At 67.0% G+C, this 227812-nt stretch carries 217 protein-coding genes, 1 tRNA gene, 1 other RNA gene and 3 pseudogenes (2 of these 222 only partly in view); 108 read left to right on the top strand and 114 right to left on the bottom strand.

All coding sequences use genetic code 11. The annotated features are described in order from the left end of the window. Together MRAB57_RS20705 and MRAB57_RS20700 are read left to right on the top strand one after the other, a co-directional pair. Positions 1-784, top strand: the 3' portion of a protein-coding gene (locus MRAB57_RS20705; protein ID WP_077089011.1) for a protein kinase domain-containing protein. It extends 440 nt beyond the left edge of the window; 784 of the gene's 1224 nt are visible here — the last part of the coding sequence; its start codon lies beyond the left edge, outside the window; the stop codon is at positions 782-784. Positions 785-874: 90 nt separating this feature from the next. Then, complete coding sequence (locus MRAB57_RS20700) at positions 875-2323, top strand: FAD-dependent oxidoreductase (RefSeq protein WP_108637972.1); 1449 nt, start codon at positions 875-877, stop codon at positions 2321-2323. A gap of 1 nt (position 2324) precedes the next feature. Here MRAB57_RS20700 and MRAB57_RS20695 read toward each other — a convergent pair whose 3' ends face one another. The 3 genes from MRAB57_RS20695 to MRAB57_RS20685 form a co-directional block, all read right to left on the bottom strand. Then, positions 2325-3710, bottom strand: a complete 1386-nt coding sequence (locus MRAB57_RS20695; RefSeq protein ID WP_077089009.1) for a class II 3-deoxy-7-phosphoheptulonate synthase — start codon at positions 3708-3710, stop codon at positions 2325-2327. A gap of 71 nt (positions 3711-3781) precedes the next feature. Next, positions 3782-4267, bottom strand: a complete 486-nt coding sequence (locus MRAB57_RS20690) for a polyadenylate-specific 3'-exoribonuclease AS (protein WP_077089008.1) — start codon at positions 4265-4267, stop codon at positions 3782-3784. A gap of 21 nt (positions 4268-4288) precedes the next feature. Next, positions 4289-5149 (bottom strand): hypothetical protein, encoded by an 861-nt coding sequence (locus MRAB57_RS20685; protein WP_077089007.1) that lies wholly within the window; start codon positions 5147-5149, stop codon positions 4289-4291. 99 nt (positions 5150-5248) lie between these two features. Here MRAB57_RS20685 and MRAB57_RS20680 point away from each other — a divergent pair, with 99 nt between their 5' ends. Beyond that, the gene (locus MRAB57_RS20680; protein WP_077089006.1) at positions 5249-6556 is read left to right on the top strand and encodes a glycosyltransferase 87 family protein; all 1308 of its coding nucleotides are present in this window, start codon (positions 5249-5251) and stop codon (positions 6554-6556) included. Here the strand turns inward: MRAB57_RS20680 and MRAB57_RS20675 are convergent. From MRAB57_RS20675 to MRAB57_RS20655, 5 genes are all read right to left on the bottom strand, one after another. Then, entirely contained in the window at positions 6553-7278 is a 726-nt protein-coding gene (locus MRAB57_RS20675; RefSeq protein ID WP_077089005.1) for a lysophospholipid acyltransferase family protein, read from the bottom strand. The genes MRAB57_RS20680 and MRAB57_RS20675 overlap by 4 nt on opposite strands. A gap of 85 nt (positions 7279-7363) precedes the next feature. Continuing rightward, entirely contained in the window at positions 7364-7756 is a 393-nt protein-coding gene (locus MRAB57_RS20670; protein ID WP_077089004.1) for a hypothetical protein, read from the bottom strand. Then, positions 7753-9015 (bottom strand): ArsA family ATPase, encoded by a 1263-nt coding sequence (locus tag MRAB57_RS20665; protein WP_083743483.1) that lies wholly within the window; start codon positions 9013-9015, stop codon positions 7753-7755. The genes MRAB57_RS20670 and MRAB57_RS20665 overlap by 4 nt, the downstream gene beginning before the upstream one ends. Next, positions 9008-9445: an SRPBCC family protein gene (locus tag MRAB57_RS20660; protein WP_077089002.1), complete on the bottom strand. Its 438-nt coding sequence runs from the start codon at positions 9443-9445 to the stop codon at positions 9008-9010. The genes MRAB57_RS20665 and MRAB57_RS20660 overlap by 8 nt, the downstream gene beginning before the upstream one ends. A 100-nt stretch (positions 9446-9545) precedes the next feature. Next, the gene (locus MRAB57_RS20655; protein ID WP_077089001.1) at positions 9546-9935 is read right to left on the bottom strand and encodes a polyketide cyclase / dehydrase and lipid transport; all 390 of its coding nucleotides are present in this window, start codon (positions 9933-9935) and stop codon (positions 9546-9548) included. Positions 9936-10101: 166 nt separating this feature from the next. Between MRAB57_RS20655 and MRAB57_RS20650 the strand changes: the two genes are divergently transcribed. Next, positions 10102-11904: an AMP-dependent synthetase/ligase gene (locus MRAB57_RS20650; protein ID WP_077089000.1), complete on the top strand. Its 1803-nt coding sequence runs from the start codon at positions 10102-10104 to the stop codon at positions 11902-11904. Positions 11905-11908: 4 nt separating this feature from the next. Here MRAB57_RS20650 and pimB read toward each other — a convergent pair whose 3' ends face one another. The 4 genes from pimB to MRAB57_RS29265 all read right to left on the bottom strand — a co-directional run bounded on the left by pimB (position 11909) and on the right by MRAB57_RS29265 (position 15570). Continuing rightward, positions 11909-13075: a GDP-mannose-dependent alpha-(1-6)-phosphatidylinositol monomannoside mannosyltransferase gene (gene pimB / locus MRAB57_RS20645; RefSeq protein WP_077088999.1), complete on the bottom strand. Its 1167-nt coding sequence runs from the start codon at positions 13073-13075 to the stop codon at positions 11909-11911. 10 nt (positions 13076-13085) lie between these two features. Continuing rightward, positions 13086-13931: a hypothetical protein gene (locus tag MRAB57_RS20640; protein ID WP_245836111.1), complete on the bottom strand. Its 846-nt coding sequence runs from the start codon at positions 13929-13931 to the stop codon at positions 13086-13088. Positions 13932-13989: 58 nt separating this feature from the next. After that, the gene (gene ripC, locus MRAB57_RS20635) at positions 13990-15141 is read right to left on the bottom strand and encodes a peptidoglycan hydrolase RipC (protein ID WP_077088998.1); all 1152 of its coding nucleotides are present in this window, start codon (positions 15139-15141) and stop codon (positions 13990-13992) included. A gap of 183 nt (positions 15142-15324) precedes the next feature. Next, positions 15325-15570: a hypothetical protein gene (locus MRAB57_RS29265; protein WP_077088997.1), complete on the bottom strand. Its 246-nt coding sequence runs from the start codon at positions 15568-15570 to the stop codon at positions 15325-15327. Between the two features lie 132 nt (positions 15571-15702). Between MRAB57_RS29265 and MRAB57_RS20625 the strand changes: the two are divergent. Beyond that, a pseudogene (locus MRAB57_RS20625) lies at positions 15703-17562 on the top strand (DEDD exonuclease domain-containing protein); the annotation flags it as partial. Here MRAB57_RS20625 and trpD read toward each other — a convergent pair. Beyond that, on the bottom strand, positions 17500-18615 hold the full coding sequence (trpD, locus tag MRAB57_RS20620) for an anthranilate phosphoribosyltransferase (RefSeq protein WP_425436823.1): 1116 nt from the start codon (positions 18613-18615) through the stop codon (positions 17500-17502). The pseudogene MRAB57_RS20625 and the gene trpD overlap by 63 nt on opposite strands. Before the next feature lie 133 nt (positions 18616-18748). Between trpD and ctaE the strand changes: the two genes are divergently transcribed. From ctaE to qcrB, 4 genes are read left to right on the top strand one after another with little or no spacing between them, the layout of a single operon-like run. Further along, a complete protein-coding gene (ctaE, locus tag MRAB57_RS20615; RefSeq protein WP_077088995.1) occupies positions 18749-19360 on the top strand; it encodes an aa3-type cytochrome oxidase subunit III in 612 nt (203 codons plus the stop codon). A gap of 40 nt (positions 19361-19400) precedes the next feature. Then, positions 19401-20270, top strand: a complete 870-nt coding sequence (qcrC, locus tag MRAB57_RS20610; RefSeq protein WP_077088994.1) for a cytochrome bc1 complex diheme cytochrome c subunit — start codon at positions 19401-19403, stop codon at positions 20268-20270. After that, positions 20267-21478: a cytochrome bc1 complex Rieske iron-sulfur subunit gene (gene qcrA, locus MRAB57_RS20605; RefSeq protein ID WP_083743638.1), complete on the top strand. Its 1212-nt coding sequence runs from the start codon at positions 20267-20269 to the stop codon at positions 21476-21478. The genes qcrC and qcrA overlap by 4 nt, the downstream gene beginning before the upstream one ends. Further along, on the top strand, positions 21475-23142 hold the full coding sequence (gene qcrB, locus MRAB57_RS20600; protein WP_077088992.1) for a cytochrome bc1 complex cytochrome b subunit: 1668 nt from the start codon (positions 21475-21477) through the stop codon (positions 23140-23142). Before qcrA ends, qcrB begins: the two co-directional genes overlap by 4 nt. Positions 23143-23159: 17 nt before the next feature. On the opposite strand, the gene MRAB57_RS20595 is transcribed toward qcrB, so the two are convergent. The 5 genes from MRAB57_RS20595 to ctaC form a co-directional block, all read right to left on the bottom strand. After that, entirely contained in the window at positions 23160-23606 is a 447-nt protein-coding gene (locus tag MRAB57_RS20595; RefSeq protein WP_077088991.1) for a DUF5994 family protein, read from the bottom strand. A 77-nt stretch (positions 23607-23683) separates the two neighbouring features. Beyond that, positions 23684-24325 (bottom strand): DUF2561 family protein, encoded by a 642-nt coding sequence (locus MRAB57_RS20590; RefSeq protein WP_077088990.1) that lies wholly within the window; start codon positions 24323-24325, stop codon positions 23684-23686. After that, positions 24325-25248, bottom strand: a complete 924-nt coding sequence (locus MRAB57_RS20585; protein WP_077088989.1) for an MmpS family transport accessory protein — start codon at positions 25246-25248, stop codon at positions 24325-24327. The genes MRAB57_RS20590 and MRAB57_RS20585 overlap by 1 nt, the downstream gene beginning before the upstream one ends. A gap of 182 nt (positions 25249-25430) precedes the next feature. Continuing rightward, on the bottom strand, positions 25431-25850 hold the full coding sequence (locus MRAB57_RS20580; RefSeq protein WP_077088988.1) for a cytochrome c oxidase subunit 4: 420 nt from the start codon (positions 25848-25850) through the stop codon (positions 25431-25433). A 7-nt stretch (positions 25851-25857) separates the two neighbouring features. Continuing rightward, positions 25858-26970, bottom strand: a complete 1113-nt coding sequence (gene ctaC, locus MRAB57_RS20575; protein WP_077088987.1) for an aa3-type cytochrome oxidase subunit II — start codon at positions 26968-26970, stop codon at positions 25858-25860. 155 nt (positions 26971-27125) lie between these two features. On the opposite strand from ctaC, the gene asnB reads away from it, so the two are divergent. After that, a complete protein-coding gene (asnB, locus tag MRAB57_RS20570; RefSeq protein ID WP_077088986.1) occupies positions 27126-29090 on the top strand; it encodes an asparagine synthase (glutamine-hydrolyzing) in 1965 nt (654 codons plus the stop codon). Here the strand turns inward: asnB and MRAB57_RS20565 are convergent. Next, positions 29087-30064, bottom strand: coding sequence for a carbohydrate kinase family protein (locus MRAB57_RS20565; protein ID WP_077090724.1), 978 nt, complete (start codon positions 30062-30064; stop codon positions 29087-29089). The two genes, asnB and MRAB57_RS20565, sit on opposite strands and share 4 nt — an antisense overlap. A gap of 183 nt (positions 30065-30247) precedes the next feature. Between MRAB57_RS20565 and MRAB57_RS20560 the strand changes: the two genes are divergently transcribed. Next, on the top strand, positions 30248-30871 hold the full coding sequence (locus tag MRAB57_RS20560) for an Rv0361 family membrane protein (RefSeq protein ID WP_077088985.1): 624 nt from the start codon (positions 30248-30250) through the stop codon (positions 30869-30871). Positions 30872-30899: 28 nt separating this feature from the next. On the opposite strand, the gene MRAB57_RS20555 is transcribed toward MRAB57_RS20560, so the two are convergent. Both MRAB57_RS20555 and MRAB57_RS20550 read right to left on the bottom strand, forming a co-directional pair. Beyond that, entirely contained in the window at positions 30900-31259 is a 360-nt protein-coding gene (locus tag MRAB57_RS20555; protein ID WP_077088984.1) for a HesB/IscA family protein, read from the bottom strand. A gap of 70 nt (positions 31260-31329) precedes the next feature. Next, positions 31330-32406 carry a glycerate kinase family protein gene (locus tag MRAB57_RS20550; RefSeq protein ID WP_077088983.1) on the bottom strand — a complete coding sequence of 359 codons (1077 nt, stop codon included), beginning with the start codon at positions 32404-32406 and terminating at the stop codon, positions 31330-31332. A gap of 253 nt (positions 32407-32659) precedes the next feature. Between MRAB57_RS20550 and MRAB57_RS20545 the strand changes: the two genes are divergently transcribed. The 5 genes from MRAB57_RS20545 to MRAB57_RS20525 all read left to right on the top strand — a co-directional run bounded on the left by MRAB57_RS20545 (position 32660) and on the right by MRAB57_RS20525 (position 36763). Further along, positions 32660-33295: a DUF3043 domain-containing protein gene (locus tag MRAB57_RS20545; RefSeq protein ID WP_108638115.1), complete on the top strand. Its 636-nt coding sequence runs from the start codon at positions 32660-32662 to the stop codon at positions 33293-33295. A 27-nt stretch (positions 33296-33322) separates the two neighbouring features. Further along, on the top strand, positions 33323-33859 hold the full coding sequence (locus tag MRAB57_RS20540) for a bifunctional adenosylcobinamide kinase/adenosylcobinamide-phosphate guanylyltransferase (RefSeq protein WP_077088981.1): 537 nt from the start codon (positions 33323-33325) through the stop codon (positions 33857-33859). After that, the gene (gene cobT, locus MRAB57_RS20535; protein ID WP_077088980.1) at positions 33859-34905 is read left to right on the top strand and encodes a nicotinate-nucleotide--dimethylbenzimidazole phosphoribosyltransferase; all 1047 of its coding nucleotides are present in this window, start codon (positions 33859-33861) and stop codon (positions 34903-34905) included. Before MRAB57_RS20540 ends, cobT begins: the two co-directional genes overlap by 1 nt. Beyond that, on the top strand, positions 34902-35654 hold the full coding sequence (locus MRAB57_RS20530; RefSeq protein ID WP_077088979.1) for an adenosylcobinamide-GDP ribazoletransferase: 753 nt from the start codon (positions 34902-34904) through the stop codon (positions 35652-35654). Before cobT ends, MRAB57_RS20530 begins: the two co-directional genes overlap by 4 nt. Before the next feature lie 119 nt (positions 35655-35773). Next, positions 35774-36763, top strand: a complete 990-nt coding sequence (locus MRAB57_RS20525) for an IS481 family transposase (protein ID WP_077086674.1) — start codon at positions 35774-35776, stop codon at positions 36761-36763. Here MRAB57_RS20525 and MRAB57_RS20520 read toward each other — a convergent pair. Then, positions 36760-37866 carry a branched-chain amino acid aminotransferase gene (locus MRAB57_RS20520; protein WP_077088978.1) on the bottom strand — a complete coding sequence of 369 codons (1107 nt, stop codon included), beginning with the start codon at positions 37864-37866 and terminating at the stop codon, positions 36760-36762. The two genes, MRAB57_RS20525 and MRAB57_RS20520, sit on opposite strands and share 4 nt — an antisense overlap. 56 nt (positions 37867-37922) lie before the next feature. Beyond that, positions 37923-39026, bottom strand: a complete 1104-nt coding sequence (gcvT, locus tag MRAB57_RS20515) for a glycine cleavage system aminomethyltransferase GcvT (protein ID WP_077088977.1) — start codon at positions 39024-39026, stop codon at positions 37923-37925. A gap of 45 nt (positions 39027-39071) precedes the next feature. Here gcvT and MRAB57_RS20510 point away from each other — a divergent pair, with 45 nt between their 5' ends. The 3 genes from MRAB57_RS20510 to MRAB57_RS20500 all read left to right on the top strand — a co-directional run bounded on the left by MRAB57_RS20510 (position 39072) and on the right by MRAB57_RS20500 (position 42201). Further along, entirely contained in the window at positions 39072-40175 is a 1104-nt protein-coding gene (locus tag MRAB57_RS20510) for an adenylate/guanylate cyclase domain-containing protein (RefSeq protein WP_077088976.1), read from the top strand. A gap of 28 nt (positions 40176-40203) precedes the next feature. Beyond that, positions 40204-41763 (top strand): leucyl aminopeptidase, encoded by a 1560-nt coding sequence (locus tag MRAB57_RS20505; protein WP_077088975.1) that lies wholly within the window; start codon positions 40204-40206, stop codon positions 41761-41763. Between the two features lie 81 nt (positions 41764-41844). After that, positions 41845-42201 carry an aminopeptidase gene (locus tag MRAB57_RS20500; protein WP_077088974.1) on the top strand — a complete coding sequence of 119 codons (357 nt, stop codon included), beginning with the start codon at positions 41845-41847 and terminating at the stop codon, positions 42199-42201. Positions 42202-42208: 7 nt separating this feature from the next. On the opposite strand, the gene MRAB57_RS20495 is transcribed toward MRAB57_RS20500, so the two are convergent. Further along, positions 42209-43993, bottom strand: coding sequence for an SDR family oxidoreductase (locus MRAB57_RS20495; RefSeq protein ID WP_077088973.1), 1785 nt, complete (start codon positions 43991-43993; stop codon positions 42209-42211). A 237-nt stretch (positions 43994-44230) separates the two neighbouring features. Here MRAB57_RS20495 and sucB point away from each other — a divergent pair, with 237 nt between their 5' ends. Both sucB and MRAB57_RS20485 read left to right on the top strand, forming a co-directional pair. Continuing rightward, the gene (gene sucB / locus MRAB57_RS20490) at positions 44231-46030 is read left to right on the top strand and encodes a 2-oxoglutarate dehydrogenase, E2 component, dihydrolipoamide succinyltransferase (protein WP_077090723.1); all 1800 of its coding nucleotides are present in this window, start codon (positions 44231-44233) and stop codon (positions 46028-46030) included. A gap of 15 nt (positions 46031-46045) precedes the next feature. Further along, the gene (locus tag MRAB57_RS20485; protein WP_077088972.1) at positions 46046-46969 is read left to right on the top strand and encodes a TIGR01777 family oxidoreductase; all 924 of its coding nucleotides are present in this window, start codon (positions 46046-46048) and stop codon (positions 46967-46969) included. A 4-nt stretch (positions 46970-46973) separates the two neighbouring features. On the opposite strand, the gene MRAB57_RS20480 is transcribed toward MRAB57_RS20485, so the two are convergent. After that, positions 46974-48326 carry an HNH endonuclease signature motif containing protein gene (locus MRAB57_RS20480; protein WP_077088971.1) on the bottom strand — a complete coding sequence of 451 codons (1353 nt, stop codon included), beginning with the start codon at positions 48324-48326 and terminating at the stop codon, positions 46974-46976. Between the two features lie 168 nt (positions 48327-48494). On the opposite strand from MRAB57_RS20480, the gene lipB reads away from it, so the two are divergent. From lipB to MRAB57_RS20465, 3 genes are read left to right on the top strand one after another with little or no spacing between them, the layout of a single operon-like run. Then, on the top strand, positions 48495-49184 hold the full coding sequence (gene lipB, locus MRAB57_RS20475) for a lipoyl(octanoyl) transferase LipB (protein ID WP_077088970.1): 690 nt from the start codon (positions 48495-48497) through the stop codon (positions 49182-49184). Beyond that, positions 49181-50110, top strand: coding sequence for a lipoyl synthase (gene lipA / locus MRAB57_RS20470; protein ID WP_077088969.1), 930 nt, complete (start codon positions 49181-49183; stop codon positions 50108-50110). Before lipB ends, lipA begins: the two co-directional genes overlap by 4 nt. A gap of 24 nt (positions 50111-50134) precedes the next feature. Next, positions 50135-50890, top strand: coding sequence for a DUF4191 domain-containing protein (locus tag MRAB57_RS20465; protein WP_077088968.1), 756 nt, complete (start codon positions 50135-50137; stop codon positions 50888-50890). 65 nt (positions 50891-50955) lie between these two features. Here the strand turns inward: MRAB57_RS20465 and MRAB57_RS20460 are convergent, their stop codons facing one another. Then, positions 50956-51378 carry an RDD family protein gene (locus MRAB57_RS20460; protein WP_108637970.1) on the bottom strand — a complete coding sequence of 141 codons (423 nt, stop codon included), beginning with the start codon at positions 51376-51378 and terminating at the stop codon, positions 50956-50958. Between the two features lie 217 nt (positions 51379-51595). On the opposite strand from MRAB57_RS20460, the gene glnA (MRAB57_RS20455) reads away from it, so the two are divergent. Further along, a complete protein-coding gene (glnA, locus tag MRAB57_RS20455) occupies positions 51596-53032 on the top strand; it encodes a type I glutamate--ammonia ligase (RefSeq protein WP_077088966.1) in 1437 nt (478 codons plus the stop codon). 283 nt (positions 53033-53315) lie between these two features. After that, positions 53316-54512: a sensor domain-containing protein gene (locus tag MRAB57_RS20450; protein ID WP_077088965.1), complete on the top strand. Its 1197-nt coding sequence runs from the start codon at positions 53316-53318 to the stop codon at positions 54510-54512. Positions 54513-54601: 89 nt separating this feature from the next. Here MRAB57_RS20450 and MRAB57_RS20445 read toward each other — a convergent pair whose 3' ends face one another. From MRAB57_RS20445 to MRAB57_RS20395, 11 genes are all read right to left on the bottom strand, one after another. Continuing rightward, positions 54602-56080, bottom strand: a complete 1479-nt coding sequence (locus tag MRAB57_RS20445; RefSeq protein ID WP_077088964.1) for a hypothetical protein — start codon at positions 56078-56080, stop codon at positions 54602-54604. A gap of 13 nt (positions 56081-56093) precedes the next feature. Next, the gene (locus MRAB57_RS20440) at positions 56094-56612 is read right to left on the bottom strand and encodes a hypothetical protein (RefSeq protein ID WP_077088963.1); all 519 of its coding nucleotides are present in this window, start codon (positions 56610-56612) and stop codon (positions 56094-56096) included. Between the two features lie 92 nt (positions 56613-56704). Continuing rightward, positions 56705-56935 carry a hypothetical protein gene (locus MRAB57_RS20435; protein WP_077088962.1) on the bottom strand — a complete coding sequence of 77 codons (231 nt, stop codon included), beginning with the start codon at positions 56933-56935 and terminating at the stop codon, positions 56705-56707. A gap of 32 nt (positions 56936-56967) precedes the next feature. Continuing rightward, positions 56968-57828 carry a TIGR03619 family F420-dependent LLM class oxidoreductase gene (locus tag MRAB57_RS20430; RefSeq protein WP_077088961.1) on the bottom strand — a complete coding sequence of 287 codons (861 nt, stop codon included), beginning with the start codon at positions 57826-57828 and terminating at the stop codon, positions 56968-56970. Then, positions 57825-58469, bottom strand: a complete 645-nt coding sequence (locus MRAB57_RS20425; RefSeq protein ID WP_083743478.1) for a PaaI family thioesterase — start codon at positions 58467-58469, stop codon at positions 57825-57827. The genes MRAB57_RS20430 and MRAB57_RS20425 overlap by 4 nt, the downstream gene beginning before the upstream one ends. Next, entirely contained in the window at positions 58466-61450 is a 2985-nt protein-coding gene (locus tag MRAB57_RS20420) for a bifunctional [glutamine synthetase] adenylyltransferase/[glutamine synthetase]-adenylyl-L-tyrosine phosphorylase (RefSeq protein WP_077088959.1), read from the bottom strand. Before MRAB57_RS20420 ends, MRAB57_RS20425 begins: the two co-directional genes overlap by 4 nt. A 51-nt stretch (positions 61451-61501) precedes the next feature. Then, a complete protein-coding gene (gene glnA, locus MRAB57_RS20415; RefSeq protein ID WP_077088958.1) occupies positions 61502-62842 on the bottom strand; it encodes a type I glutamate--ammonia ligase in 1341 nt (446 codons plus the stop codon). Between the two features lie 284 nt (positions 62843-63126). Beyond that, a complete protein-coding gene (locus MRAB57_RS20410; RefSeq protein WP_077088957.1) occupies positions 63127-63411 on the bottom strand; it encodes a hypothetical protein in 285 nt (94 codons plus the stop codon). A gap of 49 nt (positions 63412-63460) precedes the next feature. Next, positions 63461-65020, bottom strand: coding sequence for an alpha/beta hydrolase (locus MRAB57_RS20405; RefSeq protein ID WP_108637969.1), 1560 nt, complete (start codon positions 65018-65020; stop codon positions 63461-63463). Between the two features lie 100 nt (positions 65021-65120). Continuing rightward, positions 65121-66680 carry an alpha/beta hydrolase gene (locus tag MRAB57_RS20400; protein WP_077088955.1) on the bottom strand — a complete coding sequence of 520 codons (1560 nt, stop codon included), beginning with the start codon at positions 66678-66680 and terminating at the stop codon, positions 65121-65123. A gap of 57 nt (positions 66681-66737) precedes the next feature. Beyond that, positions 66738-68141: a WS/DGAT/MGAT family O-acyltransferase gene (locus MRAB57_RS20395; protein WP_077090722.1), complete on the bottom strand. Its 1404-nt coding sequence runs from the start codon at positions 68139-68141 to the stop codon at positions 66738-66740. 132 nt (positions 68142-68273) lie between these two features. On the opposite strand from MRAB57_RS20395, the gene panB reads away from it, so the two are divergent. Next, on the top strand, positions 68274-69125 hold the full coding sequence (gene panB / locus MRAB57_RS20390) for a 3-methyl-2-oxobutanoate hydroxymethyltransferase (RefSeq protein WP_077090721.1): 852 nt from the start codon (positions 68274-68276) through the stop codon (positions 69123-69125). Between the two features lie 3 nt (positions 69126-69128). Here panB and MRAB57_RS20385 read toward each other — a convergent pair whose 3' ends face one another. Next, positions 69129-69494 carry a heme-binding protein gene (locus tag MRAB57_RS20385; protein ID WP_425436768.1) on the bottom strand — a complete coding sequence of 122 codons (366 nt, stop codon included), beginning with the start codon at positions 69492-69494 and terminating at the stop codon, positions 69129-69131. A 165-nt stretch (positions 69495-69659) separates the two neighbouring features. Here MRAB57_RS20385 and MRAB57_RS20380 point away from each other — a divergent pair, with 165 nt between their 5' ends. Both MRAB57_RS20380 and MRAB57_RS20375 read left to right on the top strand, forming a co-directional pair. Next, positions 69660-69899, top strand: coding sequence for a hypothetical protein (locus tag MRAB57_RS20380; RefSeq protein ID WP_077088953.1), 240 nt, complete (start codon positions 69660-69662; stop codon positions 69897-69899). A 158-nt stretch (positions 69900-70057) separates the two neighbouring features. Next, the gene (locus MRAB57_RS20375; protein WP_077088952.1) at positions 70058-71644 is read left to right on the top strand and encodes a CYTH and CHAD domain-containing protein; all 1587 of its coding nucleotides are present in this window, start codon (positions 70058-70060) and stop codon (positions 71642-71644) included. A 21-nt stretch (positions 71645-71665) separates the two neighbouring features. On the opposite strand, the gene rnpB is transcribed toward MRAB57_RS20375, so the two are convergent. Further along, positions 71666-72068, bottom strand: an RNA gene (gene rnpB, locus MRAB57_RS20370) — RNase P RNA component class A. Positions 72069-72167: 99 nt separating this feature from the next. Here rnpB and MRAB57_RS20365 point away from each other — a divergent pair. The 3 genes from MRAB57_RS20365 to MRAB57_RS20355 are packed head-to-tail and all read left to right on the top strand — an operon-like array spanning position 72168 to position 74040. Next, on the top strand, positions 72168-73334 hold the full coding sequence (locus MRAB57_RS20365) for a cytochrome P450 (protein ID WP_077088951.1): 1167 nt from the start codon (positions 72168-72170) through the stop codon (positions 73332-73334). After that, positions 73331-73525 (top strand): ferredoxin, encoded by a 195-nt coding sequence (locus MRAB57_RS20360; RefSeq protein ID WP_077088950.1) that lies wholly within the window; start codon positions 73331-73333, stop codon positions 73523-73525. The genes MRAB57_RS20365 and MRAB57_RS20360 overlap by 4 nt, the downstream gene beginning before the upstream one ends. 17 nt (positions 73526-73542) lie before the next feature. Further along, positions 73543-74040 (top strand): DUF6941 family protein, encoded by a 498-nt coding sequence (locus MRAB57_RS20355; RefSeq protein ID WP_077088949.1) that lies wholly within the window; start codon positions 73543-73545, stop codon positions 74038-74040. Between the two features lie 15 nt (positions 74041-74055). Here MRAB57_RS20355 and MRAB57_RS20350 read toward each other — a convergent pair whose 3' ends face one another. From MRAB57_RS20350 to MRAB57_RS20330, 5 genes are all read right to left on the bottom strand, one after another. Then, positions 74056-75162 carry a bifunctional RNase H/acid phosphatase gene (locus MRAB57_RS20350; protein ID WP_077088948.1) on the bottom strand — a complete coding sequence of 369 codons (1107 nt, stop codon included), beginning with the start codon at positions 75160-75162 and terminating at the stop codon, positions 74056-74058. Next, positions 75159-75896, bottom strand: a complete 738-nt coding sequence (locus MRAB57_RS20345; RefSeq protein WP_077088947.1) for a zinc ribbon domain-containing protein — start codon at positions 75894-75896, stop codon at positions 75159-75161. The genes MRAB57_RS20350 and MRAB57_RS20345 overlap by 4 nt, the downstream gene beginning before the upstream one ends. Further along, positions 75893-77029, bottom strand: coding sequence for a Nif3-like dinuclear metal center hexameric protein (locus MRAB57_RS20340; protein WP_077088946.1), 1137 nt, complete (start codon positions 77027-77029; stop codon positions 75893-75895). Before MRAB57_RS20340 ends, MRAB57_RS20345 begins: the two co-directional genes overlap by 4 nt. Continuing rightward, entirely contained in the window at positions 77026-78084 is a 1059-nt protein-coding gene (gene cobC, locus MRAB57_RS20335) for an Rv2231c family histidinol phosphate aminotransferase CobC (protein WP_077088945.1), read from the bottom strand. The genes MRAB57_RS20340 and cobC overlap by 4 nt, the downstream gene beginning before the upstream one ends. Before the next feature lie 73 nt (positions 78085-78157). Then, positions 78158-79009 (bottom strand): alpha/beta hydrolase, encoded by an 852-nt coding sequence (locus MRAB57_RS20330; RefSeq protein ID WP_077088944.1) that lies wholly within the window; start codon positions 79007-79009, stop codon positions 78158-78160. A gap of 225 nt (positions 79010-79234) precedes the next feature. Between MRAB57_RS20330 and MRAB57_RS20325 the strand changes: the two genes are divergently transcribed. The 3 genes from MRAB57_RS20325 to MRAB57_RS20315 are packed head-to-tail and all read left to right on the top strand — an operon-like array spanning position 79235 to position 81217. Continuing rightward, positions 79235-79912: an HAD-IA family hydrolase gene (locus MRAB57_RS20325; RefSeq protein WP_173813952.1), complete on the top strand. Its 678-nt coding sequence runs from the start codon at positions 79235-79237 to the stop codon at positions 79910-79912. After that, positions 79905-80402, top strand: coding sequence for a low molecular weight protein-tyrosine-phosphatase (locus tag MRAB57_RS20320; RefSeq protein ID WP_077088943.1), 498 nt, complete (start codon positions 79905-79907; stop codon positions 80400-80402). Before MRAB57_RS20325 ends, MRAB57_RS20320 begins: the two co-directional genes overlap by 8 nt. Then, the gene (locus MRAB57_RS20315; RefSeq protein WP_077088942.1) at positions 80402-81217 is read left to right on the top strand and encodes an SURF1 family cytochrome oxidase biogenesis protein; all 816 of its coding nucleotides are present in this window, start codon (positions 80402-80404) and stop codon (positions 81215-81217) included. Before MRAB57_RS20320 ends, MRAB57_RS20315 begins: the two co-directional genes overlap by 1 nt. Positions 81218-81377: 160 nt before the next feature. On the opposite strand, the gene MRAB57_RS20310 is transcribed toward MRAB57_RS20315, so the two are convergent. Then, positions 81378-82319 (bottom strand): cobalamin biosynthesis protein, encoded by a 942-nt coding sequence (locus tag MRAB57_RS20310; RefSeq protein ID WP_077088941.1) that lies wholly within the window; start codon positions 82317-82319, stop codon positions 81378-81380. 119 nt (positions 82320-82438) lie between these two features. Here MRAB57_RS20310 and MRAB57_RS20305 point away from each other — a divergent pair, with 119 nt between their 5' ends. The 3 genes from MRAB57_RS20305 to MRAB57_RS20295 are packed head-to-tail and all read left to right on the top strand — an operon-like array spanning position 82439 to position 84426. Further along, the gene (locus tag MRAB57_RS20305) at positions 82439-83254 is read left to right on the top strand and encodes an oxygenase MpaB family protein (RefSeq protein WP_077088940.1); all 816 of its coding nucleotides are present in this window, start codon (positions 82439-82441) and stop codon (positions 83252-83254) included. Continuing rightward, positions 83255-84031, top strand: a complete 777-nt coding sequence (locus MRAB57_RS20300) for an SDR family NAD(P)-dependent oxidoreductase (RefSeq protein ID WP_077088939.1) — start codon at positions 83255-83257, stop codon at positions 84029-84031. It abuts the gene before it with no gap. After that, the gene (locus MRAB57_RS20295) at positions 84028-84426 is read left to right on the top strand and encodes a VOC family protein (RefSeq protein ID WP_077088938.1); all 399 of its coding nucleotides are present in this window, start codon (positions 84028-84030) and stop codon (positions 84424-84426) included. The genes MRAB57_RS20300 and MRAB57_RS20295 overlap by 4 nt, the downstream gene beginning before the upstream one ends. A gap of 4 nt (positions 84427-84430) precedes the next feature. Here the strand turns inward: MRAB57_RS20295 and MRAB57_RS20290 are convergent, their stop codons facing one another. Both MRAB57_RS20290 and MRAB57_RS20285 read right to left on the bottom strand, forming a co-directional pair. After that, entirely contained in the window at positions 84431-85561 is a 1131-nt protein-coding gene (locus tag MRAB57_RS20290) for an epoxide hydrolase family protein (RefSeq protein ID WP_077088937.1), read from the bottom strand. A gap of 46 nt (positions 85562-85607) precedes the next feature. Next, positions 85608-86210 carry a TetR/AcrR family transcriptional regulator gene (locus MRAB57_RS20285; protein WP_077088936.1) on the bottom strand — a complete coding sequence of 201 codons (603 nt, stop codon included), beginning with the start codon at positions 86208-86210 and terminating at the stop codon, positions 85608-85610. Between the two features lie 125 nt (positions 86211-86335). Between MRAB57_RS20285 and MRAB57_RS20280 the strand changes: the two genes are divergently transcribed. The 6 genes from MRAB57_RS20280 (at position 86336) to MRAB57_RS20255 (ending at position 93643) form a co-directional block, all read left to right on the top strand. Continuing rightward, positions 86336-87481 (top strand): spirocyclase AveC family protein, encoded by a 1146-nt coding sequence (locus MRAB57_RS20280; RefSeq protein WP_077088935.1) that lies wholly within the window; start codon positions 86336-86338, stop codon positions 87479-87481. 4 nt (positions 87482-87485) lie between these two features. Next, positions 87486-88298: a CbbQ/NirQ/NorQ/GpvN family protein gene (locus MRAB57_RS20275; RefSeq protein ID WP_077088934.1), complete on the top strand. Its 813-nt coding sequence runs from the start codon at positions 87486-87488 to the stop codon at positions 88296-88298. After that, positions 88295-89950, top strand: coding sequence for a nitric oxide reductase activation protein NorD (locus MRAB57_RS20270; RefSeq protein ID WP_077088933.1), 1656 nt, complete (start codon positions 88295-88297; stop codon positions 89948-89950). The genes MRAB57_RS20275 and MRAB57_RS20270 overlap by 4 nt, the downstream gene beginning before the upstream one ends. 326 nt (positions 89951-90276) lie before the next feature. After that, positions 90277-91878, top strand: a complete 1602-nt coding sequence (locus MRAB57_RS20265; protein WP_077088932.1) for a GMC family oxidoreductase — start codon at positions 90277-90279, stop codon at positions 91876-91878. A 20-nt stretch (positions 91879-91898) separates the two neighbouring features. Then, the gene (locus tag MRAB57_RS20260; RefSeq protein ID WP_083743477.1) at positions 91899-92612 is read left to right on the top strand and encodes a hemerythrin domain-containing protein; all 714 of its coding nucleotides are present in this window, start codon (positions 91899-91901) and stop codon (positions 92610-92612) included. After that, positions 92612-93643 carry a methyltransferase gene (locus MRAB57_RS20255; protein WP_083743476.1) on the top strand — a complete coding sequence of 344 codons (1032 nt, stop codon included), beginning with the start codon at positions 92612-92614 and terminating at the stop codon, positions 93641-93643. The genes MRAB57_RS20260 and MRAB57_RS20255 overlap by 1 nt, the downstream gene beginning before the upstream one ends. 83 nt (positions 93644-93726) lie before the next feature. Here the strand turns inward: MRAB57_RS20255 and MRAB57_RS20250 are convergent, their stop codons facing one another. Next, positions 93727-94647, bottom strand: coding sequence for a sigma-70 family RNA polymerase sigma factor (locus tag MRAB57_RS20250; RefSeq protein ID WP_077088929.1), 921 nt, complete (start codon positions 94645-94647; stop codon positions 93727-93729). 530 nt (positions 94648-95177) lie between these two features. Next, a complete protein-coding gene (locus tag MRAB57_RS20245) occupies positions 95178-96098 on the bottom strand; it encodes an alpha/beta hydrolase (RefSeq protein ID WP_077088927.1) in 921 nt (306 codons plus the stop codon). Positions 96099-96355: 257 nt separating this feature from the next. Here MRAB57_RS20245 and MRAB57_RS20240 point away from each other — a divergent pair, with 257 nt between their 5' ends. Next, positions 96356-97309: a LysR family transcriptional regulator gene (locus tag MRAB57_RS20240; RefSeq protein ID WP_083743475.1), complete on the top strand. Its 954-nt coding sequence runs from the start codon at positions 96356-96358 to the stop codon at positions 97307-97309. A 6-nt stretch (positions 97310-97315) separates the two neighbouring features. On the opposite strand, the gene MRAB57_RS20235 is transcribed toward MRAB57_RS20240, so the two are convergent. The 6 genes from MRAB57_RS20235 to MRAB57_RS20210 form a co-directional block, all read right to left on the bottom strand. Then, the gene (locus tag MRAB57_RS20235; protein ID WP_077088926.1) at positions 97316-100246 is read right to left on the bottom strand and encodes an MMPL/RND family transporter; all 2931 of its coding nucleotides are present in this window, start codon (positions 100244-100246) and stop codon (positions 97316-97318) included. Then, positions 100243-100788, bottom strand: a complete 546-nt coding sequence (locus MRAB57_RS20230; protein WP_077088925.1) for an MmpS family transport accessory protein — start codon at positions 100786-100788, stop codon at positions 100243-100245. The genes MRAB57_RS20235 and MRAB57_RS20230 overlap by 4 nt, the downstream gene beginning before the upstream one ends. 280 nt (positions 100789-101068) lie before the next feature. Beyond that, positions 101069-101143 (bottom strand) — tRNA-Val (locus MRAB57_RS20225). Between the two features lie 58 nt (positions 101144-101201). Continuing rightward, positions 101202-101663, bottom strand: a complete 462-nt coding sequence (locus MRAB57_RS20220) for a peroxiredoxin (RefSeq protein WP_077088924.1) — start codon at positions 101661-101663, stop codon at positions 101202-101204. Then, the gene (locus tag MRAB57_RS20215; protein WP_077088923.1) at positions 101663-102088 is read right to left on the bottom strand and encodes a DUF3052 domain-containing protein; all 426 of its coding nucleotides are present in this window, start codon (positions 102086-102088) and stop codon (positions 101663-101665) included. The genes MRAB57_RS20220 and MRAB57_RS20215 overlap by 1 nt, the downstream gene beginning before the upstream one ends. A 79-nt stretch (positions 102089-102167) precedes the next feature. Further along, positions 102168-102758 (bottom strand): hypothetical protein, encoded by a 591-nt coding sequence (locus MRAB57_RS20210; RefSeq protein ID WP_077088922.1) that lies wholly within the window; start codon positions 102756-102758, stop codon positions 102168-102170. A gap of 171 nt (positions 102759-102929) precedes the next feature. Here MRAB57_RS20210 and aceE point away from each other — a divergent pair, with 171 nt between their 5' ends. The 7 genes from aceE to MRAB57_RS20175 all read left to right on the top strand — a co-directional run bounded on the left by aceE (position 102930) and on the right by MRAB57_RS20175 (position 112599). After that, positions 102930-105719 carry a pyruvate dehydrogenase (acetyl-transferring), homodimeric type gene (gene aceE, locus MRAB57_RS20205; RefSeq protein WP_077088921.1) on the top strand — a complete coding sequence of 930 codons (2790 nt, stop codon included), beginning with the start codon at positions 102930-102932 and terminating at the stop codon, positions 105717-105719. An 87-nt stretch (positions 105720-105806) separates the two neighbouring features. Then, positions 105807-107129 (top strand): PucR family transcriptional regulator, encoded by a 1323-nt coding sequence (locus MRAB57_RS20200; RefSeq protein ID WP_077088920.1) that lies wholly within the window; start codon positions 105807-105809, stop codon positions 107127-107129. Positions 107130-107269: 140 nt separating this feature from the next. Further along, entirely contained in the window at positions 107270-108178 is a 909-nt protein-coding gene (locus MRAB57_RS20195; RefSeq protein WP_077088919.1) for an ACP S-malonyltransferase, read from the top strand. A 75-nt stretch (positions 108179-108253) separates the two neighbouring features. Beyond that, positions 108254-108601, top strand: a complete 348-nt coding sequence (acpM, locus tag MRAB57_RS20190) for a meromycolate extension acyl carrier protein AcpM (protein WP_077088918.1) — start codon at positions 108254-108256, stop codon at positions 108599-108601. After that, positions 108598-109848, top strand: coding sequence for a 3-oxoacyl-ACP synthase KasA (gene kasA / locus MRAB57_RS20185; RefSeq protein ID WP_077088917.1), 1251 nt, complete (start codon positions 108598-108600; stop codon positions 109846-109848). Before acpM ends, kasA begins: the two co-directional genes overlap by 4 nt. 27 nt (positions 109849-109875) lie before the next feature. Next, positions 109876-111129 carry a 3-oxoacyl-ACP synthase KasB gene (gene kasB, locus MRAB57_RS20180; RefSeq protein ID WP_077088916.1) on the top strand — a complete coding sequence of 418 codons (1254 nt, stop codon included), beginning with the start codon at positions 109876-109878 and terminating at the stop codon, positions 111127-111129. Between the two features lie 48 nt (positions 111130-111177). After that, positions 111178-112599 carry an acyl-CoA carboxylase subunit beta gene (locus tag MRAB57_RS20175; protein ID WP_077088915.1) on the top strand — a complete coding sequence of 474 codons (1422 nt, stop codon included), beginning with the start codon at positions 111178-111180 and terminating at the stop codon, positions 112597-112599. Positions 112600-112609: 10 nt separating this feature from the next. On the opposite strand, the gene MRAB57_RS20170 is transcribed toward MRAB57_RS20175, so the two are convergent. The 4 genes from MRAB57_RS20170 to MRAB57_RS20155 all read right to left on the bottom strand — a co-directional run bounded on the left by MRAB57_RS20170 (position 112610) and on the right by MRAB57_RS20155 (position 117005). Next, positions 112610-114151 (bottom strand): FAD-dependent monooxygenase, encoded by a 1542-nt coding sequence (locus MRAB57_RS20170; RefSeq protein ID WP_077088914.1) that lies wholly within the window; start codon positions 114149-114151, stop codon positions 112610-112612. 80 nt (positions 114152-114231) lie between these two features. After that, positions 114232-114870, bottom strand: coding sequence for a TetR/AcrR family transcriptional regulator (locus MRAB57_RS20165; protein WP_245835967.1), 639 nt, complete (start codon positions 114868-114870; stop codon positions 114232-114234). 39 nt (positions 114871-114909) lie between these two features. Further along, positions 114910-116436 carry a glycerol-3-phosphate dehydrogenase/oxidase gene (locus MRAB57_RS20160; RefSeq protein WP_077088913.1) on the bottom strand — a complete coding sequence of 509 codons (1527 nt, stop codon included), beginning with the start codon at positions 116434-116436 and terminating at the stop codon, positions 114910-114912. Continuing rightward, entirely contained in the window at positions 116436-117005 is a 570-nt protein-coding gene (locus tag MRAB57_RS20155) for a TetR/AcrR family transcriptional regulator (protein ID WP_077088912.1), read from the bottom strand. The genes MRAB57_RS20160 and MRAB57_RS20155 overlap by 1 nt, the downstream gene beginning before the upstream one ends. Positions 117006-117052: 47 nt before the next feature. On the opposite strand from MRAB57_RS20155, the gene MRAB57_RS20150 reads away from it, so the two are divergent. The 3 genes from MRAB57_RS20150 (at position 117053) to MRAB57_RS20140 (ending at position 120163) form a co-directional block, all read left to right on the top strand. Then, positions 117053-118633 (top strand): FAD-binding oxidoreductase, encoded by a 1581-nt coding sequence (locus tag MRAB57_RS20150; RefSeq protein ID WP_108638114.1) that lies wholly within the window; start codon positions 117053-117055, stop codon positions 118631-118633. Positions 118634-118647: 14 nt separating this feature from the next. Further along, on the top strand, positions 118648-119577 hold the full coding sequence (locus tag MRAB57_RS20145) for a diacylglycerol kinase (RefSeq protein WP_077090718.1): 930 nt from the start codon (positions 118648-118650) through the stop codon (positions 119575-119577). 79 nt (positions 119578-119656) lie between these two features. Beyond that, complete coding sequence (locus MRAB57_RS20140; RefSeq protein WP_108638113.1) at positions 119657-120163, top strand: Rv2253 family sensor-like surface protein; 507 nt, start codon at positions 119657-119659, stop codon at positions 120161-120163. A 177-nt stretch (positions 120164-120340) separates the two neighbouring features. Here the strand turns inward: MRAB57_RS20140 and MRAB57_RS20135 are convergent, their stop codons facing one another. Further along, the gene (locus tag MRAB57_RS20135; protein ID WP_083743473.1) at positions 120341-122206 is read right to left on the bottom strand and encodes a molybdopterin-dependent oxidoreductase; all 1866 of its coding nucleotides are present in this window, start codon (positions 122204-122206) and stop codon (positions 120341-120343) included. Positions 122207-122687: 481 nt separating this feature from the next. Here MRAB57_RS20135 and MRAB57_RS20130 point away from each other — a divergent pair, with 481 nt between their 5' ends. The 5 genes from MRAB57_RS20130 to MRAB57_RS20110 all read left to right on the top strand — a co-directional run bounded on the left by MRAB57_RS20130 (position 122688) and on the right by MRAB57_RS20110 (position 127670). Beyond that, a complete protein-coding gene (locus MRAB57_RS20130) occupies positions 122688-124211 on the top strand; it encodes a PucR family transcriptional regulator (RefSeq protein ID WP_077088910.1) in 1524 nt (507 codons plus the stop codon). A gap of 129 nt (positions 124212-124340) precedes the next feature. Next, entirely contained in the window at positions 124341-124988 is a 648-nt protein-coding gene (locus MRAB57_RS20125) for an Rv1733c family protein (RefSeq protein ID WP_077088909.1), read from the top strand. Positions 124989-125255: 267 nt separating this feature from the next. Then, entirely contained in the window at positions 125256-126521 is a 1266-nt protein-coding gene (locus tag MRAB57_RS20120) for an NAD(P)/FAD-dependent oxidoreductase (protein WP_077088908.1), read from the top strand. 130 nt (positions 126522-126651) lie between these two features. Next, entirely contained in the window at positions 126652-127173 is a 522-nt protein-coding gene (locus tag MRAB57_RS20115) for a GreA/GreB family elongation factor (protein WP_077088907.1), read from the top strand. A gap of 11 nt (positions 127174-127184) precedes the next feature. Next, positions 127185-127670, top strand: a complete 486-nt coding sequence (locus MRAB57_RS20110) for a GreA/GreB family elongation factor (RefSeq protein ID WP_077088906.1) — start codon at positions 127185-127187, stop codon at positions 127668-127670. A 141-nt stretch (positions 127671-127811) separates the two neighbouring features. Here MRAB57_RS20110 and MRAB57_RS20105 read toward each other — a convergent pair whose 3' ends face one another. The 4 genes from MRAB57_RS20105 to MRAB57_RS20090 all read right to left on the bottom strand — a co-directional run bounded on the left by MRAB57_RS20105 (position 127812) and on the right by MRAB57_RS20090 (position 130613). Continuing rightward, complete coding sequence (locus MRAB57_RS20105) at positions 127812-128324, bottom strand: DUF3145 domain-containing protein (protein ID WP_077090715.1); 513 nt, start codon at positions 128322-128324, stop codon at positions 127812-127814. Positions 128325-128462: 138 nt separating this feature from the next. Further along, positions 128463-129284, bottom strand: coding sequence for a serine hydrolase domain-containing protein (locus MRAB57_RS20100; protein ID WP_077088905.1), 822 nt, complete (start codon positions 129282-129284; stop codon positions 128463-128465). A gap of 4 nt (positions 129285-129288) precedes the next feature. After that, positions 129289-129597 (bottom strand): hypothetical protein, encoded by a 309-nt coding sequence (locus tag MRAB57_RS20095; RefSeq protein WP_157900644.1) that lies wholly within the window; start codon positions 129595-129597, stop codon positions 129289-129291. After that, the gene (locus MRAB57_RS20090; protein ID WP_108638112.1) at positions 129594-130613 is read right to left on the bottom strand and encodes a class I SAM-dependent methyltransferase; all 1020 of its coding nucleotides are present in this window, start codon (positions 130611-130613) and stop codon (positions 129594-129596) included. The genes MRAB57_RS20095 and MRAB57_RS20090 overlap by 4 nt, the downstream gene beginning before the upstream one ends. Positions 130614-130755: 142 nt before the next feature. Between MRAB57_RS20090 and MRAB57_RS20085 the strand changes: the two genes are divergently transcribed. Continuing rightward, a complete protein-coding gene (locus MRAB57_RS20085) occupies positions 130756-131853 on the top strand; it encodes an S-(hydroxymethyl)mycothiol dehydrogenase (protein WP_077088902.1) in 1098 nt (365 codons plus the stop codon). Then, positions 131854-132477 carry an MBL fold metallo-hydrolase gene (locus MRAB57_RS20080; RefSeq protein ID WP_077088901.1) on the top strand — a complete coding sequence of 208 codons (624 nt, stop codon included), beginning with the start codon at positions 131854-131856 and terminating at the stop codon, positions 132475-132477. It begins immediately after the preceding gene. Positions 132478-132481: 4 nt separating this feature from the next. Here MRAB57_RS20080 and MRAB57_RS20075 read toward each other — a convergent pair whose 3' ends face one another. Next, on the bottom strand, positions 132482-133225 hold the full coding sequence (locus MRAB57_RS20075) for an SHOCT domain-containing protein (RefSeq protein ID WP_077088900.1): 744 nt from the start codon (positions 133223-133225) through the stop codon (positions 132482-132484). A gap of 57 nt (positions 133226-133282) precedes the next feature. Here MRAB57_RS20075 and MRAB57_RS20070 point away from each other — a divergent pair, with 57 nt between their 5' ends. Further along, a complete protein-coding gene (locus tag MRAB57_RS20070; protein WP_077088899.1) occupies positions 133283-134239 on the top strand; it encodes an SDR family oxidoreductase in 957 nt (318 codons plus the stop codon). A gap of 84 nt (positions 134240-134323) precedes the next feature. Next, positions 134324-134704 (top strand): hypothetical protein, encoded by a 381-nt coding sequence (locus tag MRAB57_RS20065; RefSeq protein ID WP_077088898.1) that lies wholly within the window; start codon positions 134324-134326, stop codon positions 134702-134704. On the opposite strand, the gene MRAB57_RS20060 is transcribed toward MRAB57_RS20065, so the two are convergent. After that, positions 134701-136467, bottom strand: a complete 1767-nt coding sequence (locus MRAB57_RS20060) for an Hsp70 family protein (protein WP_077088897.1) — start codon at positions 136465-136467, stop codon at positions 134701-134703. The two genes, MRAB57_RS20065 and MRAB57_RS20060, sit on opposite strands and share 4 nt — an antisense overlap. A 133-nt stretch (positions 136468-136600) precedes the next feature. Beyond that, positions 136601-137686 (bottom strand): NAD(P)H-dependent amine dehydrogenase family protein, encoded by a 1086-nt coding sequence (locus MRAB57_RS20055; RefSeq protein ID WP_077088896.1) that lies wholly within the window; start codon positions 137684-137686, stop codon positions 136601-136603. 95 nt (positions 137687-137781) lie between these two features. Here MRAB57_RS20055 and MRAB57_RS20050 point away from each other — a divergent pair, with 95 nt between their 5' ends. Genes MRAB57_RS20050 through MRAB57_RS20035 form a run of 4 tightly spaced genes read left to right on the top strand, consistent with a single transcriptional unit; the run spans position 137782 to position 140543 of the window. Next, positions 137782-138126 carry an MmpS family transport accessory protein gene (locus MRAB57_RS20050; protein ID WP_173813951.1) on the top strand — a complete coding sequence of 115 codons (345 nt, stop codon included), beginning with the start codon at positions 137782-137784 and terminating at the stop codon, positions 138124-138126. A gap of 51 nt (positions 138127-138177) precedes the next feature. Continuing rightward, positions 138178-139467, top strand: a complete 1290-nt coding sequence (locus tag MRAB57_RS20045; protein WP_077088894.1) for a cytochrome P450 — start codon at positions 138178-138180, stop codon at positions 139465-139467. Between the two features lie 30 nt (positions 139468-139497). After that, a complete protein-coding gene (locus tag MRAB57_RS20040; RefSeq protein ID WP_077088893.1) occupies positions 139498-140061 on the top strand; it encodes an ester cyclase in 564 nt (187 codons plus the stop codon). 35 nt (positions 140062-140096) lie between these two features. Beyond that, a complete protein-coding gene (locus MRAB57_RS20035) occupies positions 140097-140543 on the top strand; it encodes a hypothetical protein (RefSeq protein ID WP_077088892.1) in 447 nt (148 codons plus the stop codon). A gap of 4 nt (positions 140544-140547) precedes the next feature. Here the strand turns inward: MRAB57_RS20035 and MRAB57_RS20030 are convergent, their stop codons facing one another. Together MRAB57_RS20030 and MRAB57_RS20025 are read right to left on the bottom strand one after the other, a co-directional pair. Continuing rightward, positions 140548-141258: a haloacid dehalogenase type II gene (locus MRAB57_RS20030; protein ID WP_077088891.1), complete on the bottom strand. Its 711-nt coding sequence runs from the start codon at positions 141256-141258 to the stop codon at positions 140548-140550. Positions 141259-141440: 182 nt separating this feature from the next. Beyond that, positions 141441-142202: an Rv3717 family N-acetylmuramoyl-L-alanine amidase gene (locus MRAB57_RS20025; RefSeq protein ID WP_077088890.1), complete on the bottom strand. Its 762-nt coding sequence runs from the start codon at positions 142200-142202 to the stop codon at positions 141441-141443. Positions 142203-142257: 55 nt separating this feature from the next. On the opposite strand from MRAB57_RS20025, the gene MRAB57_RS28640 reads away from it, so the two are divergent. The 3 genes from MRAB57_RS28640 (at position 142258) to MRAB57_RS20015 (ending at position 144668) form a co-directional block, all read left to right on the top strand. After that, the gene (locus MRAB57_RS28640) at positions 142258-142434 is read left to right on the top strand and encodes a hypothetical protein (RefSeq protein WP_157900643.1); all 177 of its coding nucleotides are present in this window, start codon (positions 142258-142260) and stop codon (positions 142432-142434) included. 255 nt (positions 142435-142689) lie between these two features. Then, positions 142690-143454, top strand: coding sequence for a cutinase family protein (locus MRAB57_RS20020; protein WP_077088889.1), 765 nt, complete (start codon positions 142690-142692; stop codon positions 143452-143454). 44 nt (positions 143455-143498) lie between these two features. Continuing rightward, a complete protein-coding gene (locus MRAB57_RS20015; protein ID WP_077088888.1) occupies positions 143499-144668 on the top strand; it encodes an acyl-CoA dehydrogenase family protein in 1170 nt (389 codons plus the stop codon). A 4-nt stretch (positions 144669-144672) separates the two neighbouring features. Here MRAB57_RS20015 and MRAB57_RS20010 read toward each other — a convergent pair whose 3' ends face one another. The 5 genes from MRAB57_RS20010 to MRAB57_RS19990 are packed head-to-tail and all read right to left on the bottom strand — an operon-like array spanning position 144673 to position 147634. Then, positions 144673-145242, bottom strand: a complete 570-nt coding sequence (locus MRAB57_RS20010) for a TetR/AcrR family transcriptional regulator (RefSeq protein WP_077088887.1) — start codon at positions 145240-145242, stop codon at positions 144673-144675. 47 nt (positions 145243-145289) lie between these two features. After that, positions 145290-145835, bottom strand: a complete 546-nt coding sequence (locus MRAB57_RS20005; protein WP_077088886.1) for a carboxymuconolactone decarboxylase family protein — start codon at positions 145833-145835, stop codon at positions 145290-145292. Then, positions 145832-146371, bottom strand: coding sequence for a carboxymuconolactone decarboxylase family protein (locus MRAB57_RS20000; RefSeq protein ID WP_077088885.1), 540 nt, complete (start codon positions 146369-146371; stop codon positions 145832-145834). Before MRAB57_RS20000 ends, MRAB57_RS20005 begins: the two co-directional genes overlap by 4 nt. 14 nt (positions 146372-146385) lie before the next feature. Continuing rightward, complete coding sequence (locus tag MRAB57_RS19995) at positions 146386-147264, bottom strand: dioxygenase family protein (protein WP_077088884.1); 879 nt, start codon at positions 147262-147264, stop codon at positions 146386-146388. Positions 147265-147298: 34 nt separating this feature from the next. Then, positions 147299-147634 carry a hypothetical protein gene (locus MRAB57_RS19990; protein ID WP_157900642.1) on the bottom strand — a complete coding sequence of 112 codons (336 nt, stop codon included), beginning with the start codon at positions 147632-147634 and terminating at the stop codon, positions 147299-147301. Between the two features lie 121 nt (positions 147635-147755). Here MRAB57_RS19990 and MRAB57_RS19985 point away from each other — a divergent pair, with 121 nt between their 5' ends. After that, positions 147756-148646 (top strand): LysR family transcriptional regulator, encoded by an 891-nt coding sequence (locus tag MRAB57_RS19985; protein WP_077088882.1) that lies wholly within the window; start codon positions 147756-147758, stop codon positions 148644-148646. Here the strand turns inward: MRAB57_RS19985 and MRAB57_RS19980 are convergent. From MRAB57_RS19980 to MRAB57_RS19965, 4 genes are all read right to left on the bottom strand, one after another. Then, on the bottom strand, positions 148643-148924 hold the full coding sequence (locus MRAB57_RS19980) for a WD40 repeat domain-containing protein (RefSeq protein WP_157900641.1): 282 nt from the start codon (positions 148922-148924) through the stop codon (positions 148643-148645). The genes MRAB57_RS19985 and MRAB57_RS19980 overlap by 4 nt on opposite strands. Beyond that, positions 148861-152868 carry an nSTAND1 domain-containing NTPase gene (locus MRAB57_RS19975; RefSeq protein ID WP_157900640.1) on the bottom strand — a complete coding sequence of 1336 codons (4008 nt, stop codon included), beginning with the start codon at positions 152866-152868 and terminating at the stop codon, positions 148861-148863. Before MRAB57_RS19975 ends, MRAB57_RS19980 begins: the two co-directional genes overlap by 64 nt. A gap of 333 nt (positions 152869-153201) precedes the next feature. Continuing rightward, the gene (locus MRAB57_RS19970) at positions 153202-154446 is read right to left on the bottom strand and encodes an HNH endonuclease signature motif containing protein (RefSeq protein WP_077088881.1); all 1245 of its coding nucleotides are present in this window, start codon (positions 154444-154446) and stop codon (positions 153202-153204) included. Between the two features lie 142 nt (positions 154447-154588). Next, positions 154589-156145 carry an AMP-binding protein gene (locus MRAB57_RS19965; RefSeq protein WP_077088880.1) on the bottom strand — a complete coding sequence of 519 codons (1557 nt, stop codon included), beginning with the start codon at positions 156143-156145 and terminating at the stop codon, positions 154589-154591. 63 nt (positions 156146-156208) lie between these two features. On the opposite strand from MRAB57_RS19965, the pseudogene MRAB57_RS19960 reads away from it, so the two are divergent. Continuing rightward, positions 156209-157747 (top strand): annotated as a pseudogene (locus MRAB57_RS19960) (MCE family protein). A gap of 145 nt (positions 157748-157892) precedes the next feature. Here MRAB57_RS19960 and MRAB57_RS19955 read toward each other — a convergent pair. From MRAB57_RS19955 to MRAB57_RS19930, 6 genes are all read right to left on the bottom strand, one after another. After that, entirely contained in the window at positions 157893-158624 is a 732-nt protein-coding gene (locus MRAB57_RS19955) for a M48 family metallopeptidase (protein WP_077088879.1), read from the bottom strand. Next, the gene (locus tag MRAB57_RS19950) at positions 158611-161706 is read right to left on the bottom strand and encodes a type I restriction endonuclease subunit R (protein WP_077088878.1); all 3096 of its coding nucleotides are present in this window, start codon (positions 161704-161706) and stop codon (positions 158611-158613) included. The genes MRAB57_RS19955 and MRAB57_RS19950 overlap by 14 nt, the downstream gene beginning before the upstream one ends. After that, the gene (locus tag MRAB57_RS19945) at positions 161703-162428 is read right to left on the bottom strand and encodes a TIGR02391 family protein (RefSeq protein ID WP_077088877.1); all 726 of its coding nucleotides are present in this window, start codon (positions 162426-162428) and stop codon (positions 161703-161705) included. Before MRAB57_RS19945 ends, MRAB57_RS19950 begins: the two co-directional genes overlap by 4 nt. After that, positions 162425-163627, bottom strand: coding sequence for a restriction endonuclease subunit S (locus MRAB57_RS19940; RefSeq protein WP_077088876.1), 1203 nt, complete (start codon positions 163625-163627; stop codon positions 162425-162427). Before MRAB57_RS19940 ends, MRAB57_RS19945 begins: the two co-directional genes overlap by 4 nt. Then, positions 163624-166059 (bottom strand): type I restriction-modification system subunit M, encoded by a 2436-nt coding sequence (locus MRAB57_RS19935; RefSeq protein ID WP_077088875.1) that lies wholly within the window; start codon positions 166057-166059, stop codon positions 163624-163626. The genes MRAB57_RS19940 and MRAB57_RS19935 overlap by 4 nt, the downstream gene beginning before the upstream one ends. A 249-nt stretch (positions 166060-166308) precedes the next feature. Then, positions 166309-166761 (bottom strand): VOC family protein, encoded by a 453-nt coding sequence (locus MRAB57_RS19930; protein WP_077088874.1) that lies wholly within the window; start codon positions 166759-166761, stop codon positions 166309-166311. A 53-nt stretch (positions 166762-166814) separates the two neighbouring features. On the opposite strand from MRAB57_RS19930, the gene MRAB57_RS19925 reads away from it, so the two are divergent. Next, the gene (locus MRAB57_RS19925; protein WP_077088873.1) at positions 166815-168077 is read left to right on the top strand and encodes a cytochrome P450; all 1263 of its coding nucleotides are present in this window, start codon (positions 166815-166817) and stop codon (positions 168075-168077) included. Here MRAB57_RS19925 and MRAB57_RS19920 read toward each other — a convergent pair. Further along, the gene (locus MRAB57_RS19920) at positions 168074-168496 is read right to left on the bottom strand and encodes a TIGR03618 family F420-dependent PPOX class oxidoreductase (RefSeq protein WP_083743637.1); all 423 of its coding nucleotides are present in this window, start codon (positions 168494-168496) and stop codon (positions 168074-168076) included. The two genes, MRAB57_RS19925 and MRAB57_RS19920, sit on opposite strands and share 4 nt — an antisense overlap. A gap of 125 nt (positions 168497-168621) precedes the next feature. Here MRAB57_RS19920 and MRAB57_RS19915 point away from each other — a divergent pair, with 125 nt between their 5' ends. Further along, a complete protein-coding gene (locus MRAB57_RS19915; RefSeq protein ID WP_077088872.1) occupies positions 168622-169476 on the top strand; it encodes a phytanoyl-CoA dioxygenase family protein in 855 nt (284 codons plus the stop codon). Between the two features lie 14 nt (positions 169477-169490). On the opposite strand, the gene MRAB57_RS19910 is transcribed toward MRAB57_RS19915, so the two are convergent. Together MRAB57_RS19910 and MRAB57_RS19905 are read right to left on the bottom strand one after the other, a co-directional pair. Beyond that, a complete protein-coding gene (locus tag MRAB57_RS19910; protein WP_077088871.1) occupies positions 169491-170900 on the bottom strand; it encodes a serine/threonine-protein kinase in 1410 nt (469 codons plus the stop codon). A 93-nt stretch (positions 170901-170993) separates the two neighbouring features. Continuing rightward, positions 170994-171263, bottom strand: coding sequence for a hypothetical protein (locus MRAB57_RS19905; protein ID WP_077088870.1), 270 nt, complete (start codon positions 171261-171263; stop codon positions 170994-170996). Positions 171264-171327: 64 nt separating this feature from the next. Here MRAB57_RS19905 and MRAB57_RS19900 point away from each other — a divergent pair, with 64 nt between their 5' ends. Next, positions 171328-172707: an FAD-binding oxidoreductase gene (locus MRAB57_RS19900; RefSeq protein WP_077088869.1), complete on the top strand. Its 1380-nt coding sequence runs from the start codon at positions 171328-171330 to the stop codon at positions 172705-172707. A 52-nt stretch (positions 172708-172759) separates the two neighbouring features. After that, on the top strand, positions 172760-173452 hold the full coding sequence (locus tag MRAB57_RS19895; RefSeq protein WP_077088868.1) for an alpha/beta fold hydrolase: 693 nt from the start codon (positions 172760-172762) through the stop codon (positions 173450-173452). Here the strand turns inward: MRAB57_RS19895 and MRAB57_RS19890 are convergent. The 3 genes from MRAB57_RS19890 to MRAB57_RS19880 all read right to left on the bottom strand — a co-directional run bounded on the left by MRAB57_RS19890 (position 173449) and on the right by MRAB57_RS19880 (position 175182). Continuing rightward, a complete protein-coding gene (locus tag MRAB57_RS19890) occupies positions 173449-174144 on the bottom strand; it encodes a mycothiol-dependent nitroreductase Rv2466c family protein (protein ID WP_077090713.1) in 696 nt (231 codons plus the stop codon). The two genes, MRAB57_RS19895 and MRAB57_RS19890, sit on opposite strands and share 4 nt — an antisense overlap. Before the next feature lie 74 nt (positions 174145-174218). Beyond that, the gene (locus tag MRAB57_RS19885; RefSeq protein WP_157900639.1) at positions 174219-174659 is read right to left on the bottom strand and encodes a hypothetical protein; all 441 of its coding nucleotides are present in this window, start codon (positions 174657-174659) and stop codon (positions 174219-174221) included. 79 nt (positions 174660-174738) lie between these two features. Beyond that, the gene (locus tag MRAB57_RS19880; protein ID WP_425436767.1) at positions 174739-175182 is read right to left on the bottom strand and encodes a protease inhibitor I42 family protein; all 444 of its coding nucleotides are present in this window, start codon (positions 175180-175182) and stop codon (positions 174739-174741) included. A gap of 173 nt (positions 175183-175355) precedes the next feature. On the opposite strand from MRAB57_RS19880, the gene MRAB57_RS19875 reads away from it, so the two are divergent. The 5 genes from MRAB57_RS19875 to MRAB57_RS19855 all read left to right on the top strand — a co-directional run bounded on the left by MRAB57_RS19875 (position 175356) and on the right by MRAB57_RS19855 (position 181571). Beyond that, positions 175356-176405 (top strand): DUF5685 family protein, encoded by a 1050-nt coding sequence (locus MRAB57_RS19875; protein ID WP_077088866.1) that lies wholly within the window; start codon positions 175356-175358, stop codon positions 176403-176405. A 43-nt stretch (positions 176406-176448) separates the two neighbouring features. Continuing rightward, entirely contained in the window at positions 176449-178032 is a 1584-nt protein-coding gene (locus MRAB57_RS19870; RefSeq protein ID WP_077088865.1) for a Na+/H+ antiporter, read from the top strand. A 186-nt stretch (positions 178033-178218) separates the two neighbouring features. Continuing rightward, positions 178219-178851, top strand: a complete 633-nt coding sequence (locus MRAB57_RS19865; protein WP_077090711.1) for a TetR/AcrR family transcriptional regulator — start codon at positions 178219-178221, stop codon at positions 178849-178851. Next, a complete protein-coding gene (locus MRAB57_RS19860; RefSeq protein WP_077088864.1) occupies positions 178844-180367 on the top strand; it encodes an FAD-dependent monooxygenase in 1524 nt (507 codons plus the stop codon). Before MRAB57_RS19865 ends, MRAB57_RS19860 begins: the two co-directional genes overlap by 8 nt. A gap of 94 nt (positions 180368-180461) precedes the next feature. Then, the gene (locus tag MRAB57_RS19855) at positions 180462-181571 is read left to right on the top strand and encodes a glycosyltransferase (protein ID WP_077088863.1); all 1110 of its coding nucleotides are present in this window, start codon (positions 180462-180464) and stop codon (positions 181569-181571) included. Positions 181572-181683: 112 nt separating this feature from the next. Here the strand turns inward: MRAB57_RS19855 and MRAB57_RS19850 are convergent, their stop codons facing one another. Then, on the bottom strand, positions 181684-182160 hold the full coding sequence (locus MRAB57_RS19850; RefSeq protein WP_245835965.1) for a hypothetical protein: 477 nt from the start codon (positions 182158-182160) through the stop codon (positions 181684-181686). Positions 182161-182226: 66 nt separating this feature from the next. Here MRAB57_RS19850 and MRAB57_RS19845 point away from each other — a divergent pair, with 66 nt between their 5' ends. Continuing rightward, positions 182227-183081: a sulfurtransferase gene (locus tag MRAB57_RS19845; protein WP_077088862.1), complete on the top strand. Its 855-nt coding sequence runs from the start codon at positions 182227-182229 to the stop codon at positions 183079-183081. A gap of 3 nt (positions 183082-183084) precedes the next feature. Here MRAB57_RS19845 and MRAB57_RS19840 read toward each other — a convergent pair whose 3' ends face one another. Next, positions 183085-183939 carry a 5'-methylthioadenosine/S-adenosylhomocysteine nucleosidase family protein gene (locus MRAB57_RS19840; RefSeq protein WP_216823751.1) on the bottom strand — a complete coding sequence of 285 codons (855 nt, stop codon included), beginning with the start codon at positions 183937-183939 and terminating at the stop codon, positions 183085-183087. 18 nt (positions 183940-183957) lie between these two features. On the opposite strand from MRAB57_RS19840, the gene MRAB57_RS19835 reads away from it, so the two are divergent. Then, a complete protein-coding gene (locus tag MRAB57_RS19835; protein WP_077090708.1) occupies positions 183958-184770 on the top strand; it encodes an alpha/beta hydrolase in 813 nt (270 codons plus the stop codon). Here MRAB57_RS19835 and MRAB57_RS19830 read toward each other — a convergent pair. Together MRAB57_RS19830 and MRAB57_RS19825 are read right to left on the bottom strand one after the other, a co-directional pair. Continuing rightward, complete coding sequence (locus tag MRAB57_RS19830; protein ID WP_077088861.1) at positions 184757-186022, bottom strand: cytochrome P450; 1266 nt, start codon at positions 186020-186022, stop codon at positions 184757-184759. The two genes, MRAB57_RS19835 and MRAB57_RS19830, sit on opposite strands and share 14 nt — an antisense overlap. Further along, positions 186019-186594 carry a TetR family transcriptional regulator gene (locus MRAB57_RS19825; protein ID WP_077088860.1) on the bottom strand — a complete coding sequence of 192 codons (576 nt, stop codon included), beginning with the start codon at positions 186592-186594 and terminating at the stop codon, positions 186019-186021. Before MRAB57_RS19825 ends, MRAB57_RS19830 begins: the two co-directional genes overlap by 4 nt. A 102-nt stretch (positions 186595-186696) precedes the next feature. On the opposite strand from MRAB57_RS19825, the gene MRAB57_RS19820 reads away from it, so the two are divergent. The 5 genes and pseudogenes from MRAB57_RS19820 (at position 186697) to MRAB57_RS19800 (ending at position 192305) form a co-directional block, all read left to right on the top strand. Further along, positions 186697-187563, top strand: a complete 867-nt coding sequence (locus tag MRAB57_RS19820) for an LLM class F420-dependent oxidoreductase (protein ID WP_077088859.1) — start codon at positions 186697-186699, stop codon at positions 187561-187563. Then, positions 187563-188302: pseudogene (locus tag MRAB57_RS19815) on the top strand (hypothetical protein). Before MRAB57_RS19820 ends, MRAB57_RS19815 begins: the two are co-directional and overlap by 1 nt. 38 nt (positions 188303-188340) lie before the next feature. Further along, positions 188341-189330, top strand: a complete 990-nt coding sequence (locus MRAB57_RS19810; RefSeq protein WP_077088858.1) for an alpha/beta fold hydrolase — start codon at positions 188341-188343, stop codon at positions 189328-189330. A 170-nt stretch (positions 189331-189500) separates the two neighbouring features. Next, entirely contained in the window at positions 189501-191057 is a 1557-nt protein-coding gene (locus MRAB57_RS19805; protein WP_077088857.1) for a PPE family protein, read from the top strand. 33 nt (positions 191058-191090) lie between these two features. Next, positions 191091-192305 (top strand): MFS transporter, encoded by a 1215-nt coding sequence (locus MRAB57_RS19800; protein WP_077088856.1) that lies wholly within the window; start codon positions 191091-191093, stop codon positions 192303-192305. Positions 192306-192381: 76 nt separating this feature from the next. On the opposite strand, the gene MRAB57_RS19795 is transcribed toward MRAB57_RS19800, so the two are convergent. Then, entirely contained in the window at positions 192382-193587 is a 1206-nt protein-coding gene (locus MRAB57_RS19795) for a cytochrome P450 (RefSeq protein ID WP_077088855.1), read from the bottom strand. Positions 193588-193602: 15 nt separating this feature from the next. Beyond that, positions 193603-194253 (bottom strand): TetR/AcrR family transcriptional regulator, encoded by a 651-nt coding sequence (locus MRAB57_RS19790; RefSeq protein WP_077088854.1) that lies wholly within the window; start codon positions 194251-194253, stop codon positions 193603-193605. Between the two features lie 221 nt (positions 194254-194474). On the opposite strand from MRAB57_RS19790, the gene MRAB57_RS19785 reads away from it, so the two are divergent. Both MRAB57_RS19785 and MRAB57_RS19780 read left to right on the top strand, forming a co-directional pair. Next, positions 194475-195260: a spirocyclase AveC family protein gene (locus tag MRAB57_RS19785; protein ID WP_077088853.1), complete on the top strand. Its 786-nt coding sequence runs from the start codon at positions 194475-194477 to the stop codon at positions 195258-195260. Between the two features lie 11 nt (positions 195261-195271). After that, positions 195272-196384 carry an ABC transporter substrate-binding protein gene (locus MRAB57_RS19780; protein ID WP_077088852.1) on the top strand — a complete coding sequence of 371 codons (1113 nt, stop codon included), beginning with the start codon at positions 195272-195274 and terminating at the stop codon, positions 196382-196384. Positions 196385-196461: 77 nt separating this feature from the next. Here the strand turns inward: MRAB57_RS19780 and MRAB57_RS19775 are convergent, their stop codons facing one another. The 3 genes from MRAB57_RS19775 to MRAB57_RS19765 are packed head-to-tail and all read right to left on the bottom strand — an operon-like array spanning position 196462 to position 199528. Next, positions 196462-197436: an LLM class flavin-dependent oxidoreductase gene (locus tag MRAB57_RS19775; RefSeq protein ID WP_077088851.1), complete on the bottom strand. Its 975-nt coding sequence runs from the start codon at positions 197434-197436 to the stop codon at positions 196462-196464. Positions 197437-197480: 44 nt separating this feature from the next. After that, complete coding sequence (locus tag MRAB57_RS19770) at positions 197481-198542, bottom strand: NAD(P)H-dependent amine dehydrogenase family protein (RefSeq protein WP_077088850.1); 1062 nt, start codon at positions 198540-198542, stop codon at positions 197481-197483. An 11-nt stretch (positions 198543-198553) separates the two neighbouring features. Further along, the gene (locus MRAB57_RS19765; protein ID WP_077088849.1) at positions 198554-199528 is read right to left on the bottom strand and encodes an LLM class flavin-dependent oxidoreductase; all 975 of its coding nucleotides are present in this window, start codon (positions 199526-199528) and stop codon (positions 198554-198556) included. A 196-nt stretch (positions 199529-199724) separates the two neighbouring features. Here MRAB57_RS19765 and MRAB57_RS19760 point away from each other — a divergent pair, with 196 nt between their 5' ends. Together MRAB57_RS19760 and MRAB57_RS19755 are read left to right on the top strand one after the other, a co-directional pair. Then, positions 199725-200822 carry an NAD(P)H-dependent amine dehydrogenase family protein gene (locus MRAB57_RS19760; protein ID WP_077088848.1) on the top strand — a complete coding sequence of 366 codons (1098 nt, stop codon included), beginning with the start codon at positions 199725-199727 and terminating at the stop codon, positions 200820-200822. Positions 200823-200856: 34 nt separating this feature from the next. Further along, positions 200857-202050 (top strand): MalY/PatB family protein, encoded by a 1194-nt coding sequence (locus MRAB57_RS19755; protein ID WP_077088847.1) that lies wholly within the window; start codon positions 200857-200859, stop codon positions 202048-202050. Positions 202051-202068: 18 nt separating this feature from the next. Here the strand turns inward: MRAB57_RS19755 and MRAB57_RS19750 are convergent, their stop codons facing one another. After that, positions 202069-202800, bottom strand: a complete 732-nt coding sequence (locus MRAB57_RS19750) for a DUF2652 domain-containing protein (protein ID WP_077088846.1) — start codon at positions 202798-202800, stop codon at positions 202069-202071. 114 nt (positions 202801-202914) lie between these two features. Here MRAB57_RS19750 and MRAB57_RS19745 point away from each other — a divergent pair, with 114 nt between their 5' ends. Together MRAB57_RS19745 and MRAB57_RS19740 are read left to right on the top strand one after the other, a co-directional pair. After that, positions 202915-203820, top strand: coding sequence for a haloalkane dehalogenase (locus tag MRAB57_RS19745; RefSeq protein WP_077088845.1), 906 nt, complete (start codon positions 202915-202917; stop codon positions 203818-203820). 145 nt (positions 203821-203965) lie between these two features. Continuing rightward, positions 203966-204415, top strand: coding sequence for a hypothetical protein (locus MRAB57_RS19740; protein WP_077088844.1), 450 nt, complete (start codon positions 203966-203968; stop codon positions 204413-204415). Positions 204416-204419: 4 nt separating this feature from the next. Here the strand turns inward: MRAB57_RS19740 and MRAB57_RS19735 are convergent, their stop codons facing one another. Next, the gene (locus MRAB57_RS19735) at positions 204420-205148 is read right to left on the bottom strand and encodes a 3'(2'),5'-bisphosphate nucleotidase CysQ (RefSeq protein ID WP_077088843.1); all 729 of its coding nucleotides are present in this window, start codon (positions 205146-205148) and stop codon (positions 204420-204422) included. 162 nt (positions 205149-205310) lie between these two features. Between MRAB57_RS19735 and MRAB57_RS19730 the strand changes: the two genes are divergently transcribed. Then, positions 205311-205865: a hypothetical protein gene (locus MRAB57_RS19730; protein ID WP_077088842.1), complete on the top strand. Its 555-nt coding sequence runs from the start codon at positions 205311-205313 to the stop codon at positions 205863-205865. A gap of 80 nt (positions 205866-205945) precedes the next feature. Here the strand turns inward: MRAB57_RS19730 and MRAB57_RS19725 are convergent, their stop codons facing one another. Then, complete coding sequence (locus MRAB57_RS19725; RefSeq protein ID WP_077088841.1) at positions 205946-207121, bottom strand: thiolase family protein; 1176 nt, start codon at positions 207119-207121, stop codon at positions 205946-205948. Positions 207122-207269: 148 nt separating this feature from the next. Between MRAB57_RS19725 and MRAB57_RS19720 the strand changes: the two genes are divergently transcribed. Next, positions 207270-208400, top strand: coding sequence for an NDMA-dependent alcohol dehydrogenase (locus MRAB57_RS19720; RefSeq protein WP_077088840.1), 1131 nt, complete (start codon positions 207270-207272; stop codon positions 208398-208400). Positions 208401-208431: 31 nt separating this feature from the next. Beyond that, entirely contained in the window at positions 208432-208821 is a 390-nt protein-coding gene (locus MRAB57_RS19715; RefSeq protein ID WP_077088839.1) for a DoxX family protein, read from the top strand. A 25-nt stretch (positions 208822-208846) separates the two neighbouring features. Here MRAB57_RS19715 and MRAB57_RS19710 read toward each other — a convergent pair whose 3' ends face one another. Then, a complete protein-coding gene (locus MRAB57_RS19710) occupies positions 208847-209203 on the bottom strand; it encodes a VOC family protein (protein WP_173814040.1) in 357 nt (118 codons plus the stop codon). A gap of 245 nt (positions 209204-209448) precedes the next feature. Here MRAB57_RS19710 and MRAB57_RS19705 point away from each other — a divergent pair, with 245 nt between their 5' ends. The 4 genes from MRAB57_RS19705 (at position 209449) to MRAB57_RS19690 (ending at position 213983) form a co-directional block, all read left to right on the top strand. After that, positions 209449-210075 (top strand): sensor domain-containing protein, encoded by a 627-nt coding sequence (locus MRAB57_RS19705; protein WP_245835963.1) that lies wholly within the window; start codon positions 209449-209451, stop codon positions 210073-210075. Between the two features lie 268 nt (positions 210076-210343). Then, a complete protein-coding gene (locus MRAB57_RS19700) occupies positions 210344-211678 on the top strand; it encodes a magnesium transporter MgtE N-terminal domain-containing protein (protein WP_077088836.1) in 1335 nt (444 codons plus the stop codon). Continuing rightward, entirely contained in the window at positions 211675-213354 is a 1680-nt protein-coding gene (locus tag MRAB57_RS19695; RefSeq protein WP_077088835.1) for an Nramp family divalent metal transporter, read from the top strand. Before MRAB57_RS19700 ends, MRAB57_RS19695 begins: the two co-directional genes overlap by 4 nt. 113 nt (positions 213355-213467) lie before the next feature. After that, complete coding sequence (locus MRAB57_RS19690; RefSeq protein WP_077088834.1) at positions 213468-213983, top strand: hypothetical protein; 516 nt, start codon at positions 213468-213470, stop codon at positions 213981-213983. Here the strand turns inward: MRAB57_RS19690 and MRAB57_RS19685 are convergent. Continuing rightward, positions 213980-214348 carry a VOC family protein gene (locus MRAB57_RS19685; RefSeq protein ID WP_157900638.1) on the bottom strand — a complete coding sequence of 123 codons (369 nt, stop codon included), beginning with the start codon at positions 214346-214348 and terminating at the stop codon, positions 213980-213982. The genes MRAB57_RS19690 and MRAB57_RS19685 overlap by 4 nt on opposite strands. Positions 214349-214369: 21 nt before the next feature. Next, entirely contained in the window at positions 214370-215437 is a 1068-nt protein-coding gene (locus MRAB57_RS19680) for an NAD(P)H-dependent flavin oxidoreductase (RefSeq protein ID WP_077088832.1), read from the bottom strand. Here MRAB57_RS19680 and MRAB57_RS19675 point away from each other — a divergent pair. Next, a complete protein-coding gene (locus tag MRAB57_RS19675; protein WP_083743467.1) occupies positions 215337-216095 on the top strand; it encodes a PadR family transcriptional regulator in 759 nt (252 codons plus the stop codon). The genes MRAB57_RS19680 and MRAB57_RS19675 overlap by 101 nt on opposite strands. A gap of 38 nt (positions 216096-216133) precedes the next feature. On the opposite strand, the gene MRAB57_RS19670 is transcribed toward MRAB57_RS19675, so the two are convergent. Continuing rightward, positions 216134-216406, bottom strand: a complete 273-nt coding sequence (locus tag MRAB57_RS19670) for a hypothetical protein (protein WP_077088830.1) — start codon at positions 216404-216406, stop codon at positions 216134-216136. Between the two features lie 76 nt (positions 216407-216482). Further along, positions 216483-217955, bottom strand: coding sequence for an MFS transporter (locus MRAB57_RS19665; protein ID WP_216823750.1), 1473 nt, complete (start codon positions 217953-217955; stop codon positions 216483-216485). On the opposite strand from MRAB57_RS19665, the gene MRAB57_RS19660 reads away from it, so the two are divergent. Beyond that, a complete protein-coding gene (locus MRAB57_RS19660) occupies positions 217942-218577 on the top strand; it encodes a GntR family transcriptional regulator (RefSeq protein ID WP_216823749.1) in 636 nt (211 codons plus the stop codon). The genes MRAB57_RS19665 and MRAB57_RS19660 overlap by 14 nt on opposite strands. Here the strand turns inward: MRAB57_RS19660 and MRAB57_RS19655 are convergent. The 3 genes from MRAB57_RS19655 to htpG all read right to left on the bottom strand — a co-directional run bounded on the left by MRAB57_RS19655 (position 218574) and on the right by htpG (position 221398). Further along, positions 218574-219005, bottom strand: a complete 432-nt coding sequence (locus MRAB57_RS19655; RefSeq protein ID WP_077088827.1) for a cupin domain-containing protein — start codon at positions 219003-219005, stop codon at positions 218574-218576. The genes MRAB57_RS19660 and MRAB57_RS19655 overlap by 4 nt on opposite strands. A gap of 180 nt (positions 219006-219185) precedes the next feature. Then, a complete protein-coding gene (locus tag MRAB57_RS19650; RefSeq protein ID WP_077088826.1) occupies positions 219186-219401 on the bottom strand; it encodes a hypothetical protein in 216 nt (71 codons plus the stop codon). A 71-nt stretch (positions 219402-219472) separates the two neighbouring features. After that, the gene (gene htpG / locus MRAB57_RS19645; RefSeq protein WP_077088825.1) at positions 219473-221398 is read right to left on the bottom strand and encodes a molecular chaperone HtpG; all 1926 of its coding nucleotides are present in this window, start codon (positions 221396-221398) and stop codon (positions 219473-219475) included. A gap of 62 nt (positions 221399-221460) precedes the next feature. On the opposite strand from htpG, the gene MRAB57_RS19640 reads away from it, so the two are divergent. Further along, on the top strand, positions 221461-222081 hold the full coding sequence (locus tag MRAB57_RS19640) for a TIGR03085 family metal-binding protein (protein ID WP_077090707.1): 621 nt from the start codon (positions 221461-221463) through the stop codon (positions 222079-222081). A 6-nt stretch (positions 222082-222087) separates the two neighbouring features. Here MRAB57_RS19640 and MRAB57_RS19635 read toward each other — a convergent pair whose 3' ends face one another. Next, a complete protein-coding gene (locus MRAB57_RS19635) occupies positions 222088-223632 on the bottom strand; it encodes a class I adenylate-forming enzyme family protein (RefSeq protein ID WP_077088824.1) in 1545 nt (514 codons plus the stop codon). Continuing rightward, positions 223629-224471: an acyl-CoA thioesterase domain-containing protein gene (locus MRAB57_RS19630; RefSeq protein WP_173813948.1), complete on the bottom strand. Its 843-nt coding sequence runs from the start codon at positions 224469-224471 to the stop codon at positions 223629-223631. The genes MRAB57_RS19635 and MRAB57_RS19630 overlap by 4 nt, the downstream gene beginning before the upstream one ends. A gap of 295 nt (positions 224472-224766) precedes the next feature. On the opposite strand from MRAB57_RS19630, the gene MRAB57_RS29260 reads away from it, so the two are divergent. Beyond that, on the top strand, positions 224767-225381 hold the full coding sequence (locus tag MRAB57_RS29260) for a chitin-binding protein (RefSeq protein ID WP_077088823.1): 615 nt from the start codon (positions 224767-224769) through the stop codon (positions 225379-225381). A gap of 103 nt (positions 225382-225484) precedes the next feature. Next, a complete protein-coding gene (locus MRAB57_RS19620) occupies positions 225485-226174 on the top strand; it encodes a histidine phosphatase family protein (protein ID WP_077090705.1) in 690 nt (229 codons plus the stop codon). On the opposite strand, the gene MRAB57_RS19615 is transcribed toward MRAB57_RS19620, so the two are convergent. Both MRAB57_RS19615 and MRAB57_RS29430 read right to left on the bottom strand, forming a co-directional pair. Continuing rightward, a complete protein-coding gene (locus tag MRAB57_RS19615) occupies positions 226171-226806 on the bottom strand; it encodes a class I SAM-dependent methyltransferase (RefSeq protein WP_077088822.1) in 636 nt (211 codons plus the stop codon). The genes MRAB57_RS19620 and MRAB57_RS19615 overlap by 4 nt on opposite strands. A gap of 35 nt (positions 226807-226841) precedes the next feature. Further along, on the bottom strand, positions 226842-226970 hold the full coding sequence (locus MRAB57_RS29430) for a hypothetical protein (protein WP_281254380.1): 129 nt from the start codon (positions 226968-226970) through the stop codon (positions 226842-226844). Between the two features lie 447 nt (positions 226971-227417). Here MRAB57_RS29430 and MRAB57_RS19610 point away from each other — a divergent pair, with 447 nt between their 5' ends. After that, positions 227418-227812, top strand: the 5' end (the start) of a protein-coding gene (locus tag MRAB57_RS19610; RefSeq protein WP_077088820.1) for a putative bifunctional diguanylate cyclase/phosphodiesterase. The gene runs 1906 nt beyond the window's last position; the window shows 395 of its 2301 coding nt (coding positions 1-395); its start codon is at positions 227418-227420; its stop codon lies beyond the right edge, outside the window.

The following is a 227812-nucleotide window of genomic DNA, read 5'->3' as shown; positions in this document are numbered from 1 at the left end:
CGTGCTGATCTCCGACGACGGCGAGGTCAAGATCGCCGACTTCGGATTGGTGCGCGCCGTAGCGGCGGCCGGAATCACCTCCGCCAGCGTCATTTTGGGGACGGCGGCCTACCTGTCCCCCGAGCAGGTTCGCGACGGCAACGCCGGGCCGCGCAGCGACGTCTACTCCGCGGGGATCCTCACCTACGAGTTACTGACCGGGCGCGCGCCGTTCACCGGCGATTCCTCGCTGTCGATCGCCTACCAACGGCTGGATCACGACGTGCCGCGCCCCGGATCCGTGATCGAGGGAGTGCCAACACAATTCGACGACTTCGTGGCGTGCGCGACCGCCCGGGATCCCGCCGAACGCTATGCCGACGCCATCGAGATGGCCGCCGATCTGGAGGCGATCGCCGAGGAGTTGCAGCTGCCGGATTTCCGGGTGCCCGCCCCGCGCAACTCCGCGCAACACCGGTCCGCGGAGCTGCACCACGGCCGGATGACCGAGAGCCGTCCCGCTGCGCCCCCACCGCCGGCCAAGGTTCACCAGCCGACCCGCCAGTTCACCCGCGGCCCCGAGGACTGGCCGGAGCGACGGCCGCAGGAGTCGCATCCCGAGCCGGACCACGAATACCAGCCGATCTCAGGGGAATTCGCCGGCATCGCGATGAGCGAGTTCGTGTGGGCGCGGCAACGCTCCCGGCGCATGGTGCTGATCTGGGTCGCGATCATCCTGGCGTTCTCCGGGCTGGTGGCAACCGCGGCCTGGACGATCGGCAACAACCTGAATGGCCTGCTGTAGGGCGTTAGCCGAAAGCTGCTCGCGACACGAATCTTAATGTAATCTCAAAGTTCTCTTATTTTTCTTACTTTCCGTGTACTGTGCTGGGGTATGAGTTCAACAATGAACCGCGAGCACGCAGTGGTGCTCGGCGCCGGAATGGCGGGTTTGTTTGCCGCGCGGGTACTTTCGGAGCAATTCGACTCGGTTACCGTGGTGGAGCGGGACAGGTTGCCCGGCTATCCCACCGAGCGAAAGGGCGTTCCGCAGGGGCGTCATCTGCACAATTTCTTGAGCCGTGGCGTCAACGTGATGACGGAGCTGTTCCCGGGGATACTCGACGAGTTGGCCACCGCCGGAGCGGTCGTCGCCACCGACGGAGACCTATCCCGGATGTATGTGCGCTTCGGGGGTTCCGTGCTGAAGCGTTCGGGCACGTTGAGCGACCCCGGCCTGCTAACCCTGTGCCCGGCGACCCGGCCGTTTCTGGAATTCCACGTCCGCCGCCGCGTCACGGGTCTGCCCAACGTGACGTTCCTGGATGAGCACGATGTGGCGGAACCCCTGGTCGACGGCGACGCCGTCACCGGTGTGCGAATCACCAAGCGCAACACGGGGTTTGCGAGCACACTGGCCGCCGATCTGGTGGTTGACACCATGGGCCGGGCGTCGCGCACCCCGGCATTCCTGGAGGGCTTGGGATACGGGCGGCCCGCCGAAGATCGTACCGAAGCCAAGGTGGCCTATTCGAGCCAACGATTGAGCATCCCCAAGGGGCGCATCGCCGAGCACCTGGTGATGTTCAACCCGGGCGGCGGCCAACCCGGCGGCCTGCTGGTCGCGGGTGAACACGACACGTGGACGCTGGCGATCGCCCAATTGGTCGACGTCGGCCACCCGCCAACCGATTTCGCCGCGATGATCACAATTGCCGAGCAGGCCCTGCCCGCGGCGATCGCCAATGGGCTGCGCAGCGCCCAGCCGATTGGCGAGGCCGTGACGTATCGCCACACCAGCTCGGTCTGGCGGCGCTACGACCAAATGCCCACCTTCCCGTCGGGCCTGCTGGTCATGGGAGACGCCGTGTGCAGCCTCGACCCGATCTACGGGCAAGGCATGACCGTGGCGGCGCTGGAAGCCCAGACCCTGCGCGATTGCCTGCGGTCGGGCGATGCCCAACTGGCGCAACACTTTTTCACCGCAGCAGCCCAGTACATAGGGTCGACCTGGGCCAGTAACCGGGCCCGCGACCGGCACGCCTTCCCCGTCCGCACACGGCGTTCGGTGCGACAGCTGGCGGAGGGCTGGTTTGTGAAGGCGGTGCTGAACGCCGCCGCCAACGACGTCGCGGTGACCGAACGCTTCTTGCGAATCAGCAACCTGATCGACTCGCAGGCACAGCTGCAAGATCCCGCCCTGCTGGCCCGCATCGTGGCGGCCAACCTGCGGGCCCTGTTCACGCAAACGCGGACCCACGCAGCCAAAGGCTTGGCGGCCGGGAACGCGAGTGGCCGCCTGCGACCCATGCCGTCGACCGTGGTCGGCCGATGCAGCCGATGAATTAGTCGCGCAGCATCTCCGCGACCAGGAACGCCAACTCCAGCGACTGCTGGGTATTCAAGCGCGGGTCGCACGCGGTCTCGTAGCGGCCGGCCAGGTCGCTGTCCGAAATGTCTTGTGCGCCACCGAGACACTCGGTGACGTTCTCGCCGGTGATCTCGACGTGAATGCCACCCGGATGCGTGCCCAGCGCGCGATGCACCTCGAAGAAGCCCTGCACCTCGTCGACGATGCGGTCGAAGTGGCGGGTCTTGTATCCGGTCGACGACTCGTGGGTGTTGCCGTGCATCGGGTCGCACTGCCAGATCACCTGGTGACCGGTGGCCTGAACCTTCTCGATGATGGGCGGCAGGACATCGCGCACCTTGTGGTTGCCCAGCCGGCTCACCAGCGTCAGACGGCCCGGCTTGTTGTGCGGGTCCAGCCGCTCGACGTATTCGACGGCCAGCTCGGGCGTCATCGTCGGGCCGATCTTGACACCGATCGGGTTGGCGATCACCTCGGCGAACGCGACATGCGCGCCGTCGAGCTGGCGAGTCCGCTCCCCGATCCACACGGTGTGCGCCGACAGGTCGTACAGCTGCGGCTCGCCCTCGATGTCGGACAACCGCAGCATGGACCGTTCGTAATCGAGCACCAAAGCCTCATGGCTGGCGTAGATCTCGGCGGTCTGCAGGTTCCGGTCGGCCACCCCACAGGCGCTCATGAATTTCAGCCCTCGGTCGATCTCGGAGGCCAGGGCCTCGTACCGCGCGCCGGCCGGCGAGGTCCGGACGAACTCCCGGTTCCAGTCGTGCACCAGGTGCAGCGACGCCAGTCCTGACGACGTCAGCGCGCGCACCAGGTTCATCGCGGCGCTGGCATTGGCGTAGGCGCGCACCAGCCGCGACGGGTCGTGCTCGCGGACGGCGGCGTCCGGGGCGAAGCCGTTGATCATGTCGCCGCGGTAGGACTTCAGGCCCAGTGCGTCGATGTCGGCCGAGCGCGGCTTGGCGTACTGCCCGGCGATGCGGGCCACCTTGACCACCGGCATGCTCGAGCCGTAGGTCAGCACGACGGCCATCTGCAGCAGGGTGCGGATGTTGCCGCGGATGTGGGGCTCGGTGTTGTCGGTGAACGTCTCGGCGCAGTCGCCGCCCTGCAGCAGGAAGGCCTCGCCCCTGGCGACCTGGGCCAGCTGCTCCTGCAGCCGCACGACCTCGGACGGCACGGTCACGGGGGGGACGCTTTCGAGGACGGTGCGCATTGCCAGGGCCGGGTCGGTGGGCCAGCTGGGCTGCTGCGCTGCGGGTTTTGCCAAGGCGGCGTCCAGCCGGGCCCGCAAATCGGCCGGCAGCGGCGGCAACGGCGGCAGCTGGTCGATGGGGATATCGACTGTCCAGTTCATCGGTCCATCGTAACCGGCAGCCAGACCTCACCTGGCCACGCCTGATCAGGGCTAACGCCGTCGCAGCGCAGTCAGCCGCCGTCGGACATGATCAGCTGGAAACGGAGCAGCTGGTCGCGGGCGTCGACGAGCGCGTCGTGGACATCGCGGTTGCGCGGCGGCATCCGGGGCGATCCCCGGTCCTCCCACAGCTGGCGCAGTTCCCGGGTGAAACGCGGGATGGCCTTGGGCAGGCCCGGCATCGGGCCCCACAGCTGGCACAGGGCCACGTGGTCGTAGGCCCCCACCCACGCCCACAGCTCGATCGGTTCCGGACCGCCGACACCGAAGAACTCCTCCAGGTCGTGCCGAATCTGCCTGCGCGAGCGCCACAGTTGCGACGCCGGCGGCGGCAGCTTCGGCAACACGTTGGCGCGCACCCAGCTGCCGGCGCGCTCGGGGTCGAACTCCGTGGACACGGCGTAGTACTCGCGGCCATCCTCGGCGACCACGCCGATCGAGATCAGCTCGATGGTGCGGCCATCCTCGATGAACTCGGTGTCGTAGAAATACCGCACCTGGAAAAGCCTAGGGGCTGGCTATTGGGCGATCAGGATGGGCTCGGTGGGCGGCGGCGCGGGGTGGACGTCGTGATCGAGCTGGGCGGCGATCGTCCGCTCGTCGGGCAGCCGCGGCGTGCCCGCGATCGCCGATTGCAGCCACAGCTTGGCCTGCACGACGGGCCGGCGCCACTTGCGTTCCCGCTCTAGGGCACGGCGCATCTTGTCCGGCTGCGCGTTGTAGCGCCACCGCGACCACGGGGCGTGCGGGCGCGACAGCCGGACCGCGCCGATGACCAGCAGGACGACGATGAACATGCCGAGCAGACCGGTCCACACCTTGCCCTTGAGCACCGTCACCACCGCCATCGGCAGCGTCAACGCCATCGCGCTGCCCACGGCCACGTGCCAGGAAAACGAGTCGCGGCCGTGCCAGATCGGGAAGAAGAACATCAGCGGGTGCAGGCCCATGATCAACAGCCCGGCCACCGCCACCGCGGCGAACACCGCGTCGACCGACGTCCGGCCGTCTTCTTCCCAGTAGACGTCGGACAGGTGCAGGATCAGTGCGTACTCGTCGAGCACCAGGGCGGCACCGATTCCGAAACATACTGCAATTACGGTCATTTCGGTTTCTCGCCCGTTGACGGACATGGTCACCAACGTCAGCCCGGACAGCATCACCAGCACCACCCCGAACGTGACGTGGTGGATGTGCAGTCCCCCGATGTGGACGTTGCGCGGCTCCCACCACTTGGGCGGACGCCCGGCCTGTTTTCGATGACGGATCAGGCGCACGAAGGTTCGGGTGACGAAAAAGGTCAGGATGAACGCGATCAGGCAGCACAGCAGCGGCAGGCGGCCATGGTCGACGATGTCATGCGAGAACCAGCGGGACACCTTTGCAACCTACGCCCGCGCTTTCACACCTCCCGGGAGCCGCGCTGCGGCCGTGCTCGCCGGTGCCGCCCGAGCGCACCCACTACGCTGTTTTTCGACATGAGTAATCGGCAGGCGCCCGGCGTGGGCAGTCTCGGGCGGGCGTTGTTGTGGTCTTTGCTCTGGCTGCTGGCGGTTTTCGCGCTGGGCTACGCGGCCTGGCGGCTATTCGGGCACACGCCCTACCGAATCGACATCGACGTCTATCAGATGGGCGGCCAGACCTGGCTGGACGGGCGCCCGCTGTACCGCGGCGATGTGTTGTTCCACACACCCATCGGGCTGAATCTGCCGTTCACCTATCCCCCGCTGGCGGCGGTCATCTTCGCCCCCTTCGCCTGGCTGCACATGCCGGCGGCCAGCGTCGCGATCACCGCGTTGACGCTGGTGCTGCTGATCGTGTCGACGACGATCGTGCTCAGCGGCCTGGATGTCTGGAACACCTCGAAACTGCTGCCCGGCCCGGCCTGGCTGCGCCGGCTGTGGCTGGCGGCGGTCATCGTGGCCCCGGCCGCCATCTGGCTGGAGCCGATCAGCTCGAACTTCGCCTTCGGGCAGATCAACGTCGTGCTGATGACGCTGGTGATCGCCGACTGCGTGCCGCGCCGGACCCCGTGGCCCCGCGGCGTGCTGCTGGGGCTGGGGATGGCGCTGAAGCTGACTCCCGCGGTTTTCCTGCTCTACTTCCTGCTGCGCCGCGACACCCGAGCGACGCTGACGGCGATGGCGTCGTTCGCGGCCACGACGCTGCTCGGGTTCGTGCTGGCGTGGAGCGACTCGTGGGAGTACTGGACGCGCACCGTCCAGCACACCGACCGAATCGGTGAGGCGGGACTGAACACCGACCAGAACATCGCCGGCGCGCTGGCCAGACTGGGCCTCGGCGAGCACGCGCGCTTCGCGCTGTGGGTGCTGGGCTGCTTCGCCGTGCTGGCGCTGACCGTGTGGGCGATGCGGCGCGTGCTGCGGGCGGGCGAGCCGACACTGGCGTTGATCTGCGTCGCCCTGTTCGGCTTGGTGGTCTCGCCGGTCTCGTGGTCACACCACTGGGTGTGGGTGCTGCCCACCATCCTGGTGACGGCGATCCTGGGTTGGCGGCGCCGCAACATCGCGCTGGGCGTGGTGAGCGCCGCCGGCATCGCACTGATGTACCGCACGCCGATCGACCTGCTGCCCAAGCACCACGAGGCGAGCGCGGTCTGGTGGCGTCAGCTCTTCGGGATGTCCTACGTGTGGTGGGCGCTGGCCGTCATTCTCGCAGCCGGGTTCACGGTCGTCGCCCGGGTCTCGTCGCCGGACGACGACACGGAGCCGACGGATGCAGCCGCCGACCGTCAGCTGATCAGCGACGTCAACGTCGCGACTTAGCCGGCGGCGGTTTCGGGGATTCGTGCCGAGCCGTTCGTCGGAGCCGAGCCGTCGCCGTTTTTGACGGTGGCCGCGTAGATGTCGACGTATTCCTGGCCGGACAGGCCCATCAGCTCGTAGATCACTTCGTCGGTGACGGCCCGCTCGATGAAGCGGTTGCCGGCCAGCCCGTCGAATCGGGAGAAGTCCATCGGCTTACCGAACCGGACGGTGACCCGGCCGAAGCGCAGCCACGTGGTGCCCGGCGGGTTGACGGCGTCGGTACCGATCATCGCGACCGGAATCACCGGAACGCCGGTCTCCAGGGCGAGCCGGGCCAGGCCGGTCTTGCCCTTGTACAGCCTGCCGTCGGGCGAGCGGGTGCCCTCGGGGTACATGCCCATCAACTTGCCCGCACCCAGCACCCCCTGGGCGGTGTCCAGTGCGGCCTGCGCGGCGTCGGCGTTGCTGCGGTCGATCGGCACCTGGCCGACGGCGGTGAAGAACCACCGGCTGAACCAGCCCTTGATGCCGGTGCCTGTGAAATATTCGGACTTCGCCAGGAACGTGATCCGGCGCCGCACCACCAGCGGCAGGAAGAAGCTGTCCATCACCGCCAGGTGGTTACTGGCCAGGATCGCCGGACCCGAGCTCGGAACATATTCCAGGCCTTCGACTTTCGGCCGACCCATCAAGTGCAGCAGCGGGCCAAGGAAGATGTACTTCAAAAGCCAGTACGCCATGGCCCCTCCCTTTCACCCGAACCGATCGTGTTCTGCGCCAACTGTACCCATCCGCGCCGGACGGGACCACCTACGACGCGTGTTGTCAGTCGTCGATGGTGACCGGGATCGGCTGGTAGCGGGTGGCCGCGTGGGGGTCGGCCGGGGTCGGTTCGTCCGGCTCGGGATCCGGCCCGGCGCCGGGCGGCCCGTCGGGGGGCGGCTTCGCCGAGTGGTCGATGTCGTCGACGATCGCGCGGATCACCTCGAGCAGCGCGATGCTGTGGTCGGCGATCACCGTGATCAGCGGGTGCTGGTCGCCGGAGGCCAGGGCGGCCAGCGCGCACACCGGGCACCAGATCTGCTGGCACTTGCCCGTCCCGACGCCGCCGCCGGCCGTCAACGCGGCCGCCGTCCGCAGCGCGGGATCGATTCCGTCCAGGATCGCCTGGGCGAGCCTGCGCAGCTCGGGACCGAGTTCGGGATGCGCCGCGTTCACTTGGGCCACACCTCCGGATCTGGTCTAAAACGAACTGTCAGCTCACCGCCCCGCAGGCGCGCGTCGAGCACTGTGCACCGCCGTAGCACCGACGCCAACCGAACCCGGCGCCGCAAGCCGCCGGCGCTGATGATCAAGTCGTCGCCGACCCGGCCCAGCGCCAGCGTTCCGGCGTCGAGCTGGGGCAACGTTAGCCGCATACGGTATATCGACCCAAGTCCCGATCCGGATTCGAGGTCCACAATAGGGCGCACCGGCCCCGGTGGAGCCGCTCCACGCCGCAGCCGGGCGCCGTCGAGCAGCGCGCCGAGCGCCTTGGGGCCGATCGGCTCCCCGGACAGGTGCGGGGTCAGCACCAGCGCCACGTCGCCGAAGGTGGTGTCGAGTTCGTCGAGCACAGCGCGCTGCTCCGAGATGCGTTCGCCGTACCAATAGAAGGCAGGGTGGTCGGGCAGGTTGCGGTATTCGTAGGACGCGTCCTCGACCAGAACCTGGTTGACGATCAGCTCCTCGACGCGGACACCCATCAGCGACAGCGAGCCCAGCGTGCGCACCGCCTCGGCGGCCACCACCCGCTCGGGCGTCAACACCAGGTGCGCGCTGACCTGATCGCCGTCGGTCAGCAGGGCGCTGAGCGCATCGACGCTGCCGCTGATCCGCTCGAGCAGTTCGACGACGGCCGCCGACCGGGGGTCCTCGGCGGCGATCGACAGCCGGCGGTGCCGCGGCCACGCCCGCTCCACGTAAAGCCCAAAAGTGGCGGGCAGCGTCAACATTCGCAGCGCATCGGCGGTCGAGGCGCAGTCGACGACGATGCGATCCCAGCGCCCGGAGTCCGCCAGCTCCCCGACCGCGTGCAGGCCGAGAACTTCCTGAATCCCGGGCAGCGCCGAAAGTTCTTCGGGCGCAATGGTACTGAGCTCAGAATCGGGAAACCGCCGATTCAGGGCGGTGACCACCTCGAGCCAGCGAGCCTCCAGCAGGGCCAGCGTGTCCAGCGCCAGCGCGTCGAGGAAGCCGCCACCGGCGTCGCTGTCGTTGGCGAGCACCGAGACCAGTTCACCCCGGCCGCTCGGCGGGACGGGGATGCCCAGCACGTCGCCCAGCGAGTGCGCCTGGTCGGTGGACACGACGAGCACCCGTCGCCCGTCGGTCGCATCACAGACCGCGCTAGCGGCTGCCAGCGTGGACTTCCCTACCCCACCCTTGCCGACGAAGAGACTGATCCGGGCCGGGGTAAGCGCGGCGGACTCACTCAGCCTCGACTCGTTTCTTCAGGTCCTTTAACGCGGTGTCGGTCAGCCTTCGCTCGGCCTTGCGCTTGAGCAGGCCGATCATCGGCATGGCCAGGTCGACGGCGAGTTCGTAGGTGACATCGGTGCCAGAACCCTTGGCCGCCAAGCGATATGAGCCTTCGAGGGAGCGCAGCAACGAGCTGGAGACCAGACTCCAGCTCAGCGACCGGTGGTCGGCGGGCCATTGGTAGGACATGACCATGGTGTCCTTGATGACGCCGGCGTCCATCACGAATCGCACCGTCTTCGGGTAGCCGTGGGACCCGCGCTCCTGCACTTCGGCTTCCTTGTACTCCGAGATCCACTGCGGGTAGGAGTCGATGTCGGCGATCACCTTCAAGATCGTGTCCGGATCCGCCTCGATGTGGATGGTCTGCGTCGTCTTGTCCGCCACCTGGCTGCTACCTCTCTCCCGCGAGCGCGCGATCCCCCGCGATCGGCGGTAGTAATTGCTTCCGGCCGAAACGGTACTCTCGCGCGGACCTTGACCGGAGTCAAAGTACCGGAGAAACACCGACCGGACGCGACCGCTCCAGCGTCGTCTTGAGCCCGAAGGCCATTTTCTTGCCCGCCACCCGTCGGACGTGTGTCATCTTCGCCAGGTTCAGCTTGGCCAGCTCCGAGGCCGCGACCCCCGTCGGCTCGGCATGCAGGAAGTAGTGCAGCACCACCCCGTCCAGCGACGGTTCCAGCCAGACCTCCATGGTCCCCGTCAGCGCGCCGGTCACCGCCCAGCGGATCCCTTTTTCACCGCGGTCCTCGACGACCTGCAGCCGCAGATCGGGCCACCAGCGGCGCCAGCTCGACTGGTCGGCGACCGCGGCGCCGACTTGTGCGCCGGGCGCGGCGACGTAGGTCTGATCCGCGATCTGGATGCTGTTCATCGCCCCAGCTTCACACACCGGCCCGGCGGGTCGTACGCCATGTCCGTGCAATCGTGACGGTGCCCAACCATTGCTTTTCCATCCTGGGCTAATGCCGGGATTAGGCTGGGCGCAGCAACCCGGGCCTGCCCCTCTAGTCCCACGAAGTTCGAACGAGGTCATCACAGTGCGCCAGTACAGCGTCCCTGCCCGCTTTTCCGTCGGCGAGCACGACAACATCGCAGCGACGGTCTTCGAGCACGAGCGCGATGATCCCGACTTTGTCATCTATCAACGCCAGGTCGACGGCGAGTGGACCGACGTCACCTGCGCCGAGGCGGCCGAGCAGGTGCGGTCGGCCGCGCTGGGCCTGATCGAGCTGGGCGTGCAGGCCGGCGACCGGGTGTCCATCTTCTCGGCCACCCGCTACGAGTGGGCCATCCTCGATCTCGCGATCCTGGCCGTCGGCGCGGTCACGGTGCCGATCTACGAGACGTCGTCGGCCGAGCAGGTGCGCTGGGTGCTGCAGGATTCCGAGGCCGTGCTGGCCTTCGTCGAGACCGACGCGCACGCCAAGATGGTCACCGAGCTCACCGGCGAGCTGCCCGGCCTGCGCCGGGTTCTGCACATCGACGGCTCGGGCCCCAAGGCGCTCGACCAGCTCGACGAGGCCGCCGCGGCGCGCGACGCCGAGGAGCTGACGGCCCGGCAGTCGGCGCTGCGCTCGACCGACCCGGCCACGCTGATCTACACCTCGGGTACCACCGGCCGGCCCAAGGGCTGCCAGCTCACCCACTCCAACCTGCTGCACGAGACCCGGGGCACCCAGGAATGCCTCCCGACGCTGTTGAAAGAGGGGCAGCGGCTGCTGGTGTTCCTGCCGCTGGCTCACGTGCTGGCGCGGGCGCTGACCCTCTCGGCGTTCGCCAGCAAAGTCACCGTCGGGTTCACCAGCGACATCAAGAACCTGCTGCCGATGCTCGCGGTGTTCAAACCGACTGTGGTGGTGTCTGTTCCGCGGGTCTTCGAGAAGGTGTACAACACCGCCGAGCAGAACGCTTCCAACGACGGCAAAGGCAAGATCTTCAAGATGGCCGCCGACACCGCGGTGGCGTGGAGCCAGGCGCACGACGACGGCAAGCCGGGGCTGATGCTGCGCGCCCGGCACGCGCTGTTCGACAAGCTCGTCTACCACAAGCTGCGCGCCGCCCTCGGCGGCGACTGCCACGCGTCCGTCTCCGGCGGCGCGCCGCTGGGCGCGCGGCTGGGCCACTTCTACCGCGGCGTGGGCCTGACCATCTACGAGGGCTACGGCCTGACCGAGACCAGCGCGGCGGTGACCGTCAACCAGGTCGGCGGCCTGAAGATCGGGACCGTCGGCAAGCTGGTGCCGGGTAACAGCCTGCGCATCGCCTCCGACGGCGAGCTGCTGGTGCGCGGCGGGGTGGTGTTCGACGGCTACTGGCACAACGAGCAGGCCAGCGCGGACGCCTTCACCGACGACTGGTTCAAGACCGGCGACCTGGGTGCGGTCGACGACGACGGGTTCCTGACGATCACCGGCCGCAAGAAGGAGATCATCGTCACCGCCGGCGGCAAGAACGTCGCCCCGGCCGTGCTGGAGGACCAGCTGCGGTCCCACCCGCTGATCAGTCAGGCGATGGTCGTCGGGGACGCCAAGCCGTTCGTCGGCGCGCTGATCACCATCGACCCGGAGGCCTTCGGCGGCTGGAAACAGCGCAACAGCAAGGCCGGCGACGCGTCGGTGGCCGACCTGGTGACCGACCCCGATCTGGTCGCCGAGGTCGACGCGGCCGTCAAGCAGGCCAACCTCTCGGTGTCGAACGCCGAGTCGATCCGCAAGTTCCGCATCCTGCCGGTCGACTTCACCGAGGACACCGGCGAGCTGACGCCGACGATGAAGGTCAAGCGCAACGTGGTGGCCGAGAAGTTCGCCTCCGACATCGAGGCGATCTACCAGAAGGACTAGCGCCTCACGGCAGCGTGGCACCGGACGGTTCGGCGCGCAGCAGGTCGGCCAGCCGGCCGGCCAGCGTGTCCCAGCTCCACTGCGACGTCACCCAGTCGCGTCCGGCCGCGCCCAGCGCGGCGGCCCGGTCGAGATCGCCGAGCAGCTCGGTGACGGCCTCGGCGATGTCGTCCACCGAGCGCCCGTCTACGGTGAGCCCAGTCTTGTTGTGCTGCACGGTTTCCGGGGCACCGCCGGACTGCCCGGCGATCACCGGCACCCCGGTGGCGGAGGCCTCCAGAAACACGATGCCCAGGCCCTCGACGTCCATGCCGGCGCCGCGGGTGCGGCATGGCATCGCGAAGACGTCGGCCAGCGCGTAGTGCGCGGGCAGCTCGGCCGCGGGCACGTTGCCGGTGAAGGTCACGTGTTCGGCCACACCGCAGTCGTGGGCCAGCTTCTGCAACGCCTCGCGGTGCGGCCCGCCGCCGACGATGACCAGCGCGGCCCCGTCGACGCGTTGCCGAACCGACGGCAGCGCCCGGATCAACATGTCCTGCCCCTTGCGCGGCACCAGGCGGGACAGGCACACCACCGTGGGCCGCTCGCCCAGCCCGTAGCGGGCCCGCAACTCGGCGCGCCCGGCCGGGTCGGGCCGGAACCGGTCGGTGTCCACGCCGGACGGCAGGTATTCCAGCGACGCCTCCGGCCCGAACGCCGTGGCGAACCGCGACCGCGTGTAGCGGCTCACGAAGGTGACGACGTCGGTGGTGTCGCCGATGCGGCGCAGCACCGACCGCGCCACCGGCAGCATCGACCAGCCGACCTCGTGGCCGTGGGTGCTGGCCACCACCCGGGTCGCGCCGGCCTGCCGGGCCCGTTGCGCCAACAGGGCCAGCGGCGCGGCCGCCCCGAACCACACGGTGTCGATGCCGTGTTCGGCGATCAGGCGGCGCATCCGGGTGTCGACCCCGGGGCCGGGCAGCATCAGCGTGCCCGGGTGACGCACCACGGAAAAGCCGGAGTCCAGCGCCGACGCGTCGAAGTCGTCGGCACCGTTCCACTGCGGTGCGTAAACGGTCACCGAATGCGACCCGGCGGCCACCAGCCACCGGACGAACTCCCCCAGGTAAGACTGGATGCCGCCGGGTCGCGGTGGAAAGTCGTTGGTTACCAGCAGCACCCGGCTCACGTGCGTCAGGCTAGCGGACCATCCACTGAGTCCACCCGGCGAGCAGGCCGGCCGGGTCGACGCCGAGCGCGTCGTTGGCGGCGGTCAGCGCGTCGGGGTGCCCGGGCCGGCAGGTGGCCAGGTAGTAGGCCCGCAGCTTCGGCGTTCCGTAGGTGTCGGCGACGAAGCGGGCGAACCACCACGCGCGGTCGTAGGCCAGCGAACGCGTCGGCCCGGGGGTGTTCAGGTCGATGTCCGACGGCATCGGTTGATAGGCCGAGCGCGCTTCGGCAGGCACCGGCGCGGCGGGCCGGGCGACGAAATCGGCGACGCCTTCCATCATCCAGTGCGGCGCGTCGTCGGCGGTGTCCACGCGCGCCGCATAGTGAAAAAGCTCATGCGTCAACACAATTCGCAGCGCCGATTCGCTCATGTTGGCCGCGCCCGGCGCGAACACGATCCGCTGACCGACCGCGACCCGGTGGGCGTAGTCCACCTGGTCGGCGACGGTGACCGCCGCGATGTCCGCCCACTGCGATCCCGGCCCGCTGCCGGCGGCGCTGCGAAACTGCTCGTCGGTGCCGGTGGCCACCACCGAAATGTCACGTGACCAATCGACGCCCCAGAAAGCCTCGACGCGCTCGACGGCGGAACCCATGTTCGCCGCGATGCGCGACAGCAGCCCGGCGGCGGCCGGACCGCCGAGGTTCAGCAGCCGGACCGCGCGGTCACCGACCAGCAGCGGCTTGGCCGCGGCATTCGAATAGCCCTGGACAGGCGCGATCAGTTGGGCCGGTCGGGCCTGACGCTCGCGCGCCGCGTCGAACGGCACCGCCGCGGCCGCGAGCAGCTCAACGACGAAAACCCAGGCCAACAGGATGGGAAGCCACCGGCGTTGCCGTGACGCGCCCGTCGACCACCCCGAGCGGGGTTGCTCAGTAGCGACGGGCGTCGTGGACCGGGCCTGCGGAGTTCATCGGCACCACCCGCACCGGCACGCCATAGGTGGAGGAATGGATCACCATGCCGTCACCGACGTAGATACCGCTGTGTGATGCGTCGGAATAGAAGGTCACCACGTCACCGGGCTGCAGGTCGGACAGCGCCACCGGCTGACCGCCGCTGGCCTGCGCCTGGCTGGAGTGCGGCAGCGAGATGCCCGCCTGCTGGAAGGCCCACATCACCAGTCCGGAGCAGTCGAACCCGCCGGGTGCGGCACCGCCCCACGAGTACGGCGTCCCGACCTGAGTCAGCGCGGCCTGCACGACGCTGCCGCGGTCGCCCGCACCGCCACCGGGGGGCGGGGGTGCGAACAGTCCGCCGGGAGCCGGAACGTCACCCGGGGGCGCCCCGGGCGGCGGCGGTGCACCCGGGGGCAACGCCTCGGGTGCGGGCGCACCGGGCGCCGGAGCGGCGGCCGGAACCTGGCCGGGGTCGGCGAGCGCGGTGCGCTGTCCCGGCGACAGGGAGAGGTACTGCGACTTCACGACCGCGATCTGAACCTGCAGCTGGCTCTGCTTGGACTGCAGGCTGGCCCGCACGGCGGCGGCCTGCTCGGCAGCGCTCTTGGCATCGGCCGCGGACTTGGCGGATTCGTGCTCGGCCTTGGCGGCCTGCTCACCGGCGACCCTGAAATCGGCCATCTGCGTCCGCATTTGCGTCGCCATCACCCGCTGCACGGCCAGCTTGTCGATCAGGCCCTGCGGCGATCCCGCGGTCAGCATGGCCTCCATGCCGTCGACCCGGCCGCCCATGTAGGTCGCGGCGGCGAGCTTGTTGACCGCCTTCTGGAAGTTCGCCAGACGAGCCTTCGCCGCGTCCACCGAGGCCTGGTCGTCGGAGTGCTTCTTGTCTGCGGCCTGCTGCGCGGCGACCTTGTCGTTCAGGTCGAGCTGCGCGCTGTGCATGGCCTCAGTCGTCTGCTCGGCCTGGCGAGAGAGCTCGTTGAGCTTTGCCATCGCGTCGTCAGCGGGGTCGGCCACCACATTCGCGGCACAAACGCCGGATAGAACCATCAAGCCCGCTACCGTCCCGAGCAGTGAACGTGTGAGCACACGCGGAAACGAGTAGCTGGAGCCGAGACTCAAGATTTTGCTTCCTTAAACTGCCATCGGCGCTGAGGCCGTTCTGGGTTTAGGTCTCAAACAGGTTACGAAACGATATAGGCGTTGTCCAAGCCAGGCCGTTAAGAAAATGGCAAGATTTCTAACATAACTATGTGAACCGAGCGAGGTTAACCCGGCTTCCAGCGGTTTTGGCACTCCGGGCCATTACGCCACCCCGGCCCCGCGATGGCGATGCATAGGCACCAAACGCAATCGTGGCGCCAATCCGGCTTCCGCAAGGACTTCCAAAGCCGCCCGCTCGTCCTGCAACAAGGTATCCGGTACCCCGAGTAGCACGCTGATCACGCAGTCCTGGCATCCAGGCCCACGCACCGCGCAGTCGTCACAGTCGACGACCACCGGCCCCGGCGCTACACCGCCTTTGCTGTCGGGCTTACCGCTTTGTGCCATCACGATCGGTCCTCTCAGTTCGCTCGGTCGTGCTATTGGAGACGCTAACCGCGGGTACCGACATTTATTTGCGACAACGACCCCGGCGTGGGAACCCCGCCCCTGTCGGTGCCGGTGCTTAACGTCACGCACATGGGTGTGACGGGTGTGACTCAGCTGAGTTTCGCCGACCTTGGACCGGACGGGGATCCGGTCGCCTTCCCCACCGACTTTCCGACGGACGACGTCTCGTTGCGCGAAACCACCTTCGTGGTGGTCGATTTGGAGACGACCGGCGGCCGCAGCAAAAGCACCGACGGGGCGACGGCCGACGCCATCACCGAAATCGGGGCGGTCAAGGTCCGCGGCGGCGTCGTGCTCGGCGAGTTCGCCACCCTGGTCGATCCGCAGCGCAGCATCCCGCCCCAGATCGTCCAGCTCACCGGCATCACCAGCGCGATGGTGTGCGATGCCCCGACGATCGACGCGGTGCTGCCGATGTTCCTGGAGTTCGCCGGCGACTCGGTGCTGGTCGCCCACAACGCGGGGTTCGACATCAGCTTCCTGCGCTCCGCCGCGCAGCACTGCGAAATCCCGTGGCCGCGACCGCAAGTGCTGTGCACGGTCCGGCTGGCCCGGCGGGTGCTCAGCCGCGAGGAAGCCCCCAGCGTGAAGCTGGCGGCCCTGGCGCGGCTGTTCGCCGTCGCTACCCAACCCACCCACCGGGCCCTCGACGACGCCCGCGCGACCGTCGACGTGCTGCACGCACTCATCGACCGGGTCGGCAACCAGGGCGTGCACACCTACGCCGACCTGCGCTCATATCTGCCGGACGTGACGCCGACCCAGCGGCGCAAACGGGTGCTCGCCGACGGCCTGCCGCACCGGCCGGGGGTCTACCTGTTTCGCGGCCCGTCCAACGAGGTGCTCTACGTCGGGACCGCGGTCGACCTGCGCCGCCGGGTCGGCCAGTACTTCAACGGCAGCGATCCCCGGGGGCGGATGAAGGAGATGGTGGCGCTGGCCGGCGTCGTCGACCATGTCGAATGCGCCCACGCGCTGGAGGCTGGTGTGCGCGAGCTGCGGCTGCTGGCCGCACACGCCCCGCCCTACAACCGCAAGTCACGGTTTCCGCAGCGCTGGTGGTGGATCACGTTGTCCGACGAGGCATTTCCGCGGCTGGCGGTGGTGCGTGCGCCCCGCCACGACCGTGCCATCGGGCCGTTTCGCTCCCGCGCCGACGCCGCCGACACCGCCGCGCTGCTGGCGCGGTTCAGCGGCATCCGCACCTGCACCGCCCGGCTGGGGCGCTCGGCCGTGCACGGACCGAAGTGCCCCGAGCACGAGGTGTCGCCCTGCCCCGCGGCCCGCGGCGTGACCGCCACCCAGTACGCGGCGGCCGTCGGCCACGCCGCGGCCCTGATCGACGGCGAGGACAACGGCGCCGTGGCCGCCGCGGTTCGGCAGGTCACCGTGCTCGCCGGGCGGCACCACTACGAGAGTGCCGCGCGACTGCGCGATCACACGGCCGCCGCCGTCGAGGTGCTGTGGCGCGGCCAGCGATTGCGCACGCTGGCCGCGCTGCCCGAGCTGATCGCCGCCGCGCCCGACGGCGCCGGTGGCTACCACCTGGCGGTGATCCGCCACGGCCAACTCGCGGCGGCAGGCAACGCCAGGCGCGGCGTGCCGCCGATGCCGGTCGTCGACGCGATACACGCTGGCGCACAGGCGATTCTGCCCGAGGCCGCCCCGCTGGGCGGCGCGCTGGTCGAGGAGACCGCGCTCGTCGCGCGCTGGCTGTCGACGCCGGGGGTGCGCATCGTGCGGGCCTCGGACGGATGGGCCTCGCCGCTGCGATCGGCCGGCGCGTGGGCGGCGTGGGCGGCGGCGGCGCGCTCGGCGCGGCTGGCCTACCAACAGGGCCCGGCGCAGGGGCTACAGGACCAGGACTCAGGCCTGCTGGCTGAACCGCGCCCAACGCGCGAGCAGCTGTTCGGCCGCGCCGGAGTCGATGGCGGCGCCAGCCCGCGCCAACCCGTCCTCCCACGCGGGCAGCCACTCAGCGCGGCTGGATAGACCGGCGTGGGCAACGATCGCGCCGGCGGCGTTGAGCACCACGGCATCGCGCACGGGGCCCTTGGCCCCGCCCAGCACGGCCCGCACCTCCTGCGCGTTGGCCTGCGCGTCGCCGCCCACCAGCTCGTCGAGCTCGGCGCGGGCGAAGCCGAAGCCGGCGGGGTCGAACGTCAGCTTGTCGACCGTGCCCGCCTGCACCCGCCAGATCGTGCTCGTGGTCGTCGTGGTCAATTCGTCCAGGCCGTCGTCGCCGTGCACCACTAGCACGCTGGCCCGGCGCGCGGCGAACACCCCCGCCATCACCTCGGCGAGGTTGGCGAACGCGCAGCCGATCAACCCGGCCCGCGGTCGCGCCGGATTAGTAAGCGGCCCAAGGAGATTGAAGACCGTCGGCACCCCGATCTCGCGGCGCACCGCCGATGCGTGCCGATAGGACGGGTGGAATACCGGCGCGAAGCAGAACCCGATGCCCACCTCGGCGAGGCTGCGCGCGACCTGGTCGGGCCCGAGGTCGATGCGCACCCCGAGGGCCTCGAGCGTGTCGGCGCCGCCGGACAGCGAGGACGCCGCCCGGTTGCCGTGCTTGACCACCGGCACCCCGGCGGCCGCGACCACGATGGCCGCCATCGTGGACAGGTTGACGGTGTTGACGCCGTCGCCGCCGGTGCCCACGATGTCCACGGTGTCGTCCCGGATGCCGGGGATGGCGCAGGCGTGGCTCAACATGACGTCGGCCAGCTCACCGACTTCGGCCGCGGTCGGCACCTTCATCTGCAGCGCCACCGCGAAGGCGGCGATCTGAGCCGGCCGGGCGTGGCCGGTCATGATCTGGTCCATCGCCCACGCGGCCTGGCCTCGGGTCAGGTTTTCGCCGTCGGTCAGCCGCCCCAGCAGCTGCGGCCACGACGACCCCGACGCGGGCTGAGACGCGGCGGAACCCCGGGGGGATTTCCGGGGCGATCCACCCGTAGGAGAAGGCGCAGATGACAGAGCCACGCGCCGATGGTCCCACGAGTACCAACCGCTGCCCAAGCGTCGACGCGCGTGGGCCGAAAACGACGCGCCCACCCGAATTTTGGCCCCGGGTAGAGTTCGACAACTACAAAGCGTCATACTTGCGGATGTGACGAGTGCTGTAGGGACCTCGGGGACTGCCATCACGTCGCGAGTGCATTCGCTGAACCGGCCCAATATGGTCAGTGTTGGCACCATCGTGTGGCTCTCCAGCGAGCTGATGTTCTTTGCTGGCCTGTTCGCGTTCTATTTCACCGCACGCGCCCAGGCCGGCGGCAGCTGGCCCCCGCCGCCCACCGAGCTGAATCTGTATCAGGCCGTGCCGGTGACGCTGGTGCTTATCGCGTCGTCGTTCACCTGCCAGATGGGCGTGTTCGCCGCCGAGCGGGGCGACGTGTTCGGGTTGCGCCGCTGGTACGTGATCACGTTCTTGATGGGCCTGTTCTTCGTCCTCGGGCAGGCCTACGAGTACTACCACCTGGCCACGCACGGCACGACCATTCACGGCAGCGCCTACGGCACAGTGTTCTACCTGGCCACCGGCTTCCACGGGCTGCACGTGACCGGCGGGTTGATCGCCTTCATTTTCCTGCTGGCCCGCACCGGGATGAGCAAGTTCACCCCGGCGCAGGCGACGGCCAGCATCGTCGTCTCCTATTACTGGCATTTCGTCGACATCGTGTGGATCGCGCTGTTCACCGTGATCTATTTCATCCGTTAGAGGCCGGCGCTATCAAAGAGGAATGAACAGGAGTGCTCGGTTGAAGAAACTGGGATTCACCCGGTCCCGCGGCCGCAAGCCGCAAGGTCAGCCCCGAAAGGAGCAGGCCGATCGCTCGCGGCGCCGGCTGCGCCGCCGGTTGTCCGGCGGGCTGCTGCTGCTGATCGCCCTGACCATCGCCGGCGGGATGGCCGCCGTGCTCACCCCCACCCCTCAGGTAGCGGTCGCCGACGAGAACAACTCGGCGATCCTGCGCACCGGTAAGCAGCTGTTCGACACCTCCTGCGTGTCCTGCCACGGCGCGAACCTGCAGGGCGTGCCCGACCACGGGCCGAGCCTGATCGGTGTCGGCGACGCGGCGGTGTACTTCCAGGTGTCCACCGGCCGGATGCCCGCCATGCGCGGGGAGGCCCAGGCTTCGCGCAAGGACCCGATCTTCGACGAAGCGCAGGTCGACGCGCTCGGCGCCTACGTGCAGGCCAACGGCGGCGGGCCCACCACCATCCGCAACCCCGACGGCAGCCTCGCGATGGCATCGCTGCGCGGGACCGACCTGGGCCGCGGTGGCGACCTATTCCGGCTGAACTGCGCCTCCTGCCACAACTTCACCGGCAAGGGTGGGGCGCTGTCGTCCGGCAAGTACGCGCCCGACCTGGGACAGGCCAACGAGCAGCAGATCCTCACCGCGATGCTGACCGGCCCGCAGAACATGCCGAAGTTCGCCAACAGCCAGCTTTCCTTTGACGCCAAGAAGGACATCATCGGCTACGTCCGAAATGTCGCCGAGGAACGCTCGCCGGGTGGCTACGGCCTCGGCGGCTTCGGACCCGCACCCGAGGGCATGGCCGCCTGGATCATCGGGATGGTGGGTGCCATAGCGCTGGCACTGTGGATTGGGGCGCGATCATGAGCTTGGAACCAAGCGGAGTCAACGGCTCGGACACCGACAAGGGCGCCGGGGCACCCGGCGAGCCGGACTCCGCGGCGCTTGCCGAGATGTCCCAGCGGGAACTGCTGGAGCTCGGCGGCAAGATGGACGGCACCGATACCGTCTTCAAGGACCCACGCTGGCCCGTCGAGGGCACCAAGTCCGAGAAGCGCGCGGAGCGCGGCGTGGCCTGGTGGCTTTTGCTGGGCGGCTTCTTCGGGCTGGCGCTGCTGCTGATCTTCCTGTTCTGGCCGTGGGAGTACAAGCCCGCCGAGGACGGCGGCAGCTTCATGTACTCGCTGGCCACTCCGCTGTACGGCTTCACCTTCGGCATGTCGGTCTTGTCGATCGCCATCGGCGCGGTTCTCTTCCAGAAAAAGTTCATCCCCGAAGAGATTTCGATTCAGCAGCGCCACGACGGCGCCTCGCGCGATATCGACCGCAAGACCGTGGTTGCCAACCTGGGCGACGCGTACCAGGGTTCGACGATCGGGCGCCGCAAACTGATCGGTGCATCGTTCGGTTTGGGCATGGGCGCGTTCGGCCTGGGCACCCTGGTGGCGTTTGCTGGCGGCCTGATCAAGAACCCGTGGAAACCGGTGGTCCCGACCGCCGACGGCCTCAAGGCCGTGCTGTGGACGTCCGGCTGGACCCCCCGCTTCCACGGCGAGACGATCTATCTGGCCCGGGCCACCGGCTCGACCGACTCGGCGCCCTTCGTCAAGATGCGGCCCGAGGACCTGGACGCCGGCGGCATGGAGACGGTGTTCCCGTGGCGGGAATCCGACGGCGACGGCACCACGACGGAATCGCACGAAAAGCTGAGCGAGATCAAGATGGGCGTCCGTAACCCGGTGATGCTCATCCGCATCCGGCCCAGCGACCTGCCTCGCGTCGTCAAGCGCCAGGGCCAGGAGAGCTTCAACTGGGGCGAGTTCTTCGCCTTCACCAAGGTCTGCTCGCACCTGGGCTGCCCCTCGTCGCTGTACGAGCAGCAGTCCTACCGAATCCTGTGCCCCTGCCACCAGTCGCAGTTCGACGCAATGCATTTCGCCAGGCCGATATTCGGGCCGGCCGCGCGGGCATTGGCACAGCTGCCGATCACGATCGACTCCAACGGGTATTTGGTTGCCAACGGTGACTTCATCGAACCCGTCGGACCGGCATTCTGGGAGAGGACCACGACATGAGTCCAAAACTGAGTCCCCCGAAGATCGGTGACGTCCTCGCCAGCCAGGGCGAGGACGTCGACAGCCGCTACCACCCGTCGGCCGCGGTGCGCCGGCAGCTCAACAAGGTCTTCCCCACGCACTGGTCGTTCCTGCTCGGCGAGATCGCGATGTACAGCTTCTTCGTGCTGCTGATCACCGGCGTGTGGCTGACACTGTTCTTCGATCCGTCGATGGTCGACGTCACGTATCACGGTGTCTACCAACCACTTCGCGGCGTCGAGATGTCGCGTGCCTACGAGTCCGCGCTGAACATCTCCTTCGAGATCCGCGGTGGCCTGTTCGTCCGCCAGATCCACCACTGGGCGGCGCTGTTGTTCTCGGCGTCGATCATGGTGCACCTGGCGCGCATCTTCTTCACCGGCGCCTTCCGGCGCCCGCGCGAGGCGAACTGGGTCATCGGCTCGCTGCTGTTGATCCTGTCGATGTTCGAGGGCTACTTCGGCTACTCGCTGCCCGACGACCTGCTGTCCGGTATCGGCCTGCGCGCCGCGCTGTCGTCCATCACGCTGGGCATGCCGGTGATCGGAACCTGGTTGCACTGGGCGCTTTTCGGCGGCGACTTCCCCGGCACCATCCTGATCCCCCGGATGTATGCCCTGCACATCCTGCTGATCCCGGGCATCATCCTGGCCCTGATCGGTCTGCACCTGGCCATGGTGTGGTTCCAGAAGCACACCCAGTTCCCCGGCCCGGGCCGCACCGAGGAAAACGTCGTCGGCGTGCGCGTGATGCCGATCTTCGCGGTCAAGTCCGGCGCGTTCTTCGCCGCGATCGTCGGCGTGCTGGGCCTGATGGGCGGCCTGCTGCAGATCAACCCGATCTGGAACCTGGGCCCCTACAAGCCATCTCAGGTGTCGGCCGGATCGCAGCCCGACTTCTACATGATGTGGACGGAAGGCCTGGCGCGTATCTGGCCGCCATGGGAGTTCTACTTCTGGCACCACACCATTCCCGCGGTCGTCTGGGTCGCGATTCTCATGGGTGTGGTTTTCGGCCTGCTGGTCGTCTACCCGTTCCTGGAGAAGCGGTTCAGCGGCGACCGTGCCCACCACAACCTGCTGCAGCGGCCGCGGGACGCCCCGGTGCGCACCGCGATCGGCGCGATGGCGATCTCCTTCTACATGCTGCTGACCCTCGCGGCGATGAACGACATCATCGCGTTCAACTTCCACATCTCGCTGAACGCGACGACGTGGATCGGCCGCATCGGAATGGTGATCCTGCCGCCGGTCGTCTACTTCACCACCTACCGGTGGTGCATCGGGCTGCAGCGCAGCGACCGCTCGATACTCGAGCACGGCATTGAGACCGGCATCATCAAGCGGCTGCCGCAGGGTGCCTACATCGAGCTGCACCAGCCGCTCGGCCCGGTCGACGACCACGGCCACCCGATCCCGCTGGAGTACCAGGGTGCCGCCCTGCCCAACAAGATGAACAAGTTGGGCTCCGGCGGAGCGCCGGGCAGTGGCAGCTTCCTGTTCGCCGACCCGGTGTCCGAAGATGCGGCGCTGCGCGAGGCCGCCCACCACTCCGAGCAGCGCGCGCTCACCGCGCTCCGCGAGCACCAGGACGCGGGGTCCAACGGCTCCAACGGTTCCAACGGCGAGCACGGCGGGCACTAGCCCGCCGTGTTAGGCGCCTAGCGACAAGCTGCGGCGCACTGCTGCAGCGCGGCCCGCATAATCAGGTCCGCGGTCACGTACGCGCGCTTCTCGCGGTCCGGTGCGGTGACGGGCAGGTTAGCGGCACAGCGCAACAGCATCAGGGCCAGCGCGCTGTACGTCGTGTACGGCACGATCAGCAAGTTGACCCGAGCGCCTCCCGCGCTGACGGTCATCACGTGCTGGCGTTTGATTTCCCATCCCGGCCAGTTGAATTCGGGCGGCCGCTGTAGCGGCTGCCAGTTGACGTTGATGGAATCGATCTCGCCCAGCAGCGGCGTCAGGGCCGTGACCAGGCCAGGTAGCTCGTTGGTCATGCGATCGGCGCGCGGCCACCAGGCGCCGTCGATGGCGCGCCCGAGCTCGCGAGCCACCGATAACCGGATGGGATTGGTCTGGCCCCGACGGCCCAGCGGTCGGGTCATCAGGGCAGGTGCACACTCCACGGGCAATGACGCTACGCCCCCACCGGCCGCCGCCGGCCGCCGGATGCCGCGGGGGGCTAGTGCGCCTCGGTCAGGCCGCGCAGCTGCCGGACGTGATACCACTCCACCGCAGGCATGGCCGCGGTGATGAGCCCGGCCACGACGTACCCCGCCCACGACGGCCCGTCGTGCCCGACGGCCATCGCGTAGGTCGCCGCGGCGACGGCGATCAACGCGGCGCCCATCGTGGTGGTCAGAATGACGGTGCCGCGCAACCAGACCCGGTCCACGGCGGTGCCCGACCATTCGGAGGCGGGCGCGGCGGGCTGCGCCCGGTGCTCGCGGGCCCGCTCGGCAACGGTGCGCGGTGTGTCCGTGCCGAGCCGCAGCACGGGCCTGCCGGTCCCCCGCGCCGGCGTCGCCGGCTTGGCGCCCGGCTCGGCCTGGCTCATCCGGCGGGCCCGCAGCAGCACCGGCACGGCGCCGGCGATGATCAGCGCCGAGACGATGATGACGGCGTACAGCACCCACGTGGTGTGCGGGCTGCTGGCCATCTTGTGGAAGCCCCGGCTCAGATCCGCCAGCGCGACGGCGGCGGCCACGCTCACGCCCAGCAGCACCAGCCAGATCGCGGCGCACGCGCCCATCAGTATCCGGTCGACAATGTCCGGCGAAATGGCGTCGGACCCGCGCCGGTACGCGGAATATCGGCTGACCATCAGCAGCTCGTCTGCGGTGCGTCGCTGTTGCTCGACGAAAGCACCGCCCCGTCGCTGGTGGTGATCGAGCAGTTCAGCCGGCTCACCCGGAACAGGCTGGACGCTTCGACGGATCCGACGTCGGACTGCGAGATCGGCGTCACGGTCATCGACCACGGGATGTAGACGTTGTGCTGGGTGCGGCGCCGCCCCGAGGCGTCGACGTAGGTCACCGAGATGATGTCGCCCGGGGCCTTCGTCCCGGTCACCGAATACGTCACCTGCCGCGGGCCGGCCGGCGTCGTGCTCGGCGGCGCCGGTGCGGCCGCCGACGGCGTCGTCGCGGGCGGTGGCGCCGACGACGGCGCCGGGGCGGGTGGTGGTGGCGGAGGCGGTGGTGGCGTCGGCGTCACCGTCACAGTTTGGGTCTGCTTGGTCGTGGTGATCTCGTCCTGCAGGGGCGGCTGGGACGGCGTGGTGGTGCCGGGGTTGGCCAGCTTGTTGGTGTCGGTGCGGGCGACGAGCAGCGACACCGACACCACCAGCGCGATCGCGGCCACGATCGCGGCGACGCCGACGATCCAGGGCCACCGCGGGGCGGCCTCGTGGTCGTCGTCGTCGTCGGACGACTCGTCGTAGCTGTCGTAGTCGTAGAGGCTCAGGTCGGCAGGCACATAGGGGCCGGTGATGAAATGGTCGGCCTCCGGGGCCGAGTACGCCTGCGAGTACGCGTCGGTCAGACCGGTCTGGTCGGCGGGTGCGCCTGCGTCGTCATCGAGCGGTTCGACATGATGCTCGGCGTCGAATCCGGCGTCGTGCTCAGCGGCCGCTTCGCCGTTGCGGGCCTCGCCTGCCGGATCGGCCCCATGGTCGACCTCATGGTTGAGGGCGCGCGCGGAATCGGGTTCCTCGGATTCCCGTCCCGGGGGTTTCGGCCCGCTCATGTCTGCCTGCCCTGTCCAACTGCGTCACCGGCGCGCGAGGCTCCGGGGCTATCGCGTAGCGCACACGCTCGGGAAGTTCTCATTGCCTGGGCAAACCCTACCGAACCGAGTGGGGCAAAGAAGTCCCGGCAAACGTGCCACTGATCAACTGATGCCCGGATTGTTATCTTTGCGCCGCAAAATCAGTGCTTCTCGGGTCCCACGTAGTACTCGAAGACCAATCCGGCCGCCGACGCGAGGATGAACACGACTCCGGCGACGATCAGCCAGGGCAGCCACAGGGCGATCCCGACCGCGGCCACCGAGCCCGACAGCGCCACCAGAATCGGCCACCAGCTGTGCGGGGCGAAGAATCCCAGTTCCCCTGCCCCGTCGCTGATTTCGGCGCCCTCGTAGTCCTCGGGCCGAGTGTCGAGGCGGCGGGCCACAAACCGGAAGAAGGTGGCCGTGATCAGCGCCAGGCCGCCGGTCAACACCAGCGCCGTGGTGCCGGCCCATTCCTCACCGCCGGTGGCGAAAAGCGCGGTCAGCACGCCGTAAAGCACGGCGGCCAAGACGAAGAACGCCGCGATGAATTCGAACAGCCTCGCTTCGATATGCATTGCGTTCCTAACCTACGGACTGGGCTTTTTCGCCGCGGCGCGTCTCAAACGGATGGGTGGTGACCGCGAGCGGAGGCTGCGCGATCGCTTGCAACGCTTCGGCGTTCGTCTTTCCGTCGATCCGTTGCTGCAGGTAAGCCTTGAAATCGTTGGCCGACACCACCCGAACCTCAAAGTTCATCATCGAGTGATACGTGCCGCACATCTCCGCGCAGTGGCCCACGAAGGCCCCGGTCTTCTGGATCTCGTCGACCTGGAAGACGTTGACGGAGTTGTTTTCCTTCGGGTGCGCCATCACGTCGCGCTTGAACAGGAATTCCGGCACCCAGAACGCGTGGATGACGTCGGCGGAATTCAAGACGAATTCAATGCGCTTGCCCGCGGGCAGCACCAGCACCGGGATCTCGGTGCTGGTTCCCAGCGTCTCGACCTTGTCGAAGTTCAGGTACGTCCGGTCCTCGGTGTTGAGGCCGCGGATTGCGCCGACTCGCTCCTCGCCGTGCTCGTCCTTGCCCTCCGGCTTCGACGTCATCGCCTTCTTGCGCGCGTCGTCGGCCCCGTCGTAGGTCAGGGTGCCGTCTTTGAAGTTGACCTTCTGGTAGCCGAACTTCCAGTTCCACTGGAAGGACGTGACGTCGATCACGACCTCGGGGTCCTTGGCCAGGTGCAGCATTTTTTCCTGCACCACCACGGTGAAGTAGAACAGCACCGAGATGATCAGGAACGGCACGACGGTCAGCACCAGCTCCAGCGGCATGTTGTAGCCGAACTGACGCGGCAGTTCGGTGTCGGTGGCCTTCTTGCGGTGGAAGGCCGCCGACCAGAACATCAGGCCCCACACGATGACGCCGACGACCAGGGCGGCGATCACCGAGCCGATCCACAGCTCGCGGTTGTAGTGCGCCTGCGGGGTGATGCCCTCCGGCCAGCCCAGGGCCAGCGCCTCCGACCAGCTGCAGCCGCTCAGGCACACCGCTAGCGCCCCCAGCGTCGCGGCCAGCGCCAGCGGCCGGCGACGGCGGGAAAGGCTACGGGGAACGCCTTCGAAAACGCCTGAGAAAAGGCGCTGAAAGTTGCCTTGCGACAGACGGTGCGAACTGAACTGCTCGCGAGGTGTCACGCTGGCGCCTCCTGGTCGAATGCCGAATACTACGCAGCGTAGACCACGCCGCTCAGCCCGGCGACTAAGGCCCAACCGGCCGCTCGGCGTGGCTGCCGCCGGCCGCCCGGTGCGGCATCCCCAAGCGCCGCCAAAGTGCGGCATACTGGGGCGCCGTGTGTGGACTGCTGGCTTTTGTCGCGGATCCGGCGGGCGTGGATCAGGACCCAGCCAGCCCCGGTTCCGACGCCGTCGACGGTGCCATCGTCCGCGCCTTGCGCCTGATGCGGCATCGCGGGCCCGACGAGCCCGGCGGGCTGTATGACCCGGATGACGACGGCGCCGTCGTCTTCGGCTTCAACCGGCTGTCCTTCATCGACATCGAGCACTCGCACCAGCCGCTGCGCTGGGGGCCGCCCGAGGCGCCCGACCGCTACGTCCTGGTGTTCAACGGCGAGATCTACAACTACTTGGAGCTGCGCGACGAACTGACGGCTCAGCACGGCGCCGTGTTCGCCACCGACGGCGACGGCGAGCCGATCGTCGCCGGCTTCCACCACTGGGGCGCCGACGTGCTCACCCGGCTGCGCGGCATGTTCGCGTTCGCACTGTGGGACACCGTCACTCACGAATTATTCTGTGCGCGAGACCCTTTCGGTATCAAGCCGCTGTTCATGGCGACCGGCCGCGGCGGTACCGCGGTGGCCAGCGAGAAGAAGTGCCTGCTCGATTTGGCCGACCTGATCGGGTTCGACACCTCGATCGACACCCGAGCGGTCCAGCACTACACCGTGCTGCAGTACGTCCCGGAGCCCGAGACGCTGCACCGCGGCGTGCGCCGGCTGGAATCGGGCTGCTACGCCCGGATCCGCGCCGGCGCGGCGCCGCAGGTCACCCGCTATTTCGTGCCGCGGTTCGCGGCCACGCCGTTCACCCGCGACACCGAGCAGGCCCGCTACGACGAGATCACCGCGGTGCTCGAGGATTCGGTGGCCAAGCACATGCGCGCCGACGTCACGGTGGGGGCGTTCCTGTCCGGCGGCATCGACTCCACGGCCATCGCGGCCCTGGCCATCCGGCACAACCCGCGGCTGATCACGTTCACCACTGGCTTCGAGCGCGAGGGATTCTCCGAGATCGACGTCGCGGTGGCCTCGGCCGAGGCCATCGGCGCTCGGCACGTCACCAAGGTTGTCAAGCCGGACGAGTTCGTCGCCGCCCTGCCCGAGATCGTCTGGTACCTCGACGAGCCGGTGGCCGACCCCGCGCTGGTGCCGCTGTTCTTCGTCGCCCGCGAGGCCCGCAAGCACGTCAAGGTGGTGCTGTCCGGCGAGGGCGCCGACGAGCTGTTCGGCGGCTACACGATCTACCGAGAACCGTTGTCGCTAAAGCCTTTTGACTATCTCCCCCGGCCGGTGCGGCGCTCCATGGGCAAGGTGAGCAAGCCGCTGCCCGAGGGCATGCGCGGCAAGAGCCTGCTGCACCGCGGCTCGCTGACGCTCGAGGAACGCTACTACGGCAACGCGCGCAGCTTCTCCGACGCGCAGCTGCGCGACGTGCTGACCGGGTTCCGCGACGACTGGACGCACACCGACGTGACGGCATCGGTGTACGCCGAATCGGCGGGCGCCGATCCCGTCGCGCGCATGCAGCACGTCGACCTGTTCACCTGGCTGCGCGGCGACATCCTGGTCAAGGCCGACAAGATGACGATGGCCAACTCGCTCGAACTGCGGGTGCCGTTCCTGGATCCCGAGGTGTTCGCCGTCGCCTCCCGGCTTCCGGTGGAGGCCAAGATCACCCGGACCACCACCAAGTACGCACTGCGGCGCGCGCTGGAGCCCATCGTTCCCGCGCACGTGCTGAACCGGCCCAAGCTCGGCTTCCCGGTGCCGATCCGGCACTGGCTGCGCGCCGGCGCGCTACAGGAGTGGGCGTATGCGACCGTCGCCGCGTCGCAGACCGACCACCTGATCGACGCCGGCGCGGTGCGCCGGATGCTCGACGAACACCGAAGCGGCGCCAGCGATCACAGCCGCCGGCTGTGGACGGTGCTGATCTTCATGCTGTGGCACGCGATCTTCGTCGAGCACAGCGTGGTGCCCCAGATCAGCGAGCCGCACTACCCGGTGCAGCTCTAGGCCAGCACCGCGGCGATCTCGTTGGCCGCCTCGTCGCCGTAGGCGCCCGCCAACCGGGTCTTGGCGACCTCGTGGTCCCACGTCCACTCCTGGGTGCCGGTCGACTCCAGCACCAGCACCGCGACCAGCGAGCCCAGCTGCGCCGAACGCTCGAGGCTCAGGCCCGCGCTGCGGCCGGTGAGGAACCCGGCGCGGAACGCGTCGCCGACGCCGGTGGGGTCGGTCTGGCTGTTTTCGGGCACCACGTCGACGTGCACCGTGGTCCCGTCGCGGTCGACGATGTCGACGCCCTTGGCGCCCAGCGTGGTCACCCGCAGCTCCACCTTCTGCTGCAGATCCGCGTCCGACCAGCCGGTCTTCTTCTGCAGCAGTTCCCACTCGTAGTCGTTGGTGAACAGGTAGGCGGCGCCGTCGACGAGCTTGTCGATCTCGTCGCCGGACAGGCGGGGCAGCTGCTGGGACGGGTCGGCGGCAAACGCCAGCCCGAGCTTGCGGCACTCCTCGGTGTGCACCACCATCGCTTCCGGGTCGTTGGCACCGATGATGACCAGGTCCGGCTTGCCGGCAGCCGACACCAGGTCGGCGAGCTTGATGTTGCGGGCCTCCGACATCGCCCCCGGGTAGAACGACGCGATCTGGGCCATGTCCTCGTCGGTGGTGCAGACGAAGCGGGCGGTGTGGGCGGTCTGCGAGATCAGCACGTGGTCGGTGTTGACGCCGTGGGACTGCAGCCATTTGCCGTAGTCGCCGACGAAGTCGTCGCCGGCCGCGCCGACCAGTGCGACGTCGCCGCCCAGCACGCCGATGGCGAAGGCGATGTTTCCGGCCACGCCGCCGCGGTGGATCACCAGGTCGTCCACCAAGAAGCTCAGCGACACCTTTTCCAGGTGTTCGGCCAGCAGGTGCTCGGAGAAGCGGCCGGGGAACCGCATCAGGTTGTCGGTCGCAATCGAGCCGGTCACCGCGATCGTCACGAAAATCTCCACCCTTCGTTAGTAAGGCCAGCTATCTTACTCACGCACTTTGACCGTCGCTGCGTCCGCGGGCGGCGGGAGCTGTGCGCTAGCCTGCCTAGGGAACTCACTCAAGCCGTCGGGACCCGAGCCATTCGGGCACTACCCGCTCCGCGATCCCGTCTACCACCGTAGGAGAACACTATGGGCGGTCCGCACTCGCCGAACCATGCTGTCGGCGGTGACGGACCCGTTCCCTATCCCCAGTCGCAGCCGGTGGACTTTCCGCACGACGTCCCGCCCGGCGATCCGGGCTTCGCGCCGCCGCCGTATCCGCAGCCACGGTCCAAGCGGCGGTTGATCATCGGCCTGCTGCTGGCCATCGGGCTGGTGGCCGTGTTGACGGTGGCGATCGTGTTCGGGGTGCGCACCAACGGCGCCAGCGCCGGCTCCAGCGTGTCGGAGGGGACGGCGAAGACCGCGATCCAGGGCTATCTGGACGCCCTGGAGAGCAAAGACACCGACAGCATCGTCCGCAACGCGCTGTGCGGTCTGTACGACGGCGTCAAGGACAAGCGTTCCGACCAGGCGCTGGCCAAACTGAGCAGCGACGCGTTCCGCAAGCAGTTCTCGCAGGTCCAGTTGACCTCGATCGACAAGATCGTCTATTTGTCCCAGTACCAGGCCCAGGCGCTGTTCACCATGCAGGTGTCGCCGGCCACGGGCGGCCCGATGCGCGGGCAGGTTCAGGGCGTCGCGCAGCTACTCTTCCAGCGCGGCGACATCCTGGTGTGCTCATACGTGCTGCGCACCGGGGGCTCTTACTAGCCAGCCCCCGCGCGCTAGCTGCCGGGCGTCAGTTGAACGAGTCCCCGCAGGCGCACGAACCGGTGGCGTTGGGGTTGTCGATGGTGAAGCCCTGCTTCTCGATGGTGTCGACGAAGTCGATCGAGGCGCCTTGAATGTACGGCGCGCTCATCCGGTCGACCGTCAGCTTCACCCCACCGAACTCCGCGATCAGGTCGCCGTCCAGCGACCGGTCGTCGAAGAACAGGTTGTAGCGCAGTCCAGCGCATCCGCCCGGCTGCACCGCGATGCGCAGCGCCAGGTCGTCGCGTCCCTCTTGGTCCAGCAGGGACTTCGCCTTGGTGGCGGCGGCTTCGGTTAGGATCGCGCCGTGAGTGGTCGTGGCGCTCGTCTCGTTTTGCACCGTCATTACTTCTCCTACATGCCTGTTGTTGGGTGGGTGCCCGGGCACCCGAACCTCTCGGGTAAAACCCACTGCCTCAACGGTACCTCCCGGGACCGCTATTCCCGAGTCGCGCCGCTACCTGTGACGCTAATCCCATCAGCTGGTTTGCCGCGTCGGCCTGCGCCAATCCCACCGAACCGGCGTATTCGGACATCGACAGCGCAGACATGATGCCCGCGGAGCGCACCGCGGTTTTCTCCAGGCTGACCTGGCCGGCCAGCACGATCACCGGAATCCCCAGCGGTCCGGCCGCGTCCGCGAGCGAGCCGACCACCTTGCCGTGCAGGGACTGCTCGTCAAAATGGCCTTCACCAGTGACGATCATGTCCGCCGTCTCCAGGTCGTCGGCCAGGTCGGTGTGCTCGGCAATGATCTCCGCGCCGGACTCGCACCGGCCGCCGAGGGCGAACAACCCGGCGCCGATGCCACCCGCGGCGGCCGCACCCGGTTCGGAGCTGACGTCCCGGCCGGCCAATGCCTCGAGCTTGAGTGCCCACGACTCGAGCCGGACCTCCAGGGCGGCCACGGCGGCGGTGTCCGCGCCCTTCTGCGGCCCGAACACCCGCGCCGTGCCCCAAGGGCCGACCAGCGGGTATTCGGTGTCCGAGGCCGCGATCAGCTCGATGTCGGCCAGTCGCTCGCGGGCGGCTTCCAGCCCGCCGAGTTCGTCGATCATGCCCTGGCCGCCGTCGGTGCAGGCGCTGCCGCCCAGCCCGATCACGATCCGCCTCGCCCCGGCCCGCAGCACCTCGGCGATGAGCTGCCCGACGCCCCTGCTGTGGGCCGCCAGCGCGGTCTCCGGGCTGGGTGGGCAGTCCAGCAGCGCCAGGCCGCAGGCCTGCGCACACTCCAGGTAGGCGGTCGACGGGCCCGGGTCGAATACCCATTCGGCTTCCACGGTCTCGTCCAGCGGGCCGGCGACCTCGATCCGCCGCCGCTCCCCCAGCCGCTTGGCCAGCACCTCGACGAAACCGGGACCGCCGTCGGACTGCGGGGCGACGATGAATCGGTCGCCGGGGCGTGACCGGGTCCAGCCCGTCGCGATCGCCGCCGCGGCCTCTACCGCCGAGAGGCTGTCGCCGAAGCAATCGGGGGCGACCAGCACCCGCATCGCCGGCAGCTGGAGACGACCTGGCGAAACGCCAACGACAGCATCGTCTGAGCCCATCGAACCGTCGTCCATCACCAGCAGCCGTTCATCACTGGTAAGGGTAGGTCCATTTGTTGCACACACGCATATAACGGACCAATGCGTGGGATGGTTGCGGGCGCGTTCGGCGTGCGGGCACCCGCGAAGTAACCTGACGACTGTGAAGCTGTTGGGCCGTAAGAAAACCCAGGACGAGAGCGCGGACAACGCCGCCATGGCGTCCGCCGCTGCGGATGCTGGCCCTTCCGCGGGCGAAACGCAGCGGGTCACGCGCACCGGCCCCAAGGGCCGGCCCACCCCCAAGCGCGGCGCGGCCCGGGGCACCGCAAAGAAGGGTCCGATCGCGCCCGCGCCGCTGACCGCCGCCGAGGCGCGGGCCCGCCGCAAGTCGCTGGAGGGCCCGAAACTCAGCCGCGAGGAGCGCAAGGAGCAACGGACCACCAACCGGTCGCGGATGACGGATCGCCGCGAACGCATGATGGCCGGCGACGAGGCGTACCTGCTGCCGCGCGACCAGGGGCCGGTGCGCCGCTATGTGCGCGACATCGTCGATTCCCGGCGCAACCTGCTCGGCCTGTTCATGCCGACGACGCTGACGTTGCTGTTCATGACGTTCGGCGTCCCACAGCTGCAGCTTTACTTGTCGCCCGCGATGCTGCTGGTCGTGGCCATCATGGGTGTCGACGGGCTGATCCTGGGCCGCAAGGTCAACAGGCTGGTCGACGCGAAGTTCCCGAGCAACACCGAAAGTCATTGGAAGATCGGCCTTTACGCCGCTCAACGGGCTTCCCAGATGCGCCGGATGCGCACCCCCCGGGCCCAAATCGAGCGCGGCGGCAGTGTCGAGTAACCGTCGCCGGAAAGCCGCTTGACGCCGGTGCGCACCCTGGTGCTCGGCGGGATCAGGTCGGGTAAATCCCGGTGGGCCGAACAAGCCATCGCCGAGTCGCTACCGCCCGGACAGGCCGTCCGCTACCTGGCCGCCGACCCAGCCGGCCAGGCCGACCCGGACTGGGCGCGCCGCGTCGCGCAACACCGCGGCCGACGGCCCGCGCACTGGTCGACCGTCGAAACCGATGACATCGCAACCGAATTGCGGCAGTCGCCGGCGACGCCGACGCTGGTCGACGATCTTGGCGGCTGGCTGACCTGCACCATGGACCGCCAGCAGGCGTGGGAGGACGGGTCGGTGGCGGCACCGGTGCAGGAGATGGTCGACGCGGTCGGCGGGTTCGGGTCGACGCTGGTGCTCGTCAGTCCCGAGGTCGGGCTGGCCTTGGTGCCGGCCACCGCGTCCGGCCGCCGCTTCGCCGACGAGCTCGGCTCTCTCAACCAGCGGGTCGCGGCGGTGTGCGACCGGGTGGTGTTGGTGGTGGCCGGGCAGCCGCTGTCGATCAAACCGCCGGGCGCGTAATGGAATTCCCCGAGATCTTGCCGCCCGACGCGGACGCCACCGCGGCCGCCCGCGCCCGCCAGGACAACCTGACCAAGCCGCGCGGCGCGCTCGGCCGCCTCGAAGACCTCTCAGTGTGGGTCGCATCATGTCAGAGCCATTGCCCGCCAAGGCAATTCGAGCGCGCCCGGGTGGTGGTGTTCGCCGGTGACCACGGCGTCGCCCGGTCGGGGGTGTCGGCGTACCCGCCGGAGGTCACCGCCCAGATGGTCGCCAACATCGACGCGGGCGGGGCGACGATCAACGCGCTATCCGACATCGCCGGGACGACGGTGCGCATCGCCGACCTGTCGGTGGACTCGGACCCGCTCTCGGAGCGGATCGGCGCGCACAAGGTGCGTCGCGGCAGCGGGGACATCGCCATGCAGGACGCGCTGACCGACGAGGAGACCGCCCGGGCCATCGCGGCGGGTCAGCGGATCGCCGACGAAGAGGTCGACGGCGGCGCCGACCTGCTGATCGCCGGCGACATGGGGATCGGCAACACAACCGCGGCCGCGGTGCTGGTGGCCGCGCTGACCAACGCCGAGCCGGTCGCGGTGGTGGGCTTCGGAACCGGGATCGACGACGCCGGCTGGGCCCGCAAGACCGCGGCCATCCGGGATGCGCTGTTTCGGGCCCGGGCCGTGCTGCCCGACCCGATCGCATTGCTGCGCTGCTGCGCCGGCGCCGACCTGGCGGCGATCGCGGGCTTCTGCGCCCAGGCCGCGGTGCGCCGGACCCCGCTGCTGCTCGACGGGATGCCGGTGACGGCGGCCGCGCTGGTCGCCGAGCGGATGGCCCCGGGGGCGCGGCAATGGTGGCAGGCCGGCCACCGGTCCACCGAGCCCGGGCATGCGCTGGCCCTCGGGGCGTTGCAGCTGGACCCGATTCTGGATCTGGGCATGCGGCTCGGCGAGGGCAGCGGCGCGGCGGTGGCCCTGCCGGTGTTGCGCGCCGCGGTAGCCGCACTGGCGTCGACGGCGACGTTCGACGAGGCCGGTGTGTCCGATCGGCCTACACCGTGATCCGTTCGGTGGCAACGGCTTTCAGCTTCGGTACGGTGCTGCCCATGCCTGGCTCGCAGGCGATGGGTCGCGGCGCCATGACCGCGCTGCCGGTGGTCGGCGCGACGCTCGGCGCGGTCGCCGCCGGCGTCACGTGGGGCGGCGGCCTGGCGTTCGGCGCATCGAGCCCGCTGGCCGGGCTGCTCGCGGTGACCGCGCTGTTGCTCGCCACCCGCGGCCTGCACCTCGACGGCGTCGCCGACACGGCCGACGGTCTGGGCTGCTACGGGCCGTCGGAGCGCGCACTGGCGGTGATGCACGACGGGTCGACGGGACCGTTCGGCGTCGCGGCGGTGGTGCTGGTGATCGCGTTGCAGGGCCTGGGGTTTGCCGCGCTCGGCGCGGCGTGGCCGCACGGACTGGTCGGCATCGTGGTGGCGGTCGCGGCCGGGCGGGTCACCGCGGTGCTGGCGTGCCGCCGATCGGTGCCCGCGGCCGACGGGAGCGCGCTGGGCGCGCAGGTGGCGGGCACGCAGCCCGCGCCGGTTGCGGCGGCCTGGCTCGCGGTCCTGGTGGCCGCCGCCCTGCTCGCCGGCCCACGCCCGTGGCAGGGCCCGGTCGCGGTGCTGGCGGGGCTGGCCTGCGGGGCGGTGCTGGTGCGCCACTGCGTGCGGCGGTTCGGCGGCATCAGCGGCGACGTGCTGGGCGCGGCGATGGAGCTGACCACGACGGTCAGCGTGGTGGTTCTCGCGGCGCTGGTGCGGTTCTAGGCGGCGGGGGCTAGCTGTACTGACCACGGACGTTGGTGACGGCGTGGCGTGGTGACATGACGAAGACCTCCGAGTGAAGTGCGAGCTGTCTAGGAAAGCACTCACTACCGGAGGTCTTCGTGTCCCACCGTAATGCCCCATTGTCAGAAACGGGTCGGCTGCGGCTTGCTCGTTGTGTTGTCGAGGACGGTTGGCCGCTGCGCCGGGCCGCCGAACGTTTCCAGGTCGCGGTAACCACCGCGGCGCGCTGGGCAGGCCGTTATCGCGCACTTGGGGAGGCCGGCATGGCCGACCGCAGCTCTCGGCCCCATCGCAGCCCGAATCGCACACCCACTCGTAGGGAGCGGCGCATTATCAAGGTCCGCGTTACGCGGCGATGGGGGCCTGCGCGAATCGGCTACTTGCTTGGCCTTCATCCCTCGACCGTGCACCGCGTGCTGGCCCGCTACGGGTTGGCCAAACTGCGTTGGCTAGATCGCCCCACCGGCCGTGTCGTTCGCCGCATCGAGGCAACCCAATGCGGCGAAATGGTCCATGTCGATGTCAAAAAGCTCGGCAAGATCCCCGCTGGCGGCGGGTGGCGGATGCTGGGCAAAGCCGTCGGCAAGCGCAACAAACAGGCCGACAAAAGCGGCGGCATCACAACCCAATACCGCAATCCGCGGCGCGGCTATCACTTTCTGCACACCGCCATCGACGGGTACTCCCGGCTGGTCTACAGCGAACTGCTGACCGACGAGCGCAAAGAAACAGCTGCCGCGTTTTGGATCCGCGCGCAATCGTGGTTCAGCGAACGCGGCATAACAGTACGAAAAGTATTGACCGACAACGGCTCCTGCTATCGATCACACGCATTCAGCGATGCGCTGGGCACCGTTGAACATCGCCGGACCCGCCCGTATCGACCCCAGACGAACGGCAAAGTGGAGAGATTTCACCGCACACTGGCCGACGAGTGGGCCTACGCCCGGCTCTACCGCACCGATGCCGAACGCTGTGAGCAATTCACCACCTGGCTACACATCTACAATCATCACCGCGGCCACACGGCACTCAAAGGTCAACCACCCGCTAGCCGCGTACCTAACCTCTCAGGTCAGTACAGCTAGCCCAGCCGGGTCATCCAGCCGTGGGTGTCGGCGAAGGTGCCGCGCTGGATGCCGGTGAGGGTGTCGCGCAGCGCCATCGTCACCTCGCCGGGTTTTCCATCGGCGACGGTGAATTCACCCTCGCCGTGCTTCACCCGCGCCACCGGGGTGATGACGGCGGCGGTGCCGCAGGCGAACACCTCGGTGATCTCCCCGACGGCGGCCTTCTTCTGCCACTCGTCGATGTCGATCTTTCGCTCCTCGACGCTGAACCCCGCGTCAAGTGCCAACTGCAGCAACGAATCTCGCGTGATACCCGGCAACAGCGAGCCGGACAGCTCCGGGGTCACCAGCCGCGCGGTGCCGCCACTGCCGAACACGAAGAACAGGTTCATCCCGCCCATCTCTTCGACGTAGCGGCGCTCCACCGCGTCCAGCCACACCACTTGGTCGCAACCGTTTTCGGCGGCCTGGGCCTGTGCCAGCAGCGACGCGGCGTAGTTGCCGCCGAACTTGGCCGCACCGGTACCGCCGGGGCAGGCGCGCACGTACTCAGACGACACCCACACGTCGACGGGATTGATGCCGCCCTTGAAGTACGCGCCGGCGGGCGAGGCGATCAACAGGTACCGGTACTGGTTGGCCGGCCGTACCCCGAGCCCGGGCTCCGTCGCGAAAACGAAGGGCCGGAAGTACAGCGCCTCTTCGCCGCCGGCCTGCGGCACCCAGGTGTCGTCGACGGCGACGAGCTGGCGCAACGACTCGAGGAAAACCTCGTCGGGTAATTCGGGTATTGCCAGGCGCCGCGCCGAATTTCGCATTCGGGCCGCATTGGCATCAGGGCGAAACGAGACGATCGAGCCGTCGGCCCAGCGGTAGGCCTTCAGCCCCTCGAAAACCTCCTGGGCGTAGTGCAACACGATCGCCGACGGATCCAGCTGAATCGGCCCGTACGGGATCACCTGCGGGTTGTGCCAACCGCGGCCCTCGACATAGTCGATCGACACCATGTGATCGGTGAAGTATCTGCCGAATCCCGGCTCACGCAAGATCGATTCACGTTCGGCATCGGTCGCCGGGGATGACGCGCGCGAAACCGTGAACTCAAGGGAGCCGGTTGTCATGGCGCCGATTGTATCTGGGCACGCCAGCTGATTTTTGCCGTATGCAGAGTGCGCGCCTAGCGGGTTTTCAGATCGACGAAGGGTGGCCGCACGACTTCGACTTCGACGGCGCGCCCGCGGACGTCGACGGTGATTTGCTGGCCGTCGTCGACTCCGGCGTCGGTGTCGATCAACGCGAGCGCGATGCCGGCCTGCAGTGTCGGCGAGAACGTGCCCGACGTGGTGACCCCGACCGGGGTGTCGCCGGCCAGCACGGTCAGCCCGGGCCGCAACACCCCGCGGCCGACCATACGCAGCCCGCGCAGCAGGCGCCGCGGCCCGGCCTCCTTCTCGGCCAGCAGCGCGTCGCGGCCGAAGAAGGCGTCCTTTTTCCAGCCGATCGCCCAGCCGCAGCGGGCCTGCAGCGGAGAGATGTCCAGCGAAAGTTCGTGTCCGTGCAGCGGGTAACCCATTTCGGTGCGCAGGGTGTCACGCGCGCCCAGGCCGGCGGGCTCGCCGCCGGCCTTCGAGACGGCGGCCACCAACGCGTCGAACACCACGCCCGCGGATTCCCAGGGCGGCAGCAGCTCGTAGCCGTGCTCGCCGGTGTAGCCGGTGCGGCAGACCCGTACCGGCACGCCCGAGAACTCGGCATCGGCATAGCCCATGTAGTCCATCGTGGTGGGCAGCCCCAGCTCGCCGAGCACGCCCGCGGACCGCGGGCCCTGCACCGCCAGCACCGCATAGGAGCGGTGCTCGTTGGTGATCGTGAGGCCGGCGGGCGCGGCGGCCCGCAGCGCCTCGACGACCGCCGCGGTGTTGGCGGCGTTGGGTACCAAAAAGATCTCGTCCTCGCCGACGTAGTAGGCGATGAGATCGTCGATCACGCCGCCGGACTCGTTGCAGCACAACGTGTATTGCGCCTTGCCCGGACCGATGCGGCCGAGGTCGTTGGTGAGTGCGGAGTTGACGAATTGCGCGGCACCCGGGCCGCGGATCAACGCCTTGCCGAGATGGCTGACATCGAACAGGCCCACCGCGTCGCGCGTCGCGTTGTGCTCGCTGACCGTGCCGGCGTAGGACACCGGCATCAGCCAGCCGCCGAACTCGGCGAAATTGGCACCCAATTCGCGATGGCGGTCTTCCAGTGGTCCCTTGAGTAGCTCCGACGCATCGCTCACGCCGTCTCACCCTAATCGGCACCGTTGGGTGGCACACTTGGGTGGGTGTCCGGTTCGCTTGATTTCGACGCGCTTGCGGCCGCCGGAATCGCGAATCCGCGTGAACGGGCGGACCTGCTCAAATATCTGGACGATCTTGGCTTCACCGCCGACGAGATGGTGGAAGCCGAACTCCGCGGCCGGCTGTTCGGCCTGGCCGGTGATGTTTTGTCCTGGTCGGGGCGCCCGATCTACACGTTTGCGACCGCGGCCGAGGAACTCGGGATCGCCGCCGAGGACGTCGCCCGCGCCTGGGAATTGCTGGGCCTGACCGTCGCCGGTCCCGATATCCCGGTGCTCAGCCAGGCCGACGTCGACGCGCTGACCACCTGGCTCGCGCTGCGGGCGGTGGTTGGCCAGGACGGCGCGTTTGGTTTGTTGCGCGTGCTGGGCGCCGCGATGGCCCGGTTGGCCGAGGCCGAGTCGACGATGATCCGCGCCGGTACACCGGACATCCAGATGACCCACACCCGCGACGAGCTGGCCACCGCGCAGGCGTACCGCTCGGTTGCCGAGTTCGTCCCCCGACTCGGCGCGCTGATCGACATCGTGCACCGCCATCACCTGATCGGCGCTCGAACGCACTTCGAGGGCGTCCTGCGCGACACGTCGGCCTCCGTGGTGTGTGGCGTGGGTTTTGCGGATCTGTCGGGCTTCACCGCGCTGACTCAGACGCTCACGCCCGCGCAGTTGTCACATTTGCTCAACGAGTTCGCCGGCACCGTGTCCGACGTGGTGCACGCCGACGGCGGCCGGGTGGTGAAGTTCATCGGCGACGAGGTGATGTGGGTGAGTTCGGATCCCGAGCGGCTGCTGCAGGCGGCGCTCGATCTCGTCGAGCACCCCAAGGCGCGCGAGGAGGGGCTGCAGGTCCGCGCCGGCCTCGCGTACGGGACGGTCGTCGCCATCAACGGCGACTACTTCGGCAACCCGGTCAACCTGGCCGCCCGACTCGTGGCCGCGGCGGCCCCAGAACAGATCCTGGCCACCGCGGAGCTGCATGACGAATTGCCGGACCACCCCGCGGTCGCGTGTGGCCCGTTGACGCTCAAGGGTTTTGACGAGCCGGTGACGGCCTATGACCTACACGCGGGGACGCTGCCGAGCTGAACCTGCCGCAGGACTAGGGTAATTGCCCGTGACCAGCGAACCCGGCTATCAAGCTCCCTCTGTCAATGTCGCCACCTCGTTGCCCAAGCGTGGGGCAAGTTCTTCGGTACTGCTCGTGCCGGTCGTGTCGACCGGTGACGAAGACCGGCCGGGCGCCGTCGTCGCCGCGGCCGAGCCGTTCCTGTCCGCCGAGGTCGTCGCCGAAATCGAGGCCGGTCTGCGCGCGCTGGACGCCACCGGCGGCAACGAGCAGGTGCACCGGCTGGTGGTGCCGTCGCTGCCGGTGGCAAGCGTGCTGACGATCGGCCTGGGCAAGTCGCGGGCCGAGTGGCCGGCCGACGTGATCCGTCGCGCCGCCGGGGTCGCGGCCCGCTCGCTGGGCGGCGCCGAGGCGGTGATGACCACGCTGGCCGAGTTGCCCGGTGCGGGCGTCGGCTCGGCCGCGGTCGAGGGGTTGATCCTGGGCGGCTACCGGTTCACCGCGTTCCGCAGCGAGAAGACCGCGCCGAAAGACAAAGGGCTGGACAAGATCACCGTGCTGGCCTCGGAAAAGGGCGGGGCCAAGGAGGCGAAGCAACAGAGCGCGCACGGCGCGGCCGTCGCGACCGCGGTGGCCACCGCCCGCGACTTCGTCAACACTCCCCCGAGCCATCTGTACCCCGCCGAATTCGCCAAGCGCGCAAGGGCTTTAGGTGAATCGGTCGGCCTCGAAGTGGAGGTGCTCGACGAAAAGGCGCTGCAGAAGGCCGGCTTCGGCGGGATCATGGGCGTCGGACAGGGCTCGTCGCGGCTGCCGCGGCTGGTGCGCCTGACCCACCGCGGTTCGAAGCTGGCGAAGAAGCCGAAGCTGGCCAAGAAGGTGGCGCTGGTCGGCAAGGGCGTCACGTTCGACACCGGCGGCATCTCGATCAAGCCCGCGGCCGGGATGCACCACATGACCTCGGACATGGGCGGGGCGGCCGCGGTGATCGCGACCGTCACACTCGCCGCTCAGCTCAAGCTGCCGATCGACGTCACCGCCACGGTGCCGATGGCCGAGAACATGCCCTCGGGCACCGCGCAGCGGCCCGGCGACGTGCTGACGCAGTACGGCGGGATCACCGTCGAGGTGCAGAACACCGACGCGGAGGGCCGGCTGATCCTGGCCGACGCCATCGTGCGCGCCTGTGAGGACAACCCCGATTACCTGATCGAGACGTCGACGCTGACCGGCGCGCAGACGGTGGCGCTGGGCGCCCGCATCCCCGGGGTGATGGGCAGCGACGAGTTTCGCGACCGCGTCGCGTCGATCTCGCAGCGGGTGGGCGAGAACGGCTGGCCAATGCCGCTTCCCGACGAACTCAAGGACGACCTGAAGTCGACGGTCGCAGATCTGTCCAACATCAGCGGGCAGCGCTTCGCCGGGATGCTGGTGGCGGGTGTGTTCCTGCGCGAATTCGTCGCCGACGGCGTGAATTGGGCGCACATCGACGTGGCCGGCCCGGCCTACAACACCGGTGGCCCGTGGGGGTATTCGCCGAAGGGCGCCACGGGCGTGCCGACCCGCACCATGTTCGCGGTGCTCGAGGACATCGCCGAAAACGGCTAGCCGCGAGGCGAACTGCACCGTTTAGCGCGACGATTCGCTGGCTAACCTCCCCAGCGGTTATTACTCGACAGGAGGCGAATCATGACTGTGCGACGGATAGTCCTCGCGCTGGGCGCAGTGCTGCTGATAGCCGGTGTGATTGGGCTGCTGGTGCCAGTGTCCATCAGCGACGGCAACGGCAATTCGATCGGGTGCGGCAACGCGCTGGTGGCGGACACACAGAACGCCCGCAATGCGACGCAGCAGACCAACAATCAGACCGGTGCGAACATCCCGATCGTGGGCTCCTTCGTCCCGCACTCCCCCGACTATGTGGCGCAATGCCAGTCGGCGGTGGGCGGCCGCCGCGCGTGGACCATCCCATTGACCGTGATCGGGATCATCGGGGTCGCCGGTTCACTGCTGGTGCGACGAAACCAAGGTGCGGGCGCACCCTGATTCAGCGCTAGATCACCCGCATTCGCGCGGCGTTGCGCAGCCCCTGCGGCGCCAGGCGCGAAAGGCCGTACAGCGCATAGGCTTCCGGTGCTACGGGGCGGATCGGCTTCTTCTTCTGGACCGACGACAGGATCGCGTTGGCGACCTTGTCCGGCCCGTAGTGCCGGAGCGCGAACATCTTGCCCAGCTGCCCGCGCCGGCCGTCGACGGCGTCGCCCTGCTTTCCCGCGGGCGCGTCGAATCGGGTGGTGTTGATGATGTTGGTGTCGATCACGCCCGGGCAGATCGTCGTCAGCCCCACCCCGGCGGCGTCGAGCTCGGCGCGCAGGCAGTCGGAGAACATGTAGGTCGCCGCCTTCGACGTGCAGTAGGCGTTCAGCGACTGCAGCGGTGCGTAGGCCGCCATCGACGACACGTTGACGATGTAGCCGCCGGTGCCGCGCTCCACCAGCCGCCGGGCGAAGGACCGGCACCCGTTGACCACGCCGCCCAGGTTGACGTCGAGCACCCGCTCGAACTGCTCGGCCGGGGTGTCCAGGAATCCCCCCGCGTGCCCGATGCCGGCGTTGTTGACGACGATGTCGGGCACGCCGTGCTCGCCGCTGACCCGCTCGGCGAAGGCCTCGACGGCGTCACCGTCGGACACGTCGAGCACATAGGCGTGCGCCACCCCGCCGCGGCTGGCGATCTCGGCGGCGGTGGCCTTGACGGCCGCCTCGTCGATATCGCTGATGACCAGCTCGGCGCCCTCGCGCGCGAACGCGAAGGCCGTCTCGCGGCCGATGCCGCTGCCGGCGCCGGTGACCGAGACCAGGGTGTCGCCGAAGGCGCCGCGCGGACGGCCGACCTGCGCGCGCAGCAGCGCGCGGCTGGGCGCCTTGCCCTCGGCCATGTCGGCGAAGTCGCGCACGGACGCCGCCATCACCTGCGGGTGCGACATCGGTGAGAAGTGACCGGCTTGGATGTCGCGGCGCCACAACCGCGGCACCCAGCGTGCGGACTCGTCGTACCCATACGGCCGCACGTACTTGTCGCGGGTGTTGACGATGAGCTGCACCGGCACGTCGATCACCGGGACACCGGCGGCGCGCCGGCTGCGCGAGAACGAGCGGAAGTAGTTGGCCGGGTACACCTTCACCGATCGACCCGCGTCAGCGGGCATGTCGCCGGCGTGATGGATCAGCTCGTCGGCGATGTTGTCCACCGCGTTGCGCCGCAGTGCCGGAACCGACAGCGCCAGCCGAAGCAGCAGCGGCGCGAGCACCGGGACCGAGAAGAACAGCATGTAGGTGAGCCGCAGGGCCTGACTGATCGAGCGGGCAAACCTGCGGGGGCGCCAGGGCTGGCGCAGTCCGCTGAAGATGTATTCGACGAGCTGGTCCTGGCTCGGTCCGGAGACCGAGGTGAACGTGGCGACCCGGTCGCTGGCGCCCGGACGCTTCAGGTACTCCCAGATCCCCACCGAGCCCCAGTCGTGGGCCAGCACGTGCACCGGCTGGCCGGGGCTCAGCTCGCCGGTCACCGCGGCGAAGTCATCGGCGAAGTGCGCCATGGTGTACGCCGATACGGGCTTGGGCGTCGACGACCGGCCGACGCCGCGGTTGTCGTACCGGATGATTCGAAACCGCTCGCGCAGCAGCGGCACGACCCCGTCCCACAGCACGTGGGAGTCGGGAAAGCCGTGCACCAGCACGACCGTCGGCCCGTCGGGGTTGCCCTCTTCGTAAGCCGCGATGCGCGCGCCGTCGGCGCTCTCGATGAAATGCTGCGATATCTGCTGTGTTGCCGGCATGGGACCCCCACCTGCAATTTGTCTGACTATCTAGTGGCCACACGGTAGCAAGCCCGCTCGGACGAGCCGGTCACCCGAGTGCGATCCGCCCTGAATGTGTGCCCCAGCGACGGCAGTGACAGGATGGATTCGGACATCCGCTCGCGTTCCGCAGTTGAGTTCCCTGCGGGTACACCACGGTGTGGTAAGCAGATGTCGACCTGCGCCGACCGACGAGCGTTCGAGGAGTCAACGGACATGGCCTTCTCCGTCCAGATGCCCGCACTTGGTGAGAGCGTCACCGAGGGGACGGTCACCCGCTGGCTCAAGCAGGAAGGCGACACGGTCGAGCTCGACGAGCCACTCGTCGAGGTGTCAACCGACAAGGTGGACACCGAAATCCCGTCGCCCGCCGCGGGTGTGCTGACGAAGATCATCGCCCAGGAGGACGACACCGTCGAGGTGGGCGGCGACCTGGCGCTGATCGGCGACGCCGGCGAGGACGGCGCGGCGCAGGCGCCCAGCCAGCCCGCAGCCGCGCCGGAGCCGCAGCCCGAGCCCCAGCCCGAGGCGGCCGCGCCCGCGCAGCCCGAGCCCGCTCCGCCGGCCCAACCGGAGCCCGAGCCCGCGCCGGCCGCCCAGCAGAGTTCCGACTCGAGCTCGGGCGGCACCGCGACACCGGTGTTGATGCCCGAGCTCGGCGAGTCGGTGACCGAGGGCACCGTGACGCGCTGGCTGAAGAAGGTCGGCGATTCGGTCCAGGTCGACGAGGCGCTGGTGGAGGTGTCGACCGACAAGGTGGACACCGAGATTCCGTCGCCGGTGGCCGGCGTCCTGCTCAGCATCACCGCCGAAGAGGACGCGACGGTTCCGGTCGGCGGTGAGCTGGCCCGCATCGGCAGCGGCGCGTCCGCCGCGGCCGCTCCCGCGCCCACGCCGCAGCCGGCGCCTAAGGCCGAGGCCGCACCGCCGCCTGCTCCGAAACCCGAGCCCAAGGCCGAGGCCGCACCGCCGCCCGCACCGAAGCCGGCCCCCGCACCCGAGCCAGAGCCAGCGGCGGCCCCTGCGCCGAAACCGCAACCCGCACAGGCGGAGACGGGCGGTGACGGGTCACCGTACGTCACACCGCTGGTCCGAAAGTTGGCCAACGAGAACAACATCGACCTCGGCTCGGTGAAGGGCACCGGTGTCGGCGGCCGCATCCGCAAGCAGGACGTGCTGGCCGCCGCGGAGGCGAAGAAGCAACCCGCCCCGGCGGCACCGGCCCCGGCCGCACAGGCCCCGGCGGCGCCCGCGGCGGTGTCGGCCCCCACCCCGGCTCCCGCGCTGGCGCACCTGCGGGGCACCACGCAGAAGGCCAGCCGGATCCGACAGATCACCGCGAAGAAGACCCGCGAATCGCTGCAGGCCACGGCGCAGCTCACCCAGACACACGAGGTCGACATGACCAAGATCGTGGGACTGCGGGCGCGGGCCAAGGCCTCGTTCGCCGAGCGCGAGGGGGTGAATCTGACCTACCTGCCGTTCATCGCCAAGGCCGTGATCGACGCCCTGAAGATTCACCCCAACATCAACGCCAGCTACAACGAGGACACCAAGGAGATCACCTACTACGACGCCGAACACCTCGGTTTCGCCGTCGACACCGATCAGGGCCTGCTCTCCCCCGTGATCCACAACGCGGGCGACCTGTCGCTGGCCGGGCTTTCCCGGGCGATCGCCGACATCGCCGAGCGCGCCCGGTCCGGCAACCTGAAGCCCGACGAGCTGTCCGGCGGCACGTTCACGATCACCAACATCGGCAGCCAGGGCGCGTTGTTCGACACGCCGATCCTCGTTCCGCCGCAGGCCGCCATGCTGGGCACCGGCGCGATCGTCAAGCGTCCCCGGGTGGTCGTCGACGACACCGGCAACGAATCGATTGGGGTGCGGTCGATTTGCTACCTGCCACTGACCTACGACCATCGGTTGATCGACGGCGCCGATGCCGGACGTTTCCTCACCACGATCCGGCATCGTCTCGAAGAGGCAGCGTTCGAGGCCGACCTAGGGCTTTAAGAAGGATTCGCGAACGTGGCTCGAGCTGGTCATAGGGCCGTCATCGCGATAGCGGGTTCGTCCGGCCTGATCGGCTCCGCATTGACCGCGGCCCTGCGCGCTACCGATCACCGGGTGCTGCGCATCGTGCGCCGAACACCGGCGAATTCCGAAGAGCTGCACTGGAATCCGGCCAACGGCGAATTCGACGCCGAGGCGCTCGCCGGGGTCGACGCGGTCGTCAACCTGTGCGGCGTCAACGTCGGTCAGCGGCGCTGGTCGGGCGCGTTCAAGCAGAGCCTGCGCGACAGCCGCATCGAACCCACCGAGGTCCTGGCTACCGCGGTGGCCGATGCCGGCGTCGCGACCCTGATCAATGCCAGCGCGGTGGGCTACTACGGCAACACCAGGGACCGCGTCGTCGACGAAAACCAGCGCGCCGGAAGCGGTTTCCTGGCCCAGCTGTGCGAGGACTGGGAGGCCGCGACGCTGCCGGCGCAGTACGGCGGTGCCCGCGTGGTGCTCGCCCGCACCGGTTTGGTGCTGGCACCGGCCGGCGGCGCGCTGCGCAGGATGCGGCCGCTGTTCGCCGTCGGACTCGGCGCGCGACTGGGCAGCGGCCGGCAGTACATGTCGTGGATCAGCCTCGAAGACGAGGTGCGCGCGCTGCTGTTCGCGATCTCGCATTCGTCGCTGTCCGGGCCGGTCAACCTGACCGGGCCTGCGCCCGTCACCAACGCCGAGTTCACGACGGCGTTCGGCAGCGCGGTCAACCGCCCGACCCCGCTGATGCTGCCCGGCTTCGCGGCACGGACCGCCCTCGGTGAGTTCGCCGACGAGGGCCTGCTGACCGGCCAGCGCGCCATCCCCGCCGCGCTGGAGCGGGCCGGTTTCGAGTTCCACCACAACACCATTGGTGAGGCACTGGGTTACGCCACGGCGCGCCGCGACCACGATTAGTTCGCTAGGCGACGTCGGGCTCGCCGTCCGATCTCCGTAGCAGTTTCTCCGGATGGTGGAAGTCGTTGGTGCGGGGTTGGCCGCGATCGAGGTGCGGCGGCGGTATCCATTCGGTGTCGCCGTTGCTGCGTTTTCGGGTGCTCCAGCCGCGGGGTCGCAGCAGTCGGTGGTGCGGTCCGCAGGCCAGCGTGAGGTTGTCGATGCCGGTCGCGCCGCAGTGGGCGTAGTCGGTGACGTGATGAACCTCGCAGTAGTAGCCGGGCACGGTGCATCCTGGTGCGCTGCAGCCGCGGTCCTTGGCGTACAACACAATCCGCTGACCCGGCGAGGCCAGCCGTTTGGAGTGATACAGCGCGACCGGCTTGCCGTTGTCGAAGACGGCCAGGTACTGGTGGGCGTGGCGGGCCAAGCGGATCACGTCGCAGATCGGCAACCGCGTGCCCCCACCGGTGACGCCCTGACCCGCAGCGGCCTCGAGTTCGGCCAGCGTGGTCGACACGATGATCGAGGCCGGTAAACCGTTGTGCTGACCCAGCTCCCCGGACGCCAGCACCGCGCGCAGCGCGGCGTTCAACCCGTCGTGGTTGCGCTGAGCTGCCGACCGGGCGTCGTGTTCGATGGCGTCTTCGGTGGGAGCGCCGTCTACGCAGGGCGTGTCGTCGTTGGGATTGCACATGCCCGGTGCGGCCAGCTTGGCCAGCACCGCCTCCAGCGACGCGCGGGCCTCGGGGGTCAGCCAGCCGCGCAGCGCCGACATGCCGTCGACTTCTTGCTTGCCCAGCGTCAGACCGCGCCGGCGCGCGCGATCCTCGTCGGTGAATGAGCCGTCGGGATTGAGGCAATCCATGAGATGGTCGGCCAGCCCGGCGAGGTCTTCGGGCCGGTGCTGCGTGCCGAGCTGAGCGAGGTGGGCTTCGGCGGCCTCGCGGGTGTCGGCGTCAATGAAGCCGGGTAGCTGGTGCCAGAAGCGGCGAATCACGGCCACCTGCCCGCTGCCCAACCCGCCAGTCCGCTGGGCGGCCGCGGTCGCGGCCAGCACGGGTGGCAGCGGCTCACCGGTCAGCCCGCACCGATCGCCGAGATCGGCCGCCTCCCGCACCCGTCGTCCGGCCTCGGCGCGGCTGATCAACGTCGCCTCGGCGATCGCATGGGATACCGTGCCGCCCAGTTCTTGCGGCGTGGCCTCGCGGGCCAGCTTGCTGATCAACCGGTGCTCGAGCCAGGGCACCAGACGGCGCACCTTTTCGCAGTCTTGCAGCATCGCGAGGCACTGCTCGGTGTTCAGCGCGTCGATATCCGCGTCCGCCGCTTCTACAAGCGCGGCGGCCGACGTATCGAGGGCGGCGCCGAGAGTCATACCGTCAAACTAAATGCACCCACCGACAGAAACTCGCCCGTTGTGACTGCAGAAATATAAGTGGCGCAAGGGATTTAACGAGTGTGCACGCACGGCGATTGTCGCTCAGAGGCGGGCAACGGACACACTGCCCATCCCGCAGGATTCGACCCGAGTAACCTCGCGACCATGAGCTCTATCAGGTCGCAGGCGACCGCGATCGACGTCCGCCAACTGGGCGTGGTCGACTACCGCACCGCGTGGCAGCTGCAGCGCGACCTGGCCGACGCGAGGGTCGCCGGCGGCAGCGACACCGTCTTGCTGCTCGAGCACCCGGCGGTCTACACCGCGGGCCGGCGCACCGAACCGCAGGAGCGGCCTGCCGATGGCACGCCCGTCGTCGACACCGACCGCGGCGGAAAGATCACCTGGCACGGTCCGGGGCAGCTGGTCGGCTACCCCATCATCGGGCTGGCCGAACCGCTCGATGTGGTGAATTATGTTCGGCGCCTTGAGGAATCACTGATCAAGGTGTGCGGGGATCTGGGGCTGCAAACCGCCCGGATCGACGGCCGGTCCGGCGTATGGGTGCCCGGGCGGCCAGCACGCAAGATCGCCGCGATCGGCGTCCGGGTGTCCCGAGCGACCACGCTGCACGGGTTCGCCCTCAACTGCGACTGCGATCTGGGCGCGTACAACGCCATCGTGCCGTGCGGCATCAGCGACGCCGGCGTGACGTCGCTGTCCGCCGAACTGGGACGCCGGATCACCGTCGACGAGGTGCGCGCGGCGGTCGCCACGGCGGTGTGTGACGCACTCGACGGCCGACTCGCCCTTAGCTGGCAGCCCGCCGCGGCCCGCGTAGCATCGACACCGTGACCGTTGCTCCCGAAGGCCGCAAGTTGCTGCGGCTGGAAGCGCGCAACGCGCAGACCCCGATCGAGCGCAAGCCGCCGTGGATCAAGACGCGGGCGCGGATGGGACCGGAGTACACCGAGCTCAAGAGCCTGGTGAAGCGCGAGGGCCTACACACCGTCTGCGAAGAGGCCGGCTGCCCCAACATCTTCGAATGCTGGGAGGACCGGGAAGCCACCTTCCTGATCGGCGGCGACCAGTGCACCCGCCGCTGCGACTTCTGCCAGATCGATACCGGCAAGCCCGCCCCGCTGGACCGCGACGAGCCGCGGCGGGTCGCCGAGAGCGTGCAGACGATGGGCCTGCGCTACGCCACGGTCACCGGGGTCGCCCGCGACGACCTGCCCGACGGCGGCGCGTGGCTGTACGCCGAGACCGTGCGCGCCATCAAGGAGCTCAACCCGTCAACCGGTGTGGAGCTGCTGGTCCCCGACTTCAACGGCGAGCCGACGCGCCTCAGGGAAGTCTTCGAGTCCCGGCCAGAAGTGTTGGCGCACAACGTCGAAACCGTGCCACGCATCTTCAAGCGGATCCGGCCCGCGTTCACCTACCAGCGCAGCCTGGACGTGATCACCGCGGCGCGGGACTTCGGTCTGGTCACCAAGAGCAACCTCATCCTCGGGATGGGCGAAACCCCCGACGAGGTGCGCACCGCGCTGGCAGACCTGCACGACGCCGGCTGCGACATCGTCACCATCACCCAGTACCTTCGCCCGTCGGCGCGCCACCACCCGGTGGAGCGGTGGGTGCGGCCCGAGGAGTTCGTCGAGTTCGCCGCCCACGCCGAGGGGCTGGGCTTCGCCGGTGTGCTGGCCGGACCGCTGGTGCGCTCGTCGTATCGGGCGGGCCGCCTGTACGAGCAGGCCGCCCGCACTCGGTCATGTAGCTGACCGGCCCGACCGTATCCTTTGACTATGGCTAAACCCCGCACTGCCGCAGAGAACAAGGCCGCCAGGGCCGCGGCGCAGGCCGAGCGCAAGGCCGCGTCGAAGGAACGTCGCACCCAGCTGTGGCAGGCGTTCAATCTCCAGCGCAAGCAGGACAAGCGGCTGCTGCCCTACATGATCGGCGCCTTCGTCCTGATCGTGGCGGCGGCGGTGGTGGCGAGCCTGCTGCTCGGCGGCTTGTTCACGATGGTCACCCTGATTCCGCTCGGCGTGGTGCTGGGCGCCTTGGTGGCGTTCATCATCTTCGGCCGGCGCGCCCAGAAATCGGTCTACCGCCAAGCCGAGGGACAGACCGGCGCCGCCGCCTGGGTGCTGGACAACCTGCGCGGCAAGTGGCGCGTCAGCCCGGGCGTCGCCGCGACGGGCCACTTCGACGCGGTGCACCGGGTGATCGGGCGCCCCGGCGTGATCTTCGTCGGCGAGGGGTCGTCGACCCGGGTCAAACCGCTGTTGGCGCAGGAGAAGAAGCGCACCGCGCGGCTGGTCGGTGACGTGCCGATCTACGACGTCGTCGTCGGCAACGGCGAGGGTGAGGTTCCGCTGAGCAAGCTGGAACGCCACCTCACCCGCCTGCCGGCAAACATCACCGTCAAGCAGATGGACACGCTGGAGTCGCGGCTCGCCGCGCTCGGATCGCGGGCCGGAGCCGGCGTGATGCCGAAGGGGCCGCTACCCAACGCCGGCAAGATGCGCGGCGTGCAGCGCACCGTCCGCCGCAAGTAGCCATCGGACTCAGCGGCGACCGCAAGCGCGGCGAAGCCGGGCGCAGCGGGTCGCCGCCATCGGACTCAGCGCCGTACCACCGCCGTGCCGGTCGCTCTGTCGTGAATGCCGCGGCCGTCCCAGTCGGTGAACAACGCCGGCACCACCAGCGCGAGCAACAACCCGCGGGCCGCCAACCGCCCTAGGCCGACCGTCCCGCCGCCGGCCACCGAGACCACGCCGAGCCCCAGCGCTAGTTGGCCGGGCGTGAAGCCGAACAGCCGCACGGACAGCACGCCGAGCAGAAACCAGATCACCAAGATCGCCGTCGACAACATGTCGATCTTGAACGCACCCACGCCCAGGGCCAGCAACGCGAGTCCGTAGGAGATCAGCCAGTCGATCAGCAACGCCCCCACCCGGCGCCCCATCGGGGCCAGCGATCCGGCCCCGCCCTCGGGCAAACCGAGCGCCTCGCCGGGATACGCGGGCCGTGATTCCGCCATCAACGGGCCTCCGGCGGGAAAACCCAGGGCGGGCCACTGCGCTTTGGGGGGTGACCAGATACGATCTTGCGGTCCATGGCCCAACAATAGAACCCGCCGGGTGCTCCGCTTTCATTTACGCGACGCACGGTCACGTAACCTCCGCGCAACACGGGGTTGACGGGCGGGCAACATCATCTCCATAGCGTCGGCCGCGGAATAACAAGCAAAGGAGCATTCTGTGACGGATAAGACGCCCGATGACGTCTTCAAACTCGCCAAGGACGAGAACGTCGAATTCGTCGACGTCCGGTTCTGTGACTTGCCTGGCACCATGCAGCACTTCACCGTTCCGCTCTCCTTCTTCGACGAGAGTGTTTTCGAGGACGGCCTGGCCTTCGACGGATCGTCGATTCGCGGGTTCCAGTCGATCCACGAGTCCGACATGCTGCTGCTGCCGGACTCGAACACCGCGCAGATCGACTTGTTCCGTGCGGCAAAGACGTTGAACCTGAACTTCTTCGTGCACGACCCGTTCACGCTCGAGCCCTACTCGCGCGACCCGCGCAACATCGCGCGCAAGGCGGAGAACTACCTGATCAGCACCGGCGTTGCCGACACCGCCTACTTCGGTGCCGAGGCCGAGTTCTACATCTTCGACTCGGTGAGCTTCGACTCGCGGACCAACGGCTCCTTCTACGAGGTCGACGCGATCTCGGGTTGGTGGAACACCGGCGAGCCGACCGAGAGCGACGGCAGCCCCAACCGCGGCTACAAGGTCCGCCCCAAGGGTGGCTATTTCCCGGTGGCTCCCACCGACCACTACGTCGACCTGCGCGACGAAATGCTGCAGAACCTGATCACGGCCGGCTTCAGTCTGGAGAAGGGCCACCACGAGGTGGGCACCGGCGGGCAGGCCGAGATCAACTACAAGTTCAACACGCTGCTGCACGCTGCCGACGACATGATGCTGTACAAGTACATCGTCAAGAACACGGCGTGGGCCAACGGCAAGACCGTCACCTTCATGCCCAAGCCGCTGTTCGGCGACAACGGCTCGGGTATGCACACCCACCAGTCGTTGTGGAAAGACGGCAACCCGTTGATGTACGACGAGACGGGCTACGCCGGTCTGTCGGACACCGCGCGGCACTACATCGGCGGCCTGCTGCACCACGCGCCGTCGCTGCTGGCGTTCACCAACCCGACGGTGAACTCCTACAAGCGTCTGGTCCCGGGCTACGAGGCGCCGATCAACCTGGTGTACAGCCAGCGCAACCGCTCGGCGTGTGTGCGTATCCCGATCACCGGCAGCAACCCGAAGGCCAAGCGCCTCGAATTCCGTTGCCCCGACTCGTCGGGTAACCCGTACCTGGCGTTCTCGGCGATGCTGATGGCCGGCCTGGACGGCATCAAGAACAAGATCGAGCCGCAGTCGCCGGTCGACAAGGACCTCTACGAGCTGCCGCCGGAGGAGGCTGCGAACATCCCGCAGGCCCCCACGCAGCTGTCCGCGGTGATCGACCGTCTAGAGGCAGACCACGAATACCTCACCGAGGGAGGCGTTTTCACGCCCGACTTGATCGAGACGTGGATCAGCTGGAAGCGCGAGTTCGAGATCCTGCCGGTTCAGGTGCGCCCGCACCCGTACGAGTTCGCCCTGTACTACGACGTCTAAACACGTCGCGACGCGTTGAGCAAATAGCCCCGGGGTTCGCCCCCCGGGGCTATTTCTTTCGCCGCCACGTTCTTTTGCTGCCGCGGTCGTTCCAAAACACCGCCTGTATCGAATCCCATTGGAACAGCTTCTATCCCACCGACAGCGCTCGAGTGCTGGAGTTTGTGGGCTTTCGCTGGCACAAAACGTCAGCTACGCTCCATTGCACTCCCAGCTTTGACTGGCCGATGCGTCGGGTCGCGCGGAAGGCTTTGAAGGGCCTAACGCTTGGAAAGGTGAACGCATGCGCCAGTTGAGGACCGCTGCCGTCATCGCCGTGATCGCGATGTCGATCGGGGCGTGCGGTGGCAACGAGCAGAAAACCCCGGCATCGTCGACCACATCGAAGGCCACGACCCCGACGGCGGCGCCGGCGCCCGGACCCATGATTGGGCAAGCCGCGCTGGCTAATCTGCTGCTCAGTCTGGCCGAGGTCGACACCACCTTAGGACTCACCGGAACGACGAGCGTGAACAAGATCGACAAGCTGCAGGACGACGCCGAGTTCAAACAGCTGTTTCCCGCGGGATGGAAATTCCCCGACGAATGCATCTATGCGACCAACCCCGCAATGGCATCCGTTTATGCGGGCAGCGGTAACACCGCCGTGAGTGGGGAGCACGATTCTGCGTCGGGATCGAGTGATCCGAAGCCTGAGGTCAGGCAGGCGGTGGTGTTGTTCCCCTCCGCCACCGAGGCGAATGCCTTCTTCGCGACCTCCGCCCAGCGGTGGCCGGCCTGCGCCAACCGCCAGGTCACCCCTCCCGGCACGGACAACCTCATCGCGAACTTCGCAGTGGGACCGGTCGCCAACGCGAACGGGATTTTGACCACCACGGTGAACGTAAAACTCGGCAACCCCGACCCTGGCGGAGCGCCGCTCAACGTGTCGTGCCAGCGCGCGCTCACCGTCCGCGGCAACGTCGCGATCGACGTCAACGGTTGCCGCACCAACCCGGGGGATCTGGCGGTCAACATCGCCAATCAGATTGCCGGCAAAATCGACAACCAGGGCAAGGTCGACGCGGCGAATATCAACACCCTGGCCGCCTCGCTGGCGAAGGGCTACAACCTCACCAATTGCCATCCGGCCGCCCCGGACAAATTGACCTTCCTCTCCCTCGCTGAGATCGATTGCGGTCAAAACCCCGACCCCGGCGGGCCGGCTTCCGCCGTCTATCGCCTCTTGGGACACGGCGACGCGCTGAATGCCGAATTCAAAGCCTTCATCAAAGACATCGCCCAAATCCCTTGCGTGGACGGTGGTTCGACGCCGATGACATGGCGGCAAGGCGAAACGAGCGGACAGGAGGCGTGCGGAACCCAGAACGACGTCGCGACGATCACCTGGACCATCGACGGCAAAAACGTCCTGGGCTCACTGCGCTCGGCTAACCCCGATGCCACCGCGCTCCGCCAATGGTGGCTGGCCAACGCCTAGCCGGCACACCGGCACTGGCGGCAGCGGCGGGGCCTCGTCGAACGTTGTCGCAACTACGCCTAGCGAGACATGCTGACGCTGAGGGCATCTCAGAAGCCGGAGTCTCCCCCGCCGCCCGAGTCGAAGCCGCCACCGGAATCGAACCCGCCGCCGCCGAAGTCGAAGCTGCCCCCGCCGGAATCTGACCCGCCACCGAAACCCCAACTGCCACTGCCGGAGTCGTAGCCACCGCTTTCGCCGCCGGCGAAGCTCACGTCGCCGCCGCCGGAGGACGAATTGTCGTTGCCGTCGAATCCGTAATCGCCTTGCTGGCTGTCGTAGCTGGCGTTTTGGCCACCGTCGTAGCTGCCGGCGCCGCCGGCCCAGGCCGAGTCTTGGCCCGCCTCGAAGCCACGCTCGTAGCTGCCACCCCAGTGATCGTCCAGCAGCGCATCCATCATCAGGACGTCGGCGACGGCCCAGCCCCACCCCGGCCCCCAGAACGCGTACGGGTAATAGCCGGGGTAGAAGAACATGCCGTTGTAGTAGCCGCCCCCGTAGTAGTGCTGGTACCCGGGCTGCGCCGAGGTGGCGTAGTTGTTGTTGTTGATTGTGACGTTCTGACCGGTCTCGGGATCGGTCGCGCGCACGGTCGCCTGCTTGCGGTCCTGCTCCGGAACAGCGGCCACCGCACTCGTGGTGGCCACGTTGAGCTTCTGGTAGCCGCGGGCCACCGTCGACTGCGCGACCCGCAGGTGTGCGCGCGCGGCGCTGTAGTCACGGGCCTGATACGCCTTGCGGGCGTCGTGCAGGCTGGAGTTGGCCTTCAGCGCCTCGGCGCTGACATCGACTTCGCTACCGGTGACCACCGCGTTATCGAGATCGCTGACCCCGGACTCGACGTCGATCAGCTCCTGCTTCACCTGGTCTCGGGCCTCGGCGTCCCTGCGGCGCTTGCGGTTTCGGCTGACGGCGAACACGATCAGGCCGGCCACCGCCACCAGGACGCCGAGGATGATCAGCATCGTCCACACCGCCGAGCCGCCCTTGTGCTGCTGGCTCGCGCCGGGCGACGAGGTGACGTGTTGTCCTGGCGACACGTTCAGGCCGGCCAGCTTCCGGACGAATTCACTGGTCGCCCCGTAGGGATCGTTGCGGTGGTTCTTGGCCGACTGACTCATCAACGAGTCGACGTTCTCGGCGACCGCCTTCGGCACGTTGAAGGCGCGCACGTGATAGCCCTTGGAGTCGATCACCAGGATGACCCCGGAGAAGTCGGAAATGCGGCCCAGGATGACGTCGTGCATGGAATCCGGGGTGGTGATGCCGGTCTGGCTGGGTGCCACCGCGGCAACCCAGACCGGCGGCACGTCGCTCCACGTCCAACGGCTGCTGAGGATCTGCTGGTTCAGCTGGTCGGCATTCTGCAGCGGCGGCCGCGCCGCCGGGTCGGCCACTACCACCGTCTGGTTGTCGAACTTCGCCACCAGCTCCGCGGTGTAGCTGTCGGCCGCCGCGGTCGGCGCGCACACCAATGCCACCGCCAACATGATCGGCAGCAGGACAAGACCCCGAATTCGTACTGTCACATCGCTCCTGTAGCTATCGCTGGTGCCCGCATGAATGGTCCGCCGGCTTGGCCGGCCACGCGCACGCATCGATGTCGACCGTGTCGCCCCAGCCCCCTCCGTTGAAGAACCCGAAGGCGTTGCCGTTGCTGGCCGTGTACGTGGCGCCGCCGCCCGACCCGCCGTTGCTCGAACTGTCGAGGATCAGCGACCAGCTCTTGCCAAGCAGCGCGGTCTTGTAGGCGGCCATCACCTCCACCGGCGCGCCGTTGACCATGAAGTGCAGATGAATCCCGTTTTCCTGGATGGAATCCGGGCCATCGGTGTGCGCGGTGTTCGGCGGCACCGGTATCAGCGCCTGCAGGTCGGTGTTGACGCTTGCGCTGGTGGTCGTGGTCGCTTGCGACACCGATGCCGTCACCGTCTTGGACGCCTTGGACGCCGGAGTGCTGGCCGACGTCGCGGTGTGCGAGTTGGACGAGTTGCCGCAGCCCGCCGCGACCAGACCGACCGCTGCCGCAACGGCCGCCACCACGTAAGCCCTGCGCGCCATATCGCCCACCTGTCCTCGCAGCAAACCGGTCCCCTGCACGCTACCAACTGGCGGTGGCGCCAGGTTGCGCCGAAAGCGAATCGGCTTTGGCCCTAACCGACCGTGTTTTGCCGGGTGGCCAGGATCCCCCGGGACGCCTTGGCGGGCTGTCCATCGGCCAACTCGACGACTTCGAGCCAGACGCCCGGCGCGATGTAGTGACAGTCGATGTCCCCGCGCTGCATCCGGATGATCAGCACGCCCGCGTCGGTCACCTCGAAGCTGTCGAACACCCCGTAGTCGCGTGGGCTGCCGCTGCTGAACACCACCGTGAATGCTGCCATGCGAAGAGTATGGCGGGCGCCGACCGGCAGCACTACCCGTCGAGCGCCATGTCCTTGCGGAACCGCTGCATGCCGTCGATCTTGTCGTCCAGGTTCGCGTCCGGCCCGGAGTAGAACATCCACGGCATGGTGATGATGCCCGTGATGCCGGCGTCTTCCACGCGCTGGTAATCGGCGGGAGTGAAGGCGTCGGTGAGCGGTGTCAGGATGGTGAAATCGTCGAACGACAAACCGTTTTCGCGACGCAGTTCCCGCAACTTGCCGACCGCCTCGATGGCGTGTTCGGTCTTGATCAGGTCGCCGATCCAGCCGTCGTTGCGCGCGGCGCGGCGCAGCGCCGCGTCGCTGAGCCCGCCCGCGTAGACGGGGATCGGCGGCGGTGTGGGCTGCATCTCGAGGCGGGGCGCCTGATAGAACTCACCGTCGAACTCCGTCCAGCCCGGCTGCCACAACGTCCGCATCAGGTCGATCATCTCGTCGGTCCGCTTGCCGCGCGCGCTGAATTGCTCACCCATCAACGCGAACTCTTCGCGGCACCAGCCCACGCCGATACCCAGCTCGATCCGGCCCTCCGACAAAACGGCCGCGGTGCCAATGGCTTTCGCCGCCGAATACGGGTTGCGCATCGCGGGGATGTAGACCGTGGTGACGAAGCGCAGCCGGGTGGTGACCTGTGCCAGCGCGCCGGCGAGAACCCACGGGTCGGGCCAGTCGGTGAACGGCTGCCAGCGTCGTTCCCCGTCCTTGGTGTACGGGTACGGCGTTTCCAGGGTCTCCAGATTGACGACGTGGTCGGGAATGCCGATCCCGTCATAGCCGAGCTCGTCGGCGGCCTTCGCGATCTCGATGATCTCGCGGGTGTTCAGGAAGGCACTGCTGATGTAGAACTTCACTGACTTTCCCTTGCCCACGCCGGTTCGATGAAGACGCCCTCGGCCTCCACGGTGACACCCGCCGCATCCGAAATCGTGCCGCGGGCAAACACTTTCACGCCTTCGGCGCTCTCGATCCATGCGTCGCAACGAAGCGGGCCCAGCGGCGTGCCGCGCAGATACTTCACGGTGATGGTCCCGGTGAAGCGTGCCTTGGACAAACCCTCGCTGGCGGCCTCGCCCAACATGTGGTCGAGCACCAGGGCGCTGACACCGCCGTGCACCAGGCCGGGTGGGCCCTCGTAGGCCGACCCCAGGACGAAGTCGCTGGTGCAGCGCCCGCCGCCGTCGTGTTGCACGACGATCGGTGCGGCGATGGGATTGCACACGCCGATAGCGGCGTTGCCCAGCGGCAGCGGGCGGCCGTCGACCCGGTAGCTCACCTTGGCCGGCCGGGTCCGCTGCCGAAGCGACGCGGTGACGGCCTCGATCGTGGTCCGCGCCTGGTGCACGACGTCGTCGTCGACCTCGGTGCGGATGGTGGCGTCGATGAGTTCGCGGACGGCGTCGGCCAACGGGGCGTACAGGGCCGTGACTCGTTCGGCTTCCGCCGCGCTGAGCACCTCGAACATGGCGTCGAACGCGCTGGACTCCCGGCTCAACTGCCGAACACCTTGCGCACGACGGCTTTTGCGCGCCGCGTCACTCTCAAATAGTTGTCCAAGAACTCACTTCCATCGTCGTTGGGCCAGCCCGCCGCGACAGCGACCGCGTTGAGCTGACGTCCGGGACCGGGTAGCTGGTCGGTGGGCTTGCCACGAACGAGCACGAGCGCGTTGCGGGCCCGGGTGGCAGTCAACCAGGCCTGCCGCAGCAAATCCACATCCTCCGCACCGACAAGCTCGCTGGCGGCGATCACGTCCAGCGAGTCCAGCGTCGAGGTGTTGTGCAACGCCGGGATCTCGTGGGCGTGCTGCAGCTGCACCAGCTGCACGGTCCATTCGACGTCGGCCAGCCCGCCGCGACCCAACTTGGTGTGGGTGTTGGGGTCGGCGCCGCGCGGCAACCGTTCGGACTCGACGCGGGCTTTGATCCGGCGAATCTCGTGCACGGCCTCGGCCGACACCCCGTCCTTCGGATACCGGGTCTTGTCGGCCATCAGCAGGAACCGCTGCCCCAGCTCCTGGTCGCCGGCGACCGCGTGTGCGCGCAGCAGGGCCTGAATCTCCCACGGCTGCGCCCACTGCTCGTAGTAGGCGGCATAGGAGCCCAGCGTGCGCACCAGCGGGCCGCTGCGCCCCTCAGGTCGCAGGTTCGCGTCGACTTCCAGCGGCGGGTCGACGCTTGGCGTGCCCAGCAGCGCCCGAACCTGCTCGGCGACCGTCGTCGACCACTTCACCGCCTGCGCCTCATCTGCCCCGTTAGCCGCCTCGCAGACGAACATCACGTCGGCGTCCGAGCCGTAGCCCAGCTCAGCGCCGCCCAGCCGGCCCATACCGATAACCGCAAGGGCCGCAGGCGCTTTGCCACTCTCGGGAAGGTTGGTCCCGATGATCGCGTCCAGCGACGACTGCAGCACCGCCACCCACACCGACGTCAGCGCGCGGCACACGTCCCTCACCTCGAGCAGGCCGAGTAGGTCCGCCGAGCCGATGCGCGCCAGCTCCCGACGGCGCAGCGAGCGGGCCGCCGCGATCGCCCGTACCGGATCGGGGTGGCGGGCCGCGGAAGTGATCAGCCCCCGTGCCACCGCGGCCGGGTCGCTCTCGAGCAGCTTCGGGCCGCCCGGTCCGTCGCCGTAGCTCTCGATGACGCGCGGCGCGCGCATCAACAGGTCGGGCACATACGCCGACGTCCCCAGCACATGCATTAGCCGCTTGGCCACCGCCGGCTTGTCGCGCAGCGTGGCAAGAAACCAGCTTTCGGACGAGAGCGCCTCGGACAGGCGACGGTAGGCCAGCAGGCCGGCGTCCGGGTCGGGCGCATACGACATCCAGTTCAACAGCCGGGGCAGCAGCACGGACTGCACCCGGCCGCGCCGGCCGCTGAGGTTGACCAACACCGACATGTGTTTCAGCGCGGTCTGCGGCCCCTCGTAACCCAGCGCGGCCAGCTGCCGCTCGGCGGCTTCCGACGTCATGCCGTGGGCGATCTCCAGGCCGGTCGGGCCGATCGACTCCAGCAGCGGCTGGTAGAAGAGCTTCGCGTGTAGCTGCGACACCCGCAGGTTCTGGTGCTTGATCTCCTCGCGCAAGACGCCCGCGGCGTCGTGGCGGCCGTCCGGCCGGATGTGGGCGGCGCGGGCCAGCCAGCGCACCGCCTCTTCGTCGTCGGCCTCGGGCAGCAGATGGGTGCGCTTGAGGCGCTGCAACTGCAGCCGGTGTTCCAGCAGCCGCAGGAACTCGTACGAGGCGGTCAGGTTCGCCGCGTCCTCGCGGCCGATGTAGCCGCCCTCGCTCAGCGCGGCCAACGCGTCGACGGTCGACGCCACGTGTAGCGCTTCGTCGCTGCGCCCGTGCACCAGCTGCAGCAGCTGCACGGCGAATTCGACATCGCGCAATCCGCCGCTGCCGAGCTTGATTTCGCGCTCGCGGACCTCCGACGGCACCAGCTGCTCCACCCTGCGCCGCATGGCCTGCACCTCGACCACGAAATCCTCACGCTCGCAGGCGACCCACACCATGGGCATCAACGCGTCGAGGTAGCGCGTCGCGAGTTCGGCGTCGCCGACCGCGAACCGGGCCTTCAGCAACGCCTGAAACTCCCAGGTTTTCGCCCAGCGCTGGTAGTACGCGATGTGCGATTCGACGGTGCGCACCAGCTCGCCGCTGCGCCCCTCGGGCCGCAGCCCGGCGTCGACGGCGAAGCACGCCGCCGAGGCCACCCGCATCACCTCGCTGGCGACGCGGGCCGAGGCGGCGTCGGCCCGCTCGGCGACGAAGATGACGTCGACGTCGCTGACGTAATTCAGTTCGCGGGCACCGCATTTGCCCATCGCGATGATCGCCAGCCGCGGCGGCGTCTTGTCGCCGCACACCGTTGCCTCGGCCACCCGCTGCGACGCCGCCAGCACCGCGTCGGCGGTGTCCGACAGCTGCGCGCCCACCACGGTGAACGGCACCACCGGCTCGTCCTCGACGGTCGCGGCCAGGTCGAGGCCGGCCAGCACCAGCAGGTGGTCGCGGTAGAAGTTGCACAACCGCGAAATCGCCGTCGCCGGCTCGCTCAGCGTCTCCTCGACGCAGCCGGTGAACGCGTCGAACAGCTCGTCGCGGGTGGGCAGTTTGACCTTGCCCCGCAACAACTTCCAGGACTGCGGCTGGGCGACCAGGTGATCGCCCAGGGCCAGCGACGAACCCAGCACGGCGAACAGCCGCCCCCGCAGCGGCCGTTCCTTGAGCAGCGCCGCGTTGAGCTCGGCCCACTCGGTGTCCGGGCTTTCCGACAGCCGAACCAGGGCGAGCAGGGCGGCGTCGGGATCGGGTGCGCGCGACAGCGCCCACAGCAGGTCGACGTGTTCCTGATCGTCCTGGCCCGCCCAGCCCAGCTGCGCGAGGCGCTCCCCCGCGGCCGGGTCGACCAAGCCGAGCCGGCCGACGCTGGGCAGCCGGGGTCGCTCGGTCGTGGGTTTGGTCACGCCCAAAACGGTAGCGCAACGTGGCGATCTCTCAGACCGGTCTGTGCGGCCTGTGAGTTAGAGCGACAGGTAGGTGCTCAGCTCGAACGGCGTGACGTGGCTGCGGTAGTTCGCCCATTCGGTGCGCTTGTTACGCAGGAAGAAGTCAAACACGTGCTCCCCCAACGCTTCCGCGACGAGTTCGGAAGCCTCCATAGAACGCAGGGCGGCGTCCAGGCTGGTCGGCAGCTCGCGGTAGCCCATCGTGCGGCGCTCGTCGGGCGTCAGATCCCACACGTTGTCCTCGGCCTGCGGCCCTAGCACGTAGCCCTTCTCGACGCCGCGCAGCCCGGCGGCCAGCAGCACGGCGAACGTCAGGTAGGGGTTGCAGGCCGAGTCGGGGCTGCGCACCTCGACGCGCCGCGACGACGTCTTGTGCGGGGTGTACATCGGCACGCGCACCAGCGCGGAGCGGTTGGCCGCCCCCCAGGACGCCGCGGTGGGCGCCTCGCCGCCGTGCACCAGCCGCTTGTAGGAGTTGACCCATTGATTGGTCACCGCGCTGATCTCCGAGGCGTGCTCGAGGATCCCGGCGATGAACGACTTGCCCACGTCCGACAGCTGCAGCGGATCGTCGGGGCTGTGGAAGGCGTTGACGTCGCCCTCGAACAGGCTCATGTGGGTGTGCATGGCCGAGCCGGGGTGCTGCCCGAATGGCTTGGGCATGAACGACGCCCGCGCGCCGTTCTCGATCGCGACTTCCTTGATGACGTAGCGGAACGTCATCACGTTGTCGGCCATCGACAGCGCGTCGGCGAACCGCAGGTCGATCTCCTGCTGGCCTGGCGCGCCCTCGTGATGGCTGAACTCGACCGAGATGCCCATGAACTCCAGCGCCTCGATGGCGTGCCGACGGAAGTTCGACGCGGAGTCGTGCACCGCCTGGTCGAAGTAGCCGGCGTTGTCGACCGGGACGGGCGGCGTCCCGTCGTCCGGGCCCGGCTTGAGCAGAAAGAACTCGATCTCGGGATGCACGTAGCAGGAGAAGCCGAGGTCGTTGGCCTTCTGCAGCTGGCGCCGCAGGACGTGGCGCGGGTCGGCCCACGACGGCGAGCCGTCGGGCATCGTGATGTCGCAGAACATCCGCGCCGAGTGGTGGTGGCCGGCGGGCGTCGCCCACGGCAGCACCTGGAAGGTCGACGGGTCGGGATTGGCGACGGTGTCGGATTCCGACACCCGCGAGAAGCCCTCGATCGACGAACCGTCGAAACCGATGCCCTCCTCGAACGCGCCCTCGAGTTCGGCCGGGGCTATCGCGACCGACTTGAGGAACCCAAGGACGTCGGTGAACCAGAGCCGCACGAAGCGGATGTCCCGCTCCTCGAGTGTGCGGAGGACGAATTCCTTCTGTCGATCCATACCCCGAACACTAGGCAATCGCTGTTAATTCTGTGTTACGGAAACAATTAGTGCTGTGCAGAAAAGGTTTCACGAGCTGGGCATTTGCGTGCTGCGCCCCACGTCGACCGACAGCTGACAAATACTTTTTGCGGCGTGTGTCGCGACAGCCTAAACCGTTGCACAGCACGAGGGTTGCGTTGCCGATCCACCCTCACGATTCGCCGATCCGTTTGATCCCCCACCGCTCCCCGCTCTTCCCGGAGCTGAGTTGTGGCGCGGGTTTTGGTGCTGCCCGGTAGTCGTTACGCGGATGGCCGTGCGCGCCGTTCAGTTGTTGCGAGGGCGACGACGACGTTGAGCGCGGTGAGGAGCACGGTGACTCGTGGCGCCCAGCGTACGAACGCATTGGTGTTGTGGGTCTCGAGGGCGGCCAGAACGAGGAATATCGCCACAACGACTAACTGGAGCAGGTTGCTCCACATGGCTTTTCGGGCGTAGGTCCGTGGTTGAGATTGCAGTAGCCGCCGAACCGTCACCACGGCTGCCACCACGATGAAGATTGCGCCGGCTACCAGTGTGAGCAGCATGATTTCCTCCCGCGCCTAGCTTAAGACCCGCGGCTGGCGAGACCGCCCACTACGACCGGCACTGCAGGGCCGGCGGTGGCGCCGTCCCCGCGATCAAGTAGCGCGTCACCGTAGCGTCCACGCACTGGTTGCCGTTGAACACCGCGGTGTGCTGGGTGCCGTCGTAGGTGATCAGCGGGGCTCCCAGCTGGCGCGCCAGGCTCACCCCGGCCTGGTACGGCGTCGCCGGGTCATGCGTCGTCGAAACCACGACGACCTTCCCGGGCGGGGCCTGCGGCGCGGTGTGCGGCTGCGAGGTCGCCGGGACGGGCCACAGCGCGCACAGGTCGCGCGGCGCGTTCCCGGTGAACTGCCCGTAGCTCAGGAACGGCGCGGCCTGCCGGATCTGCTTGTCGGCGGCCACCCAGCTCGGGGCGTCCGTCGGCGACGGCGAGTCGACGCAGCGGATCGCGTTGAACGCGTCCTGGTCGTTGCTGTAGTGCCCGTTCTTGTCGCGGTCGTCGTAGTCGTCGGCGAGCAACAGCAAGTCGCCCGCATCGCTCTGGCGCTGCAGCCCGAGCAGGCCACTGGTCAGGTACTTCCAGTGCTGCGGGGTGTACAGCGCGTTGATGGTGCCGGTGGTGGCGTCGGCGTAGCTCAGTCCGCGGGGGTCCGACGTCGGGCCCGGCTTGGCGACCAGCGGGTCGACCAGCGCGTGGTAGCGGGCGACGAACTGCGCCGGGTCGGTGCCCAGCGGGCAGGCCGGCGAGCGGGCGCAGTCCATGGCGTAGTCGTTGAACGCGGTCTGGAAACCGGCCATCTGCTCGACGTTCTCCTGGACCGGGTCGACGGTCGGGTCGATGGCGCCGTCAAGCACCATCGTCCGGACGTGGTCGCTGAACCCCGCCAGGTAGGCGGTGCCGATCTCGGTTCCGTAGCTGTAGCCCAGGTAGCTGATCTGGTCCTCGCCGAGCGCCTGGCGCACCCGGTCCATGTCGCGCGCGACCGAGGCGGTGCCGACGTTGGCCAGGAACGGGTTGCCCATCCGGTTCACGCATTGCTGGGCCAGCTGCCGGTAGAGCTGCTCGATGTGGGCCACCCCGGCCGGGCTGTAGTCGACCATCGGTTCCTTGCGGAACGCATCGAATTCCGCGTCGGTGCGGCACCGCAGCGTCGGCGTCGAATGCCCCACGCCGCGCGGATCAAAGCCCACCAGGTCGAAGTTGCGGGTGATGTCGCTGCCCTTGAGGTCGGCGGCCATGGCGGCCACCATGTTGACCGCGGAGCCGCCGGGGCCGCCCGGATTGAGCAACAGCGACCCGATGCGCTGGCCGGTGGCCGGGACGCGAATCATCGCCAGTTTGGCTTGCGCCGCACCGGGATTGTTGTAGTCGACCGGAACCGACACCGTGGTGCACTGGGCGGTGGGGACGTCGCTGCTGTCGTTGAGGAATTGGCTGCAGCTGCCCCACTTCACCGGCACCGCGGCAGCCGGAACCGGCGCCGGGTTCGGGCCCTGCCCGGCACCGGGTTCTGGGGTTGCAAGGGCCTGGACGGGTTGTCCCGCGAGCATCAGACCTAACGACAGCAGCGCCAAACTCAACGGTTTGAGACGCGGCATGCAGGACATCGTCGCAGCCGCGAATACCCGTGACAGCGCGAAAAGGTCACGCCTTGGTCTCGGGCTCGCGTGGCTGCCCGGGCCGGCTATTGCGCGGGGTTACAAGCCGCTAGCACTTCGCGCCGCTGGGCGGGGTGGTCCCCCCGACCAGGTACGCCGTGATGTAGTCGTCGACGCAGCTGTCGCCCTGGAAGACGACCGTGTGCTGGGTGCCGTCGAAGGTGAGCAGCGAGCTGTGCAGCTCGTTGGCCAGGTCCACGCCGGCCTTGTACGGGGTCGCCGGGTCGTGCGTGGTCGAGACCACGACGGTCGGAGTCAGGCCCGGCGCCGAGATGGTGTGCGGCTTGCTGGTCGGCGGCACCGGCCAGAACGCGCAGGTGCCCAGCGGCGCATCGCCGGTGAACTTCCCGTAGCTCATGAACGGGGCGACCTCGCGGGACTGGCGGTCTTCGTCAATCACCTTGGCGCGGTCCGTAACTGGCGGCTGGTCGACGCAGTTGATCGCGACCCGCGCGTCGGTGGCGTTGGTGTAGTGGCCGTGCGGATCGCGGCGCATGTACATGTCGGCCAGCGCCAGCAAGGTGTCGCCGTGGTGGTCGACAAGTTCGGACAGCCCGTCGGTCAGGTGGTGCCACAGCGTCGGCGAGTACAGCGCCATGATGGTGCCCACGATCGCGTCGCTGTAGCTGAGCCCGCGCGGATCGTTGGTGTGCGCGGGGCGCCCGATCATCTGGTTGTTCGGGTCGACCAGCGGGTCGACCAGGCTGTGGTAGACGTCGACGGCCTTGGTCGGATCGGTGCCCAGCGGGCAGTTGGACGACTTGGCGCAGTCGGCGGCGTAGTCGTTGAAGGCGCCCTGGAATCCCTTGGCCTGCCGCAGGTCCGCCTCGATGGGGTCGGCGTTGGGGTCGACGGCGCCGTCGAGGATCATCGCCCGCACCTTCTGCGGATAGGCCTCGGCGTAGGCGGACCCGATCCGGGTGCCATACGAGTAGCCGAGGTAGGTCAGCTTGTCGTCGCCGAGCGCCGCGCGAATGGCGTCCAAATCCCTGGCCACGTTGACGGTTCCGATGTTGGCGAGGAAGTCCTTGCCCATCTTGTCGACGCAGCGGCCGACGAATTGTTTGGTCTCGTCCTCGATGTGCGCCACACCGGCCGGGCTGTAATCGACGTTCGGCTCGGTGCGCAGCCGGTCGTTGTCGGCGTCGGAGTTGCACCAGACCGCCGGGCGCGACGACCCCACGCCGCGCGGGTCGAACCCGACCAGGTCGAAGCGCTCGCGGACCTTCTTGGGCAGGGTCTGCACGACACCCAGCGCGGCGTCGATGCCGGATTCGCCGGGGCCGCCGGGGTTGATCACCAACGAGCCGATCTTGTCGCCGGTGGCCGGGAAGCGAATCATCCCCAGCACCGCCACGTCACCGCCGGGGTGGTCGTAGTCGACGGGGACCGCGAGCTTGCCGCACATCGCGCCGCCGGGCAGCTTCACCTTGCCGCCGCCCACGACCCGGCACGGCGTCCACTCCACGGGCTGCCCCAGCTTGGGTTCGGACATCAGCGCACGTCCGGTGACGATGCGGACACATCCCCCGAGGAGCAACGCCACGGCACCGATCGCCGTCCAGACCAGCAACATGCGCGCGATCGAGTCGCGGCGAGACAAACCCATGACATCACATGCTGCCAGAGACAACCTGAGATTTTTGTGAGCGGTCTCGCCGGCCCGTTACCGGGCGGCTGCCAGGAGTTCTTCCATTCCCACGCCGAACTCGTCGGCCAACTCCCACAAGTCGGGCAGCAATTCGGGGCAGGAGATGAGGCCGATGTTCAAATTGCCGTGCAGCGACATCGCCGTGATGTTGAGCCCCGAGCCGTGAAAGATCGGCCCCAACGGATACATCGCCTTGACCTGAGATCCCAGCATGTAGAGCGGGACCTGCGGACCGGCCACATTGGACACCACCAGGTTGTGCACCGGCATGCTCTCGGTGAGCCGCGAGTTCGCGTACACCCGCATCGCGACGCCGAACACCGTCGGCGCCGCGAACTGCGTCCAGTCCTGCAGCAACGAGGCGCCGATAGACGAACTATGTTGTTTGGCAACCGAATTCGCATCGGCAATCGCCCGCAGGCGTTGCACCGGATCGCCGATGTCGGTGTGCAGGCTGGCGAACATGCCCGAGACCTTGTTGCGCCCAGGGCGGTCGGACCTGCCGTGCACCGACACCGGCACCATGGCCACCAGCGGCGCCTCGGGCAGCTCGTTGCGCTCGGCCAGATATGCCCGCAGCGCCCCGGAAACCAGCGCCATCACCACGTCGTTGACCTTGACCCCGAAGTGGTTCTTCACCCGCTTGACGTCATCGATGTTGAGCTCGGCATAGGCAATGTTGCGGCGCCCGTTGATCTTCGCGTTGAACGCGGTCCGCGGCGCGGCGAACGGACGCGCCATCGCCTGGCCGTCCCGGACCCGGCGCAGCGTCGCAACCACCGACGACACCGTGTCCGGCACCACGTTGGCCAGCTGCAGCGGCCGCGTCGCGAACCGCACCAGCCCACCCGCGGCGATCCGCCAGCCGCTGGCGCCCCCGACGCCTTCGACCGGCTCCGGCGGCGCGGCGTCGGGCTCGGTGGCGCACAACTGGCCCATCAGGCTGGCACCCGTCACGCCGTCCACCCCGGCGTGGTGCACCTTCGTCATCACCGCCACGCGGGCCCCGAGACCGTCCGAGCGGCGGCAGTCGGTGCCCGCCACGCCCTCGATGACCCACATCTCCCACAGCGGCCGGCCGCGGTCCAGCGGCAGGGACGCGATGTGGCCGCAGATTTCCGACAGCTCCGCGCGCCCACCCGGCGGCGGCAGCCCGATGCGATGCAGATGGCGGTCGAGCTCGAAGGCGTCGTCGTCCACCCAGACCGGGTGATCGAGGTTCAGCCGGCTGTTCGCCAGCTTCTCGCGGAACTCCGGCATCGCCCTGATGCGCAGCGATAGGCCGTCGCGCAGCCGGTCGAAGGTGTAGCCGCCGGGCATCGTCGACGTGTCCAACTCGAGGATCGAGCACACATGCAGCGGCTGCGACGAGGTCTCGAGATACAGGAAGCTGGCGTCGAGCCCGGTTAGCCGCTGCACCCAAATCATGGTATGTGTCACACCGCCCAGGCGGTGCATCCGCACAGCGAAGATGGCAGAATGACTGGGGTCAGACGAACCCGGGGACCTTCAAGGCCACGAGGATCGAACCGACCACAACCAGGGACAATGATGTCTGAGCAAAACCTTTATGGTGCAAACTCGCCGTCCGAGGGTGCCGACGCGCCCCGAACCAAAATCCGCACCCACCACCTGCAGAAGATGAAGGCCGAAGGCCGCAAGTGGGCGATGCTCACGGCCTACGACTTCTCCACGGCCCGCGTGTTCGACGACGCCGGCATCCCGGTGTTGCTGGTCGGTGACTCGGCCGCCAACGTCGTGTACGGCTACGACACCACGGTGCCCGTCTCCATCGACGAGCTGATCCCGCTGGTCCGCGGCGTCGTCCGCGGAGCGCCGCACGCGCTCGTCGTCGCCGACCTGCCCTTCGGCAGCTACGAGGCCGGGCCCGCCGCGGCGCTGGCCGCCGCTACCCGGTTCATGAAGGAAGGCGGCGCGCACGCCGTCAAGCTCGAGGGCGGCGAGCGGGTCGCCGAGCAGATCGCCTGCCTGACCGCCGCCGGAATCCCGGTGATGGCGCACATCGGCTTCACCCCGCAGAGCGTCAACAGCCTGGGTGGCTTCCGGGTGCAGGGCCGCGGGGACGCGGCCGAGCAGACCGTGCACGACGCGATCGCCGTCGCCGAGGCCGGTGCCTTCTCCGTCGTCATGGAAATGGTGCCGGCGGAACTGGCCACGCAGATCACCGGAAAGCTGACGATCCCGACGGTCGGCATCGGCGCCGGGCCCAATTGCGACGCCCAGGTCTTGGTGTGGCAGGACATGGCCGGCATGAGCACCGGCAAGGCCGCCCGATTCGTCAAGCGGTTCGCCCACATCGGCGATGAATTACGCAGGGCCGCAACGCAATACGCGGAAGAAGTGGCCAGCGGAGCCTTCCCGGCCGACGAACACTGCTTCTAGCGGTTAGTCTCCCATTCCGCACCGATTGCGAAAATCGGTGAGCGGCTGGCGGATGCCTTCCATGTCGGCGTGCGTCTGTGGGTGGGCGTCCATGTACTGCTTGATCTGATCGGCGATGTCGCTGCGCGGCTGGCCCTTGAGGCCGGTGAAGTAGTCGTTGACGTCGGGGTGGGCGAACAGATACCCCGACGTCGCCGCGGCCACGCCGGCCGAGACCTGGGCCAGGTCGGCCGCCGTGCAGTTCGGCGGCGGAGGCGGCGGATCCGCGGCGGCCGGACCCGCGGCCGCGAAGGCCATTGCCCCGCAGATCGCGCCGACAGCTACTCCCCCGGCAATCGCGCGCGGCGTGGTGAATAGGCAGAACACCATCGATAGCTCCTCTGGTCAGGTATCCGGAATTTACCCGCACCGCAAACCAAAGCGAAGCAAAACCGCACCGGTAAACGGCCCGCGAGTCGATATACTCCAATCCTCTGTCCGCCCGCCGCAACGGCTGCGTCAGCCGGCTCGCCGGCGGCAGGAAGGAGCTCGGAGATGACCAAGCGCCGTTGGGTCGCGGCACTGTTCGCGGTGCTGGCGATTGCCCCGGTTCCCGGAATGGTTCTCGCCATGCAATCCGCCGGGCAGGCGGACGCGAGCGTCTGCGTCGGCGCCGGCCGCCGCATCTCGGTGAGCGGCTGCGCGAACATCGGTGATGCCATCCAGCGCTACGTGCCGCCGCCCGCGGACTACGCGCCGATGCCCGAAGACCCACCGCCGCCCCCGCCGCCGTAGCCTGGCCGCGTCACCGGACCGCCCGGCGCGTGCGGACACGCCGCTGCGGGCGCGCGGCGCTAGGGCGTTAACCGCGATGTGGCACCCTGTGTACGCCTAACCCCGACCGTCGACGCCCCTCGCACGACCGCGACGACGAGCCCCCAACGGAGCCGAAAATGCCTGGAAACGCGCCGAAAACCTCGCGTCATTTGGAGGTAGAGCGCAAGTTCGACGTCGTCGAATCGACCGTGACGCCGTCGTTCGAGGGCATCGCGGCCGTCGCCCACGTGGAGAAGTCGCCGACGCAGTCGCTGGACGCGATGTACTTCGACACACCGGCGCAGGACCTGGCCCGCAACAAGATCACGCTGCGCCGCCGCACCGGTGGCCACGACGCGGGCTGGCACCTGAAGCTGCCGGCCGGGCCCGACGCCCGCACCGAGATCCACGCGCCGCTGGGGTCCTCGGCCGAAGACACGGTGCCGACCGAGTTGCTCGACGTGGTGCTGGCGATCGTGCGCGACCGACCGGTCAAGCCGGTCGCCCGGATCACCACCAGGCGCGAGAGCCAGGTGCTCTACGGCGCCGCGGGCAACGCGCTGGCGGAGTTCAGCAACGATCACGTGACCGCGTGGGCCGCCGGGGCGAGCGAGGACAGCGACTCGGGCCCGGTCGAGCAAGAGTGGCGCGAGTGGGAGCTGGAGCTCGCCGAGGCCGATGGACCCTCCGACACCGAGCTGTTGAGCCGGTTGAGCAACCGGCTGCTCGACGCCGGCGCCCAGCCCGCCGGCCACGGCTCCAAGCTGGCCCGCGTCCTGGGCAGCACGGTGCCGTCCGACGACAAGCAGCTTCCCGAGGACCCGGTCCAGCGCGCGGTGGCCGAGCAGGTCGCCGAGCTGCTGGTGTGGGACCGCGCGGTGCGCGCCGACGCCTTCGACTCCGTGCACCAGATGCGGGTCACCACCCGCAAGATCCGCAGTCTGCTGCGCGACGCCGAAGAGTCGCTCGGGTTGACCGACGGCGCGTTCGCCTGGGTCCTCGACGAATTGCGCGAACTCGCCGGGGTGCTGGGCGTGGCGCGCGACGCCGAGGTGCTCGCGCAGCGCTACGAGGCCGAACTGGACCGGCTGCCGGCCGAGCTGGTGCGCGGGCCGGTGCGCGTGCGTCTGGTCGAGGGCGCCCAGCACCGCTACCAAACCGGGTGGCGACGCTCGTTGATGGCGATGCGCACGCAGCGCTACTTCCGTCTGCTCGACGCGCTGGAAACTCTGGTCGCCGAAAGCCCGGTCACCGCCTCCGGCGAGGAGGCGGCGCCGGTCACCATCGACACCGCCTACAAGAAGGTGCGCAAGGCCGCCAAGGCCGCCGCCCAAGCCGAGCAGGCCGCCGCCGAAGCCGAAGACGCGGAGGCCACGCGGGCCGACGAGACCGATCACGAGGGTTCCGAAGAGCACGACCCCGACGAGGCGCTGCACCGAATTCGTAAGCGCGCCAAGCGGCTTCGCTACACCGCGGCGGCGACCGGCGCCGACGACGTGTCCAAGCAGGCGAAGGCCATCCAGTCGCTGCTGGGTGATCATCAGGACAGCGTGGTCAGCCGTGAGCACCTGCTGCAGCAGGCCGGGGCCGCACACGAGGCCGGCGAGGACACCTTCACCTACGGGCTGCTCTACCAGCAGGAGGCCGACCTGGCCGACAGCTCACGGCAGCAGCTCGACGAGGCGCTACGCAAACTCGACAAGTCGGTGAAAAAGGCGCGCTGACGCCCGGCGAACCGGGCGAGGCGGGCGAGTTGGCCTGTAAGCCGGATTCTGTTCCCCGCCGCCGCGGCGTAAGCAACGGCGGCGCGGCGGCGACCATCCATCTGGACACACCGTTGCCGGGTGCCTCGAGCGGCCTACCCGCAGGCTCGGGCGAGCAGCCCTCGAACACCTGCGCGGCCGCACACCAGGTGCGGCCTTCTTGGCCTTGCTTCGGGTGGGGTTTGCCTAGCCACTCCGGTCACCCGGAATGCTGGTGCGCTCTTACCGCACCGTTTCACCCTTACCACCGCGAGGGTGGCGGTTTGTTTTCTGTGGCACTTTCCCGCGAGTCGCCTCGGATTGCTGTTAGCAATCACCCTGCTCTGTGAAGTCCGGACTTTCCTCGACTCGTGCGAGCACGTGCCGCGGCCGCCCGGCCAACTCGTCCGCACGAACACGGTACCCGGCCCGCAACCGGCTGACCAGCGGCCACCTGCACTATTCGACCATTGCTCAACAAGACCGTTGGTGTCACGCTGTCGTGATGACAGAAGCCAATGCTTACGTCGACCAGGCAGTGACGGGCCTCGCCGAGCCCCAGCCGATGTACAAGGCACTGCGCGAGTCGACCCCGGTCTTCCGGTCGGAGCAGGCGGTGGTCCTCAGCCGCCTGGCCGACATTGAGATGGCACTCAAGAACACCGAAATCTTCTCGTCGAAGGACGCCGTCGACCTCGGCAACATCCGGCCGCTGATCCCGCTGCAGGTCGATCCGCCCGATCACGCAAAGTACCGCCGCATTCTCGATCCGCTGTTCACCCCGCGCGAGATGGCCCGGCGCGAGCCACAAGTCGCCGAATTGGTGAACGAGATGATCGACCGGTTCGCCGACCGGGGTGAATGCGACTTCCACGAGGAGTTCGCGGTGCCGCTGCCCTGCACGGTCTTCCTGCAACTGCTGGGACTGCCGCTGGCCGACCTCGACCAGTTCCTGGAATGGAAGGACGGCGTGATCCGCCCGGAGGGCGACTCCGGCTACGACCGCCGCCACGAGTCTTCAGCCCCGATGGCCCAGCAGATTTACGACTATTTCGACCGCGCCATCGACGACCACATCGCCAGCCCACGCGACGACGTCCTGTCCGCGATGGTCGCGGCCCAGATCGACGGGCAACCGCTGTCGCGCGAGGAACTGCTCGACATCTGCTTCCTGTTCCTGATCGCGGGCCTCGACACCGTCACCGACTCGCTCGACTGCTTCTTCGTCTACCTGGCGCGCCACCCCGACCACCGCCACCAGCTCGTCGCCGAGCCCGACGTCCTGCCGCATGCGATCGAGGAGCTATTGCGTTGGGAGACACCGGTACCCGGTGTGGTGCGGGTCGTCATGCGCGACGTCGAGGTCGGCGGCTGCCCCATCAGCAAGGGCGAACGGGTGAGCCCGCTGCTCGGCGCGGCCAACACCGACCCGGAGGAGTTTCCCGATCCGGACCTTGTCGACTTCCGTCGCAGCCCCAATCGGCATCGCGCGTTCGGCGGCGGTGCCCATCGCTGCCTGGGATCCCATCTGGCCCGCATGGAACTGCGCGTCGCGCTGCGCGAATTCCACCGGCGCATACCCGATTACGAGATCAAACCGGGTACCCACCTGACGTACACCGCCGCGCTTCGGTCGGTGGAATCGTTGCCGCTGACCTTTCCTTCATCATGAGCCGCATCGTCGTCGACGCCGACCGCTGCGTCGGGCATGGACGCTGCTACACCTTGGCCCCGGACGTCTTCGACGCCGACGACGTCGGTCACTGCGTCGTGCTCACCGAGGAAGTTTCTGACGAATCCGAACTACAGGCCAAGATCGGCGAGCAGAATTGCCCCGAGCAGGCGATCAGCCTGACCCACTAGACGTGAGGTGAGAAATCATGGAACTGGCTGCGCTGCTCTGCAACCACGCGGAGGTGCAGAACAATCGGCTTTACATCCTCGGCGGCGGGATCGATCTGACCGTCATCCCCGCCGGCCACCCCGGCCCGTGGTCGGTGTCGCTGTCGCTGGCGCTCAGCATCGAAGTCCCGTGGATCGAGACCAACGAAGAGCACGCGGTGCACATCGCCCTGCTGGACGCCGAGGGCGACCCGGTCGAGGTGCCGACGAGCTCGACCGACCGCAATCCGTTCGGCGTCGACCTCCGGTTCAACGTCGGCCGCCCGTCCCACCTGGAGGACGGCGCGAGCCAGACTGTCGCGTTGGCCGTCAACGTGCCGGCGCTGCCGTTCGAGAAGCTCGGGTCGTACACGTTCGCCTTCAGCATCGACAACAAAGAACTGCGGCGCCTGCCCTACCGGCTGGTGGGTCAGCGAGTCGCGCCGGCCGAGCCCAGCGGCCCCCCGGACGGCAGGCGCGTCGTTCCCGTCGTGTGAGCGACTTCCCGACTGCTACAGATAGTCGGTCTGATTGACCAGACGCACCGATGATGCTTCGTCCGAATAGAATTCGGCGATACTCAGCGACGCCAGGTCGAGGTGTAGCCGGTAGAGGATGCCAGGGCCGGCGTCCAGCGCGAGGCGCAACAGCATCTTGATCGGCGTCACGTGGGAGACCACCAACACCGTGGTGCCTTCGTGGGCGGCGATAATGCGCTCCCGCGCGCGGGTCACCCGTTCGAGCGCCGCGTCAAAGCTCTCCCCGCCCGGTGGCTTCGTCCTGGTGTCGCCCAGCCATCGGCGATGCAGATCGGGATCGCGCTCGGCGGCCTCGGTGAACGTCAGTCCCTCCCAAGCGCCGAAGTCCGTTTCGATGAGGTCGTCATCGACGGTCACGTCGAGGCCCAGTGCCTTGGCGGCCGCCGTGGCGGTGTCGTAGGCGCGCTGCAGCGGCGAGGAGATCACGGCGGCGATCCCGCCGCGCTGCGCCAGGTACCCCGCCGCCGCGGCCGCTTGGTGCCGTCCCAACTCGGTCAGCTCCGGGTTGCCCCGCCCCGAATAGCGCCGGTGCACCGACAGCTCGGTCTGCCCGTGCCGCAAGAGCAAAAATCTGGTGGGCGTGCCGCGGGCGCCGGTCCAGCCGGGAGAGGGTTGCGCCGCAACGGCTTTCGCGGGCTCTGCGTCTTTGTCGACTTTATCGACGAGGTCACCGGTTTCGGCCGCCGCGTCCATCGCCTCGTTGGCCAACCGGTCGGCGTGCGAGTTGCGCGCCCGCGGTATCCAGTTGTACCTGATCCATTCGAACCCCGACGCGAGGGCGCGCGCCTGGCGGTGCAGCTCCGCGAGGTCGGGGTGTTTGACCTTCCACCGCCCGGACATCTGCTCGACCACCAGCTTGGAGTCCATGTACACCTCGACCTCGCTGGCGCCGAGCCGGGCAGCGTCCTCCAAACCGGCTATCAGGCCGCGGTATTCGGCGACGTTGTTGGTCGCCCTGCCGATGGCCTGTTTGGATTCGGCGAGCACGGCCGAGTCGTCCTTGCTGCGCACGACGGCGCCGTAGCCGGCCGGGCCGGGGTTTCCCCGCGATCCGCCGTCGGCCTCGATCACAACCCTCACTGGCCGGATCCTCTGAGCCGCAGCAGGATTGCGCCGCACTCCGGGCAGCGCACCACCTCGTCCTCGGCGGCCGCGGTGATGCGGGCCATTTCGCCGCGGTCGATCTCGATCCGGCAGGCCCCACATCGATGGCCCAGCAGCCGCCCGGCGCCGGGCCCGCCGCCGGCCCGCTGCCGCTCGTAAACGGCGGACAGGTCAGCGTTCAGGGTGGCCGCCAGGGTGTCACGCCGCGACGACTGCGACTGGCGCGCCTCGTCGACCTCGGCGATCGCTGCGTCCAGGGCCTGCTGCGCGCCTGCCAGATCCGCCTGCAGCGCCTCGATGGCCGCCTCCTCGGCGGCCAGCTGGCTCTGCAAATCCTCCCGATGCTCCATGACCTCCAGCAGGGAATCCTCCAGGCTGGCCTGACGCCGCTCCAGGGTCTCCAGTTCGTGCTGCAGATCCGACAGCTGCTTGGCGTCGGTCGCCCCGGACTGCAGCAGTCCGCGGTCGCGCTCCTCGCGCTGGCGCACCGCCTCGATCTCGGATTCGAACCGCGACACCTGGGCATTCAAGTCTTCCAACGCTATTCGGACCGTGGCCACCCGGTCGCCGGCGGCGGCGTGCTCGACCCGGATCTGCTCGACGGCCTCGCGCTGCGGCAGATGCGTAGCCCGATGCGCGATGCGGGACAGCTCGGCGTCCAGCTCCGAAAGCTCCAGGAGCGATTGTTGTTGTGCTAGTTCGGCCTTCATGTCTGCTCTCCCCCGCAATTGCCAAGGTTCCACGGGTCGGTGCGCAGGGTGGACACGCGCACCGACAGCGAGGAACCGAAACGAGACCGCAACAGCTGCGCGGCTTGGTCGCACCAGGGGAATTCGCTGGCCCAGTGCGCGACGTCGATCAGCGCCACCCCCGAGGCCCGGCGATGCTCGTCGGCGGGATGGTGACGCAGGTCGGCGGTGACATAGGCCTGCACGCCGGCGCCGGCCACGGCGCCCAGCAGCGAATCCCCGGCGCCCCCGCAGACCGCGACGCGCGAGACGGCCAGGTCCGGGTCGCCCGCGGCGCGTACCCCCCACGACGTCTGTGGCAGCGCCCCGCTCACGCGGGAGACGAACGCGCCCAACGGTTCCGGCTGCGGCAGCGCGCAGATGCGGCCGAGCCCGACATCGCCGGGCAGCGGCACCATGGCGAAGACGTCGAAGGCGGGTTCCTCGTAGGGATGGGCGGCGCGCATCGCCGACCACACGGCGCCCCGAAGGCGTGCGGGGGCTATGACCTCGAACCGGTCCTCGTCCACCCGCTCGACGTTGCCGACGCTGCCGACGGCCGGCGTGGCCCCTTCGTGCGGCAGGAATTGCCCGATGCCGCTGACGCTCCAGCTGCAGTGCGAATAGTCGCCGATCTGGCCGGCGCCGGCGTCGAACACCGCGGCCCGCACGGCTTCCGCATTCTCGCGGGGCACGTAGATGACCCACTTGTCCAGGTCCGCGGTGGCCGACAGCGGCTCGAGCACCGCTTCTACCGTCAGGCCGAGGGCGTCGGCCAGCGCGTCGGAGACCCCCGGCGAGGCCGAGTCGGCATTGGTGTGCGCGGTGAATAGTGAACGCCCCGTGCGGATCAGGCGATGCACCAGCGCGCCCTTGGGTGTACTGGCCGCGACGGTGTCGACTCCGCGCAGCAGCAGCGGGTGGTGGGCCAGCAGCAGGCCGCCGTCCGGCACCTCGTCGACGACGGCCGGGGTGGCGTCGACCGCGATGGTCACCGAGTCCAGCGCGTCGTCGGGGTCGCCACACACCAGGCCGACCGAATCCCACGACTCAGCCAGCCGCGGCGGGTAGGCCGCGTCCAGCACCTCGATCACCTCGGACAGCCGCACGCTCAACGTCGGCCTCCGCTGCACATCGCTGCCGCAGAACCATCTTGGATTCCCTGGACCAGCAGCGGCCACTCGCGGCGCACCGCGGCCCGCAGATACTGCTCGTCCAGGCCGACGAAGGTATCGCAGCGGCGGATCGCAATCCCCTTGCGCTGCAAGCTCATTCGTATCCGCTCCGCGTCGGGCGTGCGGAACAACACAAACGGTGCCTGGCCCGCGACGACGTCGGCGCCGGCCGCCTGTAGACCGACCACCATCTCCATGCGCAACTGAACCAACCGCACGGCTTCGGCGGCCGCTTCGGCCACGGCTTCGGCGGCACAACAGGCCTCGATGGCCACCAGCTGCAGCGTGCCCACCGGCCAGTGCGCCCGCTGGGCGGTCAACCGCGCCAACACCTCTGGCGAGCCAAGCGCGTAGCCCACTCGCAACCCGGCCAACGACCACGTCTTGGTGAGGCTGCGCAGCACCAGCACGTCGGGCAGCGAATCCCCGGCCAACGACTCCGGTTCGCCGGGAACCGAATCAGCGAATGCCTCGTCGACCACCAGGACCCGCCCCGGGCGGCGCAGTGCCAGCAGCTGCTCGCGGGTGTGCAGCACCGAGGTGGGGTTGGTCGGATTACCCACCACCACCAGGTCGGCATCCTCGGGCACCTCGACGCCGTCGAGCCCGAAGGGCCGCTCCAGAACGATGTGATGGACCGGCACTCCGGCCGACGTCAGCGCGACGGCCGGCTCGGTGAACGACGGCGCGATGATCGCGGCCCGCGCCGGACGCAGGTTGGGCAACAGGGCGAATCCTTCGGCGGCACCGGCCAGCGGCAGCACCTCGTCGCGGGCCCGCCCGTGGCGCGCCGCCACCGCGTCCTGGGCCCGGCGTACGTCCTCGGCGCTGGGGTAGCCGGCCAGGTCCGGCAGCCGCGCGGCGAGCCGCGCAACCAACCACTCCGGCGGCCGCCCGTGGCGCACGTTGACGGCGAAATCCAGCATGCCGGGCGCGACGGCCTGGTCACCGTGATAGCGCGCCGCCACCGGCGCGCTCGGGTCCAGGCCTGCCATCCGTGAAACACTAGTGCGCCGCCACGGCGCCGCTCACGCGACCGCGATATTGCTCGAAGCCGTCGCGACCGAATCAGACGAAGCGCTGAATGAACTTCACGGCGACGTCGGCGACCTCTTTCCATCCGTTGTCGATGACCAGCGAGTGACCCCGACCGGGGATCCGCTCGATCTCGGTGACGCCGGAGTTGTGCTTGGACTGGATTTTGTAGGTGGCCTCGGTGACCGCCAGCGGCACGGTGTGGTCGTTTGCGCCCGCGATGACCAGCAGCGGACCGCGGTCGGGGTTCTTGGAATCGACCCGGGTTTCGCTGAACGGGTTGAAGTTCGCCCCCGCCGATTGAAAGATCGGCGGCCCCGGCGCCGGCACGTGGAACGTCTCGTGCAGTTCCTTGGCTTCGGCGTCGTCGAGGTTATTGGCCCAGCCGTACTTGAACTGTTCGAAGTTCAGGGTGACCGTCTTCCCGTAATTTGCGGGATTCCCCAGGACCGGCAATGCAGATCTCAGCGCCGAGATCGGGAGCGGCAGTACACCTCTGAATGGAGCGTTGTCGATCGCCACTGTCGCCGCTGATACGCCGGTCCCCGCGATCTTCTGCGCTATCAGTCCGCCGAACGAATGTCCGACCACCGCGGGCTTCTTCGTCAGCTGCCCGATGGTATCCAGGTAGTGATCGGTGACGGCTTGAACCTTCTTGTGCGCAAACACTTCTGGCTTTGCGCGTGCCTCGGCAACGGAGGACGGATCGTCGGGCCAACCCGGCGCTATGGTCGTGTAGCCGTTCGCCTCGAACAGATCACGCCAACGTTGCCAGCTGCTGGAGAGCAGCCACAGCCCGTGGACGAATACCACTGGAGTCAGCCCGGAGGCGTTGGCTCTGTCGATCTCGGCCCGTTCCCAGCCCGCGATGGTGCTTTCGGTCATGCGCCTACCTTCCGGAGCCGCCGTACCGGCGTTTGGGGACAACCGGCACCGCGGTAAGCAATGAGTCGTGCCGGAGACATTATTTGTCGGGCACGCGCGGAACGCTATGCGAGAGGCCCCACCGCCGGCCATACAAAGAATCCTCATAGAAATAATTCGCCCCGCGCGCGGTTGCCGTACCGAGCCTGGCAATCCTCGCCTCGCCCCATCTAGGACAATGGTGGCGTGACAGGCACAGTGTCAGCCGATAGCGCGGCCCCGCAGCTGGTGATCTTCGATCTCGACGGCACCCTCACCGACTCCGCCGAGGGGATCGTCACCTGCTTCCTGCACGCGCTCAGCCACGTCGGTGCCGACGTGCCCGAAGGCGACCTGACGGCCATGATCGTGGGCCCGCCCATGGACGAGACCTTCCACTCGATGGGCCTCGGCGAGCACGCCGATGCGGCGTTCACGGCGTTCCGGGCCGAGTACGGCAGCCGGGGCTGGGCGATGAACAGCCTGTTCGACGGGATCGAGCAGCTGCTCGCCGACCTGCGCGCCGCCGGCGTCCGCCTGGCCGTGGCGACCTCGAAGCTGGAATCCACCGCGCGACGCATCCTCGCCCATTTCGACCTCGACCAGCATTTCGAAGTCATCGCCGGCGCGTGCCCGGATGCCTCGCGCAGGAGCAAGGAAGAGGTGCTGGCGCACGCGCTCTCTCAGCTGCAGCCGCTGCCCGAGCGCGTGCTGATGGTCGGCGATCGCAGCCACGACGTCCAGGGAGCGGCCGCGCACGGCATCGACACGGTGGTGGTCGGCTGGGGCTACGGGCGGGCCGACTTCGCCGACGACGCGTCCCCGGTCGTGGGCGTGACACACGCGACGACGGTCGACGAGCTGCGGAGGGCGCTGGGTGTCTGAGTCGACTCCGCTGCACGTGACGTTCGTCTGTACCGGCAACATCTGCCGCTCGCCGATGGCCGCGAAGATGTTCGCCGACCAACTGCAGCGCCGCGGGCTTGCCGCCTCGGTGCGGGTGACCAGCGCGGGCACCGGCAATTGGCATGTTGGCAATTGCGCCGACGAGCGGGCCGCGCGGGTGCTGAGTGCCCACGGCTATTCCACCGAGCACCGCGCCGCGCAGGTCGACGACGACCACCTGGGCGCCGATCTGGTGATTGCGTTGGGCCGCAACCACCTTCGACAGTTGCAGCAGCTCGGCGTCGACGACGACCGAATCCGGATGCTGCGCTCGTTCGACCCGCGCTCGGGCGCCTACGCCCTGGACGTCGAGGACCCCTATTACGGTGACCACGCCGACTTCGAGGAGGTCTTCACCGTCATCGAGGCGGCGCTGCCCGGCCTGCACGACTGGGTCGACGAGCAGCTGGCGCAGAACGGCCACGGTTGATGCGCCGGCTGGCATTTCTGCTGCGGCCGGGCTGGATCGCGCTGATCCTGGTGGTCATCGCCTTCACGTATTTGTGCTTCATGGTGCTCGCGCCGTGGCAGCTGGGAAAGAACTCCCGGACGTCGCGAGAGAACCAGCAGATCTCGGATTCGCTCAACACCGCCCCTGTTTCGCTGAAAACTCTGCTGCCACAGCAGAATTCGACGGCACCGAACGCGCAGTGGCGCCGGGTGACGGCGACCGGGCACTACCTGCCCGATGCCCAGGTGCTGGCACGGTTGCGAGTGGTGGATTCAGACCAGGCTTTTGAGGTGCTGGCGCCGTTCGCCGTCGACGACGGGCCCACCGTTCTGGTCGACCGTGGTTACGTGCGGCCCCTGCCCGGCTCGCACGTCCCGCCGATCCCCAGCCCCCCGCCGGGCGCGGTGACCATCACCGCGCGCCTGCGCGACTCCGAGCCGGACCTGCCGGGCAAGGACCCGTTCTCGCGAGACGGCTTCCAGCAGGTGTATTCGATCAGCACCGAACAGATCTCGGTACTGACAAAGGTGCCGCTGGCCGGGTCGTATCTGCAGCTCGTCGAGGATCAACCCGGCGGGCTGGGGCCGATCGGCGTGCCGCATCTGGACGCCGGGCCGTTTTTGTCCTACGGCATCCAGTGGATCTCGTTCGGCATCCTGGCGCCGATCGGGCTGGGCTACTTCGCCTACTCCGAGATCCGGGTCCGGCGTCAGGAGCGCGCGCAGGCGCCGACGCCGCAAGGCCCGGCGACCGTCGAGGAGAAACTCGCCGACCGCTACGGCCGCCGCCACTGAGCGTGCGCTGACGGCGTTCGACGTGCGCTGACGGTTTTCCGTGTGCGCTGGCGGCGGGGACAGGCCGAGCGAGGCCGCCCTGCCCGCACACTCAACGCCGCGGCAGCACACTCACCAGCACACGTGCACACCCGACGCCCCACCTGCACACTCAAAGCCGTCAGCGCACGGCGGACAACCCGGCCAGCACGGCGGCCGCCAGCTGCACCGCCCGCGACAGCGCCACCGCGCGGCGCAGGTCGTCCACCGCCGGCTCCGGGCCGTCGCCGAGGGTGGGCCGGATCTGCAGCTCGTGGTGGTACTGCGTGGGGCCGCCGAGCCGCACGCCCAGCGCCCCCGCGAAGGCCGCCTCGACGACGCCGGCGTTGGGGCTGGGATGCCGCCCCGCGTCGCGCCGCCAGCTGAGCAGCGCGGCCGACGGCGATCCACCGACTGCCGGGGCACACGCAGCGACCAGCACGGCCGTTACCCGGGCGCCGGCGAAGTTGGCGGCATCGTCTAATCGTGCTGCGGCCCAACCGAATCGGGTGTAGCGCGGCGAGCGATGGCCGATCATCGAATCCAGGGTGTTGATGGCGCGGTAGGTCAGCGCCGCGGGCGCCCCACCGACTGCCGCCCACAACAGGGGCGCCACCTGGGCATCGGAGGTGTTCTCCGCGACCGACTCCAGCGCCGCGCGCGTCAATCCCCCGCCGTCGAGTTGCTCCGGGTCGCGCCCGCACAGTGACGGCAGCAGCCGCCGCGCGGCCTCGACATCACCGCGCTCCAGCAGCTCCGCCATTTCCAGGCCGGTCTGCGCCAGCGAGGCACCGCCCAGCGAGATCCAGGTGGCCGCGGCGGTCGCGGCGATCGACCACAGCCGGCCCCGGCGCGCGGCGGCGCGCTGCGCGACCGTGCCGAGCAGGCTCACCGCGCCGACCGCCAGACCCACGTGCACCGCGCCGTCGAGCTTGGCGTCGCGGTAGGTGACCTGCTCCAGCCCGGCCGCCGCCTGGCCGAACACCGCGACGGGATGACCCCGCTTCGGGTCACGCAGCGCCAGGTCGGCCAGGTAGCCGGCCAGCACGCCGACGATCCGGGCACGCCGCGTCGTCACGAACACCCCGGCAGCGTCTCATACCCAGCTAATCCGCCAGGGAGGCCACGTCCGCCCACTTTCGCGCCGATCTAACTTCTAGACCGTCATCGGGTGGTCATACTCGATCTCATGAGGCGACCGCGATGAAGCGACCCGCGACCCGGGTCGCCGACCTGTTGAACCCGGCGGCGACGTTGCTGCCCGCCGCGAACGTGATCATGCAGCTGTCGCTGCCCGGTGTCGGGTATGGCGTGCTGGAGAGCCCGGTGGACAGCGGCAACGTCTACAAGCATCCGTTCAAGCGGGCCCGCACCACCGGCACCTACCTCGCGGTGGCGACCATCGGCACCGAGTCCGACCGAGCGCTGATTCGCGGCGCCGTCGACGTCGCCCACCGCCAGGTGCGGTCGAGGGTGTCAAGCCCGGTGTCCTACAACGCTTTCGACCCCAAGCTACAGCTGTGGGTTGCGGCGTGCCTGTACCGCTATTTCGTCGACCAGCACGAGTTTCTGTACGGCACACTCGACGACGCCACCGCCGACGCGGTCTACCAGGACGCCAAGAAGCTGGGCACCACGCTGCAGGTCCCCGAGCGGATGTGGCCGCCGGACCGCGTCGCGTTCGACGAGTACTGGAAGCGCTCGCTCGAGGACCTGCGCATTGACGCTCCCGTTCGGGAACACCTGCGCGGCGTGGCCGCGGTGGTCTTCCTGCCATGGCCGCTCAACGCGCTAGCGGGACCGTTCAACCTGTTCGCGACGACCGGCTTCCTGGCCCCGGAGTTCCGGTCGATGATGCAGCTGGACTGGTCGGAGAAGAAGCAACGCCGGTTCGAATGGCTGCTGTCCGGCCTGCGGCTGGCCGATCGCCTGATACCGCACCGCGTATGGATCCTCGGCTATCAGATGTACCTGTGGGACATGCGGTCTCGCGCGCGCCGCGGCCGGCGGATCGTCTGAATGGGCCGGCTCGAGGGCAAGGTCGCCATCATCACCGGCGCCGGCTCGGGCATCGGCTGGGCGGCTGCCAGCCGGTTCGCCGAGGAAGGGGCCCGCGTCGTCTGCGCCGACATCAGCGGGCAGGAAACCGACATCGCCGGCCGGCTCGGTGATCGCGCCGTGCCGGTGCGTGTCGACGTCACCGACGCCGACGACGTGCAGCGCATGGTCGCCACCGCCGTCGAGCGGTTCGGCAAGGTCGACGTGCTGCTGAACAACGCCGGATTCGGCGGACCACATGTGGCACTGGCCGACACCGACGAGGCGCTGTTCGACAAGATCCTCGCGATCAACCTCAAGGGCGTGTTCCTCGGGATGAAGTACGCGATCCCGGCGATGCTCGACGGCGGTGGTGGCGCCATCGTCAACACCGCCTCGGCGTCCGGACTGGTCGGGTGGAAAGGGTTGGCCTGCTACGCCGCGGCCAAGGCCGCGGTGGTGCAGATGACGAAGTCCGCGGCGCTCGATTACGCGAAGACGAACGTGCGCATCAACGCGATCTGCCCGGGCATGACCTACACCGGGCTGGCCGGGGCCAAACCCGACGACGAGGTGCCAGCGGGTAGCTACCTGCCGACACCGATGGCCCGCTGGGGCGAACCGGCCGAACTCGCTTCCGCCGCACTGTTTCTCGCCAGCGACGAGGCCTCGTTCGTCACCGGCGCGGCGCTGGCCGTCGACGGTGGATACTCGGCCAGCGGCCCGATGCTCAGCTCCGGGCGTAAGGTCAAGCCATGACCTTCCCGGCCCTCAATCACGTTGCCGTCACGGTGCGTGATGTCGACGTCAGCGGGCCGTGGTACCGGCGCCTGTTCGGCGCCGATCCCATCGCCGATGAGCACGACGACGCCGCCGGCTACCGGCACCAGGTGTGGTTGATCGCCGGCGGCACGTTGTTCGGCATCCACCAGCACGACAGCCCCGCTCCCGACGAGAAATTCAGCGAGCACCGCGTCGGCCTGGACCACGTCGGCTTCGGCTGCGCCAGCCGCGCCGAGCTGCAGGAGTGGGTCACCCGGCTCGACGAGCTCGGCATCGAGCACGGCGGCGTCGTGGACGCGGACTACGGGTGCGGCCTGAGTTTCCGCGATCCCGACGGCATAGCGCTGGAGTTCTTCGCCCTTCCCGGGTAACCCGTCAGCGCACCGTCGCGAAGAACGCGCGGACGTCGTCGACGAACAGCTCGGGCTGTTCGAACGCGGCGAAGTGGCCGCCGCGCGGCATCGCGGTCCAGCGGGTGATGTTGTAGTTCGGCTCGCACCAGCTCCGCGGCGGCTTCAACAGCTCACCCGGGAAAGCGGCTACGCCCGTGGGCAATTCGACCCGATCCCCGCCGCGCCACACCCGGAAGCTCTCCCAGTACAGCCGGGCCGACGACGTGGCGGTGCCGGTCACCCAATACACCATCACGTTGTCCAGCAGCTCGTCGCGGGTCAGCGCGTTTTCGGGATGCCCGTCGCAATCCGACCACGCCCAGAACTTTTCGACGATCCACGCCAGCTGCCCCGTCGGCGAATCGCTGAGGCCGTACCCCAGCGTCTGCGGGCGGGTGGACTGCTGCGTGGAATACCCGATGCCCCACTTGCGGTGGTTGGCCAGCCCGGCCATGGCCGCCTTCTCCTCCTCGGTGGGGTTCTTCAGGCTCTCGGCCGACGGCGCGCCGATCGGCATGTTCAGGTGGATGGCCGCGCAGTGGTTGCCGCCGGAGCTGCCGTTTCGGCCGAGCTGCGTGGTGACGGCCGCGCCCCAGTCGCCGCCCTGGGCGCCGTAGCGGTTGTAGCCCAGGCGCTGCATCAGGGTCTCCCACGCCTCGGCGATCTTCTCCACGCCCCAGCCGGTGCGGCTGGGCTTGCCCGAGAAGCCGTAGCCGGGCAGCGACGGGCACACCACGTGGAACGCGTCTTCGGCGCGCCCGGACGCCGGATTGGTCAGCGGCTCAATCACTTTATGGAACTCCACGATCGAGCCCGGCCAGCCGTGCGTGATCACCAACGGGAAGGCGTCCTCGTGCGGCGAGCGCTGGTGGATGAAATGAATGTCCAGCCCGTCGATGTCGGTGACGAATTGGTCGAAGCGGTTGAGCGCGGCCTCGCGCGACCGCCAGTCGTATTCGTTGGCCCAGTAGTCGGCGAGCTCGCGGGTGTACGCCAGCGGAATGCCCTGGCTCCAGTCGTCCACGCACTCGGCCTCGGGCCAACGGGTGCGCGCCAGACGCGTGCGCAGATCGTCAAGAACGTCGTCGGCAACATCGATTCGAAACGGGTTCACCCGTTCATAGTGCAGCCGGGCGCACGACCGGCCACACGCGGCCCGGTCAGGGCAGCTTGATCATTGACGTGTACATCTCCACGATCGGGCGGTACAGATCGACGTCATCGAGTTGACTGCCCAGCACGATCGAGTCGCTGGTGGCGACCAGCACTTGGGCAAAGGTCAGCGCGGGCATCAGCAGTGTCCCGCCGAGTTGGTCGACGCCCTTCGAAATGAACTTGGCCAGCGCCCCGACAGCTTCGAGTCGTTTGGCCGCCACTCGTTCGCGGGCGTCGGGATTGCGCAGCAGATAGAGGGTGAACTCGTGGCCCAACGCGGCATGCTCGGCTCCGCGGTCACGGCTCAGTTGACTCCAGCGTTCGACGATCTCGTCGAGCTCGTGCGCGCCCACCTCGGTGGCAGCGGACATCACTTCGGTGAAGTTGTCGAAATAGCGCCGCCAGTAGCGGTCACTGACGGCCAGGAACAAGTCTTCCTTTGTCGAAAAATGTTTGTAAATGGCGCCTTTGGTATAGCCGGCAGTGTGCGCGATGTCGTCTAAGGTGGCGGCGAGAAAGCCCTTTTCGCCAAACACTTCCTCTGCCGCGTCGACGAGCAGTGAGCGCGTGTGTTCCAGGCGACGCTCCCGCGTCCAACGCTCAACCATGCGCGAGATTCTGCCAGATCTGCTCAGAATCTCTTCCGTTTTCCAGATACTCGTGAGTATATTTTGGCGAGACCACCGGACCTCGCGACGACCTTGGAGCGTCGATGCAGAAGGAGTCAGCCCTGATGAGCGATTTATCCAGCAAGTTGGTCGACGCGCCGGGCGCCGGCAATGGACCGAATCAGTCGGCGGTCAAGCCGATCACGGTGTGGGCCGCAGTGGGCGGCGCGCTACTGGCGCTGCAGCTCTACGTATGGGTCCGCTGGATCACCGGACCGTATTTCGAGCACGTGCCCTCGGGCCCCGGCGATCCGCCGATGTACATGAAGGTGCCGCTGGTGGCCAACGCGGTCTGCGCATGCGTCGGCTTCCCACTTGCGCTGTGGTGGTTCATCATCAGACCCTGGCGCCGGGAGCGGCGGATCACTCTTGACGGCATGCTCTTGCTGTCCTGCGGTCTGATGTTCTTCCAGGACCCGCTGCTCAACTACCTCAACACCTGGTGCACCTACAACACCTGGAACTTCAACCGGGGCGCCTGGTCGTCGGACATTCCGGGCTGGGTCTCCCCGGAGGTTCCGGGCCATCAGGCCGCCGAACCGCTGCTGACGAACACGCCGGGCTACGCCTTGAACATCCTGTTCCTCATCGCCGGCTGTTGGGTGATGCGCAAAGCCAAAGCCCGGTGGCCCCACGTGAGCAACATGAAGCTGATCGGCATCGTCTACGCGTTCAACATCGTCGTCGACTTCGTCATGGAGGGCCTGATCATGCTGCCGATCGGGTTCTACGTTTATCCCGGTGCGATTCGCGCGGTTTCGATCAATGCCGGCACCTATTACCAGTGGCCGATCTACGAAGGGCTGATGTGGGGCGGCGTCCTGACTGGCTTGACGTGCCTGCGGTACTTCACCGACGATCGCGGCCGCACCATTGTAGAGCGCGGAATCGACCACGTGCGAGGCGGTTTCGCGAAGATACAGCTGGTCCGATTCCTGGCGATCTTCGCCGCGGTGAGCGGATGCTTCTTTTTCTTCTACAACCTTCCCGCGCAATGGGTCGCGATGCATGCCGACCCATGGCCTGCCGACGTCCAGAAGAGGTCCTACCTCAACGGCGGCATCTGCGGCGACGGTACCGATCAGCCATGCCCCAATCCCGTGCTGCCGATGCCGACCAAACGCTCCGGCTACATCGATACCAACGGACAGTTGGTGCTCCCGAAGGGAGCCCAGCTTCCTCAGACCGTCCCCTACGAGCGCAGGAAATAAGCCATTGACCAACAGCCAAGCCGTCCAATCCGCAACGGAAGCACCGTTTTACAGGGCCGCTGGCGACGAGGTCGACGTCTTCGCTGCGGCCGCCCGGCGGGGCGTGCCGGTGCTACTGAAGGGGCCGACCGGGTGCGGGAAGACGCGCTTCGTCGAGGCGATGGCTCACCAACTCGGCCGCGAGCTGATCACCGTCGCCGGTCACGAAGACATGACCTCGGCCGACCTGGTCGGACGCTTCCAGCTCAAGGGCGGTGAAACCGTTTGGGTAGACGGACCGTTGACGCGCGCGGCGCGCCACGGCGCGATCTGCTACCTCGACGAGGTGGTGGAAGCGCGCCAGGACACCATCGTCGTCATTCACTCACTGGCCGATCATCGCCGTGAACTCAGCATCGATCGGCTTGGCGCCACGTTGCGAGCGGCACCCGGGTTCCAGCTGGTGATCTCGTACAACCCCGGCTATCAATCCGTTTTGAAGAATCTCAAGGAATCCACCCGTCAGCGTTTCGTCGCCATCGAGCTGGGCTTTCCGCCCGCCGAGGTCGAAGCCGAAGTGGTTGCCCACGAATCGGGAATCGACCTGTCGACCGCGCACGCCCTGGTCAAGGTCGGACACGCCATCCGCGGCTTGCAAGGATCGCCGCTGGGCGAGGTGTCGTCAACCCGAATGCTGATCCTGGCAGGTGAACTCGTCGCCGAAGGGCTCAGCCTGCGTAGGGCCGCGCAGTCCGCGATCGTCGAAATCCTGTCCGACGATCAGGACGTCGTGCGGGCTCTCGGTGAGCTGGTCGACGCGGTGCTGCCCGCGACGTGACCGATCCGGATCGGTTCCGCTTGCTGGCCAGCTTCATCGCCGGCCGGGCGGTGGACGTGGTCCCGGCGGCAGTCGGCGAGCCCGCCCACACCGATGGGCGGGTTATCTTTGTCTGCGCGTCCGTCAGCGCCGACGAGCTACGCCGCCAGGTCGTGGCCCAAAGCGCACTCATCGGCGCGGGAAGCCTTGCGCCCCGAATGGTTCGGCAACTACGGATGCGCCCCGCCCTCGCCCGTCGATACCTCGGCCTGGAAGGTCGCCGGGTGCTCGTCGAGTTGGCGCAACGACTTCCGCTGGCCGCCACGCTCAGCCCCGACATCCGGCCACCCACCGCAACCGCCGACGAGTCACTCGACATGGCCGGTAGCCGGTCGGTCGTCGCGGACCCGCCCGCGTGGTTCGGAGTCATCAAACCCACACTGCTGCTCCGCCTTTCAGAGCACGACGCCCGTACCACCGACAGAGATCTGCGATTCGCCGGTAGCGCCGACCGGCCCGACGAGGACGCGGACGAGCCCGCCGAACGCAGCACAATTCTCAAACTGTTCGAGAACCCGCTGATGAACTCGAGGATGGTGTCCGAATTCCTCCGCAAGTTGTTCGGCACCTCGCGCGCACCGGGCGACAATGCCGCCGGCGCGGAACTGAGCCTCGGTGGCCTTCGGCGCGCGCACACGCTCAGCAGGCAGGCACGGCCAGTACCTACTGCGATCCGCGTCGACGACGACAGCAAACCGGCCAGCGCCCTCGGCGTAGGCGCCGCACTGCATCCGGAATGGGACGTCTTCGCCGGCCTGTACCGGCCCGATTGGTGTCGAGTCTTCGAGTACCCGCTGACCGCCGGACTCGGCAACCCCGCCGCCGAGGTCGCGCACGACGAGGTGCTGCGCAAACGCCTGTCCCGGATCGGGCTGAGCCCACGGGTCTTACGGGGCCGCCCCGACGGCGACGAACTCGACACCGACGCGCTGATCGACTTCGTCGTCGACCTGCACTCCGGCCATACACCTGCCCCGCACGTTTACACCGAGCGCCGACACCTCACTCGCGATCTGGGAGTTGTGATCCTGCTGGATGCGTCGGGATCGGTCACCGACGCCGACCCGGACGGCCGGGCTGTGCACGAGCACCAGCGGCGCGCGGCGGCAACCCTGGCCGCAGCGCTAGAGGACCTCGGCGACCGGGTCGCGGTTTACGCCTTTCGATCGGAAGGCCGCGAAGCAGTCCACCTGCTCGCGATCAAGACATTCGCACAGCGCTTCGGCGCGACCAGCCGGGGACAGCTCAGCGAGTTGCAGCCATCGGGCTACACCCGGCTGGGTGCCGGAATCCGCGGCGCGGCAGCCATTCTCAAAACTCAAGCCGGGACACGGCATCGACTGCTGCTCGTCTTGTCAGACGGATTCCCGTATGACCATGGCTACGAAGGGCATTACGCCGAATCCGATACCCGCAAGGCGCTCGAAGAACTTCGCGCCGATGGAATTGCCGGTCTGTGCCTGACGCTGGGCAGTGGAGCCCCGGCACAGGCGCTGAACCGGGTGTTCGGCCCCGCCAATCACCTCAGCGCAGCGACGCTGGCCGAATTGAGTCCACGGATGGACGAACTGTTTCTCTTGGCCTTACGCGAACTGGCCGCACCCGCACCGTAGTTCCGGACCGGCAGCATCAACGCTTCCCGGCCCCGCCGCGACCGCACTTGATCGGTTCCCACGTCACGGCTCGCCGCTACGGCTTCAAACCGCCGCGCTGGCGTGGTAGGCGATGCGCGTCCTCGACGCGTAGCACTGGGATTCCCATCTTGTCTGCGCTCATGCCCCTCTCGTGGTGGTGTCGGTCATGGGTGGGGGTGTCACGTGGTCGGCTGCCTCGGTCGATGTCATTTCGGTATCGCGGGGTGCGGAACAGGTCTTGGACACGCGCAACGGACTCCCAAAGACTCGAAGGCACAGCTAGCGACGAGAGAGGGAGGGCCGAAATGAGCGGGTACCAAGGCAAGAACGTTTCTTCATCGCGGGACACGTTCGATTACGTCATCGTCGGCGCCGGTAGCGCGGGTTGCGTGTTGGCCAATCGGCTCTCCGCCGATCCGTCGGTCCGAGTGTTGTTGCTCGAGGCCGGCCCGCCCGATACCCTGACCTCCATCCGGGTGCCCGTGCTCTGGACCGGGTTGTTCGGTTCGGAAGTCGATTGGGATTATCGCCTTGAACCCCAACCGCATTACGCCGGGTCAGACCTGTACCCCCGGGGAAAGACACTGGGCGGTTCGTCCGCGATCAACGCTATGATCTACATTCGCGGTCACCGCACCGACTTCGACGGCTGGAGCGAGAAGGGCTGTAGCGGTTGGGATTACGAGACGGTACTGCCGTATTTCATCAAGGCCGAGAGCAATAGCCGACTCGAAGCGCCATTTCACGGCAAAGAAGGCCCGCTGCACGTCGAGGACAAGCTGTTTGCCCACGAGCTCTCGCAGAGCTGGATCGGCTCGGCCGTCGAGTGGGGTCTGCCGATCAACGACGACTTCAACGGGACGAACCAATTCGGCGCGGGCGCATACCAAGTGACCTGCCACGAGGGTTGGCGATGGACGACTGCCGACGCGTATCTGAAACCCGTGCACCATCGGCCCAACCTGACCGTGCGGGCCAATTCGCCGGCGACGGAGATCCTGTTCGATGATCAGCGCGCATGCGGGGTGGCCTATCTGCATAGCGGCGTCGAGACCAGCGCGCGCGCCGATGCCGAAGTGATCCTTAGCGCAGGAGCGATCAATTCCCCGCAGCTGCTGATGCTGTCGGGCATCGGGCCTGCCGAGCAGTTGCGCGCACACGACATCGCGGTCAAGGTCAACCTGCCCGGTGTCGGAGCCAACCTCAACGATCACACCATGACGCCCATCGTCTGGTCGACGAAAGACTCGACCGATCTACTGCAACTGGCCACCCCGGAGAACATGGCCCGCTGGCAGCGGCGCGGCGGTGGCCCCTTCTGCTCCATCGGTGGCGATGTCGGCGGATTCCTGTGCACCAACGGCAGCGACGTTCCTGATATTCAACTAACCTGTGGCCCAATATCCTTCGTGTATCATCGCCGCTTCGAGATGCCGCTGGAGAACTTCACCATGTTGGTGTCGGCTACGCATCCGCGCAGCCGAGGTCGACTCACGTTGCGCTGCAACGACCCGCTCAGCGCACCCCGCATCGACGCCGGCTACTTCAGCGAGCCCTCCGACCTCGAAGTCGTCAAACAAGGCCTGCGCGCGGTACTGGAAATAGCCGACCATCAACCGCTCAAGGCCAACCTCGGTGCGCTGCGACTGCCCGACAGCGCACCCGACGACGCCGCGCTCACCGAACACATCCGGCGTTGGTCACAGACCCAATACCACCCGGTCGGGACCTGTGCGATGGGCGTGGACGAAGATTCCGTCGTCGACCCAGAACTGCGGGTGCGCGGAGTCGACAACCTTCGGGTGATGGACGCCTCCGTGATGCCGTCCATCATCGGCGGCAACACCAACGCGACCACCATCATGATCGGTGAAAAGGGCGCAGATCTAGTGCGGGCCAACCGATGACAACTCCACCGCAGGTACCGATGGCTGACGTCGAGGAGATGTGCCTCGTCCACACAATGTTGCGCCGCGAGTTCAGCTTGCTGCCCGTCTTGATCCGCGGCGCGGATCAAGACGATGCGAAGCGTAGGGCTCTCATCGGTGCGCACGCACAGCTCCTGTGCCAGCTTCTGCACACGCATCACGAAGGCGAAGACCTGGTTCTCTGGCCGCTGCTTCTCGAACGAGCCGCGGTCGAGGCGACCGAGATCGTACTCATCATGGGGGAACAACATGACGCTATCGCGGCCGCGCACAACGAAGCAGTCCATCGGCTCGGTGACTGGTGCAGATTCGGCCGCGATGGAGAACGGCTCGCAACGGTGCTCGATGATCTTGTACAGGTCCTGACAGAACACACTGCGCTCGAAGAGCAGGCCGTGCTTCCCCTTGCCGCGCGGCACGTCACCGCCGCGGAGTGGGCACAGATGGGTCAGCACGGGATGGACACTTTCCAGAAGCGACTCTTGCCCTTGGCCTTTGGCATGCTGATGTATGAGGGTGATCCCGCGGTGATGCGGCGAACACTTTCCAACGTGCCCATGCCGGCGCGACTCCTGATGCCGATCGTCGCTCCGCGCACCTTCAAGCGCCACGCTCGGCGGGTCTATGGCACCTCGACGCCGCCCACGGTCACGGCCTATCCAAACCCACAGCCAACTACGGACGCTAACCCGGCGACTCAAGGAGATAGCTAATGACACAAGCGGAATCGCTGCACTCGGATGCAGACGCCCACGCAATGCTGCTCGACATTTTGTTCGGCTATTGGAGCAGTCATATCCTGCGCTCGTTGGCCACGCTCTCCGTGGCCGACCACCTCGCCGATGGACCCCTGACCGCCGCGGAACTGGCGGCTCGCACGGGCGGCGTGACCGATCGCACCTTTCGTCTCTTGCGAGCGGGAGTGGCTATCGGAGTGCTGAAGTCGGATGGCGATGAGCATTTCGAGACCACGCCACTACTCGACACGATGCGCAAGGACTCACAGCGATCACTTTATCCAGTGGTCGTGGGTATGACGGCTCCCTGGATCACGCTGTCGTGGCGTCTACTGCCGGAGGCAATTCAGTCGACCATGCTGCCGGCGAACAGCGCGTTGGGGACAGACCTGTTCAACTACCTCGAAGGAAATCCCGAGGAAGGGCGCCAGTTCTCCGAGATGATGGCCGCCCTGACGACGCTTTGGGCGGGCGACGCGGCCGACCTCATTGACACCACCAATGTTGGTTGCGCAATCGACGTCGGCGGCGCAAGCGGCAGCCTGTTGCGACTACTACAGGAGCGCAACCCCCGGCTGCGCGGAGTGATATTCGACAGGCCCAATGTCATCAGGGAGATCGCGCCTCCAATAGCGGTGAGCGACTTCGGTTCCCGCACCGACTTCGTGGGTGGTGACTTCTTTGCGTCCGTTCCAGCCGGCGACCTCTATCTACTGAAAATGATCTTGCATGATTGGGATGACGAACACTGTGTCACCATTCTCCAGCGCTGCCGCGAGGCGATGGAACCCGGCGGCCGTATCGTCATTATCGAGATGATCATGGGCGACCCGCAGACACCGGGTTTTGTGGCGTTGATGGATCTCAACATGCTGGTCGCATGCCCAGACGGCCGGGAACGCACCTTGGACGAGTTCGATGCCTTACTGCGGGCCGCTGGTCTGCAGCGCACCGAAACCCACCCCAAGCCGCTCGGGCACAGCGTGATTGAAGCATGTGCTACATGACTCGGTAACGCCGTCGGTGGTGCTTCGGGCGGTGCGTGCAACGGCGCTTCGGACTCTCGGCCGATCAGGTCGCCGGATGTCAGCTACCGCGCTTGCCCGAAAATGCTTGGAAGCCGACGGGCCTTGTCCAGGAGCTCGCGATCGGACTTGGCGAGGCGATCCAAACGAGGCGCGAATGTGGCGATGATCCGGTGGAATCTGTCGACCAACTGCTCGACCGTCATGCCGAAGGCGGGATAGACATCCTCGTCCCGCCCACCGCCGTGCGGCCCCCAAAGCAGTACGTAGCGAACGATCTCACGATCGAACCAGTCAAGTTGACCTGCGCAGGTGCCATCCTCGGATAATCGTTGGAGCATCGCGCGTTTCGACTTCCGGCGTCGCACCCGAGCCACGTTGTTCGACGTATCCTCCGCAAACTCGCACGCCTCCTGCTCGCGGCAAGAAGCGAGCAGCACGTGCCGCAAGTGATCGCGGCCGCGGTACAGCAGTGACATCACGGCGCTGACTGAGCGGTTGGTGATGTGGGCGATCTCCGCGTACGAGAAGCCCTCGATGTCGGCGTAGTACACCACCATGCGAGTGTCTTGTCGCAACGCCTGCAGGGCTTCTGTGAACACTGCGGCCGGCAACGCCTTGAGCGCCTCCACCTCCGCCGAGCTCAACCGTGTCGATGCGCGCTCTCGGGCCCTAGCCGGGTGCCAATCGTTCGTCGTGTCGTTGCGTCCTTCGGACAGCCGACGGTGTTGAGCGCGAAGACTGCCGACGTAGGCGTTGGTCATGAGCCGATACAACGAGGCCCTTAGGTTGGTGCCGTCAGGAAGCGAGCCGAATTGCCTGTGGGCGTTCATCATCGCCTCTTCCAGGAGATCCTCTGCAGCTAGTCGATCCCCGGTTAGCGCTAGCGCACCCCGGTAGAGCGGGTCGAGCAGTGGGAGAGCCTCGCGCTCGAAGCTGATCGCAAGCTCAGCGTCATTCTCGTTGCCGCGTTCGACGGTGCGCACGTCCTCATCAACTCCGCCGCGCGTGCTGTGCGATCGGGTAAATCGTCGCCGTGGTGTTACTCGGGAACGTGGTCGGCAGGACGGACACGGCGGGTTCGGAGTCCGTGGACGCCGTACGGGCGCCGTTGGTTGGCGGCCGAGAATTCCGCATCCGCAGGAGAACACGTGAGCCGATACCGACTCCGGCGTGGGCCATGACGTTCACCAGCGAATAAATGCGCCGTATGCCCGCGAGCCCCCGACGTGGGCATACGGATCGCTTGATATCCCAGGCTGTTTCGGCGGAGTCCTTAGTGGGCCGTTTCCGCCACACCGCCGAGATGCGTAACCTATCTCCCTTTTCCGTCAGCTCCACCGCTGCCACGTTTCCGCCAAAGAGGCCTCCGATGACGAGCATGTCGCAGTCCTCGCCGTCGACGTCTTTATGCTTTGTCATGTCAATGCAGTCCCTTCGTGCGACAGGGTGTGTAGTTCGTTCTTTTCTATTGAGCGGCAATGGATTGCGAACGTTCGTTCGTTACATCCCTCGATCAGGGAGCCGCCCTCAGTAGAAGTTTCCGACGCAGCCACTTCCCCATTTCCGCGATGGCGTCACCGACCTCGGGCACGCGGCCGGCGCCCATGATGAACGAGTGTTGACCGTGCTGAACGGACTGCAGATATTGATTGTTGCCAGCCGCTCTTGCTCGCAGCGCGAACTGCACCGCCTCATCCGCGAGTAACTCGTCAGTGCCGTAGAAGACTGCGATCGGGGGAAGGCCGCGTAGGTCGGCCCTAAGCAGGTTCACCCGCGGATCGCTCCAATGCACACCCGTTCCATCGAGCCAGCATGACCGGAAGAGTTCCAGCATCGCGCGCGTCAGCACCATGTCTACATCGGCATGGGTATCGATGGACTTGCATGAGAGCGTCAGGTCGCACCAGGGCGAGATGGACAGAATCGCGCCAGGTAGTGCGGCCCCCCTGTCGCGCAGCGACAGGGCCAGGTTGACAGCGAGCGTGCCGCCGAAGGAGTGCCCGACGACGGCGATGTTCTCCGGTTGGTAGCCCTGGCCAAGCAGCCAATCGTAGGCCCTCTCAACGTCTTCGGTCTGCGCAGGAAACTTGTGCTCCGGCGAACGCCGGTAGTTGATCACCAGCGACCGCATGCCGGCGGCCTTGGCGATGTGCGCGGCGGGCTTCCGGTCGGAGTGCATCGACGCGACGACGCTGCCACCCATGTGGTTATGCAGCAGAACGGCGCGGGGCTCGCAATCGGTGGGAACACACCAGAGGGCTTCGACCCCGCCGGCATCCACTTCCGCGTATGTGACGCCTTCGGGTTCTTTCGCCGCAGTGTGCACCGTCTCGACGATGTCCCGAATGGTGGCGAGGTCGAGATGGGGATCCGATAGGCGCTCGCGCACGGCGGAGCAGAATTTCACGAACTCTGTAGATTCGATGCTTGTCATAGGGCTACCTTTCGGTTCTGCGTCGGTTGTAGTGGTCAGGGTCGAATATGGCTGCGCCAGAGGAAATCTCAGTTGTCAGTTCCGGTGAGTGCTGCAATGCGGTCGAGCAGTCGGAGAGTGTTTCGCTTCCTGCTCATGTCATCGAGTCAATGCCGCATCGCGTCGCATGTCCAAGTCCTGATTCGTATGACGAGATGCAAATTACGCATCATGGCTGCGCACTAGGCACACCCCCGTCTCGGGGTTACAGTGAGCTCATGACTGATTCGGTATCGCGGGTGGTGGATCTCGACCTGCGACTGGTCGGATACTTCGCCGCAGTGGCCGAACACCGGCACTTCGGCCGCGCCGCGGCCGCGCTGCGCGTCGCGCAGCCATCGCTGAGCCGGCAGATTCGCCGTCTAGAGCAGCAAATAGGCGTCCGCCTGTTTGACCGCACGCCGCAAAGTACCCGGCTCACGGAGGCCGGCGAGGTGTTCCTGCCGCGGGCAAAGGCGCTGCTGCGCTTGGCCGCCCAGGCCACGGCACAAGCCAGGGACGCCGCCCAGCCCGGCCGTATCACCATCGGCTACACAACAGGCATGATCATCACCCCGGTCGTGCGCGCGTTGCGTCGCGAGCACCCCGACGCGGACGTACACACCCAGCACCTGGAGTGGAACCAGCCGCGCGATGCACTGCTCGACCACCGGGTGGACGCGGTGGTTTGCGCACTGCCTTTTTCCACCGACCAGCTGCGCGTCACGATCCTCTACGACGAGCCCCGGGTGGTGCTCCTACCGATCGACCACCGGCTCGCCGGCAGGCAATCGGTCACTCTCGACGACATCGCCGACGAACCAATCCCGAAATTTCGAGACTGCGACCCGGCCTGGAATGACTTCTGGCGCATCGATCCCCGGCCCGACGGGAGCAGGGCGCCAGAAGGTCCACTCTTCGAAACCCTCGACGACGGGTTAGAACTCGTCGCAGCCGGGCGGGCGGTTGCCATCACGACCGGTTTTCACAAGCGCTTGCGACCCGACATCACCACCGTCCCCCTGGAAGGCGTCGAGCCCGGCCATATGGTCTTGGCGAGCCGCGCCGGGGACCGCAGCCGTCTGGTGGCGGCATTTAGCAAACTCGCCGCGGCACACCTCACCGCCCGACGCGGGATTGGCGTTTCGGGCGACGGGGCCGAACCCGGCCAACTCGCCGCACCCGGCCGGTGAAGCCGCTTAGCGCTTGGTGACCAGTCCGCCCGGTGGACTTTCGTCAACGTCGTTGAGGATCAACTCGCGCACGGCCTTGCGCGGTCCGTAGGGCCGCAGCATGGTGCTGGCCGGCCGTGGACGCACGTGCTGCGGCCACCAGAACCAGCGCCCAAGCATGGTGGCAAGCGACGGGGTCATGAACGACCGCACGATCAAGGTGTCGAACAACAGACCCAGCGCGATCGTCGTACCCACCTGGGCCATCACCCGCAGCGGGCTGAACATGAACGTGGCCATCGTGGCGGCGAACACCAGGCCGGCAGCGGTCACCACCGAGCCCGAACCAGCCATCGCGCGGATCGTGCCCGTCTTGAGCCCGGCGTGGATTTCCTCCTTGAACCGCGATATCAGCAGCAGGTTGTAGTCCGAGCCGACCGCCAGCAGCAGGATGACCGCCATCGCCAGCACCATCCAGTGCAACTTGATCCCCAGGATGTACTGCCATAGCAGCACGGAGAGTCCGAACGAGGCGCCCAGCGACAGCAACACCGTACCGACGATCACGAAGGCCGCCACGACGCTTCGGGTGATCACCAACATGATGACGAAAATCAGTGTGGCCGCGGCAATTCCGGCGATCAACAGGTCGACGTTGGAGCCGTCGTGCATGTCCTTGTACGTCGCGGCGGTGCCGCCGAGGTAGACGTGGGCGCCCTCCCAGGGCGTGCCCTTGATCGCCTCGTGCACGGCCTGCTTGATCGGCTCGATGTGGCTAATGCCCTCAGGAGTCGCCGGGTCGCCCTCGTGGGAGATGATCAACCTGACAGCGTGCCCGTCCGGCGAGATGAACTGTTTGAGACCCCGCGCGAAATCCGGGCTCTTGAACGCCTCCGGCGGAAGGTAGAACGTGTCGTCGTTCTTCGCTTTATCGAAGGCATCACCCTGCGCGGTGGCGTTGTCGGCCTGCGCCTTCGCCTGGTCGTTGAGCCCCGTTGTGGTCGCATAGTTCGACATGATGGTGTCGAGGTTGTGCTGCTGGCTCTCGATCTGCGGCGGTATCAGGGCCACCAGCTTCGGCTGGATCTGATCCAGCTTGTCCAGATTCGCGCTGAGGTTCACGATGTTCTCAGCAATCTGGTCGATGCCGTCGAGCGCGTTGAAGATCGACCGGATCGCCCAGCAGACCGGGATGTCGAAACAGTGCTTCTCCCAGTAGAAGTAGCTTCGGATCGGCCGGAGGAAGTCGTCAAAGTTGGCGATCTGGTCGCGCAACGACTCGGTGATATGCACCGTTTCCTTGGTGAGCTTGGTGGTTTCGTGCGTGGTGTTGCTCAGATCCTGGGTGGTCTGCATCTGCTCATGCAGAACCCCGATCGTCTTGCGCAGCTCGGCCGCCTGGTTCAGCAGGTTGTTCGCCTGCTCTTCTTGGTAGTGCTGCGTCTGGAGCCGGCCGGCGGCTTGTGCGCCCATCTGAAAACCGAGGGTGCTGTGGTCGAGCGGCGTGCCCAACGGCCGGGTGATCGTCTGGACTCGGCCGATACCGGGGATGCGGAAGATCGCCTTGGCGACCTTGTCCAGGACGATGAAGTCGGCCGGGTTACGCAGGTCATGATCCGTCTCGATCATCAACAGCTCGGGATTCAGCCGAGCCTGGTCGAAGTGCCGATCGGCGGCCGCATAGCCGACATTGGCCGGGGTGTCTTGCGGCAGGAAGTGGCGGGTGTCGTAGTCCGTCTTGTAGCCGGGCAGAGTGAGCAGGCCGACTAAGGCGGCGGCGATGGTCACCGCGAAAACCGGTAGGGGCCAACGGACGATGGCGGTGCCGATGCGTCGCCAGCCCCGGGTCTGCAACGATCGCTTCGGGTCCAGCAGTTTGAAGAACGATGCCACGGTCAGGATCGCCGGTGCCAGAGTCAAGGCGGCGAGGACCGCGACGAGCATACCGACGGCGCAGGGTATGCCGAGTGTCTCAAAATAGGGCAACCGGCAGAAGCTCAGGCAATACATCGCGCCGGCAATGGTCAGCCCCGACCCCAGCACGACGTGGGCCGTGCTGTGGTACATCGTGTAGAAGGCTTGTTCCCGCGTCTCGCCCAGACCGCGGGCCTCGTGGTAACGACCGACCACAAAGATCGCGTAGTCGGTTCCGGCGGCGATCGCCATCAGCACGAGCATGTTATTGGCGAACGTCGAAAGCCCCATGATGCCGTAATTTCCGAGCGTCGCGACGACACCGCGGGCCGCGAGCAACTCGACGAAGACCATGCCCAGCATGATCATCATGGTGATCACCGACCGGTAGACGAACAGCAGCATCACGATGATCACCGCGAACGTGACGAGAGTGACCAGCAGGACGCCTTTCTGACCCGCGTGGGACTGATCGGCAAACAGCGGACCCGCCCCGGTGACGTAGGCCTTGATCCCCGGCGGCGCGGGCACCGATTCGACGATCTTGCGGACGGCATCCGTGGATTCGCTGGACTCGGCGCTGCCCATGTTGCCGGCGAGGTAGACCTGGACGTACGCGGCCTTTTGATCGTGGCTCTGGGAGCCCGCGGCGGTCAGCGGATCACTCCAGAAATCCTGGACGTGCTGGACGTGCTTCTTATCCTGCTCGAGTCGCTTGACGATCTCGTCGTAGTAGCGGTGGGCCTCCGCCCCCAGCGGCTTGTCGCCTTCCAGAAGGATCATCGCCGAGCTGTCGGAATTGAACTCCTTGAACGTCGATCCGACGCGCATCATCGACTGGAAGGACACCGCGTCGGTAGGGCTCTGCGACACCGATTGCTTCTTGGAGACGACCTCGAGCTGCGGAGAAATGGTGTTGGTGACGAAGACGATGCCCAGCCAGATCAAGACGATCGGCAGCGCCAGCCGATGGATCATCCGCGGCAGGAACGGTGGGATCAGTGGCTGATCGACGCGCGGCGGAGCCTCGGTGGTCTCGCTCATGCGGACTTGTCCAGGCAGTAGACGAAGGCATTGACGTTTTCGTTCGCGGGCGACTGGTTAGCACCCTTGATCGTCTCACCGCGCCCGTCGTGGTTGTCCACGACGAAGTGGCAGGCGATCCAACTCCCGTCTCCTTGCGCTACCAGGTTTGCCGGGATTCCGGGTTTCGTTGACTTCAACACTGTGCTCCAGGGCAAGGGGACGTTGAGGGCCTGCTGCGGATGGGAGTTCTCGTCAAGGTAGTTGATGGTTGCCGTGCTGCCCGGTGAGCCCCAGACCTCGAGCGTGATCGTCTTGGCGTTGAACTCGTCGAGAACCTCGCCCGACGTGCCACCACCGAACGAACCTTTGTGGACGCCGAAGACACCGTGCAGCCGGTACACGAGGAACCCGGATAGCGCGACCACGGCGACGATCGTGACCACCAGCCAGTATCTGGCGAACAGCCCCTTCTTCCGGGCGGGCTGTCTGCCGAGTTTTTCCTCGGTGCTTGGGGGAGCCTTGGGATCTAGCGACTCTCTCCGTGGCTCGGTGGTGGTCATGGCGCTTTCCTAATCAGGGGCGAAGGCTGCTCAACAAATTGGGTTAGAGGTAACCTTAGCCCTTCTAACCTAAACCGAGATGGTACGGCCTTCACATCCCCATCTGCGCCATCCGCGAACTCCGACACTCCCCGGAGCAAAGACAGTATCCACTGCGCGTTCATCTTTCGAGCTCGTAGCCAGAGTTCTTGTTTCGGCTACGGTCACGCGCAGCCGAATACTTTCCGCGGTGGCGAAGCGTTGATACTCGGCGCCATACGGCGCTTGCCTGCGTAAACATTGGTGGGCGCGGACGGTATCGAACCGCCGACCGCTGGTGTGTAAAACCAGAGCTCTACCACTGAGCTACGCGCCCCTGAAACCGAACGGACCCGCAGCAGGTTACCTGGCGCAGGCCGTAGCACCCAAAATTTTCAGGCCCGCAAAGCGGCCAGCGCGTCGGTCCACAATCCCTGATCGCGCGCCTCCCCCGGCTCTTTCATCTCCGCGAATTGGATGATCCCGGCCCGGTCGATGACAAACGTGCCGCGATTCGAATAGCCGGCCTTCTCGTTGAACACCCCGTACGCCTGGCTTACCTCGCCGTGCGGCCAGAAATCCGACAGCACGGGAAAGGTGAAGCCGCTTTCGACGGACCAGATCTTGTGGGTCGGCGGCGGGCCCACCGAGATGGCCAGCGCCGCGCTGTCGTCGTTCTCGAACTCCGGCAGGTGATCGCGCAACCGGTCCAGCTCACCCTGACAGATTCCGGTGAACGCCAGCGGGAAGAACACCAACAGCACGTTCTTGGCCCCGTGAAAGCCGCTCAGGGTGACGGGCTGCTGGTTTTGATCACGAAGAGTGAAGTCCGGGGCCGGGGTTCCGACCGGCAGCATCAACGCTTCCCGGCGCCGCGCGACTTCGGCTGTACCAGGCGGCTGGCGCTCCAGTCGGCGAGGTTGACCGACGAGGTCGGCATCAGACCCGCGGTGGGCGCCGCCTCGGCGATCTCGGCGGGCAGCACGTGCCCGGGCTTACCGGTCTTCGGAGTCAGCACCCAGATCACGCCGTCCTCGGCCAGCGGGCTGATCGCGTCCATCAGGGTGTCGACCAGATCGCCGTCGCCCTCGCGCCACCACAGCAGGGCCACATCGACGACCTCGTCGGTGTCTTCGTCGAGCAACTCGCCGCCACAGGCGTCCTCAACGGCGGCGCGGATGTTGTCGTCGACGTCCTCGTCCCAGCCCCACTCCTGGACAACTTGGTCTCGTTGCACGCCCAGCTTGCGAGCGAAGTCCGAGGCGTCATCCGCCGCGACCACCGTGGGGCCTCCTTCTACCGTGCCGGACGTGCGATTGGGGAATATCGTCGCACAACCAGGCGCCGAGCCATACTCCGCCTCAAAAGGATGCCAGGCAGAGCTTCAGCGCCGCGGTCTTGGTCTTGTTGAGGCGATCGACCCGCCGGTTGAATTCCCCCGTCGGCGCGTGAGTGCCGATCGCGTTTGCCACGTCGTGCGCCGCGTCGACGTACGCGTTGAACGCGTCCTTCAGCTGCGACGACAGCGCGTCATTGAAGCTGTTGCTCACCGTCGAGGCGCTGTTGTTCAGCGCGTCGACGGCCGGGCCCTCGGTCGGGCCGGTGTTGCGGCCGGCGTTGAACGCCCCGACGAAGACGTTCACCTTGTCGATCGCCTCCTTGCTGGTAGTCGCCAAGGAGTCGCACGAGCTGTGCACAGCCTTCGTCGTCAGCGATTGCTGGCGCTGGGATTCACGCACGCTGGACGTCGCCACCGAGGCAGACACCGACGCGGACACCGATTGCCGGTAGGCCGGGGCCGCCTTCGTGTCGGGGCCGGCCGTCCCACTCGTGACGGTCGTGCACCCCACGATGCCCAGCAGCGCCGCCGCGACGCAGCCGACCGCCAGCACACCTCGCCTCGGGAAGTTCCCGACGCTCGCACGCGGGCCAGCAGGCCATCCGGTTGGCACAGGTCCTGACGTTACCGGGTCACGCGTCCTAGGGCCCGGAACGCATGGCCGATGCCACCGCGGGTGAACGTTCGTCAGCGAACGGGCCGCGGCTACCCGCTCCAGGCGGCGGTACGGCACGATAGTGACGAACGCGCATGCAGAAAATCCGCCAACAACAGGAGTAGTGCGTTGACGACCGAGTTCGCACGCCACGATCTGGCCAAAAGCCCAAGCAGCGGAAGCGAACCCGACCGGGTCCGGGTCATCCGCGAAGGTGTGGCGTCATACCTGCCCGACATCGACCCCGAAGAGACCTCGGAGTGGCTGGAATCCTTCGACGAACTGCTGGAGCGCTCGGGTCCGTCGCGGGCCCGGTACCTGATGCTGCGGTTGCTGGAACGGGCCGGCGAACAGCGCGTCTCCATCCCGGCGCTGACGTCCACCGACTACGTCAACACCATCCCCACCGAGCTCGAACCGTGGTTCCCCGGCGACGAGGACGTCGAGCGTCGCTACCGCGCCTGGATCCGATGGAACGCCGCGATCATGGTGCACCGCGCCCAACGCCCGGGAGTCGGTGTCGGCGGCCATATTTCGACGTACGCCTCGTCGGCGGCGCTCTACGAGGTCGGCTTCAATCACTTCTTCCGCGGCAAAACGCACCCCGGCGGCGGCGACCAGGTGTTCATCCAGGGTCACGCCTCCCCCGGGATCTACGCGCGCGCCTTCATGGAAGGCCGCCTGACAGAGGACCGGATGGACGGCTTCCGTCAGGAGCACAGCCACCCCGGCGGCGGCCTGCCATCCTATCCGCACCCGCGGCTGATGCCCGACTTCTGGGAGTTCCCCACGGTGTCGATGGGCCTCGGCCCGATGAACGCCATCTACCAGGCCCGCTTCAACCACTACCTGCACGACCGTGGCATCAAGGACACCGCCGATCAGCACGTGTGGGCGTTCCTCGGCGACGGCGAGATGGACGAGCCGGAAAGCCGCGGCCTGATCCAGGTGGCCGCCAACGAGGCGTTGGACAACCTGACCTTCGTCATCAACTGCAACCTGCAGCGCCTGGACGGCCCGGTGCGCGGCAACGGCAAGATCATCCAGGAGCTGGAGTCGTTCTTCCGGGGCGCCGGCTGGAACGTCATCAAGGTGGTGTGGGGTCGCGAGTGGGACGCGCTGCTGCACGCCGACCGTGACGGCGCGTTGGTGAACTTGATGAACACCACGCCCGACGGCGACTACCAGACCTACAAGGCCAACGACGGCGCCTACGTGCGCGATCACTTCTTCGGCCGCGACCCGCGCACCAAGGCGCTCGTCGCGGACATGAGCGATTCGGAGATCTGGAACCTCAAGCGCGGAGGGCACGACTACCGCAAGGTCTACGCCGCCTACCGCGCCGCCGTCGACCACAAGGGCCAGCCCACCGTGATCCTGGCCAAGACCATCAAGGGCTATTCGCTGGGCGCGCACTTCCAGGGCCGCAACGCCACGCACCAGATGAAAAAGCTTGCGCTGCAAGATCTCAAGGACTTTCGCGACGCAATCCGGATTCCGATCAGCGACGCCCAGCTGGAAGAGGATCCCTACCTGCCGCCGTACTACCACCCCGGCGCGGAGGCTCCCGAGATCCGGTACATGCTGGACCGCCGCCGTGCGCTGGGGGGCTTCGTGCCCGAGCGCCGGACCAAGGCCAAGGTCCTCAAGCTGCCCAACCGCGACATTTACGCCCCGGTGAAGAAGGGTTCGGGCACCCAGGAGGTCGCCACCACCATGGCGATCGTGCGCACCTTCAAGGAAGTGTTGCGGGACAAGGAGATTGGCCCGCGCATCGTGCCGATCATTCCCGATGAGGCACGTACCTTCGGCATGGACTCGTGGTTCCCGTCGCTGAAGATCTACAACCGCAATGGCCAGCTTTACACCGCCGTGGACGCCGAATTGATGTTGGCGTACAAGGAAAGTGAGATCGGCCAGATCCTGCACGAGGGCATCAACGAGGCGGGGTCGACGGCGTCGTTCACCGCGGTCGGCACGTCCTACGCGACGCACAACGAGCCGATGATCCCGATCTACATCTTCTATTCGATGTTCGGATTCCAGCGCACCGGCGACGGCCTGTGGGCCGCGGCCGACCAGATGGCGCGCGGCTTCGTGCTGGGGGCCACCGCGGGCCGCACCACCCTGACCGGTGAGGGCCTGCAGCACGCCGACGGGCACTCGCTACTGCTGGCCGCCACCAACCCGGCGGTGGTCGCCTACGACCCGGCGTTCGCCTTCGAGATCGCCCACATCGTCGAGAGCGGGCTGGCCCGGATGTTCGGGCAGGACCCGGAGAACGTGTACTTCTACATCACCGTCTACAACGAGCCCTACGTGCAGCCGCCGGAGCCGGAGAACTTCGATCCCGAAGGCGTGCTGCGGGGCATGTACCGCTACCACACGGCCACCGAGCGCCGCTCCAACAAGGCGCAGATCCTGGCTTCCGGGGTGGCGATGCCGTCGGCGCTCAAGGCCGCCGAGCTGCTGGCCGCCGAGTGGGACGTCGCCACCGACGTGTGGTCGGTGACCAGCTGGGGCGAACTCAACCGCGACGGTGTGGCGGCGCAGCGCGAGCAGCTGCGCCACCCCGACCAGCCCGCGGGCACGCCATACGTGGCCAGGGCGCTGGCCGACGTCAGCGGGCCGGTCGTCGCCGTCTCGGACTGGATGCGCGCGGTGCCCGAGCAGATCCGGCCGTGGGTGCCGGGCACCTACGTCACGCTGGGCACCGACGGCTTCGGCTTCTCCGACACCCGACCCGCCGCGCGCCGCTTCTTCAACACCGACGCCGAATCCCAGGTGGTGGCGGTGCTCGAGGCGCTGGCCCGCGACGGCGAGATCGACCCGTCGGTGCCGGTCGCGGCGGCCCGCCAGTACAAGATCGACGACGTGCTGGCGGCCCCGAAGCAAACGTCGGACCCCGGCGTCGCCTGAGCCCAAGCGGGCGGCCGGCAAAGACCGTGGCCCCAAACGGGCCTTGCCTTGGCGGAATCTGCTAGAAAACGGGCGTAGATTTTAGGGGTGAATGACAACCCCTTCGCCGGGCCGTTTGCCAAGCACCCGAGGTCACCGCTCGAGATGCTGGACGTTGTCCCCGATTCGGTGCTGCGGCGGGTGAAGCAGTACTCGGGCCGGCTGGCCACCGAGGCCGTCTCGGCCATGCAGGAGCGGCTGCCGTTCTTCGCGGACCTGGAGGCGTCGCAGCGCGCCAGCGTCGCGCTGGTGGTGCAGACCGCGGTGGTGAACTTCGTCGAGTGGATGCAGGACCCGCACAGCAACGTCATCTACACCGCGCAGGCGTTCGAGCTGGTGCCCCAGGACCTGCGGCAACACATCTCGTTGCGGCACACCGTGGACATGGTGCGGGTCACGATGGACTTCTTCGAGGAGGTCGTGCCGCTGCTGGCCCGCTCCGAGGAGCAGCTGACCGCCCTCACGGTGGGCATCCTCAAGTACAGCCGCGACCTGGCGTTCGCCAACGCCAGCGCGTACGCGGACGCGGCCGAGGCCCGCGGCACCTGGGACAGCCGGATGGAGGCCAGCGTCGTCGACGCGGTGGTTCGTGGCGATACCGGCCCTGAGCTGCTGTCCCGTGCGGCCGCCTTGAACTGGGACACCACCGCCCCGGCCACGGTCCTGGTGGGGATCCCGGCGCCCGGCGACGGCAGCAACGGCCAGGACGGAAGCGGACGGGCCAGCCAGCACGTCCGCGACATCGCCACTCATCACGGCCGCGCGGCGCTCACCGACGTCCACGGCACCTGGTTGGTGGCGATCGTGTCCGGCCAGGTGTCGCCGACGGAGAAGTTTCTGGGCGACCTGCTGGCCGCGTTCTCCAACGGCCCGGTGGTCATCGGGCCCACCGCCCCGATGCTGACCGCGGCGTATCACAGTGCCAGCGAAGCGATTTCGGGGATGAACGCCGTCGCCGGCTGGCACGGCGCGCCGCGACCGGTGCTGGCCCGAGAGCTGTTGCCCGAGCGGGCGCTGATGGGCGACGCCTCGGCGATCGTCGCCTTACACACCGACGTGATGGGGCCGCTGGCCGAAGCCGGTCCGACCCTTGTTGAAACCCTTGACGCTTTCTTAGATTCCGGCGGCGCGATCGAGGCCTGCGCGCGCAAATTGTTCGTTCATCCAAACACGGTGCGTTATCGGCTCAAGCGCATCACCGACTTCACCGGCAGAGATCCCACCCAACCGCGCGACGCCTACATCCTGCGAGTGGCCGCCACGGTCGGCCAACTCGACTACCCCACGCACGCGTTTGGTGGAGTCAACAACGCCCCGCCGCCTGTTCCGTTGCCGGTCAGAGGGGCTTCTGCCGCCTCATCAGCGCAATAGTGATCCAGGCAACAGATCGCGGGATGGTCTCAAAGACGTAGCTTACGGGGGTGTTTTGTAGGTTCTCCACAAAAACCTAAGACGAGGTTCATAATCTGTTACACCCGCCAAAACCGTTTCCACAGTGTTCTCTTAAACACGTGATTGCATTGCTTGCGCCCGGACAGGGTTCGCAGACCGAGGGGATGCTGTCGCCGTGGCTGGAACTGCCCGGTGCGGCAGATCAGCTGGCTCTGTGGTCGAAGGCTAGCGGCCTGGACCTGGTTCGCTTGGGCACCACCGCGTCGACGGAAGAGATCACCGACACCGCCGTCACCCAGCCGTTGGTCGTCGCGGCCACACTGCTGGCCCACCAGGAGTTGACCAAGCGCCGCCTGTTCGCGGGTGAAGAACTGGTCGTGGCCGGCCACTCCGTCGGCGAGATCGCGGCCTACGCGATCGCCGGTGTGCTGGGGGCCGATGACGCCGTCGCGCTGGCCGCCACCCGCGGCGCCGAGATGGCCAAGGCGTGCGCCACCGAGCCGACCGGCATGTCCGCGGTGCTGGGCGGCGACGAGGCCGAAGTCCTGGGCCGCCTCGAGCAGCTCGACCTGTTCCCCGCGAACCGCAACGCCACCGGTCAGATCGTCGCCGCCGGCGCGCTGACCGCGCTGGAAAAGCTCGCCGAAGACCCCCCGGCCAAGGCCAGGGTGCGCGCCCTCGGCGTGGCCGGAGCGTTCCACACCAAGTACATGGCATCGGCCCTCGACGGCTACGCCGCCGCGGCGGCCGCGATCTCGACCGCCGAGCCCACCGCCACACTGCTGTCCAACCGCGACGGCAAGGCGGTAGCCTCGGCGGCCGCGGCGATGGACGCCCTGGTCGCTCAACTCACCCAGCCGGTGCGCTGGGACCTGTGCACCGCAACGCTGCGTGAGCACGATGTCAAGGCGATCGTGGAGTTCCCGCCCGCGGGCACTCTCGCCGGTATCGCCAAGCGAGAACTTCGGGGGGTTCCGACGCGCGCCGTCAAGTCGCCCGCAGACCTGGACGAGTTGGCCGACATCTAACGCCAGCTCCATTCAGGACAACCAAAAAGCACATCAGTTCGATTTGCACACAACACATTACGAAGGGAAAAGGCTGTGGCCGTTAGTCAAGAAGAAATCATCGCCGGTATTGCCGAGATCATCGAAGAGGTCACCGGTATCGAGCCCTCCGAGGTCACCCCGGAGAAGTCGTTCGTCGACGACCTGGACATCGACTCGCTGTCGATGGTCGAGATCGCCGTGCAGACCGAGGACAAGTACGGCGTGAAGATCCCGGACGAGGACCTCGCCGGTCTGCGCACCGTTGGCGACGTCGTCTCCTACATCCAGAAGCTCGAGGAAGAAGACCCCGAAGCCGCCGCAGCGCTGCGCGCCAAGCTCGAGACCGAGAACCCCGACGCCGTGGCCAACGTCAAGGCAAGGCTGGAAGCGGACAGCAAGTGACCAAGCCTTCCACTGCTAATGGCGGTTACCCCAGCGTTGTGGTAACCGCCGTCGCGGCGACGACATCGATCGCGCCGGACATCGAGGGCACGTGGAAGGGCTTGTTGGCCGGCGAAAGCGGCATCCGCGTACTCGAAGATGAATTCGTCACCAAGTGGGATCTGGCCGTCAAGATCGGCGGACACCTCAAGGAGTCCATCGACGATCACATGAGCAGGCTCGACCTGCGACGCATGTCCTACGTGCAGCGGCTCGCCAAGTACCTGAGCACCCAGCTGTGGGACAACGCCGGCAACCCGGAACTCGACCCCGACCGCTTCAGCGTCGTGGTCGGTACCGGGTTGGGTGGCGCCGAGCGGATCGTCGAGAGCTACGACCTGATGAACGAGGGCGGCCCCCGCAAGGTGTCGCCGCTCGCCGTTCAGATGATCATGCCCAACGGCGCCGCGGCGACCGTCGGGTTGCAGCTCGGGGCCCGCGCCGGGGTCATCACCCCGGTGTCGGCCTGTTCGTCGGGCTCGGAGGCCATCGCTCACGCGTGGCGTCAGATCGTCATGGGTGACGCCGACGTCGCCGTCGCCGGCGGTGTCGAGGGTCCCATCGAGGCTCTGCCCATCGCGGCGTTCTCGATGATGCGGGCCATGTCGACGCGCAACGACGAACCGGAGCGGGCGTCGCGGCCGTTCGACAAGGACCGCGACGGCTTCGTCTTCGGCGAGGCCGGGGCGCTGATGATCATCGAGACCGAGGAGCACGCCAAGGCCCGCGGCGCCAAGCCGTTGGCCCGACTGCTCGGTGCCGGTATCACCTCGGACGCCTTCCACATGGTCGCGCCCGCGGCCGACGGTGTTCGCGCCGGCCGCGCAATGACCCGCGCGCTGGAGCTGGCCGGTTTGTCCCCCAAGGACGTCGACCACATCAACGCGCACGGGACGGCGACACCGATCGGTGACACCGCCGAGGCCAACGCGATCCGGGTTGCCGGATGCGAGCACGCCGCGGTCTACGCGCCAAAGTCGGCACTGGGCCACTCCATTGGTGCGGTCGGGTCGCTGGAATCGGCGCTCACGGTGCTCGCGCTGCGAGACGGCGTGATCCCGCCAACGCTGAATTACGAAACACCCGATCCCGAGATCAATCTCGATGTTGTCGCGGGCGAACCTCGCTACGGCGATTTCCGTTACGCAATCAACAACTCGTTCGGGTTCGGCGGCCACAACGTGGCCCTCGCCTTCGGGCGCTACTGAGAACACGGAAGGAACGTTCGTACAAGCATGACAGAGTTGGTTACCGGTAAAGCATTCCCAAACGTGGTCGTTACCGGCGTTGCCGCGACGACCGCACTGGCAACCGACGCCGAGAACACCTGGAAGTTGTTGCTCGACGGCCAGACTGGGATTCGAACCCTCGATGACCCGTTTGTGAAGGAGTTCGACCTGCCGGTGCACATCGGCGGGCACTTGCTGGAGGAGTTCGACCAGCACCTCACGCGAGTCGAGCTGCGTCGGACGGGCTACCTGCAGCGGATGTCCACCATCATGGGCCGGCGGGTGTGGGAGAACGCCGGCTCACCCGAGGTCGACACCAACCGGTTGATGGTGTCCATCGGCACCGGCCTGGGCTCAGCCGAAGAGCTCGTTTTGAACTATGACGAAATGCGCGCGAAGGGGTTCCGGGCAATCTCGCCCCTCACCGTGCAGAAGTACATGCCCAACGGTGCGGCAGCGGCGGTGGGCTTGGAGCGGCAAGCCAAGGCGGGAGTGATCACGCCGATATCGGCCTGTGCGTCCGGGGCCGAGGGCGTCGCCCACGCCTGGCAGCAGATCGTGCTGGGCGAGGCCGACATGGCGATCTGCGGCGGCGTCGAAACAAAGATCGAGGCGGTGCCGATCGCCGGGTTCGCCAACATGCGCATCGTGATGTCGACGAACAACGACGATCCCGGTGGTGCGTGCCGCCCGTTCGACAAGGACCGCGACGGCTTCGTGTTCGGCGAGGCCGCCGCCCTGATGACCATCGAGACCGAAGAGCACGCCAAGGCCCGCGGCGCCAACATCATCGCCCGGATCATGGGCGCCAGCATTACCTCGGACGGCTTCCACATGGTGGCACCGGACCCCAATGGAGTCCGTGCGGGGCATGCGATCTCACGTGCCATCGAGCTCGCAGGTCTCACCCCCGGCGATATCGGCCACGTCAACGCTCACGCCACCGGCACTCAGGTCGGTGACGTGGCCGAAGGCAGGGCCATCAATAACGCCATGGGCGGTCACTACCCCGCGGTCTACGCTCCGAAATCAGCGCTCGGCCACTCGGTCGGTGCGGTCGGCGCGTTGGAATCGATCCTGACCGTGCTCGCGTTGCGCGATCAGGTGATCCCGCCGACCCTGAACTTGGTGAACCTCGATCCAGAGATCGATCTAGATGTGGTTGCAGGTAAGCCACGGCCTGGTAACTACCAGTACGCCATCAACAACTCGTTCGGTTTCGGCGGTCACAATGTGGCGATCGCCTTCGGGCGGTATTAGACCCGGCGGTAGTAACCCCTGACATCACCGGAACACAGGAGATTTGCGATGACACTCATGGCCCCCGAGGCAGTCGGCGAGTCGCTCGACCCCCGCGATCCACTGTTGCGTCTGAGCAACTTCTTCGACGAGGGCACCGTCGAGCTGCTGCACGAGCGTGACCGCTCCGGTGTGCTGTCGGCCGCGGGCACCGTCAACGGTGTGCGCACGGTCGCGTTCTGCACCGACGGAACGGTGATGGGCGGCGCCATGGGCATCGAGGGGTGCCGCCACATCGTCAACGCGTACGACACCGCCATCGAGGAGCAGAGCCCGATCGTGGGCATCTGGCACTCGGGTGGGGCCCGGCTGGCCGAGGGCGTCAAGGCGCTGCACGCGGTCGGGACGGTCTTCGAGGCCATGATTCGCGCGTCGGGCTACATTCCGCAGATCTCGGTGGTCGTCGGTTTCGCCGCCGGCGGTGCCGCCTACGGCCCCGCGCTGACCGACGTGGTCATCATGGCGCCGGAGGGCCGGGTGTTCGTCACCGGCCCGGACGTGGTGCGCAGCGTCACGGGCGAGGACGTCGACATGGCGTCGCTCGGTGGACCGGAGACTCACCACAAGAAGTCCGGTGTGTGCCACATCGTCGCCGACGACGAGCTGGACGCCTACGCGCGCGGCCGCCGGTTGATCGGATTGTTCTGCCAGCAGGGTCATTTCGACCGCAGCAAGGCCGAGGCCGGCGACACCGACATTCACGCGCTGCTGCCCGAATCGTCCCGGCGGGCCTACGACGTGCACCCGATCGTGACCGCGATCCTCGACGAGGAAACCCCGTTCGACGAGTTCCAGGCCAACTGGGCGCCATCGATGGTGGTCGGGCTCGGCCGGCTGTCCGGCCGGACGGTCGGCGTGCTGGCCAACAACCCGCTGCGCCTGGGCGGCTGCCTGAACTCCGAAAGCGCCGAGAAGGCAGCGCGTTTCGTGCGCCTGTGCGACGCGTTCGGCATCCCGCTGATCGTGGTCGTCGACGTCCCGGGCTACCTGCCCGGTGTGGACCAGGAGTGGGGCGGCGTGGTGCGCCGCGGTGCCAAACTGCTGCACGCGTTCGGTGAGGCCACCGTCCCGCGGGTCACGCTGGTGACCCGAAAGACGTACGGCGGGGCCTACATCGCGATGAACTCCCGCTCGCTGAACGCCACCAAGGTGTTCGCCTGGCCGGACGCCGAGGTCGCCGTGATGGGCGCCAAGGCCGCCGTCGGCATCCTGCACAAGAAGAAGCTGGCCGCCGCCTCCGACGACGAGCGCGAGGCCCTGCACGACCAGCTGGCCGCCGAGCACGAGCGGATCGCCGGTGGCGTGGACAGCGCCATCGAGATCGGCGTGGTGGACGAGAAGATCGACCCGTCCCACACCCGCAGCCGGATCACCGAGGCGCTGGCGCAGGCACCGGCGCGCCGCGGCCGCCACAAGAACATTCCGCTCTGATCCGTTAGCCCTAACGGCACAGGATCGTCGAAACCGCCTGTCGCAAGGCGCCTTCCGGGTCGGCGGGTAGTTCGTCGGCGCGCCAGCCGACGAAGTCGTCCGGCCGCACCAGCAAGGCACCGCCGGGCCCGAGCCGGGTGATGTCCGCCCACTCTTCACTGACGATGCGATGCGCGGCGATCGACGCCGAAGCCGCTGCGGCGCACCAGCGCTCGTCGCGGGTGAGCACCGTGAACGTCGAACCGATCAGGTCCAGCGTCGAGACGCCCTCACCCACCCACGCGTGCGGGACACGGGTCCCAGGCTGCCCGCGCAGCTCGTCCACCCGCTCGGCGTCGTCGGGGCCGCTGCCCAGCACCGCGGCCGAGCGGTAGCGGTAGCCGATGAGCAACTCGAACATCGGGCGCTCTTCGTCGGGCGGCAGCAGCGGTCGGTCGTCGTCCAGCCGGAGCAACGGGATCGTCGGGCCGGCTAGGGACTGACGGGCGGCAAAGCGCCCGACCGGATGCCGCTCGGCGTCGAAGGTGGACAGCAGGCCGGAACCCGCCGTGCCCTGCACGACCGCGGCGAGCTTCCAGGCCAGGTTGTGCGCGCTCTGGATGGCGGTGTTGGCTCCCCCGGCCTTGAAGGGCGGCATGGTGTGGGCGGCGTCGCCGACGAGAAAGGCTCGCCCGCACTGGAATTGGCCAGCCACCTGCTCGTAGGGCTGCCACGCCGCGGCCTCGATGATCTCGAGATCGATCGTTTCACCGATCGCCTTGGTCAGGATGTCGCGGCAGCGCTGCTGCGTGAATTGATCCGCCGTCTCGCCCTTGGCGGGGAAGTACGTGGTGATGAACATGCCGAGGTCGCCCTCGGCCGGGATGAAGATGCCTTGTGCGTCAGCATTTTTCACCTGGACGCCGTCGCCGTCGGCCAGGTTCGCGACGAACCTGCGCCAGGGCCCGCGAAAGTAGATGAAGACGACAAAGATCGGCAGCGCGCCGTAGCCGGCCGTCGCGATGCCCAGCGCGGTGCGGGTCGGGCTGTGCACGCCGTCGGCGGCGACGAGGTAGTCGGCGTGGATCGTCTCCGTGGATCCGGTGTCCAGATCACGCACGACGGCCGTGACGCCGCGCTCGTCGGATTCGAACGAGCACAGCTCGGTCCCGTAGCGCACCTCGCTGCCGCGCCGCCGGGTCTCGGCGAGCAGCATCGGCTCCAATCTGCTCTGCGGCAGGTACTGCACGGCGCGCTCGGGGCTGAGCTCGTCCAGGCCGGCGAAAATCGCGTCCAGGTCGATCGCGGGCTCCTCGTACGGACTGTTCAGCGTTGGCCTGGCCACCACCGTCGACTCCTGGTGGGCCAGCGCGTGCACCTGGTCGCCCAGGCCCAGGCCGCGCAGGATTTCCAGGCTACGGAAGCTGAGGTTGCGGGCCTTCGGGTAGAGGAAGATCTCACGCCGCTTTTCCACCAGCAGGGCGCGAACGCCGTGCTGGGCCAGCAGCGCTGAACTGGCCAGCCCCGCGGCGCCGGCGCCGACGATGAGCACAGGGACGTGGGTGACTTTCATGGCCCCTCCTGAGGCTAGGCGGAACGAATCAGTTCCGTTCACGTCCAGAGTGGCACCGATGACGGCAACCCGCAAGTTTGTTAGTCGGTGGCAAGCGGCAGCAGTAGCTGATCCAGCACCCGCCGCACGTAGACGCGGTCGATCGGCCGCCCCGTCAGCACGCGCAGCACGTTGAGTCCCAAGAGGGCGTCGGGTATCAGCGACGTGTCCCGGTCGGCCGGGATCTCGCCCCGAGCCACCGCCTGGTCGAGAACCGTCCTGACGATCTGGCGCGGAATCGACAGCACCAGATCGTCCAGCGCGGCGCTGAGGACGGGATCGTGCACCGCCGCGGTCGCCACGCCGAGGATCACCCTGATCATGCTCGACCCGGCCTCATCGACCTCGGGAACCGCGGCCACCAGGGCGTTGAGGTCGCCGCGGAGGGTTCCGGTATTCGGTGGCGCCGCCGGCGCGCGTCCTCGCCGCCAGTGGGCGATGGCCTCGGCGACCACCGTGGCCTTGGAAGACCAGCGCCGATAGATCGCCGCCTTCCCGACGCCCGCGCGGGACGCGACGTCGTCCATGGTCATCCGGTCATAGCCGCGTTCACCCATCGCCGCCAGCGCGGCCTCGAGGATGATGGCGTCCAGCGACGGGTCGAAGCGGCCCGGATTCTTGCCCAGCGACCGCCGCGGCGGACGGGCCGCCCGGTCGCCTCCCGCGCTATCGGCTGTCACGGCGAATTCCCTCACAGTAGCGAGACGTATTAGTTCCATTTAAACTACCAGGAACTCCTCCGCGATGGCCGCAACGCGTTCCCGGTCGCGCGGCACCAGGCCGATCCGGGTCCGGCGGTCGAGGATGTCGTCAGCGCTCAGGGCGCACTCGTGTGTCACCGCGTATTCGAACTCCGCGCGGCTCACGTCGATGCCCTCGACGACGGGCTCGGTCGGGCGCGCACAGGTGGCGGCGGCGAGCACAGTCGGCGCCTCGGCGCCGTAGCGTTCGACCAACGACCGCGGCAGACCCGCGCCCGGGCCGGCGGCCGGACCGGGGTTGGCCGGCGCGCCGATCAGCGGCAGGTTGCGGGTCCGGCAGTCCGCGGCCTTCAGCCCGCGCAGCCGGATGGCGCGGTCCAGTATGTCCTCGGCCATGTAGCGGTATTCGGTCAGCTTGCCGCCGATGATGCTGATGACCCCGGACGGCGACTCGACGACGGCATGATCGCGCGACACGTCGGCGGTATTGCCCTCGCCGGTGTCCACGAGCGGGCGCAGGCCGGCGTAGGCACCGACCACGTCCGCCGTCGTCAGCGACGTCTGCAGCGCGGTGTTCACCGTGTCCAGCAGGAACGAGACCTCGCCGGCCGAAGGCTCGGGCGTATCGGGAATCGGGCCGGGAGCATCCTCGTCGGTGATGCCGAGGTAGATGCGGCCCAGTTGCTCGGGCATCGCGAACACAAAGCGGTTGAGCTCACCGGGGATCGGAATCGTCAGCGCCGCAGTGGGATTGCCGAAGGTGCTGGCGTCGAACACCAGGTGGGTTCCGCGGCTGGGCCGCAGCCGCAGCGACTCATCGATCTCCCCGGCCCACACGCCCGCCGCGTTGATCACCGCGCCGGCCGCCACGTCGAACGATTCGCCCGTGCGCTGATCGGTCAGCCGCGCGGAGGTGCGGGTGGCCTCGGAAGCCGCTACGTACGTGAGGATCCGGGCGCCGTGCTGTGCGGCGGTGCGCGCGACGGCGACGACCAGCCGCGCGTCGTCGATCAGCTGCCCGTCGTAGGCCAGCAGGCCGCCGGCCAGGCCGTCGCGCCGAACCGTCGGCGCCAACTCCAAAGCGTGTGCCGCGGAGATCCGGCGCGATCGCGGCAGGATCGACGACGGCGTGCCCGCGAGCACCCGCAGCGCATCCCCGGCCAGGAATCCGGCCCGCACCATCGCGCGCTTGGCGTGGTTCGTCGACGGCAGCAACGGGACCAGCTGCGGCATCGCGTGGACGAGGTGAGGGGCGTTGTGCCGCATCAGGATTCCACGTTCAATGGAGCTGCGCCGGGCGATGCCCACGTTGCCGGTGGCCAGGTAGCGCAGACCTCCGTGGACGAGTTTCGAGCTCCAGCGGCTGGTGCCGAACGCCAGATCGTGCTTTTCCACCAGCGCCACCCGCAGGCCGCGCGAGGCGGCGTCGAGGGCGATCCCGGCGCCGGTGATCCCGCCGCCGATCACGACAACGTCGAGCGGTTCGCCGCCGGCCAGCGCGTCCAGGTCGGCTGCGCGGCGGGCGGCGTTGAGGGTGGCGGTCATCAGGACAGGTATCCGTTGAGCGAGTGCGTGAGCTCGACGGCCAACGCGTCGGCGTCGAGGATCGGCCGGACGATCTGTTCGGACTGAATGGTCGACTGGGCGATCAGCAACACCATCGTGGCCATCTGCAACGGGTTGCCGGCGCGGACGCTGCCGTGGCGCTGCGCGGCGCGCAGCCGTTCGGCGAGGGCGCCGATCAGCATCTGCTGGCTGGCCCCGAGGCGTTCGGTGATGTAGGTCGACGCCAGCTGCGAGTGCATCACCGACATCACCAGCTCGTCGCTGCGCAGCAGGTTGGCCACCGCAACGATCTGCTGTACCAGCGACTCGCGGTCGTCGCCGAGCAGCGGCGCGTCCTGCATCACTTCGGTGATATGCCTGGTCAGCACCGCCGCCACGATCGACGGCGTATCCGGCCAGCGCCGGTAGACGGTCGGCCGGCTGACGCCCGCCCGGCGCGCGATCTCCGCGAGGGTCACCCGATCCACGCCGTAGTCGACGAGGCAGCTCGCGGCGGCCGAAAGGATCCGCTCGCCGATGTCCGCAGGCGCGTTACTGATTGACAGCATGTGTAATACTGTAACGCATGACGGACCTCGACGCACTCCTACCGCCGATGAAATGGGACGCATGGGGAGACCCCGCGGCGGCCAAACCGCTGTCCGACGGGATCCGGTCGCTGCTGAAACAGGCTGTCGGACTGGATGATTCGGCCGAATCCGAACTACAACCGGATGACGTCCGGCTGCGCCCATCGGCGCTCTCAAAGGCCGACCGGGACGCGCTGGCCGCGATCGTCGGCGCCGAGTTCTGCCACACCGACGACCGCGATCGGCTGCTGCACGCCGGCGGCAAATCCACCCTCGACCTGCTGCGACGCAAGAACCCGGGGGCGCAGGACGCCCCAGACGCGATCCTGTTGCCCGGCGACGACGACGCCGTCGCCGCGGTCCTCGCCTATTGTTCGGAGCACGGCATCGCCGTCATCCCGTTCGGCGGCGGCACCAGCGTGACCGGCGGCCTCAATCCCACCCGCGGCCAGTTCACCGCGGTCGTCTCCCTCGATCTGCGCCGCTTCGACCGGCTCATCTCGCTCGACGAAGAATCCGGGCAGGCGGTCTTCGGGGCCGGCGTCACCGGCCCGGACGCCGAACGCCTGCTCGGCGAGCACGGCTTCTCGCTCGGCCATTTTCCGCAGAGCTTCGAATACGCCACGATCGGCGGCTTCGCGGCGACCCGATCCTCCGGCCAGGACTCGGCGGGCTACGGCCGGTTCAACGACATGGTGCGCGGGCTGCGGGTCATCACACCCGTCGGCACCTGGGACCTGGGCCGCGCTCCCGAATCGGCGGCCGGCCCCGACCTGCGCCAGCTGCTGATCGGGTCGGAGGGCACGCTGGGCGTCATCACGCAGGTGCGGCTGCGCGTGCACCGGAAGCCGGAAACCGTTGGTTACCAGGCGTGGTCGTTCCCCGACTTCGCGACCGGGGCGGCCGCGCTGCGCGCGGCCACGCAGAATGCCAGCGGCCCCACCGTCATTCGGCTCTCCGACGAGGTGGAGACCGGCATCAATCTCGCGACCACCGAGTCGATCGGCGAAAGCCAGATCACCGGCGGCTGCCTGGGCATCAGCGTGTTCGAGGGCACCACAGAACATGTCGAGAGCCGCCAGGCCGAGACCAGCGCACTGCTGGCGGCTCACGGCGGTACCCCGCTGGGCGAGGAACCGGCCCGGGCGTGGGAGCGGGGCCGCTTCGCCGCGCCGTATCTGCGCGACTCGCTGCTGTCCGCCGGCGCGTTGTGCGAGACGCTCGAAACCGCCACCGACTGGGCAGGAGTTCCCGCGCTCAAGGCCGCCGTCACCGAAGCGCTCACCACCGCGTTGGCCGAATCCGGCACACCGGCGCTGGTGATGTGCCACATTTCGCACGTGTACCCCACCGGCGCCTCCCTGTACTTCACGGTCGTCGCGGGGCAGCGCGGCAACCCGATCGAGCAGTGGCAGGCCGCCAAAAGCGCCGCGTCGGATGCGATCATGGCGACCGGCGGCACCATCACCCACCACCACGCCGTCGGCGCCGACCACCGGCCGTGGATGCAGGAGGAGATCGGCGAGCTGGGCGTGCAGGTGCTGCGGGCGGTCAAGGCGACGCTGGATCCGGCCGGAATCCTCAACCCGGGCAAGCTGATTCCGTGACCGCAAACCGTCCCGTGACGGGGCAACGTCAGCGGCGCGAGATCGGCAAGGTCACCGCGCTGACCAACCCCGCATCGGGACACGGCGCGGCCATTCGCGCCGCGCAGATCGCCATCACAAGGCTGCAGCACAAGGGCATCGAGGTCGTCGAGATCATCGGCGACGACGCCGAAGACGCGCGGTATCTCGCCGGCGCAGCCCTCGAAAGGGGCACCGACGCACTGATGGTCACCGGCGGCGACGGCGTCGTCTCCAACGCGCTGCAAGTCCTGGCGGGCACCGACGTTCCGCTGGGCATCATCCCGGCGGGCACCGGCAACGACCACGCCCGCGAATTCCGCATCCCGACAAAGGATCCCGAGGCCGCCGCCGACATCATCGTCGACGGCTGGTCGGAAACCGTTGACCTGGGCCGGATCCGCGACGACAAGGGCGTCAACAAGTGGTTCGGCACCGTGGCCGCCGCCGGCTTCGATTCGCTGGTGACCGACCGCGCCAACCGGATGCGCTGGCCGCACGGCAGGCTGCGCTACTACACCGCGATGATCGCCGAGCTGTCGCAACTGCGGCTGTTGCCGTACCGGATCGTCCTGGACGGCACCAAGGAGATCGACGCCGACATCACGCTTGCCGCCTTCGGCAACACCCGCAGTTACGGGGGTGGAATGCTGGTCTGCCCCAACGCCGATCCCACCGACGGCCTGCTCGATATCACCATGCTGACGGGCGCGTCGCGGACCAAACTGCTGCGCCTGTTTCCGACAGTGTTCAAGGGCACCCACGTCGACCTGGACGAGGTGACCACGGCCCGCGCCAGGTCGATCTACGTCGAGTCGCCCGGCATCAACGTCTACGCCGACGGCGATTTCGCCTGCGCGCTGCCCGCCGAGATCTACGCGGTACCCGCCGCGCTGCGCGTTCTCTGCCCGGCCCGGTCCCGGTGATGTAACACCGCATTCGCGAAATTCGACATGTGTGCAGGACTGCGTCATCGCAGCACGGCCGCTCCTCGAGGAGGAAAAGATGTCGAGACGCCGCAGGGCTGCGATCGTCGTCGCGGCGGTGGGTGGCTTGGTATGGCCTGCGCCCGGGGCGGTTGCCGCCGATCCGCTGTGGAACGGGCAGTACATGCTGACGCTGTCGGCCAACGCGAAGGTCGGCACCAGCACGGCCGCCAGCCAGCCGGAATACGCCCATCACTCCACCGTCTCCATCAGCTCGAAATGCTCGGCGGGCAGCTGCATCGCCACGGTGGACAATCCCCCGCCGCCCAAAAACGACTCCATGCCGCAGACCATCGAGTTCACCTGGAACGGTTCCCAGTGGGTGCGCCAGATGGCCTGGAAATGGGACTGTCTATTGCCCGACGGGACAACCGAATACGACCCCGCAAAGTCGGTGACCGCCTACACGCCGGGGGCGAACGGCGTCCTCACTGGCGTCTTCCACACCGATATCACCAGCGGCGCGTGTCAGGGCAACGTCGACATGCCGGTGACGGCCGCGCCGGTGCACCCGCCGACGGTGTGATCGTCGGGCCCTGGCCGCGGATCCGGGTTGGCGTTCCCCCGCGCTGATGTGATGCCGCCGGCCACCCCACGGCGCCCTCTTGCTGGCGTGTTGCGCTGCCAAATCCATCGGATGACATCGTTACGTCGCATGTGTATGAACGCGCCCGACCCTTCGACGATCTGCCCGACACGACCACTAGATGGTTTGGTGTCGCCCGAAGAATTCGTGGTCTTCGTTGTAACCGCCGTAACCGCTACCCAACTCGGAGTAGTGCGCGACGAACTCAATGCCCTTGAGCCACTTCACATGCCGGAAGCCGTGCTGCAATTCGTTGCGCAGCCGCAGCGGCGCTCCGTGGCCGTAGCTCACCGGTTCGCCGTTCATGTCGTAGGCCAGCATGGTCAGGTGGTTGCTCATCTGCTCGATCGGGTGCGCGACATAGTAGATTCCGCCGTCGGCGCCGGGGCCCAGTGAGTAGAACACCACCCATTTCGCCTCGGGCAGCGGTTTGACGATGTCCATGATCGTCTGCATCGACACACCGCCCCACTTGGCGACACCCGACCAGCCCTGGATGCAGAAGTGTTGGGTGATCTGCTCGTGGTACGGCAAGTCATGCAACTCGCCCAGCGTGAACTCCGTCGGGTTCTCGACGAGACCGTAGATTCGCAGCCGCCAATCCACGAAGTTGTTCCGCTCCAACTCCTTGTATTCAACGGTTTCCGGGTAGGTGCCGTTGTGCCAGAAGTACGGCGAGATGTCGTCTTCGGTGAACGCGCCCGGCTTCGGGTTGGTGTACTCGAACAGCCGCTGCAGCGGTCCGATGAGCGCGTAGCCGACCCGTTGCACCATCCGCGGGTGGCGATAGGTGAGCGGGGTGGCGGCCACCCAGCCGACAGCGACTACCACCATGGCAGCGGCGAAGATCCAGAATCCGACCCAGCTGTTGTCGTCGCGGGCGGCGAACATGTGGTTGAGGTTGCGCAACGCCTCGGTAGCGAAGACCAGCGTGACGTGGACGACGATGAAGAACAGGAAATACACCAGTACCAGGAAATGCAGCGAGCGTGCTGCCTGGATGCTCAACCGTTTACTGATCGCAGTGAGGCGCATCGACAGCGCAGGCGACATCCCCAGCCCGGTGATGACTGCGAGCGGTGCCGCAATGAAGACGGTGATGAAGTACGCCAGCAACTGCATGCCATTGTAGGCCACCCAGGTGCTGTCTGTCGGCCAGTCCAGCGACAGGTATTGGATCCCCACCGAGGCGGCGTTGGGAAAGACGTCCCAGCTGGTCGGCACGATGTGGCGCCACTGCCCGGTAGCGAACAACAGCACATAGAAGACCGCGCCGTTGAGCAGCCACAAGACGTCGACGCCGAGATGCCACCACCGCGCCAGCCCGATGGAATGGCGAATCCCCGGCAATCCCAACTGACCGGGCAGCCCAACCGAATCGTCCTTGGCGGTCCACAGCGGGTCGTCCGGCACCGGCTGTGCCACGCGGAGCCACTCGTCCTTGCCGGGCGTGGCGTTGCGGCTGAAGTACAGCCGCGGATGGTCGCACAGGATCTGAATCCCGGAGCGGATGATGAACATCATCAAGAACAAGTTGAAAAAGTGCGACCAGCCCACCCAGGCGGGGATGCCTGGGGCGACCCCGGAAGGCACGTGGGTACCGGGATAACGCTGGATGAATGCCTGCACCGCCGGCATGTTGTGCAGGCCTTTGCCCACGGCCACCGCCGCGACCAGCAGCGCGAATCCGATAGGAATCAGCCACAGTAGGTTGAACCACTTGTCACGACCTACCCGCAGTCGCGGCGCAATAGCTCGTTTGTCCTCCAAGCCGCCGGCCCAAGTCTCCGGGTTGACGATGTTCTCGGCAACGATCAGCTCAGTGCGATACCCCGCACCCTGGTGTCCGTTGCGGACGCCCTCGGTCCGCTTCGCCTCTTCACCGTCATCTGCCGGGGCAGTCACGGCGGCTCTGGACGAATCGATGTAGTCGTCAGCACCACTACTTTGGGCCTGCCGGGCGTCAAGTTCATTGTCGGCCATGCCGTCTCGTATCTGCTCAATTTTTACAAGTCTTCTTGGCTAAACTCTAGCCCATAACGTACCTGGTCCGTAAGGGCCGCGACGAGTGACTCGGCCCACGGGGCGGCGCGGCCAAGACCAGCCAGCTTCGTGTCGACCACCAGTAGTGGCTAGCCTGCCGAAACGCAGGCGAGACTCGAGCAGAGTGAGCAATATCGTCAACGTAACGAAGGAGCCCGTAATTCGTCGTCGTCGTCGTGACCTTCGGTGTGTGAATCGCTCGAATCGCACTGTGCCACAGTGCGCTAAGGAATCCGCAGGCGTCCACCGTCACCGGTCGCATTCGATCCCGTCGTATTGCGCGCGGTGTCTGGGCCAGAGCAGCGGCCGACGTTCTTGTCGTCTGCGACGGCGATAGTGGCCGTATCATTTCGCCCCGGTTGAATGGAACCCGCTTGATTTCTGATTACGCTGGCGATCAGTTCGGGATTGGGAGCCGCTCGTGATCAATTTGGACCGCATGGTGAATGTGCTGGGTAGCTATGGGGTCCGACTGCGTTGGTCCTCTGTGCCTAGGTCGACCGAACTGCGCAGCGTGGCGATCCACGAGGCTGCCGGAGGTCGCCCCGCGGTGGGCGATGTGTTGCTGGCAATTGGTGCTGGCTCGCTCAAAGAAGCGGTGCAATGGGCAGTCTCGGCGAGTGCTGTCGTGGTGTTGACGCGCGAAGGTGAGGAGCCGATAGCGTTCGACGGTGACGCCGTGCCCGGCGCGGTGATGGTGGTCGACGAGACGCTGTCGTGGAGCGAGCTGGCCGCGGTGGTCTACGGGCTGGTACTCGAAGGCCGCGAGACTGAATCCGGCCGCGGTCCAACGGATTTGTTCGCGCTGGCCGACAGTCTGGCGGATACGATCGGCAGCGCAGTGGTCATCCACGATCGACTGTTGCGCGTGCTGGCGTATTCGAGGCAGCAGCAGGACGCTGACCCGGCGCGGGTGGCGACAATCCTGGGACGACAAACACCACGGCAGCTGCGGACATTCTTCGAAGCTCGCGGGGTATTCGCCCACTTGGCGGTCTCTGACGCTCCACTGTTTGTCGCCGAGGACGCCGAGCATGGCGTTACTGGCCGCATGGTGGTGGCGGTTCGTTCGGGGCGAGAGGTCATCGGGTCGGTGTGGGTGGCCTGTCGGGCGCCGTTGGAAGGCGCCGCTCTCGACGCCTTGGCCGATGGCACGCATACGGTGGCCCTGCATCTGCTGCGGTCACGAGCCAGCGCGGACTTGGAGCGCCAGGTTGAGTCCGAGCTGTTGATCCGGTTGTTGGAGGGCACCGCTGACGCCGCCACCGTGGCCAGCCGACTCGGCCTGGCGCACAGCGGGTTGAGGGTGATCGCACTCCAAGCGTTTGCCGGTGCCGAACGCGACGCCCCTCTTCTGATGGCCTTCGAGCGTGCCACCACCGGGTTCGGGTGGTCACGTCCGGGCCGCAGCGCTTTGGCGGGCAACACCGTCTACACCGTGCTTCCTGGCGACCAGGCAGCGACGGCACGACGCTGGATCACCGGTTTGCAGGCAGCCATGCCCGAAGAGGTCACGGTGTTGGCCGGCATCAGCGGGGTGGCAGAGGTGGCGGACCTCGCCGCCGCCCGGCACGAGGCCGACGAGTGCCTCGCCCTTCATGAGATGACGTCTCGGCAGACACCTCCCGCCTACGACGAGTCGTGGGATGAAATCCTGCTGCAACGGTTGCGCACCGCGTCACGGTCAGGCCGGTCCCCAAATCGTGGACCCGTGGCCGAGCTACGCCGCCACGACCGCGCCAACGAGACCGATTACGTGGCGACATTGGGAGCGTGGCTGGAGGCCCAGGGCGACCCGGCCGAGGCCGGTCGGTGTTTGGGAGTACACGAAAACACGGTGCGCAACCGGCTGCGCAAGATGACCGAAATCACCAACCTGCCGTTGGACGACGCCAGAAAGCGCCTGGCCATGATGATTGAGCTCGCGGCCACAGACGACGATTAGCTGTACTAACCGTCGACGCTGTCGTAAGTCAACAAGGCACTGCAACGCCGTTGTCGAATTTCCGCAAGACGTGCCCGGCTCACCCGCGGGAAAATTGAGCCATAGCGACCCGTCGATAGGAATGGCCCGATGACTACCCCGCATCCCGCTTCTCACCGTCTTCCGGACCCCCCGGACGACGATGGTATTTGGGATGCCTTCACCGTGCGCTTGCCGCGGTGGCGATTTACGCGGCTGTTTAGCCTCAACCCGCTTGTGCGCTGGAGCGATCGGGTCGAGGCACTGGTTGTGGTGCTGGCAATGGCGATCGCGCTCGCTGCGGTGCCGATTGCGGCCGCCGTGGGCACTTCGGTGTACGACTCCCGCAGCCACCTCTACGCCGAGCAGGCCCAGAACAGTCACGTGGTACCTGCGACAATCACCGACCACAAGGTCGTCCACCGCGAATCGTTAGGCCCGATGGTCACCGTAATCGGCGAATGGTCTGCTGCCGGCAACGAGCATACCGGTCCAGTCTCGGCGCCTCCTGGAGTCAAAACTGGTGATGCGATTGACATTTGGGTAGACAGAGACGGCTCCCATGTCGGTCCGCCGCCCAGAACCGCCTACGACGAGGCAGTGGCGTTCGCATCACTGACCTGGTTGGGCCTGACGGCCGCGGCAGGCGTATTGGTCGCCGGCACCCGTGCTGCCCTTAACCGGACCCGCCACGCACGATGGCAAGATGATTTCGACAATCTCACCGGCAACTGCGACGGGCGAACCAACCGGCCCTAGCCCACTGCCGTTCTCGCCGTAGCAATTTCACTTTGCCGCGGCGTCCGGGGCGAGTGTGACGTTGCTGCCTCAAGCACCTTCGGGCGCTCACGTGCGATGCCCTGCGCCGGTCGCGGTATCGCAATCTCTCTCACGATCACGACGCAGCAGCGTTGTGGGGAACCGACAAGAGTCCACTGCGCCGTTGTCCGGTTGGGGCAAGCGGTCGGGCAGTCCCCCACGCCACCATGGGAATTGACAACCAGAGCTCAGCTACGGAGGTATGTGATGGTCGGCATCGAGAAGATTGACGGCGGACCGCGGTCGGCGATCGTGGTCGGTGCCGGCATCGTCGGATTGTCGACGGCGTGGTTCCTACAGGAACGCGGAGTCGACGTGACGGTGGTGGACCGCGCCGGCGTGGCCGCAGGCGCCTCCTGGGGCAACGGAGGGTGGATCGCCCCGGGGTTGACCCTCCCGCTGAACTCCCCGGCGGTGCTGCGCAACGCGCTTCGCGCGGGGTGGGATTCGGCCGCCCCCTTGCACATCCCGTTGATCGCAGACGCGGGACTCAGGGCCTTCCTGATCCAGTTCGCCGCCAACTGCCGACGATCGTCGTGGAAGCGGGCGATGCGGGCCAATGTAGGCCTGAACGAGGAATGCCTCGAAGCCTTCGACGTGCTCACCGCCAACGGGGTCGATGCACCAATGACCGACGCACCGGTCACCGCGGTGTTTCGCACCGCCCAGGAGGCGGAACGAACGATGACGCAGCTACACGAACTCGAAAAGGCCAGGCAGACAATATATGTCACCGCATTGTCGGGCGAGGCGTTACGCGAACAAGTACCCCTGGCGTCGCAGGCGGTCACCGCGGGGCTGAACATCAACGCGCAGCGCTTCGTCGACCCGCGACGCTTCGTGGAGGCCCTGGGGCGCTCAGTCGTGGTCCGCGGGGCGACGATCCGCAGGCTGGAAATCCGCGACGTACTCACCTCGGGCAGCGGGGTTACCGTGTACCCGCGCAACGGAAAAGCGCTGACCGCGGACGCCGCGGTGATCGCCACCGGCGCGCGGTTGTCGCAGCTGACGGACCGCTGGCTGCGCGTTCCGGTGCAGGCCGGTCACGGCTACTCGTTTACCGTGCCCGTGGACCGCCCGATACCCACCCCCATCTACCTGCCCGACGCGCGGGTGGCGTGCACGCCCTACAAGGGCGCAATCCGTGTTTCGGGCACCATGGAATTCCGACACCCCCACGAGCGGGTCATACCAGAGCGGGTGGAGGCCATCGTCGCCTCGGCCAGTCCCTTGTTGGACGGGGCGCGCTGGGCCGAGCGCGGCGACGTGTGGGTTGGCGCCTACCCGGTCACCCCCGATGGCCGCGCCCTGATCGGCGAGGTATCACCTGGCGTCTACGTCGCAGGCGGACACAGCATGTGGGGATTGGCACACGGCCCAATCACCGGGCGGCTGCTGGCCGAACAGATTACGACCGGCAAGCAACCCCAAGCCCTGCGCGAGTTCGATCCGCTACGCAGGAGCGGCCACTAGCGCTCCCCGATACCCGCGGATCCAGCTCGCACCGGAATTTGGCCCACCAAGGGCCCTGCTCGTCGTCAGTGGCGGCTGCCTGCTTTGGCCCGCCCCTGACGACACCCCTATCGAAACGAAAGGCATCAAAATGACCAGTGCACAACGCATCTGGATGACACAACACGACTACACACGACTGCACACCGAGCTTGCCACGCTGCGCTCGCGGCGCAGTATCGAAGTTCCCGACGACTTCATGGATTACGACGCGAATCTCACCGCGGGCTACTCAGCTCGACAGGCACGCGTCCGCGAGATTCAGGATCTGCTGACCAACGCGGTCGTCAGTGAGGACGCCGTCGGTGCCGGCATCGCCGAACCGGGCATGGTTCTTACCATCCGCTACGACGCCACCGGCGAGACCGAAACCTTCCTGCTCGGAAGGCGTTTCGGCGAAGGCGCCGACGTCACGGTCTACTCGACGCTGTCGCCGCTGGGCCACGCGATTGCCGGCGCACGTACCGGCGAGCAGCGCATCTACTGCATCCCCAACAAGAGCGGACAGCTGGTGACACTCCTCGAGGCCGTGCCCTACGAAATGCACGTCGCGAAAAACCCTCGACCGCAGTCGATCCACCGCGACGCAACCGTGACCGCGGCCGCGTCATGAAAGGAAGAGCCATGACCAGCGCGCAACGCGTGTGGATCTCGCCGCAGGCCTACGAGCGGCTACACGGGGAATTGGCCACGCTTCGTGAGTTGTGTACCGCTGCAGCTGCCGGCGGTGATGCCGACGAAAACAGCGACGCTCTCCGACAATGGTGGCAGGCACGGATCCAACAGATTCATGATGTGTTGGTCGATGCCGCCGTGGGTAAGGACCCACCCGACGACGGGATCGCCGAACCCGGCATGGTTTTGACCATCCGCTACGACGACACCGGGGACATCGAAACCTTCCTACTCGGTGTGCGCGGCGCCGAATACGGCGACATGGAGGTCTACTCCATCCAATCGCCGTTGGGCGCCGCGGTCGCGGGCGCGCGCCCCGGCGAACGACGGACCTACCTGCTGCCCGGTGGCGCCGCACTCACGGTCACGCTGCTCGACGCCGTGCCCTATGGCATGCACGCGAAAGCGCGGGGACGTAGCGAGGCGATCGCATGATGTATGACCTCATCGACCCAGTGGGGATGATGTTTCTCATGCTCGCGCTGTTGGGCCTCATCATGGCCGTCGTATATGGGCGAGATAGGCACCTATGACCAAAATCAGTCCATGCCGCCGCCCGGCGAAACCGCCAGTCGCTTAGCCGACGCCGCGGCTCAGCCAGGTCACTTCGCCTGCCTCGCCGCCGTCACGGTAGACCTCGAGCGCGTCGTCCCACGCCGTCCCGAGCACCGAGTCCAGCTCGGCCGCCAGCGTGTCGGCGCCCTGGGCCATCATCGAGCGCAGGCGCATCTCCCCGACCATGATGTCGCCGTTCGCGCTCATCGACCCGCTCCACAGCCCCAGCTGCGGGGTGTGGCTGAACCGCTGGCCGTCGACTCCCGGGCTGGGGTCCTCGGTGACCTCGAACCGCAGCACCGACCAGGAGCGCAGGGCGTTGGCCAACTGCGCCCCGGTGCCCACCGGCCCGACCCAGTTGGTGACGGCGCGCAGCTGCCCGGGCATGGCCGGCTGCGGCGTCCACACCAAGTTCGCCTTCGACTTCAGGGTCGACGACAGCGCCCACTCGACATGTGGGCAAACCGCCGCTGGCGAGGCGTGCACGTACACCACGCCCGCCGTTACGTCGGCGAATTGATTCGACGTGCGCATCTGCTGCTCCTTCGGTTCCGCGAGGGACGTCTTCCCCAACGACCTGGCGAACCCGGTGAGCAGAGTGCTGCATGAAGTTTTTGTGTCCTGCGTGTCTATTGTGCCCTGTGATACCCGTGTTGCGCTAGTGCTGGATGCCTATTTGCTGTATTGGAGAAGCACCGAGTCGCTGAGGGCCGGCCACGGCTGCAGCGCCCAATCGCCGAAATCGCGATCCGTGAGCACCACTAAGGCCAGGTCCGCCCCGGGATCTGCCCAGATGAAGCCCCCTGCCTGGCCGAAATGACCGTAGCTGCGCGCCGAATTCCGCGCGCCCGTCCAGTGCGGCGACTTGGAGTCCCTGATCTCGAAACCCAGACCCCAGTCGTTGGGCCGCTGCACGCCGTATCCGGGCAGTACGCCGTCCAGCCCGGGGAATTGCACGGTCGTCGCCTCGGCGTGCAGCTGCGCCGATACGGTCGTCGGCCGCAGCAGGTCACCGGCGAAGACGGCCAGGTCGGTCACCGTCGAGGTCGCGCCGAAGCCGGCGTCTGCCGCGCCGCCGTCCAGCCGGGTCGCCGCCAGCCCCAGCGGCTCGCACACCGCCTCGGTGACGTAGCGGCCGAACTCGATGCCCGATTCCCGCTCGATCGTCTGGGCCAGCACGGTGAAGCCGTAGTTGGAGTAGACGCGGCGGGCCCCCGGAAACGCCAGCACGTGATCGTCGTGCATCGCCAGCCCCGACGCGTGCGCGAGCAAGTGGCGAATCGTCGACCCGGGCGGGCCGGCCTCGGTGTCCAGCTCGACGACGCCCTCCTCGATGGCGATGTGCGCGGCGCGGGCCACCAAAAGCTTGGTCACCGAGGCGAGCGTGAACACCCGCGCGGTGTCGCCGTGAATGGCCAGCACGCCGCCGGGCCCGACCACCGCGGCGGCGGCATTGGCCACGGGCCAATCGTCGAGAGCGTCGAGTGCGGCCACCTAATCAGTGGTTGAGGCGGTAGCGGCGGACTTGCACATGACCCCTGACCCGGACCTCGACTTCGGCTCCGGCCCCGACTTCTTTCACGATGAAGGTGTGAAGATCGCCCAACGGGCTGACAAGCACCTCTCCGACTCGCTGCTCGACGTACCACTGCACGCCCGGCTGATCACACGGGGGCTTCGAGGCCCTGCCTTCTTCGACGTACCACTTAACATCCGGGTCGTTGGAGGGGAACTCGATGTTGTCGCCCCGCTGGATGTCCTCTGCGCGAATGGCGTCGTAGCCCTTGGAACCCATCAGTGGCGTCACTTCGTCGCGATGTAGTAGGCGTTGATCGGGTCGGACTCGATCTCGGCCATCCGCACGTCGTCGAAGCCGGCGTCGGCCAGCATCGAGGTGGCCAGCTGCGTTCCCCAGGCCGTGCCGAGCCCGGCGCCGTCGAGCGCCAGCGACACCGTCATGCAATGCATCAGCGAGACCGTGTAGAGGTAGGTGCTCATCGGAACGTCGACGTTTTCCTCGAGCCGGCTCGATGCCCGGATGTCGGCCATCAGGAAGACGCCTCCCGGCCGCAGCGCGCGATGGATGTTTTCCAGCACCCGCGCCGGCTGGGCCTGGTCGTGGATGGCGTCGAACACGGTGATGACGTCGTAGGCCTCGGTCTTGTCCATGTCGGTCAGGTTGTGCGCCTCGAAGGAAGCGTTGGTCAGCCCGAGGCGGCCCGCCTCGGCGATGCCGGTCGCGATGGCCTCATCGGAAAAGTCGATGCCGGTGAACTTGCTCGCCGGAAACGCCTGCGCCATCACGTTGATCGCGTGCCCGCTGCCGCAGCCGAAGTCGGCCAGCTCCGCGCCGGCGCGCAGTCGCTCCGGCAGGCCCGCGACCAACGGCAGCACGACATCGACGAGCGCGATGTCGAACACCGCGGCGCTCTGCTCGGCCATCAGCGCGTGGAAGCGCTTGAATTCGCTGTACGGCAGCCCGCCGCCCTCGCGGAAGCAGCCGATGATTTTCTGCTCGACCTCGCCGAGCTGCGGCAGGAACAGCGACACCAGGGCCAGGTTGTGCGGCCCGGCGGCGCGGGTGAGCAGCGCGGCGCGATGGGCGGGCAACGAGTAGGTTCCGGGACCGGCGTCGTACTCGACGACGTGCCCGGTCGTCATGCCGCCCAACCACTCCCGCACATAGCGCTCGTTGAGGCCGGCGGCGTCGGCGATCTGCGCGCTGGTGGCCGGCCCGAGTCCGGCCATGGTGTCCAGCAGACCGGTCTGGTGCCCGATGCTCAGCAGGATCGCGAGGCTCGCGCCGTCGATCGCCGCGATCATTCGTCCGGCGAAGTCTTCGGTGGTCTCCAAAGCCGTCACGCTCTCGGACGCTACACCCGGTTGTCGACGCGCCGGTTGACGAAGGCCGATGGGTGGACAGGCCGCCGGGAGATGTATGGCGGCAAACAGTAGGTTGTAGGCCATGAGTCAGACAGTGCGCGGAGTGATTTCACGCAAGAAGGGCCAGCCGGTCGAATTGGTCGACATCGTCGTCCCCGACCCCGGACCCGGCGAAGCCCTGGTCGACATCATCGCCTGCGGGGTGTGTCACACCGACCTGACGTACCGCGAGGGCGGCATCAACGACGAGTACCCCTTCCTACTCGGCCACGAGGCCGCCGGCACGGTCGAGGCGGTCGGCCCGGGCGTGACGTCGGTGGCGCCGGGCGACTTCGTAATCCTCAACTGGCGCGCGGTGTGCGGCCAGTGCCGGGCCTGCAAGCGCGGCAGGCCGCACCTGTGCTTCGACACGTTCAATGCCGAGCAGAAGATGACGCTGACCGACGGCACCGAGCTCACGCCCGCGCTGGGCATCGGGGCGTTCGCCGACAAGACGCTGGTGGCCGCCGGCCAGTGCACCAAGGTCAACCCCGAGGCCGACCCGGCGGTGGCCGGCCTGCTGGGCTGCGGCGTGATGGCGGGCATCGGCGCCGCGATCAACACCGGCGCCATCGACCGCAGCGACACCGTCGCGGTGATCGGTTGCGGCGGTGTGGGTGACGCCGCGATCGCGGGGGCCGCGCTGGTCGGTGCCCGGCGGATCATCGCCGTCGACACCGACAACACCAAGCTGGAGTGGGCGCGCAAGTTCGGCGCCACCCACACCGTCAACAGCGCCGAACTCGCCGCCGGAAAAGACCTCGTGGAAACGATCCAGGACCTCACCGACGGGTTCGGAGTCGACGTGGTGATCGACGCGGTCGGCCGGCCCGAGACCTGGAAGCAGGCCTTCTACGCCCGCGACCTCGCCGGGACCGTGGTGCTGGTGGGCGTGCCGACGCGGGACATGAAGCTGGAGATGCCGTTGGTCGACTTCTTCTCCCGCGGCGGAACGTTGAAGTCGTCGTGGTACGGCGACTGCCTGCCCGAACGCGACTTCCCCACGCTGATCGACCTGTACCTGCAGGGCCGGCTTCCGCTGGAGAAGTTTGTCTCCGAGCGGATCGGGCTAGACGGCATCGAGGAGGCGTTCGACAAGATGCATGACGGCAAGGTCCTTCGCTCGGTAGTGGTGCTGTAGATGGTCGACATCGATCGCGTGGTCACCCACGGCACCTTCGAACTCGACGGTGGCAGTTGGGAAGTCGACAACAACATCTGGCTCATCGGCGACAATTCGAATGTCGTGGTCTTCGACGCCGCACACGACGCGGCGCCGATCATCGAGGCGGTGGACGGCCGCCACGTGGTAGCGGTGGTGTGCACACACGGCCACAACGACCACGTCACGGTGGCGCCCGAGCTCGGCAAGGCACTCGACGCGCCGGTGCTGTTGCACCCCGCCGACGAAGTGCTGTGGCGAATGACTCATCCGGACAACGATTTTCGCGCCATCTCCGACGAGCAGACCGTGAAGATCGCCGGCACCGAACTGACCGCGATCCACACCCCGGGTCACTCCCCCGGATCGGTGTGCTGGTACGTGCACGACCTGGGCGTCGTGTTCAGCGGCGACACCCTGTTCGCCGGCGGCCCCGGCGCGACGGGTCGCTCGTACTCCGACTTCCCGACGATTCTGCAGTCGATCTCCGAGCGGCTCGGCAAGCTGCCCGGCGAGACCGTCGTGCACACCGGCCACGGGGACAGCACGGTCATCGGTGAGGAGATCGTCCACTACGAGGAGTGGGTCGCGCGCGGGCACTGACGCCTCAGTACCCCTGCAGGATCCGGCGCTTCTCGGTCTGAAACTCGTCGTCGGTCAGCGCGCCGGAATCCCGAAGCGCCGCCAGGGTTTTCAACCGCTCGAGGCGGATGCCTTCGTCGGTGGGCTCGTGCGCCGCGACGGGCGCCGGCGGTGCCACGGGTACCACCGGCACGGCCGGCCACGTCCCCTGAACGACCGCCGTCGCCGCCCGGCGCCGGGTGCGGGCCAACCACCGCCCCGACACAATCGAAACGGCAAGCGCCACAACGAATACAGCTACGAAGATCCAGATCAGATACCCCAACGAGCTGGAGTGGCCGAAGGCCAGCCTCGGCTGGATGAAACCGTTGACCTGGCCATCCGTGGTGATGTTGTAGTTTCCCTCGGCCGGAATCTGGGCCACCCACACCCGTACGTGGGAGTCGTTGTTGACCGTCGTTGTGCTGCCGATGTTTTCCGTCATCGCCGGTTGCGCGACGCCGTCTGGCGGGGTGATCGTGACGCCCAGCGGCGGAACGGGCAGCCCGCCGTTGGGGCTGCCGATCACGACGGCGTGCAGGCTGATGGTGACCTCGCCGCGGGGTAGGTGCAGGCTGCTCGAACCCGGGATCGCCACCTCGCCGTAGGCGTTGTAGTCGTCCAGGAAAAATGCGTTGAGCACCAGCGCGACGACGAAGCCGGCGACCGACAGCACCATCGTGACGACGGCCGCGGCCAGCGACGCCTTGGCGACCCGTCTGCTCCTCATCTCCGGAGTGTGTCACCGCTAGTGACCCGGTGCCACCGAAAGAGCACACTGATACGCATGGCAAATGATCTCGTGGCCAGCGTGCCCGACCTGTCCGGCAAGCTGGCGGTTATCACCGGGGCCAACAGCGGTCTGGGGTTCGGGCTCGCCCGGCGACTTTCAGCGGCGGGCGCCGACGTCGTGATGGCGATCCGCAACAAGTCCAAGGGTGAGCGGGCGATCGAGGAAATACGCGCGACGGTTCCCGAAGCGAAGCTGACCATCAAGTCGCTGGACTTGTCGTCGCTGGCCTCGGTCGCGGCGCTGGGCGAACAGCTCAACGCCGAGGGCCGCCCCATCGACATCCTGATCAACAACGCCGGTGTCATGACGCCGCCGGAACGCGACACCACCGCCGACGGCTTCGAATTGCAGTTCGGCAGTAACCATCTCGGCCATTTCGCGCTCACCGCACACCTGCTGCCGCTGCTGCGCGCCGCCCAGGGCGCCCGCGTCGTCTCGCTGAGCAGCCTCGCGGCCAGCCAGAGCGGCAAGATCCACTTCGACGACCTGCAATTCGAGAAGTCGTACGCGCCGATGTCGGCCTACGGCCAGTCGAAGATCGCGGTGCTGATGTTCGCCCGCGAACTCGACAAGCGCAGCCGCTCCGGCGGGTGGGGCATCCTGTCCAACGCCGCACACCCCGGCCTGACCAAGACCAACCTGCAGAGCTCCGGACCGTCCTATGGCCGGGAAAAGCCGGCGCTGATGGAGCGGCTGTACAAGGCGTCGTGGCGTCTCACGCCGTTCCTGTGGCAGGAGATCGACGAGGGGATCCTGCCCGCCCTATATGCCGCGGCCACGCCGCGGGCCGAGGGCGGCGAGTTCTACGGGCCGCGCGGCTTCATGGAGATGGCCGGCGGCGGGGTGAAAGTCGCCCGCACGCCGGCGCGTGCCCGCGACGACGACGACTGCCGGCGCCTCTGGGACATCTCCGAGCAACTCACCGGCGTCAGTTTCCCGGCGCCCGGCTGACTTTTCGGTCCGTCAAAGAGAGTTTCGACACATCACCCCAACGGGTAACCGTCGCGAATAGCGCTGCGACAAGGGGGTAGGTGCATGACGGTGCAGGATGATAAAGCAGCTGGTCAGACCGAGGAAGACGGCGGCAACAAGGACGAGGGGCGGGCTGACGGCAGCACGAGCGAGAAGCCGGAGCCGGACGAGGACGACAAGAAGGCCGCCGCGGAAATGATGAGCGCCTTCGAGGAGCGGCCCACCGTGGTGCTGCCCGGCTCGGGGGGCGCCGTCTCGGGTACGGCGGTCAACGATTGGCTCGACGAGGACGGCAAGCCGAAGTTCAACAACGAAGTCGAGGGCGTCAATTCGGACGACGGGCCGAGCGACGAGGACAAGCAGGCCCAGATCGAAAAGGACATGGCCCTGAACGACGAACTCCGCAAGGCCGCGGCCGAAGACGACAAGGGCGAGAAGCGCTAACGGCCAAATCCGGGAATTGCCAAGCTGATTCCGGGAATGTGCGGGATGGGCGGAATCGCCGGGATCGGGACACGTGGCGGTAGCGGCGGCGCCGGCGGAAGCTGAGGCACCGGCGGCGGCGCTGGAGCCTGCGGCACCGGGGCCTGCGGCACGTCCGCAGGCGCATCCGCCGGTGGGCCCGAATCCGCCGGTTGAGCGGGCGCCACCTGGGGCGCCGGCGGCACGGATTGAACGGCCGGCGCCGGGTTCACCGATGCGGGCTGCGGAACTCCGGCGGGTGCCGGAGCGGCGGGCGTGCTCACGTTGGGCATCGGGGTCGTGGCGGGTTTACCGTCGGAGAATCCGATCGCCACGGCGATGCCGACCAGCAACACCGCTACCGCCGTCCCGATAACCACCATCCCGGGCAGCCGCTGCCACGGAAGGATCGCATTCTTTTTCTTCTCCGGACGCGGCTGGGCGTGGTCCGCGAAGTTCAGCGCCGGGCGCGCCGACGTGTATCCCGACCTGCCGGCGGCGGGGGTGCCGCGCGAATCGTCGTCGGCCTCCGACCATGCCAGCGCCGGCATCATGCTCGAAACCGGCCCGGCGTCCCCGATGTCGGTCCGTGCGGACTTGCCCTCGTCCACGATCGGCGGCGCCACCGGTGCCGGTGGCACAACCGGCACCGCCGCCCCGTGCGGCGCGGCCGGAGTCAGGGCCGTGGCGGTGGTATCGCCGGGGCCCCGCGCGGCGCGCAACGCCGCGCCGATCGCCGCGGCCAGTTGCGGACGGGGCGTTGTGACGACCGGGACGCGGAAATGTCCCGACAGCATGGTGGTGACCGCGGGGATGTGCGCCCCACCGCCCACCGAGACCACCGCGACGAGGTCGCGAATTCCGTTGCGCAACAACGTTTCATCCAGTACGGACACGAAGTTGCCCAGCGAGTCGCGGATCGCGTCGTCGAGTTCGTTTCTGGTGAGCCGGATGTCGCCGTCCACGCCGGGCAACTCCTCGGGCAGCGTGGTCACCGTGCTCGACGAGAGCTGCTCCTTGGCGACGCGGCAGCCGGCCCGCAGCCGGCTCAGCGAGCCGATCGCCGACGTTCCGGATGGATCGAATCCCCCGGTGCTCGGCACGTTTGCCATCACGGCCGTCAGCAGGGCCTGGTCGATCAGATCGCCGGAGAAGTCCTGGTGCCGCACGGTCGGGGCCAATGGCTGGTAGTCGCCGGCGGCGTCCATCAGCGTGATGCTCGTTCCGCTGCCGCCGAAGTCGCACACCGCGACGGTCCCGCGCGCGGGTATGCCCGGGTTGGCCCGCACGGCGAACAGCGTCGCCGCGGCGTCCGGAATCAGGGTGATCGGCCGCGCCGGGTCCGACCATTCGGACACTCCGCTCAGCGCGGATCCCAGCGCCTCCACCGCGGCGGGCCCCCAGTGCGAGGGGTGGGTGACGGCGATGTTCGCGGGCAGGGCGCTGCCTCCGGTCGCCGCGTAGGCCAGCGAACGCAGGCCATTGGCCAGCAGCACCTCACTGCGGTGTACCGAGCCGTCGGCCGCCACGATTCCGATCGGGTCGCCGACGCGGTCGACGAATCCGGTGATCACCAGGCCCGGCTCGTCCAGCCTGGGGTTCTCTGACGGCACGCCGACCTCGAGCGGACGTTGCTGATACAGCGTCAGGACGGGCTTGCGGACAACGGCGCTGTCCGCGGTGACGGCGGCCAGGTTGGTGGCGCCAATCGTGAGGCCCAGCGCGGGCGTAGCTCCGTCTGCCATCGGTCCAATCCCTGTTGTCCGGCGGAATGCCCCCGCATCCGCCAACCATAGATTCTGCCGCCTATACCTATAGCCACTCTCTGCCCCGCCTATGCGCCCGCTGTGTAAAGATTCGGCCGCATTTTGCCGCTGATTACCGGATGTTGCCGGCCCCGGCGATCAGCGGAAGGTCGAGCGGGGTGACCCAGCCCGGCCGCAGGTCGTTGACGGCCGGCACGGCGTTCAGCGCCCGCAGGCCGGTCGCCAGGCACCCGGCCGCGGCGGCGTCCCGGCCGGAGCCGTCGGTGAACCGGAACGCGGTCTCCTGGAAGATGCTCGGCGTTCCCTCGATGTCGACGCGGTAGACGTCGTTGTCGTGGCCCGTCGGCCAGTCGGGGGCGGCGTCCAGGCCGATGCGGTTGACGTGCTCGAGCTGGATACGCGTCTCGCCCTTGTAGACACCGTTGATGGTGAAGCGGACCGCCGCGACGTGCCCGGGTTTGATGACCCCCCTTGCGGAGTTGCGCTCCGTCGGAGTCACCCACTTGTCCCACGTCGTCGTCATCTCGTCGAGCATGATCCCGGCCGCGTGCGCGATCATCGGGACTGTGCCGCCCCACGCGAAGATCAGCATGTCGCGGTCTTCGAGCATCGGCTTGAATTCGGGCTCGCGGCCGATGCCCATCTCGAATTCGTAGTCGCCCTCGTAGTTGGTGTAGTCGAGCAGTTCCGACGCGCGCACTTTCCGGATGTCGGAACACAGGCCCATCAACGTCATCGGGAACATGTCGTTGGCGAAGCCAGGGTCGATGCCGGTGGTGAAGCAGGACGACTCACCCAGCTCGCAGGCTTCGGTGATCGGCTCGATCCAGTTCGGCGGGTTCATGTGCATCGTCGGCCACACCCAGGGCGTCATCGCAGTCGAGCACACGTCGATGCCGGCCCGCAGGAAAGCGGTGATCAGCTTGATGTTCTCCTTGGCGTGCATCGCCGTCGGGCCGTAATGCACCAGGGCGTCCGGCTTCAGGGCGATCAGCGCGTCGATGTCGTCGGTGGCGACGACGCCCACCTTCTCGGACATCCCGCAGATCTCACCGACGTCGCGGCCGACCTTGTCCGGGTTGCTGACCCCGACGCCCACCAACTCGAACAGCGGATGCTTGACGATCTCGGGAATCACCATTTTGCCCACAAAGCCGGTGCCGAAGACCACCACACGCTTTGACCCGCTACCCGACATACTCACCCTTCCGATCGTCAGCCCCCCGCCTCACATTAAGCGTGCGGGTCGGTGACCTCTAGCACCCCGTCCCGCTAGGTGACACGATGCAAACTATGACGAAGCATCTCGGCGGTCCCGCGCTCCTGCTCGCGATTGGTGTCGGATTCGCAAACGCGTGCGGGGTGGCACACGCGGACAGGTTCCCGACGGTCCTCTACGAGGTCAACGGTCCCGCGGTGGCCACCTACATCTCGTACCAAACCGACACCGGCCAGCAACACCAGGCCAACGCGCCGCTGCCGTGGAAGACGCAGTTCACCGCCTTCGGCGGCCAGGTGTTCGTCATCAGCGCGCAGGGCCCGGGCCCGATCTCCTGCAAGATCACCATCGACGGCAACGTGGTCAGCAATGCGACAGCAACCGTTGGCACGCCCGCGAGAACGGCCTGTACGCACTGATTCCGGTCTAGGCTCGTCGATGTCACCTCTTCATCGTCGAAGGAGATCTAGGTGAGCCTCGAGACAGGCATTCCGACGCGACCGAACGGGACACCGCCGCCCGAGATTCCGCTTGCTGAGATCCAATTTCAGTCGCTCGACTTCTGGGTGCGCAACGACGACGTCCGCGACGCCGCGTTCGCCACCCTGCGCCGGGAAGCCCCGATTTCGTTCTGGCCGGCGATCGAGATGGAGGGGTTTGAATCCGGCGGTGGGTACTGGGCACTGACCAAGCTCGACGACGTCCACTTCGCCAGTCGTCACCCCGACATCTTCAGCTCCGCCGGTGGCATCACGATCGCCGAGCAGACGCCGGAGTTGGCCGAGTACTTCGGATCGATGATCGTGCTGGACGACCCGCGACACCAGCGGCTGCGCTCGATCGTCAGCAGGGCCTTCACCCCGAAAGTGGTTGCCCGCATTGAGAATTCGGTGCGGGAGCGGGCGCACCGGTTGGTCACCTCGCTGAAGGCCAACCATCCCGACGGCGAGGCCGACCTGGTGACCGAGCTCGCCGGGCCGCTGCCGCTGCAGGTCATCTGCGACATGATGGGAATCCCCGAGGAGGATCATCAACGAATCTTCCACTGGACCAACGTGATTCTCGGGTTCGGCGATCCCGATCTGACACTGGACTTCGAAGAGTTCATGCAGGTTTCGATCGACATCGGCGCCTACGCCGCCGCGCTGGCCGAGGACCGCCGGTCCAACCACCACGACGACCTGACCTCGGCTCTGGTGGAGGCCGAGGTCGACGGCGACCGGCTCAGCTCCCAGGAGATCGCGTCGTTCTTCATCCTGCTGGTGGTGGCGGGCAACGAAACCACGCGCAACGCGATCAGCCACGGCGTGCTGGCCCTGTCCCGCTTCCCCGAACAACGGGAGAAGTGGTGGGCCAACTTCGACGAGCTGACACCCACCGCCGTCGAGGAGATCGTGCGATGGGCGTCCCCGGTGATCTACATGCGGCGCACTCTGACTCGCGACTTCGAGTTGAGCGGAGTCAAGATGGCGGCCGGCGACAAGGCCGCGCTGTACTACAACTCGGCCAACCGCGACGAATCACGGTTCGACAATCCTTGGGCGTTCGACGTCGCCCGCGACCCCAATCCGCATCTCGGCTTCGGCGGCGGTGGCGCGCACTTCTGCCTGGGCGCCAATCTGGCTCGCCGCGAGATCCGGGTCGTCTTCGACGAATTGCGCCGCGAGATCCCCGACATCACCGTCACCGGCAAGCCGGCGCGCCTGCTGTCGCAGTTCATTCACGGCATCAAGCGGCTGCCGGTCTCCTGGTCCTGCTAGCGCATGCGCTAGCGGGATTACGCTGAGCACGTGACCATCCCCGCGTTTCCCGCTCCCGAGGTGCTGGCCGCGCGCCAGAAGCTCGTGCTCGACCACTTTCACGACGAGGTCCGCCAGGACTGGGACGACGTGCTGTCGACGTTCCCGCACCCGCATTACGAGCTGATCCCGCAGCTGGTCATCCACGACGGAAACGACGCGGTGCGTGGCTACTACAACTACACCCGCACGGCGTTTCCCGATCAGGACCACGAGATCATCGCGCTGCGGCACAGCGCCGACGCCGTGATCGTCGAGTTCTGGTTGATGGGTACGCACCGGGGCTTCCTCGGCAAGGTTCCGCCCACCGGCAGCCGGTTCCGGGTCCGGATGAACGCGTATTTCGTGTTTGACGACACCGAAACGCTTGTCTGCGAACGCATTTACTTCGACACCCTGACCATGATCAAACAGCTGCTGGGTGGCCTGGACCTGAAGAAGCCGTCGAACTGGCTGCTGGCGGCGCGCGCCGTCAAAGGGCTGCTGTCAATGTCATCGGAAAAGCCGGACCTGGCCCTGCTGAATACGGTGCCGCCGGCGCTCAACGGGGGCTAAACTCCCCCGCTCAGCGACATTTCGAGGAGGCCGCCATGCGGATGCGAAGCCTTCAGGCGGTCTGCGGCCTGGCAGCGGTCGCAGTGCTGAGCGGGGCCAACGCCACGGCGGCGCCGCCGCTCGGCTCACACACCGAGAAGTGGATCAACCTCCAGGTCGGCGATTGCGTGGCCGACCTGCCGCCCGCCGACCTCAGCCGGGTGACGGTCACCATTGTCGACTGCAGCACAGCGCATTTGGCCGAGGTCTACCTGCGCGCACCGATGGCCGTGGACACCGCCATTGCCAACGTCGCCAACCGCGACTGCACCGCGGGACTCGCGCCGTACACGGGCAAAACCCTTGACAGCGGCCAGTTTTCCATCAACTATCTCATCGACTCGAACCAGGATCGCACCGCGGCCAACCCGCTGCCCAGCACGCTGATCTGCCTGCTGCAGGCAGGCAACGGCCAGCCGCTGACGGGGTCCGCGCACCGCTGACACGTCAGCAGCCGAGCTGCTGCGCAAGGTCGAGGAAGTCGGCTGCGTTGACGTCGAATTCGTCCGAGTAGGCCACGTCCACCTCACCGTCGACTCCGAATTCCAGCGGGCGCGCGACGAACGCCGTCCGGAAGCCGAGAGCGCCGGCCGCACGGATGTCGTACTTGTGGCTTGCCACCATCATGATCTCGCCGGCATCGAGGCCGAGGTAGGTCGCGGCCATCCGGTAGATCGCCGGGTCGGGCTTGAACACCCCCGCCATCTCCGCGGCGAAGACGGCATCCCATGGCAATTCGGCCCGCTTGGAGATGTTGACGACGGCGCATACGTCGGCGTTCGACAGCGTGGCCAACGTGTACCGGTCCTTCAGCCGCGTCAGCCCGGCCACCACGTCGGGCCACGGCCGCAGGCGCTGCCAGGCCAACGTGAGTTCCTCGCGCTCGGCGACTGAAAATCCCGCGAGGCCATGCTCGTCCAACACGGCGTCCAGCGCGTCGCGGTAGACCGAGTGCACCGAGACCCACCCGTCGGCACGCCCGGACGCCGCCTCCAGCGCCGCGAAGTAAGCCGCCCGCCAACGCCGCACCACGTCGGGCCAATTGGCATCGGGGTGCCGGCCGGCGCCGATCCGCCGCGCCTCGTCGCAGACCGTCGAAAAGAAATCCGTCGCCGTCCCCTGCACATCGAACAACAGCGCCTTAACCACAACGTTCAACGTTCATCATGACGCCGCGCCGGGAACGGGGCATGGCGGGTGGCGCGGTTAGTTAACATCATGTCCGTCGCAACGCTTGCCCTGATACGCCGTGCGAGGTGGCCCGTGACCGATCACATCAGGACGTCTGCGGACGAAACTGGCCCCGACGCCGAGCACGAGATCGACTACCGGATCCATGATCAGCCGGTTGCCGGCTTCGCGTTGAGGAACGCGACGATCCCCTGCGTGACGGCAGCCGCATACCGCGCCCTCCCGTCGGCGCTTTCCATCCGCGCGGCATCGTCGGCGTTCTTCATGTTGCCGAGCTCGACGAGGACGGCCGGATACTGCGCGAGGTTCAGGCCGGCCAGGTCGGCCCGACCGTATAGACCGTCGGACCCGAGGTAGGTGGACGGGTGAAAACCGGCCTGGGCCAGGGCATCACGCATCGTCTGGGCCAGCTGGACGGCGGGGCCCGCCTGCACGTCGTTCAACGGCGGGCTGGAGTAGTTCACGTGGAATCCGCTGCCGGAGGCGGGACCGCCGTCGGCGTGGATGCTGACGATCGCGTCGGGCCGCATCGCGTTTGCCTGGGCCGCGCGCTGATCGATGCAGGGCCCCACGGCGTTGTCGCTGTCGCGGGACAGCTGGGTGCGCACCCCCATCTGGTTGAGCGAATCGTTGATCAGGCCGACCACGGCCCAGTTGAACGCGTGCTCCGAATAGCCGTCGTCGGTGGCGGTCCCCGACGTGTTGCATGGCTTGGTGCCCCCGCGGCCGTTGGGCACTTGCTGCGCGATCGATGCGTCGTTCACGGCGTTGTGCCCCGGGTCGAGAAAGACGGCCGACCCGGCAACCCCGGCCGCCGCGCGCGGGGCGCCGACCGTCGCGACGGTCAGGATCGCCGGCGCGGCACCGGCAACTTTGAAGACATCGCGTCTCGAAAGCCGCTGACCGCTCATCGCGTGATGGTAGCAATGCGGATTCCGGTATCCAGCGAAGAGTTTCCGGGCGGGCATGGACACCGCCGCCGGCCGCGGCGTAGATCTCGGGGTGGCCTGGCATCAACCAGCCAATCCCCGGCAGCTCACGCCACGCGCGATCACCGCGGCGACCGCTGTTGTGATCTTCTCACCGATCTTCCTGGCAACGCGCGTACTGCGTGTGACGAAAATCTTCGGCGCCACCGGCTAGCTCTCTCGGCACGACGCGCTGCTTTCCCGGCGCGCGTGCGCTCCCGGCAAATCTCCTTGAATCCACCTCTGCGCGTGAGCTTTTCGGCCATCCGCTGCGTGCCCGGCGAGCTCCCGCCACCCGACCGATCGGCGGCAGAAGCAAACGCCGCAACTTGAGAAGAGTGTGAGCCTCGGCGTTTCGCCTTGTGCATGTGGTCGCGTTGTGCAGGAATGGTTGTGAACGTATCCGTACTCACGTTTGGAATGCACTGGTATGGGCAAAAATTGCGGCATGATCGTCGGTCACATCACTCGTTTTGTCGGCCCCCTCGTGATGACAGCGTGGAGCGTAGGCGGCTCCGCCCTTGTCCTTGACGCCCCCATGGCGTCCGCGGACGCCTGCCCCGATGCGCAGGTGGTGTTTGCCCGCGGCACCGGTGAGGACCCGGGTGTCGGCCCGACCGGGCAGGCCTTTGTCGACAACCTGCGCGGGCGCGAACCCGGAAAGTCCGTCGACGTCTACGCGGTCAACTACCCCGCCAGCAACGAGTGGTCCACCGGCCTGGACGGCATCAGGGACGCGACCACCCACGTCATCTCCGAGGCTGGCAGCTGCCCCAAGACCAAGATGGTGCTCAGCGGGTTTTCGCAAGGCGCGGCCGTGATGGGCTTCGTCACCTCCGCGCAAGTGCCCGACGGCGTCGACCCCGCGACGGTGCCCAAGCCGCTGTCCCCCGACATCGCCAACCACGTCGCCGCCGTCGTGCTGTTCGGAACGCCGAACGTCCGGGCGATGAACTTCCTGGGCCAGCCGCCACTTGTCATCGGGCCGACGTATCAGGGCAAGACGATCAAGGTGTGCGCCACCGACGACCCGGTGTGCTCGGACGGCATGAACTTCGCCGCCCACGACACCTACGCCGACGACGGCGCCATGATCGACAAGGGTGCGGCATTTGCCGCCAGCCGAATCGACGCAGGCCCCGGCGCACCGGCGGCGCAGGTGCACGGACCTACCGGCGGCGGCTTCGGCAACTAAGGCCCGCCAGCTTTACATACTAAAAAGTATGTTAGTGTGGCCGCATGACCGCGGTCGCTAGCCGCTCGTTGCACGGCATCACCGACGAGTTCGTCGCGCGCCTAGCCGAGCGCGCCGACGAGGCCGAGCAGCTGCGCCGCCTGCCCGCGGCGACGGTCGACGAGTTCAGGCAGACGGACCTGTTCCGGCTGCTGCTTCCGGCCCGCTTCGGCGGCATCCAGGCGTCGTTTCCCGAACTCCTGGAACCGATCCGGCGGATGGCACACGGGTGTGCTTCCAGCGCTTGGACTTTGGGGTTCTATGCGCTGCACAACTGGATGCTGTCGCTGTTCGACCCGCAGCTGCAGGAGGAAGTGTTTGCGGCGGGCCCGGTGCTGGCGCCCGCCCCGCTGGCCCCGACCGGCCGTGGCGCCCCGGCGGACGGCGGTGTGCGCGTGACCGGCAGGTGGTCGTGGGCGACGGGCTCGATGGACGCCGACTGGGTGATCGTCGGTGCGCTGCTCGAACGGCAGGACGGCATCGTTCCAGCGCTCGTGGTGGTGCCCGCCGGCGAGGTCCAGGTCGACGACGTCTGGCACACCGCGGGCATGCGGGGCACCGGCTCCCACGACATCGTCATCACCGACGCCTTCGTCCCCGAGCACCGCATCGCCACCGTGGCCGACATCTACGGCGGCACCGCACCCGGCGCGCGCGCCCATGACGCGCCGACGTACCGGTGGCCGCTGGTGCCCGCGCTCTCGCTGACGGCGGCGATGCCGATACTCGGCGCCTGCGAGCGGGTCACCGAGCTGTTCGCCGAGCGCCTCGGCGGGCGCGTGCTGGCGTATAGCGGTGTCGCGCAGAAGGATCAGCCCGCCGCTCAGATCAGGCTCGGGACCGCGAAGGTCCGGCTGCGCGCCCTGCACGCGCTCGTCGCCGAGACCGCTGAAGGGATCGACAATCTCGTCGCCCAGGGAGAACCCGTTCGGCGGTCGGTGCGCGCGGACGCCCGGCTGGCGGCGGCGCACACGGTGCACGAGTGCCGGTCGATCATCGCCGACCTCATGGAGGCCGCCGGCGCGAGCGCCCACTTCTTGTCCAATCCGCTGCAGCGCGCCAAGCGCGATGTCGACATCGCGGCGGGCCACGTCGTCTTCGACTACGACGTCAGTCGAGAGTTGGCCGGGGCGTTGGCGATCGGGGCGAAGATCTCCCCGATCCCGATGGTCTGACGCGTCAGGTCGGGTCGGCCAGCATGAGTTCCAGCAGGCGCTGCTGCGGGGCAACCCTTTGCGCCTGAGCCGCCGAGCCCGCCAGGTGCAGCAGTCCGATGCCGGCCGCGAACGTCAGCTCCGCCCGCAGCCGCGCGTCCTCGGGGCTGAAACCGTAGTCGCAGTACGCCTTCGCGACGGCGCGCAGCAGCAGCCGGTCGGCCTGCCGAACGTTTTCGGCGGCGATCGGGTCGGTGCGTGCCCATTCGCGCATGGCACGCTCCAGCATCCAGTGCTGGGGGCTGACCAACGTAGTCATCATGGCGGACAGCCGTTCCCGCGGCGGCAGCGCGTCGAGCGACTCCAGCGATTGCCGGTCGCGTGCCAGGAACGCATTCCAGGTTTCCACCAGCGCCGCGCGGTAGCTGTCCATGTCCTCGAAGTGCCAATAGAAACTGCCGCGGGTGGCGCCGATCTGCTGGCAAAGGCTTTCCACTTTCAGCGCGCGTCCACCCTGCTCGGCGAGCAGGGTGTAGCCCGCCTGCAGCCAGTCGTTGACTGACAGGCGGGTCGAGGGGGGCTTCTGCGCGGTCACCCTCGCAACGTTACGACGGTGCAACCGGGCCGTCGAGACGCCATCACCTAGTCCGCCCGCAGGTTCGGTAGCCGGGCGGTTTCGTCGAGGTCGACCTCGAGCGCGTTGAGCATCAGCGCCAGGCCCGCGTAGCGGCTGATGATCATCAACACTTCGACGGTGGCCTCGGTGCCCAGGGCCCCGTGCACTGCAGCGAACACCGACTGCGCGACGCCGCGGGTGGTGACGAGTTCGGTGGTCAGCTGCAGCACGGCGAGTTCGACGTCGTCGAAAGTGCTTGTCCGCCAGCCATCGTCGGAGGCGATCGCCTCGATCTCGTCGACCGTGACTCCGGCCGTCGGCGCTATGTCGTAGTGCTGGCCGAGCTCGTAGGGGCTGTCCATGAGGTAGCCGGTGCGCAGGACCACGAGTTCACGCAGCCGCCGCGGCAGGGTCGGGCTGGTCAGGGCGTCACGTCCGGCCAGCATCCAACCGGTGAACACCTTCTCCGCGTTGGCCAGGACGCGATAGAGGTTGAGATTGCCACGCTCCAGCGTCAATTCACGCGCGCGCTCGGTCATGTCCTCGGGCCGAACGTAAGGGATCCGCGTCATCGGGCTTCTCCTGTCCTCGGCCGCCCCGGGGCGTCGATTTCGAGGTCGACGGCGTTGAGCACCAACGCCAGGCCGTAGTAGCAGCTGACGATCATCAGCAACTCCGTCAGCGCCTCGTCGCCGAGCAGCGCGTGGGCCGCGGCGAAGGACTCGTCGCGCAGCCGGCGCGTTTCGCACAACTCGGTGACGACGTCGATCAGGGTGCGTTCGTCGGCACTGAAGCCGGCGACGTCGATGTCGCCGGTGTCGAGCAGGGCGTCGATCTGTTGATCGGTCAACCCCGCGGCGTGGGCGAAAACGACATGCTGGGCAAGCTCGTACGGCGAGTTCTGCAAATGGCCGACCCGCAGGATGACCACTTCGCGTGACCGTGGGGTGAAGGTGGGGCTGGTGAAGATCTCGCCCGCCATGTCGGCCCAGCCGCCAAACACGTTGGGGGCGTTGGCCAGCAGTCGAAGCACGTTGAGTGGACGCCCATCAGTGGACGGGCGAAGCCGTTCGGTTTGTTCGATGTCGGCGAGCGGGATGCGCGTCATCGTCTGATCCTCCCTTATTGGTCGGTGCTGGCGGCGAGGGTGAACGTCCAGTCCAGGGTCACAAAGGGTTCGTCGACCGTGGTTCCGTCGGGGGCCGGACCCGGCTCGTGGTGCACGAAATCGGCCTGCAGCGACGTTCGGTCGGCGAACACGGCGTCGCGGCCGATGTAGGAGTCGTCCTTCAGGAACAGCTGCGTGATCAACCCGTGGTAGCCGTCGGCACGGAACCAGAAGTGCACGTGCTGTGGCCGCATGACGGATCGATTGGCCGCGCCCAGGATTTCGCCGCAGGGGCCATCGGTCGGCACCGGGTAGTAGCGCGGGGCGATCGAGCGGTACCAGAACCAGCCGTCGTCGTCGGTTGTCAGCAAGGCGCGCATGGCGAACTCGCCGTGCAGTTGCTCGGTCAGCTGGACGTCGTAGAACCCCACGCCGTCGCTGTGCCAGGTGTCCACGTGCGCGCCGGCGATCGGGTTGCCCCGTTCGTCGACGACGCGGCCGGTGACGAACATCGGTGTGCCCGCAACGCCGTTGGAGATGTCGGCGCCGTTGTCGGCGGTCGGGCGCCCCTCGACATAGAACGGGCCCAGCAACGCCGACGCGGTGACCGAGCCCCCTGGGCTCTCGTGCATCGTGTCCAGCAGCATGGACAGGCCGAGGATGTCCGACAGCAACACCACCTCCTGCCGGGTCGGGCTGGAGATCTTGCCGAGCCGCTCGATGAAATCCATTGCGGTGAACCACTCGTCGCCGGTCAGTCGCACCTCCCGCGCGAAGTCGTGCAGGTGCTGCACGAGGCTGACGAAAAGCTGGCGGAACCGGTCGTCGGTGGATGTGTCGAATGTTTGTTGCACGACCCCGGTGATGGTCTGCTCGGTCAGATCGCTCGACATGTCCGTGCCTTCCGTTACGGGGACTCACCACAACTTAGCCGTGCGTGCGGCCGTCAATGTGCCAGCGTGACATTGCTTTCTGTGCACAGTTGCGGGCTTGGTGTCCCAGCGAGTCGCCGCCGCTGTCCGCGCCGAATTCCGCGTGCCGGTCCGTGGGGATTTTGACCTTGAACGAGTCCGGCAGCCGCCGGTGCGGATCGACGTGCGGGTGGGCGATGGCGGGGCACGGAGCCGGCGGGTTCGGCGCCGCGGACACCGGCGTCGGGAATAGCAGCGCGGCCGCCATCAACAGGCCGAACGCGTTCAGCAGGTAGAACCGCAGCGCGGCCCGCGACAGAAACTTCGGTGAAATCCGTGACGATGAAAACACGGTCATCTCCTCTCGGGATGCTGAGGTTCTTTTGCCTGGTAACAGACAACACCCGGCCGCCCATCGCGTCCAACGAAGGAAATCGATCAAAATCATCGTGATTAGCGATAGATTGTCGAAGATGGAGCTGCGGCAGCTGGAGTACTTCGTCGCCGTGGCCGCCGAGCTGAACTTCTCCCGGGCGGCCCAGGAGATACATGTCGTGCAGTCGGCGCTCTCGGTGTCGGTGGCCAACCTGGAAAAGGAACTGGGCATCGAGCTGTTCGATCGCGCCAAGCGCCAGATCGCGCTCACCGCCGCGGGCGAGGCTTTCCTGCAGCAGGCCCGCGAGGTCATCCGCACAGCTCAGCGGGCCCGTTCCTCGGTGGAGGACTACCGCGAGCAGCTCACCGGAACCGTCACCCTCGGCACCCTGATGTCCTGGGGAACTCTGAACCTTCCCGCAATGCTGCAGGAGTTTCGCCGGCTCAACCCGCTGGTCACCGTCCGCCTTCGGCAAAGCCTTACGGGCTCGGCCGGGCACCTGGACGCGATCGCGGACGGCAAGATGGACCTGGCCCTGGTCTCGCTCTCGTCGTCACCCTCGCGCCTCATCACGTTCCAGGAACTGACCGAGGAACCCATGGTCTTCGTCTGCGAATCCACCCATCCGCTGGCGCGCCGGCGCCGGGTGCAGCTCGCCGATCTCGCCGGGCTGGACTTCATCGGATTCCCCACCGGATGGGGAATCCGCCGCCGCCTCGACGCGGGCTTTTCCGCCGCCGGTGTCCAGCCGGTCAACGCGTACGAGGTCGCCGACTACGCGATCGCCGCCGAACTCGTCCGGCACCGGCTGGCGGCGACCGTCCTGCCCGTCAGCGCGGCCCGCCGCTTTCCCGACCTCACCGAGGTTCCCCTGCACCCGTCGCTGACGTGGACGCTGTCGTTGGTGTCGGCAGCGCCGCACCCGACGAGCCGCGCCGCCCAGGCGCTCGCCGAGACGATCGCCCGGCACGCCGAACACCGGCGCTAAGAGTTCGGCGGATCGGGAAGGCCCGAACACGCCTTGATGTACCCGATGTTCGGCGACACCCACTGATCCCACTGCGCGTGAGTCATGTTGGTAGAAAGCTTGTCGCACAACAGCTTCACCCATTCATCACTGGGAGGGGCGGGCCACAACCGCAATTGACCATCGTCGGAGGCCGACACCACCCGGTGCCGGTCGGGGCTGAAGGCGACGCTGTTCACCGCCTGGGTGTCGGCGGACAGCGGCTGACCGACGGGCTTGCCGGTGTCGGCGTCCCACATCCGCAGGTTCTTGTCTTCGCTGCCGGACATGATGCGGTGCCGTTCGAGCTGACCGAAACGCCGGTGACGGTTCCGGTGTGGCCCTTCATCGGGTTGCCGACGGTCTTGCCGGTCGCGACCTCCCAGATGCGTAACGTGTCGTCTTGGCTACCGGACACCAGGTGGCGGCCGTCCGGGAAGAAGGACAGGCTCGTCACCCCGCTGGTGTGGCCGGACCACGGTTGCCCGATCAGGTGGCCGGTGGCCACATCCCAGAGCCGGATCATGTTATCGAAACTGCCAGCAGCGATTTGGTGCCCGTCGGGACTGAACGCGACGCTGGACACCGCGTCGGTCGCCCCAATCAGGGGTTGGCCGATCGGCGCACCGGTGTTGGCGTCCCACAGCCGCACCGTCTTGTCGTGGCTTCCGGACGCGATCATCCTGCCGTCCGGGCTGAACGCCACACTGGTCAGCGCCTCGGCGTGGCCGACCAACGGTGGGCCAACCGGCTGGCCGGTCTCGACATCCCACAGTCGCGCGGTGCCGTCCTTGCTGGCGGACGCGACCCGGCGCCCGTCGGGGCTGTAGGCCACGCTCGTCACCACATCGGTGTGACCGGTCATGGGCTCGCCGATCGTCAGGCCGGTGTCGGCATTCCATAGCCGCAGAATCTTGTCTTCACCACCGGCGATGACGCGATGGCCGTCCGGACTGAATTGAGCGCTGAGCACGTTCCCCATCTGGCCGGCCCAGGTGTGTAGGCCCGCGCCCCAGATCCGCACGGTTCCGTCGTTGCCACTCGAGAAAAAGCGATGACCACCCGGGCTGTACTGCACGCCGGTTACCCAGCCCGTAGCCCCGTCGCGCGGATCGCCCACGGGCTGGCCGGTATCGGCGTCCCAGATCCGCACCACGTCGTCCTCGCCGCCCGAAATGATCTGGTGCCCGTCGGGGCTATAGGCAACGCTGGCAACCGATCCCGTGTGACCGACGAACGGCTCTCCCACCTGCTTGCCGGTCTGGGTGTCCCAGACGCGCAATGTCTTGTCGAAGCTCGCCGAGACCAGGTGGCGTCCGTCCGGGCTGTAGGACAGGCTCTGCACCCAATCGGTGTGGCCGATCAACGGAGCGCCGATCTGTTGGCCGGTATCGGCGTTCCACAGCCGCACGGTCTTGTCGTCCCCACCGGAGGCGAATTGGTGCCCGTCCGGATCGAACTCGACGTCGCCGACCGGACCGGCGTTGCCCAGCAGCGGGGCACCGATCTGCTGGCCGGTATCGGCATTCCACCTGCGGATGGTGCGGTCGACGCTGCCCGAAACGATAAGGCGCCCATCGGGACTGATGGCCAGGCACGTCACCTTGTCGGTATGGCCGACGAAGGGTGCACCGATGGGCTTGCCCGTGTCGGCGTCCCACACCCGCACGGTGTTGTCGTCCCCGCCCGAAATGATCCGGTGCCCATCGTGGCTGTAGGTGACCACCTCGGCCACCCCGCGGTGACCGGTGAGCGGCGACCCGATCGGCTGGCCCGTCTCGGAGTCCCACAGCCGCAATGAGCCGTCGAACTGCGCGGTGACGATGCGGTGTCCGTCCGGGCTTATCGAGATGTCCTGCACGGGGTTTGGCGTGGCGATGATCTTGAGGGTGGTCGACAGCCCGACCAGTCCGTCGTAGAGCGCACCCCTGTCCGCGCCCGGGGAAACGCCGGGTGCCGCGAGGATCTCCTGGATGGCGCGGATGTCACCGCCCTCCAGCTCACCGCCGAGTATCGCGCGGCCCTCCGATGTCAGCCGCAAGGCGATCGCCTCGCGGGTGCGCTCGTTGGCCTGCTTGCGGGCCTGGGTCGCCGTCACCACCCCGTAAATCGCGGCCGCGGCCGCCAGAATCGCGATCACGGCGACGACGGTCAGTACCCGCGAGCGCCTGCGCAACATGCCCGCGTGGCGCTCCGCGGCCTTCTGGCTCTCCTGCGCGTGCCGCGCGACTTCTTCGGCGTGGCTGAGCTTTTCGTTGCGCAACTCTTCTTCGTCGTGCAGCCGTTGGTTCTCGGCCTCGCGGCAGGCCCCCAGGTAGGCCCGGCAGTCGGCCAGTAAAGTACTGAAGCCCTCTCTGGCGGCCAGCTTTTCGGCGTCGTCCAGCCGGCTGCCGGTCAGCAGCCAAGACGCATCGTGGCTTTGGTTCTCCCATGCGGCCGCGTTGCGTTCGATGTCGTCGGCGATCTTGAGGTTCAGGCGTTCTTCGACCAGCCAGCCGGCCAGCGTATCCCATTGGCGCAGCAGGCTTTCCAGCGCGACCTCGACCACGACGTTGCCATCCCGCTCGTCGCGCACCAGCAGCCGCTTCGTTACGAACGCGTCGATCAGCGGGTGGCTCTCCTTGGGCAGATCGGACTCGAGGGCCACCCGTCTTAAAGCTTGGTCGTTCAGCGAGTTGATGGTCGCCAGCCACGGAATGAATGCCGACCGCAACAACTCCAACGCGGCGGTGCGGCCGTCGGGATATTGGCCCAGCAGCTCCTCGATCGCATTGTTGACGACGTCGGCCATCCCGCCCATGGCCTCGTAATCCGTTGCGCTGATTTCGCCGGTGCCGCCGTAGTCGCTGTACAGCCGGGACAGCGTGAGCGCGACCAGCGGCAGGGTGTCCGCGCCGTCGCCGGCGTCCCGAAGCAGGCTCGTCACCAGGTTGTCCCTGATGACCAGGCGCGTGCCCGCCTCGGTGCTGCGTGCCGCCGGGCCGACGATCACCTCTTTGAACTCCTCGCGCGGCATGGGTTTGAGGTCGTCGAAGATCGCCGCGCCGATCCCGTCGAGGGCGGGATGGCTTTGCATCGCCTCGTAGCGGTCGGTCCGGATCGTCACGGCGACAACCAATCCCACCTCGTCGGTGTTGATCCGGTGGATCAACTCGGCCAGCATGTTCAGGAACTGTTCGGTCTGCGGCCCGGCCTCGGCGGAAAACAACTCCTCGGCCTGGTCGATCGGCAACACCAGGGTCGGCGCGGAGGCATTGGGGTCGGCGTTGTGCGCCGATTGCGCCGCTGCGGCCAGGCGGATTTCGCGCAGCAGTACCAACAGCTGATCGACATCGCCTTGCCCGCAGGCTTTCTTGATGCTGCCCAGCGACGGGCTCGACAGGCCGAGGGATTCGCGCCCCGCATGGATGGCCGCGGCCAGGCCCGAGTCGCCAACCAGCGCGTTGCCCTGCGGCCGCATGATTCCCAGCACCACGAACTCGCGGTCCTGGCGACGCAGCCGCGGAATCAGCCCGGCCCGCAGGAACGACGACTTCCCGCTGCCCGAGGGCCCCAGCACCACGAACAGTGATTTGAGCCCGGACATGGTGGCCAGCAGCCGAAAACGCATGCCCAGCAATGCATCCAGGCCACGCTCGATCACCGCGTCACGGCCGAAGAACACCCCGGCGTCGATCTCTTCGAAGGGCTCCCATCCGCGATAGGGCGCCCGGCCGGGATCCGTTCTGGGCGGCCACACGAACTGCCGCGGTCCGGTTCCGTTGCCATCGACGGCGTCCATGATGCTGGTGAGTGCTTCGGTGTTGAAGCGCACCGGTGGACCACCCGGGACCTCGATATCGCTGCACTCACCGCCTGCGAACAGATCGCAGTGCTGCCACGCCGAGGTGATGTCGTTGTGCCCCAGATCCTCCAGCCGGGCGACCAATATCCGCTTGCCCAGTCCCTCGGCGGTGCGGTACTCGACGTTGCACTCGGTGGAATCCGCCCAATTCTGGGAGAGCAGACAGATGAAGTGCTCGCACCGCGACTTGCCGGTGAACAACTGGGTCTTCCACTGCTCGCCCAGTTTCAGGCCGGTCTGGGTGTCGACGTCGATGAAGATCTCGTCGCCCAACTCCGGTCGCTGCCCGGTCAGCCACAGCTTGAGCGCGACAGCCTCGCGAGTGTCCTTGCTGGAGTGGCTCAAGAAGATCCGCGACACTACGTGCACCCCCCTTTCCCGGAGGCCCCCGAAACGTCGCGCTGGCATGCCTGCAATGCCGCCGCGAACGAAAGAATAATCCCGCGCGGCAATTTAAGACAGCCCGATCATTCAACCTCGTCGGCGTCGGCGCCTTCGATCCGGACGCCTTCCGAATTCAGGATGTTGATGACATCGGCATCGACGACACCGACTTTTCCGTTCTATTCGTACAAGTGGCGTGACCAAGCTTTTCCGCGTCAACGAGCCGCTGAAGTTAACGGCGAACCTCTAAGCCAACCGCAAGCGAATTGTCTAGTGCCCCAGGCGACTGCGCTGAGCCGCGTGAGCGGTCTAGTTGATTGCCGGTGGCGGTTGAGGCTGGAAGGGTTCATACCACCACCAGTCGGCGCGCTCGCCGGTAGGGCCGGGGCACGGTGGAACATCGGGCGGAGCCAGGGTCGGCGGCCGCGCCAACGACCCTGCGTCCAGCCGCCGCGCGGCGCTGTCGGTGACGACGAGATCGGCCGCGGGGCCGGTAATGGTGATGCCCCCCTGGTGGTGCAGCCGATGGTGGTACGGGCAGACCAGCACCAAATTGCACAACTCGGTGGGCCCGCCGTCTTCCCAATGTCGAATGTGGTGGGCGTGCAGTCCACGGGTGGCCCCGCACCCGGGCACCACGCACATACGGTCGCGGTGCTCGAGCGCTCTTCGAAGCCGCCGGCTGATCAGCCGCGTCGCCCGCCCGGCACCGATCACCTCACCGTCGCGTTCAAACCACACCTCACAGGTGGCATCACAGGTCAGGTAGCGACGCTCGGCGTCGGACAACAGCGGACCCAGATGCAGCGCCGCAGCGCGCTCCGCCGCATCGACATGCACTACCACCGTGGTGTGCTGCCCGTGTGGCCGGCGGGCTGCCTCGGCGTCCCAGCCCGACTCGACCAGACGCATAAATGCCTCGAGGGTGCCGGGAAACGGCGGCGCAGTCTCTGACGCGCGCTCACCCTCGCCGCGGTCCTGCTTCCATTCGGTGACCAGCGCCTCGCGATGCGACGCCAAGGCGGCCTCGAACTTGGCCGCGTCCGGGTGCGGAAGCCTAATCCGCCAAGAGGCGAACTGGTCGTCGGCGGTCTTGGTGATCGAGGGCCCCGGTTGCGGCCGAGAATCGGGTTCGGGTCGCGGTTCGAGCGCCACCGCGGTACGCAGCTGATTGACCGTGGCCACCTGCGCCAGCTCCGCATAATGCTCATCAGAGCCCTCGCCTGCGCGCGCCGCGATGACCCCGACCTGATCCAACGAAAGTCGACCCTCGGCCATGCCCTGCGCGCAGCGCGGAAACTCCTCAAGCCGTCCCGCCACGGCGGTGATCGTATGAGCGTTGGCCGATGACAGTCCCAGCTTCCACCCCACCAGCGCCGCCACCGACCGCGCACCGGTCATCCCGCACAGCCCCTCGCGATCGATCTCGGCGACGATCTCCACGGTGCGCCCGTCAATCGCGTTGCGCTGACCGGCCAACTCTGCCAACTCCTCGAACAACACCTCGAGACGATCAGCAGGAGTCACAGCAGGCGCAGATGCGATCGAAGACATAACGCCATCATGGCAGCGGGGTACGACAAGTTTTGGGCACTCGATCCGCGCAGGCCACGGCTGCCAAGCCACCGCGACGCTCGGCGACGGGACGTGGGTCGCGCCCCGCAACTGGAACAGGCCGCACGCCAAGATCCGCCGGTTACTGCGCCTCCCGAACACTTTGGCGCACAACGTATTTCTGCACCTTGCCGCTGGCCGTGCGGGGATAGTCGTCGACCTGATGCAGCTCCTCGGGCCACTTCTGCCTGGCCACGCCGGCACGCTCGAAGTGCTCGCGCACCTCGTCCATCGTCGGCATCGCATGGTCCGGCTTGAGACGCAAGACGGCGGCGGCGCGTTCACCCAGGCGTTCATGCGGCGCGGCCACCACGACGGCCTCGGCGACGGCCGGCAGGCCGAGCAGGATCTCCTCGACCTCCAGGGCGCTGATGTTCTCGCCGCCGCGGATGATGATGTCGGACTTGCGGTCGGTCAGCGTGAGGTAGCCGTCGTCGTCCAGCACTCCAATGTCGCCGGTGTGGTACCAGCCGTCGTCGTCGAAGGCTCGGGCAGTGAGCGCCGGGTCGGTGTAACCGAGGAACAGATCCGGTCCGCGAGAAAGGATTTCGCCGTCGTCGGCCATGCGGATCTCCACCCCCGGGCGGGCGGGGCCGTCGGTGAAAAGCCGCTTATCCTCCGGCGCGGTGGTTTTCGATCCGGTGATCGACGGATGCTCACTGCTGCCGTAGGAGCGGGTCACGATGATGCCCGCGTCGGAAAGGCGCCGGGTGACGGACGACGGGACGCTAGATCCGCCCAGGCCGATGTATTTGATGTAGCGCAGGTGATCCGGGGTGAAGCGAGGGTGGTCCAGCAGGCTGGTGACGAAGTACGGTGGGCCCCCGCCGATGGCCACGCCGTGGGTCTCCATCAGGTCGATCACCTTGTCCGGATCCCAGACGTCGCAGAGATCGATAGGCATGCCGTCGACGACGGGAAGCAGGAACGCGCCGAGCATGCCGATGAAATGCCCGACCGGCAGCGCGGTGAGCAGGGGCCCACGGTCGGGCTGGTAGTTCGCCAACAGCTGACGGGTTTCGAAACCCAGGGTCTGATGACTGTGGATGACGCCCTTGGGGTCGCTGGTGGTGCCCGAGGTGAACGCGATGACCGCTGGGCTGGCGGGGTCGACGGCGACCGTGCCGTCCATCGGCTCAATGTCGATCAGCGCATTGAAGCTCGGCCCAACCAGCGCGACGATCGGCACGTCGGCGCTCACGTCGGGCGTGTAGGTCATGCGCCCGAACTTCTCGGTGGTGATGAAGGCGCGCGGTTTGACGCTGTCCAGGATGTAGCGCAGCTCCTTGGGGCCGTAGAAGTGCACGATCGGGACGACGACCGCGCCTAGGAATGCCGACGCCCAGAATGTCGCCGCCGCCTCGACCCAGTTCGGAAGTTGGAATGCCACGACGTCGCCTGGGCCCACGCCGCGGGTGCGCAGTCCGGCCGCCAGCTTGCGGGCGAGCAGTTCGACGTCGGCGAAGGTGCCGCTGTAAGGACGCTCGTTGGAGTGGACGCGAAATGTGGCGTGGGCGTTGTCTTTCAGGCCGCGGGCGAGGAGATCACCGAGAGTGTCGCGGGTCCACCAGCCCTCGGCTTCGTAGCGTCGCGCCAACTCGGGCGAGACGTGATGTCTCACCGCGCCGATACCGGTCACGACCCTCCTTTGCCGACGTGCTGACCGGAGTCAGTGTAGAACGGCACTGGGGTCATTGAGGATATGGCTGTCGGAAGATTCGTCGTAGTCGTCGAGTTGGCGGCGATGGTGTTCGAGTACATGCAGGTGCCGATGCTGCTCGGGATCGGCCGGCTGACCCTGACGCTGAAGCCGCCCGACACCGGCGACTTGTACCGGTACAGCAATGTCACCTACCGGGGGGTGCAGATCGGCAAGGTGACCGCGATCGGCCCGTCGGCCGACGGTGCCGAGGCGACGCTGTCGATCGACGAGTCCCCGCGGATTCCGGCCGACGTGCACGCCGCGGTGCGCAGCATCTCGGAGGTGGGCGAGCAATACGTTTATTTGGTGCCGCGGTCGGAGTCGGGTCCCTATCTGCGCAACGGGTCGGTGATTTCGGTGCGCGACACCAGCGTTCCGTCGCCGATCGGGACGACGCTGGACAAGCTGAGCGCGCTGACCAACAGCATTCCGAAAGACAAGCTCTCCCAACTGCTCGACGAGTCGTTCAAGGCGTTCAACGGGGCCGGTTATGACTTTCAGTCGCTGGTGAACTCGTCGGCCACGCTGTCGCGCGACGCCAATGGAGTGGCCGACCACACTCGGGGCCTCGTCGACGACGCCGTCCCGTTTCTGGATGCGCAGGCCCGGACCAGCGATGCGACCCGGTGCTGGGCGCACAATCTGGCTGGCTTTACCGACCAGCTGGTCACCGACGATCCGCAGTTCCGCAAGCTGCTGCGCACCGGACCTGGCTTCTCCGATGAGGTTTCGGCTGTGCTGACTCAGGTGAAGCCGACGCTGCCGGTGTTTTGGCGAACCTGACCACCACCGGCCAGACCTGGGGTGACGTATCACGCGTCGCTGGAACGCTGCTGGTGTTCCTGCCGCAGTACGGCGCGGCCGCCGGTTCCTATGGCATCAACAACAATTCGACCGGCCTGGCGGTCGGTGGTTTCACGTTGACGATCGCGGATCCGCCGGCCTGCACGGTGGGATTCTTGCCGCCCTCGCAATGGCGGTCGCCGGATGAGACGAGCGTGATCGATACCCCCGACGGGCTGTATTGCAAGCTGCCGCAAGACTCCCCCATCTCGGTGCGCGGGGCGCGGAACTATCCCTGCATGGGACATCCCGGAAAGCGCGCTCCCACAGTCGAAATCTGCAACAGCGACAAGCCGTACGTGCCGCTTGCCGAGCGGCAGCACGGGTCCCTATCCCCTGGATCCCAACCTGCTTTCCCAGGGTGTGCCGCCGGATGACCGGGTCGGCATCGAGGACCGGACCTTCGGACCAGTCGGAGGAACGCCTCTGCCGCAGGGGGCCGAACCCCGAGGAACACCGCCCGGGCCCGGGGCGCCGGGTTCGCTCAACCAACCGCCAACAGCGCCCCATGCGGGCGCCGCGCCAAGTGCGTTTAATGCCAACGGTTCTGGTGGTGGGCCTTCAGTCGCGGTGGCGCACTACGATCCGCGCACGGGGAAGTATGTCGCGCCCGGCGGGCAGATGTACCAGCAGTCGGATCTGGTTCGGTCGCAGACGCCGAGGACGTGGAAACAGATGCTGATTACTTCGCGATGACATTGACGAGCCCAGGAATTTAGGCATGCCGGGATCGACTTGGCAAAAGCGATGATCGTCTTTCCAACTCATCAGGCGGAACACCCGGGGACAGTGTCGCGTCGTTTCGTTTGAGTCAGGCCACCAGACCAACACGACTCCGCAGTCATCGCTTGTTGCTCCAAGCCTCGTTGGCTAGGGGCGCCGCGTTAAGCGCGTCTCTTCGACTTCGCCAATCAGACATCGCATCGTCCATTAGCTTCGTGAACCGCTCGCCGTGGCCACGCTCAAAGTAGTGCATTATTTCGTGAACAGCCATGTACTCCAAGCAATCTGGATGCTTCTTTGCCAGCTCGATATTAAAAGTGATGCGCCGTGTCTCACGGTTGCAGGTTCCCCATTTGGTTCGCATGCGTCGGATATTCCATGCCGGCACGCGAACATCGAGCTTCGACTCCCACTTGGCAATCAGATCTGGAATGACCTGACGGAGCTGCTCGCGATACCAGCCATCCAAGATCTTTCGTCGCTGCGCCGCGCTTCGGCTGGCTGGCACGTAAAGAATCAGTCGATCGCCGTCGATCTCAATGTGCGCTCTGCCTGGTCGCTCCACCACCTTGAGTCGACGCCGGACGCCCCAAACGTAGTGAGACTCCCCGACGACCATCTCACGTTCCGACTGTCGGTCAGCCGCACGAAGCTGCTGCCGTTGACGCGTGATCCATGGCAGACGTTGGATGACCGCAAGTCGCACTTGATCGTCATCGAGGCGCCGCGGTGCGGCGACGCGTACCCGGCCCATTGGCGGGTAGACGCCAATATGCAAGTTTTTGATGTCCTTGTAGATGACGTCAACGTCGATGCCACGCACAGTCAAGTAGGCATTAGCGGTACTCATCGCGAGCCTTCACTAGGCTGAACAGCTCTTGGATCTGCTGATCGTTGAATTCTGCCGGTGCGACCTTCTTGAGTGCGCGGAGAACTACCTTCTCCTTAAGCGAATTGCCCACCCACGCATCCGGCTTGGTGATGCGGATAATGTGATCAAGGCTTCGGGCAACGTCGACGTTCGGCCACATCATGTCGACGAGTGCTTTGCGGGCGCCGTCCGTCACCCAATCGGGATAGTTGTGACCCGTTCCTTCGCCGGTCCCAAGTTTCTTTGCCGCCTCCAACAACTTAGCCAGGTACTCCTGGTAGTCGATGGCCTGTTGACGCCGCTGTTCGATGATCGCGTCAAGCAGTTCGCTCATCTTGTCGTAGTACTTCGGATTGAGGGCATGCTCATCGATGATCACCTTTCGCATGTTGTTGGTGATCGTCTCGGCGACCGCTTCCGGATCCTTCTTGATGCCCTTTGGCAACTTGTCGATGGCTCCCGCACCGAGTCTGACAATCAGATGAACGAGTCCGATGTCTTCAAAATCTGACACCACCTCACTGGCGTCGGCCTGGATGTATGTGTCTAGCAAATAGCGCATGCCAGCCTCGTACTGTTTGAAGTCGAGATCTTCGCCTGCGCCAAGCTTCACTTCGGCACGCACATCGATGTAGTGCCCGATCTCGGCCTTGATCGCAGCAGCCTCAGCGTCGGTGTAGCCAGCTTCGCTCATCTCGTTGGCAAGGTTGCTGTAAGCGCGTGACACCGCCGCGACGGCCTTATACAGCTCGACACGCTTCGGCTCGTTGGCCTTCAGTTGCTCAGCGTTGCCCTGCTCTTTCGCGCAGAAGTACTGCTGGTACTGCAGCGTGCCCTTGGGTGGGGCGATGGGTTCGACGAGTGCGCGGATTTGTTCAAGTCCCTCCTCCAGATCCTCGCGCGCCTTCTCGATCCGGCCGCTGAGCAGGCCGTCAATGTCCTTCTTCTCGTAACCATCGAGGGCGCCTGAGGTGTAGTCGGTTATGGCGTCTTCGAGCGAATTAAAGAGGTCTTGGTAGTCAACGATGTAGCCATAGTCCTTATCCTCGCCATCGAGCCGATTGACACGGCAGATCGCTTGGAACAAGCCGTGATCGTGCATTTTCTTGTCGATGTAGAGGTAGGTGGCGCTCGGTGCGTCAAACCCGGTGAGGAGCCTGTCGACCACGATTAGCAGCCGCATCTGCCCTGGATTTTTGACGAACTGTTCTTTGACTTCTTTCTCAAACTGTTCGACCTTGCCCATTGCAGAATCTTCGGACTCACCGAAGTAGTCCGCGAGCATGCGGCGGTATACGTCGTACTGACGCAGCTTTTCGGTCTTGCCCTCGCCGGAGTCCTCCTTCGAGATGTCGCTCGCGTTCGGCGTGTAGCTGGTGACGATGGCGCATCTGCCCTTGAACCCTGCATTGCAGAATAGCTCGTAAAACTTGCACGCCTGGTAGATCGATGAGCCGACCAGCATGGCGTTGCCACGTCTATCCACCAGCCGCGGTTTGGTCTCCATGTCAAGAAAAATGTCATCCACGATCTGCTTGGCGCGTGGTTCGCTGGAAACGACCCTCTGCATCGTGCCCCACCGCTTCTTCAGCTCGGCCTTTGACAAGTCGGTCATACCCTTGGTCTTGGCTTCGAACCACTTGTCAACCTTCTCCGGAGATGTGAGGTCTTGGTCGATGTTCCGCGCTTCGTAGCGAAGGTCAAGCACCACACCGTCTTCGACGGCTTCGTCGAACTTATAGGTATGGATAAACGAACCGAATTTCTCGATGCTGGTGGTTTTATCCGCTTTGAGTAATGGCGTGCCAGTGAAGCCGATGAACATCGCTTCAGGCAGCAGCGCCATCATCGCGGTGTGCATCTTGCCCGACTGCGTGCGGTGCGCCTCGTCGACGAAAACGAAGATATTGCCCTTCGCGCTGAAATCCTTGGGGATCGTGGCATTCAGGTCTTTGATGAAGTCGGCGGTCGCATCGTCATCTTCGGCATCGGTGTATACGCCGCGGAACTTGTGCACCAGCGAGCAGATCAGCCACTCCTCGGATGAGTTGAGAGTGCCGATCAGGTCGGCACCGTTTTTGGTGCGATAAATCTGCTCGTTGACGCCGTTGAACACACCTTCGATCTGGTCATCAAGTTCCCTGCGGTCGGTGATCAGCAGAACCCTCGCATCGTCTTGGTGTTCGCGAATCCACTTGGCCAGCCAAACCATCGTCAGACTCTTGCCCGAACCTTGGGTGTGCCAGATGATGCCGCCCTCACGCTTGCCGATTCGATCCTGTGCGGCTCTCACGCCGAAGTACTGATTGTGGCGCGGCCCCTTCTTCACACCGGCGTCGAACACGATGTAGTCGTGGATCAGCTCAAGGAACCGATCCTTATTACACAGCTGCAGCAACGTGCGGTCTAATGGATCCGCGATGTCTGACGGCTCTTTCCACTGGAGCCAATACTTCTCAGGTGTGTCAATGACGCCGTAGCGCAGACCCTCGACATCATTGCCGGCAAACACGAACTGCACAGTCGAGAAAAACGGTCGGATGAACTGCTTGCCCTGATTGCCAATTGTCTGTCGGATGCCCTCCGAGACAGCAACTTTCGACCGTTTTAGTTCTAGTGTGGCGAGCGCAAGCCCATTGACATACAGCACAATGTCGGGCCGCTTGGTGTGCAGGCCCAGCACGGTGACTTCTTCGGCGAGTGCGAAGTGATTCGCTTCCGGCGTTGCCCAGTCGATCAACCAGACAGTCTCGAAGCTCTCACCGGCGCCCGGCTGCACCTTAACTCCATATCGAAGTAGCTCGTATGCGTCTTTGTTTGCCTCGTACAGGTCATGGCCCGCGCCAACTGCTACCGCCTTAGTGAGCTTGTCGAGTGCACGAGTGATTACGTTGTCGCCGTAGCCACGAGCCCTGAGGCTCTGAGTCAACAGATGTTGCTCAACGTTCGAGTTGCCGTCGCGGTACTCCCAGTTGCCCAGATAGTCGTAGCGAAGCTGCTCCTGAAAGAGCTTGACCACGCGCTCCTGCGCTCTGCGCTCTACCTGTCCAACGTCGCTCATGAGGCGGACTCCACTGCGGATGCGTCAACCCAGCGTGCGAGCACGCTCAGCGCGGCCAGATACTCCAGGGCCTCCTGCTCCGAGAGTTCCTGGTCGGCTTCATGGCTCAGCGGGTTGCGGATACCAGCGAAGACACCCTCGGCGAGGGCCATCGCACCCCGCTGCACCGACCTATACGTGTCGCTTCCGTCCTCCTTCGCTCGACGAAGCCGAGCCTTGCCGGCCTTCGGCTCTTCCATGGAGAAAGACTCCTGGAAGAGCTTCGTTTCACTTAGATCGCGCCGGCCCACCTTGTTCTGGGTCTCCGCGTTTAGCTTCTTGATGGCACCCCCGACCGCCTCGCGATAGTGACCAGACTGCCAGAGCGACGACGCGCCGTTCCAGATCCATGGGTGCAACTCGGCCGCAGATAGATCCGGCGCGTCCTCACCCAGGTTCTTGCGCACCTCTTCGGCGCGAAGGAGCGCCTCTCGCGCTCGGATCGACGCCTCATAATGGACTGACCACTTCTGGCGATCTTTCTTCTTGATCGCGCTAAGCCAGCCCGGAACTACTCTGTTAAGAATCTGCTCGATAACCTGGGCACGTTTGACGATTTCGTCCTCAGACATCGATGTCTTGTAGCTATGGAAACCGGCAGAGTTCGGCGGGGAAGGGACGTAGGTCACTGCGGTGGCCTTGATGAAATCGTCTAGCTGCTCGATCGCCCACTCGGTGTTCATAACGCGCTCTCCGCACGCAACCGAGCGCGGCCTGTAAGAAGCTGCTGCATCATGGCGGTCTTGATCGCAATAGATTTGTGGAGACGGCGTTCGAGTGCTTCAATCTGTTGATCGACATCTGCGAATTTTTTGGCAACATCGTTCTGGATGTCAATGCTAGGCAGTGCGAGCGGCAGTTGCGCGTATTCACTGCCATTAATTCCTGGCTGCCCAGTTCTCATCGACGTTCGCGCAACCCAATTCCAGTAGTCCGCCGTCTGCATAAAGAGCGCCAGGAATTTTGGGTTAAGACGTCTTGGGTCGGGGGCGATGTTAATCAAGAAACCAGCGTAGACAAGTTCGCCGTCACGCGGATCGTAGAGATACGATTTCCCGACGCTCGCTCCGGTCCGAGCAATAACGAGTTCACCCGTCTTCAGGATGTAGCTAGGTGCATTCGGATGCGAAACGCCCACCTTTGGGTGCGGGTCGAAGCGCCCGTCGTCGTTAATATCGGTAATTCTGATATATGTGCCAATTCCTGGTCGCAGTGGCACAGCAGCAGCGTTAATCCCGTATCGCGGCGGGCCCAGGAGATTCTCTCCGAGGCAGCAGTCCCTCCACCCACTGGGGGCATGTGAGCGACCCGCGAAGAGCCGCTGGATCATGCCCTGCTTGACCGCCTGCTTCTTCGTAATGATGCGCTCTTGAGTAGCGATAAGATCGTCGGCATCTTGAAGCGCATCGCCTATGCAGCACTGTTCAACTTTGGACGGGAGGGGCAGCGGCATTTGCACGAACTTCTCGCGCGGCAGGTGAGCAATGCTTGTCTGAGTGACGAAATCAGAGAAGGCACCCACCGAGGACCAATAGTGCAGCAAGGCCAGCATCAGTCGGGCATCATAACCACTCTTCGCGCGCAGCCGATGAAGTGCCTTCTGGTAATAGCATTCAGGCAACTGATTCTGCCAGATCGCACCCCGACCGACTTCACCGCCTTCACAGACCAGGAGGTCGCCCTCGCGCAAGCGGTAGCGTTGCAAGTCAGAACGGGTCATTGGGACAATGCCGCGGGCCGCAACATCGATCCTCCCCCATTGAATTGCTCGATTTCCGAGATATGGTTTCGGAATGCCAACATTCTTGGCGGCATCGAGCATCTTGCCGAGCTGAACATCAAACTGTTCGCCCACGGTTGAAGTGGTCCAGACCGCAGTCACAGTTCAACTCCCATGTCAGCGAGATGGCGTATGACCTTAATTTCGAGTCGATCAAGTTCGGCATCGAGATCGTCGACGGTGCTGGCGTAACGCTCCCCGAGCTCTTGAATACGCCCAACGAGATCGAGGGTTAGCGCTTCGACTTCACTCGCGACGCGACGCGTAATGGTTGCCTGCCACTTGCCGTCAAGCACGATTGTCTTGACTTCGTCCTCTGTCAGGTCGCCGTACTTCTTCAGCGTGGCGAAGTCGAGGTTCGCCTGGGCATCCTTTGCGGCCTTCTTGGCGGCCGCTTCCGTTGTGACTAGATCGATCGCCGTACTAGCGAACGCGAGGGTTTCGCCGTCGCGGGATGCTTTTGCGGACTTGATCGCGGCGGTTAGCAGCTGCTTCGTGTATAAACCCTTATCGTTGGTCGCATCAACCAGCAATCCCTCATCGCCACCATGCTCTTCGGCGTGTTCTGTTGTGGCACTTGACGCCAGCTCAACCTTGTCGTTCAAGTCGTCGACCTCTTGTTGCTGATCGGCAAAGAAACGTGCCACAACCAAATCCGGCGGAATGAGGTCCATCTTGTATTTCTGGGCGTTCTTGCCCGTGCCGATGGCGAGGTCGGGCTCTTCAGTGAGCTTTCGCTCTTTATCGTCAATTGTCTTGCGCGGCTTCGACGCATTCATCCAACCGTCGGCCATGATCAGGTATACGTCGTCGTGCGTCGTCTGGTGCCAGTAGGTCATGAGCTGCTCATAGACGTCGTACTCATCCAGAAGTGGAACCTGCTTGAAGCGTGCGAGCAGGTCGTCACTGATTGCCGCGATCAGGTCGTTCGGTTTCGTATCGGCGTCGATCGCTGCGAGCTGGTCTCTATGCGCACTGAACCAATCAGTCGTGATCGAACTAGCTTCCTCGGCGAGCTTCTGGAACTCGGGCGAGTCAAGGACCGTCTGCTGCACGTCGCTGACGTCGAGTGTCAGGTTGCTGTAGCCAGGGCGGTTCGGCCTGAAAAGCTGACTGCGAACCTGCGGGAATGCCTGCCAGTACTCGTCAAGCAGGTCGAGATCACGATCGGGGATGCCGCCGTGCAGGTGCGCATCGAGGTCTTGCAGATCCTCGGGTTCCGAACTGTCGATATAGCGCGGAATATTGAGGTTGTAGTCGTTCTTCGGATCGGCGATCTCACTCATCGGTACCATGCGCGAGTAGCGGTCGATCTCGCGCTGGTTGTTGAACGTATCGACAATCTTGTGGATGTCCTGGCTGCGCAGGCGGTTCTTGTTGCCGTCCTTCGTGAAGCCCTTGGACGCATCGATCATGAAGACGCCGGTGCCGCTGACCGCGTTCTCCTTGTCAAGAACGACAATGCACGCCGGGATGCCGGTGCCGTAGAACAGGTTTGACGGAAGCCCGATAATGCCCTTAATGAAGCCGTGTTTTAGCAGGTTGCGTCGGATCGTCGCCTCAGCGTTTCCGCGGAACAGCACGCCGTGCGGCAAGATGATCGCCGCCTTGCCCTTGCTCTTGAGCGATTTCAGCGCGTGCAGCAAGAAGGCGAAGTCACCATTCTTCTCGGGTGGCCGTCCGTACTCGAAGCGCCCGAAGTCGTTGTCCATGCCGGTGCTCCACGCTTTATCTGAGAAGGGTGGGTTCATCACCACGAAGTCGAACATTCTGAGTCGGTTACCCGAAACGAACTGCGGGCTGGTGAGCGTGTTGCCCTTCTCTATTTCAGCGATCTCGTTGCCATGCAGGATCATGTTCATCTTCGACAGCGCCCAGGTAGCGTTGTCTTTCTCCTGGCCGTAGATCGACATGCCGCGAGGCGCCTCTGAGGCAGCCTTTAGGAGCAGCGAGCCGGAGCCAGATGCCGGGTCGTAAACAGTGTCGTCCTGTTTGGTATTCGGCCCAATACCAACGACTTTGGCAAGGATGCGCGACACCTCAGCGGGCGTGTAGAACTGACCCTTGCTCTTGCCAGACTCCGTAGCGAAGTGGCGCATCAGGTACTCGTAGGCGTCACCGAGGAGGTCGTCGCCTTCTGCGCGTGAGCCACGGAAGTCGAGGTCGTTGAATATGGTGACCAACTTCGAGAGACGGTCCACCATCTCTTTGCCTTTGCCGAGCTTCTCCTCATCGTTGAAGCTCGCGATGTCGATCACGTTCACAAGACCGTTGGCCTGAGCCAAAGCGCCGATAATCTTGTCGAACCTCTCACCGATATTCGTCTTGCCCTTGGCGGACAGCATGTCGTCGAAGGAACCACCCGAAGGTACGTCGATGAGGCTGTTCGGATCAGCCTTCGCCTTGTCGGAGACATACTTCACGAACAGCAGTGTCAGGATGTAATCCTTGTATTGTGAAGCATCCATCCCCCCGCGCAGTTGGTCGCAGCTAGCCCACAGGGACGAGTAGAGGTCCGACTTTTTCAGCGCCACAGTTGACCTACCTTTGCTGTTGTCGAGCAGTCTTTGTGCGCCCCTTGGACGAAATGTGCGGTGGCTGGCCGCCCCAGCCTTGCTCAGCATGCCAGAGAGCGTCGACAAAGGTAGGTAACGCGCGTACCTCGAGCTCGCCGCTTTGCGTCTCGACGTTCGCGCTCATCTTCCGACAGTGTGAACGCCTTTCGATACACCGATAACAGTGTGTCGGACCACGCGTTCGCACAGGGCAGCGGTAACCCGGCCCTACGGCCGCGGCGGCAGTGCCTTCAGCCACCCGTCCGCGAGCAGCTCCAGCAGCTGGCCATCCGGATCGCGGATCATCGCCGCGCCGGCTGACACGGATCCATGCAGCACCTCTCCCCCGAACTCCGGCACCTGCTCTAGCACACCAGGAAGATCCGACACCGACAACGAAATATGCGTCAGGCCGACCTGATCCATCAGACGCTCCGACCCGACGTGCACCTCGCGCTTCGAATAGTCCATCAGCTCAAGCACAAAGCCGTCCCGCACCAAGTAGGTCGCCTTCACCCCGAGCGGCTCCGGCAGGCCGATGAGGGCAGAGGTCATGTTGTCGGGCGGCTCGAGGTCCCACCAGAACTGGAAGCCGAGCAGGCCCTCGTAGAACCGGCGCGACCGCGCGGTATCCCTGACGCACAGACCGACGTGGTTGAAAACCGTTCGATGCTCAGTCATCGCTCCTACTTCAGTTGCGGGCCCAGAAGCTTAATAATGCAAAGATAGCCAGAATGCAATCATCGCCCACCCCGCCCGACGTCGCCGCCGACGCCGTGGTCGATTTTGACCATCACTCGGACACGTTCAATCTCAATCAGCACGCGATCAACGCCGAGCTACGACAACGTTGCCCGGTCGCCTGGAATCAGAACTACGAGGGCTTTTGGTACGCCAGCAGCTACGCCGCGGTCAGCCACATGGCCCGCGACGGCGACACCTTCGCCCACAAATACGAGCCCAACGCCGACGACGGCGTCGACTACCAAGGCGAGATGGGCATCCCCCGGCCCGAAAACCAGCCGGCCCTGGGCATCGGCGAGGTCGACGGCGACTACCACCTGGCCTTAAGACACGCGCTCGCACCGTTCCTCTCGCCGGGCGCTGTCGACAAGATGCGGCCCTTTATGGAAGACCGCGCGCACCACTTCCTCGACCAGCACATCGAGAAAGGCGAAATGGACCTCGTGCTGGACTACGCCAGCCCGGTCCCGGCCATCCTCACCATGAAGCTGATGGGCCTGCCTCTGGCCAACTGGCAGCTCTACGCCACCCTCTTCCACAACGTGATGGCCGTCCCACAGGACAGCGCCGAGTACACCGACGCCATCGCCAAAGTCCCCGCCATGATGCAAGAGGTCCTCGAGTACGCGGCCACCCGGCGCGCCAAACCGACCGACGACCTGACCAGCTTCCTCATCCAGTTCGAATTCGACGGCAAGCGCCTCGACGACGAGCAGCTGCTCAACATTCTGTGGAACCTCATCGCCGGCGGCGTCGACACCACCACCTCCCAAACCGCGCTCACGCTAAGGCATTTGGGCACGCGCCCGGACCTACGGCAACAGCTCATCAAAAGACCAGAGCTGTACCGCACCGCCACCGACGAATTCCTGCGCTACTTCTCGGTCAACCGCTCGCTGAGCCGCACCGTCACCAAAGACGTGGAGCTGCAAGGCCAATGCCTGCGCAAGAACGACCGCGTCATCATCAGCTGGCTCGCCGCCAACCACGACGAGAACGAATTCGAACGCGCCGACGAAATCGTCCTCGACCGCTCCCCCAACCGCCACGTCGCGTTCGGGCTCGGGCCGCACCGCTGCATCGGCTCGCACCTGGCGCGGGTCATGTCCGAGGTCATGGTCAAGGCGGTGCTCGACCGCATCCCCGACTACGAGGTCGACGTCGACAACGTCCACCAATACCTGGGCAACCCCGCCATGACCGGGCTCAGCAACCTGCCGGTCACCTTCACGCCAGGAGCCAAGCGAAGCTAGACGCCCACGCCGCCAACCTTTTCGATCGTGATGTGAGTCAGGTATCCGGCGGGTGCATCGGGCGGCGGGAATCCGGTGCCGGGGCCGAAGATCGTCGTGGCGATCTCGTCGAGCAGTTCGGGCGCACCGCCCTCCTCGACGCGTGCCTTGCCCTTGATCGACAGATACGGCGTCTGCGGCCCGCTGCGGTCGGTGGACGCGATGGTCACTGCCACTCGGGGATCACGCCGGATATTGCGGATCTTTTGATGCTCTAGCAGATGAGCGGTCACCAGCTCGTCACCGCCGTCGGCCGTGCTCTGCACCGTCACCCAGACGAGGCTGACCTGCGGGCTGCCGTCGCGATTGATCGTGACCAGCGTTGCAGGGCTGGAACCGATCAGTTGCCGTGCGGCGTCGTCGAGTCTCACGGTGTTCATTGCGTTCTCCTTGTTCGTCATTTCGGATCTCTATCCATATGACGAACAGGCCGTGCGTGATCCGACAACCCGACGCGGCTTCCGAGCCACTTGACCAGCGGTCAACCGAGGTCCACTGTCGAACCATGAGCATCGATGACGACCCGGTCACGACGCTGGACGACCTCAAGAACGACCTGGCGGGCCGGCACAAGCGCACCGCGAGCGGCGGCGCCTCCGTCGACCCCGCGATCGTCGACGCCGACATGGCGGCCCTGGACCGCGACGGCTACGTCATCTGGGAGAACCTGCTCAGCGCGGACGAATGCGAGCGGATCCGCGAGGCCGTCACACCCGGGCTCGAACACACCGGGCGGAATGCGTTTGAAGGCCGAAAGACCCAGCGCATTTACAGCGTGCTGAGCCGGACGCGCGCGTGCGACCGGCTCGCCGATCATCCGCGGGTGCTGGCCGTGCTCGACCGGCTGATGATGGCTAACTACCTGCTTTCGGCGTTGCAGGCCATCAACATTCAGCCCGGCGAGGCCGCGCAGCTGCCCCACCACGACGACGGGTTCTATCCGATTCCACGGCCGCGAGACCCGTTGGCCGCCGCCACAATCTGGGCGATCGACGACTTCACCGCCGACAACGGCGCGACGGTGCTATTCCCCGGTAGCCATCGCTGGGGCAGGCGCCCGCCCGGTCCGGACGATCCGATAAAGCCCGTCGTCATGCCCGCGGGGTCGTGTGTGTTCTTCGTCGGAACGCTCTGGCACGGCGGCGGCGCGAACACCACCGGCGAGGCGCGCCTCGCCGTCACCGCGCAATACTGCCAACCGTGGCTGCGGCCGATGGAGGCCTTCACCCTGTCGATATCACGCGACATGGCGCGGACGCTCTCGCCCGACCTGCAGCGGATGATCGGCTACAGCATTCATCCGCCGTTCGTCGGCGCGGTCGACGGCCTGCACCCCATCCGGTTGCTGGATCAGCCGTAAACCGTTGCGCCGCACTAGTGAGCGGTCGCGTACTGCAACACGTGCTCCGACGAATCGACGTGGCCGTTGCTGATGATCTTCAGCCGGTGCGGGCGCACCTGGTACACAACGCCATCGACCGGGTTCGTGACGTTGAAGCCGTCCCCGGCACGCTCGGCGTTGGAGAGTTCGATGTGGGCGCCGTCGCTGATCCGCTCGCCGCGGTAATAGTAAGTGCCGCTGAGGTTTTCGCACACCACCGCGAGCGACTTGGCGGTACGCACCACGGCGGCCGGCGGATTGCCCGGGTCGCAGCGCGCGGTCTCCCCGACGAAGCCGAGTCCGTCAGCGCCCTTCACGGGCTTTGACAGCGTCGGCGTCTTCGGCGGCGCCACCGGCGACGAGGCCGAGGGAGCGGGCGGCAGCGCCTGCGCCGCGCGCGGCGGCGAGCCCTGGTGATCGTTGCCCATGACCGATATCACCGCCGATAGCAACCCAGCGACCAACATCACCACCGCGGCTCCGGTCAACACGAGCCGCGGATCGACCGAACCGAACCGACGCGCCGGTCGCTCGGGTGGCGCCTCCGCGGGCACCTCCATCGAGGGCACCGGGAGCGGTCGGGTCTGGGGCATCGGCAGCCCGCCGGCCGCGACGGGCTCGAAGGCCGCGGACACCGCCTCTCTCGCCGCGCGCGCGAACTCCCCCGCGGAGCCGTACCGCGCCTCGGGACGCTTTGCCATCGCGGCTTCGATGACGTCGTCGAGTGCACGGCCGACGCCCCGGCGCATGATGCTGGGCCGCGGCGGCGGCGAGAACAGGTGCGCGTTGCGCACCTCGCGCCCCTGGAACGGCGGCTCACCGGTCAGGCACTCGTACAGCACGCACGCCAGGGAGTAGACGTCGGCCTGCGGCCCAATCCGGCCGTCGCTGAACCGTTCTGGCGCCAGGTAGGCCTCGGAGCCCGGATACGCCTCGCCGAAGCCCGCGAGATACGCGAAGCCGTCGCCGGTCAGCAGCACGTTTTCCGGCCTGACGTCGCGGTGCACCAGGCCGGCCGCGTGCGCGGCGTCCACCGCACGGGCCACCTGCACGGCGATCGAAGTCGCACGCGACGGGTCCAGCGCACCCTGCTCGCGCAGCAGGTCGCGCAGGCTGCCGCCATCGACCAACTCCATGTCGACGAACAGCTCGCCGCCGATTTCGCCGAAGTCGTGCACCGGGACGACGTGCGGCTCCTGCAACTGCGTCAATATCCGTGATTCGTGCCAAAAGCGTTGCTGGAAGCCAGCATCCTTGGCCGTCTTCGCACGCAACAGCTTCAACGCGACCATCCGGTCGTTAACCGTGTCATACGCCTGGTAGACCTCCCCCGAGCCGAGCTGTGAGCGCAGCTCGTAGGGCCCGAACCGCGTACCCACCCGATAGCGGTGCGAGGAGAACAATGCGCATTCCTTCCGGCGACTCAAAAATGGTCAGCCCGACGGGTTCCCGATTTCGGCGCAGACATAACGTGCGACTGCTCACGCGCCGCGGAATCAGGTAGTTCTGAGGCTGATCGGCCCGCCTGGCCAGGCGTACACGGCTCCGGTGCCCGTGTCGACGACACCACGATAGTCGTAGTAGTACTCGTGGCACACGTTCATGTCCCAGGTGATGAAGTTGTCCGGGATACGCTCGCCCGGGCACCACTGGCCGCACGTGCGCCCGGACGGGCAGTTGCCGCCGACGTGTCCATAAGGGTCGGCCTGCGCGACGCCCATCCCGAAGTAGGCGACGACGGCCAGCACCGCGATCAGCATCCTCATGCGACCAGCACATAATCGCGAGTTCGCTACCGATCCCAACTATCCGCGGCTATAGAGTGCGTTCATGAGCGACGCAGCGGCGCGGTTCGCGGAGATCGTCGGCGGCAACCACCTGCTGACTGGCGACGCAGTCCCCGAGGACTACTGGCACGACGAGGTGTTGACGACGGCGCCGCAGCGGCCGGCCTACGTCGCGAAGCCGGCTACCGCCGAGGAAGTCGCCTCGTTGCTGAAAACCGCTACGGCACAACAGGTTCCGGTGACCGCCCGCGGATCCGGCAGCGGCCTGTCCGGCGCGGCGGTGCCCGTCGAGGGCGGGCTGGTGATCTCGTTCGAGCGGATGAACGCCGTCCTCGAAGTCGACACCACCAATCAGGTCGCCGTCGTGCAGCCCGGCGTGACACTGAACGAGCTGGACGCCGCGACCGCCGATTCCGGGCTGCGCTACATGGTGCACCCGGGCGAACTGTCGTCCAGCGTCGGCGGCAACGTCGGCACCAACGCCGGCGGCATGCGCGCGGTCAAGTACGGCATCGCCCGGCAGAACGTGCTCGGGCTGCAGGCGGTGCTGCCGACCGGCGAGATCATCCGCACCGGCGGCAAGATTGCGAAGGTCTCCACCGCCTACGACCTGACCCAGCTGATCGTCGGCTCCGAGGGCACCCTGGCCCTGGCCACCGAGGTGATCGTCAAGCTGCACCCGCGCCTGGAGCACAGCGCCACCGTGCTGGCCCCGTTCGCCGACTTCGACCAGGTCATGGTGGCGGTGCCCAAGATCCTGGCCAGCGGCATCCTGCCCTACATCCTCGAATACATCGACAACCTGACGATGGCCGCGCTGGTGCACACCCAGAGCCTCGAGCTCGGTGTCCCCGACAAGATCCGCGACAGCTGCCAGGCGTATCTGGTTGTCGCGCTTGAGAATCGCACAGCCGACCGACTGGACGAGGACGTCGAGCGGACCGGCGAGCTGCTCGCCGATCTGGGCGCCCTGGACGCCTATGTGCTGGAAGGCGGCTCAGCGCGCAAGCTGATCGAGGCGCGCGAGAACGCGTTCTGGACGCTGAAGGCGATGGGCGCCGACGACCTGATCGACACCGTCGTGCCGCGCAGCGCCATGCCGAAGTTCCTTTCCACCGCCCGTGATCTGGCTTCTGGGGTCGGCGCGGCCGCGGTGGGCTGCGGGCACGCGGGCGACGGCAACGTGCACCTGGCCATCGTCTGCAAGGACGCGGATGTCCGCAAGAAGCTGTTGACCGACATCTTCGCGCTGGCAATGGAATTGGGTGGCGCGATCTCCGGTGAACACGGCCTGGGCCGCGCGAAGAGCCCGTACTACCGCAAGCTGGAAGACCCCGCCAAGATCGAGCTGATGCGCCGCATCAAGCAGAGCTTCGACCCGGCGGGCATCCTCAACCCCGGGGTCGTCTTCGCGGAAACGTAGCCACGACACGCGACGTTGACCCACGGCCCCAGCGCGAATACCATTCTGGGTTGTGCGTCCCAATTCAGCGACACCCACGATCGTTCTCGTCCACGGCGCCTGGGCCGACGGGTCCAGCTGGGGCCGAGTCATCGTTGGCCTGCGGCAATCCGGCTTCGACGTCCTCGCCGCGCCCATCCCGCTCACCACGCTCGACGACGACGTCAACGCGGTCAAACGAACCATCGACCGCACCGAAGGGCCCGTCGTCCTGGCTGGCCATGCCTACGCCGGTGGTGTCATCGGCGCGACCGACCATTCCCGCGTCAGGGCGCTCGTCTACGTCGCCGCCCTAGCCCCCGACCAGGGCGAGACCGTCGCCGACGTTTTCTACCGCAACCCCCCGCACCCGCTGGCCCCCGAACTCAAGCCCGACGACGGCGGCTGGATCTGGTTGCCCACCAATGCCTTTGGCGAGGCTTTCGCACAGCACGCGACGGCCGAGGAACATGCGCTGCTCGCCGCGGTCCAGCGACCCATCGCCGCCCCCTGCATCCAGCAGCCCGTCGCGAAACCCGGATGGAAAGAGCTACCGGCCTGGTACCTCGTCGCCGAAGAAGACCGGATGATCAACCCCGACACGCAACGATTCATGGCCGAGCGCATGAACGCCCGCACCCACAGCCACCAAGTGGATCACGCGCCGCTGATCACGCGGCCGGAGGTCGTCGTCGACATCCTGTCCGAGGCCGCGGAAAACGTCTAACGTCCGCCCGCGAGGCCGTCGAGGTCGATGACCTCGCCCCGATTGATGCTGACCCAGTCGCGCCCGTCGAGATACGGGCGCAGGCTGCGCGCAATCAGTTCGACGTCGGTCTGCGACTTCGGCCGCTGCAGCTCGTACACGTGCGGCAGCTCGACCATGCCGATCACCATGTTCCACAGCTTCAGCGCGTCCAGCCCGGTCGGCGGGTCCACCAGCACCGGCCCGAACACACACTGCCCGTCGATGAACAGCGTCGGCACGCCGTATCCGCCCGCGTCGACCACCCGCTGATGGTCGGCACGCACCTGATCGTGGGTGGTCGGATCGTCCAGTGCCGCATCGAGAATCGATTCGCCGGCGCCGATCTCGCCCAGCAGCCGTCGCGCCACCACCGGATCGTGCGGTTTGCCACCGAGGGTGTGCAGTTCGCGCCCGATCGCGGCGTACCACCGATCCAGCAACGCCATGTCCGTCCGGCCCAGCAGGGCACCGATCCGCATCAACGACCAGCCGTACGACCAGTCCCGCTCCCACGGATGCTTCTTGCCCTCGACGCGATTGACCTCTTCGAGGCTGAAGAACCGCCATTGGATGTCAATCCCCAACTGCGCGCGGACATCTCGGATCCACAGCGAGGTCTGAAAAGCGAAGGGGCACATCGGATCGAAATGGAAATCCACGCTCACGCTCATCACCGACTCCTTCGTCCCGACGACATTGTCCACCACCCGATAGCGCATGCGCTAGCACGTTTGAGGACGGGTGCCTACGCCTTCGGACGCACCCCGGCCGCGCGATATACGAACACCGGCTCCACCGGAAACCGCAGAGTCGTGCGCGGTAACGCCTGAAGCACGTCTGCCGGAATCGCCTTCTTGTAGTGCAACTTCATCGAGCCACTGAAGGCGTGATCCACCCCGCGCAGGTCGATGTCGATCAGCAACCCCTTCGGCGTCACCGCGGCCGAAGCCGGCCCCCCGGCCACATCCCACCCGCAGTCGATGGACCGCAGTCCCACGTCGCCGCGCGTGGGAAAGGTTGCGACGACCCGCGCCGCACTGAACGCAAACGCGCCCTTGTACCGGGAGACGCCCGAGGCGGAAAACACGCCCGGCACATGGCCGCTGAAGCGCCGCACCACGCCGACATTCGGCGCAAGGAAAATCAGGCCCTCGGCCTCGAGCTCTTCGCGAAGCTCGGCGGGCACATTGCTCAACTTGGGCCAGTTGCGAAGGAAGCCAAGCACAGCCAGGACGGTAGCCGAGCCACCGCAACTCCGCAGCGCTTTACTGCACCGTCACGATCACGGAGTACTGACACACCGGCGGCGTGTTCTTGCCAACGAAGCTCGAGTAGTTCGTGGAGATTGTCGTCGTCCCGGGCTTCAGCGCGGTGAACGTCCAGTTCTCGCTGCCGGGCGCACCCAACGCGTCGGTGCTCGGCGCCACGTACTGGTGGCTGGTTTGCTGCATGATGCCCGTGTCGCCGATCTTCGCATCGGCCGCCCACCGGTAGGGCGTGCTGTAATTCGAGCCGAGCTGCAGCTTGAGCGTGTTGCCGACCCCCAGCGTCACGTTCTGCGTGATCGTGCTTCGCTTGGACACCTCGTCCATGGAGACCTGCAGAGTCTTCGACGTCGGCGGGTTCCTGGATTCGAGGTGGCACCCCGTCAGCGTCGACGAGAGAAGCATCGCGACGGTCACGAAAACCCTGATCTTCACGAAAGCCATCTCTTCCATTATGGCGCGCAGCCTAATACGCCAGGTCAGCCCCGGCTTCGCCACGGTCCCCCGCAGCAAACCCGCGCACTTAGCCAGCTAACTTCCGAAAGTCCCGTCCGGCGCGTAACGGCCGCCCCGGCATTTCCCGCGCAAGTTTGCTGGCGGTCGGGTAGCTTCTGTGCATGTTCGGCATCATTCGTCCTTGCCGTCATCGACTCGGCGGCGAGCTTGCGGCGGCCTGGACCGCCCAACTGTGTGGGTTGTGTCTGGCGCTGCGCGACGACTACGGCCAAGTCGCTCGGATCGCCACCAACTACGACGGCCTGGTGGTCTCGCTACTGGTCGAGGCGCAGTCCGACGGCCAGCCCACCCGCCGCACGGCCGGTCGGTGCCCTTTAAGGGCCATGCGCAAAGCCGACGTCGCCACCGGTGACTGCGTGCGGCTGGCCGCGGTGGTCTCGCTGGCGCTGGCCGCGGCCAAGGTCCGCGACCACATCGACGACCACGACGGCATGGTCGGCGTCGCGGGCGTGCGACCGGCCGCGCGCCGCATCGCCGAGCGCTGGGTGCGCCAGGGCACCGACGCCGGCCACACGCTCGGCTTCGACACCGGCGTGCTCGTCGCCGCGATGGACCGCCAGGTCGAGCTCGAGGCGACCGCACGCCCGGGCGGGCTGCTCACCGTGACCGAGCCCACCGAGACCGCGGTCGCCGAGGCGTTCGCGTACACCGCCGTGCTGGCCGGACGGCCCGACAATCAAGCGCCGCTGCGCGAGATCGGCCGGCTGTTCGGGCGGGTGGCGCATCTGCTCGACGCCGTCGAGGATTATCGCGACGACCTGGCCCACGGCAAATGGAACCCGTTGGCCGCCACGCAAACTCCGATGGCCGAAGTCCGCGCCCTGTGCGACGACGCGGCGCTGGGCATCGAACTGGCGCTGGCCGACGTGGAATTCACCGACGGACGCTTGGCCCAGAAGCTCCTGACCCGCGAGGTGCGCCGCGCCGTATCCCGCACCTTCAACGGCGTCACCGCGCAGAACGGAACGCCACGCGGCCAGCAGGAGCCGATCAACTTCGGCCCCGGTGCGCCCGGGCCGGGCAACCCCGAGGACGAGACGCCCGACCCCGGCGCCAAGAAAAAGGGCGGCGGCTCCAGCAGCTGCTGGTGTTGCTGCGATGGCTGCGACTGTTGCTGCGAGTGCGACGACTGCTGCTGCGACTGCACGTAACTCCGCCGAGGCACGGCAACACGTTGTAAGTAAAGATGGTCGAGTGTTTGGGCTCGAACTCATCGTTGCGCTTGTGTCGGCGGTCATCGTCGGAACCGTGTTGGGCCGGCGTTATCGGGTCGGTCCCCCGTTGCTGCTCATCGTGCTGGGCGCGCTGCTGGGGCTGATCCCCGCGTTCGGCCACGTGCACATCAACGGCGAGATCGTGCTGCTGCTGTTCCTGCCGGCGATCCTGTACTGGGAGGGCCTCAACACCAGCATCCGCGAAATCCGCGCGAACCTGCGGATCATCATCTTCCTCAGCGTCATCCTGGTCGTCGTCACGGCCGTCGCGGTGTCGTGGACCGCACGGGCGCTGGGCATGGAACCGCACGCGGCCGCGGTGCTGGGCGCGGTGCTCTCCCCGACCGACGCCGCCGCCGTCGCCGGTCTGGCCAAACGGCTACCGCGCCGCTCGCTGACCGTGCTGCGTGCCGAGAGTCTGATCAACGACGGCACCGCGCTGGTGCTGTTCGCGGTGACCGTGCACGTCGCGGTCGGTGGGGCCGAGATCGCCCCGCCCGATCTCGTGCTGCGCTTCATCACCTCCTACGGCGGCGGCATCCTGGCCGGCCTCTTGGTCGGGGGCCTGGTGACCCTGACGCGGAAGCGACTCGACGCGCCGCAGGAGGAAGGCGCGATCAGCCTGCTGACGCCGTTCGCCGCGTTCCTGCTCGCCCAGGCTTTCGATTGCAGCGGCGTGGTCGCGGTCCTGGTGTCGGCGTTGGTGCTGACGTACTCCGGACCGCTGGTGATCCGCGCGCGCTCGCGGCTGTTGTCCTGGGGCTTCTGGGACGTGGCAACGTTCCTGATCAACGGCTCGCTGTGGGTGTTCGTCGGGGTCCAGATCCCCGGCGCGGTGCACGGCACCGCCAACGTCGACGGCGGCCTGAAGCACGCCTTCTTCATCGCGCTGGCCGTCACCGGCGTCGTCATCGTGTCCCGCATCTTCTGGGGCGAGATCACCACCCTGCTGCTTCGTCTGATCGACCGCCGCGAGGCACAGCGAGAGCGCCGCGTCCCCTGGCGCCAGCGCTTCGTCACCGCGTGGGCCGGATTCCGCGGCGCCGTGTCGCTGGCAGCGGCGCTCGCCGTCCCGGCGACCACGCTGTCCGGCAATCCTTTCCCGGACCGCAGCCTGCTGATCTTCGTCGTGATCGTCGTCATCCTCGTGACCGTCATCGTCCAGGGCATCACGCTGCCCGCGGTGGTCCGCTGGGCGCACATGCCCGAAGACGCCACCTACGAACGCGAACTGCAGATCGCCCGCTGCCGCGGGAGCCAGGCCGCCATCGAGGCGCTGCCCGTAGTCGCCAACGAGCTCGGAGCGAGCCCAAAGATGTTGGCGCGCTTGCAAAAGGAATACGAGGAGCACGCCGCACTCATCGAGGAGAACGACGACGGGTCGACCACCGACCTCGCCGACCACAACGACCTGGTGCGCCGGATCCGTCTGGGTGTGCTCGAGCACAAGCGCCAGGCCATCACCGCGCTGCGCAATCAGCGGGTCATCGACGACATCGTGCTGCGCGAATTGCAAAGCGAGATGGACCTCGAAGAGGTGCAGCTGCTCGACCCCGCCGGATAGCTAACGGCGCGTTCGTCTTTCGCGCCGCCCCTTGGCTTTGAGTGTGCGTCCCGGGCGGCGTTTCTCGGCGTGTCGCCGCCTTAGCCGCTCAACGCCGTAAACGCACACCCGCAGGCGGCCGCATCTCCACAACTTGCCCTACGAGCAATATTGCCCACTGGGCACGTTTAGCGTACGTTGATCGTCATGACTGGACTGCGCGAACGCAAGAAGGCCGACACCCGGCGCGCGCTCAGCGACGCCGCGCTGAACCTGGCCTTCGAACGTGGACTCGACAACGTCACGCGCGAAGACATCGCCGGCCTGGCGGGAGTCTCGCTGCGCACATTCACCAACTACTTCGGCGGCAAATACGAGGCGCTCGCCTACCGGCAGGCCGAACGCCTGCGTCGCAGCATCGCCATACTTCGCGAGCAGCCCGCCGACGAGCCGCTGTGGACGGCGATCACGCATGCCGTGCTGACGCCGTTGGAAGTGGACTTCGGCGATGTCCACGGCGACGAGAACCGGGCCCCCACCCGCCAGGAACTCGTCGAGGTGCGCAAACTTGTCATGCACCCGCAGGTACGAAACTCCGTGCCGCACGACCTATTCGAAGAATTCCTGCACGTGATCGCCGAACGTACGGGGACGAATCCCGACCGCGACCTGTACCCGCGACTGGTCATGGCCGTCGTCCGCGCCGTCGGCGACGCGGCGGCCGACGCGTACGTGCGGGCCGATCCCCCGGTGCCGATCACCGCGCTCATCCGCTCGGGCTTCGCCTCCGTCAGCGCGGGGCTGCCCGAACCCACCAGAAAGAAGACACACCATGGCTGACGAACGCGCCGACGTCGTGATCGCCGGTGCCGGGCCGAACGGGTTGCTGCTGGCCTGCGAGCTGGCATTGGCCGGTGTGCGGCCGGTCGTCCTCGACGTGCTGCCCGGACCCAGTCCGGAGCCGAAGGCCAACGGCCTTGTCGGACAGATCATTCGCGCCCTCGACATGCGCGGGCTGTATCGGACGTTCACCGGCGACGAAGACCCGCCCCGGCCCGCCTACCAGGGCAGGTTCGCGGCCATGACGCTGAATTTCCTCGGTGTGCCCGACAATCCGATGTACATGCTGCCCATCCAGCAGCCCCGGCTGGTGCGGCTGCTGGAAAAGCGGGCGCGCGACCTCGGCGTGGACCTGCGCTGGGGCCATGGGCTCTCCGATATCCGGCCGAGCACGGAATCCGTTGGGTTGTCGGTATCTTCGCCGGAGCGCGACTACTCGATCGACGCCGGCTTCCTCGTCGGTGCCGACGGCGGACGCAGCCTGGTCCGCAAAGCCGCGGGCATCGACTTCCCTGGCAGCACCGCGCCCACGGTCAGCCGACTCGCTCATGTGCACGTTCCCGGCGAGCTACGCCGCACCGACGGCGGTGTCGACATTCCGGGGCACGGCACGCTCCCCTTCGGTCACACCCGGCTCGACCGCGGCGGGCTCATCTTCGCTGAATTCGAGCCCGGCCGTTCACTGCTCGGCACCATCGAATTCAGCCCTCCAGTCGACGAAGTGCCGATGACCCTGACCGAACTGCGCGAAAGCGCGCACCGCATCCTCGGCGTGGAGTTTCCATTCGAGGAACCGAAAGACGAAGGCCCGCACGCCCTTCGCCGGATCAACGGGCAAAACACCCGCATTGCCGAGCGCTACCGCGACGGCCGGGTCCTGTTGCTCGGTGATGCCGCGCACGTGCACAGCCCGATGGGCGGCCCCGGCCTGAATCTTGGCCTGCAAGACACCATTAACCTCGGCTGGAAGTTGGCGGCCGAGATCAACGGCACCGCACCCGCCGGATTGCTCGACACCTACCAGTCCGAGCGCTACCCGGTGGGCCTGCGCGTCATGATGCACTCGCTGGCGCAGACCGCGCTCATGGTGTCGGGACCCGAAGTCACCGCGCTGCGCACACTATTGGGCGAACTCTTCACGAGCCCCGATGTGCAACAGCGCATGGCCGGACTGCTGGCGGGCGCCGACGTGCGATACGACGTGGGTGACGACCATCGCTTGTCTGGCCGGCTCGTCCCGGACCTGACGCTCGACGACGGCCGACGGGTCGCCGAACTTCTTCACGAAGGGCGTCCGGTGTTGCTCGATCTCGACGGCGGCGTGGCCGCGGCCGTACGCGGCTGGGAAGATCGCGTCGACACCGTCGGCGCCACTATCGGCGACGGGCTCGCCGTGGCGATGCTGATCCGCCCCGACGGCTACGTCGCTTGGGCAGCAGACACATTCGACCCGGCGGCCGAAGCGGCCCTGCGTGCGGCGCTGGAGCGCTGGTTCGGGCCGTCGCGCGCCGCGTAGCCGCACCACCGACTGAGCCGGAATTCATGGACTGTTCAGGCACGCGTCAGTCCGGCATCGTTGACTGCACACGAGCGCCGCGTGTCCTCGAAAGATGCGCGTAGTACAGGTCGCTAACTTCTACGGCCCGCGGTCCGGGGGGCTGCGCACCGCTGTCGACCGGCTGGGCGCCGAATACTGCGCCAGCGGACACGCGGTTTTCCTGATCGTCCCCGGCCCGCGCCCCGAACGCGCCCAGCTGCCCACGGGTGTCGTGCGAATCACCATGCCCGCCTGGCTGATTCCCTTCACCGGCGGATACCGGGCGGTGATGCCCGGTCCCGTCAAGGCGCTACTGGAAGCCCTGCAGCCAGACGCGTTGGAGGTTTCCGACCGGCTCACGCTGCGGTCCCTGGGCAGGTGGGGCCGCGAACACGGCGCCACCACCGTGATGATCTCGCACGAGCGCCTGGATCGCCTTGCGGGACAGATACTTCCGGGACCCACGGCGCGCAGCCTCGCCGACTTCGCCAACGGCCGCACCGCCGCCGACTACGACGCCGTCGTGTGCACCACCGGGTTCGCCCGCGAGGAGTTCGACCGCATCGGCGCCACGAACGTGGTGACCGTGCCGCTGGGCGTGGACCTGAAGACGTTTCACCCGAGCCGGCACTCGCATTCGGTGCGCCGTCAATTGGCCACGCCCGAGCAGCTGCTGCTGGTGCATTGCGGCCGGCTGTCGGTGGAAAAGCGCGTCGATCGCAGCATCGGCGCCCTGGCCGCCCTGTGCGACTTCGGCGTCGACGCCCGGCTGGTCGTGGTGGGCGAGGGCCCGATGCGCACCAAGCTGCAGCGGCAGGCCGCCGGGCTGCCGATCGACTTCACCGGCTTCGTCTCCGAACGACACACGGTCGCGGCGCTACTCGCGTCGGCCGACGTCACGCTCGCGCCGGGCCCACACGAGACGTTCGGCCTGGCCGCGCTGGAATCGCTGGCCTGCGGCACACCGGCCGTGGTCTCGCGCACCTCGGCGCTCACCGAGATCATCACCCCCGACAGCGGCGCCTCGGCCGACAATCACCCCGAGGCCATCGCCCACGCCGTCGGCACCGTCATCAGCAGGCCCGAATTCCACCGCCGCATCGCCGCGCGCCGCCGCGCCGAGACATTCACCTGGCAGCGCGCGGCCGCGGGCATGCTGGCGACGCTGGGGCCGACGGCCTAGAAGTCGGAGACGGCTCGCGCCCCTGCACCGCCCAACGTGCACTCACTGCGAAATTTGGGGCGATTCTTCGCGCTACGCTCACGTTCGGCGCAACCGGAAGCGGGCCGACGGCCTAGAAGTCGGAGACGGCTCGCGCCCCTTGCGGATAGGGCGGGACGGTACCCGCAAAAGCGCCGTCGGTGACGGCGCACAGCGTGTCCGAAATCGTGTCCGCATTCGCCAGCACGGTGGGCGCATTGCCCGGAACGACCCGCGCGACGACCGCGTGCCAGGAGTAGCCGACACCGCCGTGCTCGTACCAGATGAACCAGTCGGCGCCCCGGCTGCCGGCGCGGATCAGCCGCCGGAAAGGCGCGTTCGGGTCGCTGACCGAATCGGTCGAATTGAACGGCGCGCCAATGTCGGCGATGGGCGGCAGCAGCTTGAGCAGTTCCGGCGGTAGCTGGGACTTGCTCTGCACTTCTTGCACCGGGGTGCTCAGCGTGCACTTGGTGTTGGGTACCGCGCCGGCCGGAATCGCGGGCAGCACAGCCAAAGCGACACCCGACGCCAGCCCGGATGCGATCAGCCTCGAAGTTTGCTGTGGCATATCAGGACAGTACGCCTTCGTTTGCTGACAGGAAACGTATTGACCGCCACGACTAGGCTCGAGCGCATGGAAGCACGCGATCAGGTGCTGATCACCGTCACCGAGCTGGCCGCCGCCATCGAAGCCGGCGAACCGCTGAGCATTCTCGACGTGCGCTGGCGCGTCGACGAGCCCGACGGGCTGCCCGCCTACCTGCAGGGTCACCTTCCAGGCGCGGTGTACGTGTCCCTCGACGACGACCTCAGCGATCACACGATCGCCGGCCGCGGCCGCCACCCTTTGCCCAGCGGACGCAGCCTGGAAGCCACCGCGCGGCGCTGGGGTGTCGGGCAGGATTCGCTGGTGGTTGTCTACGACGACTGGAATCGTGCCGGTTCGGCGCGCGCGTGGTGGGTGTTGACCGCCGCCGGGCTGACGAACGTGCGGATCCTGGACGGCGGCCTGACCGCGTGGCAGTCGGCTGGGCATGCGGTCGAAACGGACCCGGTCGAACCGCAGCCCGGGAATGTCTTTGTGCCGCAGGATGATTTGTATGCCGGAGCCCGCCAGACCCTGACGGCACAGCAGGCGGGCGCCGGCGGCAGGACACTGCTCGACGCGCGAGCACCCGAACGCTTCCGGGGCGATGCGGAACCCCTCGATTCCCGGGCCGGCCACATTCCCGGTGCCAAGAACCTGCCGAGCACCGCCGTGCTGGCCAGCGACGGCACCTTCCTCGGCGACTACGCGCTCGACCAGCTGTTGTCCGATCGCGGCATCGATTCGGATGGTCCCCTCGGCGCCTACTGCGGCTCGGGGGTAACGGCGAGCGTCGTCGTCGCCGCGCTGGCCGCGGCGGGCCGGGATGCGAGCCTGTTTCCGGGGTCGTGGTCGGAGTGGAGTTCGGACCCGGACGGCGCGATTGCCCGCGGTCCCGAATAGCGGCTAGGCCCGGCTTCGCAGCAACGCCGCCGTCACCCGCGCGGCGTTGTCGGCCGCGATGCGCTTGTACACAAAGAACTGAAACGGAAAGCCCGGCAGACGAAGCGGATCGCCCGCCCCATCGGAGATGCCGCGGATCCCCAGGAACGGGACGCCATGCGCGTCCGCGACGGCCTGCACCGCGGCGGTCTCGTTGTCGGTCGCGTCGAAGGCCGGGTCACCGGCCAGCGCGATGCTCATGTTGCTCACCAGCCCGTGCCTCAGCCAGGGCCAGGCCGCCCGAAAGAAATTGCCGGCGTATCGACCTGAGCGATCGGGCGCGGTTCGCGGTTGGCAGCCAAAGACGCTGCCGCCGAACGGGATAGCGGGGAACGCCCGCCCATTGTGGTTGTCGTAACTGCAACCGTCGCCGCCGACCAACAATTGCGGCTCGCGTCGCAAGTCGATCCACCGGCCGCTGGTGCTTCCCAGCTTTGCGGAAGTCGCCGCCGCCGCGGACAGCATGCCGGGGTCCACCGGATGAAATGTCTTGCCGTGGTCCCGGGTCCACCGCGCCGGGATGGCCACGTCGGCGATGCTGGCGCGAGCGCCACCGCCGGCCACACCCGAAAAGACCACGGCATCAATGGCGCTGAACCGGGCCAGCGCGACCTCGGTGGTGTCGGTCGCGTTCACCATGCCGATGCCGGTCATCGCCACGACGACCTTCTTCCGACCGATCGAGCCAAGGTAGAAGTGCCGACGGTCCGCGACTACCACGGGGCCGGGGTCGAGCGTGGTGTGCGACAGCACCGCGTCGGCCTCCGCCGGGAACGCTGCCAGCACGAGCGTGCGCCGTTCGGCTCCATCCGGGCTCACAAGAAGTTAGTGTCGCTCATGCTCGAAGTAATCGACAGGGCACCGCGGCACGAGTCCGGTAAGACGCCGCTGCTCTTCGTGCACGGCGCCTGGCATGGGGCCTGGTGCTGGGACGAGCATTTCCTCGACTTCTTCGCCGAAAAGGGCTACCGATCGCTGGCGCTGAGCCTGCGCGGCCACGGCAAGAGCCCGCCGCCAAAGTTCAAGCGGTTCTGCTCGATTGCGGACTTCGTCGCCGACGTCGCATCCGTCGCCGAAGCCCTGCCCGAGCCCCCGATCGTCGTCGGTCATTCCCTGGGCGGCTACGTGGTGCAGAAGTATCTGGAATCGCACGAGGCCCCGGCCGCCGTGCTGGTGGCCCCCGCGCCGCAGAGCGGGATCGCGGGATTCCTGTTGCGCAGGTTCCAACGGCACCCGTGGTACACCGGAATCGAGCTGGCCCGGGGACGGTCGCTGCGCGGCGTGGGTGGCACGCCGAAGTTGGCCCGCGAGACCTTCTTTGCGGCGTCGGCGCCCGAGGACGAGGTGCGGCGCTACACCGCGCTGCTGGGTGAGGAGTATGCGCCGAAGATCGTGATCGACATGTTGTGGCCGAACCTACCCAAGCCCGACCGTATCACCGCCCCGCTGCTGGTGCTGGGCGCCGACAACGACGTCTGCTTCACCCCGCGGGAGGTCCGTTCGACCGCCGCGGCCTACGGGACGGACGCGGAATTCTTCTCCGACATGAGCCACGACATGATGCTCGATCCCGGGTGGCAGCCGGTGGCCGAACGCATGTACTCCTGGCTCGAAAACCGTTCCGTGACAGAGCGAGTCAACCTCGGGTGATGCTGCACGGCAGGCGCTTGATGCCGTGGAAGAACGACGAGCGCAACCGGTCCGGCGGCCCGATCACCCGCAGGTCGGGCACGTTGGCGTACAGCTCCTCGAGCATGACGCGTAGCTCCAGGCGGGCCAGTTGCGCGCCGAGGCAGAAGTGCACTCCCCCGCCACCGAACGCCGCATGGCCGGCGTCGGGCCTGGTGACGTCGAATTCGTCCGCCCGCCCGAACACCTCCTCGTCGCGGTTGGCCGACAGGTAGTGCAGCAATACCCAGTCGCCGGCCGGGATTTCGCGGCCGCGGATTTCGACGTCGCGGGTGACGGTGCGCCGGAAATGCAGCACCGGAGTCGACCAGCGCAGTAGTTCCTCGACCGCGGGTTTGACCGCCTCGCGGTCGCGGGCGAGCAGCGCCTGCTGCTCGGGATGCTCCGACAGCGCGAGGATTCCGTGGCTCAGCGTGTTTCTCGTCGTCTCGTTGCCGGCGATGGCCAGCAGCAGGAAAAACTCGTTGAGTTGATCGCCGTTGAGCTTTTCGCCGTCCACCTCGGCGGCCAACAACGCCGACAGGATGTCGTCGGTCAGCCCGTGCTTGCGCCGGTGGGCGACCAATTCGTTGCAATAGGAGAACATTTCGGCCGCGGCCTTGCCCAGGGCCTCCGGCGACGGGGCGTAGTCGGGATCTTCGATACCCAGGCTGCCGATGGCGTTGCTCCAGCGGAAGACCTCCATGCGGTCCTCGCGGGGCACGCCCAGGACGTCAGCGATCACCTGCAGCGACATCTCGGCGGAAATGTCTGGGACGGCGTCGAATTCGCCTTTGGCGGTGATGTCGGCGACGATGTCGCGCGCGACCTGCCGCATCCGCGGCTCCAGCCGCTGCACGTTGCGCACGGTGAAACCCTGGTTGATCAGCTTGCGGTAGTGGACGTGGCGCGGTGGGTCGATGCCCGGCAGCAGCGCCGAGTCCGGGCCCGCCTCGACCTCCACCAAGGTGTTGCCCTTGCTGCTGGTGAAGGTGTCGGTGTCGCGGCTGACCAGCCGCACGTCGGCGTGCTTCGTCAGCAGCCACGCTCGGGGTACCCCGGCCAGCTGCACCGGATGCACGGGCGCATCCGCCCGCAGCCGGGCCAACGCGTCGAACGGCGCGCCGGCAACGAACGTATCGGGGTCCAGCACCGCCGCGGCGTCGCGATCGGCCGAGCTCTGCTGGTTCTCGACGACCAGCGACCCCACCACGTTGGGCCTCGGGCCGCTCACTGCGCGGAGCCCTTGATGCCGGCGACGATGACGTCGAGCCCGGCGCGAAACGCCGCGGCGGCCATCCGCTTGCCGCGCGGCGCCCCGGCGACCGCGCGTGACTCCTCCAGCGTTATCGAGCCCAGCAGGTAGGTGTACAGCACGGCGTGGGCGGCGAGCGCGTCGGCTTTCGCCAATCCGGCCTCGCGCAGCAGCGAACGGCTCAGCCGATCCAGCCGGCGAGCTGGCTCGTTCCCGCTGATCGTCTGCAGGATCGCCGCCACGCCAGGGACGTCGAGAATGGTTTCCCTTGCCGTGCAGTAAAATTCGATGATCTGGGATGGCCAGGGGCCATCCGGCGGCGACGGGATCTCCGACAGCACCGATTCGGCGAGCAGCTCGATCGCGGCGCGTTTCCCCGGGACGTGGTAGTAGACCGAGGGCGCGGCGGCGCCGAGTTCCGCGGCGAGCTCACGCATGGTCACCCGGTCTACGCCGACACGCTTGGCCACGGTGCGCAGCGCGGCCAGCACTTCGGCCCGGTCGAGTTCGCCGTACGTGCGTTTGAGTCCCGCCTTACTCGCGACGGCCATCTCAGTCGGATTCGATCGGTGTTCGAAGATATTCGATCATTGTTAGAATCTACCCGCTAGCAGCCCGTCGCCGTCAAGACGAAGCTGGGTAAGATCCGCGCAATGGCAAAGCTGTCGGTAGCGACACCCGTGGTGACGATGTTCCCGTGGGCCAGTGGCGGCTGGGAGAAGACGGCCTCGATCGAGGACCTCGCCCACATCGCCGAGGCCGCAGATCGACTCGGCTACCACCACCTCACCTGCAGCGAGCACATCGCGCTGCCCGCCGTCGAGCAGGAACGCCGGGGTGCCCGCTACTGGGATCCGCTGGCGACGTTCGGCTATCTGGCCGCGCGCACCCAGCGAATCCGGTTGGCCACCAACGTGCTGGTGCTCGGCTATCACCACCCACTCGAGATCGCCAAGCGCTACGGCACGTTGGACACCGTGAGCAACGGCAGGCTCATCCTCGGCGTCGGCGTCGGCAGCCTCAAGGAGGAATTCGACCTCATCGGCGCCCCGTTCGACGACCGCGGGGCGCGCGGCGACGACGCGCTGCGGGCGCTGCGCGCATCGCTGTCCGTCCCCGAGCCCGCCTATCACGGCGAGTTCTATTCGTTCGAGGGCATGGTCGTCGACCCCTGCGCCGTCCAGGATCGCGTCCCCATCTGGATCGGCGGGCGCACGCTGCGCTCGCTGCGCCGGGCCGCGACGTTGGCCGACGGCTGGGCGCCCTTCGGCGTGAGCCTGCAGCAGGTGCGAGAGTGGTTGGGCCGCTTCGATCTTCGGCCGGACTTCGAGGTCGTGCTGCCACCGCCGGCGCTGCTGAACCCCATCGACGAGCCGGAGGCCACCCGCGACGCTCTCGGCGAGACGGCCGAACACGGCGCCACCATCATCAGCGCGGTGTTCCGCCACACGTCGCTGCGGCACTACCTCGACTGCCTGCAGGCGCTGGCCGAGCTGCATCCACCCGGGGGTCCCGCGTGATTCGCGTCCGGGCCGGCGTTTTCAGCATCACCGCGACGGCCCGGCCGACGACCCGGATGTTCAAGGCAGTTATCTGCGCTGGCACCTGCTGGACCACATGCCCGAGCAGTATCAGTTGCCCGGCATCGTGCACGGGCTGCGGTGGATCGCCGACGGCGACTACGCGAACCATCGGTTGGCCGCGAATGGGCCGCTGTCCGACGTCGGCAACGTCGTGCACTACCTCGTCGGTGATCCCGTGGAACAGACCTTCGACGACTTCGTGGCCCTCGGCCGCGCGCTGCGGGAGAACGGCCGCTTCCCCGTCATGCGGCCGTCGCTGCAAGTGGCGGGACTGCGGCTGCTGCAGTGGCACGCGGCGCCGCACGCGTTGATCTCGCCGGAGGTCGTGCCGTTCCGCCCGAGCCGCGGAATCCTGCTGATCGTCGAGGAACCCACCGACGGCCGTTCCGACGAGTGGCTGCAATGGCTGCACGCCGAGCATTACCCGGCGTTGCTCGCCGCGCCCGGTACCGCCGGCGCGTGGACGTTCGGTTCGAGCGCGGGATGGAGCCACCTGCCGAAGGGGTGGCGCACCGACCACCAATACATCACCGTCGTCTACCTCGACGCCGACCCGCTGGCGACGACCGCCGCGTTGGCTGCGCTGGTCGAAGAGCGGTGGCGGTCGGGGGCCGTGCGGCCCGTCTTCGCCGGCCCGCTGCGGACGATGATCGGCTGGGACGCCTGGCCGGGCTGACCGTTGTCCACCGCGCTGGTCTCTGAGATGCTGACGGCTTGGACATCTTCGCGGAGTGGCAAAAAGGCGCAACCGAACTTCGTTGGCGGTCAACTACGGGAGCCAACGGCGGGCAGGAAGTCGGGGTCTTCAGCCGCCGCTGCGGAACGCCGGGCGCGCCCCCGCTGGTGCTCGTCCACGGCTTTCCGACGTCGAGCATCGACTACTTCGGCCTGGCGGGTGAACTGAGCTCCGAGTTCGACATCTACCTGCTGGACTTCCCCGGTTACGGGCTGTCCGACAAACCACCTGAGCCATACGTCTACTCCCTGTACGACGATGCGCGCCTGCTGGTCTACGCGATCACCGAGGTGTGGAACCTGACCGGATTCCGCATCCTCACCCACGACCGCGGCAGCAGCGTCGGCATGATCGCGGTGGCCATGCTGGCGGCCCAGGATCCGCCCGTCGCACCGCTCGACCTCATCCTGACGAACGCCAACATCTACCTTCCGCTGTCCAACCTGACTGCGTTCCAGACCGCGTTGCATAACCCCGCAACCGCCAGGGCCACCGCGGCGGCAACAACGCCCGAGATGCTGGCCGCCGGCATGGGCGCCAGTACGTTCATGCCCCGCCGCACGCTGGACGATCCGGAGATCGCCGCGTTGGCCAAGTGCTTTGCCCACAACGACGGGATCCGGGTGCTGCCCGACACGATCCAGTACCTGAACGAGCGCGCCGCCGACGAAACCAGTTGGCTGGAAACGCTTTCCAAGAGCACCGTCAACACGACGGTGGTGTGGGGTCTGCACGACAACGTGGCGCCGCTGCGGGTCCCCTACCACATCTGGCAGGCGTACCTGAAGGAAAAGCCCGGGCGAAACCGCTACTGGGTGATCCCGGGCGCCGACCACTACGTGCAATGCGATGCCCCAGGGCAGTTGGCCCAGATCGTGCGGCTGACCGCGCAGGGCGAGGACATCCCGCTGCAGACGCTGGGGAACCAGCCCGACGGCGCGGTGCTGGTGGACCAAAGCGCCTCGTAGGGGCCGATAACTTGCGGATGCCTGTGGGTCTGCGTACAGGACACCCATGAATCTATTTCCAGCGTTCACCTTCGCTTAGGCTCGCGGCTACGAACCGCTTACCCGCCAGCCCCGGGTCTGTCTCGGTTACTCCACTTTGACGGTGGGCTTGCCCGAAAGGAGCCTAGCGTTTGACTGCGCCGATTTGGATGGCCTTCCCGCCGGAAGTGCATTCGGCGTTGCTGTCCAGCGGGCCCGGACCCGGGCCGCTGATCGCGGCCGCAAGCGCATGGAATTCGCTCAGCGCCGAATACAGTTCGGCCGCAGTCGAACTCGCCGACTTGCTGGCTGCGGCGCAAGCCGGGGCGTGGGAGGGTCCGAGCGCGGCGCAATACGTGGCCGCCCACGCGCCGTACCTCGCGTGGCTGCAACAGGTCAGCGTCGACAGCGCCGCGACGGCGGTGCAGCAGGAGGTCGCCGCGACGGCGTACACCATTGCGCTGGCCACCATGCCGACGCTGCCCGAGCTGGCGGCCAACCACGCCATGCACGCGGCGTTGCTGGGGACGAACTTCTTTGGCATCAACACCATCCCGATCGCCGTCAACGAAGCCGACTACACGCGGATGTGGGTGCAGGCCGCCACCACCATGACCGCGTACCAGACGGTGGCGACGGCGGCGGTGACCGCGTCCCCGGAAACCATGGCGGCCCCGCAGATCATGAGCGCGGACATGAGCTCGGGTTCGGGGATGAACAACGGGTCGGGCATGAACAACGGCTCCGGTACGGGCAGTGGCTCGGGCATGGGTAGCGGGTCGGGTATGGGTAGCGGCTCGGGCATGGGGATGGGAAATCCCACCGGGCCCATGGGAACCCAATTGCCCACCACGCTTCAGGAGTTGCTCAACGACCTGTTCCCCTTCAACCCCTTCTCGCCCAGCACCCCGTCGGTGCATCCGAGCCTGGCGATGCTGCTCCCGCGCATGGAAGCGATGCTGTCGAACTACGCGAGCAACCCCGTGCAGTTCATGGAGGCGCTGTTGTATCTCGGCGCCCAATCCGTCATCCACCGGACCATGTATCTGATCTGGCTGGTGCTCAACAATCCCCTGGCGATACCGGCGTTCCTGCTCAGCAACCCGATCTACACCATGGGGCTGGCCGCCCCCTGGGTGGCGATGCCCGCCGGCGCGGCGGCCGGACTCTCGGGTCTGGCCGGGCTCGCCGCGCTGCCGCCGCCGGTGGTTCCGGGCGTCGTACCGCTCCCGATGGTCCCCGCGCCCCACGTCATGCCCATCGGGACTCCGTCGTCGACGGTACCGGTGCCGATGTCGCATACACCGCCGGCTCCGGCCCACGCACCTGCCGCCACGCCCATCGCCGGCGCGCATCCCCCGATCCCGCCCACGCCGTCCGGCCCGGTCACCGGTGCGGAGAGTCTCGCGTTTTCCTACCTGGTGGGGGTGTCCGCGCTGGAATCCCAGGCCTCGGCGAGCGCCAAAGCGAAGGGTAGGACGGCGCCCGAGGCCCAGAGCGCCGAGATACCCGCGGCCGCCGCGACGCCGCGAGAGCCGACGAAGGCGCGGCGGCGCAGGCGAGCCGAAATGCCCGGTCGCCGTTACGAATACATGGAGTCCGACGAGCCGGCAGGCACGTCCCGTGCAGTACCCGTAGCCGGCCTGACCACGCTGGCCGGAGACAACTTCGGCCGGGGACCTACCGTCCCGATGCTGCCCGGGAGCTAGCGTCCCGCACGCAGTCGTGGTTATGTCCATCCGGTGACAAACGCTGACGACGATCGCCGATGGCTCACCCCCGGTGTCGGGGCGGTCGCGGCGACGAGCTTTTTCTCGGATGCCGGTCACGAGGTGACCACGTCGGTGCTGCCCGCATTCCTCACCGGCACGCTTGGGGCCTCCGCCGCGGCGCTCGGCGTCATCGACGGGATCAGCGACGCCATGATCGGCGTCATGAAGTTGGTCGGCGGGCCGCCGGCGAATCATCCCGAGCAGCGGGGAAAGATCACCTCGGCGGGCTACCTGGCCACCGCCGTGGCGACCGGCGCCGTCGGCATCGCCGCGACGGTCTGGCAGGTCGGCGCGTTGCGCGCCCTGGCCTGGATGAGCCGCGGTGTGCGGTCGCCGTCGCGCGACGCGCTGCTGTCCTCGTTGAGCCCGGAATCGGCACACGGCAGGGCATTCGGGCTCGAGCGCGCCGGCGACAACCTCGGCGCGGTGCTCGGGCCGTTGCTAGCCGCCGGACTCGTCACCTGGATAGGCATTCGGCCCGCCCTCTGCCTGGCCGCGATTCCCGGCCTCTTCGCGGCCCTGGCCATCCTGATAGCCGCACGCGAAGCGCGCCAACGGCTTCGGGCCGAGGATCGCGCACCCGGGCGCCGATTCGACTTCGGCGCGCTGCGCGATGCCGGCATGGTGCGGGCATTGCTGCCCGTCGCGCTGTTCGAATTCGGCAATATTGCAACGACATTGCTGATCCTGCGCTCCACCGAACTGCTCACCACGCCGCAGCGGACGGTGACCGCCGCGACCTCGCTGGCGATCCTGATCTACGCCGGGCACAACGCGGTGGCCACCGTCGGGTCGCTGGTCGCGGGACGCTGGTACGACCGCGCCGGGCCACGCGCGGTATTCGCGACGGGCGCGGCCGTCTACGTCGTCGGCTACTTGGTGTTCGCGGCGGGCGCGCACAGCGCGCTCGTCATCGCATTGGGCTTTGCGCTCGCCGGGGCGGGCATCGGGCTGGCCGAGCCGACCCAATCGGCCGTGGTGTCCCAGCTGCTGCCGGACCGACTGCGCGGCAGCGGTTTCGGCGTGCTCGGGGCGGTGCAGGCCGGCGGCGACGTGGTGGCCACGGTCGTCGCGGGCGTGCTCTACACCGTGGCCTCCCCCGCGGTCGCCTTCGGCTATGCGGCGGTCTGGATGGCGTTCGCGGTCCTCGCCTCGGGCATGCTGCGGCCGGCGCGCTCCGTGTAGCGCCTCGAACGTGAAACTAACTTCACGCTGGAGTTCGAGCGTGAAACTAACTTCACGTTCGGCGGAAATGGGGGTCCTACTGCCCCACAACCACCGGCAGGCGCGCCCACCCGCGCACGCTCGCGGTGTGCGCGCGTTGGGCGTTCGCGTAGTCGACTTCCCAGTCGGGCCAGCGCCTGAGGACTTCCTCGAAGGCCACCCGTGCTTCCAGTCGCGCCAGGGCCGAGCCCAAACAGAAGTGCAGACCCTGCCCGAAGCTGAGATGGCTTCCGCCGCGGTGGATGTCGTAGGTGTCCGGATCCGAGAAGTGGCTTTCGTCGCGGTTGGCCGACGCGTTCAGCAGCAGCATGAACGACCCCTCGGGAATCGCGCGGCCATAGTGCTCGGCATCGCGCGCGACGTAGCGGGCCTGCACCGGCGACGGCGGCTCGAAGCGCAGCGTCTCCTCGATCGCGCCGGGGATCAACGACGGGTCTGTGGCGAGTTCGCGGCGTTGATCCGGGTGATCGGACAATAGTTGTCCCATGAAACCGATTAAGCGAGCGGTGGTTTCGTTGCCGGCGCCGGCGATCATCGCCGTGTACGCCAGCACCTCGGTCCGCGACAGGGGCCGCCGCGTGCCATCCGGCTCGTCGATCTCGGCCCGCAGCAGCTCGGTCATCAGGTCATCGGACGGATTACTGGCCCGCCATTCGATGTACTCGGCGAACAACGCGATGGAATTCGCGAAAACACTCGCATCGACCGCGGCGGGGTCACTGTCCCTGGACAATTCGATGTTGGCGACGCTTTGGTCCCGGATCTTCTCTTGGTCCTCTTCCGGGATTCCCAAGAGATAGCCGATGGTCCGCATCGGCATCATCGCGCCAAGGTCGCGGATGAAGTCGAAACCACTCCCGCCGACCAGCGGGTCGAGCTCGCGGACACAGAACCCGCGCACCATGTCCTCCACCGCCAGCATGCGTCGCGGCGTGAACACGCGGGACAGCAGCTTGCGGTGCAGATCGTGCAGCGGCGGGTCCTCGAAGAGCAGAATGCCCGGTGGCACTTCGATATTCGCGAACAGGATGTCGGCGGTGGTGCCGCGACCGGACCGGTAGGTTTCCCAGTTCGGCAGCTCGCGCACCACGTCGTCGTATCGGCTCAGCGCAAAGAAGTTGTATTTCTCGTTGTAGTACAGCGGCGCTTCTTCGCGCATCCGCTTCCACACCGGATACGGGTTCGAGTCGATCTCGACATCGAACGGGTCGTAGTACAACTCAACGGCACTCGGGCTTGTCATGGTCGGATCCCTAACTCAGTCGTTGCGGTGCAAGAAGCCGTGCAGGAGGGCTTGGACGAGTTCCTCAACGATCACCTCCCGCGGCGGTGGTTCGTTGCCGAAGTACGTGGAACGCAGGGCGGCCATGCCGGCGATCATCGACACCGTCGAGTGGGCAGGCAGGTCGGGATGGTCGGAGCGCAGCCCGCGCAATTGCATGCCCTCGACGCTGATTTGGCCCAGCACCGTGACGGCCCTGCGGATCTCGGCGATGCCGGCGTCCGCCTTTTCCTCGTCGCTAAGGTTTTCGGCCGCCATCAGGGTCAGCAGCAGACCCTGGTGTTCGACGAACACGTCGTAGAGCTGCGACACGAAAAGCCGGGTCAGCTCCTCCTCGTCGGTCTCCTCGGGGACCACCGACTTCCAGGTCGTCCCGAATTCGTCGACAAAGCTGACGAAGGGCACGACGAGCGCCTCGCGGAACAGCGCCGCCTTCGAACCGAAGTTGCGGAACAGCAGGTGTTCGGTGACCCCGGCGGCCTGGGCGATTTCACGCGTCGTGGTGCTGCGATAGTCCTGGCCGGCGAACAGCGCCCGGGCCGCGTCGAGCAGCAGCCTGCGTGGCTCCCCACGCGGCCGGCGCGCGACCGTAGCCGGAACCGGCTGCTTGGTTGCTCGCTGGGGCACCGCTGTTCACTCCTGTCGAAACGGTCGACCGTCGTGGGGATAGTATCCGCTATCTCCATAGGATAGTATCCACTACCTTAAAGGCGAAACCATCGAAAGGGTGGCACCATGGGCGCTGTCATCATGCTCGGCACGCTGTTCGGCCTGATCGTGCTGATATTCGGGCTGGTACTTCGCTTCGATCCGGAGGCGCGGCGCGCGCCGAGCGACGAGGGCCACCAGTGAACACGCAGATGACGGCGGTGATGGCCGGGGCCCAGTACTTTTCCTACGTCGCGAGCATCGCGTTCCTGATCGCCGGCATCTATCTGAGCTACCGGCGCCGCCGCGTCCACCCGCTTTTGCTTCTCGGCATTTCGGCGATCTCGTTCTCCTGGATCGAATCGCCCTACGACTGGGCGATGTACGCGCAGTTCCCACCCGGACTGCCCCGCATGCCGTCCTGGTGGCCGTTGAACGTGACGTGGGGCGGGTTGCCGCTGGCGGTGCCCATCGGCTACGTCTCCTACTTCATCATTCCCGCCGTCACCGGGGCCGCCCTCGGGCGGTGGCTGAGCGCAAAGTTCAACTGGCGCAGGCCAATTACCTTGCTCGTCGTCGGACTGGTCGTCGGGTTCTGCTGGGCGTTGTTCTTCAACGCCTACACCGGAGCACAGCTCGGCAACTTCTACTACGGCTACGTGATTCCCGGCCTCGCGATATTCGAGGGCACCAAGCACCAGTACCCGCTGTACGACTCGCTGGCCATGGGCATCCAGATGATGCTCTTCACCTACCTGCTCGGACGCACCGACGCCGAGGGCCGAAACGTCATCGACATGTGGGCCGACAAGAGATCGAAAACCCGGGGGCAATCCGCGGCGCTGTCGATTGTCGCCGTCATCGTCGTCGGACACCTGGTGTACGGCGCGGTCTTTGCGCCCCACCTCATCACGAAGCTGGGCGGCTACGTGACCGCGGGCCCGACGGAGCAGCTGTACCCCGGCGTGCCCAACCAGCCCAAGTAACGGGAGACCGCGTGAGTTACGAAAGTACGGCCGAGCCCATCAAAATCGGCTACCTGATGGACTTCCTGCTGCCCGAGGGCTTTCCCAAGACGTACTTCGAAGACCTGACAAAGCCTTTCGACCTCGTCTTCCAAAAGGGTGTCGAGCAGGGGCTTATCGATCGGCCGGTCGAGATCATCTACCGCGAAGTCGAAGGCCTGCCCAAGGGTTCGGTCAAAGCGGTCATCGATGCGTACGGCGAACTCTGTGACGAGGGGTGCCTGGCCGTCTTCGGCCCGAACATCGGCGACAACGTGATCCCGGCCCGGGAAGCCATCGAGGAGCGCTTCAAGGTTCCCTGCATCAGCGTCACGGGGTCGGACGTAGCGCTCAGTGAATGGGTTTTCGCGTTTCCAATGGGCTCGCACACCGACGAGCCGATCTTTTGGTCCGACCTGCTGGCCAAGGGCGGGCACACCGAAGTCGGTGTGCTGGTGGAGCAGTCCCTAGTGGGCGAGACATATCTGAAAAACTTTCGGGACGCGTGTAAACGCAAGGACATTCGCATCGTGGCCGAAGCGTCGATCGCACAGACCGCCGGAGACGTCACGGCCGCCGTCACCGCGCTGCACGACGCCAAGGTACAGGCAATCGTGCACTGCGGGTTCGGCTTCGGGGTCGTGTTCATCAATCCGGCGCTCGAGGCGCTGGGATGGGATCCGCCGCGGTTCTGCGGCACCGCCTTTCAGAATGCCTGGCTCAACCCGATCATGTGGAACGCGTTCATGGGCTGGACCGGCGTCGACCAATACGACGAGGGCAACACGGTCGGGCAGAAATTCCTCGACGAGTACAACGCGGCCTACGGCCGGCGCCCGGAATGGTGTGTGCCCGTGGTCAATAGGGATGTCGCGCACACGCTGCTGCGGGCGCTCGCCGACGCCCACCCGCTGAGCCCCCGCGGCGTGAAGGAGGCACTCGAGCGCGTCAAGATGTTGCCGGCCGCGTCAGGCGCCCCCGGCACCCGGGTGTCGTTCGGCAACTGGACGCGCCGGGCCTGGATGGGTGCGGGCTACCTCGTCGCGCGGCGGCTCGATGCCGACGGCGTCAACTCCCACCTCGTCGACCGCTTCGGCGAGGAATAGCGCGCCCAACGTCGAGTTGTTGCGCGAATATGGGCCGATTTTGCCCGAGAAGTCGACGCTCGACGACCTGTTGACGCTCAGCCGAGCGCCTGGGGCAGCACCACTTCGCCCACGCGTTTGAGGTACGTCCACGCGATCTTGGGCGGCAGCCCGCCGCACAGCGGCGACAGGTTGAGCACCTGGCCGGACTTGACACGCGAAATCGCCTCGGGCACAGAGATAATCACGTGCGAGGTTCCGGTATCCCGCAACTCGTCGACGGTGTTGACGTGGCTGAAGCCGGCCGTCGTCTCGTCGCCGGGATTCCACGCGGCGTAGGTGCGCACGTCGTGCAGCAGGTGTTCGCCGATCTCTTTCCACGCCTGGTCCACGTCGTCGGCGACGAACACGACCGAGGGGGTGTTGCGGTCGGGGAACATCGTCGGCCCGGGCGTGTGGCCGTGTTCGCGGCACGCCTCCTCGTAGGCCTCCTGCATGCCCGGCGCGTTGGCGTTGCCCAGCATGCCCAGGCCGTACCTGCCGGCCCGGCGGGCCGCCGCAACCGTTCCGCCGCCCCACATCATCGCGGGCCCGCCGGGGCTCAATGGGCGGGGCGTCACGGTGATCTGCCGCCCGTCCTCGACGACGGTCTCACCGGCGAGCAGGCGCCGCAACAGCGAGAGCTTCTCGTCGCAAACACGGCCGCGCTTCTTGATCGGCACGCCGAAGTGCTCGAATTCCTCGGGCCGGTAGCCCAGCGCCAGGATGTAGGACGCCCGCTTGTTGCTGATGATGTCGAGGACCGCCATGTCCTCGGCGAGGCGCACGGTTTCGTAGAACGGCAGGATCAGGATCAGGCTCAGCCCCAGCCGCTGTGTTCGCGCAGCCACCGAGGAGGCCAGCAGGAACGGTGACGGCAGGTAGCCGTCCTCGGAGCCGTGGTGCTCGCAGATGACGGCGGCCAGGCCACCGTGTTCTTCGGCCCAGGCACACATTTCGGGCGCCGCCGCGTACAAATCGGCTGGGGGCGCGGCCCATTCGGGATCGCGCATGTCGAAGCGCAATGTGTACACGGCAACCTCCTAGGGGCCTAATCGTAGTGATGCACGTTACACGTTCAGTCGAAGGCGTAAAGCGGCAGCGTGGTGGGAATGTCCAGCGAGCTCAGCAGGCCCGGGGGCGCGTCCACGACGTACGGGATCGCGTTGACGACGCGCATCGCCGTCGCCGCCATCGCCGCATGGCCCGCGGCGTGCCCCTCGGCCGCCCCGAGCGTGAGCTCGCAGTGGATGTCGGGATCGCCCTCGATGTCGACCCGATACGTGGCGTCACAGTCCGACGTCGGCCAGCCGGGCGCGACGTCACGGGCCATTCGGATGACGTGCTCGATGACGATGGCCTCGTTGCCGTTGACCACTCCGGCGGCGCGCGTGCGCACCGCCCCGCAGGTGCCCGCCTTGATGGTGCCGAAGGCGACCTCGATGTCGCGGTCGGTCAGCTCCCGATCGAGCGAACCGCGAATCTCCTGCACCTCGACACCCAGGCCCTCGGCCATGAGATAAATCGGTGCTTTCCAAGCCAATTCGATGAATCCCGGCGTCTTCAGCATCGGCTCGAAGTCCAGCGGCCGGCCGAAGCCCATCCCGTCCATCATCACGTCGGCCACCGGATAGTGGTCGTTGAGCGCGACCTCGCTGGCCGTGATCCGGCGAATGCTCTTGGACTGCGTCGTCATCAACAGGGCGAGCTGATCGGAAGCGAAGCCGGGAAAGATGCCCGACACGTAGAACGACGCCTGGCCGGCCCTGGCCGCCGCGTCCAGCTCGTCGCGCCAGTGGGGCGCGAAATAGGACGGCGGGTACACCAGGCTCGTCGACGACGTCGACACCACGTTGATCCCCGCGGTCAACAGGCGCACGTAGTCGGGTACCGCCGCGCCGTCGCGGTCGGGTCCGCTGGCCGCGTACACCACACAGTCGGGCTTGAGCGCGATCAGCGCGTCGGCGTCGTTGGTGGCTTTCAGGCCGATCGGCGCACCGCCGCCCAGCTCGCCGGCGTCCTGGCCCACCTTGTCGGGCGAATGCACCCAGACGCCAACGAGTTCCAGATCGGGCCTGCGTCGGATGCCGTCGATCGCGATCGACCCGACTCCCCCGGTGGACCACACCACAACACGCATCGGCACTCTCCTCACTGGTCGTGTGCAAAGGCGGCCGCGGCCCGCTCGAGATAGGGCCACGCCACCTCCGGTGCGACGCCGCCGCACAGCGGAGCCAGCGGCAGCAGCTGTCCGGCGCCCACATAGGCGATCGCCTCATCGGGGCTGAAGATGCGGTAGGGGCCGCCGTCCTCGCTGTCCTTCCGCAGCGCCGCGACGCTGTCGGCGCGGGTGATGCTGGCGACCGAATCGTCGTGCGGTCGGTAGGACGCCGCGATCTTCGCATCGTGCAACAGGTGCAGCCCCAGTTCGTCCCACGCCGCGTCGACATCGTCGGCCACGAAAACCGCTGTCGGAGCGCCCGACTGGGGGAACTGAATCATGCCGGGTTCGTGCCCGTGCGCGCGGCACTGCTCCTCGTAGTACTCCTTCAGCCCCGGCGAGGCGGTCTGGGAGATGAACCCCATCCCGTGGCGGCCGGCCCGCCGCGCCGCGGCCTTGCTGCCGCCGGCGATCAGCATCATCGGGATCGACGCACACGCCGGGGTGACGCGCACCTTGCGGCCCCGGTATTCGACGGTTTCGCCCCGCACCAGCGGGCCCAGCACGTCCAGCATCTCGTCGGCGACTCGACCGCGCGCGCTCATGTCGGCGCCGAAGTGGTCGTATTCCTCGCGCCGATGCCCCACCCCGAACGCGTAGGACACCCGGCCGCGACTGATCAGGTCCAGCACACTGATCTCTTCGGCGAGCCGGACCGGGTCCCACAGCGGAATCGGTACGGCGGCCAGCAGAATCGCCAGGCTGTTCGTCCTGGCCGCGATGGCCGAAGCCAGCGTCAGCGGCACCGGCAGGTGGCCGTCGTCGGCGCCGTGGTGCTCGGACAGCACCGCGAGCACGGCGCCGCGAGTCTCCGCCCAGGCGCACATGTCGATCGCCGCGGCGTACAGGTCGGCGGCCGGCCCGGCCCACGCCGGCGCGCGCATGTCGAATCTCAGCGTGAACATCAGCGAATTGCCCGGTCGGCCGTCACACCCCGCAGATTAACCTAAGATTTGTTCATTAGGATAGTACTTACTCTCTTAAACCCTTGACCGTGCGGCATGGCGGCTGTTAGCTTCCGAGTCGAACGTTGGGTAACTGTCGGCGTAAGGGCAACGGCCGCCTCAGCTTTCATCGCGTACGCAACTGAGGAGGAACACAATGACGGCTCAACGCGTAGTCGTATGGGCGACCGGCGGTATCGGCTCGATCGCCATCCGCGCCATCGACCGGCGCCCCAATCTGGAGCTGGTCGGGGTATGGGTGCACTCCCCCGACAAGGACGGCAAGGACGCCGGCGAACTTGCCAACGGCGAGCCGATCGGCCTGAAGGCCACCAACGACGCCGACGCGCTGATCGCGCTCAAGCCCGACTGCGTGATCTACGCGGCCAGCGGCCCGGAACGCGACGCGCTGGCCATCCCGGACTACGTCCGGCTGCTGGAGGCCGGAATCAACGTCGTCACCACCAGCACCACGCGCTTGGTCAATCCGCACGAATACGAGCCCGCGGAGTGGCGCGACCAACTCGTCGCCGCGGCAAAGCAGGGCCAGTCGTCGCTGTACGCGTCGGGGATCGAGCCGGGCTTCGCCGCCGACTACCTGCCGTTGGTGCTGTCCACGCAGTCGTCGTCGATCGACAAGATTCACGCGTGGGAGATCGGTCTGTACGACGACTACGGCGTGCCCGACATCATGAGTGACGCACTGGGTTTCGGCCGCCCACTGGATTACGAACCGTGGATCGGCTTCGCGGGCGCGATCGCGGGCGAATGGCAGGGTCAGATCAGGTTGATCGGCGACGCCCTGGGCGTCGAAGTCCAGGAGGTCCGCGAGTTCTTCGACCGCGCGGTCACCAACCGGACGCTGAACGTCGCGATGGGCACCGTCGAGGCCGGAACCTGCGGGGCGCTGCGGATGCGCGCCACCGGGATCGTCGACGGCCGCGAAGCCATCATCATCGAGCACGTCACGCGGCTGGCGCACGACGTCGCCCCGGACTGGCCGGAGGGCATCGGCGACCTGTCCTACCGCGTCCAGATCAGCGGCGATCCCGACATCGACTGCTCGCTGGCGGCGACGCTGAAGGATCCGAAAAAGGCCGGGGTCGGCAGCATGACGTCCGGGGCCGGCGCGATGGTCGCCACCGCGATGCGCGTCGTCAACGCCGTGCCGTATGTCGTTGCCGCACAGCCCGGGCTGCTGAGTTCGGTGGACCTGCCCCTGACGATCCCGCAGGGCGCGTTTGTGACCGGCTGAGTCCGGCGGGGCGTCCGCGGCCTAGTCTGCGGGAGTGACGCCGAATCCACTCGAGGAACTCACGTGGGCGCAGCTGCGGCTGCGCACCAGCATGAAGTGGCGCGCGCATCCCGCCGACGTCCTGCCGTTGTGGGTTGCCGAGATGGACGTCAACCTGCCGCCAACCGTCGCCGACGCGTTGCGCAGGGCGATCGACATCGGCGACACCGGATACCCGTCGGGCACCGCATTCGCCGAGGCAGTCAGCGAATTCGCTTCGCGGCGTTGGCAATGGCACGACCTCGAGGTCGCCCGCACCGCGCTGGTCCCCGACGTCATGCTCGGTGTCGTCGAGACGCTGCGGCTCGTCACCGACCGCGGCGACACCGTCGTCGTCAATCCTCCGGTCTACGCGCCGTTCTACGCCTTCGTGTCGCACGACGGCCGTCGCGTGCTCGAAGCGCCACTGAGCGCCGAGGGCCGAATTGATCTGGACGCGTTGGAGGATGCCTTCGCCGGCGCGCGGTCGGGGGGTGGGAAAGTCGCCTATCTGCTGTGCAATCCGCACAACCCGACGGGGACCGTGCACACCGCCGACGAGTTGCGCGGTGTCGCCGAGCGGGCCCGCAGGTTCGGCGTCCGGGTGGTGTGCGACGAGATTCACGCGCCGGTCATCCTGCCGGGCTCGCAATTCACCCCGTACCTCACCGTGCCGGGGGCCGAGGATGCGTTCGCGCTGATCTCCGCGTCGAAGGCCTGGAACCTCTCCGGGCTGAAGGCCGCCCTGGCCATCGCCGGTCCCGAAGCCGCCGCGGACCTGGGCCGGATGCCCGAAGAGGTCAGCCACGGGCCCAGCCACCTCGGCATCATCGCGCACACCGAGGCCTTCAGCACCGGCGACGAGTGGCTCGATGGGTTGCTCGACGGGCTCCACGCCAACCGGGCATTGTTGGGCGATCTGGTGGCCGAGCGGCTACCCGGGGTGAAATATCAACGCCCACAAGGGACTTACCTGGCGTGGCTGGACTGCCGCCAGCTCGGGTTCGACGAGGAAGCCGCCGGCGGCCTTGCCGTGGTGGCGGATCTGTCGGGGCCGGCGCTGTGGTTCCTCGAGCACGCCCGCGTCGCGCTGAGCTCCGGCCATGTCTTCGGAACCGGCGGCGCCGGTCACGTACGGCTGAACTTCGCGACCTCGCAGGCCATTCTCACCGAGGCCGTGTCGCGAATGGAACGCGCGCTAGCCGGTTAGCTTACAGCGCAACGCTTTTCAGTCAGGTAGCAGTTCCTCGGTGCCGCGGCCCAGGTTGCGGAACCCCTCGGCGGGCTTCTTGAAGCCCAAGACGTAGGGCAGCGAGCCCAACTCGAACTTCGTCAGCACACCCAGCCGGGCGACCAGGCCGCGCTCCCGCACCAGCGGCGGCACGTCGGAGGTCGTCAGGTCGATGTAGTGCGTCGACGTTTCCCCGATGCCCTCGAAGTCGTGCGTCAGCGGAAGGCAGAGCTGGCGAACCGGGTCGTCCAGGAGTTGTGCCACGGCGTCCGTCATCAGCACGTACTCCGAGACGGGCACCACGTTCTTGAGCATGCGATGCACGAGGATGACGTCGAGACTGGCGAGTTTGTGCTGGCGTTTGATCTTCTGCTCGGCGACTTCGCCCTCGTGAACGACGAATTTGAGCGTCAGGTTGTCCAGCTGCAGGCAGCAGTCGCACTCGCAGCCGAACTCCTTCTTGACCCGCGCCCGTCGTTCGAAAAAGGACCGGCGCATCTGCGATAACCGGTCGCAGACCAGCACTTTCGCATCGCCGTCGGGCTCCCAGAAGAAGACGGCGTCGCCCTCGAGCTCCGCCACCTTGAGACCCTTGCCAGCGTCGATGACGGACTCCAACAGTTCTGCCACCGTGAGCTGGGCGTGGGCCAGATGCATCCGATTCCAGTTCATGTAGTGCGTGTATCCGCTGATGTCCGCGATCAGCAGAACCGCACGCCGGATGGCCATAAATTCGCTATTTTAGTTGCCTGCCATCGTCTGCCCAAGGAAATCTTGTACTGGACGAACGCGCGCTGCAGAGAGCAGGCTTGCAGAGGTGCTAGTCCACTGGAGGAGCTACATATGCATGTGCTGCGAACCCCAGACTCCCGGTTCGAGAACTTGGAAGGCTATCCGTTCGTAGCGAACTACCTTGACGTGGCGGCAAGCGACAGCGAGCCGGTGCGCATGCACTTTCTGGACGAAGGCCCCATCGACGGGCCGCCGATCGTGTTGCTGCATGGCGAGCCCACCTGGAGCTACCTGTACCGCACCATGGTTCCGCCGCTGGCCGACGCCGGTAACCGCGTGCTGGCGCCCGACCTGATCGGCTTCGGCCGCTCCGACAAGCCCAGCCGGATCGAGGATTACACCTATCTGCGTCACGTCGAATGGGTGACGGCGTGGTTCGAGCGCCTGAAGCTGAAGGACGTGACGCTGTTCGTACAGGACTGGGGATCGCTGATCGGCCTGCGCATCGCCGCCGAGCAGAGCGGCCGGATCGCCCGCGTGGTGGTAGCAAACGGCTTCCTGCCCCAGGCCCACGGGAAACCCAATCCCGCCTTTGCCGCGTGGCGGGCCTTCGCCCGCTACACCCCCGTGCTGTCCGCGGGCCTCATCGTCGCAGGCGGCACGGTTCGCCGGGTGCCGCCCAAGGTGCGGGCCGGCTACGACGCGCCATTCCCGGACAAGCGGTATCAGGCCGGGGCCCGGGCGTTCCCGCGGTTGGTGCCGACCTCAGCGCATGATCCGGCGGTGCCGGCCAATCGTGCGGCCTGGCGGGCCCTGGGCGAGTGGGAGAAGCCCTTCCTCGCAATCTTCGGGGAGCGGGACCCGATCCTGGGTCGCGCCGACGGGCCCCTGATTCGGCACATCCCGGGCGCCGCCGGGCAGCCGCACGCCCGCATCCACGCCAGCCACTTCATCCAGGAGGACAGCGGCCCGGAACTGGCCGAACGCGTACTTTCCTGGCAGAAGGCGCTGCTCTGATCGGCCGCATTATGTTATGTCGCAATGACTTCGACGGTATCGCCACCGTGTCGGAGGAGCGTGAGGCGGTGCGGCGAGTCGGGTAACCCGCCCCGGAATGCCGCGTTCGCTAGTGCTCCCGCACCTTCGGTGCGACGATCAGCGCATGGACATGATGGCGATGGGCCTGATGGGCACGGTCGTGGGTGCGTCCGCCGTGGGTATCGCGGGAATTGCGAAGTCGGCCGCCGACACATTGCTCCCGGGCATGATAGGCAGCACCCACAACAAGCACCAGACCAGGATCCACCTGCATACCCGGCGCTGCGACACGGTCCATCACTGGCGGGCCGGCCTGGCGCAGGCGCGAGACACCTACCGGCAGTGGGAGTGCGGGCCTCGCGGCGACGGTCCGCCGAACGTCGTCGGCGACGAATGGTTCGAGGGCTTGCGACCGTATTTGCCGGCCACCGGCGAGGCGGCGATATTCCGGAACGCCCACGAAGTCCATTGCGACAACCCGACTCTCACCCTGCTGTCGCTCGAGATCGGCCGCATCGAAAAGGAATGGGCGGACGAGGTCAAAGGGCGCAGACGTCGCCCCTGGAACCGCTGAAGCCTCATCCGGTGACGGCGAGCACCGCCGCGGCGAGCTCGGGACGACAGACGACCACATCCGGCAACTTCGGATCGGGCTGGTTGTAAAGCAGCGCCGACCCGTCGATGCGCGAGGTGTGCAGTCCGGCGGCCCGGGCCACCGCCACGGGTGCCGCCGAGTCCCACTCGAACTGCCCGCCCGCGTGCACGTAGACATCGGACAAGCCCTGGACGATCGACGCCACCTTGGCTCCGGCGGAACCCATTTCAACCAGGGTGCCGTCCAACGCGTCGCGAACGGCCAGGGCGACCGCCGGCGGGCGGGTGCGCGATACGACGATGCGCGGCTTGGCCGGCGCGGCGGGAGGGGCGTCGACCTGCGGAGTCGCCAACGTGACTCCCTGCGCCGGCAGCGCCACGGCACCGGCGATCAACTCGCCGGCCTGCCAGAGCGCCACATGCACCGCCCAGTCGTCGCGGCCAAGCTCGGAAAACTCCCGGGTGCCGTCGAGCGGGTCGACGATCCACACCCGCTCCGAGCGCAGGCGCACCGGGTCGTCGGCGCCTTCCTCGGACAACACCGCGTCGCCGGGACGCTCGGCGGCAAGGGCCGCCATCAGGAAATCGTGGGATCGCTTGTCTCCGGCCGCTTTTCGCTCGCTAGCCTCGGCGTCGGCGAATTCGTCGCGCACTCCCAGCAACAACTGCCCCGCCTCGGTGGCCAATCGCGCGGCCAGTGCGTGATCGCTCATCGGTTACTCCTAAGTTGGTAGCGTTGACCAAATTTACCGTGACACATTACTTGGCTAACAGCACACCCCCATATGACGTTCTGCCATAACCTTAAGAACGTGAGCGGGGGCAACGTCTCTTTATCGAGTCGGTTGGGGCGCACACCGCGGGGGCGCCTCACAGTGATCGGTGTCGTGGTGGCCATTGCGTTGATCGGCGTGGCGGGTTTTGTCGGCTTCGAGCTGACTCAGGGCCATCGAAGCACCTCGGGCCAGGCCACCACGCCGCTGCCGCCCGAGAGCGAGGCCATCCCCGGTTGCTACAACCCGTCCGTGCCGCCCACCGAGCGCCCGAAGAAGCTCAACGTCGTCGGGTGCGCGAGCGTTGCCGTTGGGCTGCAAGACATGTCATGGAGCACGTGGGGACCGCAGGGCGCCGACGGGACCGGCACCGCGGTCTTCAAGATGTGCGATCCGAATTGCGCGGCCGGCTACCAGCTCACCAAGCCCGTCGTGGTACACGCGTGGAATGCGCAGCCGCCGCGCCGTGACGCGATCTGCCAGCTCGGCCTGAAGATCTTCAACGACATGATCCTGGCCTTCCCGCAGGGCGCGCCGCCGCCCACCGCGCAGAAGATGGACACCCAGTACAAGGGATTGCCGGCGGTGCACTACGTCGACTACTCGCCCAGCAACAGCGGCGACACGCAATTCATCGGCTACACGTTCTGCAACTGAGATGCGCCGAACGTGCACTCAGTGCGGAAAAATCGGCAAATTCTCGCAGTGAGAGCACGTTCGGCGTAGGGAAAAGTCGCTTAGACCTCGACGACGACGGCGCCGCCCTGGCCGCCACCGGCGCACATCGCAGCGACGCCGATGCCGCCACCGCGGCGGGCCAGCTCGTAGACCAGCGTGGTGACCATTCGCGCGCCGGAGGCCGCGATCGGGTGACCGAGGCTGCAGCCGCTACCGGAGAAGTTCACCTTCTCCTCGTCGAGGCCGTACTCGCGGCACGCCGCGATGGGCACGGACGCGAACGCCTCGTTGATCTCCCACAGCGCGACGTCGCCCGGCGTCAGCCCGGCGCGTTCGAGCACCTTGCCGATGACCTTGACCGCACCCAGACCACAGTCCCGGGGCGGCACGCCCGCGGCGGCCCATGCCCGGACGGTGCCCATGACGTTGAGGTTGTTGGCCGTGGCGTAGTCGCGGTCGACCAGGGCCACGCCCGCGGCGGCGTCGTTGGTGCCGCTGCTGTTTCCGGCGGTGATCGAGAAGCCCTCGATTTCGGGATGCAGCACCTTGAGGCCGGCGAGCTTCTCGATGGTGGTGTCGCGACGGGGGTGCTCGTCGACGGAGAAGTCGACCACCGAGCCGTCGAACTGGGTGATCTTCAGCGGCAGGATCTCGTCGGCGAACTTGCCGGCGTCCTGGGCCGCGACGGCGCGCTGGTGTGAGCGGGCCGCCCAGGCGTCCATTTCCTCACGCGTGATGCCTGCGCTCTGGGCGGTGTTCCACCCGACGGTGATCGACATGTCCTTGGCGGGAGCATCCGGGGTCTCGACATGCGTCGGCGGCATCCAGCGCTCCTCGAACTTGAGCTCGGGGCCGGGGATACGCCAGTTGGTCAGCGGCGTCATCGACAGCGACTGCACGCCGCCGGCGATCAGCACCCGCTCCATGCCGGAACCGATCTGGGCCGAGGCGTTGCCGATCGCGGTGAGGCTGCCCGCGCAGTGGCGGTTGACCGACTGGCCGGGAACGTGCTCCAGGCCCGTCGCGCTGGCCGCATAGCGAGCCAAATCGCCACCGCCGTAATGCGATTCGGCGAAGATGATGTCGTCGATGTCAGCGGGGTCGACGCCGGAGCGGCGGACCACCTCGGGAAGCACGGCGGTGATCAGGGTCTCGGGCGGCGTATTGACCAGCGTTCCCTTGAACGAACGGCCGATCGCGGTGCGGACGGCTCCGACAATGACGGGTGTTCCCATGTTCTCAACCTCGTTGTTGTGGGCGGTCAGACGCCGCGAATCGTATCAAATACTGTATAGACAATAGTAATGGTCTAAGTTCAGGGAGCCGGGCTCCTGTGACGGCGCTAACAATTAAGCGGTTCGGGTAAATACGGAGGCCAACCCGGTGAAGACCAAAGGTGCGCTGGTCTGGGAACTGAACGAGCCATGGTCGGTGGAAGACATCGAAATCGGCGAACCCCGCCACGGTGAGGTGATGGTCCAACTGGAGACGGCCGGCCTGTGCCACTCCGACCACCACCTGATGACGGGCGACTTCCCGATCCCGAGCTATCCGGTGCTGGGCGGTCACGAGGGCGCCGGGATCGTCACCGAGATCGGCGAAGGTGTTCAGAACCTGGCCGTCGGCGACCACGTCGTGATGTCCTTCATCCCGTCCTGCGGTACGTGCATTCCGTGCCAGACGGGGTTGCGCAACCTGTGCGACCTGGGCATGGGCCTGCTGTCGGGCCAATCGGTATCGGACGGCTCGTTCCGGGTGACGGCCAAGGGACAGAATGTCATCCCGATGTCGCTGCTGGGGACGTTCGCGCCGTATGTGGTGGTGCACCACACGTCGGTGGTCAAGATCGACCCCACCATCCCGTTCGACGTCGCCTGCCTGGTGGGCTGCGGCGTGACCACCGGCTACGGTTCGGCCGTGCGTAGCGCGGTCGTGTCCCCGGGAGAGGACGTCGCGGTCGTAGGCATCGGCGGCGTCGGAGTCGCCGCGCTGCAGGGCGCCAAGATCGCCGGGGCCCGACGCATATTCGCCGTCGATCCGTATGAATGGAAGCGCGAGCAGGCGCTGAAGTTCGGTGCCACAACGACTTTCGCGGACGTCGCCGGCGCCGCGGCCGGCATCGCCGAGGCGACCCAAGGCTTCATGTGCCACAAGGTGATCGTCACGGTGGGCCACGTGGAGGGCAAAGACGTCGAGTCGTGGATGGGCCTGACGGCCAAGGGCGGGGTCTGCTGCCTCACCGGGATGGCCAGCGTGATGGCCAACGAAGTCACCCTCAACCTCGCGGGACTCTCGCTGCTGCAGAAAAGCTTGCAGGGCAGCATCTTCGGCGGCGGAAACCCACAATACGACATTCCCGCGATCCTCGAGCTCTACAAGCTGGGGCAGATCAATCTCGACGACATGGTGACGCGGGAGTATTCGCTCGAGCAGATCAACGACGGCTACCGCGACATGCTCGAGGGCCGCAACATCCGCGGCGTCATCCGGTTCACCGACGCCGACCGCGCGTAGCGCATTCTCGGCACGCGAGCACAATGGGTTGATGACCACCACACCCCTCCTCCAGCGTGACGCCCAGAGCACCGCGTACCGCGTCGCGGCGATGCTGATCGGTATCGGCACCGTCCACTTCCTGGCGCCCAAGCCGTTCGACCAAATCGTGCCGGTCGAGCTTCCCGGCACCCCGCGCTTCTACACCTACGCGTCGGGTGTCGCCGAGGTCGCGACCGGGGCACTGTTGGTGCCGCGTGCCACCCGCCGGCTCGCCGCGCTGGCCGCCGTCGCGCTGTTCGTCGGCGTCTTCCCCGCCAACGTCAACATGTGCCGGTTGTGGTGGGGTAAGCCGTGGCCGATGCGCCTCGTGGCCCTGGCCCGGCTGCCGCTGCAGATCCCGATGATCACGACCGCGCTGAAGATCCACCGCGACAGCTGAGTCGTTGTCGCGCGGAGGCGGGCGATTAGATGCGCGAACCCACCCGGTGCGCGGTGCCCTCGGGATCGACGTATACGAATTCTCTTAAGCCGTAAGCGGTATCGAACGGCTCCCTGAAACGGCCGTCGAGATCCTTGAGCGCGGACCATTCCGCGTAGAGCGCGTCGGCGTCGCTGACGTAGAGATACACGCTGGCCGCCGTGCGCCGCGGGTCATGCTCGGCCCACTCGTTGATGTGCAGCGACACCGAGCCGCGGTCGGCGAAGCCGTAGCGCTCCGGGCCCTCGTAGCCGCGCGCATCGAACCCCAATCGCCGGTAGCGGTCCAGGGCCATGTCGAGATCGCGCACCGGAATGATGGGTGATATCGAGGTGAAATCGATTTCGGGCATACATCAGTGTTTCAACTGTGTCCCCACGTATGGGCGCGCGGTCCGCAACCCTGTCGTATGCTCCGATCGCAAACAACAGCAGGAAGGGCCCTCACCCCATGCGCCAGCTAACAGCAGCAGTGGCCGTTGCCGCCGCCGGATTCCTCGTGGTTTCGTGCGGCGATAGCGACAAAAAGGAAGCCAGCCCGTCCTCATCCTCTTCGTCGACCGCGAGTGCGACTCCGTCGAAGACACCGGTGGCGGAGATATCCCTGCCCAACATGTTGCTGTCGCCGGCCGAAGTCGACACCCTGCTGGGCGTCACCGGATCGAAGAAAGACAAGTCGATCGATGCGCTGAAGACCGACAGCCCGACCGACCTGTTCCCCAAGAGTTACAAGTTTCCCGACGAGTGCCTCTTCATCACCGGCGCCGCCGAGGGCTCCGTCTACGCCGGCAGCGGCAACACCGCGGTCAAGGGCGAGCGTGACGTGGCGCCCCAGCCCTCTGGGTCAAACGATCAAAACCCCGAGCTGACCCAGGCCCTGGTGTTGTTCCCGTCCGCCGACCAGGCCAACGGCTTCTTCACCACGTCCACCCAGCGCTGGTCTGCCTGCGCGGGCCGCCAGGACACGGTTCCCGCCGAGGGCGACTCTCCGACCATCACGTGGAAGGTGGGGCCGCTTACCAACGCCAACGGAGTGTTGAGCGCCACCTACGAGGTTTCGGCGTCGAAGAACGGCCAGAGCTTCTCCCAGAGCTGCCAGCGCGCGTTGACCGTGCGCAACAACGTCGCAATCGACACCGAGGTATGCAAACCGAACGTCGGAGACGGCGCCGTCACCGCCGCCAACCAGATCGCCGGCAAGGTCGATAAACAGTAGGTGCCTTCGCCATTTGTTGTCTCGCACAAGCGATTCGGCAATCCAAGCTGAATAGCGCCCAAGGCCGTATTCCTTTTGGCCAGTTGTCGTTTACCTTTTGGTTGTAGTCAGCCACTGCGGATCCGACGTAAGCTCTGGCCGCTGACCTGGTCAAGCCAAGTCTCTTGTGCCATCATCCGAACTTGGTTTTAGGCCGTATGCACATGGCCTCGCACGACATGGGAGTTCGGCCCACGGGCGTCCATCCCACGATGTTGAGGAGCGACACATGACCACATCAACGACGACCGCAGACGCCGGCGGCGGGCTGCCGGTCATCCATCTTTCCGAGCTGTTGCGTGCCCCGGTGGTGGCGCGCTCCGGCGAGGCGGTCGGCCGGGTCGACGACGTGATCGTGCAACTGCGCGGCGCAGACGAGTATCCCCTGGTGACCGGGATCGTGGCCGGGGTCGGCGGGCGGCAGGTATTCATCGGCAGCAACTCCATCCACTCGTTCGCTGCGGACCGAATTGTGTTGGCCAAGAACAAGGTTAACCTCCGCGGCTTCGAACGCCGCGACGGCGAAGTGCTGCTGCGCGCCGACGTGCTCGGGCACAGATTGATCGATGTGGCAGCCGTCGAGTTGGTGCGCGCCTACGACGTCGAACTCGAGGACACCGGCGCCGGGTGGGTGCCCGCGCGGCTCGACACCCGCCGGCCGCCACTGTTGTTCGGCCTGATCAAGCGCGCCGGCGGGCACGCGGCCCGCGACTGGAAGTCGTTCGAGCCGCTGATCGGGCACGCGCATACCGACTCCGTGCGCCGGTTGTCCGGCCGGTTCGGCGGGTTCAAGCCCGCCGAGATCGCCGATCTTCTCGAGGATGCCGACAAGGCCGAGGGCGGCGAAATCCTCGACCGGGTGCACAGTGACCCGGAGTTGGAGGCGGACGTCTTCGAGGAGCTCGACCCCGAAAAGGCCACCCGGCTACTCAACGGCATGCCGGATGCCGAGGTCGCGGCCTTGCTGAGCCGGATGCGCGCCGACGACGCCGCCGACGCGATCGCCGACCTGCGCCAGGCGCGGCGTCGCCGCGTGCTCGACCTGATGCCCGCCTCGCAGCGCACCAAGGTGATCACCCTGATGGGCTTCAATCCCGAAAGTGCCGGCGGGCTGATGAATGTCGACTTCGTCTCGTGCGTCGCCGCCGCAACCGCGGGCCAGGCGCTGGCGCTCATCTCCACCGCGCATTCCGTGCAGCCCGAGGCGCTGATCAAGGTACACGTGCTCGACGACACCCAACGCCTCATCGGTGTGGCGTCCGTGATCGAACTGCTGCAGTCCGAGCCCGGAGAAAGCGTTGGGGCACTGATGGATTCCGATCCCGTGCGGGTCGCCGCCGACGCCGACCTGACCGACATCGCATTGTTGATGGCTGACTTCAACCTCTACTCGATACCCGTGGTCGACGAGCAGGACCGCGTGCTCGGAGTGGTCACCGTCGACGACGTGCTCGAGGCGACGATCCCCGAGGATTGGCGGCGCCGAGAACCCGCCCCACGCCCGGTCCGCGAGCTCGCACCTGCCACCGACGACCGCGACGCGCCCGGCGGTGACACCCCATGACCGCCGCCGACGACAACACCCTGAGCCCCGAGGCGCCGCCGGGCAACCCGGAGCCCAAGGCGCCCCGGCGCACCGCGGTGCTCGACAGCGCGCATCTCGGCGACATCGAAGGCGCGTTCGGCCGCATCAGCATCAGCGAGACCGACCATTCCCGGACATTCAAGACCCGGCTGCTGACGCTGCTCGCCATCGTCGGGCCCGGGATCATCGTGATGGTCGGCGACAACGACGCCGGTGGAATCGCGACGTACGCCCAGGCCGGTCAGAACTACGGCTACTCGCTGCTGTGGGTGCTGCTACTGCTGATCCCCGTGCTGATCGTCAACCAGGAGATGGTGGTCCGGCTCGGCGCGGTCACCGGTGTCGGCCACGCGCGGCTGATCAACGAACGCTTCGGCCGCGGCTGGGGCTGGTTCTCCGTCGGCGACCTGTTCCTGCTCAACTTCCTGACGATCGTCACCGAGTTCATCGGGATCAGCCTGGCGGCCGATTACTTCGGTATCTCCAAATACATTGTGGTGCCGACCTCGGCGGTCGCCCTGGTCGCGATCATGGCCAGTGGCAGCTTCCGGCGGTGGGAGCGGGCCATGTTCGTCTTCATCGCGATCACGCTGCTGCAGATCCCGATGCTGCTGATGTCGCATCCGCAGTGGGGCACTGCCGCGAAGTCGTTTGTGGTGCCGAGTATTTCGGGCGGTGTCACCTCCGACGCGGTGCTGCTGATCATCGCCATCGTCGGCACCACGGTGGCGCCCTGGCAGCTGTTCTTTCAGCAGTCCAACATCGTCGACAAGCGCATCACTCCCCGATTCATGGCCTACGAACGCGTCGACACCGTGCTGGGCGCCTTCGTCGTGATCATCGGCGCCACAGCGCTGTTGATCACGGGCGACTGGGCGGCGCGCTCGACCAACACCGTCGGCAATTTCGTCGACGCCGGCGACATCGCCCATCTGCTGGGCCAGCACAACAACCTGCTCGGCTCGTTCTTTGCGATCGTGCTGCTGGACGCGTCGATCATCGGCGCCGCCGCGGTGACCCTGGCCACCAGCTACGCCTTCGGCGACGTCTTCGGGTTGAAGCACTCGCTGCACCGCGGATTCGCCGACGCCAAACAGTTCTACGTCTCCTACACGGCAATGGTGGCGTTGGCCGCCGCCGTCGTGCTGATCCCGGGCGCCCCGCTCGGGTTGATCACCACCGCCGTGCAGGCCCTAGCCGGCTTGCTGCTGCCCAGCGCCAGCGTGTTTCTGCTGCTGCTGTGCAACGACCGAGAAGTGCTGGGGCCCTGGGTGAATCGGCCCTGGCTGAACTGGGTCGCCGGAGTGATCGTCGGGATCCTGCTGCTGCTGTCCGGAATCCTGATGGCCACCACGCTGTTTCCCGACATCAACGTCGTGGTGGTCTCCGGTTACCTGGGCGTCGCCTTGGTCGTGCTCGGGATCGCCGCGGTGCCGGTGCTGCGCTGGATGGGCCGCCACCAGCCCGCCGCACCCCCGGCCAAGGCCCCGGCGCGCGACGTCGACCGCAACACCTGGCGGATGCCGCCCCTGACCCTGTTGGAGCCGGTGGTCTGGTCGCCGGGCACGCGGCTCGGCATGATCGCCCTGCGCAGCTATCTGGTCCTGGGCGCCCTGCTGCTGGTGGTCAAAGCCATCCAGGTCAGCCGCGGGTAGCCCGCGCCGTTTCGGCATCCACCCTTGCCGGGGCGAGCGGTTTGGGTGTTAGCTCGGTAATCGCTGGCGATCAGCGTCGCGTTGCTTAACTGGAGGTCCTTGCCGTGCCACTGATGGCGAACTCGATGCGATGGATCCCCGTGCTGGCGGCGGGCTGCGTGGCGTTGGCGGCGTGCGGCTCGCCGCAACCGGCGCGACCGAGCGCATCCGTTCCGAGTTCGACGAACCTCATGCCCACCACCGCACCGTCGCCGAAGACCGTCACCACGACGGAATCGCCCGCCGCGGCCGGCACGCCGACGTGCGTCGGACTGTCGATCTGTCCCCCTCCTTCGCCGGACGCTGACGGCAACCCCGGGTGCTATTACTCCGATGGCTGGCAAGGCATTTCGTCGGGCGCCGGCATCGAGGTCTGGTACTTCCACGAGCCACAGAACCTGTCGAAGCCTGACAAGGTCACCGCGATAGTCCGCAAGAAAGACGGCACCAGCGAGTCGCAGGAGGCCAACATCGACGCCGGCCAACAAACGCACCGCTTTGAATTTCCGACGGTCGACAAGTCGTCGGTCCAGGAGGTGTTGCTGTCGACGAGCAGCGGCAAATGCTTCGTGGCCGGGCCGGGCAGTTAGGGATGGTCGGCTTTGAAGAACATCTCGAACTGGATGCCGTCGGGATCCTTGAAAGTCAGCACCGCACCGTATTCGCGGTCCGCGATCGGTGAATGATCGACGCCAAGCTCCTCGAACCGCGCTAACCACTCGTCCAGTTCGAATCCCGTACGCCGTGGGTCGAAGGCTTCGCCCCGATTGGCGTCATGCTGCTGGAACTCGATGATGGTGCGCGACGACGGGTGGATGAGCAGAATCGCACGCCACCCCTCGCCCGCGACTCGGTCAATCTCGGTGAGCTCCAATAGCGCCGCCCACCATTGGGCGCTGGCCTCGGCATCGCGGGCAGAGAACGAAATGTGCGACACCCGACTGAAAGTTGGCATGGAAATCCTCTGCATTCGCGCCTAGCCGCCGAGCGTGCCTTCGGTCTTGAGTATGTCGTGTGCCTGACTCATCATCTTCCGGATGATCTCCGCGGCCGGTGCGGTACCGCGAACCGCGCCAACGCCTTCGCCGGCCGGGTAGGCCATCGACTCCCAATCGCCGCTCGTTTCCGGCGTGGGCGGCAGCGCCGACCTGACCGGCAGGTCGTACGGCATGTTTGCCGAATGCGGAAATAGTCGCGTTCGGCCGATGGTGCCGGACTGAGGCGGATCTGCCCCGTGCTCATCGGCTTCCGCGCCCCGCACGGCGGGGGTGGCAAGAAGGCGATAGGGCTGATCAGGCCATTCTGGCCCGAAAGCGTTGGTGCGCAGTGTTATTCCTGACGAATCAACGAGTCGACGCTGGTATTCAGGATGGGCGTTGGCTTCCTCGGCCACAACCAACGAGGTGCCCACCCACACCGCGTCAGCACCAGCACCCAGAGCGGCCGCGGCGGCGATTCCATTCGAGATGCCCCCCGCTCCCAGCAAGAGCAGATCGGGCCAGGTGTGCCGGATGGCGCGAAGTAGCTCGTGCAATGGGATGCGTCCGCGGGCATGACCGCCGGCCTCGCTTCCCTGGGCGACAATTCCATCGACCCCGAGACTAATTGCGGCGTAGGCGATTTCGAGGGAAGAGGATTGCATCCACACGCGTATTCCGGCCGCGCGCAGCCTGTTGACCCAGGGGGCCGGTGGCGGGTCATGATGAAACACGACCAGGGGCACGTCCAGCTGGACACACGCATCGATATGGGCGTCCGTGCTGGCCGGCCCCAGCCCAATTTCTGCACAGATGAGGTCGACACCAAACGGCCCAGACGTCAATGCACGCAACCGTTCCACCATGACGGCGAGGCTGTCGGCAGGATCGGGCGAGGCTCCCAATACTCCCAATCCCCCGGCATTCGTCACCGCCGCGGCGAGCCGCTCGTGCGCGACGAATCCCATGCCCGCGCCGACGAAGGGATACCGGACCCCGTATTCCTTGGTGAACCGAGCCGGAAAGACGGAAACGTCGACATCCGGTCCGCGGGGTGAGTCGGACATACCTACTCCTCACATAGTCCGATTCGGAGTATTGTCACCCGTGCCTCGCCGACAGTTGAGTCCGACGTCCTATGCACTCCTTGGGCTTCTCGCGATCCAACCGTTCACGACTTACGAACTGGCGCAACAGATGGACCGCACCCTGTCCTGGTTCTGGCCTCGCGCCGCCAGCATGATCTACGAGGAACCCAAGAAGCTGGTGGAAGCGGGCCTGGCCACCGCGCAGGTCACGTTCACGGGCAAGCGACGCAGCACGGTTTACGAGATCACCGACGCGGGCCGCGCCGCGCTACAGAACTGGCTGGACTCGCCCGCCGGTGGGATGCGCATCGAATTCGAAGCCATGATCAAGGTCGCCTTCGCCGACGCCGGCGATCTGGGTCAGCTCCGCAAGACCGTGCGCGATATCAGAGCCGACGCGGAGGATCGACTCGCTGAAATCCGGGACAGATCGGCGCAATACGCAACGACGGGCGGCCCATTTCCGGACCGACTGCCAATCGCCGCGATCAGCGGGGCACTGCTCATGGGTCAGTACGAGGCTCTGGTGCGATGGACCCAGTGGGCCGAAGACGCGATCGCGGGATGGAGCGGGGTCACGCCGGCATCCGGCGCCACCGTGCCGCCTCATGCTTTCACTTCCGGATGGCCAAGCTAGGCGAGCGAATTCCCCGGATTACCCTGCGGGACAACGGTTTAGGGCCCGTCGACGTCGGCTGCCTCGCCGTGGGACGGGGTGCCGCTCCCGGTCATGACGTCCATCAGGCCCTCTTGAAAAGTGAGCCACTTGGGCCGGCTCGCGGCGTCGGCAGCGGGCGCCGCCTCGGTTGTCGCGGTGCCCGTGGGCCAACCAGACGGCACCGCCAGCGACCCCAGGGAAGCCGACATGCCCAGGGCCTCGCACGCCACGGTCACACTGGAGAAGTCGCCAAACGACGGCAGCCCCTCAATCTTCCGATGCCGTCCCATGTCTCGTAGCCCTCTGTCCTGAGCGTCCGATCCGGATTTTGGACGAGCGTATAACAAGGGGGCTGTGCACGTACGGCTATTGCGGCAGCTCCGCACCGCGCGTCTCGGGCGCGAGCGGAATGATCAATAGCCCGATGCCGAAAGCGACGGCCGTCAGTGCGACCGGCAAGCCCAGCGTATGGGTGTGCAACACCGCCGCGCCGAGCAAGAAGTTCGCGCCCGCGCCGACGAACCGGCCGAACGACGTGCAAAATGCGAACGCCGTCGCGCGTACCCGCGTCTCGAACTGCTCGGGCAGCCAAAGGCTGAACAGCGCGAAGTTCCCGCCGAAGAACCCGAGCACGAACAGCCAGGCGATGAACGGCGCCAGGCCGTTGGGCAGGTAGAACGCCCAGCCAAAGCTGCCCACGATCGATACGGCCATCCCCGCGAAATAGATCGCGGCCGTCTTCCTGCGGCCGATCCGCTCCGCGACGATCGGCACCGCCAGGCACCCCAATATCGTCCCGATCGACAACAGCCCGGTGGCCCATGACGCGGTCTTGGTCGCGTCGCCCTTGCCCAGGCCCGCGTGCTGCGCCAGCTGGATTACCGCCGTTGGTTCATAGACCGTGCCCGCCCACAACCCCAGGATTGCGATCGTCACCAGCGCGCAGGCCACCCAGGTACGACGGCGGTAGCGCGGGCTCAGGATTTCGCGCAACGGCTTCACGTGAGATTTCGCCGCGTCCGCCGCCTGCCACTTCTCGGTCTCCTTCACCCGGGTCAGGATGAGAATCGCGACAACGATCGGCACCGCACCGGTTAAAAACATTGCGCGCCAACCGAAATGAACGCCGATCGTGTAATTCAGCGCCGCCGCCAAAAAGAAGCCGGCGTAGTAGCCGGTCTGCAGGAGTCCGGCCCCCATCTTGCGCCGGTCCTCCGGCCACGCCTCGGCGACATAGGTTCCCGCAAGCGCCCACTCACCGCCGATTCCGATGCCCGCGATGAAGCGGAAGGAGGCAAGCTCCCACACGTTCTGGGCCATGGCCGAAAGCCCGGTGAAGATGGCGAAGGTGAAGATCGTTGCGGCCAGGACCCGGGTGCGGCCGAAGCGGTCGGCGATCGGTCCCCAGATGAACGACAGGCCCCAGCCAACCAGGAACAGGGCGAACAGGATCGACCCCGCGAGCCCGACGTTGCCCGAGGTGGCGGCGAAGCCCGAACGTGGCAGCAGCTCGGTCAGCGCGGGGGTTAGCACGAGCGCGTAGATAAACGAGTCCATCCCGTCGAGGGTCCAGCCGGTCCACGCGCCCCAGAACCCGGCGATCTGCGAACGATTGAGCGGCGTGCGACGTCGCGCCGGCGCCGATTGCTCTGTCGTCGAACTCATTTGGTGCCTCCGCTGGCATCCGAGCGCGAATCGGTTCGGCGGTTGCGGCCGTCCCGTGGGTCCGATTGTATATAATATAGTGATGGGCGTAACAGGCAAGTCCTCGTCTGGTGTGCTACCTCCCGCGCTGTCCCTCGCCGAGCGCGGCAGTACGTCGCGCATGGTGGCGAACACGCTGCGCACCGCGATCGTCGACGGGACGCTCGCCCCGGGCACTCCCCTGCGCCAGGATGCGATTGCGAGACATTTCTCCGTCAGTGCGATTCCCGTCCGCGAAGCCTTGCGCCAGCTCGAAAGCGAGGGCTGGGCGAAAGTCGAGATGAACAAAGGCGCCACGGTCGCGCCACTGTCCGCCGACGAGGCACGGGAAATCTACGAAATACGCGCCGCGCTCGAAAGCCTGGCAATCGGCATCGCAATACCCGCGCACACACCCGCCTCGTTGCGCCATGCGGCGGCGCTATGCAAGGCGGCCGCGGCCGAAACCGACCCCTCGCTTTACGTCGCGCGCAATGAGGCCTTTCATCTGAGCCTCTACGAGCCCGCCGCCCGGCCACAGCTGTTCGAAATGATCAATGCGCTGCACGGCCGCGGCGAACGCTATCTGCGGCTCAAATTCGGGCTGCCGTCCTACAAGGGCGAGTCGGACCGCGAGCACGCGGCGCTACTCAGGGCCGTGCGGCAAGGCGACATCGCCCAAGCGCAAGCGCTTGTCACCGAACACCTGCTCGGCACCGGCGAACTGCTCTATGCCTTCTTGCGTCAGGCCGGCATGGAATCTGCGCCGGCCCGTTAGGCCACTGGCGGGCCTAGGATTTCGCACCCAAATCGCGTCGCCAGTTCTGGGATCTGGTCGGCCGGAGTGCGCGCCACCTGGTAGGCGATCTGCTCGAATCCTCCCGGCGTCAGGATCGCCAACAGTCGGCTTTCGCCGCGAGCGACGTTTCGCCAGCTGTGCGGCGAGTTGCGCGGAACCGTGATGCGGGTACCCGGCATCGCATCGAACACACTGCCGTCGACCGCGATTCGATATCGGCCGGCGAGCACCAGGAAGTGCTCCTCCTCGTTGCGATGCAGGTGGGTCGGCACTGCGCAGCCCGGCTGCGCCACCGACTCGATAACGGCGTAGGCGCCGCCCGTGCAGTGGCTATCGACGCGAATCGCCTGTCGTTCGCCCGGCGCTGCGGCCAGCCACGTGGTGCCGGGCATCTCGTCTTGCGTCATCGCGGCAATTTCTGCCCGAGTACCGTCGTCGTGCACCCGATCACCCGCCTTCGACCTGCCATGCCAGAGTCTGCCGCACCGTGCGGGTGGAGGCGATACCTGTGGGATAACCCCAGTCGAATGGATATTGCGGCGAAGGAAATGGGGTTTACGTCGCGCCAGGCCCGTCGAAGCCGAAAATCAGCGCTTTTCTCGATGGCGGCTCATGGGGGCGGTGAATCCGCCAGTGTCGTCGAAAAACGCCCACTGCCCGTCGTCGTTGACCTCCATGCGCCAACCCAGCTCGGAGCGGTCGCCAATCACGCCGATAAACCAGGTGTGGGCCGCATCGGCGTTGGCAAAATTGTTCGTCGCGACAACCGCGCCATGTGGGTCGATCGCTCGGAACTCGGGCATGGGATGAGATTAGCCCTTTCGATCGGCTTTCAATCGAGTTCGAAATTCCGCCGATCAGTGCCGGGACCGATTTAGACCGTGCGAGCCAACCGGTCCGCGAGCAATTCGGCGAACCGTGCGGGGTCTTCGAGCGCGCCGCCTTCGGCGAGGAGCGCGGTGCCGTACAGCAACTCCGCGGTCTCGGCGACCGTCGGATCATCGGCACGGTCCTGGTGCGCTTGACGCAGCCCGGTAACCAGCGGATGGCTGGGATTGAGCTCCAACGTCCGCTTCCCGACCGGAACCGCCTGCCCGGAGGCCTGGTAGATCCGCGCGAGCGCGGGCGTCATCCCGAAGGCGTCGGTGATCAGGCAGGCCGGCGATTCGGTGAGCCGCGACGACAGCCGCACCTCCTTGACGTGCTCGCTCAGCGTCTCCTTCAGCCAGGCCAGCAGGTCGGTGAATTCCTTTTCCTGCTCCTCGCGCTCGGCTTCGCTCTGTTCCTCGCCCGAGTCCAGGTCCACCTCGCCCTTGGCCACCGACTGCAGCGGCTTGCCGTCGAACTCGGTGACGTTTCCGACCCACACCTCGTCGACGGGATCGGTGAGCAGCAGTACCTCGTAGCCTTTCGCCTTGAACGCCTCGAGGTGCGGCGACTTCAGCAGTTGCTGACGCGTCTCGCCGGTGGCGTAGAAGATCTGCTCCTGGCCGTCCTTCATCCGCTCGACGTACTCGGCGAGCGTGGTCGCGTCCTCGTCGCTGTGGGTCGAGGCGAATGAGGAGATCCGCAGCAGGGCGTCCTGGTTGTCGAAGTCCGACAGCAGGCCTTCTTTGACGACGCGGCCGAACTGGGTCCAGAAGGTGCGGTAGTCCTCGGGCCGCTCGGACTGCAGATCCTTGATCGTGGACAGCACCTTCTTGGTGAGGCGACGGCGGATCGCGTTGATCTGCCGGTCCTGCTGCAGGATCTCCCGAGAAACGTTGAGCGACAAGTCTTGTGCGTCGACGACACCCTTGACGAAGCGCAGGTACTCGGGCATCAGCTGGTCGCAGTCGCCCATGATGAAGACGCGCTTGACGTACAGCTGGACCCCGACGCTGGCGTCGCGGTTGAACAGGTCGAACGGCGCATGGGACGGGATGAACAGCAGGGCCTGATACTCGAAGGTGCCCTCGGCCTTCATCGCGATGACCTCCAGCGGGTCATCCCAGGCGTGCGCGATGTGCTTGTAGAACTCCTTGTACTCCTCGTCGGAGACTTCTTCTTTGGGCCTGGCCCACAGGGCCTTCATCGAGTTGATCGTCTCGGTCTCGATGGTGACGACCTCTTCGCCACCTTCCTCGGCGGGTGGCGTGCGCCGCTCGACCTCCATCCGGATGGGCCAGGCGATGAAGTCGGAGTACTGCTTGACGAGGCCTTTGATCTTCCATTCCGAGGTGTAGTCGTGCAGCTCGTCCTCGGCGTCCTCGGGCTTGAGGTGCAGGGTGACCGCCGTTCCCTGCGGAGCGTCATCGACGGATTCGATGGTGTAGGTGCCCTCGCCGCTCGATTCCCACCGGGTGGCGTCACTCTCGCCGGCCTTGCGCGTCAGCAGCTCGACCTTGTCGGCCACCATGAACGACGAGTAGAAGCCGATGCCGAACTGCCCGATGAGTTCTTCGGAGGCCGCCTCGTTCTTTGCCTCCCTTAGCTGCTGGCGCAGCTCGGCGGTACCCGACTTCGCCAGGGTGCCGATCAGGCCGACGACCTCGTCGCGCGTCATGCCGATGCCGTTGTCCCGGATGGTCAGCGTGCGCGCGCCCGTGTCGACCTCGATATCGATGTGCAGATCGGAGGTGTCGACGTCCAGGTCCTTGTTGCGAAACGCTTCCAGCCGCAGCTTGTCCAGAGCATCGGAGGCGTTCGAGACCAACTCGCGCAGAAACGAATCCTTGTTCGAGTAGACCGAATGGACCATCAAATCCAGGAGCTGTCGTGCTTCTGCCTGGAACTCCAACTGCTCAACACCCGCATTCATGAGACCCGAATCTACCGGGCTCTACTCTGGACGGGTCAGCGTCACCGGTGAAGGGAAATCAGGTGTCTGTTGCTCAGCGTGAACGTGCCGCCCTTGTCGAAACCATGCGCAGCGTCGGGCCGGATGCGCCCACCCTGTGCGACGGCTGGAAGACCCGGGACCTGGCCGCCCATCTGGTGATCCGCGAGTACCGCGTCGACGCAGCGCCCGGCATCCTCATCCCGCGCTTCGCCGAGCACACCGCCAAGGTGCAAAACGAGGTCGCCGAACAGAGCCAATGGGAACAGCTGCTGGACAAGGTGGCGTCCGGCCCGCCGCTGTACTCACCGCTGAAGCTGCTCGACCCGGTGGCCAACATCGGCGAGATGTTCATCCATCACGAGGACGTGCGCCGCGCGCAGCCGGACTGGGAACCGCGCGTGCTCGAGCCCAAGCTGGCCAACAGCCTGCGCCGCACGCTGCCGCTGATGGCCCGCATGACGTTGGGGAGGGTTCCGGGTCGCGTCGCGTTGCGCACCACGGAGGGCAAGACGGTGCTGATCACGGGCCAGGGCCCGGCCGTCACGGTGACCGGCGCACCCGCGGAGCTGCTGTTGTTTGCGGTCGGCCGCCAGGCCAAAGTCGAGTTCGACGGCGATCCGACGGCGATCCAGGCCGTTCGAGATGCGCCCAAGGGGCTGTAGGCCGCTTCAGCCGTAGGCCTCGCGGAGCTCCTTCTTGATGACCTTGCCAAACTGGTTGCGCGGCAAGGCATCGACGATGACGAGCCGCTCGGGATGCTTGTAGCGGCTCAGCCCCAGCGAATGGCAATGCTGCACAAGGGATTCCAGCGTCACACCGTCGACTGAGTCCGGCACGACGACGGCGCACACCCGCTCGCCCGCGCTGGGATCGGGCACTCCGATGACCGCGACGTCGGCGACCGCGGGGTGGGCGGCCAGCACATTTTCGATCTCGAGGGCCGAGACGTTCTCGGCGTTGCGGATGATCGCATCCTTGATGCGCCCGGTGACGCGGACATTGCCGTCGTCGTCGATCAAGCCCAGGTCGCCGGTGCGCAGCCAGCCGTCAGCGTCGAACGCGTCGGCGTCGAGCGTGGCATCCGCGTAGCCCAGAAAGCATTGCGGCCCTTTGAGGCGCAGCTCCCCTTCCCGCCCGACGGGTAATTCGATCTCGCCGTCGCCGACCACGCGGACGCGGACCCCCGCAACGGGAGTGCCCACGGTGTAGTCGAGCACTTCCGGTGGGGCGTCAAGGGATGGCGAGGTGGCGACCGGGAATTCGGTCATCCCCCACGCGTTGGCGATACCGGCCATCCCGAACGTTTCGCGCACCTGCCGCCCCAGTTCGGCGGTGATGGGCGCGCCGCCCGCGATGCAACCCCGCAGCGAGCCGAAGAGCGGGCGGTCGCCGTGGGCTCGCTGGGCCTCCAGGAAGGCCACGAAAAACGGTGTGGCCGTGCCCAAGAACGTCGGGTTGTGTGCCGCGATGGCGAGCGGAGTTGCGGCCGGGTCGAAGACCTCGAACAGCGCCAGCCGCATCCCGGTCATCAGCGCGGCGGCCACCATCGCTGCCCCGCCGATGTGGGCGATCGGGAAGGCGATCGGATCCACGTCGTCGCCGGTGATGCCCATCGCGTCGACCATTCCGCGCGAGCCGGCGATCACCGTGCTGTCGGTGTGCCGGATGCCCTTGGGCGCGGCGGTGGTGCCCGACGAGTAGTAAATCCATTGGGCGTCGACGCTGGGCGGCGGCGCCAGCGCGTCGGTGCTCGCCTGGGGCAACCGGAGCTCGCCGGCGAGCGGCGGCGCCGCCAGGTCCAGGGTGATGACGTCGAATCCCCTGTCCGGCGCCAAGGCCCTGGCCAGCTCGCCGTGCCCGAAACCGCGCCAAAGCTCAGGAACCACAAGGGCTTCAGTGGACAGCTGCTTGGTGATGAAGCCGACCTCGCGTTCGCGCAGTATCGGAATGATGGGGTTCTGCACGGCGCCCAGGCGGGTCAACGCCGCCATCACCACGACGGTCTCCAGTGTGGTGGGCAGCTGCCAGGACACGACGGTTCCCGCACCGACCCCACGGTCGGCGAACGCGGCGGCCGTCGCGCAAGCGGCGTCGTGCAGCTGACGTGCGCTCAGGCTGCGGCCGTAGTCGTCGGAGAAGAGCGGCCGATCCGGTTGGCGCCGTGCCGCTTCGGCGACCAGCGTCCAGTAGGTGACAGCGGTCCCCTCGGTCATCCGGCCGACGGCTGCACCGGCGGGCGAAATCCGGAGTGCGCGATCGACACGGCGACCGCGGTGCCGACCGGACCTTTCTGATCCAGGACGACGGCGGAACCATTGGCAACGCCGTCATCGCTGTAGTGAGTGAGTGCGGCCAACCCGATGTAGGGCCCTTCGGGCAGTCGGCTCAGCGTCAGGGTGTAGTCGACGTTGATGAACTGCAACGCCTCGCTGCCCCAGTTGGCGATCGCGGCCGTGACGTCGGCGCACAACGCCGTGCGGGTGAACGCGCTTAGCGGTTCGTCTTCGAAGAGTGGACGTATTTCGTGTAGCCAGGTGTACTTCGGTCCCGAGGTGTCCCAATCGGGGTCGGGGTTCTGCAGCTTGCCGCCCCAGCCGTACGTCCGCAGGAAAAGCGTCGGGTTGGTCCCGTCCTCCTCGGTGGGCAGCGCCGGCATCTGCACCGGTTGCGACCACACTTGGCCGTCGGGTTGCGCGCCGCGCCGCAGAAACAGTGCGCTTGCGCGCGCGACCGTCTCGCCGCCTTGGACGAGATTCGCCTCGACCAGCCGCAATCGCCGGCGGTCGTGTTGCACGTGGGTGTGCACCTCGAACGGCTCCAGCCGAGCCGGCGCGGGCAGGTCGACCGTCAGCCGCGCGGGTTGCAACTCGGGGTCGTCGACCACGCCTTCGAGCGCGGCGGCCAGGATGCCGCCGACCACGTGTCCGCTCATCGACGGGCCCCAACCACCGCGGGCGATTGCCGTTGGCACGTAACGACTTCCGTCGCGCACGAAATACGGCATCGTCGCCAATGCGGCGTCGTCCGGCAGGATGTGGGGTTCGGTCACCATATGAGGCTCCGCGCGTACCGGACTTTCATGAAACTCCTGTTCTGAGGCATGCAACAGTAGATATTACAGTTCGCCTTCCCGCTTATATCTAGACGGGCTTATCTTTTCAGAAGCCTGGCGTTGATGGGTGAGGGCGGCCACACCGATCCAACCAAAATGCCAGGTCACGGGCTCGCCAACTTACAGACAGGTCCTGCAGGGGCCTGGCACAGCCGACGCATAGCCAAACTATTTAGCGTAGGTATCGGTTCGGGGGTTAACGCCCGCTGTAACCACTACGAGAAAGTGGGGGGAAATGAGACTCAATCAACTGATTGCTTCAGGAACCATCGCCGGCGCACTTGGCGCGGCTGCACTTGGCATGGGCGCAGGCTTCGCAAACGCCGCGCCAGGATCACCGCCTCCGGCACCGGCCGGTGGGCACAGCGCGCCGGCCGGCATCCACGCCCCGACCGGGCCCAACGACCCCGGCGGTCCGGGTGGACCTGGCGGTCCTGGCCCGGGTGGGCCAGGTGGCCCCGGCGGCCCGAACGGACACGGTCCGGGCGGACCCGGTGGTCCTCCCCCGGGCGGACCCGGTGGGCCTGGCGGTCCCGGCGGACCCGGACACCCAGGTGGCCCGGGATGGCAGGGCGGCCCGGGCGGTCCCGGTGGACCGGGTGGTCCCGGCGGCCCCTGGCACGGCGACGCACAGCGTGGCTACTTCCACGGTGCCCCGTGGGGCGACGGGCCTGGCCCCTGGGGCTATGGCGCACCGCCGCGTCCGGCCTGGGATCGGCCGCTCCCGCCGCCTGGCGGGCCATGGAACTACGGCCCGATCGACTACTACGGCTACCAGGAGACGCCCGTCTGGAATCCTGCGTTTAACCAGTTTGGCTTCGACTTCTTCGGAGTCTGGATTCCGCTGTAAACAATCGACCACGACGCCCGCTTCGCCGCTTGGCGAGGCGGGCGTCGTGCTGCGGCCGGTACGGCGACGAAAAGAGTTTTACACTTCTCGCGTGAATCCGCGGATGCGCCGCCTAGTTACGATCCTCATCGTCGCGGCGTTGGCCGCGGGCTGCGCGTCGGCGCGCGCGGCCGGCCCGCGCACCATCACGCTGACGCTGGTGCGGCACGGCCAATCCGCCGGTAACACCACGGGTCTGATCGACACCTCGACCCCCGGCCCCGAACTCACCCAGAAGGGTTGGTGTCAAGCAATACTCGCGGCCCCGCAATTGGCCGCCAATCACTACGACGGTGTCTACGCCTCGACCATGATCCGCGCCCAACAGACGGCCACGCCGACGTCGCAACTGTTGGGCGAACCCATCACCGTGCTACCGGGACTGCGGGAGATCGAGGCAGGCCAGTACGAGAACACACCCGAGACCAACATCGTGCAGACGTACTATGCCGCCCCGCAACGATGGCTGCAGGGCGACCGCGGTGCCCGGATACCGGGCTCGATGGACGGCAACGAGTTCGAAGCACGCTTCAATCAAGCGGTTCAACAGATCTATGACAGCGGCCAGCAGAACCCCGTCGCGTTCGCGCATGCCGCGGCGATGATGCTGTGGGTGCTCATGAATGTCCGAAACCCTGACATGTCGTTGATCAGAACCAAGCCGCTGCCCAACGTGGGCCACGTGGTGCTGACCGGAAATCCTTCGGACGGTTGGACGTTGACCGAATGGGATGCCGATCCCTCGCCCTGCTAACCCTTGAGGCCGACGGTGATCAGGTCGGACACGATCCGCGTCCACGGTGGCCGCGGGATGCGATGTTGATCGCTGATCGCAAAACCGGCGCCCTCGAACAACTCCCGCATCTCCGCCGGGGAGGCGTTGTGCTGCGGCTTCCACTTACTGTCCGCCGACGATTGCAGCTTCGGTTGCCGCGTGCTCAGTGCCGAGACGGCCACTAGCCCACCGGATCTCAGTACGCGATGGAATTCGCGCAGGGCCGCCGGCTGGTCGAAGAAGTGAAATGCCGAAGTGGTCACGACGGCGTCGAGCGCGCCGTCGTCGAAGGGCAGCTGCTCGGCGGGTGCCCGCAACCAGGCCACTCGGTTGGACCTAGACCGGGCCTGGGCAAGCATCCCGTCCGACATGTCCACACCGTGAATCTCGTCCGGATGTAACTCCCGCTCGATCCGGTCACTGAGAATGCCTGTCCCGCAGGCAATGTCAGCGATTTTCCGGGATCCGTGCTCGCGCAGCTGCGCGATCACCTCGTCGTGCGGCGGGCGGTAGACCCATCGCTGCAGGAACGGCAGGTCGTAGGCCGGGGCCAGGAAGGTCCACATCCGGGTGACCGCGTTGTTGAGCCCCCGGCGTTGCGCTTCCGTCATGTGCTCAGCTCCCCTCCAGCCGACGCCGTACCTGGCTAGCCTAAGCCCAGTCCGGAACCGCCCAGCGAGCCGGCAAGACGTCTAGTGGTGCCCTGGCAGGCCGGGCCCACCCGGGCCGCCGGGGCCACCGGGGCCGCCAGGTCCCCCAGGACCGCCTGGTCCACCCGGTCCGTTTGCGGCCGGGGCCAAGAAAACACATTCGTTCAGATCAACGCTCCACCCCCAGCCCGGGGCGCACACGCCGTCGGCCCGGCTGGTCGCCGGGGCGCCCAGTACGGTCAGCGGCGACGCGGCCAGCCCAAGGATGAACGCCCCGACCCCGCAACACCGTAGGAAGTGCCTCATTGCAGACCTCACTGTCGTCATCTCCCCCTAGATCGGCGAACGAACGTCCAGTATCAACCGGAGCACTGTGATGTATCGCCCAAAATCGAAAATCGGGCGAACGGCGCGTCACGCCCGCAACCAGACAAAACACCGGTAAATGCTTATGTCAGAGAGAACCCTCAACCAACGCCAATGCAACCCAGGATGTCGCCGAGCAAATTAGCCAAGCAGCGTCGCAATCTGGCTTATTCTGCATTCGGTATCCGCACCCGACAGGTGAAGGAATGTTGTCACTGACACCGAAGCGATTTGCGGTGGTTGTGTTGGCGACTGTCGGGTTGCTCGTCTACGGCGGGCTGCTGTTGACCGCGAGTGCCGCTTCTGAGCGCGCACTCACCGGCGCGGTCGGACTCTGGATTTCGAGCGTATTCGCCAACGGCTGCGCGGTGGTCGCCGCCCGCGCCGCCCGGGGCCGACAACGTCTCGCGTGGACGATTTTTAGTATCGGGTTGGCCGGCTGGACCGCCGGCCAGGCCGTGTGGTGGTACGTCAGCGCGGGCGGCATTCCGCCGATGGCCAACATCTCGGCGGCCAACGTGGGCTACGTCGTGTTGCCCCTCTGCGCGTTGGCCACCGCGGTGGCAATTCCCAGCCGCGAGGACACCCGATTTGGGGTTGG

Origin of the sequence: Mycobacterium rhizamassiliense (genome assembly GCF_900157375.1) — a bacterium.
Classification (GTDB): domain Bacteria; phylum Actinomycetota; class Actinomycetes; order Mycobacteriales; family Mycobacteriaceae; genus Mycobacterium; species Mycobacterium rhizamassiliense.
This window is presented reverse-complemented; position numbering and strand designations above follow the sequence as displayed.

What these genes read in the sequence shown, in the direction of transcription:
- MRAB57_RS20700 (WP_108637972.1), top strand. Translation starts at nt 875, where the DNA reads ATGAGTTCAACAATGAACCGCGAGCACGCAGTGGTGCTCGGCGCCGGA.
- MRAB57_RS20695 (WP_077089009.1), bottom strand. Translation starts at nt 3,710, where the DNA reads ATGAACTGGACAGTCGATATCCCCATCGACCAGCTGCCGCCGTTGCCG.
- MRAB57_RS20680 (WP_077089006.1), top strand. Translation starts at nt 5,249, where the DNA reads ATGAGTAATCGGCAGGCGCCCGGCGTGGGCAGTCTCGGGCGGGCGTTG.
- MRAB57_RS20675 (WP_077089005.1), bottom strand. Translation starts at nt 7,278, where the DNA reads ATGGCGTACTGGCTTTTGAAGTACATCTTCCTTGGCCCGCTGCTGCAC.
- MRAB57_RS20655 (WP_077089001.1), bottom strand. Translation starts at nt 9,935, where the DNA reads ATGAACAGCATCCAGATCGCGGATCAGACCTACGTCGCCGCGCCCGGC.
- MRAB57_RS29265 (WP_077088997.1), bottom strand. Translation starts at nt 15,570, where the DNA reads ATGGCACAAAGCGGTAAGCCCGACAGCAAAGGCGGTGTAGCGCCGGGG.
- qcrA (WP_083743638.1), top strand. Translation starts at nt 20,267, where the DNA reads ATGAGCTTGGAACCAAGCGGAGTCAACGGCTCGGACACCGACAAGGGC.
- qcrB (WP_077088992.1), top strand. Translation starts at nt 21,475, where the DNA reads ATGAGTCCAAAACTGAGTCCCCCGAAGATCGGTGACGTCCTCGCCAGC.
- MRAB57_RS20595 (WP_077088991.1), bottom strand. Translation starts at nt 23,606, where the DNA reads ATGACCCGACCGCTGGGCCGTCGGGGCCAGACCAATCCCATCCGGTTA.
- MRAB57_RS20590 (WP_077088990.1), bottom strand. Translation starts at nt 24,325, where the DNA reads ATGGTCAGCCGATATTCCGCGTACCGGCGCGGGTCCGACGCCATTTCG.
- MRAB57_RS20585 (WP_077088989.1), bottom strand. Translation starts at nt 25,248, where the DNA reads ATGAGCGGGCCGAAACCCCCGGGACGGGAATCCGAGGAACCCGATTCC.
- MRAB57_RS20580 (WP_077088988.1), bottom strand. Translation starts at nt 25,850, where the DNA reads ATGCATATCGAAGCGAGGCTGTTCGAATTCATCGCGGCGTTCTTCGTC.
- MRAB57_RS20560 (WP_077088985.1), top strand. Translation starts at nt 30,248, where the DNA reads ATGGGCGGTCCGCACTCGCCGAACCATGCTGTCGGCGGTGACGGACCC.
- MRAB57_RS20555 (WP_077088984.1), bottom strand. Translation starts at nt 31,259, where the DNA reads ATGACGGTGCAAAACGAGACGAGCGCCACGACCACTCACGGCGCGATC.
- MRAB57_RS20550 (WP_077088983.1), bottom strand. Translation starts at nt 32,406, where the DNA reads ATGCGGGTGCTGGTCGCCCCCGATTGCTTCGGCGACAGCCTCTCGGCG.
- MRAB57_RS20545 (WP_108638115.1), top strand. Translation starts at nt 32,660, where the DNA reads ATGGCGTCCGCCGCTGCGGATGCTGGCCCTTCCGCGGGCGAAACGCAG.
- cobT (WP_077088980.1), top strand. Translation starts at nt 33,859, where the DNA reads ATGGAATTCCCCGAGATCTTGCCGCCCGACGCGGACGCCACCGCGGCC.
- MRAB57_RS20520 (WP_077088978.1), bottom strand. Translation starts at nt 37,866, where the DNA reads ATGACAACCGGCTCCCTTGAGTTCACGGTTTCGCGCGCGTCATCCCCG.
- MRAB57_RS20500 (WP_077088974.1), top strand. Translation starts at nt 41,845, where the DNA reads ATGACTGTGCGACGGATAGTCCTCGCGCTGGGCGCAGTGCTGCTGATA.
- MRAB57_RS20495 (WP_077088973.1), bottom strand. Translation starts at nt 43,993, where the DNA reads ATGCCGGCAACACAGCAGATATCGCAGCATTTCATCGAGAGCGCCGAC.
- sucB (WP_077090723.1), top strand. Translation starts at nt 44,231, where the DNA reads ATGGCCTTCTCCGTCCAGATGCCCGCACTTGGTGAGAGCGTCACCGAG.
- MRAB57_RS20480 (WP_077088971.1), bottom strand. Translation starts at nt 48,326, where the DNA reads ATGACTCTCGGCGCCGCCCTCGATACGTCGGCCGCCGCGCTTGTAGAA.
- lipB (WP_077088970.1), top strand. Translation starts at nt 48,495, where the DNA reads ATGAGCTCTATCAGGTCGCAGGCGACCGCGATCGACGTCCGCCAACTG.
- MRAB57_RS20465 (WP_077088968.1), top strand. Translation starts at nt 50,135, where the DNA reads ATGGCTAAACCCCGCACTGCCGCAGAGAACAAGGCCGCCAGGGCCGCG.
- MRAB57_RS20450 (WP_077088965.1), top strand. Translation starts at nt 53,316, where the DNA reads ATGCGCCAGTTGAGGACCGCTGCCGTCATCGCCGTGATCGCGATGTCG.
- MRAB57_RS20440 (WP_077088963.1), bottom strand. Translation starts at nt 56,612, where the DNA reads ATGGCGCGCAGGGCTTACGTGGTGGCGGCCGTTGCGGCAGCGGTCGGT.
- MRAB57_RS20435 (WP_077088962.1), bottom strand. Translation starts at nt 56,935, where the DNA reads ATGGCAGCATTCACGGTGGTGTTCAGCAGCGGCAGCCCACGCGACTAC.
- glnA (WP_077088958.1), bottom strand. Translation starts at nt 62,842, where the DNA reads ATGGATCGACAGAAGGAATTCGTCCTCCGCACACTCGAGGAGCGGGAC.
- MRAB57_RS20410 (WP_077088957.1), bottom strand. Translation starts at nt 63,411, where the DNA reads ATGCTGCTCACACTGGTAGCCGGCGCAATCTTCATCGTGGTGGCAGCC.
- MRAB57_RS20405 (WP_108637969.1), bottom strand. Translation starts at nt 65,020, where the DNA reads ATGTCCTGCATGCCGCGTCTCAAACCGTTGAGTTTGGCGCTGCTGTCG.
- MRAB57_RS20400 (WP_077088955.1), bottom strand. Translation starts at nt 66,680, where the DNA reads ATGGGTTTGTCTCGCCGCGACTCGATCGCGCGCATGTTGCTGGTCTGG.
- panB (WP_077090721.1), top strand. Translation starts at nt 68,274, where the DNA reads ATGTCTGAGCAAAACCTTTATGGTGCAAACTCGCCGTCCGAGGGTGCC.
- MRAB57_RS20385 (WP_425436768.1), bottom strand. Translation starts at nt 69,494, where the DNA reads ATGGTGTTCTGCCTATTCACCACGCCGCGCGCGATTGCCGGGGGAGTA.
- MRAB57_RS20380 (WP_077088953.1), top strand. Translation starts at nt 69,660, where the DNA reads ATGACCAAGCGCCGTTGGGTCGCGGCACTGTTCGCGGTGCTGGCGATT.
- MRAB57_RS20375 (WP_077088952.1), top strand. Translation starts at nt 70,058, where the DNA reads ATGCCTGGAAACGCGCCGAAAACCTCGCGTCATTTGGAGGTAGAGCGC.
- MRAB57_RS20365 (WP_077088951.1), top strand. Translation starts at nt 72,168, where the DNA reads ATGACAGAAGCCAATGCTTACGTCGACCAGGCAGTGACGGGCCTCGCC.
- MRAB57_RS20360 (WP_077088950.1), top strand. Translation starts at nt 73,331, where the DNA reads ATGAGCCGCATCGTCGTCGACGCCGACCGCTGCGTCGGGCATGGACGC.
- MRAB57_RS20355 (WP_077088949.1), top strand. Translation starts at nt 73,543, where the DNA reads ATGGAACTGGCTGCGCTGCTCTGCAACCACGCGGAGGTGCAGAACAAT.
- MRAB57_RS20345 (WP_077088947.1), bottom strand. Translation starts at nt 75,896, where the DNA reads ATGAAGGCCGAACTAGCACAACAACAATCGCTCCTGGAGCTTTCGGAG.
- cobC (WP_077088945.1), bottom strand. Translation starts at nt 78,084, where the DNA reads ATGGCAGGCCTGGACCCGAGCGCGCCGGTGGCGGCGCGCTATCACGGT.
- MRAB57_RS20330 (WP_077088944.1), bottom strand. Translation starts at nt 79,009, where the DNA reads ATGACCGAAAGCACCATCGCGGGCTGGGAACGGGCCGAGATCGACAGA.
- MRAB57_RS20315 (WP_077088942.1), top strand. Translation starts at nt 80,402, where the DNA reads ATGCGCCGGCTGGCATTTCTGCTGCGGCCGGGCTGGATCGCGCTGATC.
- MRAB57_RS20305 (WP_077088940.1), top strand. Translation starts at nt 82,439, where the DNA reads ATGAAGCGACCCGCGACCCGGGTCGCCGACCTGTTGAACCCGGCGGCG.
- MRAB57_RS20300 (WP_077088939.1), top strand. Translation starts at nt 83,255, where the DNA reads ATGGGCCGGCTCGAGGGCAAGGTCGCCATCATCACCGGCGCCGGCTCG.
- MRAB57_RS20295 (WP_077088938.1), top strand. Translation starts at nt 84,028, where the DNA reads ATGACCTTCCCGGCCCTCAATCACGTTGCCGTCACGGTGCGTGATGTC.
- MRAB57_RS20285 (WP_077088936.1), bottom strand. Translation starts at nt 86,210, where the DNA reads ATGGTTGAGCGTTGGACGCGGGAGCGTCGCCTGGAACACACGCGCTCA.
- MRAB57_RS20280 (WP_077088935.1), top strand. Translation starts at nt 86,336, where the DNA reads ATGAGCGATTTATCCAGCAAGTTGGTCGACGCGCCGGGCGCCGGCAAT.
- MRAB57_RS20265 (WP_077088932.1), top strand. Translation starts at nt 90,277, where the DNA reads ATGAGCGGGTACCAAGGCAAGAACGTTTCTTCATCGCGGGACACGTTC.
- MRAB57_RS20260 (WP_083743477.1), top strand. Translation starts at nt 91,899, where the DNA reads ATGGCTGACGTCGAGGAGATGTGCCTCGTCCACACAATGTTGCGCCGC.
- MRAB57_RS20255 (WP_083743476.1), top strand. Translation starts at nt 92,612, where the DNA reads ATGACACAAGCGGAATCGCTGCACTCGGATGCAGACGCCCACGCAATG.
- MRAB57_RS20245 (WP_077088927.1), bottom strand. Translation starts at nt 96,098, where the DNA reads ATGACAAGCATCGAATCTACAGAGTTCGTGAAATTCTGCTCCGCCGTG.
- MRAB57_RS20240 (WP_083743475.1), top strand. Translation starts at nt 96,356, where the DNA reads ATGACTGATTCGGTATCGCGGGTGGTGGATCTCGACCTGCGACTGGTC.
- MRAB57_RS20235 (WP_077088926.1), bottom strand. Translation starts at nt 100,246, where the DNA reads ATGAGCGAGACCACCGAGGCTCCGCCGCGCGTCGATCAGCCACTGATC.
- MRAB57_RS20230 (WP_077088925.1), bottom strand. Translation starts at nt 100,788, where the DNA reads ATGACCACCACCGAGCCACGGAGAGAGTCGCTAGATCCCAAGGCTCCC.
- MRAB57_RS20220 (WP_077088924.1), bottom strand. Translation starts at nt 101,663, where the DNA reads ATGCTGCCGGTCGGAACCCCGGCCCCGGACTTCACTCTTCGTGATCAA.
- kasB (WP_077088916.1), top strand. Translation starts at nt 109,876, where the DNA reads ATGACAGAGTTGGTTACCGGTAAAGCATTCCCAAACGTGGTCGTTACC.
- MRAB57_RS20175 (WP_077088915.1), top strand. Translation starts at nt 111,178, where the DNA reads ATGACACTCATGGCCCCCGAGGCAGTCGGCGAGTCGCTCGACCCCCGC.
- MRAB57_RS20170 (WP_077088914.1), bottom strand. Translation starts at nt 114,151, where the DNA reads ATGAAAGTCACCCACGTCCCTGTGCTCATCGTCGGCGCCGGCGCCGCG.
- MRAB57_RS20160 (WP_077088913.1), bottom strand. Translation starts at nt 116,436, where the DNA reads ATGACCGCCACCCTCAACGCCGCCCGCCGCGCAGCCGACCTGGACGCG.
- MRAB57_RS20155 (WP_077088912.1), bottom strand. Translation starts at nt 117,005, where the DNA reads ATGCTGTCAATCAGTAACGCGCCTGCGGACATCGGCGAGCGGATCCTT.
- MRAB57_RS20150 (WP_108638114.1), top strand. Translation starts at nt 117,053, where the DNA reads ATGAAATGGGACGCATGGGGAGACCCCGCGGCGGCCAAACCGCTGTCC.
- MRAB57_RS20140 (WP_108638113.1), top strand. Translation starts at nt 119,657, where the DNA reads ATGTCGAGACGCCGCAGGGCTGCGATCGTCGTCGCGGCGGTGGGTGGC.
- MRAB57_RS20135 (WP_083743473.1), bottom strand. Translation starts at nt 122,206, where the DNA reads ATGGCCGACAATGAACTTGACGCCCGGCAGGCCCAAAGTAGTGGTGCT.
- MRAB57_RS20125 (WP_077088909.1), top strand. Translation starts at nt 124,341, where the DNA reads ATGACTACCCCGCATCCCGCTTCTCACCGTCTTCCGGACCCCCCGGAC.
- MRAB57_RS20120 (WP_077088908.1), top strand. Translation starts at nt 125,256, where the DNA reads ATGGTCGGCATCGAGAAGATTGACGGCGGACCGCGGTCGGCGATCGTG.
- MRAB57_RS20115 (WP_077088907.1), top strand. Translation starts at nt 126,652, where the DNA reads ATGACCAGTGCACAACGCATCTGGATGACACAACACGACTACACACGA.
- MRAB57_RS20110 (WP_077088906.1), top strand. Translation starts at nt 127,185, where the DNA reads ATGACCAGCGCGCAACGCGTGTGGATCTCGCCGCAGGCCTACGAGCGG.
- MRAB57_RS20105 (WP_077090715.1), bottom strand. Translation starts at nt 128,324, where the DNA reads ATGCGCACGTCGAATCAATTCGCCGACGTAACGGCGGGCGTGGTGTAC.
- MRAB57_RS20090 (WP_108638112.1), bottom strand. Translation starts at nt 130,613, where the DNA reads ATGATCGCGGCGATCGACGGCGCGAGCCTCGCGATCCTGCTGAGCATC.
- MRAB57_RS20085 (WP_077088902.1), top strand. Translation starts at nt 130,756, where the DNA reads ATGAGTCAGACAGTGCGCGGAGTGATTTCACGCAAGAAGGGCCAGCCG.
- MRAB57_RS20080 (WP_077088901.1), top strand. Translation starts at nt 131,854, where the DNA reads ATGGTCGACATCGATCGCGTGGTCACCCACGGCACCTTCGAACTCGAC.
- MRAB57_RS20075 (WP_077088900.1), bottom strand. Translation starts at nt 133,225, where the DNA reads ATGAGGAGCAGACGGGTCGCCAAGGCGTCGCTGGCCGCGGCCGTCGTC.
- MRAB57_RS20070 (WP_077088899.1), top strand. Translation starts at nt 133,283, where the DNA reads ATGGCAAATGATCTCGTGGCCAGCGTGCCCGACCTGTCCGGCAAGCTG.
- MRAB57_RS20065 (WP_077088898.1), top strand. Translation starts at nt 134,324, where the DNA reads ATGACGGTGCAGGATGATAAAGCAGCTGGTCAGACCGAGGAAGACGGC.
- MRAB57_RS20060 (WP_077088897.1), bottom strand. Translation starts at nt 136,467, where the DNA reads ATGGCAGACGGAGCTACGCCCGCGCTGGGCCTCACGATTGGCGCCACC.
- MRAB57_RS20055 (WP_077088896.1), bottom strand. Translation starts at nt 137,686, where the DNA reads ATGTCGGGTAGCGGGTCAAAGCGTGTGGTGGTCTTCGGCACCGGCTTT.
- MRAB57_RS20050 (WP_173813951.1), top strand. Translation starts at nt 137,782, where the DNA reads ATGACGAAGCATCTCGGCGGTCCCGCGCTCCTGCTCGCGATTGGTGTC.
- MRAB57_RS20035 (WP_077088892.1), top strand. Translation starts at nt 140,097, where the DNA reads ATGCGGATGCGAAGCCTTCAGGCGGTCTGCGGCCTGGCAGCGGTCGCA.
- MRAB57_RS20025 (WP_077088890.1), bottom strand. Translation starts at nt 142,202, where the DNA reads ATGAGCGGTCAGCGGCTTTCGAGACGCGATGTCTTCAAAGTTGCCGGT.
- MRAB57_RS28640 (WP_157900643.1), top strand. Translation starts at nt 142,258, where the DNA reads ATGGACACCGCCGCCGGCCGCGGCGTAGATCTCGGGGTGGCCTGGCAT.
- MRAB57_RS20020 (WP_077088889.1), top strand. Translation starts at nt 142,690, where the DNA reads ATGGGCAAAAATTGCGGCATGATCGTCGGTCACATCACTCGTTTTGTC.
- MRAB57_RS20015 (WP_077088888.1), top strand. Translation starts at nt 143,499, where the DNA reads ATGACCGCGGTCGCTAGCCGCTCGTTGCACGGCATCACCGACGAGTTC.
- MRAB57_RS20005 (WP_077088886.1), bottom strand. Translation starts at nt 145,835, where the DNA reads ATGACGCGGATCCCTTACGTTCGGCCCGAGGACATGACCGAGCGCGCG.
- MRAB57_RS20000 (WP_077088885.1), bottom strand. Translation starts at nt 146,371, where the DNA reads ATGACGCGCATCCCGCTCGCCGACATCGAACAAACCGAACGGCTTCGC.
- MRAB57_RS19995 (WP_077088884.1), bottom strand. Translation starts at nt 147,264, where the DNA reads ATGTCGAGCGATCTGACCGAGCAGACCATCACCGGGGTCGTGCAACAA.
- MRAB57_RS19985 (WP_077088882.1), top strand. Translation starts at nt 147,756, where the DNA reads ATGGAGCTGCGGCAGCTGGAGTACTTCGTCGCCGTGGCCGCCGAGCTG.
- MRAB57_RS19980 (WP_157900641.1), bottom strand. Translation starts at nt 148,924, where the DNA reads ATGTGGGACGCCGACACCGGCAAGCCCGTCGGTCAGCCGCTGTCCGCC.
- MRAB57_RS19970 (WP_077088881.1), bottom strand. Translation starts at nt 154,446, where the DNA reads ATGTCTTCGATCGCATCTGCGCCTGCTGTGACTCCTGCTGATCGTCTC.
- MRAB57_RS19955 (WP_077088879.1), bottom strand. Translation starts at nt 158,624, where the DNA reads ATGAGTACCGCTAATGCCTACTTGACTGTGCGTGGCATCGACGTTGAC.
- MRAB57_RS19950 (WP_077088878.1), bottom strand. Translation starts at nt 161,706, where the DNA reads ATGAGCGACGTTGGACAGGTAGAGCGCAGAGCGCAGGAGCGCGTGGTC.
- MRAB57_RS19945 (WP_077088877.1), bottom strand. Translation starts at nt 162,428, where the DNA reads ATGAACACCGAGTGGGCGATCGAGCAGCTAGACGATTTCATCAAGGCC.
- MRAB57_RS19930 (WP_077088874.1), bottom strand. Translation starts at nt 166,761, where the DNA reads ATGACTGAGCATCGAACGGTTTTCAACCACGTCGGTCTGTGCGTCAGG.
- MRAB57_RS19925 (WP_077088873.1), top strand. Translation starts at nt 166,815, where the DNA reads ATGCAATCATCGCCCACCCCGCCCGACGTCGCCGCCGACGCCGTGGTC.
- MRAB57_RS19920 (WP_083743637.1), bottom strand. Translation starts at nt 168,496, where the DNA reads ATGAACACCGTGAGACTCGACGACGCCGCACGGCAACTGATCGGTTCC.
- MRAB57_RS19915 (WP_077088872.1), top strand. Translation starts at nt 168,622, where the DNA reads ATGAGCATCGATGACGACCCGGTCACGACGCTGGACGACCTCAAGAAC.
- MRAB57_RS19905 (WP_077088870.1), bottom strand. Translation starts at nt 171,263, where the DNA reads ATGAGGATGCTGATCGCGGTGCTGGCCGTCGTCGCCTACTTCGGGATG.
- MRAB57_RS19900 (WP_077088869.1), top strand. Translation starts at nt 171,328, where the DNA reads ATGAGCGACGCAGCGGCGCGGTTCGCGGAGATCGTCGGCGGCAACCAC.
- MRAB57_RS19890 (WP_077090713.1), bottom strand. Translation starts at nt 174,144, where the DNA reads ATGAGCGTGAGCGTGGATTTCCATTTCGATCCGATGTGCCCCTTCGCT.
- MRAB57_RS19880 (WP_425436767.1), bottom strand. Translation starts at nt 175,182, where the DNA reads ATGGCTTTCGTGAAGATCAGGGTTTTCGTGACCGTCGCGATGCTTCTC.
- MRAB57_RS19875 (WP_077088866.1), top strand. Translation starts at nt 175,356, where the DNA reads ATGTTCGGCATCATTCGTCCTTGCCGTCATCGACTCGGCGGCGAGCTT.
- MRAB57_RS19865 (WP_077090711.1), top strand. Translation starts at nt 178,219, where the DNA reads ATGACTGGACTGCGCGAACGCAAGAAGGCCGACACCCGGCGCGCGCTC.
- MRAB57_RS19860 (WP_077088864.1), top strand. Translation starts at nt 178,844, where the DNA reads ATGGCTGACGAACGCGCCGACGTCGTGATCGCCGGTGCCGGGCCGAAC.
- MRAB57_RS19855 (WP_077088863.1), top strand. Translation starts at nt 180,462, where the DNA reads ATGCGCGTAGTACAGGTCGCTAACTTCTACGGCCCGCGGTCCGGGGGG.
- MRAB57_RS19850 (WP_245835965.1), bottom strand. Translation starts at nt 182,160, where the DNA reads ATGCCACAGCAAACTTCGAGGCTGATCGCATCCGGGCTGGCGTCGGGT.
- MRAB57_RS19845 (WP_077088862.1), top strand. Translation starts at nt 182,227, where the DNA reads ATGGAAGCACGCGATCAGGTGCTGATCACCGTCACCGAGCTGGCCGCC.
- MRAB57_RS19835 (WP_077090708.1), top strand. Translation starts at nt 183,958, where the DNA reads ATGCTCGAAGTAATCGACAGGGCACCGCGGCACGAGTCCGGTAAGACG.
- MRAB57_RS19825 (WP_077088860.1), bottom strand. Translation starts at nt 186,594, where the DNA reads ATGGCCGTCGCGAGTAAGGCGGGACTCAAACGCACGTACGGCGAACTC.
- MRAB57_RS19820 (WP_077088859.1), top strand. Translation starts at nt 186,697, where the DNA reads ATGGCAAAGCTGTCGGTAGCGACACCCGTGGTGACGATGTTCCCGTGG.
- MRAB57_RS19795 (WP_077088855.1), bottom strand. Translation starts at nt 193,587, where the DNA reads ATGACAAGCCCGAGTGCCGTTGAGTTGTACTACGACCCGTTCGATGTC.
- MRAB57_RS19770 (WP_077088850.1), bottom strand. Translation starts at nt 198,542, where the DNA reads ATGCGTGTTGTGGTGTGGTCCACCGGGGGAGTCGGGTCGATCGCGATC.
- MRAB57_RS19765 (WP_077088849.1), bottom strand. Translation starts at nt 199,528, where the DNA reads ATGTTCACGCTGAGATTCGACATGCGCGCGCCGGCGTGGGCCGGGCCG.
- MRAB57_RS19760 (WP_077088848.1), top strand. Translation starts at nt 199,725, where the DNA reads ATGACGGCTCAACGCGTAGTCGTATGGGCGACCGGCGGTATCGGCTCG.
- MRAB57_RS19750 (WP_077088846.1), bottom strand. Translation starts at nt 202,800, where the DNA reads ATGGCCATCCGGCGTGCGGTTCTGCTGATCGCGGACATCAGCGGATAC.
- MRAB57_RS19745 (WP_077088845.1), top strand. Translation starts at nt 202,915, where the DNA reads ATGCATGTGCTGCGAACCCCAGACTCCCGGTTCGAGAACTTGGAAGGC.
- MRAB57_RS19740 (WP_077088844.1), top strand. Translation starts at nt 203,966, where the DNA reads ATGGACATGATGGCGATGGGCCTGATGGGCACGGTCGTGGGTGCGTCC.
- MRAB57_RS19735 (WP_077088843.1), bottom strand. Translation starts at nt 205,148, where the DNA reads ATGAGCGATCACGCACTGGCCGCGCGATTGGCCACCGAGGCGGGGCAG.
- MRAB57_RS19725 (WP_077088841.1), bottom strand. Translation starts at nt 207,121, where the DNA reads ATGGGAACACCCGTCATTGTCGGAGCCGTCCGCACCGCGATCGGCCGT.
- MRAB57_RS19715 (WP_077088839.1), top strand. Translation starts at nt 208,432, where the DNA reads ATGACCACCACACCCCTCCTCCAGCGTGACGCCCAGAGCACCGCGTAC.
- MRAB57_RS19700 (WP_077088836.1), top strand. Translation starts at nt 210,344, where the DNA reads ATGACCACATCAACGACGACCGCAGACGCCGGCGGCGGGCTGCCGGTC.
- MRAB57_RS19695 (WP_077088835.1), top strand. Translation starts at nt 211,675, where the DNA reads ATGACCGCCGCCGACGACAACACCCTGAGCCCCGAGGCGCCGCCGGGC.
- MRAB57_RS19690 (WP_077088834.1), top strand. Translation starts at nt 213,468, where the DNA reads ATGGCGAACTCGATGCGATGGATCCCCGTGCTGGCGGCGGGCTGCGTG.
- MRAB57_RS19685 (WP_157900638.1), bottom strand. Translation starts at nt 214,348, where the DNA reads ATGCCAACTTTCAGTCGGGTGTCGCACATTTCGTTCTCTGCCCGCGAT.
- MRAB57_RS19675 (WP_083743467.1), top strand. Translation starts at nt 215,337, where the DNA reads ATGCCCGCGCCGACGAAGGGATACCGGACCCCGTATTCCTTGGTGAAC.
- MRAB57_RS19680 (WP_077088832.1), bottom strand. Translation starts at nt 215,437, where the DNA reads ATGTCCGACTCACCCCGCGGACCGGATGTCGACGTTTCCGTCTTTCCG.
- MRAB57_RS19670 (WP_077088830.1), bottom strand. Translation starts at nt 216,406, where the DNA reads ATGGGACGGCATCGGAAGATTGAGGGGCTGCCGTCGTTTGGCGACTTC.
- MRAB57_RS19660 (WP_216823749.1), top strand. Translation starts at nt 217,942, where the DNA reads ATGGTGGCGAACACGCTGCGCACCGCGATCGTCGACGGGACGCTCGCC.
- MRAB57_RS19655 (WP_077088827.1), bottom strand. Translation starts at nt 219,005, where the DNA reads ATGACGCAAGACGAGATGCCCGGCACCACGTGGCTGGCCGCAGCGCCG.
- MRAB57_RS19650 (WP_077088826.1), bottom strand. Translation starts at nt 219,401, where the DNA reads ATGCCCGAGTTCCGAGCGATCGACCCACATGGCGCGGTTGTCGCGACG.
- htpG (WP_077088825.1), bottom strand. Translation starts at nt 221,398, where the DNA reads ATGAATGCGGGTGTTGAGCAGTTGGAGTTCCAGGCAGAAGCACGACAG.
- MRAB57_RS19635 (WP_077088824.1), bottom strand. Translation starts at nt 223,632, where the DNA reads ATGACCGAGGGGACCGCTGTCACCTACTGGACGCTGGTCGCCGAAGCG.
- MRAB57_RS19630 (WP_173813948.1), bottom strand. Translation starts at nt 224,471, where the DNA reads ATGGTGACCGAACCCCACATCCTGCCGGACGACGCCGCATTGGCGACG.
- MRAB57_RS29260 (WP_077088823.1), top strand. Translation starts at nt 224,767, where the DNA reads ATGAGACTCAATCAACTGATTGCTTCAGGAACCATCGCCGGCGCACTT.
- MRAB57_RS19620 (WP_077090705.1), top strand. Translation starts at nt 225,485, where the DNA reads ATGCGCCGCCTAGTTACGATCCTCATCGTCGCGGCGTTGGCCGCGGGC.
- MRAB57_RS19615 (WP_077088822.1), bottom strand. Translation starts at nt 226,806, where the DNA reads ATGACGGAAGCGCAACGCCGGGGGCTCAACAACGCGGTCACCCGGATG.